The organism is Paenibacillus sp. 1-8 (assembly GCF_056316205.1).
The window spans coordinates 3,108,897-3,339,582 of sequence record NZ_CM149995.1 but is presented as its reverse complement, the minus strand read 5'-3'; the positions used below and the strand labels follow the sequence as shown (position 1 = coordinate 3,339,582).

The 230,686-nt window shown below is 48.0% G+C and carries 218 protein-coding genes, 1 tRNA gene, 3 pseudogenes, 1 riboswitch and 2 other annotated features (2 of these 225 only partly in view); of the genes and pseudogenes, 179 read left to right on the top strand and 43 right to left on the bottom strand.

Annotated elements, in window-relative coordinates; translation table 11 throughout:
* A protein-coding gene (locus AC0WRU_RS15135) for a methyl-accepting chemotaxis protein (RefSeq protein ID WP_476125381.1) crosses the window boundary here: on the bottom strand, nucleotides 1–919 show its 5' portion. It extends 845 nt beyond the left edge of the window; 919 of the gene's 1,764 nt are visible here — the first part of the coding sequence; it begins with the start codon at nucleotides 917–919; its stop codon lies off the left edge, out of view.
* 99 nt (nucleotides 920–1,018) lie between these two features.
* Here AC0WRU_RS15135 and AC0WRU_RS15130 point away from each other — a divergent pair, with 99 nt between their 5' ends.
* Entirely contained in the window at nucleotides 1,019–1,324 is a 306-nt protein-coding gene (locus AC0WRU_RS15130; protein ID WP_476128717.1) for a hypothetical protein, read from the top strand.
* Here the strand turns inward: AC0WRU_RS15130 and AC0WRU_RS15125 are convergent.
* The 3 genes and pseudogenes from AC0WRU_RS15125 to AC0WRU_RS15115 form a co-directional block, all read right to left on the bottom strand.
* Nucleotides 1,228–1,731: pseudogene (locus tag AC0WRU_RS15125) on the bottom strand (AEC family transporter). The gene AC0WRU_RS15130 and the pseudogene AC0WRU_RS15125 overlap by 97 nt on opposite strands.
* A 104-nt stretch (nucleotides 1,732–1,835) precedes the next feature.
* Nucleotides 1,836–3,554 (bottom strand): NAD-dependent malic enzyme, encoded by a 1,719-nt coding sequence (locus tag AC0WRU_RS15120; RefSeq protein WP_476125380.1) that lies wholly within the window; start codon nucleotides 3,552–3,554, stop codon nucleotides 1,836–1,838.
* A gap of 389 nt (nucleotides 3,555–3,943) precedes the next feature.
* The gene (locus AC0WRU_RS15115) at nucleotides 3,944–5,185 is read right to left on the bottom strand and encodes a nitrate/nitrite transporter (protein ID WP_476125379.1); all 1,242 of its coding nucleotides are present in this window, start codon (nucleotides 5,183–5,185) and stop codon (nucleotides 3,944–3,946) included.
* 408 nt (nucleotides 5,186–5,593) lie between these two features.
* Here AC0WRU_RS15115 and nirB (AC0WRU_RS15110) point away from each other — a divergent pair, with 408 nt between their 5' ends.
* Both nirB (AC0WRU_RS15110) and nasC read left to right on the top strand, forming a co-directional pair.
* Nucleotides 5,594–7,789: a nitrite reductase large subunit NirB gene (gene nirB, locus AC0WRU_RS15110; protein WP_476125378.1), complete on the top strand. Its 2,196-nt coding sequence runs from the start codon at nucleotides 5,594–5,596 to the stop codon at nucleotides 7,787–7,789.
* A 68-nt stretch (nucleotides 7,790–7,857) separates the two neighbouring features.
* The gene (nasC, locus tag AC0WRU_RS15105; protein ID WP_476125377.1) at nucleotides 7,858–10,038 is read left to right on the top strand and encodes an assimilatory nitrate reductase catalytic subunit NasC; all 2,181 of its coding nucleotides are present in this window, start codon (nucleotides 7,858–7,860) and stop codon (nucleotides 10,036–10,038) included.
* Between the two features lie 134 nt (nucleotides 10,039–10,172).
* On the opposite strand, the gene AC0WRU_RS15100 is transcribed toward nasC, so the two are convergent.
* Nucleotides 10,173–11,246 (bottom strand): anthranilate phosphoribosyltransferase, encoded by a 1,074-nt coding sequence (locus tag AC0WRU_RS15100; protein ID WP_476125376.1) that lies wholly within the window; start codon nucleotides 11,244–11,246, stop codon nucleotides 10,173–10,175.
* Nucleotides 11,247–11,265: 19 nt separating this feature from the next.
* Entirely contained in the window at nucleotides 11,266–11,868 is a 603-nt protein-coding gene (locus AC0WRU_RS15095) for an ANTAR domain-containing response regulator (RefSeq protein WP_476125375.1), read from the bottom strand.
* Nucleotides 11,869–12,314: 446 nt separating this feature from the next.
* On the opposite strand from AC0WRU_RS15095, the gene nirB (AC0WRU_RS15090) reads away from it, so the two are divergent.
* The gene (gene nirB / locus AC0WRU_RS15090; protein WP_476125374.1) at nucleotides 12,315–14,747 is read left to right on the top strand and encodes a nitrite reductase large subunit NirB; all 2,433 of its coding nucleotides are present in this window, start codon (nucleotides 12,315–12,317) and stop codon (nucleotides 14,745–14,747) included.
* A 13-nt stretch (nucleotides 14,748–14,760) separates the two neighbouring features.
* Nucleotides 14,761–15,090, top strand: coding sequence for a nitrite reductase small subunit NirD (gene nirD / locus AC0WRU_RS15085; RefSeq protein WP_476125373.1), 330 nt, complete (start codon nucleotides 14,761–14,763; stop codon nucleotides 15,088–15,090).
* Nucleotides 15,091–15,290: 200 nt separating this feature from the next.
* Here nirD and AC0WRU_RS15080 read toward each other — a convergent pair.
* A tRNA-Val gene (locus AC0WRU_RS15080) sits at nucleotides 15,291–15,362 on the bottom strand.
* A 140-nt stretch (nucleotides 15,363–15,502) separates the two neighbouring features.
* Between AC0WRU_RS15080 and AC0WRU_RS15075 the strand changes: the two genes are divergently transcribed.
* Both AC0WRU_RS15075 and AC0WRU_RS15070 read left to right on the top strand, forming a co-directional pair.
* Nucleotides 15,503–15,946 carry a GNAT family N-acetyltransferase gene (locus AC0WRU_RS15075; RefSeq protein ID WP_025684273.1) on the top strand — a complete coding sequence of 148 codons (444 nt, stop codon included), beginning with the start codon at nucleotides 15,503–15,505 and terminating at the stop codon, nucleotides 15,944–15,946.
* Between the two features lie 88 nt (nucleotides 15,947–16,034).
* On the top strand, nucleotides 16,035–16,271 hold the full coding sequence (locus AC0WRU_RS15070) for a DUF3892 domain-containing protein (RefSeq protein WP_025684272.1): 237 nt from the start codon (nucleotides 16,035–16,037) through the stop codon (nucleotides 16,269–16,271).
* 121 nt (nucleotides 16,272–16,392) lie between these two features.
* On the opposite strand, the gene AC0WRU_RS15065 is transcribed toward AC0WRU_RS15070, so the two are convergent.
* The gene (locus AC0WRU_RS15065; RefSeq protein ID WP_476125372.1) at nucleotides 16,393–17,157 is read right to left on the bottom strand and encodes an MBL fold metallo-hydrolase; all 765 of its coding nucleotides are present in this window, start codon (nucleotides 17,155–17,157) and stop codon (nucleotides 16,393–16,395) included.
* Nucleotides 17,158–17,358: 201 nt separating this feature from the next.
* Between AC0WRU_RS15065 and AC0WRU_RS15060 the strand changes: the two genes are divergently transcribed.
* The 3 genes from AC0WRU_RS15060 (at nucleotide 17,359) to ltrA (ending at nucleotide 20,176) form a co-directional block, all read left to right on the top strand.
* Nucleotides 17,359–17,916, top strand: a complete 558-nt coding sequence (locus AC0WRU_RS15060) for a copper amine oxidase (RefSeq protein ID WP_476125371.1) — start codon at nucleotides 17,359–17,361, stop codon at nucleotides 17,914–17,916.
* A gap of 79 nt (nucleotides 17,917–17,995) precedes the next feature.
* Complete coding sequence (locus AC0WRU_RS15055) at nucleotides 17,996–18,301, top strand: DUF1292 domain-containing protein (protein ID WP_025684269.1); 306 nt, start codon at nucleotides 17,996–17,998, stop codon at nucleotides 18,299–18,301.
* Between the two features lie 483 nt (nucleotides 18,302–18,784).
* Nucleotides 18,785–20,176: a group II intron reverse transcriptase/maturase gene (gene ltrA, locus AC0WRU_RS15050; protein WP_476125370.1), complete on the top strand. Its 1,392-nt coding sequence runs from the start codon at nucleotides 18,785–18,787 to the stop codon at nucleotides 20,174–20,176.
* 133 nt (nucleotides 20,177–20,309) lie between these two features.
* Here the strand turns inward: ltrA and AC0WRU_RS15045 are convergent, their stop codons facing one another.
* Nucleotides 20,310–21,785: an aminotransferase class I/II-fold pyridoxal phosphate-dependent enzyme gene (locus AC0WRU_RS15045; RefSeq protein ID WP_476125369.1), complete on the bottom strand. Its 1,476-nt coding sequence runs from the start codon at nucleotides 21,783–21,785 to the stop codon at nucleotides 20,310–20,312.
* 186 nt (nucleotides 21,786–21,971) lie between these two features.
* Between AC0WRU_RS15045 and AC0WRU_RS15040 the strand changes: the two genes are divergently transcribed.
* The gene (locus AC0WRU_RS15040) at nucleotides 21,972–23,255 is read left to right on the top strand and encodes an MFS transporter (protein ID WP_476125368.1); all 1,284 of its coding nucleotides are present in this window, start codon (nucleotides 21,972–21,974) and stop codon (nucleotides 23,253–23,255) included.
* A gap of 26 nt (nucleotides 23,256–23,281) precedes the next feature.
* Here the strand turns inward: AC0WRU_RS15040 and AC0WRU_RS15035 are convergent, their stop codons facing one another.
* A complete protein-coding gene (locus tag AC0WRU_RS15035) occupies nucleotides 23,282–23,914 on the bottom strand; it encodes a YktB family protein (RefSeq protein WP_476125367.1) in 633 nt (210 codons plus the stop codon).
* 290 nt (nucleotides 23,915–24,204) lie between these two features.
* Here AC0WRU_RS15035 and AC0WRU_RS15030 point away from each other — a divergent pair, with 290 nt between their 5' ends.
* Together AC0WRU_RS15030 and gndA are read left to right on the top strand one after the other, a co-directional pair.
* Nucleotides 24,205–24,804: a hypothetical protein gene (locus AC0WRU_RS15030; protein ID WP_476125366.1), complete on the top strand. Its 600-nt coding sequence runs from the start codon at nucleotides 24,205–24,207 to the stop codon at nucleotides 24,802–24,804.
* Nucleotides 24,805–24,991: 187 nt separating this feature from the next.
* Nucleotides 24,992–26,398, top strand: a complete 1,407-nt coding sequence (gene gndA / locus AC0WRU_RS15025; protein WP_025684263.1) for an NADP-dependent phosphogluconate dehydrogenase — start codon at nucleotides 24,992–24,994, stop codon at nucleotides 26,396–26,398.
* 214 nt (nucleotides 26,399–26,612) lie between these two features.
* On the opposite strand, the gene AC0WRU_RS15020 is transcribed toward gndA, so the two are convergent.
* On the bottom strand, nucleotides 26,613–26,918 hold the full coding sequence (locus AC0WRU_RS15020; protein ID WP_476125365.1) for a rhodanese-like domain-containing protein: 306 nt from the start codon (nucleotides 26,916–26,918) through the stop codon (nucleotides 26,613–26,615).
* A 273-nt stretch (nucleotides 26,919–27,191) separates the two neighbouring features.
* Here AC0WRU_RS15020 and aroA point away from each other — a divergent pair, with 273 nt between their 5' ends.
* From aroA to ptsP, 4 genes are all read left to right on the top strand, one after another.
* Nucleotides 27,192–28,484 carry a 3-phosphoshikimate 1-carboxyvinyltransferase gene (aroA, locus tag AC0WRU_RS15015; RefSeq protein ID WP_476125364.1) on the top strand — a complete coding sequence of 431 codons (1,293 nt, stop codon included), beginning with the start codon at nucleotides 27,192–27,194 and terminating at the stop codon, nucleotides 28,482–28,484.
* Nucleotides 28,485–28,518: 34 nt separating this feature from the next.
* Nucleotides 28,519–28,953 (top strand): CoA-binding protein, encoded by a 435-nt coding sequence (locus AC0WRU_RS15010; RefSeq protein WP_476125363.1) that lies wholly within the window; start codon nucleotides 28,519–28,521, stop codon nucleotides 28,951–28,953.
* A gap of 390 nt (nucleotides 28,954–29,343) precedes the next feature.
* Entirely contained in the window at nucleotides 29,344–31,227 is a 1,884-nt protein-coding gene (locus tag AC0WRU_RS15005; RefSeq protein ID WP_025684259.1) for a glucose PTS transporter subunit IIA, read from the top strand.
* A complete protein-coding gene (ptsP, locus tag AC0WRU_RS15000) occupies nucleotides 31,224–32,969 on the top strand; it encodes a phosphoenolpyruvate--protein phosphotransferase (protein WP_476125362.1) in 1,746 nt (581 codons plus the stop codon). The genes AC0WRU_RS15005 and ptsP overlap by 4 nt, the downstream gene beginning before the upstream one ends.
* Before the next feature lie 103 nt (nucleotides 32,970–33,072).
* On the opposite strand, the gene AC0WRU_RS14995 is transcribed toward ptsP, so the two are convergent.
* Nucleotides 33,073–33,609: a type 1 glutamine amidotransferase domain-containing protein gene (locus AC0WRU_RS14995; protein ID WP_025684257.1), complete on the bottom strand. Its 537-nt coding sequence runs from the start codon at nucleotides 33,607–33,609 to the stop codon at nucleotides 33,073–33,075.
* A gap of 339 nt (nucleotides 33,610–33,948) precedes the next feature.
* Between AC0WRU_RS14995 and AC0WRU_RS14990 the strand changes: the two genes are divergently transcribed.
* The 4 genes from AC0WRU_RS14990 to AC0WRU_RS14975 all read left to right on the top strand — a co-directional run bounded on the left by AC0WRU_RS14990 (nucleotide 33,949) and on the right by AC0WRU_RS14975 (nucleotide 36,759).
* Nucleotides 33,949–34,395 (top strand): hypothetical protein, encoded by a 447-nt coding sequence (locus AC0WRU_RS14990; protein ID WP_476125361.1) that lies wholly within the window; start codon nucleotides 33,949–33,951, stop codon nucleotides 34,393–34,395.
* A gap of 101 nt (nucleotides 34,396–34,496) precedes the next feature.
* A complete protein-coding gene (gene ytxJ / locus AC0WRU_RS14985) occupies nucleotides 34,497–34,838 on the top strand; it encodes a bacillithiol system redox-active protein YtxJ (protein WP_476125360.1) in 342 nt (113 codons plus the stop codon).
* 107 nt (nucleotides 34,839–34,945) lie between these two features.
* The gene (gene ccpA / locus AC0WRU_RS14980; RefSeq protein ID WP_025684254.1) at nucleotides 34,946–35,953 is read left to right on the top strand and encodes a catabolite control protein A; all 1,008 of its coding nucleotides are present in this window, start codon (nucleotides 34,946–34,948) and stop codon (nucleotides 35,951–35,953) included.
* A gap of 107 nt (nucleotides 35,954–36,060) precedes the next feature.
* Nucleotides 36,061–36,759: a 5'-methylthioadenosine/adenosylhomocysteine nucleosidase gene (locus AC0WRU_RS14975; protein ID WP_476125359.1), complete on the top strand. Its 699-nt coding sequence runs from the start codon at nucleotides 36,061–36,063 to the stop codon at nucleotides 36,757–36,759.
* A 19-nt stretch (nucleotides 36,760–36,778) separates the two neighbouring features.
* Here AC0WRU_RS14975 and AC0WRU_RS14970 read toward each other — a convergent pair whose 3' ends face one another.
* On the bottom strand, nucleotides 36,779–37,411 hold the full coding sequence (locus AC0WRU_RS14970; protein WP_476125358.1) for a GNAT family N-acetyltransferase: 633 nt from the start codon (nucleotides 37,409–37,411) through the stop codon (nucleotides 36,779–36,781).
* Nucleotides 37,412–37,652: 241 nt separating this feature from the next.
* Here AC0WRU_RS14970 and acsA point away from each other — a divergent pair, with 241 nt between their 5' ends.
* Nucleotides 37,653–39,368 carry an acetate--CoA ligase gene (acsA, locus tag AC0WRU_RS14965; RefSeq protein ID WP_476125357.1) on the top strand — a complete coding sequence of 572 codons (1,716 nt, stop codon included), beginning with the start codon at nucleotides 37,653–37,655 and terminating at the stop codon, nucleotides 39,366–39,368.
* Nucleotides 39,369–39,494: 126 nt separating this feature from the next.
* On the opposite strand, the gene AC0WRU_RS14960 is transcribed toward acsA, so the two are convergent.
* Nucleotides 39,495–42,518, bottom strand: coding sequence for a transglycosylase domain-containing protein (locus tag AC0WRU_RS14960; RefSeq protein ID WP_476125356.1), 3,024 nt, complete (start codon nucleotides 42,516–42,518; stop codon nucleotides 39,495–39,497).
* A gap of 135 nt (nucleotides 42,519–42,653) precedes the next feature.
* Nucleotides 42,654–42,922: a binding site (T-box leader), on the top strand.
* Nucleotides 42,923–42,987: 65 nt separating this feature from the next.
* Here AC0WRU_RS14960 and tyrS point away from each other — a divergent pair.
* Both tyrS and AC0WRU_RS14950 read left to right on the top strand, forming a co-directional pair.
* Nucleotides 42,988–44,241 (top strand): tyrosine--tRNA ligase, encoded by a 1,254-nt coding sequence (gene tyrS / locus AC0WRU_RS14955; protein ID WP_476125355.1) that lies wholly within the window; start codon nucleotides 42,988–42,990, stop codon nucleotides 44,239–44,241.
* A gap of 316 nt (nucleotides 44,242–44,557) precedes the next feature.
* The gene (locus AC0WRU_RS14950) at nucleotides 44,558–45,427 is read left to right on the top strand and encodes an AraC family transcriptional regulator (protein WP_476125354.1); all 870 of its coding nucleotides are present in this window, start codon (nucleotides 44,558–44,560) and stop codon (nucleotides 45,425–45,427) included.
* Nucleotides 45,428–45,508: 81 nt separating this feature from the next.
* Here the strand turns inward: AC0WRU_RS14950 and rpsD are convergent, their stop codons facing one another.
* The gene (gene rpsD / locus AC0WRU_RS14945) at nucleotides 45,509–46,108 is read right to left on the bottom strand and encodes a 30S ribosomal protein S4 (RefSeq protein ID WP_025684247.1); all 600 of its coding nucleotides are present in this window, start codon (nucleotides 46,106–46,108) and stop codon (nucleotides 45,509–45,511) included.
* 436 nt (nucleotides 46,109–46,544) lie between these two features.
* On the opposite strand from rpsD, the gene AC0WRU_RS14940 reads away from it, so the two are divergent.
* From AC0WRU_RS14940 to AC0WRU_RS14920, 5 genes are all read left to right on the top strand, one after another.
* Nucleotides 46,545–48,530, top strand: coding sequence for a sensor domain-containing diguanylate cyclase (locus AC0WRU_RS14940; protein WP_476125353.1), 1,986 nt, complete (start codon nucleotides 46,545–46,547; stop codon nucleotides 48,528–48,530).
* 119 nt (nucleotides 48,531–48,649) lie between these two features.
* Complete coding sequence (locus tag AC0WRU_RS14935) at nucleotides 48,650–49,501, top strand: hypothetical protein (protein WP_476125352.1); 852 nt, start codon at nucleotides 48,650–48,652, stop codon at nucleotides 49,499–49,501.
* Nucleotides 49,502–49,577: 76 nt separating this feature from the next.
* Complete coding sequence (locus tag AC0WRU_RS14930; protein WP_476125351.1) at nucleotides 49,578–50,693, top strand: aminopeptidase; 1,116 nt, start codon at nucleotides 49,578–49,580, stop codon at nucleotides 50,691–50,693.
* Nucleotides 50,694–50,782: 89 nt separating this feature from the next.
* Nucleotides 50,783–51,025: an HPr family phosphocarrier protein gene (locus AC0WRU_RS14925; protein ID WP_025684243.1), complete on the top strand. Its 243-nt coding sequence runs from the start codon at nucleotides 50,783–50,785 to the stop codon at nucleotides 51,023–51,025.
* Between the two features lie 141 nt (nucleotides 51,026–51,166).
* Nucleotides 51,167–51,457: an Fpa/YlaN family protein gene (locus AC0WRU_RS14920; protein ID WP_025684242.1), complete on the top strand. Its 291-nt coding sequence runs from the start codon at nucleotides 51,167–51,169 to the stop codon at nucleotides 51,455–51,457.
* 145 nt (nucleotides 51,458–51,602) lie between these two features.
* Here the strand turns inward: AC0WRU_RS14920 and cax are convergent, their stop codons facing one another.
* Nucleotides 51,603–52,673: a calcium/proton exchanger gene (gene cax / locus AC0WRU_RS14915; RefSeq protein ID WP_476125350.1), complete on the bottom strand. Its 1,071-nt coding sequence runs from the start codon at nucleotides 52,671–52,673 to the stop codon at nucleotides 51,603–51,605.
* 192 nt (nucleotides 52,674–52,865) lie between these two features.
* On the opposite strand from cax, the gene AC0WRU_RS14910 reads away from it, so the two are divergent.
* Nucleotides 52,866–53,231, top strand: coding sequence for an Asp23/Gls24 family envelope stress response protein (locus AC0WRU_RS14910; RefSeq protein ID WP_013310912.1), 366 nt, complete (start codon nucleotides 52,866–52,868; stop codon nucleotides 53,229–53,231).
* Nucleotides 53,232–53,453: 222 nt separating this feature from the next.
* On the opposite strand, the gene ftsW is transcribed toward AC0WRU_RS14910, so the two are convergent.
* Nucleotides 53,454–54,713, bottom strand: a complete 1,260-nt coding sequence (ftsW, locus tag AC0WRU_RS14905; protein WP_476125349.1) for a putative lipid II flippase FtsW — start codon at nucleotides 54,711–54,713, stop codon at nucleotides 53,454–53,456.
* A gap of 253 nt (nucleotides 54,714–54,966) precedes the next feature.
* Here ftsW and AC0WRU_RS14900 point away from each other — a divergent pair, with 253 nt between their 5' ends.
* The 9 genes from AC0WRU_RS14900 (at nucleotide 54,967) to AC0WRU_RS14860 (ending at nucleotide 64,289) form a co-directional block, all read left to right on the top strand.
* Complete coding sequence (locus AC0WRU_RS14900) at nucleotides 54,967–56,172, top strand: M20 metallopeptidase family protein (protein WP_476125348.1); 1,206 nt, start codon at nucleotides 54,967–54,969, stop codon at nucleotides 56,170–56,172.
* 90 nt (nucleotides 56,173–56,262) lie between these two features.
* Nucleotides 56,263–56,691, top strand: a complete 429-nt coding sequence (locus AC0WRU_RS14895; RefSeq protein WP_025684238.1) for a CBS domain-containing protein — start codon at nucleotides 56,263–56,265, stop codon at nucleotides 56,689–56,691.
* Between the two features lie 152 nt (nucleotides 56,692–56,843).
* Nucleotides 56,844–58,667 carry a DNA repair helicase XPB gene (locus tag AC0WRU_RS14890; RefSeq protein ID WP_476125347.1) on the top strand — a complete coding sequence of 608 codons (1,824 nt, stop codon included), beginning with the start codon at nucleotides 56,844–56,846 and terminating at the stop codon, nucleotides 58,665–58,667.
* Nucleotides 58,668–58,675: 8 nt separating this feature from the next.
* Entirely contained in the window at nucleotides 58,676–60,754 is a 2,079-nt protein-coding gene (locus AC0WRU_RS14885) for a helicase-associated domain-containing protein (protein WP_476128655.1), read from the top strand.
* A gap of 106 nt (nucleotides 60,755–60,860) precedes the next feature.
* Nucleotides 60,861–61,301, top strand: coding sequence for a YlbF/YmcA family competence regulator (locus AC0WRU_RS14880; protein ID WP_025684235.1), 441 nt, complete (start codon nucleotides 60,861–60,863; stop codon nucleotides 61,299–61,301).
* A gap of 39 nt (nucleotides 61,302–61,340) precedes the next feature.
* Nucleotides 61,341–61,601 (top strand): YlbG family protein, encoded by a 261-nt coding sequence (locus tag AC0WRU_RS14875; protein ID WP_014282311.1) that lies wholly within the window; start codon nucleotides 61,341–61,343, stop codon nucleotides 61,599–61,601.
* A gap of 230 nt (nucleotides 61,602–61,831) precedes the next feature.
* On the top strand, nucleotides 61,832–62,269 hold the full coding sequence (locus tag AC0WRU_RS14870; protein ID WP_025684234.1) for a hypothetical protein: 438 nt from the start codon (nucleotides 61,832–61,834) through the stop codon (nucleotides 62,267–62,269).
* Between the two features lie 194 nt (nucleotides 62,270–62,463).
* Nucleotides 62,464–63,420 (top strand): selenium metabolism-associated LysR family transcriptional regulator, encoded by a 957-nt coding sequence (locus tag AC0WRU_RS14865; protein ID WP_476125346.1) that lies wholly within the window; start codon nucleotides 62,464–62,466, stop codon nucleotides 63,418–63,420.
* On the top strand, nucleotides 63,420–64,289 hold the full coding sequence (locus AC0WRU_RS14860) for a PHP domain-containing protein (RefSeq protein WP_476125345.1): 870 nt from the start codon (nucleotides 63,420–63,422) through the stop codon (nucleotides 64,287–64,289). Before AC0WRU_RS14865 ends, AC0WRU_RS14860 begins: the two co-directional genes overlap by 1 nt.
* Before the next feature lie 171 nt (nucleotides 64,290–64,460).
* Here the strand turns inward: AC0WRU_RS14860 and AC0WRU_RS14855 are convergent, their stop codons facing one another.
* Complete coding sequence (locus tag AC0WRU_RS14855) at nucleotides 64,461–66,206, bottom strand: Rqc2 family fibronectin-binding protein (RefSeq protein ID WP_476125344.1); 1,746 nt, start codon at nucleotides 66,204–66,206, stop codon at nucleotides 64,461–64,463.
* Nucleotides 66,207–66,434: 228 nt separating this feature from the next.
* Here AC0WRU_RS14855 and AC0WRU_RS14850 point away from each other — a divergent pair, with 228 nt between their 5' ends.
* The 19 genes from AC0WRU_RS14850 to spoVM all read left to right on the top strand — a co-directional run bounded on the left by AC0WRU_RS14850 (nucleotide 66,435) and on the right by spoVM (nucleotide 89,011).
* Entirely contained in the window at nucleotides 66,435–69,233 is a 2,799-nt protein-coding gene (locus AC0WRU_RS14850) for a calcium-translocating P-type ATPase, SERCA-type (RefSeq protein WP_476125343.1), read from the top strand.
* Between the two features lie 123 nt (nucleotides 69,234–69,356).
* The gene (gene dapF / locus AC0WRU_RS14845; protein WP_476125342.1) at nucleotides 69,357–70,190 is read left to right on the top strand and encodes a diaminopimelate epimerase; all 834 of its coding nucleotides are present in this window, start codon (nucleotides 69,357–69,359) and stop codon (nucleotides 70,188–70,190) included.
* A gap of 193 nt (nucleotides 70,191–70,383) precedes the next feature.
* Nucleotides 70,384–71,412, top strand: coding sequence for a hypothetical protein (locus AC0WRU_RS14840; RefSeq protein WP_476128654.1), 1,029 nt, complete (start codon nucleotides 70,384–70,386; stop codon nucleotides 71,410–71,412).
* Between the two features lie 153 nt (nucleotides 71,413–71,565).
* Nucleotides 71,566–73,458, top strand: a complete 1,893-nt coding sequence (locus AC0WRU_RS14835; protein WP_476125341.1) for a bifunctional homocysteine S-methyltransferase/methylenetetrahydrofolate reductase — start codon at nucleotides 71,566–71,568, stop codon at nucleotides 73,456–73,458.
* A 35-nt stretch (nucleotides 73,459–73,493) separates the two neighbouring features.
* Nucleotides 73,494–74,381 (top strand): YicC/YloC family endoribonuclease, encoded by an 888-nt coding sequence (locus tag AC0WRU_RS14830; protein WP_476125340.1) that lies wholly within the window; start codon nucleotides 73,494–73,496, stop codon nucleotides 74,379–74,381.
* 56 nt (nucleotides 74,382–74,437) lie between these two features.
* Entirely contained in the window at nucleotides 74,438–74,698 is a 261-nt protein-coding gene (gene remA / locus AC0WRU_RS14825) for an extracellular matrix/biofilm regulator RemA (protein ID WP_005548256.1), read from the top strand.
* A gap of 14 nt (nucleotides 74,699–74,712) precedes the next feature.
* Nucleotides 74,713–75,285 (top strand): guanylate kinase, encoded by a 573-nt coding sequence (gene gmk / locus AC0WRU_RS14820; protein WP_025684225.1) that lies wholly within the window; start codon nucleotides 74,713–74,715, stop codon nucleotides 75,283–75,285.
* 121 nt (nucleotides 75,286–75,406) lie between these two features.
* Nucleotides 75,407–75,610, top strand: a complete 204-nt coding sequence (gene rpoZ, locus AC0WRU_RS14815) for a DNA-directed RNA polymerase subunit omega (RefSeq protein ID WP_476125339.1) — start codon at nucleotides 75,407–75,409, stop codon at nucleotides 75,608–75,610.
* A gap of 90 nt (nucleotides 75,611–75,700) precedes the next feature.
* Nucleotides 75,701–77,014 (top strand): bifunctional phosphopantothenoylcysteine decarboxylase/phosphopantothenate--cysteine ligase CoaBC, encoded by a 1,314-nt coding sequence (gene coaBC, locus AC0WRU_RS14810; RefSeq protein ID WP_476125338.1) that lies wholly within the window; start codon nucleotides 75,701–75,703, stop codon nucleotides 77,012–77,014.
* Nucleotides 77,014–79,635: a primosomal protein N' gene (priA, locus tag AC0WRU_RS14805; RefSeq protein WP_476125337.1), complete on the top strand. Its 2,622-nt coding sequence runs from the start codon at nucleotides 77,014–77,016 to the stop codon at nucleotides 79,633–79,635. The genes coaBC and priA overlap by 1 nt, the downstream gene beginning before the upstream one ends.
* A gap of 130 nt (nucleotides 79,636–79,765) precedes the next feature.
* A complete protein-coding gene (gene def, locus AC0WRU_RS14800) occupies nucleotides 79,766–80,263 on the top strand; it encodes a peptide deformylase (RefSeq protein WP_476125336.1) in 498 nt (165 codons plus the stop codon).
* Nucleotides 80,264–80,269: 6 nt separating this feature from the next.
* Nucleotides 80,270–81,229 carry a methionyl-tRNA formyltransferase gene (fmt, locus tag AC0WRU_RS14795; RefSeq protein ID WP_476125335.1) on the top strand — a complete coding sequence of 320 codons (960 nt, stop codon included), beginning with the start codon at nucleotides 80,270–80,272 and terminating at the stop codon, nucleotides 81,227–81,229.
* On the top strand, nucleotides 81,226–82,641 hold the full coding sequence (gene rsmB / locus AC0WRU_RS14790; RefSeq protein ID WP_476128653.1) for a 16S rRNA (cytosine(967)-C(5))-methyltransferase RsmB: 1,416 nt from the start codon (nucleotides 81,226–81,228) through the stop codon (nucleotides 82,639–82,641). The genes fmt and rsmB overlap by 4 nt, the downstream gene beginning before the upstream one ends.
* A gap of 189 nt (nucleotides 82,642–82,830) precedes the next feature.
* A complete protein-coding gene (rlmN, locus tag AC0WRU_RS14785; protein WP_025684218.1) occupies nucleotides 82,831–83,871 on the top strand; it encodes a dual-specificity RNA methyltransferase RlmN in 1,041 nt (346 codons plus the stop codon).
* 6 nt (nucleotides 83,872–83,877) lie between these two features.
* On the top strand, nucleotides 83,878–84,654 hold the full coding sequence (locus tag AC0WRU_RS14780) for a Stp1/IreP family PP2C-type Ser/Thr phosphatase (RefSeq protein WP_476125334.1): 777 nt from the start codon (nucleotides 83,878–83,880) through the stop codon (nucleotides 84,652–84,654).
* A complete protein-coding gene (gene pknB / locus AC0WRU_RS14775; RefSeq protein WP_476125333.1) occupies nucleotides 84,651–86,903 on the top strand; it encodes a Stk1 family PASTA domain-containing Ser/Thr kinase in 2,253 nt (750 codons plus the stop codon). Before AC0WRU_RS14780 ends, pknB begins: the two co-directional genes overlap by 4 nt.
* Nucleotides 86,904–87,023: 120 nt before the next feature.
* A complete protein-coding gene (rsgA, locus tag AC0WRU_RS14770) occupies nucleotides 87,024–87,941 on the top strand; it encodes a ribosome small subunit-dependent GTPase A (protein WP_476125332.1) in 918 nt (305 codons plus the stop codon).
* Nucleotides 87,942–87,945: 4 nt separating this feature from the next.
* On the top strand, nucleotides 87,946–88,614 hold the full coding sequence (rpe, locus tag AC0WRU_RS14765) for a ribulose-phosphate 3-epimerase (protein ID WP_476125331.1): 669 nt from the start codon (nucleotides 87,946–87,948) through the stop codon (nucleotides 88,612–88,614).
* A gap of 316 nt (nucleotides 88,615–88,930) precedes the next feature.
* Nucleotides 88,931–89,011, top strand: a complete 81-nt coding sequence (gene spoVM, locus AC0WRU_RS14760; RefSeq protein ID WP_014282289.1) for a stage V sporulation protein SpoVM — start codon at nucleotides 88,931–88,933, stop codon at nucleotides 89,009–89,011.
* Nucleotides 89,012–89,237: 226 nt separating this feature from the next.
* Here the strand turns inward: spoVM and rpmB are convergent, their stop codons facing one another.
* Nucleotides 89,238–89,426, bottom strand: coding sequence for a 50S ribosomal protein L28 (gene rpmB, locus AC0WRU_RS14755; RefSeq protein ID WP_014282288.1), 189 nt, complete (start codon nucleotides 89,424–89,426; stop codon nucleotides 89,238–89,240).
* Between the two features lie 511 nt (nucleotides 89,427–89,937).
* Here rpmB and AC0WRU_RS14750 point away from each other — a divergent pair.
* The 4 genes from AC0WRU_RS14750 (at nucleotide 89,938) to AC0WRU_RS14735 (ending at nucleotide 95,090) form a co-directional block, all read left to right on the top strand.
* A complete protein-coding gene (locus tag AC0WRU_RS14750) occupies nucleotides 89,938–91,722 on the top strand; it encodes a DAK2 domain-containing protein (RefSeq protein ID WP_476125330.1) in 1,785 nt (594 codons plus the stop codon).
* A 49-nt stretch (nucleotides 91,723–91,771) separates the two neighbouring features.
* Entirely contained in the window at nucleotides 91,772–92,641 is an 870-nt protein-coding gene (locus AC0WRU_RS14745; RefSeq protein WP_476125329.1) for a DegV family protein, read from the top strand.
* 1 nt (nucleotide 92,642) lies between these two features.
* Entirely contained in the window at nucleotides 92,643–94,691 is a 2,049-nt protein-coding gene (gene recG / locus AC0WRU_RS14740; RefSeq protein ID WP_476125328.1) for an ATP-dependent DNA helicase RecG, read from the top strand.
* Nucleotides 94,692–94,802: 111 nt separating this feature from the next.
* Entirely contained in the window at nucleotides 94,803–95,090 is a 288-nt protein-coding gene (locus tag AC0WRU_RS14735; protein ID WP_476125327.1) for a stage VI sporulation protein F, read from the top strand.
* 201 nt (nucleotides 95,091–95,291) lie between these two features.
* Here the strand turns inward: AC0WRU_RS14735 and AC0WRU_RS14730 are convergent, their stop codons facing one another.
* Nucleotides 95,292–96,560: a DNA polymerase IV gene (locus tag AC0WRU_RS14730; protein WP_476125326.1), complete on the bottom strand. Its 1,269-nt coding sequence runs from the start codon at nucleotides 96,558–96,560 to the stop codon at nucleotides 95,292–95,294.
* A 216-nt stretch (nucleotides 96,561–96,776) separates the two neighbouring features.
* Between AC0WRU_RS14730 and AC0WRU_RS14725 the strand changes: the two genes are divergently transcribed.
* Complete coding sequence (locus tag AC0WRU_RS14725) at nucleotides 96,777–99,293, top strand: transglycosylase domain-containing protein (protein ID WP_476125325.1); 2,517 nt, start codon at nucleotides 96,777–96,779, stop codon at nucleotides 99,291–99,293.
* 15 nt (nucleotides 99,294–99,308) lie between these two features.
* Here AC0WRU_RS14725 and AC0WRU_RS14720 read toward each other — a convergent pair whose 3' ends face one another.
* A complete protein-coding gene (locus AC0WRU_RS14720) occupies nucleotides 99,309–99,509 on the bottom strand; it encodes a Ger(x)C family spore germination C-terminal domain-containing protein (RefSeq protein WP_476128652.1) in 201 nt (66 codons plus the stop codon).
* 111 nt (nucleotides 99,510–99,620) lie between these two features.
* Nucleotides 99,621–99,806: a Ger(x)C family spore germination protein gene (locus AC0WRU_RS14715; RefSeq protein WP_476125324.1), complete on the bottom strand. Its 186-nt coding sequence runs from the start codon at nucleotides 99,804–99,806 to the stop codon at nucleotides 99,621–99,623.
* A 100-nt stretch (nucleotides 99,807–99,906) separates the two neighbouring features.
* Here AC0WRU_RS14715 and AC0WRU_RS14710 point away from each other — a divergent pair, with 100 nt between their 5' ends.
* From AC0WRU_RS14710 to AC0WRU_RS14700, 3 genes are all read left to right on the top strand, one after another.
* Nucleotides 99,907–100,110 (top strand): hypothetical protein, encoded by a 204-nt coding sequence (locus AC0WRU_RS14710; RefSeq protein ID WP_476125323.1) that lies wholly within the window; start codon nucleotides 99,907–99,909, stop codon nucleotides 100,108–100,110.
* A gap of 37 nt (nucleotides 100,111–100,147) precedes the next feature.
* Complete coding sequence (locus tag AC0WRU_RS14705; RefSeq protein ID WP_476125322.1) at nucleotides 100,148–100,294, top strand: class I SAM-dependent methyltransferase; 147 nt, start codon at nucleotides 100,148–100,150, stop codon at nucleotides 100,292–100,294.
* Between the two features lie 100 nt (nucleotides 100,295–100,394).
* The gene (locus tag AC0WRU_RS14700) at nucleotides 100,395–100,538 is read left to right on the top strand and encodes a hypothetical protein (RefSeq protein WP_476125321.1); all 144 of its coding nucleotides are present in this window, start codon (nucleotides 100,395–100,397) and stop codon (nucleotides 100,536–100,538) included.
* A gap of 255 nt (nucleotides 100,539–100,793) precedes the next feature.
* Here the strand turns inward: AC0WRU_RS14700 and AC0WRU_RS14695 are convergent, their stop codons facing one another.
* Nucleotides 100,794–101,201, bottom strand: a complete 408-nt coding sequence (locus AC0WRU_RS14695; RefSeq protein WP_476125320.1) for a YhjD family protein — start codon at nucleotides 101,199–101,201, stop codon at nucleotides 100,794–100,796.
* Between the two features lie 137 nt (nucleotides 101,202–101,338).
* Here AC0WRU_RS14695 and AC0WRU_RS14690 point away from each other — a divergent pair, with 137 nt between their 5' ends.
* Entirely contained in the window at nucleotides 101,339–102,229 is an 891-nt protein-coding gene (locus AC0WRU_RS14690; RefSeq protein WP_476125319.1) for a DMT family transporter, read from the top strand.
* Nucleotides 102,230–102,694: 465 nt separating this feature from the next.
* A complete protein-coding gene (locus AC0WRU_RS14685; RefSeq protein WP_014282274.1) occupies nucleotides 102,695–103,399 on the top strand; it encodes a YitT family protein in 705 nt (234 codons plus the stop codon).
* 141 nt (nucleotides 103,400–103,540) lie between these two features.
* Here the strand turns inward: AC0WRU_RS14685 and AC0WRU_RS14680 are convergent, their stop codons facing one another.
* Nucleotides 103,541–103,915 (bottom strand): DUF2188 domain-containing protein, encoded by a 375-nt coding sequence (locus tag AC0WRU_RS14680; protein ID WP_476125318.1) that lies wholly within the window; start codon nucleotides 103,913–103,915, stop codon nucleotides 103,541–103,543.
* Nucleotides 103,916–104,065: 150 nt separating this feature from the next.
* Between AC0WRU_RS14680 and AC0WRU_RS14675 the strand changes: the two genes are divergently transcribed.
* Nucleotides 104,066–104,869 (top strand): lipid II flippase Amj family protein, encoded by an 804-nt coding sequence (locus tag AC0WRU_RS14675; RefSeq protein ID WP_476125317.1) that lies wholly within the window; start codon nucleotides 104,066–104,068, stop codon nucleotides 104,867–104,869.
* Nucleotides 104,870–104,967: 98 nt separating this feature from the next.
* Here the strand turns inward: AC0WRU_RS14675 and msrA are convergent, their stop codons facing one another.
* Together msrA and AC0WRU_RS14665 are read right to left on the bottom strand one after the other, a co-directional pair.
* Nucleotides 104,968–105,939: a peptide-methionine (S)-S-oxide reductase MsrA gene (gene msrA / locus AC0WRU_RS14670; RefSeq protein ID WP_476125316.1), complete on the bottom strand. Its 972-nt coding sequence runs from the start codon at nucleotides 105,937–105,939 to the stop codon at nucleotides 104,968–104,970.
* Between the two features lie 185 nt (nucleotides 105,940–106,124).
* Complete coding sequence (locus tag AC0WRU_RS14665) at nucleotides 106,125–106,742, bottom strand: TVP38/TMEM64 family protein (RefSeq protein ID WP_476125315.1); 618 nt, start codon at nucleotides 106,740–106,742, stop codon at nucleotides 106,125–106,127.
* Nucleotides 106,743–107,095: 353 nt separating this feature from the next.
* On the opposite strand from AC0WRU_RS14665, the gene AC0WRU_RS14660 reads away from it, so the two are divergent.
* The 5 genes from AC0WRU_RS14660 (at nucleotide 107,096) to AC0WRU_RS14640 (ending at nucleotide 111,412) form a co-directional block, all read left to right on the top strand.
* Nucleotides 107,096–107,785: a TerC family protein gene (locus tag AC0WRU_RS14660; protein ID WP_476125314.1), complete on the top strand. Its 690-nt coding sequence runs from the start codon at nucleotides 107,096–107,098 to the stop codon at nucleotides 107,783–107,785.
* A 163-nt stretch (nucleotides 107,786–107,948) separates the two neighbouring features.
* Complete coding sequence (locus AC0WRU_RS14655; RefSeq protein ID WP_025683367.1) at nucleotides 107,949–108,893, top strand: Gfo/Idh/MocA family protein; 945 nt, start codon at nucleotides 107,949–107,951, stop codon at nucleotides 108,891–108,893.
* A 68-nt stretch (nucleotides 108,894–108,961) separates the two neighbouring features.
* Complete coding sequence (locus AC0WRU_RS14650; RefSeq protein ID WP_025683366.1) at nucleotides 108,962–109,282, top strand: hypothetical protein; 321 nt, start codon at nucleotides 108,962–108,964, stop codon at nucleotides 109,280–109,282.
* 54 nt (nucleotides 109,283–109,336) lie between these two features.
* A complete protein-coding gene (locus AC0WRU_RS14645; RefSeq protein WP_476128651.1) occupies nucleotides 109,337–109,621 on the top strand; it encodes a DUF6171 family protein in 285 nt (94 codons plus the stop codon).
* 306 nt (nucleotides 109,622–109,927) lie between these two features.
* Nucleotides 109,928–111,412: an alpha-N-arabinofuranosidase gene (locus tag AC0WRU_RS14640; RefSeq protein WP_476125313.1), complete on the top strand. Its 1,485-nt coding sequence runs from the start codon at nucleotides 109,928–109,930 to the stop codon at nucleotides 111,410–111,412.
* Between the two features lie 102 nt (nucleotides 111,413–111,514).
* On the opposite strand, the gene AC0WRU_RS14635 is transcribed toward AC0WRU_RS14640, so the two are convergent.
* Nucleotides 111,515–112,333, bottom strand: a complete 819-nt coding sequence (locus tag AC0WRU_RS14635) for an AraC family transcriptional regulator (protein ID WP_025683363.1) — start codon at nucleotides 112,331–112,333, stop codon at nucleotides 111,515–111,517.
* A 162-nt stretch (nucleotides 112,334–112,495) separates the two neighbouring features.
* On the opposite strand from AC0WRU_RS14635, the gene AC0WRU_RS14630 reads away from it, so the two are divergent.
* From AC0WRU_RS14630 to AC0WRU_RS14605, 6 genes are all read left to right on the top strand, one after another.
* Nucleotides 112,496–113,602 (top strand): Gfo/Idh/MocA family protein, encoded by a 1,107-nt coding sequence (locus AC0WRU_RS14630; RefSeq protein ID WP_476125312.1) that lies wholly within the window; start codon nucleotides 112,496–112,498, stop codon nucleotides 113,600–113,602.
* Between the two features lie 18 nt (nucleotides 113,603–113,620).
* Nucleotides 113,621–114,388, top strand: a complete 768-nt coding sequence (locus AC0WRU_RS14625; RefSeq protein ID WP_476125311.1) for a sugar phosphate isomerase/epimerase family protein — start codon at nucleotides 113,621–113,623, stop codon at nucleotides 114,386–114,388.
* Complete coding sequence (locus AC0WRU_RS14620) at nucleotides 114,381–115,463, top strand: Gfo/Idh/MocA family protein (RefSeq protein ID WP_476125310.1); 1,083 nt, start codon at nucleotides 114,381–114,383, stop codon at nucleotides 115,461–115,463. Before AC0WRU_RS14625 ends, AC0WRU_RS14620 begins: the two co-directional genes overlap by 8 nt.
* Before the next feature lie 82 nt (nucleotides 115,464–115,545).
* Nucleotides 115,546–116,514: a sugar phosphate isomerase/epimerase family protein gene (locus AC0WRU_RS14615; RefSeq protein WP_476125309.1), complete on the top strand. Its 969-nt coding sequence runs from the start codon at nucleotides 115,546–115,548 to the stop codon at nucleotides 116,512–116,514.
* A gap of 20 nt (nucleotides 116,515–116,534) precedes the next feature.
* A complete protein-coding gene (locus tag AC0WRU_RS14610) occupies nucleotides 116,535–117,266 on the top strand; it encodes a ThuA domain-containing protein (RefSeq protein WP_476125308.1) in 732 nt (243 codons plus the stop codon).
* A 268-nt stretch (nucleotides 117,267–117,534) separates the two neighbouring features.
* Entirely contained in the window at nucleotides 117,535–117,858 is a 324-nt protein-coding gene (locus AC0WRU_RS14605) for a winged helix-turn-helix transcriptional regulator (protein WP_025683357.1), read from the top strand.
* Nucleotides 117,859–117,935: 77 nt separating this feature from the next.
* Here AC0WRU_RS14605 and AC0WRU_RS14600 read toward each other — a convergent pair whose 3' ends face one another.
* Nucleotides 117,936–118,334, bottom strand: a complete 399-nt coding sequence (locus AC0WRU_RS14600; protein WP_476125307.1) for a hypothetical protein — start codon at nucleotides 118,332–118,334, stop codon at nucleotides 117,936–117,938.
* Between the two features lie 220 nt (nucleotides 118,335–118,554).
* Between AC0WRU_RS14600 and AC0WRU_RS14595 the strand changes: the two are divergent.
* Nucleotides 118,555–118,962 (top strand): annotated as a pseudogene (locus AC0WRU_RS14595) (DODA-type extradiol aromatic ring-opening family dioxygenase); the annotation flags it as partial.
* 110 nt (nucleotides 118,963–119,072) lie between these two features.
* Here AC0WRU_RS14595 and AC0WRU_RS14590 read toward each other — a convergent pair.
* Nucleotides 119,073–120,632: an IS1182 family transposase gene (locus AC0WRU_RS14590; protein ID WP_476125033.1), complete on the bottom strand. Its 1,560-nt coding sequence runs from the start codon at nucleotides 120,630–120,632 to the stop codon at nucleotides 119,073–119,075.
* Nucleotides 120,633–120,783: 151 nt separating this feature from the next.
* Complete coding sequence (locus AC0WRU_RS14585) at nucleotides 120,784–121,500, bottom strand: Crp/Fnr family transcriptional regulator (RefSeq protein WP_025683355.1); 717 nt, start codon at nucleotides 121,498–121,500, stop codon at nucleotides 120,784–120,786.
* A 257-nt stretch (nucleotides 121,501–121,757) separates the two neighbouring features.
* On the opposite strand from AC0WRU_RS14585, the gene adhE reads away from it, so the two are divergent.
* From adhE to AC0WRU_RS14545, 8 genes are all read left to right on the top strand, one after another.
* Nucleotides 121,758–124,370: a bifunctional acetaldehyde-CoA/alcohol dehydrogenase gene (gene adhE / locus AC0WRU_RS14580; protein WP_476125306.1), complete on the top strand. Its 2,613-nt coding sequence runs from the start codon at nucleotides 121,758–121,760 to the stop codon at nucleotides 124,368–124,370.
* Between the two features lie 328 nt (nucleotides 124,371–124,698).
* The gene (pflB, locus tag AC0WRU_RS14575) at nucleotides 124,699–126,960 is read left to right on the top strand and encodes a formate C-acetyltransferase (RefSeq protein WP_025683353.1); all 2,262 of its coding nucleotides are present in this window, start codon (nucleotides 124,699–124,701) and stop codon (nucleotides 126,958–126,960) included.
* A gap of 65 nt (nucleotides 126,961–127,025) precedes the next feature.
* On the top strand, nucleotides 127,026–127,784 hold the full coding sequence (gene pflA / locus AC0WRU_RS14570) for a pyruvate formate-lyase-activating protein (RefSeq protein ID WP_476125305.1): 759 nt from the start codon (nucleotides 127,026–127,028) through the stop codon (nucleotides 127,782–127,784).
* A gap of 218 nt (nucleotides 127,785–128,002) precedes the next feature.
* On the top strand, nucleotides 128,003–130,222 hold the full coding sequence (locus tag AC0WRU_RS14565) for a copper amine oxidase N-terminal domain-containing protein (protein ID WP_476125304.1): 2,220 nt from the start codon (nucleotides 128,003–128,005) through the stop codon (nucleotides 130,220–130,222).
* 250 nt (nucleotides 130,223–130,472) lie between these two features.
* Nucleotides 130,473–130,964 carry a Fur family transcriptional regulator gene (locus tag AC0WRU_RS14560; RefSeq protein ID WP_476125303.1) on the top strand — a complete coding sequence of 164 codons (492 nt, stop codon included), beginning with the start codon at nucleotides 130,473–130,475 and terminating at the stop codon, nucleotides 130,962–130,964.
* A 1-nt stretch (nucleotide 130,965) separates the two neighbouring features.
* Complete coding sequence (gene yidD, locus AC0WRU_RS14555) at nucleotides 130,966–131,256, top strand: membrane protein insertion efficiency factor YidD (RefSeq protein WP_025683349.1); 291 nt, start codon at nucleotides 130,966–130,968, stop codon at nucleotides 131,254–131,256.
* 419 nt (nucleotides 131,257–131,675) lie between these two features.
* Nucleotides 131,676–133,694, top strand: a complete 2,019-nt coding sequence (gene metG, locus AC0WRU_RS14550) for a methionine--tRNA ligase (RefSeq protein ID WP_476125302.1) — start codon at nucleotides 131,676–131,678, stop codon at nucleotides 133,692–133,694.
* Nucleotides 133,695–133,844: 150 nt separating this feature from the next.
* Nucleotides 133,845–134,561, top strand: a complete 717-nt coding sequence (locus AC0WRU_RS14545) for a cytochrome c biogenesis CcdA family protein (RefSeq protein ID WP_476125301.1) — start codon at nucleotides 133,845–133,847, stop codon at nucleotides 134,559–134,561.
* Here the strand turns inward: AC0WRU_RS14545 and splB are convergent.
* On the bottom strand, nucleotides 134,554–135,618 hold the full coding sequence (splB, locus tag AC0WRU_RS14540) for a spore photoproduct lyase (RefSeq protein WP_476125300.1): 1,065 nt from the start codon (nucleotides 135,616–135,618) through the stop codon (nucleotides 134,554–134,556). The two genes, AC0WRU_RS14545 and splB, sit on opposite strands and share 8 nt — an antisense overlap.
* A 253-nt stretch (nucleotides 135,619–135,871) precedes the next feature.
* Between splB and mntR the strand changes: the two genes are divergently transcribed.
* The 3 genes from mntR to AC0WRU_RS14525 all read left to right on the top strand — a co-directional run bounded on the left by mntR (nucleotide 135,872) and on the right by AC0WRU_RS14525 (nucleotide 139,258).
* Nucleotides 135,872–136,297 carry a transcriptional regulator MntR gene (gene mntR, locus AC0WRU_RS14535; RefSeq protein WP_476125299.1) on the top strand — a complete coding sequence of 142 codons (426 nt, stop codon included), beginning with the start codon at nucleotides 135,872–135,874 and terminating at the stop codon, nucleotides 136,295–136,297.
* Between the two features lie 136 nt (nucleotides 136,298–136,433).
* Entirely contained in the window at nucleotides 136,434–138,170 is a 1,737-nt protein-coding gene (locus tag AC0WRU_RS14530; protein WP_476125298.1) for a family 10 glycosylhydrolase, read from the top strand.
* A gap of 98 nt (nucleotides 138,171–138,268) precedes the next feature.
* A complete protein-coding gene (locus tag AC0WRU_RS14525; RefSeq protein WP_476125297.1) occupies nucleotides 138,269–139,258 on the top strand; it encodes a patatin-like phospholipase family protein in 990 nt (329 codons plus the stop codon).
* 100 nt (nucleotides 139,259–139,358) lie between these two features.
* Here AC0WRU_RS14525 and AC0WRU_RS14520 read toward each other — a convergent pair whose 3' ends face one another.
* The 3 genes from AC0WRU_RS14520 to AC0WRU_RS14510 all read right to left on the bottom strand — a co-directional run bounded on the left by AC0WRU_RS14520 (nucleotide 139,359) and on the right by AC0WRU_RS14510 (nucleotide 141,573).
* Nucleotides 139,359–139,679, bottom strand: coding sequence for a YihY/virulence factor BrkB family protein (locus tag AC0WRU_RS14520; protein WP_025683343.1), 321 nt, complete (start codon nucleotides 139,677–139,679; stop codon nucleotides 139,359–139,361).
* Between the two features lie 7 nt (nucleotides 139,680–139,686).
* Nucleotides 139,687–140,679: a DUF1385 domain-containing protein gene (locus AC0WRU_RS14515; protein ID WP_476125296.1), complete on the bottom strand. Its 993-nt coding sequence runs from the start codon at nucleotides 140,677–140,679 to the stop codon at nucleotides 139,687–139,689.
* A gap of 405 nt (nucleotides 140,680–141,084) precedes the next feature.
* Nucleotides 141,085–141,573 carry a hypothetical protein gene (locus tag AC0WRU_RS14510; RefSeq protein ID WP_476125295.1) on the bottom strand — a complete coding sequence of 163 codons (489 nt, stop codon included), beginning with the start codon at nucleotides 141,571–141,573 and terminating at the stop codon, nucleotides 141,085–141,087.
* A 183-nt stretch (nucleotides 141,574–141,756) separates the two neighbouring features.
* Between AC0WRU_RS14510 and AC0WRU_RS14505 the strand changes: the two genes are divergently transcribed.
* The 30 genes from AC0WRU_RS14505 to AC0WRU_RS14360 all read left to right on the top strand — a co-directional run bounded on the left by AC0WRU_RS14505 (nucleotide 141,757) and on the right by AC0WRU_RS14360 (nucleotide 169,427).
* On the top strand, nucleotides 141,757–142,344 hold the full coding sequence (locus AC0WRU_RS14505; RefSeq protein ID WP_476125294.1) for a YqhR family membrane protein: 588 nt from the start codon (nucleotides 141,757–141,759) through the stop codon (nucleotides 142,342–142,344).
* A gap of 81 nt (nucleotides 142,345–142,425) precedes the next feature.
* A complete protein-coding gene (locus AC0WRU_RS14500) occupies nucleotides 142,426–143,499 on the top strand; it encodes a M24 family metallopeptidase (RefSeq protein WP_149093525.1) in 1,074 nt (357 codons plus the stop codon).
* 33 nt (nucleotides 143,500–143,532) lie between these two features.
* Nucleotides 143,533–144,090: an elongation factor P gene (efp, locus tag AC0WRU_RS14495; protein ID WP_023989259.1), complete on the top strand. Its 558-nt coding sequence runs from the start codon at nucleotides 143,533–143,535 to the stop codon at nucleotides 144,088–144,090.
* Nucleotides 144,091–144,291: 201 nt separating this feature from the next.
* Complete coding sequence (locus tag AC0WRU_RS14490) at nucleotides 144,292–145,545, top strand: aspartate kinase (protein ID WP_476125293.1); 1,254 nt, start codon at nucleotides 144,292–144,294, stop codon at nucleotides 145,543–145,545.
* A gap of 353 nt (nucleotides 145,546–145,898) precedes the next feature.
* The gene (spoIIIAA, locus tag AC0WRU_RS14485) at nucleotides 145,899–146,894 is read left to right on the top strand and encodes a stage III sporulation protein AA (RefSeq protein WP_476125292.1); all 996 of its coding nucleotides are present in this window, start codon (nucleotides 145,899–145,901) and stop codon (nucleotides 146,892–146,894) included.
* Nucleotides 146,887–147,405 carry a stage III sporulation protein SpoIIIAB gene (gene spoIIIAB, locus AC0WRU_RS14480; protein ID WP_149093527.1) on the top strand — a complete coding sequence of 173 codons (519 nt, stop codon included), beginning with the start codon at nucleotides 146,887–146,889 and terminating at the stop codon, nucleotides 147,403–147,405. The genes spoIIIAA and spoIIIAB overlap by 8 nt, the downstream gene beginning before the upstream one ends.
* A 12-nt stretch (nucleotides 147,406–147,417) precedes the next feature.
* Nucleotides 147,418–147,621, top strand: a complete 204-nt coding sequence (gene spoIIIAC / locus AC0WRU_RS14475; protein WP_010345636.1) for a stage III sporulation protein AC — start codon at nucleotides 147,418–147,420, stop codon at nucleotides 147,619–147,621.
* A gap of 8 nt (nucleotides 147,622–147,629) precedes the next feature.
* Nucleotides 147,630–148,019 (top strand): stage III sporulation protein AD, encoded by a 390-nt coding sequence (spoIIIAD, locus tag AC0WRU_RS14470; RefSeq protein WP_025683336.1) that lies wholly within the window; start codon nucleotides 147,630–147,632, stop codon nucleotides 148,017–148,019.
* Between the two features lie 12 nt (nucleotides 148,020–148,031).
* Nucleotides 148,032–149,222, top strand: coding sequence for a stage III sporulation protein AE (gene spoIIIAE / locus AC0WRU_RS14465; RefSeq protein ID WP_025683335.1), 1,191 nt, complete (start codon nucleotides 148,032–148,034; stop codon nucleotides 149,220–149,222).
* 38 nt (nucleotides 149,223–149,260) lie between these two features.
* The gene (spoIIIAF, locus tag AC0WRU_RS14460; RefSeq protein WP_476125291.1) at nucleotides 149,261–150,031 is read left to right on the top strand and encodes a stage III sporulation protein AF; all 771 of its coding nucleotides are present in this window, start codon (nucleotides 149,261–149,263) and stop codon (nucleotides 150,029–150,031) included.
* Nucleotides 150,032–150,047: 16 nt separating this feature from the next.
* Nucleotides 150,048–150,689: a stage III sporulation protein AG gene (gene spoIIIAG / locus AC0WRU_RS14455; protein ID WP_025683333.1), complete on the top strand. Its 642-nt coding sequence runs from the start codon at nucleotides 150,048–150,050 to the stop codon at nucleotides 150,687–150,689.
* A gap of 60 nt (nucleotides 150,690–150,749) precedes the next feature.
* Nucleotides 150,750–151,577 (top strand): SpoIIIAH-like family protein, encoded by an 828-nt coding sequence (locus tag AC0WRU_RS14450; RefSeq protein ID WP_476125290.1) that lies wholly within the window; start codon nucleotides 150,750–150,752, stop codon nucleotides 151,575–151,577.
* Nucleotides 151,578–151,715: 138 nt separating this feature from the next.
* The gene (gene accB / locus AC0WRU_RS14445) at nucleotides 151,716–152,207 is read left to right on the top strand and encodes an acetyl-CoA carboxylase biotin carboxyl carrier protein (protein WP_025683331.1); all 492 of its coding nucleotides are present in this window, start codon (nucleotides 151,716–151,718) and stop codon (nucleotides 152,205–152,207) included.
* 61 nt (nucleotides 152,208–152,268) lie between these two features.
* Entirely contained in the window at nucleotides 152,269–153,612 is a 1,344-nt protein-coding gene (accC, locus tag AC0WRU_RS14440; RefSeq protein WP_025683330.1) for an acetyl-CoA carboxylase biotin carboxylase subunit, read from the top strand.
* Nucleotides 153,613–153,737: 125 nt separating this feature from the next.
* On the top strand, nucleotides 153,738–154,151 hold the full coding sequence (locus tag AC0WRU_RS14435) for an Asp23/Gls24 family envelope stress response protein (protein WP_007430927.1): 414 nt from the start codon (nucleotides 153,738–153,740) through the stop codon (nucleotides 154,149–154,151).
* A 73-nt stretch (nucleotides 154,152–154,224) separates the two neighbouring features.
* On the top strand, nucleotides 154,225–154,764 hold the full coding sequence (amaP, locus tag AC0WRU_RS14430) for an alkaline shock response membrane anchor protein AmaP (protein WP_025683329.1): 540 nt from the start codon (nucleotides 154,225–154,227) through the stop codon (nucleotides 154,762–154,764).
* A gap of 15 nt (nucleotides 154,765–154,779) precedes the next feature.
* The gene (locus AC0WRU_RS14425) at nucleotides 154,780–155,013 is read left to right on the top strand and encodes a DUF2273 domain-containing protein (RefSeq protein WP_007430925.1); all 234 of its coding nucleotides are present in this window, start codon (nucleotides 154,780–154,782) and stop codon (nucleotides 155,011–155,013) included.
* A 135-nt stretch (nucleotides 155,014–155,148) separates the two neighbouring features.
* On the top strand, nucleotides 155,149–155,598 hold the full coding sequence (gene nusB / locus AC0WRU_RS14420; protein ID WP_025683328.1) for a transcription antitermination factor NusB: 450 nt from the start codon (nucleotides 155,149–155,151) through the stop codon (nucleotides 155,596–155,598).
* A 38-nt stretch (nucleotides 155,599–155,636) separates the two neighbouring features.
* Complete coding sequence (gene folD, locus AC0WRU_RS14415) at nucleotides 155,637–156,494, top strand: bifunctional methylenetetrahydrofolate dehydrogenase/methenyltetrahydrofolate cyclohydrolase FolD (protein ID WP_192510874.1); 858 nt, start codon at nucleotides 155,637–155,639, stop codon at nucleotides 156,492–156,494.
* Nucleotides 156,495–156,506: 12 nt separating this feature from the next.
* Entirely contained in the window at nucleotides 156,507–157,871 is a 1,365-nt protein-coding gene (xseA, locus tag AC0WRU_RS14410; RefSeq protein WP_476125289.1) for an exodeoxyribonuclease VII large subunit, read from the top strand.
* Nucleotides 157,861–158,121, top strand: coding sequence for an exodeoxyribonuclease VII small subunit (gene xseB / locus AC0WRU_RS14405; RefSeq protein ID WP_007430920.1), 261 nt, complete (start codon nucleotides 157,861–157,863; stop codon nucleotides 158,119–158,121). The genes xseA and xseB overlap by 11 nt, the downstream gene beginning before the upstream one ends.
* On the top strand, nucleotides 158,093–159,016 hold the full coding sequence (locus AC0WRU_RS14400; protein WP_476125288.1) for a polyprenyl synthetase family protein: 924 nt from the start codon (nucleotides 158,093–158,095) through the stop codon (nucleotides 159,014–159,016). Before xseB ends, AC0WRU_RS14400 begins: the two co-directional genes overlap by 29 nt.
* 107 nt (nucleotides 159,017–159,123) lie before the next feature.
* A complete protein-coding gene (gene dxs / locus AC0WRU_RS14395) occupies nucleotides 159,124–161,022 on the top strand; it encodes a 1-deoxy-D-xylulose-5-phosphate synthase (protein ID WP_476125287.1) in 1,899 nt (632 codons plus the stop codon).
* A gap of 76 nt (nucleotides 161,023–161,098) precedes the next feature.
* Complete coding sequence (locus tag AC0WRU_RS14390; protein WP_476125286.1) at nucleotides 161,099–161,950, top strand: TlyA family RNA methyltransferase; 852 nt, start codon at nucleotides 161,099–161,101, stop codon at nucleotides 161,948–161,950.
* 154 nt (nucleotides 161,951–162,104) lie between these two features.
* Nucleotides 162,105–162,581 (top strand): hypothetical protein, encoded by a 477-nt coding sequence (locus tag AC0WRU_RS14385; RefSeq protein ID WP_476125285.1) that lies wholly within the window; start codon nucleotides 162,105–162,107, stop codon nucleotides 162,579–162,581.
* Between the two features lie 16 nt (nucleotides 162,582–162,597).
* Nucleotides 162,598–163,047, top strand: coding sequence for a transcriptional regulator AhrC/ArgR (gene ahrC / locus AC0WRU_RS14380; RefSeq protein ID WP_476125284.1), 450 nt, complete (start codon nucleotides 162,598–162,600; stop codon nucleotides 163,045–163,047).
* Between the two features lie 59 nt (nucleotides 163,048–163,106).
* Nucleotides 163,107–164,825: a DNA repair protein RecN gene (recN, locus tag AC0WRU_RS14375; RefSeq protein WP_476125283.1), complete on the top strand. Its 1,719-nt coding sequence runs from the start codon at nucleotides 163,107–163,109 to the stop codon at nucleotides 164,823–164,825.
* A 123-nt stretch (nucleotides 164,826–164,948) separates the two neighbouring features.
* A complete protein-coding gene (gene spoIVB, locus AC0WRU_RS14370) occupies nucleotides 164,949–166,109 on the top strand; it encodes a SpoIVB peptidase (RefSeq protein ID WP_476125282.1) in 1,161 nt (386 codons plus the stop codon).
* A gap of 216 nt (nucleotides 166,110–166,325) precedes the next feature.
* Nucleotides 166,326–167,129: a sporulation transcription factor Spo0A gene (gene spo0A / locus AC0WRU_RS14365; RefSeq protein ID WP_476125281.1), complete on the top strand. Its 804-nt coding sequence runs from the start codon at nucleotides 166,326–166,328 to the stop codon at nucleotides 167,127–167,129.
* Between the two features lie 597 nt (nucleotides 167,130–167,726).
* Entirely contained in the window at nucleotides 167,727–169,427 is a 1,701-nt protein-coding gene (locus tag AC0WRU_RS14360; protein ID WP_476125280.1) for a methyl-accepting chemotaxis protein, read from the top strand.
* A gap of 590 nt (nucleotides 169,428–170,017) precedes the next feature.
* Here the strand turns inward: AC0WRU_RS14360 and AC0WRU_RS14355 are convergent.
* On the bottom strand, nucleotides 170,018–171,280 hold the full coding sequence (locus AC0WRU_RS14355) for a helix-turn-helix domain-containing protein (RefSeq protein WP_476125279.1): 1,263 nt from the start codon (nucleotides 171,278–171,280) through the stop codon (nucleotides 170,018–170,020).
* A gap of 270 nt (nucleotides 171,281–171,550) precedes the next feature.
* Here AC0WRU_RS14355 and AC0WRU_RS14350 point away from each other — a divergent pair, with 270 nt between their 5' ends.
* The 4 genes and pseudogenes from AC0WRU_RS14350 to AC0WRU_RS14335 all read left to right on the top strand — a co-directional run bounded on the left by AC0WRU_RS14350 (nucleotide 171,551) and on the right by AC0WRU_RS14335 (nucleotide 172,854).
* Complete coding sequence (locus tag AC0WRU_RS14350) at nucleotides 171,551–171,706, top strand: XRE family transcriptional regulator (RefSeq protein WP_476125278.1); 156 nt, start codon at nucleotides 171,551–171,553, stop codon at nucleotides 171,704–171,706.
* 318 nt (nucleotides 171,707–172,024) lie between these two features.
* On the top strand, nucleotides 172,025–172,216 hold the full coding sequence (locus tag AC0WRU_RS14345; RefSeq protein ID WP_476128650.1) for a S26 family signal peptidase: 192 nt from the start codon (nucleotides 172,025–172,027) through the stop codon (nucleotides 172,214–172,216).
* A 44-nt stretch (nucleotides 172,217–172,260) separates the two neighbouring features.
* A pseudogene (locus AC0WRU_RS14340) lies at nucleotides 172,261–172,383 on the top strand (S26 family signal peptidase); the annotation flags it as partial.
* A 66-nt stretch (nucleotides 172,384–172,449) separates the two neighbouring features.
* Nucleotides 172,450–172,854: a hypothetical protein gene (locus tag AC0WRU_RS14335; RefSeq protein WP_476125277.1), complete on the top strand. Its 405-nt coding sequence runs from the start codon at nucleotides 172,450–172,452 to the stop codon at nucleotides 172,852–172,854.
* A 100-nt stretch (nucleotides 172,855–172,954) separates the two neighbouring features.
* Here the strand turns inward: AC0WRU_RS14335 and AC0WRU_RS14330 are convergent, their stop codons facing one another.
* The gene (locus AC0WRU_RS14330) at nucleotides 172,955–173,731 is read right to left on the bottom strand and encodes a sporulation protein (RefSeq protein ID WP_025685855.1); all 777 of its coding nucleotides are present in this window, start codon (nucleotides 173,729–173,731) and stop codon (nucleotides 172,955–172,957) included.
* 170 nt (nucleotides 173,732–173,901) lie between these two features.
* The gene (locus tag AC0WRU_RS14325) at nucleotides 173,902–174,498 is read right to left on the bottom strand and encodes a thymidine kinase (RefSeq protein WP_134913757.1); all 597 of its coding nucleotides are present in this window, start codon (nucleotides 174,496–174,498) and stop codon (nucleotides 173,902–173,904) included.
* A gap of 231 nt (nucleotides 174,499–174,729) precedes the next feature.
* Here AC0WRU_RS14325 and AC0WRU_RS14320 point away from each other — a divergent pair, with 231 nt between their 5' ends.
* The 6 genes from AC0WRU_RS14320 to lipB all read left to right on the top strand — a co-directional run bounded on the left by AC0WRU_RS14320 (nucleotide 174,730) and on the right by lipB (nucleotide 180,870).
* Entirely contained in the window at nucleotides 174,730–174,942 is a 213-nt protein-coding gene (locus AC0WRU_RS14320) for a hypothetical protein (protein ID WP_476125276.1), read from the top strand.
* A 127-nt stretch (nucleotides 174,943–175,069) separates the two neighbouring features.
* Nucleotides 175,070–176,491: a dihydrolipoyl dehydrogenase gene (gene lpdA, locus AC0WRU_RS14315; protein WP_476125275.1), complete on the top strand. Its 1,422-nt coding sequence runs from the start codon at nucleotides 175,070–175,072 to the stop codon at nucleotides 176,489–176,491.
* A gap of 140 nt (nucleotides 176,492–176,631) precedes the next feature.
* Nucleotides 176,632–177,660, top strand: a complete 1,029-nt coding sequence (locus AC0WRU_RS14310) for a thiamine pyrophosphate-dependent dehydrogenase E1 component subunit alpha (protein ID WP_476125274.1) — start codon at nucleotides 176,632–176,634, stop codon at nucleotides 177,658–177,660.
* Nucleotides 177,661–177,662: 2 nt separating this feature from the next.
* Nucleotides 177,663–178,649 carry an alpha-ketoacid dehydrogenase subunit beta gene (locus AC0WRU_RS14305; RefSeq protein WP_192510863.1) on the top strand — a complete coding sequence of 329 codons (987 nt, stop codon included), beginning with the start codon at nucleotides 177,663–177,665 and terminating at the stop codon, nucleotides 178,647–178,649.
* Between the two features lie 88 nt (nucleotides 178,650–178,737).
* Nucleotides 178,738–180,129, top strand: coding sequence for a dihydrolipoamide acetyltransferase family protein (locus AC0WRU_RS14300; protein WP_025685849.1), 1,392 nt, complete (start codon nucleotides 178,738–178,740; stop codon nucleotides 180,127–180,129).
* Between the two features lie 45 nt (nucleotides 180,130–180,174).
* On the top strand, nucleotides 180,175–180,870 hold the full coding sequence (gene lipB, locus AC0WRU_RS14295; RefSeq protein ID WP_476125273.1) for a lipoyl(octanoyl) transferase LipB: 696 nt from the start codon (nucleotides 180,175–180,177) through the stop codon (nucleotides 180,868–180,870).
* 123 nt (nucleotides 180,871–180,993) lie between these two features.
* Here lipB and prli42 read toward each other — a convergent pair whose 3' ends face one another.
* Nucleotides 180,994–181,098: a stressosome-associated protein Prli42 gene (prli42, locus tag AC0WRU_RS14290; RefSeq protein WP_155985464.1), complete on the bottom strand. Its 105-nt coding sequence runs from the start codon at nucleotides 181,096–181,098 to the stop codon at nucleotides 180,994–180,996.
* Between the two features lie 85 nt (nucleotides 181,099–181,183).
* Here prli42 and AC0WRU_RS14285 point away from each other — a divergent pair, with 85 nt between their 5' ends.
* Nucleotides 181,184–182,317, top strand: a complete 1,134-nt coding sequence (locus tag AC0WRU_RS14285) for a tripeptidase T (protein ID WP_476125272.1) — start codon at nucleotides 181,184–181,186, stop codon at nucleotides 182,315–182,317.
* 57 nt (nucleotides 182,318–182,374) lie between these two features.
* On the opposite strand, the gene mciZ is transcribed toward AC0WRU_RS14285, so the two are convergent.
* Nucleotides 182,375–182,518, bottom strand: a complete 144-nt coding sequence (mciZ, locus tag AC0WRU_RS14280; RefSeq protein ID WP_476125271.1) for a Z-ring formation inhibitor MciZ — start codon at nucleotides 182,516–182,518, stop codon at nucleotides 182,375–182,377.
* A 122-nt stretch (nucleotides 182,519–182,640) separates the two neighbouring features.
* Between mciZ and AC0WRU_RS14275 the strand changes: the two genes are divergently transcribed.
* From AC0WRU_RS14275 to AC0WRU_RS14245, 7 genes are all read left to right on the top strand, one after another.
* A complete protein-coding gene (locus AC0WRU_RS14275; protein WP_476125270.1) occupies nucleotides 182,641–183,252 on the top strand; it encodes an NUDIX domain-containing protein in 612 nt (203 codons plus the stop codon).
* 5 nt (nucleotides 183,253–183,257) lie between these two features.
* Nucleotides 183,258–184,454, top strand: a complete 1,197-nt coding sequence (locus AC0WRU_RS14270; RefSeq protein ID WP_476125269.1) for an endonuclease Q family protein — start codon at nucleotides 183,258–183,260, stop codon at nucleotides 184,452–184,454.
* Between the two features lie 205 nt (nucleotides 184,455–184,659).
* Nucleotides 184,660–185,313, top strand: coding sequence for a stage II sporulation protein M (spoIIM, locus tag AC0WRU_RS14265; protein ID WP_476125268.1), 654 nt, complete (start codon nucleotides 184,660–184,662; stop codon nucleotides 185,311–185,313).
* Between the two features lie 102 nt (nucleotides 185,314–185,415).
* On the top strand, nucleotides 185,416–185,907 hold the full coding sequence (fur, locus tag AC0WRU_RS14260; RefSeq protein ID WP_049827511.1) for a ferric iron uptake transcriptional regulator: 492 nt from the start codon (nucleotides 185,416–185,418) through the stop codon (nucleotides 185,905–185,907).
* A 188-nt stretch (nucleotides 185,908–186,095) separates the two neighbouring features.
* Nucleotides 186,096–186,338 carry a YqzK family protein gene (locus tag AC0WRU_RS14255; RefSeq protein ID WP_025685843.1) on the top strand — a complete coding sequence of 81 codons (243 nt, stop codon included), beginning with the start codon at nucleotides 186,096–186,098 and terminating at the stop codon, nucleotides 186,336–186,338.
* A gap of 67 nt (nucleotides 186,339–186,405) precedes the next feature.
* Nucleotides 186,406–187,353 carry a site-specific tyrosine recombinase XerD gene (xerD, locus tag AC0WRU_RS14250; protein WP_476125267.1) on the top strand — a complete coding sequence of 316 codons (948 nt, stop codon included), beginning with the start codon at nucleotides 186,406–186,408 and terminating at the stop codon, nucleotides 187,351–187,353.
* A gap of 80 nt (nucleotides 187,354–187,433) precedes the next feature.
* Nucleotides 187,434–188,258, top strand: coding sequence for a purine-nucleoside phosphorylase (locus AC0WRU_RS14245; RefSeq protein ID WP_025685841.1), 825 nt, complete (start codon nucleotides 187,434–187,436; stop codon nucleotides 188,256–188,258).
* A gap of 88 nt (nucleotides 188,259–188,346) precedes the next feature.
* Here the strand turns inward: AC0WRU_RS14245 and AC0WRU_RS14240 are convergent, their stop codons facing one another.
* The gene (locus tag AC0WRU_RS14240; protein WP_476125266.1) at nucleotides 188,347–189,558 is read right to left on the bottom strand and encodes an O-antigen ligase family protein; all 1,212 of its coding nucleotides are present in this window, start codon (nucleotides 189,556–189,558) and stop codon (nucleotides 188,347–188,349) included.
* 168 nt (nucleotides 189,559–189,726) lie between these two features.
* Between AC0WRU_RS14240 and AC0WRU_RS14235 the strand changes: the two genes are divergently transcribed.
* The 20 genes from AC0WRU_RS14235 to ytfJ all read left to right on the top strand — a co-directional run bounded on the left by AC0WRU_RS14235 (nucleotide 189,727) and on the right by ytfJ (nucleotide 209,200).
* Nucleotides 189,727–191,388 carry a glycosyl hydrolase family 28-related protein gene (locus AC0WRU_RS14235; RefSeq protein ID WP_476125265.1) on the top strand — a complete coding sequence of 554 codons (1,662 nt, stop codon included), beginning with the start codon at nucleotides 189,727–189,729 and terminating at the stop codon, nucleotides 191,386–191,388.
* 215 nt (nucleotides 191,389–191,603) lie between these two features.
* Nucleotides 191,604–192,797 carry a D-alanyl-D-alanine carboxypeptidase family protein gene (locus AC0WRU_RS14230; RefSeq protein ID WP_476125264.1) on the top strand — a complete coding sequence of 398 codons (1,194 nt, stop codon included), beginning with the start codon at nucleotides 191,604–191,606 and terminating at the stop codon, nucleotides 192,795–192,797.
* 96 nt (nucleotides 192,798–192,893) lie between these two features.
* On the top strand, nucleotides 192,894–193,247 hold the full coding sequence (gene spoIIAA, locus AC0WRU_RS14225; RefSeq protein ID WP_476125263.1) for an anti-sigma F factor antagonist: 354 nt from the start codon (nucleotides 192,894–192,896) through the stop codon (nucleotides 193,245–193,247).
* Nucleotides 193,244–193,699 carry an anti-sigma F factor gene (spoIIAB, locus tag AC0WRU_RS14220; protein ID WP_134913783.1) on the top strand — a complete coding sequence of 152 codons (456 nt, stop codon included), beginning with the start codon at nucleotides 193,244–193,246 and terminating at the stop codon, nucleotides 193,697–193,699. The genes spoIIAA and spoIIAB overlap by 4 nt, the downstream gene beginning before the upstream one ends.
* 11 nt (nucleotides 193,700–193,710) lie before the next feature.
* Nucleotides 193,711–194,466 (top strand): RNA polymerase sporulation sigma factor SigF, encoded by a 756-nt coding sequence (sigF, locus tag AC0WRU_RS14215; RefSeq protein ID WP_014282155.1) that lies wholly within the window; start codon nucleotides 193,711–193,713, stop codon nucleotides 194,464–194,466.
* A 174-nt stretch (nucleotides 194,467–194,640) separates the two neighbouring features.
* Nucleotides 194,641–195,294 (top strand): stage V sporulation protein AA, encoded by a 654-nt coding sequence (locus AC0WRU_RS14210; protein WP_476125262.1) that lies wholly within the window; start codon nucleotides 194,641–194,643, stop codon nucleotides 195,292–195,294.
* Nucleotides 195,294–195,716 carry a stage V sporulation protein AB gene (locus AC0WRU_RS14205; protein ID WP_025685835.1) on the top strand — a complete coding sequence of 141 codons (423 nt, stop codon included), beginning with the start codon at nucleotides 195,294–195,296 and terminating at the stop codon, nucleotides 195,714–195,716. The genes AC0WRU_RS14210 and AC0WRU_RS14205 overlap by 1 nt, the downstream gene beginning before the upstream one ends.
* A 26-nt stretch (nucleotides 195,717–195,742) precedes the next feature.
* Nucleotides 195,743–197,428, top strand: coding sequence for a spore germination protein (locus AC0WRU_RS14200; protein WP_476125261.1), 1,686 nt, complete (start codon nucleotides 195,743–195,745; stop codon nucleotides 197,426–197,428).
* A gap of 109 nt (nucleotides 197,429–197,537) precedes the next feature.
* Nucleotides 197,538–198,905 (top strand): diaminopimelate decarboxylase, encoded by a 1,368-nt coding sequence (gene lysA / locus AC0WRU_RS14195; RefSeq protein ID WP_476125260.1) that lies wholly within the window; start codon nucleotides 197,538–197,540, stop codon nucleotides 198,903–198,905.
* 163 nt (nucleotides 198,906–199,068) lie between these two features.
* On the top strand, nucleotides 199,069–199,503 hold the full coding sequence (locus AC0WRU_RS14190; protein WP_014282150.1) for a peptidylprolyl isomerase: 435 nt from the start codon (nucleotides 199,069–199,071) through the stop codon (nucleotides 199,501–199,503).
* Between the two features lie 248 nt (nucleotides 199,504–199,751).
* Nucleotides 199,752–200,765 carry a 2-oxoacid:acceptor oxidoreductase family protein gene (locus AC0WRU_RS14185; protein ID WP_476125259.1) on the top strand — a complete coding sequence of 338 codons (1,014 nt, stop codon included), beginning with the start codon at nucleotides 199,752–199,754 and terminating at the stop codon, nucleotides 200,763–200,765.
* Nucleotides 200,765–203,053 carry a thiamine pyrophosphate-dependent enzyme gene (locus tag AC0WRU_RS14180; protein ID WP_476125258.1) on the top strand — a complete coding sequence of 763 codons (2,289 nt, stop codon included), beginning with the start codon at nucleotides 200,765–200,767 and terminating at the stop codon, nucleotides 203,051–203,053. The genes AC0WRU_RS14185 and AC0WRU_RS14180 overlap by 1 nt, the downstream gene beginning before the upstream one ends.
* A 216-nt stretch (nucleotides 203,054–203,269) precedes the next feature.
* The gene (locus AC0WRU_RS14175; protein WP_476125257.1) at nucleotides 203,270–203,737 is read left to right on the top strand and encodes an IDEAL domain-containing protein; all 468 of its coding nucleotides are present in this window, start codon (nucleotides 203,270–203,272) and stop codon (nucleotides 203,735–203,737) included.
* Nucleotides 203,738–203,804: 67 nt separating this feature from the next.
* Nucleotides 203,805–203,978: riboswitch (FMN riboswitch) on the top strand.
* Between the two features lie 335 nt (nucleotides 203,979–204,313).
* The gene (gene ribE, locus AC0WRU_RS14170) at nucleotides 204,314–204,979 is read left to right on the top strand and encodes a riboflavin synthase (RefSeq protein WP_476125256.1); all 666 of its coding nucleotides are present in this window, start codon (nucleotides 204,314–204,316) and stop codon (nucleotides 204,977–204,979) included.
* A gap of 27 nt (nucleotides 204,980–205,006) precedes the next feature.
* On the top strand, nucleotides 205,007–205,699 hold the full coding sequence (gene ribB / locus AC0WRU_RS14165; RefSeq protein WP_476125255.1) for a 3,4-dihydroxy-2-butanone-4-phosphate synthase: 693 nt from the start codon (nucleotides 205,007–205,009) through the stop codon (nucleotides 205,697–205,699).
* Between the two features lie 28 nt (nucleotides 205,700–205,727).
* Entirely contained in the window at nucleotides 205,728–206,192 is a 465-nt protein-coding gene (gene ribH / locus AC0WRU_RS14160; RefSeq protein WP_025685828.1) for a 6,7-dimethyl-8-ribityllumazine synthase, read from the top strand.
* 173 nt (nucleotides 206,193–206,365) lie between these two features.
* Nucleotides 206,366–207,160: a segregation and condensation protein A gene (locus AC0WRU_RS14155; RefSeq protein ID WP_476125254.1), complete on the top strand. Its 795-nt coding sequence runs from the start codon at nucleotides 206,366–206,368 to the stop codon at nucleotides 207,158–207,160.
* Nucleotides 207,129–207,731 carry an SMC-Scp complex subunit ScpB gene (scpB, locus tag AC0WRU_RS14150; RefSeq protein ID WP_025685826.1) on the top strand — a complete coding sequence of 201 codons (603 nt, stop codon included), beginning with the start codon at nucleotides 207,129–207,131 and terminating at the stop codon, nucleotides 207,729–207,731. The genes AC0WRU_RS14155 and scpB overlap by 32 nt, the downstream gene beginning before the upstream one ends.
* Before the next feature lie 188 nt (nucleotides 207,732–207,919).
* Nucleotides 207,920–208,621, top strand: a complete 702-nt coding sequence (locus tag AC0WRU_RS14145; RefSeq protein WP_476125253.1) for a DUF2953 domain-containing protein — start codon at nucleotides 207,920–207,922, stop codon at nucleotides 208,619–208,621.
* 87 nt (nucleotides 208,622–208,708) lie between these two features.
* Nucleotides 208,709–209,200, top strand: coding sequence for a GerW family sporulation protein (gene ytfJ / locus AC0WRU_RS14140; RefSeq protein WP_476125252.1), 492 nt, complete (start codon nucleotides 208,709–208,711; stop codon nucleotides 209,198–209,200).
* Nucleotides 209,201–209,298: 98 nt separating this feature from the next.
* Here ytfJ and AC0WRU_RS14135 read toward each other — a convergent pair whose 3' ends face one another.
* Entirely contained in the window at nucleotides 209,299–210,015 is a 717-nt protein-coding gene (locus AC0WRU_RS14135; RefSeq protein WP_476125251.1) for a protein-glutamine gamma-glutamyltransferase, read from the bottom strand.
* 208 nt (nucleotides 210,016–210,223) lie between these two features.
* Between AC0WRU_RS14135 and AC0WRU_RS14130 the strand changes: the two genes are divergently transcribed.
* From AC0WRU_RS14130 to AC0WRU_RS14105, 6 genes are all read left to right on the top strand, one after another.
* Entirely contained in the window at nucleotides 210,224–211,486 is a 1,263-nt protein-coding gene (locus AC0WRU_RS14130) for a D-alanyl-D-alanine carboxypeptidase family protein (protein WP_476125250.1), read from the top strand.
* A gap of 40 nt (nucleotides 211,487–211,526) precedes the next feature.
* A complete protein-coding gene (locus tag AC0WRU_RS14125) occupies nucleotides 211,527–212,279 on the top strand; it encodes a nucleoside recognition domain-containing protein (RefSeq protein ID WP_476125249.1) in 753 nt (250 codons plus the stop codon).
* Nucleotides 212,280–212,286: 7 nt separating this feature from the next.
* The gene (locus tag AC0WRU_RS14120) at nucleotides 212,287–212,817 is read left to right on the top strand and encodes a spore maturation protein (RefSeq protein ID WP_476125247.1); all 531 of its coding nucleotides are present in this window, start codon (nucleotides 212,287–212,289) and stop codon (nucleotides 212,815–212,817) included.
* 78 nt (nucleotides 212,818–212,895) lie between these two features.
* Nucleotides 212,896–213,654, top strand: a complete 759-nt coding sequence (locus AC0WRU_RS14115) for a pseudouridine synthase (protein ID WP_025685819.1) — start codon at nucleotides 212,896–212,898, stop codon at nucleotides 213,652–213,654.
* 110 nt (nucleotides 213,655–213,764) lie between these two features.
* Complete coding sequence (locus AC0WRU_RS14110; RefSeq protein ID WP_025685818.1) at nucleotides 213,765–214,481, top strand: response regulator transcription factor; 717 nt, start codon at nucleotides 213,765–213,767, stop codon at nucleotides 214,479–214,481.
* 1 nt (nucleotide 214,482) lies between these two features.
* On the top strand, nucleotides 214,483–215,937 hold the full coding sequence (locus AC0WRU_RS14105; protein WP_476125244.1) for an ATP-binding protein: 1,455 nt from the start codon (nucleotides 214,483–214,485) through the stop codon (nucleotides 215,935–215,937).
* 229 nt (nucleotides 215,938–216,166) lie between these two features.
* Here the strand turns inward: AC0WRU_RS14105 and serA are convergent, their stop codons facing one another.
* The gene (serA, locus tag AC0WRU_RS14100; RefSeq protein WP_476125242.1) at nucleotides 216,167–217,759 is read right to left on the bottom strand and encodes a phosphoglycerate dehydrogenase; all 1,593 of its coding nucleotides are present in this window, start codon (nucleotides 217,757–217,759) and stop codon (nucleotides 216,167–216,169) included.
* A 262-nt stretch (nucleotides 217,760–218,021) separates the two neighbouring features.
* Nucleotides 218,022–218,273 (bottom strand) — a binding site (T-box leader).
* Between the two features lie 185 nt (nucleotides 218,274–218,458).
* Between serA and AC0WRU_RS14095 the strand changes: the two genes are divergently transcribed.
* Both AC0WRU_RS14095 and AC0WRU_RS14090 read left to right on the top strand, forming a co-directional pair.
* Nucleotides 218,459–219,046 (top strand): type II CAAX endopeptidase family protein, encoded by a 588-nt coding sequence (locus AC0WRU_RS14095; RefSeq protein WP_025685815.1) that lies wholly within the window; start codon nucleotides 218,459–218,461, stop codon nucleotides 219,044–219,046.
* Nucleotides 219,043–219,378, top strand: a complete 336-nt coding sequence (locus AC0WRU_RS14090) for a hypothetical protein (RefSeq protein WP_476125240.1) — start codon at nucleotides 219,043–219,045, stop codon at nucleotides 219,376–219,378. The genes AC0WRU_RS14095 and AC0WRU_RS14090 overlap by 4 nt, the downstream gene beginning before the upstream one ends.
* Nucleotides 219,379–219,508: 130 nt before the next feature.
* Here the strand turns inward: AC0WRU_RS14090 and AC0WRU_RS14085 are convergent, their stop codons facing one another.
* Complete coding sequence (locus AC0WRU_RS14085) at nucleotides 219,509–220,441, bottom strand: polysaccharide deacetylase family protein (RefSeq protein WP_476125238.1); 933 nt, start codon at nucleotides 220,439–220,441, stop codon at nucleotides 219,509–219,511.
* A gap of 93 nt (nucleotides 220,442–220,534) precedes the next feature.
* Between AC0WRU_RS14085 and AC0WRU_RS14080 the strand changes: the two genes are divergently transcribed.
* The 11 genes from AC0WRU_RS14080 to AC0WRU_RS14030 all read left to right on the top strand — a co-directional run.
* A complete protein-coding gene (locus AC0WRU_RS14080; protein ID WP_025682264.1) occupies nucleotides 220,535–220,912 on the top strand; it encodes a hypothetical protein in 378 nt (125 codons plus the stop codon).
* Nucleotides 220,913–221,109: 197 nt separating this feature from the next.
* Nucleotides 221,110–221,724, top strand: a complete 615-nt coding sequence (locus tag AC0WRU_RS14075; protein WP_014282120.1) for a genetic competence negative regulator — start codon at nucleotides 221,110–221,112, stop codon at nucleotides 221,722–221,724.
* 87 nt (nucleotides 221,725–221,811) lie between these two features.
* Nucleotides 221,812–222,507, top strand: coding sequence for a glutamic-type intramembrane protease PrsW (prsW, locus tag AC0WRU_RS14070; protein ID WP_025682262.1), 696 nt, complete (start codon nucleotides 221,812–221,814; stop codon nucleotides 222,505–222,507).
* Between the two features lie 265 nt (nucleotides 222,508–222,772).
* Nucleotides 222,773–224,155 carry a germination protein YpeB gene (ypeB, locus tag AC0WRU_RS14065; RefSeq protein ID WP_476125235.1) on the top strand — a complete coding sequence of 461 codons (1,383 nt, stop codon included), beginning with the start codon at nucleotides 222,773–222,775 and terminating at the stop codon, nucleotides 224,153–224,155.
* A 175-nt stretch (nucleotides 224,156–224,330) separates the two neighbouring features.
* On the top strand, nucleotides 224,331–224,987 hold the full coding sequence (locus AC0WRU_RS14060; protein ID WP_025682260.1) for a flagellar brake protein: 657 nt from the start codon (nucleotides 224,331–224,333) through the stop codon (nucleotides 224,985–224,987).
* A gap of 132 nt (nucleotides 224,988–225,119) precedes the next feature.
* On the top strand, nucleotides 225,120–225,827 hold the full coding sequence (cmk, locus tag AC0WRU_RS14055) for a (d)CMP kinase (RefSeq protein WP_476125233.1): 708 nt from the start codon (nucleotides 225,120–225,122) through the stop codon (nucleotides 225,825–225,827).
* A complete protein-coding gene (locus AC0WRU_RS14050) occupies nucleotides 225,824–226,417 on the top strand; it encodes a lysophospholipid acyltransferase family protein (RefSeq protein WP_476125231.1) in 594 nt (197 codons plus the stop codon). The genes cmk and AC0WRU_RS14050 overlap by 4 nt, the downstream gene beginning before the upstream one ends.
* Nucleotides 226,418–226,536: 119 nt before the next feature.
* Nucleotides 226,537–227,763, top strand: a complete 1,227-nt coding sequence (rpsA, locus tag AC0WRU_RS14045) for a 30S ribosomal protein S1 (protein WP_476125229.1) — start codon at nucleotides 226,537–226,539, stop codon at nucleotides 227,761–227,763.
* Between the two features lie 144 nt (nucleotides 227,764–227,907).
* Nucleotides 227,908–229,230 (top strand): ribosome biogenesis GTPase Der, encoded by a 1,323-nt coding sequence (der, locus tag AC0WRU_RS14040; RefSeq protein WP_025682256.1) that lies wholly within the window; start codon nucleotides 227,908–227,910, stop codon nucleotides 229,228–229,230.
* 11 nt (nucleotides 229,231–229,241) lie between these two features.
* On the top strand, nucleotides 229,242–229,850 hold the full coding sequence (gene plsY / locus AC0WRU_RS14035; protein ID WP_476125226.1) for a glycerol-3-phosphate 1-O-acyltransferase PlsY: 609 nt from the start codon (nucleotides 229,242–229,244) through the stop codon (nucleotides 229,848–229,850).
* Nucleotides 229,843–230,686, top strand: partial view of an NAD(P)H-dependent glycerol-3-phosphate dehydrogenase gene (locus tag AC0WRU_RS14030; protein ID WP_476125224.1) — the 5' portion only. The gene runs 197 nt beyond the window's last position; 844 of the gene's 1,041 nt are visible here — the first part of the coding sequence; its start codon is at nucleotides 229,843–229,845; its stop codon lies off the right edge, out of view. The genes plsY and AC0WRU_RS14030 overlap by 8 nt, the downstream gene beginning before the upstream one ends.

Sequence of the window (230,686 nt, the reverse complement as noted above, 5' to 3'; positions counted from 1 at the left end):
TGTTCGTATTCGCACTGTTTTTCTCGCTAATACTTAGCAATTCCTGAGCTGATCCCGTAACTTCTTGCGTCGTATCCTGTACTTTCACCATTGTATCGTTAAGGCGTTTGATCATGGTATTAAATTTTTGATTAATAATGCCAAGGTCGTCTAGACCTGTCTTGATTTTTACATTCAGATTACCCTCGCTCACTTCCTCGATGCCCTTCATCAGGCTGCGAATCGGGGAAAGGGTACGTTTTACCAGCAAATATTGAATGGTTAAGAAAACAGCAAGGAACAGTATGAGCAGGGATACACCGTATAAAAGCAGTTTATGAAGTCCGGCAGGTACCGAGCTTGCGTCTACGTCAAAGTAGATGGCGCTCGTAATTTTACCGCTTACATCTGTAATTGGATAAACAATGGTAGTCCATGTGCCATAATCGTCGGTGTAAAAGCTGCTCAACGCCGATTCTTTCGTTTTTAGCATTTCATTTACGGCATTTACGTTTGCAGTAGGAAGAGGATACATATCCCCTATGTTCATTTTGGAATCTTGGAATGGTTGAACTAGATTTGTAGGAACGCCAATAATGGAGGTTTGGTCTCCTTTTTTTAACTCTGTACCAAATATGTAAGCTTGGGCAACGTTAGGATAAAACGTGTGAATGGAGTCGAGAAATTTGCGGAGATCTTGCTGAACAGAGCCATTATAATCTTTTTCGGTCAAGGCTTGTTGTACTTGTGTTTTATCGACATCTTGTGCCCATTTTTTGGTTAACACCTTAACCTGGTCTTGCAGCTGTGTGGTGAGAATATTCTTTTGAAGTATGTAGCTGGATGTGATGAGAATCGCACCGATTAATACGATGTTAATGAATGAAATCAATAGATTTTTACCAAAAAAGGACATAGTGCTCCACTTCAAGTTTTTCACGTGTTTCTTCTCCTTTAAGTTAAAATATATTTTTAATATACAACCTATCCCTTATGTATTTCGTCAATTTGCTTTCTAAATGTTAGGTATTTATTGAATTTGGAGAATATCGGTTGCATATTAGTGACAAAAACCGACAAAGATTCTTGTTACTTTCATATGGGAAAAATAGGACTTGGAGGAGAAAAGAAAATGGGAGGCTACAGAATAACAAGCGGTGGCTTACAACGAAATAACGTTATGAAACCACCGCTTGTCGGCATGACTATATTATTTTATTATTTGGATAATATTAAAATTCCTGTCACTTATATAAGAAGTGAAATGAGCAGGGGGAGTGAAATAAGCGACAATACGGAGCTAATGACAAAAGCAGATGCGGCCTCCGTTTCCAGCGTTTCATAACGGGTAGCAATCATAGCGGCAACCGCCGAACCGGGAAATGCAACAAGCAGTACAGCTTTGGTTACATCTTCATGGGACAGTCCTATGAGTACAGCGATACCTAGCGAACATGGAGGATTCGGTCAGAGCTTTTTTGGCGATTAAGCGATATCCTACGAGCAAGACGATATAAAAGCCGATAACCCCAAGAAGCAGGGCGACCAGAAAAGGCTATTTTTGAATCAATGTTTCCCTTGATGTCGTCGTAATACCAATAAATAAGTGTGCAGGTAACGCAAATTTGGTTACCAGTGTATTAAGTCCTTTGGAAGAAGCAGAATTAAATGCTTTGAACATACCTGCAAAATAACCAATTAAAATGACAAGAAAATAGGAATTAATATGATAAAAATATGGCCCGTAGCCATAATGTCGCTTCCAATGAAGATGTCCGCCAAATGGCTGGCGGACATCGGGTAATCAATAATTACTTTGCTTGAATGCAAATACAACCTGACGTTGTTCGCTAATCTTAAACCAGGACAGTTTCTTTGCCATTCTGTTTGAACGGTCTATACTTGCAGTCCCACATTGCATCCCGAACCGCTTGGCGGATATCATCGGGCTGGTGACGTGCTACGCCATCCTGAACCGCAGCCTCTGCAACTGCTACAGCTACAGCTACAGACACTTCACGCAGCTCGCTGATTTTCGGCAGCAGTGAAGCACCAGGCTCTGACAAATCAACCATTTGAGCTACTGCATGGGCAGCAGCTGCAAACATGCTATCTGTTATAATTTTGGATTTTACCACGATTGCGCCAAGACCAAGACCCGGGAACACGAAAGCATTGTTGGATTGCCCAATTTCAAACTTAATATTGTTATAGATTACCGGCTCAAAAGGACTTCCTGTTGCAATCAGTGCTTTTCCTTCAGTCCAGCGGATCAAGTCCTCCGGAGTTGCTTCAGCCAGTGGAGTCGGATTGGACATAGGCATAATAATAGGGCGTTCTGTATGCTTGGCCATCTCTTTAACAATTTCCTCACTAAATGCCCCAGTAACACCGGAAGTTCCGATCATAATAGTCGGTTTCACACGGCGAATGACTTCAAGCAGAGGGATTTTCCCATCTTCAGCATGTTCCCAGTCACGGCATTCTGCGGCATCCCGTACATAAGGAACCTGGAATGGGAAAAGACCCTCTGTTTCATTAGTAAGCAGACCTCTGTAATCATAAGCCCAGAAGTTACTTCTTGCTTCAGTTTCCGATAGTCCTTCCAGCATCATGGCTGCACTAATTTGATCTGCGTTACCGATACCCGCGGCTCCTGGACCAAATACCAAAACTCGATGCTTGCTCAGTGGGACTCCGGACAGTGTAACACCAGACATAACGCCTGCCAGCGTAACTGCACCAGTTCCTTGAATATCATCATTAAATGTCAAGATACTGCTTCCGTATTTATTGATAATGTTCCGGGCGTTGACATTGCCCAGGTCTTCCCAGTGCAGTAGCGCATTCGGGAAATAAGACAGTGCAGTTTGAACATAAGTATCAATAAATTGATCGTATTGTTCTCCACGTACACGTTTATGACGATTCCCCATATATAGAGGATCCTCCAACAGCTTCTCGTTGTTTGTACCTGCATCAAGCACAACTGCCAGCACCCGGCTAGGATCGATACCAGCAGCAGCTGTATACACAGCAAGCTTACCGATAGAGATATTAATACCTCCGACTCCCCAGTCTCCGATTCCCAAAATACTTTCGGAATCTGTGGCTACGATCAGGTCGATATCTTCAGGGTCTAGGTTCAAATTCTTAAAAGCCTCTTCAATGCCCGCAAGATTATCAATAGATAAATACATACCGCCTGGCTTGTGATATTCATGACTGTATTCCTGTATAGCCTGACCGACTGTTGGTGTATAAACAATCGGAAGCATTTCGCTCAGGTGCTCAGAGAGCAAACGATAATAAAGGACCGTATTCCGATTAAAAAGATCATTTAACGCAACATTTTTACGCAAATTATCCGGTTGGCTCTGAAATTGCTCGTAAACCCGTTGAACCTGCTCCTCAATAGTTAAAATCGTAGGAGGAAGGAGACCGTCAAGTCCAAGCTGCTGTCGTTCTTCCAAAGTAAATGCTACTCCTTTATTCAGCAGTGGGTTGGCAAGTAGATCCTTTCCGGTTAATTTGGTTTCGATAGATCCGTCTTCCGTAAAATGAAAAGCACGCATTTCCAATTCCTTCTTTCTAGAAAATTACATTTAATTAATCCTTGAACAATTCGTGAATAAGTATACGCCTTATTTTAAACCAAGTGAACAAGTATGTTGTGTGAAAAATAGTTATATAAGTGTTTACATAAGAAAAATTATGAAAATGAAAGCTGCTTTCAATGTTTTTCAAATGAAAATTTCATTTAACTTTCATTTATCTTTCATAATATTTTCGGTAAATCTTGATTAAATGTGGCATTTATCATAGGTCTTTAAGGCCCAACTAAGTATGCATAAAAAATAGCTTAAACTTCATCTTATATAAACGAAGTTAAGCTATTTTTTGGCTATAGGGATGGTTGAGGGTCAAAATTTAATGCTTCGCAGCTTTATCTTTAATATGAACATCAGACATTTAATTTTCCGATGCGATTGACGGCTTCATCGGTAACTGTTGCAGAGCGTCGCATCCAGCTGTTACGCCATTTCAATTGCATTATGATGACGAGGGTAAAGGCACAGAACGTGATCAGGCTCAGACAGATGAAGCCTGGCATATACGAACCCGTTGATTTGTACAGATGACCCAGGATAAGGGGAAGTAAGTACCCGCCTATGCCACCAGCAGCGCCCACGATGCCGGTCATGAGCCCGATTTCGTTGCCGAACCGCTGCGGCACGAGCTGGAATACGGAGCCGTTGCCAGCGCCAAGGCACATCATGCCTACGAATAGCAGCACAACTACCACGGGAAGTGGCGGTAAAAACGCAATGCCAGCGAGCATAATCCCGGCTCCGGCATACAAGTACATTAACATGCGTGAACCACCAATCCGGTCGGACAAAAAGCCGCCTACAGGACGAAAGAAGCTTCCGGCAATCACACAAACGGTCGCAAAATCGGCGGCCTGTACCGCGGAGAGGCCATATTGGGTATTGAAGAAAATGGTCAAATAATTAGAAAGGCCAACGAATCCGCCGAACGTCACGCAGTAAAAGGCACAGAACACCCAGGCATCCCCCTGTTTGAGCACCGAAGCATATTGCGACAGACTTTTTGGTGCTGGGCGGTGAGGGCTGTTGCGGGCAAAAATACTGAACAGAACGAAGACGATTAAGATTGGGATGATGGCTAATCCGAAAACGGCCTCCCAACTGCCAAAATGTTGGGCAATGCGGTTGGCAAACAAAGTCGCAAGGACAGTTCCACTGTTACCGGCACCGGCAATTCCCATAGCCAAGCCTTGGTGCTCTTTGGGGTACCATTGACCAGCCAACGGCAGCGCAGCTGCAAATGATGCTCCGGCCACACCCAGGAGCAGAGCGACAACGTACAAATGCTCCAGCGAATCAACCCACAGCCAGCCTAGCAGGAGAGGGATTATCGTGACAAGCATGCCGATCTGCCCGGTGAGCTTTGGACCAATATAATCCGACATGAAGCCGAACATGAGTCGTAGCAGGGAACCGCCAAGTACCGGTAGAGCGACAAGATTGGCTTTTTGTACAGGGTCCATTGGATAATCATTAGCAATTACAACGGCCAACGGTCCGATCATTCCCCATATCATAAAACTGATATCAAAATACAGAAAGGAGCCAAATAGGGTGGGCTTGTGCCCGCTTTGCCAGAAACTTTGTTTGTTCATTCTCCATCTCTCCTGTTCCTATTTTTGTTCTTTGTCCGCAAAATGTAATTTGAACGTGAAAAAGCCGCGAATCTCCCCTGCCTGGTGTCTGGGGACGATTTGCGGCTTCATTGCCGTAACTGACACACCACATTGTGCGTCAGCTTGATACGATCACGTTCGAGTGATTTTAATCCAGATTATAAAAAACAATGCGACAAATGTCAATATACATAACATAAAAAATAAAAAAAAGACAAAAATGAAGATTATATGTATTGAATATTGACATGACATTCACAATTCATTAATCTTAGGTACATATCGGCACAACGGTGTGCCGACATTTGTGGCAATGGTGCCCTTTTCCTATGAATGGAGAAGGGCTTTTTCTGTCTTATTTTATTCGGAGAATGGGGCTGGTTTAATATGATGAAAAGACTGGTCGTCGTCGGCAACGGTATGGCAGGTATCAAATGTGTGGAGGAAATACTCAATCTGGAGCCAGAGCGGTTCCAAATCACGATATTTGGTGCAGAGCCACATCCCGGGTACAACCGAGTGCTCCTGTCCAAAATGCTACAGGGTGAAAGTTCATTCAAACATATTATTACCCATAACTGGGACTGGTATGAAGAGAACGGGGTAAAGCTGTACGCCGGTGAACGCGTCTGTCGCATTGATGTTGCAGCCGGGATGGTGGAAACGGAATCCGGCATGAAAAAGCCTTATGACATACTCATACTGGCAACTGGCTCATTGCCTTTCATGCCTCTCATTCCCGGAGCCCGGAAACAGGGAGTAATCGCCTTTCGTGATGTGAATGATTGTGAAACCATGGCGAGATATGCCAAAACATACCGCAAGGCCACGGTTATCGGAGGGGGGCTGTTGGGGCTTGAGGCCGCCCAAGGCCTGCTGAATCTAGGGATGGAAACTGAGGTTGTTCATAATGCCCATTATCTTATGAACCGTCAGCTTGACCGGACGGCGGCTGTGCTTTTGCAGCGGAAGCTGGAGCAACAGGGTATGAGATTTCATTTGGCGAAGGAAACGGTCAACATCATAGGCCGAAACAGAGCGCAAGGATTGATGTTTGCGGACGGGAACAGGCTGGAAACGGATTTGGTTGTGCTGGCGGTTGGTATCCGACCGAATATCGAATTAGCTCAGAACAGCGGTCTGACAGTCAACCGTGCCATTGTCGTGGATGATTATATGCGCACAAGTATTCCCGGTATTTACGCAGTCGGCGAATGTGCTGAGCACCGCGGAATTTCATATGGGCTGGTGGCGCCGATATATGAGCAGGGTAAAGTGTTGGCAAAAGTCATTTGTGGTCGTGAAACGGCTCCCTATGAAGGGTCGGTCCCGTATGCGCAGCTTAAGGTTGCGGGGATTCATGTGTTTTCCGCAGGAGACATTCGCGAAGAGGGAAACGAGACAGCGGTGATGGAATATGACGGTATGCGGGGGATTTACAAAAAAGTGATGATGCGCAATGGCGCTGTCACCGGCGCTATTTTGTTCGGAGATACGGCGGAAAGTACCTCGCTGCTTGGAATGGTACGGCGCGGCGCACCGACTGCAGAGCTTACTTCACAAGATAGAGGTGTGAGCAGAGCGGAGGAAGCGGCCGCCGCGCTACCGGAAGAGGAGACGGTATGTGCGTGCAACGGCGTGAGCAAGGGGACTATTTTGCGAGCGATCACTACAGATAAGCTAAAGACCGTGGAAGAGGTGAAGAGCCGGACAAAAGCATCCGGTTCCTGTGGTGGCTGTCGACCGCTGGTGGCTGCACTGGTCAAAAGTGGTTTGTCCCGATCAACAGTTTCCGGAGTTGTAGTTACTCCGACCGCCCAAGAAGTTGTTCCTGTGTGCGGATGTACGCATTACGATCATGATTCGCTTAAGACAGCTATGGCGGCCGCAGTCTGTCGGACTCCAGCGGAAGTCATGTCCAGTCTCGGCTGGACCAGACAGCAGGGGTGTGAATTATGCCGTCCGGCTGTACTTTATTATTTGGAATCTCTCGGGTTGCGGGACAGATCTGCGTCAAGCCAATTAGTCGCAGGTGTTGCGTTCCAGTCCGCCGCACAGAACGGCGGAGAACCAGCCTCTGCGGGTCTGCGTTTTATGGGCCTGAATGCCGAGAATCAGACACTTTCTGAGCCAATCCTGATGCGCGGCGAGGCCTTTGTAGAAGTAGCCTGGATGAGAGAACGGTTGTCGGCTGTCTGGGGAAGCCGCGCGTTGCCGTCGCCGATTGCAGTCGCAGTTTGCCCGGGACCGGAATATCCCGGAGGTGTGCTTGTCCACGACATGGGGTTATCCCGATCGCCAGCAGGCTGGGAGGTTTATGCTGGTGGTCATGCGGAGCATCCGGTTCGCCAGGGACGGCTGCTTGGAGTGGAGGAGAACCTGGAAGAAGCGGTCTTAATGGCTACTGCTTGTTTGAAAATATATCGGCATAACGCACGATATGGGGAAAAAATGTGGGAGTGGATTGAACGGACTGACGTTTTGGTGCTGCGGGAAAGCGTACTCGACGCAGCTCTTCGAAGTGGACTGGCGGGCATGGCGGATAGCCTGCGCGACTACAATGCGGACGGGGTAACTGGTTAAGCAGGAATTGTAGCGATTCGTGCGTGTGCAGACAATAAAGTTGTGAAGAATGGAGGGGGGGAGACTTTATGTGTCAGTCAGGAGAAGGCAAACCGGAAGCAGGGCTACACGCACCGGCAGTGATCGATACACAGTGCCCGTTTTGTAGCGTGCAATGTAAGATGACCGTTAGTACGTGTACGGAGACACTCGCGGGTATCATCCGTACAGTGTATAAGGCGGAAGGAAAACCTAATGCAGCCTCGCAGGGAAGGCTGTGCATCAAGGGAATGAATGCGCATCAGCATGCGACTCATGCGGAAAGGCTTGTACAGCCCCTCATGCGCAAAGCGGGCAGACTTGTTCCGGTCACGTGGGAAGAGGCGATGGATGCTGTAGCTAGCAGTTTCTCTTCGCTACTGTCCACGCAGGGTCCCGATGCAATCGGCATGTACGGCGGAGGTTCGCTATCCAATGAAACGGCTTATTTACTCGGTAAATTTGCCAGAGTGGCTGTAGGTACGCGCTATATCGATTATAACGGGCGCTTCTGCATGTCGGCTGCGGCATCCGCTGGCAGCAAGGTGTTTGGCGTTGACCGCGGACTGACCTGCAGGCTGGCTGATATTCCGTTAGCTCGTTGTATTGTGCTGGCAGGTACGAATATCGCTGAATGCCAGCCGACGTTAATGCCTTATTTTCACCAGGCGAAGGAAAACGGCGCGTTTGTCATCGTAATTGACCCGCGCGCGACACCAACGGCGGCGGCCGCCGATCTGCACCTGCAAATCAAGCCAGGTACGGATGCTGTGCTGGCCAATGCCATGCTAAAGGTCATCGTGGATGAAGGATTTGCGAATGAAGAGTTTATCCGCAAGCGGACTAACGGGTTCGAGCAGCTCTTGACTCATTTGAATGATGTGGATCTGAACGAATCGGCTGTGCTGTGCGGAATTGATCTGGATATGATCCAAAAGGCTGCACGCGCCTTTGGCAGTGTAGGCACCGGCATCGTTTTTACGGCCAGGGGCGTCGAGCAGCAGACAGATGGACATATGGCGGTGCGTGCATTTCTTAATCTGGTGCTGGCCACCGGCAAGATTGGAAGGGAAGGATGCGGTTACGGGGCCATCACAGGCCAAGGGAACGGGCAAGGGGGGCGAGAGCATGGCCAAAAGGCTGACCAGCTCCCTGGCTACAGATCGATTGAGAATGAAGAAGATCGAGTCTATGTGGCATCCGTGTGGGGAGTTGAACCAGGTAGTTTGCCGGGAAAAGGAGTGTCGGCCTATGAAATGATGGAGCTTGTTCATCAGAGAGAAATCCAAGCTTTGTTCGTGATGGGATCTAACCCTGTTGTATCTAACCCGAATGTCCGGCTGGTGGAGGAAGCGCTGAAAAAGCTGAATTTGTTGGTTGTGGCGGATATGTTTCTCACTGAAACCGCGCGGATGGCCGACATTGTTTTGCCTGTAACGTCTTATCTGGAGAATACGGGGACGATGACCAATCTGGAGGGACGCGTTCTGCTGCGGGAAGCCGCGCGGACCGCACCAGGCGAGGCTAGAGATGACTGGAGCATTTTGTGTCAGATGGCTACAAGGCTGAACAAGGGCAGCTACTTCTCGTACAGGGATGCCGAGCATATCTTTGAGGAACTGCGGCTCGCCAGCCGGGGCGGTCCTGCCGATTACTACGGGATCACATATGACAGGCTGCGTCGTGAGGAAGGAGTATATTGGCCATGCCCGTCTACGGACAAAGCCGGTATGGATACGATGTTTCAGGAAACCTTTGCCCATTCCGATCAAAAGGCTGTTTTTACGGTGGTTGAAAGCTGTGGAGCAGGAGAGGAGATATCAGAGGAGTACCCGCTTATTTTGACGAATGGCCGCGTGCTGGCTCACTATTTGACCGGTGAACAAACACGCAGAAGTCCGTCGCTGGCCGCGCGAGAGCTTGAAAATTATGTTGAAATTCATCCGCGTACAGCGCGACGCTGGCATATCAGGGACGGGGAGTGGGTAGAAATAGCATCACAGCGCGGCAGCTTCACCGTCCGTAGCCGGATCAAACCACATATCCGCGAAGACACGCTCTTCGTACCCATACATTGGGGCGGGGCGCAAAATGTAAATCGGGCGACCCGGCCCGATCTTGATCCGTTCTGCCGGATGCCCGGCTTCAAAACTGCTGCTGTACGCATCCGTCCCCTTCACCTGGCTGTAGAATCGATCAGTGCAGATAATGGGAAGTGGTCTCAGTTCTAAAACAGGAACAGTGTAAGTGGATTTTCCTTTTTCTTTGCATAAAAAGCCAGCCCCCTTTGTATGAGCTGCGGGGGCTGGCCTTTTTGATCTGTACAGTTTATGGCCCACAATCACCAGACTGCGTGACACTAATATTATAAATGCAATCGGGTTTCAGATATGCTGGCTCCCGTTTTTATTTCATTTCTGAGCATAGCTTCACGCCAGCAACAATACAAATTCCAGGCGGCCCCGTTTTCCAGCAGCGGTTTGCAGGTATACAAACCCTCCTCTACGGAGTCGACTCGCCCTGCAACGAACAGCCGGACCGCGCCGTTGAGTAGCACTTGATTCGAAAAGGCTATAGGAGCTGTGCCCTGCAGCACTTCCTCCGTTATGCGTAGCTGTTCGGCTGGCGTCCAGTTATGCTCTGGTATCACCGAATCCAGCCCGTACATTTCCGGATCAATAACCTGCAGTGACACCTCGCCGTTAGCAAGCAGGTAAGTCCGGGTCGGCCGGTCGATGAACAGGTCCTCCGATCCTTCGCTCCCCTGGACGATCAGAGCCCTGCGATAATTCAGATTTTGCATAAGTTTCGCCGTCTTATCGAACACGGTATTGTGGAAAACGCCGAATACAATATACGGGGAAGAACCGTAATCAACCAGTTTCTCGGCTGTATTCAGCACTGTGCGAAGCCCCAGCTCTTCGCGAATGGGCCGCAGATCTCGCAGGGGCGCGCACCATTGTTCGGAGGCTACGAACAGTACACCCGTCAGCTTCGCGGCATGAATGGCGGTTTCGCGTGTCATGTTCCCGGACGTTACCCCCATTTCCTGCAGTAAAAGCGGGAGCGTAACACCCCATTTGGGAGGGAGTGGTGCACTGCCATGCATCGTTACTGGTATTCCGTACGAGGCGAGTAGAAAGGCAGTTGCGAAAGTGGCGATAAATGATGACTTCCTGCCATCGTACGGACCGGCGAAATCAATACCTTCCTGCATGGGAAAGCGGTGGGTATATTTACGGCAGACATTTACGAATGCTTCCAGCTCGGCAATACTCTCCATTTTGATGCGTTCCGCGGCAAAGAAAGCTCCGATTTGAGCAGGGGTTGCCGACCGGGTCATAATAAGTTCAGCAGCGGCTTCGGCTTCGGCGTAATTCAGATCCCGGGCGCCTCTTTTGCCGCGTCCAACTTCTTTTAATATTTCAATGATATTCATGTTCAAGCCCCTTTCAGATTTATGCTTTTAGCATTTGCTGTGCTTTGACAATGGAGATGGCCACATCAACGATCCGTTTGCGATCGTTCATCGCTTTTTTACGCAGTAGATCGTATGCCTCAGCTTCTGGGATTCCGTTTACTTCGCCAAGTATTCCTTTCGCCATATCAATCCATTTGCGTTCTTCCAGTCGAGCGGTCAGTTGTTTGCGTTCGCTTTGCCAGTGCTGGCGTTCAAAAAAGCGTTTGGCGCTAAAATGAAGAGCCCAATTCAGCTCATGGGCTGCCATGGAAGGGGTTAGAATGCCGTCGACAGTAACATCGGCCTCACAAGCCTCCGTCGATGACAGTGCTGATTCCGCGCTGCACCACCAGAGCAACGGGACCGCTTTGGTTTGCTTCAACCTGTCGCCCCACATGCTGATCGTGCCGACAGGTATGTTTAGTACCGCCGCATCTGCATTATGGATTAGCTGTTTAATTTCAGATTCATTGCGGCAGGGTAGAGGTAGGTATCCGTTGGACTCTAAAAGGTGCTCGGGTCCTGCCTGCCGTGGGGAAACGGCGTGTGCCTGCTCGGATACATGGTCAGAATGTAAGTGAATTACCAACAAGGAACGCAAGCGGGCTCCTCCTCTCTGTAACATGAAGGGTAGTTAACGATGGTGATGGTATTCATTGATAACAAATATGACATGGGATTTTGTCTGGCTGCCTGTTTTTTTCATCGTTATCAAGTTCAAACGGACTTTTAAACCATTTTGGCGTGTTTTTGACTGAAAATCAATCCTAATTTTGTAGGAGAGTGATATTTTATACGTCATAAACATGTTACATGGTGATAAAATATAATTTTTATAAGATTATGCGTAAGGAATATTGACATCTAACTTGAATCATTATATATTGGCTACAGTACTTTTTAATTCCATACTCTGATGGATACAACGGCGTATTCGATGAAACGGCAATGGAGCCTGTTTTCACATGTGGGAGGGATGTTTTGAATTCCCCTATGTGAAGCAGGCTTTTTATGTTTTGAGGATAGAAATGGAAGGGGAGTGACCTGATGAACTATAACAAAAAGTTAGTGCTGGTCGGCAACGGAATGGCGGGGATACGTACTCTCGAACATTTGCTGAAGATCGCACCAGGCACCTATGAGATTACGGTATTCGGGGCCGAGCCCCATCCAAACTATAACCGGATTATGCTGTCCTCCGTTTTGGCCGGAGGGGCTGGTTTGCAGGATATTGTCATCAACGACTGGAGTTGGTATGAAGACAACAATATCCGATTGTATACCGATGATCCAGTCACAGCTATCGACACGGAAAAGCGGCAGGTGACGTCACGCTCCGGCGTATGCGTCTCTTATGATTTATTGTTGCTGGCAACAGGCTCCAAAGCCTTCATTCTGCCGCTTCCAGGAGCAGACAAGGATGGTGTTATCGGTTTCCGGGATATCCGTGACTGCGAGACGATGATGGAGACGTCGAAGACGCACAAAAAAGCAGCTGTCATCGGCGGCGGATTGCTTGGGTTGGAGGCAGCCAGGGGGCTGCTCAACTTGGGCATGGACGTTACAGTTATTCATATTAATGGACATATTATGGATCGGCAGCTGGATGAGGCCGCTTCCCTTATGCTACGGCGCGAGCTGGAGGAGCAGGGAATGACTTTTCTGGTCAATAAGCGAACGGCGGCTATTACGGGTCGTCGCCGCGTGGAAGGATTGAAATTTGCCGATGGCAGTGAGTTGGAAGCAGACCTGATCGTTATGGCGGTAGGCATCTTACCAGACATTGAACTGGCGGTGTCGGCGGGAATCCCTGTAAACCGCGGCATTATCGTAAATGATTACATGGAAACGAATATCCCTGGTATATACGCCGTTGGCGAATGTGCAGAACACCGGGGAATCACTTACGGGCTGGTAGCTCCATTATATGAGCAGGGTGGTGTGCTGGCTCAGCGACTCGCGGGAATGGAGACTCCCGGCTACAGTGGTTCCGTCACCTCTACAAGGTTGAAGGTGTCGGGCGTAGACGTGTTTTCAGCAGGGAGTTACAAGGACGAGCCGGGAACACGTTCCCTGCGGTATCAGGATGATATTGGCGGCGTCTACAAAAAAATCGTCATCAAGGAAGAAAAACTGATCGGAGCCGTTCTGTTTGGGGATACGTCTGACGGAGCTATGCTGTTTTCTCTGATCAAAAGTGGCGAGTCGGTGGTTGGCCGAGAGAAAGAGCTTTTACTCGGCTTCAATCCCGGTCAACCAGAAGCTGGTGGCGCCATGATGCTGGAGCAAATGCCTGATGACGAAATTGTATGCGGATGTAATGGTGTATCCAAGGGTGACATCGGAGAGGCGGTTGCGGCTGGTTGCCGGAGCCTTGGGGAGATTAAGGCCTGCACGAAGGCATCGGCATCATGCGGCGGCTGCAAGCCATTAGTGGAGGGGCTTTTACAGCTGTACGCAGGCTCCGAAACTGGGGAAGCAATTAAAGAGGGTATCTGTGGCTGTACGACGCTTGACCGGGAAGCGATCATTGATGGCATTCGGGAAATGGGATTGAAGAGCGTCAAAGAAGTTATGAATGTGCTGGGATGGAACGAGCCGGAAGGCTGCACCAAATGCCGCCCAGCCCTCAATTATTATCTTGGTATGCTGTGGCCGATGGAATACGCAGATGAGAAGGAATCCAGATTCACGAATGAACGGTACCATGCCAATATCCAGAAAGACGGCACATATTCCGTCGTACCCCGTATTTACGGAGGAGTTACTTCACCTGCGGACTTGAAGAAAATTGCTGCTGTCGCGGAGAAATACAATGTGCCTCTGGTGAAATTTACGGGCGGACAACGTCTTGACCTGCTTGGTGTGAAAAAGGAGGATTTGCCGGGTATCTGGTCCGAGTTGGATATGCCGTCTGGGCATGCCTACGGGAAGACACTGCGAACGGTTAAGACATGCGTCGGTAACACCTTCTGCCGCTTCGGCACTCAGGACGCTATGGGCATGGGCATCCGGTTGGAAAAGGCATTTGAACGTCTGAATGCGCCATCTAAAGTTAAACTGGCTGTGTCTGGTTGTCCGCGGAACTGCGCCGAAGCGACGATCAAGGATTTGGGCGTCGTCGCTATTGACGGTGGCTGGGGGATCTACGTCGGGGGTAACGGCGGTATTAAGGTACGGGCGGCTGAACTGCTTTGTACCGTTAAAACGGAGGATGAAGTGATGGAATGGACCGGTGCTTACTTGCAATATTATCGTGAGCAGGCGAATTGGAACGAGCGCACAGCCCACTGGGTGGAACGAGTCGGGTTGGAATCCATCAAGCAGGCACTTGCGAATGAGGAGACGAGACAGCAACTGGTGAGCAGAATTGAGGAAACGCTAAGCACGACGACTGATCCGTGGCACGAAATCATTCATGACGAAGAGCTACGCAAGAATTTTGTGCGGCTGCCAGAACTTAAGCCAGTAACGGAATAGGGGGCTGATTACAATGGAGACCAATACCACAACCAGCAGAATCAGGATAGCCGATCTGAACGAAATTGACCGACGTGGAGCAAGGACAGTTCTCATTCATAATACAGAGATAGCCGTATTCCGCCTGAGCGACGGCAGCGTGCGTGCGCTTGAGAACCGTTGCCCGCACAAAGGGGGACGGTTATCTGAAGGAATGATATGTGGATCAGCAGTCCATTGTCCGCTCCATGACTGGAAAATCGACCTATCCACCGGAAGGGTGCTAGAGCCGGATACTGGATGTGTGACCGCTTACCCCACGGAGATTGACAATGAGAGCGGAGCTGTTTATATCGTAATCTAAGGTTTCTGTGTATATTAAGCTGAGCATACAGAAAAGCCGACCCTATTTTCTGGTCGGCTTTTTATCTTCTAAGTATGATTAACGAAGAATCGCTAAACAATTGACTCAATATGTATAGGTAATCTGTTTTGCTCTTCTTATAGTACCCAATTCATCTCTAAATAAACAAAAAAGCCTTAAGTATCAAGGCTTTTGACGTATAGGACGGATGGGGATCGAACCCATGACCCTTACCCTGTCAAGATAATGCTCTCCCGCTGAGCTACCGTCCTTCGGTTATTAGATAATATCATGTATTAACGATAAATGTAAAGTAGAAAAATAGAAATTAGATTGTACTTCATTACCATTTTATATATAATTCAAATTTAGTGAGTTTTCAAAATGAAGCAATGATAAGGGGGAGCGGATGATGGCCGCAGAAATTATAAGTGTAACAACAGAGGAGCAGCTACGGGAGGCAATATTGATCCGTACCAAAGTGTTTGTCGAAGAGCAAAAGGTTCCTCTCGATCTAGAAATCGACCATTATGACAAGCTGGGGGATACTGTACATCATTTGCTGATCTCTGATCATGGTAAGATGGTGGCAACGGGACGCTTGACCTACTATGAGGAAGATACAGCTAAAATGCAACGTATTGCGGTTCTCAAGGAGCATCGTTCAGGGGGTTACGGACGTATATTACTGCTGGCTCTGGAGGAACGTGCGCGTGAGCTGGGGCTACGGCATTCGCTGCTGGATGCTCAATGTCAAGCTGAAAAATTTTACGAGAAGCTCGGTTACGAGACGATTTCAGAAGAACCTTTTGACGATGCCGGGATTCCACATGTGCGTATGCGCAAAAAGCTGTAGGTGGCAGTACAAAGATGCATATAATTCTGCATAGGGTGCATGCTAGTAAAAGTTCCTCCACTATACTATGGATAAGGAGCGATGCAGCATGGCTAATGCAGAACGGGAACAAATTACGGCAGTACGTAAAAACGGTGATGGTGATCTGATGTCATTTCAGACGTCTACCGGACGGGTTTTGGATTACAGTCAGGCTCTAAATGAAATTGAAGCAGGCTCGATTGCCGGGGTCAATGTATTCAAAGCCAAGGATGGAAGCAAGCGGATTCGCGGAGATGCCGATGGAGATCCTACGAATAATTTGGATCAGTTGCCGTTGTTCTGACGTTTATTTCAAGCATCTATCGCTAAGCACATAACTGCACGCAAGTATATGCCAAAGTCGCCGGGCTCTTTTTCCAGTTGGAAACCCGGCGGCTTTTTGTTATTTCACTTTGTATCCAGTATTATTTTTGCTCCGTGCGTTCCAACTCCACAATGTTGTATACGCGCTGCTGTTCCAGAAAGGACATGACTCCAGCCTTTTCCCTGAATTGCTCCATGTCGTCACTATAGTGCATGAGACGAATCCGCCCTTGAAGCAGGATTGGCAAGCTGAGTAGCTCGTCCAACGTCGTATGGACTTCTCCTGCACCCTGTAATTGAACCTCATGCAAAATGCTGCGACAGCCCCGCTCGTGTACCAGTTGATTCAGCAGGCCAGGATCAAAGATCATATCCGCACTATAAAAAAGACGGTCATTAATGAACAGGGAGTAGCTGTCTTTACCGGGGATATGACGGGTAGGAATGAGCTCAACTTCGATGCCAGATATTAAGCTGGTGGATTCACCAGGCGTCAGAACGTTTACCTCAAACACATCCTCCAGCTTGCCAATCATTCCTTGCTGTGACATGCCCCCCTTGAGCGTATTTTCCCATAATGGATGAATTAGCGGTTCTGCGATACAAAGCACAGGTTTGTGACCATGTAGGATATTCATTTGAAATCCAAACTCTTCCAGACCTCCGACATGATCGGCGTGAATGTGGGTGATCAGAATGGCGTCAATTTCGGGCAATGGGACACCCATTTGGTGCAGAGCCAGCGAAGCGGTTGTTCCACAGTCGATTAGCAGCTTGCCTTCTCCACTATCCAGCAGTGCGTTATTGTTGTAATAGTTTTTGGCAAAGGCACTGCCTGTGCCTAGCATTTGTATGGTCAGGCTCATTCGTATTTCACCCTCCAGGCTAAATGTTTATAAATTCTCTACAGTCGTATCTTACCATCGATGCTGTTAGAAATTAAAGATTTTACGCCATATCAAAAACTTTGGACAATTTGTGATGCACAGCGCAACTTGTGGAACTGAGCTAGGTATAAATGTAAGACAGAAGTTATTTAACAGATGATGATGGAGGGATATCTAGCGATGAAGTGGAGAAAAGTTATGGCCCTAGTGATGGCCTTTTCGATAATGGGAGGGACCGTTATTTCGGCAGAATCCGTCAAGGACCAAGTGAAGCTGATTATTAACGGAGAGGTGTCGAAGGATGGCGCGGTTGTCATTGACGGCAAGACGTATGTGCCCATTCGGGATTTTAACGGGATTGTGAGTTTTGATCCGTCCGGTGGAAAGGTTGTTTTCGACCAACCGAATGTACACATGTTCTTGTTCAAGGGCGATACGGTGTTTGGCAACGTGAATAAAGGTAACAAAGTGAAATTCAATGTATTCAGTCAGATTGATACGTTGAAAGCGGATATCTCCGGAGTGAAGGTAGCGATCACCGATCCTGCGGGTAACGTGAAGGATATTCAGTCTCAGGATATCAGCGGAGCACAAAAGGATAACTTCTGGTTCCGTACAAACGACTTTACGTATGATTTCAAAATAGCAGGGAATTACCGGGTCGGTTTCTACATTAAAGAAAGCAAAGACAGCAGCTATACCCTGGTGTCCGAAAAAGTCATTACAGCGATAAATTAGGCATACCACAAATTGACCTGTATCCTTGATCATGTTACGATACGGGGGAAAATAAAACAATTTGAAGGTAGGTATTTCCATGAGTGATCACAAACATGAACACGGTGAAGCCTGCAACCACGATCATGACCACGAACATGAAGAAATGGTTCTTACGCTAACTGATGAAAATGGCAAAGATGTAGAAATGGTGCTGGTAGAGACCTTTGACGTAGAAAATCACGTTTACGCTCTCCTGCTGGAGCGCGGCAATCCTGAAGCAGATGGCATTATTCTTCGTATGGAAGAAGAAAACGAAGAAATGGTGCTTTACAATATCGAGGATGAAGATGAATGGAAGCGTGTTGAAGAGGCTTACAGCGAGCTGGTTGCCCAATACGAATAGTATTGGACCTAACGGCTGTTGCAGCTTTGTAAGGTAACGAAAAAGCCCCCCAAACGGGGGCTTTTTTTGTTAGTACGCCCAGCATGGGCGTCATCTCTAGGGTGAAAGTCCTGAACGGGGGCTGGCGAGCGCCTACCGTTAGCCAAGGGCAAGGGTGTCCACCGTGAGGTGGAATCTGAAGGAAGCTGGAGGCAAAAGCACGGGCCAAGGTACACGAACTGGATTTGAGGCTGTGTCAGTCGGATGAGTCACCTAAACATGACGAAATCCAAAGCCGCCAAGGACTGACGCGGTATACTCCAGTGGTCGCGGGCGGAAAGATGGCACTCTTATCTGGGGAGACCTGTCAGATAAGCAAGGAAAAAAAACTTGTAACCGTAGCCGAGAGGCTACGCTGAACGGACAGGAGTCAGCAGAAGCCATAGTACGTAAGCTGTTGCAACAACTTACGGAAGGGCTGAACCGAAAGGAGAGAGGAAACCGATGCGTTCGCATGAAGAGCAAAGACAGCCGAATATCTCGCAAGAGAGCTGCCAGCAAAGAGAAGCGGTGAAGCCGTCAGGGTATGCTGGAGCGCTGAGTTCTTCGTCGGCACAAGTCGCCCTATCCTCTCGCGAAGACCAGAACAACTTGCTGGAACGAATGCTCGAAGGAGATAACCTCAGGCTCGCATACAAACGAGTGGTGCAAAACGGAGGAGCGCCTGGTGTGGACGGTGTAACGGTAGCCAATCTACAAGTTTACCTGAATACGCACTGGGCAAGGGTGAAAACTGAACTTCTGACGGGAACGTACAGGCCTGCGCCAGTCAAACGGGTGGAAATTCCCAAACCCGGAGGCGGTGTACGGCTTTTAGGCATCCCGACCGTAATGGACCGATTTCTCCAGCAGGCGCTTTTACAAGGGATGAACCCGATCTTTGACGCGCAATTTTCCTGGTATAGCTACGGCTTTCGCCCGGGGAAAAGTGCACATGACGCGGTGAAACAAGCGCAAAGATATATCCAAAGTGGACTTCGCTGGGTCGTGGATCTAGATCTGGAAAAGTTCTTTGACCAGATGAATCATGACATGTTGATGGGAAGGGTGGCGCGGAAAGTGACGGACAAAAGAGTGTTGATGCTGATTCGTGCCTATCTGAACGCCGGAGTCATGGTGGACGGAAAGCTGGAGCGTAGCCGGGAAGGAACGCCACAAGGCGGCCCGCTTAGTCCGCTATTGGCCAACATTCTACTGGACGATTTGGATAAAGAATTGACGGAACGTGGCCTGCGGTTTGTGCGCTATGCGGACGACTGCAATATCTTTGTGGCGAGTAAGCGAGCAGGCGAACGTGTGATGGAATCGGTAAGTCGGTTTGTAGAAGGAAAGCTAAAGCTAAAAGTGAATGGGGAAAAGAGCGCGGTAGCCAGACCCTGGCACCGGAAGTTCTTAGGGTTCAGTTTCCTGAGCCAGAAGCAGGCGACGATTCGAATAGCACCGAAGAGCCTCAACGCATGTAAAGAGAGGATTCGAGAGCTGACAAATCGAACATGGTCCATTTCCATGGAAGAACGGATTCGCCGATTGAACCGCTATCTGTTGGGTTGGCTCGGTTATTTCCGTCTAGCTTCGGTGAAGACGCACCTCCAAAAACTGGACCAGTGGATTCGGAGAAGACTACGAATGTGCCTGTGGAAGCAATGGAAACGAGTACGCACACGAATCCGTGAACTCCGGGCACTTGGGGTTCCAGAGTGGGCATGTTTCAAGATGGCTAACTCGAGGCGAGGCGCATGGGAAATGTCCCGGAATACCAATAATGCCCTTCCTACTTCCTATTGGAAAGAGAAAGGGCTGAAAAGTTTGCTTTCACGTGATCTGGAGCTTGGTTAACCTTTTGGAACCGCCGTATGCGGACCCGCATGTACGGTGGTGTGAGAGGACGGGGGTTTACCGCCCCCTCCTACTCGATAGCTTTTTTAGGATGCTTGTAAGACCTTCCAGACTTGTTAGGGATCAGGAATAATTAGGAAATGGCGTCCGTTTCAACAATAACCTTCACTTGATGTACGGTACGGTCCTCTGGTCCTTTTACAGGCAGGCCTACTTCCACATGATCGACAATATAATCAATATTGTCCTGCGAAATGACCTCGCCCGGTAGCAAGATGGGAATGCCCGGTGGATATACATAAATGAATTCTGCAATAATGCGTCCAGCAGATTCCTTGAATGGTACCACTTCCGTATCTCCGTAAAAAGCGTCTCTCGGAATCAGGGAGAGCTGCGGGATATCCTGTATTTTTACATCCAGTTCATGCTGCTGACCTGTAGAATAATGAATAGAAGCCAGCTCACGCAGAGCCTTCAATAAAATCTCAATATTCTCTTTCGTATCCCCGGGGGTCACCAGACAGAGAATATTGTACATATCGCTAAGCTCAACCTCGATATTGTAGTTTTCTCTCAGCCAATTTTCCACGTCGTACCCAGTAAGGCCTAGATGACGAATATGAATGGTGATTTTGGTCGCGTCATAATTATAGGTTGCCTCTGTACCGAGAATTTCACTGCCAAAGCAATATAATCCTTCAATCTTGTTGACCTCTGCACGGCAATATTCGGCCAAATCAAGCGCGCGTTGCGCTATTTCATAGCCATTGAGAGCCAGATTGCGGCGTGATGTGTCCAGAGAAGCCAGCAGGATATAGGAAGTGGAAGTCGTTGTCAGCATACTGAAGATCGTCTGCACACGCTGCGGATTGACGTATCCGTTTTTGGTATTCACATTCAGAATCGAGCTTTGTGTCAAGGAACCGCCTAGCTTATGGACGCTTGTAGCTGACATATCAGCTCCCGCTTCCATGGCGGACATCGGCAGATCAGGATGAAAATGAATGAGTACACCGTGGGCCTCATCGACCAGGACCGGCACATTATAGCTGTGAGCGAGATCAACAATTTCTTTCAAATCGGCGCACACACCGTAATATGTCGGGTTGATGACGAGGACGCCCTTGGCGTCAGGATGGCGTTCCAGTGCCCGGCGTACGGACTTGGTTGTAATCCCGTGGTGAATACCAAGATTTTCATCACTGACTGGAGATACGAATACAGGCTTTGCTCCAGACAATATAATGGCAGACATTATAGATTTGTGTACATTTCGGGGTACAATAATTTTATCACCTGGCAAGCAAATGGACATAATCATAGTAATGATAGCTCCACTTGTACCCTGTACACTGTAGTAAGTATAATCTGCTCCGTAGGCCTCTGCCGCAAGCTTTTGGGCTTCTTCGATGACACCCGTAGGTTGATGCAGATCGTCCAATGGAGCGATGTTGATCATATCTATGGAAAAGGCATTATCACCCATAAATTCGCGAAATTCCGAATCTGCGCCCACTCCCTTTTTATGACCTGGGATGTGAAATTGAACCGGGTTGCTCTGAGCATGCTTTTTCAAAGCAGTAAAAAGCGGGGTGTTGCTTTGATTCATTAGTGTTGTCACAACCTTTCGTGCAGGATTTCGACAATCCTGGCAAGTGATAATAGAACAAAATTGAGTATAGCAGTTTGAAGTAGGAATGCAAGCGGTTGACGATGCTTTTATTTGTGAATGAGAGGAGCATGGAGACAACCCGGACTTTATGACGAAAAAACGAAGGCAGAGGATGTGGGACAGATGAAACAAATCGGAAGAGAAAAAAATCCTCGGCGGTTTTGTTCCCCCTTTTTTGTAGAATTATGGGTACTGGTATTTCTGGTTGAATTTATGAAGGGATCTCTTCTGGTAGCTATCCTGCCGGTATATATGGGAGAAACGCTCGGACTGTCAGCCGGAATTATCGGTCTGGCCTTTTCGCTCCAGTATTTTGGTGACAATGCGTTCCGGGCACCGGCGGGCTGGATAGCTGAACGGCTCGGCTACCGGGGAACGATGTCGACCGCGTTGCTGCTTACACTTGTTGCGGTGATCATGCTAAGCGTGTTGACAGAGCCAGTGTGGCTCGTAGTTGCCTGTCTGTTACTCGGTCTGGGCACTTCTCCGCTCTGGCCTTGTGTCATGACTGGAACGACTGAAATGTCCGGGCCTAATAACAGCAATGGTGCGGCGATGGGCACATTGGAAATTGCGTCCATGGGCGGAACAGGAATGGGGCCGCTTGTTATGAATTTCGCTATGGCACATTATGGTCATTCTTACGGAAGGGTGTTTATGATTTTGACAGGATGCAGTATTGTGCTGTTGTTGGTCTCCCTGATGCTGCCCGGACGGAAAGAGTCTGCCGACAACGGAGCGCTGCAACGGAGCGCTTTGGTGTCCTCCGACGGTCTTGCAAATCAAAAGCCGAAGCTACTGGGAGGAATCAAGGAGACGATCATTACACTCAAAACAAAACTAAATGTAAACCCATTAATTTACCCGGCTCTGTTTTTGCAATCGTTTGTTATCGGTCTAATCAGCCCGGTATTGACGCTGTACGCCCGTACGGACCTCGGAATTTCGCCGAATTTGTACAGTGTACTTCTAATTGCTGGCGGCGGGGTAACGGTGCTGGCGCTTATTCCTTGCGGAAAGCTGGTGGATCGGCTCGGAACAGAATACTTTCTGCACGCCGGTTTTTTACTTGCCGGGATTACGCTGTTTTTCTTTTCCGCCGTCCGATCCATTCCGCTTGTGTTTGTATCCGTAGCCCTCATCGGCTTGGGCTATGCGCTCATTTTGCCTGCATGGAACACGTTCCTCGCCAAATTGATCCCAGAAAGCGAGCGAGCGACGATATGGGGTTTTTTTCTGACACTCCAAGGTTCAGGTATGGTCATCGGTCCGCTCGTTTCAGGAGTGCTGTGGGACCGCGCAGGACACACAGCTCCATTTATCATCAGCGGAGTTGTAATGCTGCTCATGTTCGGCTGTCATCTGGCTTTGGCACGTAATCCGCGCAGAAAGACGGCTGAAGCCTGATTGGTAGCTTGATTGGCCAATGCTGGTTACTCTTTTGGGAAAGCCATTCGGTACAGCGGCAGCAAACGCTCAAAAGTGGAACGCACTGCCTGTAGTAATGCAGACCCGTCGCTGGCGAGTGGATCTTCCCGGTCAATACGGATACCACACATGACCTCGGCTTTTTTAACCTGTTGCAGCTTGTCAATGATTGTTTGAAAATCCTTCTCGTCCATTTGCTTTTGCTCCGTACCTTCCGGGGCCATATGATCCATGGACCAGTAAAAATGATCCGGTAGGCTAGTGCGAACATCGCTCAGATTGGCTTTGAGTGCCTGGGCAAACGTGGTTTTGTTCAGGCTTTCATAAATAATCGCGAAAATGATGAACAGATGAGAAGAAAACATCCCTACCTCAAAATGCGGCAACGCCTTGTATCCACGCTTGTTTGCCGCCCAAGCTACCCAGGAATCCTTGGGAGGATTCACTTTGCGCCGTGCATGCTTTGCAACGTGAACGTGCATAGGCTCGCCACACAAGTCCGTCAGGAAAGGAGCCAACTCCGCACCAATCGCTTCCAGTTTGGGTCGAACCTGTTCAATCAGTACCTCCATGCGAGGCTCCAGCCCCGGTATTTCAAAAACATCAAAGTCCTTTGCTGTAAATCCATTGAACGTCATACCTTTTCCTCCTGTAACTGGGTTAAGCCATTTCGTGTGGCGTAATATGTCCGATTATAGCATAACGTCAGCAGGCTTGACCGACTTTAGACCGACTTTAGGCCGGGTTTGGGACAAGCGCATAAGGCAAAAGTAGGATTGTGCGTTGTTACTCATAAAAATAGGTCAAATAACCAAGTACCCTTACATAAAATGAAGTATAAAATAGAGCAAGGGAAGATCAAGCGGGAAAGCCGCAGGCTTGCTGTAGCCGGACTTCTTGAATCGGACTTGAAAAAGGAGGGAATGCCGTGAACAAGGGCTGCGAGGTAGAATATTGCAATCTGGAGCTCCGGTTTAGCCGTCGGCATATCCATAATCTGATCAAGGATTTGATATCGGAAGGGTATTCGTTGTACTGGAGCGAGGATGAGTCGTACCTGGTGCTGTCGGTAAGAACCGGGCGCAAGCTGGTGAAGCTTCGTTTTCAACAATTGCGTACAGGGCACTACAAGTTGGCCGGAGATTATGTGATCCGCGACGCCAAGCTGGCGGAGTGGTTGGAAAAGCTGATTGGAAGCACCCGAGGCCATGCCATTGTCAAAAGAGTTAAGGACCATCATATTTTGGTGGAAAATATTTTGTTCGGTGAGGTCATTCGTCTGGTCGAGGTTACCGGTTTTAAGCAACGCGTTATTTATCAGAAGGGACCAGTGCTGTCAGCGCAGGAGATGGAGGATATGTACTTTTCCAATGAGGGAGAGACCCGACTGCTGCTGCTCAGAATGGAAGTGGATATTGAATTGGAGAGGCTTTTCACGGCAATGACAGAGGGAGATACGGTCAGAGCCGGGAACTGCCATGAACGCCTGCAAGCGCTATCCCGCCAACTGCTGATGATGGAAGCATAATGATGTAGATTTAGTATAACTGAACACCTCATGAAAATGGGGTGTTTTGATCTGCGAATAGACAGGGGTTCACTTCTGATACCAAAAACGTTAAAATAGAATTGCACGTGTTCCGATTCACTCAAAGTGTAATGCGGTAAAGCGGCGATTTAGAATAAAAAATATGTTGCAAAGGATGAGGAACCAGATGGCAAAACAGCAGATTGGTGTGATCGGTCTGGCAGTAATGGGTAAGAATTTGGCCCTTAATATTGAGAGCAGAGGCTTCACCGTCTCGGTTTTTAACCGCTCTCCAGAAAAAACGCACGATCTTATCAAAGAAGCAGAAGGTAAAAAACTGACGGGTACTTTCTCCATTGAAGAATTTGTGAACTCTCTGGAATCACCCCGTAAAATCCTGATCATGGTTCAAGCGGGTAAAGCAACAGATGCTACGATTGAGCAGCTTGTGCCTCATCTGGACAAGGGCGACATTATTATAGACGGAGGCAATGCCTACTTCCCTGATACACAGCGCCGCAGCAAGGAGCTGGAGGAAAAAGGACTTCGCTTTATTGGTACAGGCGTATCCGGTGGTGAAGAAGGCGCCTTGAACGGTCCTTCCATCATGCCGGGTGGACAAGAAAGTGCCTACAAGCTGGTAGAGCCGATTCTGACGGCAATCTCTGCTAAAGTGAATGGCGACCCATGCTGCACATATATCGGTCCTGACGGTGCTGGTCACTATGTAAAAATGGTGCATAACGGTATCGAGTACGGTGACATGCAATTGATCGGTGAAGCTTATCACCTGTTGAAATCGGTCCTGAATGTGAATGCGGAAGAGCTTCATGAAATCTTCACAGAATGGAATAAAGGCGAGCTGGACAGCTACCTGATCGAAATCACGGCTGACATCTTCTCCCAATATGATTCCGAAACAGGCAAACCAATGGTAGACGTTATTCTGGACGCTGCGGGTCAAAAAGGTACTGGTAAATGGACAAGCCAAAGCGCGCTGGATCTGGGCGTTCCATTGTCCATGATCACCGAATCTGTATTCTCCCGCTTCCTGTCTGCTATGAAAGACGAGCGCATTGCGGCAAGCAAAGTGCTGAGTGGTCCTAATGCTGAATCCTTCAGCGGCGACAAAAAAGAATTTATCGAAAGCGTACGTAAAGCATTGTTCGCAAGTAAAATTGTGTCTTATGCTCAAGGCTTTGCACAAATGCGTGCAGCTTCCGATGAATACAATTGGGATTTGAAATACGGAAAAATCGCTATGATCTTCCGCGGCGGTTGCATTATCCGTTCGCAATTCCTGCAAAACATCAAGGAAGCGTATGACCACGATCCTGCTCTGAAAAACCTGTTGCTGGATTCCTACTTCAAAAATGTAGTAGAAACTTACCAAAACGCATGGCGTCAGGTGATTTCCGTAGCTGTATCTCAAGGTATTCCAGTGCCTGGCTTCTCCAGTGCGCTTGCATACTATGACAGCTACCGTACTGAGCGTCTGCCAGCAAACTTGCTGCAAGCACAACGTGACTACTTCGGTGCGCATACGTTCAAACGTGTGGACAAAGAAGGCGTATTCCATCACCAATGGTTCTAATGAAATGGCGAATATGCTAGGATAACAGCAATGAATACAACGGAAGCTTCTTTTGCCCTCTGTGGCGGAGGAAGCTTCCGTTTTTCTTTAGTGGATTGTCTTAGCTTTCGACACTGTGGTATGATAAGAATAGTTATTTTAATACATCACCGCGTCTAAGCTTTGAGTCACGACAAAAAAGACGGGAAGATCCCGTCTCATTTGGTGCAGCATTTTACTGCTCTTGTGACCATTGCAGCATGCCGCCGGTCATGTTAGTGCAGCCTTCATAACCGAGTTGTTGTAAATATTCGCAGGCTCGTTCGCTGCGATAACCGCTCCGGCAAATAAAGATAATTTCACCGGTACGTTCAATTTCCTCAAGACGACTTGGAATCTGTCCGAGCGGAATATGCTTGGCACCGTCAATCATGCCTTCCGCTACTTCTCCTGCCTCACGAACGTCGATCAGTTGCAATTGTTCGCCTGCTTGCAGGCGTGCACGAAGCTCAGAAGGTTCAATCAGGGCGATTTGCGTCATGGCCGGACCTCTTTTCTGAATATAAAATAGGTGACTCGTGTGTTAATGGCTTATACCAAACCTCTTATACACTCTATGTATGATATCCAAGCTATCTGCAAGCTGTCAATCGGGCTAATCCTAAAGGCGGGTATAGATTAATGAATCGCCGGGATGAAGCTCGGGCAGGCTTTGCTTGATATTCAGTGTTTTTCTGGTGGAGAAATGAACATCACAGCTTGTATAATTAACGTAAAACGAGTTGGTTAAAATCCGAAAAGGAGCATGTACATTATGGATGTTATCGTTAGACCTACCCCTTCGTTGCAAGGGGAGATTGGGGCCTTGTCCTCCAAAAACTACACTACACGCTATTTGCTGACAGCAGCGCTTGCCGATGGACAAAGTACCATTTATTTTCCGGCACACAGTGAGGACAGTGATGCTATGCGTCGTTGTATCGCTGATCTGGGGGCAGTGCTGGAAGAGGATGATGAAAAAATAGTCATTACGGGCTTTGGCAGCCATCCTCGTGCTGTGAAGGAGCTCAATGTAGGTAACGCCGGAGCAGTGCTTCGTTTTTTGATGGGGATCGCATCGCTGTGCCCGGATGTTACTTTCGTCAATACATATCCCGATTCGCTGGGAAAACGACCACATGATGATCTGATCGACGCATTGGGTCAGCTGGGTGTACAGGTAGATCATCGTGAAGGTAAGCTTCCGATCCACATTCAGGGCGGTCAGCCCAAAGGCGGCAAAATTCAGGTATCCGGTTCGGTTAGCTCGCAATATTTGAGTGCCTTGCTATTCCTCACGCCGTTATTGGAGGAAGATAGCGAAATTGAGGTGCTGCATGATCTGAAATCCAAGGTGGTTATTGGTCAGACGCTGGAGGTGCTCCAAGAGGCAGGCATTATCATTCATGCAAGTGATGATTATATGTCTTTCCGTGTGCCGGGACGACAATCTTATCAGCCACGCACATATACCGTGCAGGGCGATTATCCGGGCAGCGCCGCGGTGCTGGCGGCGGCTGCGGTCACGAACTCGGATGTCACCATCCATCGGCTAAAGGAGCAGAGCAAGCAGGGAGAACGTGCTATTGTAGATGTGCTTCGTATGATGGAAGTACCGCTGACGCACGAGAACGACACCGTTGTCGTGAAGGGGAATGGCCGTTTGAAGGCCGTTGAATTTGACGGCGATGCTGCAACCGATGCGGTGCTGGCGATGGTGGCTGCGGCTGTATTTGCTGACGGCACGTCCCGTTTTTATAATGTGGAAAATTTGCGGTACAAGGAATGTGATCGCATTACTGATTATTTGAACGAACTGACCAAGGCCGGAGCTCGGGTGGAGGAACGTCAGGCTGAAATTATCGTATATGGCAGACCGGAGGGGGTTGAAGGCGGTGTTGAAATTAACGCGCATTTTGACCACCGTGTTATTATGGCTTTGACAGTTGTCGGTCTGCGGGCACAGAAACCGCTGGTGATCAAGGATGCGCATCATGTTGCCAAATCATATCCGCAATATTTTGACCATCTGACGACGCTTGGCGCCTCTGTAGAGTGGGTAAAATAAAAGTAAGTTCTAAAAGTGGACAGGAGGGAAAAGGATGGCTTTTGAAAATCCGTCAAGGGAAGAGATCAAAAACATTTTGGAACAAGTGGGCAACATTGCGGTTGTAGGTTTGTCTGATAAAGCAGACCGGACCTCGCATATGGTGTCTTATGCGATGCAAAAGCGGGGATACCGTATTATTCCGGTTAATCCTGCGGCAGCGGGGCAAACGATTTTAGGAGAAACTTGCTATGCAAGTCTCGAAGAAGTACCCGAGCCTGTCGAGTTGGTCAATGTATTCCGTCGCAGTGAGTACTGTGCGGAGGTTGCTCGTGAGGCGGCTGCTATAGGTGCGAAGGTTTTGTGGCTTCAACAGGGCATTATCAGCCAGGAAGCCGCTGACATTGCGCAGGAGCATGGAATGACGGTTATTATGGATCGTTGCATCAAGGTAGAGGATTCCATAACCCAAGCAGTACGTAAAGGATAATCTGGACATGAAGAAAAACCTTCGCCCCTATGAAATACGGGGAGAAGGTTTTTGGTGTGTGGAAATTGGGCTATATTATGCTTATAGGAATCCATATAATGTATGTATGCCATTTTTGTGATATTATCTTGGTGAATGAGCTCAATCGACAGTATTGAGACGCTGATCCATATTTCTTATAAAAATGTTTCACTCATGCTGCATCTCCCTTTGTTTCAGAATAATATGGTCCAAGCTGATAAACACGCAAAATATAACTTAAATAAGACGTTTGAATAGAGCTATTCAGACCTGAAAGGCGTATATAAGTATTTTTTATCAAGCAAGAGAATCGCTTTGACAAAAGTATTTATTCGACTTACCATCAGGGATAGAAAGGAGAGGAATGCCATGAACTGGCTCGGATCCTTACAACAGCTTGGTCGGGCTGTCATGCTCCCGACGATGGTGTTACCGGCTGCTGCTATATTACTAAGTCTCGGAAGCCTTCCCTGGTCCACGTGGGGATTTCCAATGGTGTCTGAAATGGCTAATGCAGCAGGGCGTGGGATTTTTTATTTTTTGCCGTACTTGTTTGCGGTTGGTGTAGCACTCGGCATGTCGAATCAGGCAGGTCAGGCAGGACTGGCGGCATTGGCTGGTATGGCTATATATGATCAGGTCACATTGAGATTTGGAAACGGACTCATTCATCCCGCGACGCTCATTGGCATCATTTTGGGTGTCATTTCAGGAGTGGCGTATAACCGCTTCAAAAGCATTAAGCTGCCTGAGGTACTCCAATTTTTTGGAGGGACTCGATTTGTTTTGCTGCTGATTGGCTTGTTCTCCGCTGTGTTCGCAGGACTGATGCTGATAGTGGCACCACTCATTCAGAGAGGATTGCAATTTATAGCAGGTCTGGAATTGAGTCTGGGCGGCTTCGGATTGTTTATTTACGGTATTTTGTATCGGGTGCTGGCGGCTTTTGGCCTTCATCATCTGCTAAATAATATATTCTGGTTTCAACTTGGTACATATAAAACGCCGTCAGGCGACATAGTGCAGGGGGATTTACCCCGTTTCTTTGCTGGCGATCCGACGGCGGGCTATTTTATGTCAGGGTTGTTTCCGATTATGATGTTTGCGATTCCAGCCATTGCGCTGGCGATTATTCAGGAAGCGCGTGAAGATTTGAAACCAAAGGTGCAAAAGACGTTTTTGACTGCTGCACTCGTCTGCTTTTTTACTGGTGTATCAGAACAAATTGAGTTTGCATTTTTGTTTGCTGCTCCTTATTTGTTCCTCGTTCATGCAGTCATGTCAGGTCTGGCCATGTGGCTTACTTTTGAGCTGGATATTCATCACGGTTTTTCATATTCAGCGGGTTTTATAGATTACGTACTCAATTTCCATCTGTCACATAACGCCTGGTTGTTGATTCCGTTAGGCGTGGCGTATGGGCTGGTGTATTATGTGCTATTCCGCTGGGCGATTCGGAGGTTCCGTATTCCCACTCCAGGCCGCGAGGAAGGTTCGGTTCTGGAGGATTGGGCAGGCAATATTCCCTACAGCGCACCGCTCATTTTGGAGGCGCTTGGAGGGAAGGAAAATATTGTTCGGGTGGAAGCCTGCATTACACGGCTGCGCCTCACCGTCCACAATGATCGGCTGATTGATACCGGAGCGATAAAAGCTTTGGGCTCGGCTGGACTCATCAACCTGGGAGGGGGCAACTTGCAGGTTGTGTTCGGGACGTATTCGGAGCTGATTCGTGAGGAAATCGCGAAGCTTATGGAGCGTGATCTTCCTCAAGTGTTGTTCAACGCCCCGGTGCATGGAAAAATGCTGCCGATTCACGAGGTGCCGGACAAAATTTTTGCAACGAAGCTGGTCGGGGACGGAGTTGCTTTTGTTCCCGAACGAGGTGAACTTGTATCTCCGGTGTATGGTACGGTTATGCATCTGTATCCGACCATGCACGCTTTAGGCATCTCTACACGAGAGGGACTTGAGGTTCTGCTTCATATAGGGATTGATACTTCACAGCTAAAAGGGAATTTTACTGCTATGGTAGAAGCAGGCGATACAGTGGAACCGGGACAATTGCTGATCAAATTTGATTTGCAGGCACTGCGGGAACAAGCTCCATCGTTAGTGACCCCTATGGTCATTACGAACCCGGATCGCGTGAAGTCATGGAGCTTTGCTCCGTTTAAAACAGTGAAAAAAGGTCAGGCCTCGGTAATGTCCGTTGTGCTGCATGACAGGAATGTTGGAGGGGTAGAGACATGATAGAAGGCATCGGCGCCGCAGCAGGTGTGGCAATCGGGAAGGCATTTGTCCTGCCGAGCTGGGAGTGGGATTTACCTGATCAAAAAATGGATGCGGTAGATCTCGCAAAGGAATTTGAACGGTTGTATGAAGGGATACGCACATCCAAAAGTGAAATCCAGTTTATTAAGGATGAGTTTCGAGAGATGGTGGGGCCGGAGGAATCCAGCATTTTTGATGCGCATCTAGCTATATTGGAGGACCCTGAATTCATGAACGAGGTTCGTGGAATCATCGAGCGCCAATACAAAGCAGCTGAGGTGGCTGTTAAGGAAGCAATTGACCATTTTGTGACGATGTTTGATCTGCTGGATGATGAGTATATGAAGGAGCGGGCGATCGACATCAAGGATGTGGGGAATCGGCTGCTCAAGCATTTGCTGGGTGCGCCGGAAGTAACTCTTCCGAAGGACACACAGCCTTACATTCTGGTAGCCAAGGAGCTTTCTCCATCTCAATCGGCCCACTTGAATCCAAGCTATGTATTAGGAATTGTGACTATGAATGGGGGTAAAACATCGCATTCCGCGATCATGGCCCGTGCGATGGGCATTCCGCTCGTTTCGGGGCTGGAGAGCAACCTCAATTTGCCTGTCCAGACGGGAGATATGATGGTTGTCGACGGAGACTTTGGGAAGGTTTACGTGAACCCAGAAAAATCCATTATTGATCATTATACGGCATTACGTGATGAGCAGCGCCGCAGAAAAGAACAGCTTCAGGTGCTCGCTTCCGTGGAAGCCGTGACCAAGGATGGAACTGAACTGAGGCTGGCAGCCAACATCAGCTCTGTCAAGGAACTGGAGGTGGCATTGAAGCATGGAGCGCAGGGTGTGGGACTGTTCCGCACGGAATTTTTATATATGGATCGAAACTCCGCACCGGATGAAGATGAGCAGTATGAAGTGTATCGGCTGGTAGCAGGAAAGGCAGGAAACCACTCCGTTGTTATCCGTACATTGGATATCGGCGGGGATAAGCCGCTGGACTATCTTCAACTGCCGGAGGAGGAAAATCCGTTTTTAGGCTATCGCGCTATACGTATCAGTCTCGATTGGAAGGAATTATTCAAGACTCAATTGACAGCTATTTTACGTGCCAGTGCGGCAGGGAATATCAAGGTTATGTATCCTATGATTTCATCGGTGGAGGAGATCCGTCAGGCGGATGCGATCTTGAAGGAAGCTATGGCGGATTTGGATGCGAGAGGACTTGCCTATAACCCGCATATCCAGCAAGGGATTATGATTGAGGTGCCAGCGGCAGCAATGATTGCCGATCTGCTGGCGGCTGAAACGGATTTTTTCAGTATAGGCACGAATGATTTGGTACAGTATGTGCTGGCCGTAGACCGCATGAACGAGCAGATTGCGCATATGTACCATCCATACCATCCGGCGGTGCTGCGGATGCTGCGTATGACGGCGCAGGCTGCTCATCAGGCAGGGATTGATGTGAGTGTGTGCGGTGAAATGGCAGGAGATGAACGTTCCATTCCCCTGTGGCTAGAGCTGGGAATACATCAGCTTAGCATGTCTCCCCAGTCCTTGCTGCGAGTCAAGCATCGTGTACTGAACACGTCCGCAGCAGAGGCAACGTTGGTTGCCCAGGCGTGCTTCAGCATGTCTACCGGCGCGGCGATCGAAGATAAGCTGACCGCAGTTAATGTCGGCTATATTCCGGCCGGGCCAGGAAGCCAGTAATCATGCACTAGCTGTGCATTTTGTTTGGAAATAAAAAAAGCACCTTCAAAACCACATTAGCCATGGTTTTGAAGGTGCTTTTGCTCATTTTATTGGAACTGACTTATTTTTGAGCATTGTTTGCCAACAGATCGCAAAACGCTTTTCCATATGGTGGAAGGTCAGGTGGGCGGCGGGCAGATACGATATGTCCGTCCGTCACGACAGCTTCGTCCTTCCAGATGGCGCCTGCGTTTTCCATATCATCACGGATACCCGGTGTGGATGTTACAGTGACACCGTCCAAAATTTTGGCGGAAATCAGCACCCAGCCTGCATGGCAGATTTGCCCGATAGGCTTTTGGGCGGCGTGAAACTCCTGTACGAGTTGAATCACCTTGGGATAGCGGCGCAGTTTATCCGGCGCCCAGCCTCCGGGGACAAGAATTCCGTCATAATCGCGGCTGTTCAGTTCTTCAAAGGCATATTCCGCTTCAGCAGGTACGCCATATTTTCCGATATATTTTTTACCCTTTTCAGCACCGGCCAAATGCACTTCTGCGCCTTCTTCACGAACACGGTACACGGGGTACCATAGCTCCAGATCCTCGAATTCCTCATCTACCAGGGCGATAACCTTTTTTCCGGCAAGTCTCGACATCTAACCATCCTTTCGTGCGTCACTTGATGACACTGCTGTTTTATAATCTGTACCTTATACATCTTAAGAAAAAGATCGCCGGAAGTCCATTCCTCTGTACGTTCTTGGTAAATAACAAGCTCTTTCAATGCCAGCATCACCTTTCTCGCAACCTGCTAAACCTTTGGTAATTTGTTCATAGCTGCAAACTGTGGAAGGATTTGAGGTCCCAAAGTCGAAATAAAAAAGGGTGTGAAAAATTTTATAGAGTTAACAAATCTTTTATAGACTAGTAGATAGATATATCTGGATTCTGATGAAATCCTCATATAGCTTGATCCTACGTAATGAGGTGGTTAAATGCATAAGCAATGCCAATGTGGTAAACCGATGGGGCTGGAGTTGAGAAATGTGATATATGCGGACAAGGTTGAAATTTTACATGTTCCCGTATTTTCATGCCCTTCATGCTTCTCCAGTGAGGTTTTGCAGCATGTAACGAAGGACATCAAGGAGCTATTGCAAAATTTGGGGAGCAAGCCTACGGCTCGGCGCATTTCCTTTGCCCGTAACAACGAGCTGGCTGAAATTATTCGCAAGCTGGTGCTGGAGGAAGCGGACAATCCCAATGTGGACTGGCAATCCTCTTTGGAGGAGCGAATGGAGCTTCGAATCAACCTGCTGCTGGACCTTTATCGTTATGCGAGAAGTCTGGGAGATGAGGATTGGATGAACGATGTACAGAAAAAATTGGTGCAATTATCCGGTTTTACCAGTGAATCGGTGTTTATGAATTCAAAAAACTAAAAAAAATGAAAATTTTCATGGTCACCATTGGATTTTACATGTTCTTTTTGTTAGGATGTGAATAGGACATACGACAATACGCGGAAAGGAATGTATATCCAATGGCGACGATGACAAAAGTGGCTACTGTTCAACAATTAAATGCGGCGCTGGAAGCGTCATCAGACAAGGCATTGCTTCTTTTTAAACATAGCACGCGCTGTCCGATTAGCTCTGGCGCACATCAGGAACTGGAGTCCTATTTGCAAGGCACTCCCAACGAAAATATTGAATACGGTATCATTTATGTAGTGGAAGACCGGCCGGTGTCCAATGAGGCTGCGAACAAGCTCCAGTTACAGCATGAATCACCGCAGGCCATTTTGATCAAGGGCGGAGAGGCTGTCTGGCATACATCCCATTCGAATATCACTGCGCGTGCGCTTCACGATCATTTGGTATAGATAGAATGAGCGCTGTCGTTGCATAAAGTAGTATTTTGTCGTATCATGGTTCTAATTAGTTGTTCTTGGATTCGGTTGAAAATTTATTGGCAATGGAGAGAAGGAATTTGACGGTAACGATCTATGATGTAGCTCGCGAAGCTGGTGTCTCAATGGCGACAGTGTCCCGTGTAGTTAACAATAATCCTAACGTAAAACCTCAGACACGCAAGAAGGTATATGAAGCGATTGAGCAATTGGGATATCGGCCTAATGCGGTGGCTAGAGGTCTGGCCAGCAAGAAGACAACAACCGTCGGCGTGGTTATCCCTGATATATCAAACTCAATTTTCGCAGAGATTGCGCGGGGCATTGAGGATATTGCGAATATGTATCACTATAACATTATTTTGTGTAATGCCGATAAGAGGAAAGAAAAAGAGATTCGTGTCATCAATACGCTGCTCGAAAAGCAGGTTGATGGACTTCTGTTCATGGGTGGCACAGTAACGGACGAGCATATTCAGGCCTTTCATACGGCTGCGGTTCCTATCGTTCTGTGCGCAACGAGTGATGAGAAAGGCAGCTACCCTTCGGTTGATATTGACCATGAAGCCGCTGCTTTTGATGCAGTGAATACATTGATCCGCCACGGGCACCGTCAAATCGCGATGATTAGTGGTACGCTTCAGGACCCTGCGAACGGCTATGCACGTTTCCAAGGCTACAAGAGAGCGCTGGAAGCAGCAGGAATTGAGTATCAGGAAGATCTCGTGCGCATCGGGAACTATCGTTATGAGTCCGGTGTGGAGGCAATGAAGTATTTCCTGGGCCTCAAGAAAAAGCCAAGCGCGATTTTTGCGGCTACAGATGAAATGGCGATTGGTGCGATTCATAGCATTCAGGATGAAGGCTTGAAAGTACCGGACGATTTTTCTGTCATCAGTGTGGACAATATCCGTATGGCTTCCATGGTTCGTCCGCAGCTTACGACGGTGGCGCAACCGATGTACGATTTGGGTGCAGTAGCGATGCGTTTGCTGACCAAGCTGATGAAGAAGGAAAACGTGGAAAATCCTCGCGTCATTTTGCCGCATGAAACGATTTTGCGGTTGTCGGTTAATTATCTAGACTAGACAGATTTGTTAACAGGATAGACCTTCGATGAGCTCCTTTAATGGAGCTTTTTTCGTGAATACATAGTCTAATGCACATCATTAAACAAAGAATAGAGGGATTTGAGATGAGTCGAATCTATGGATTAATTGGTGCCATGGATGAAGAAATTGAACTGCTGCTTGCTGCAATGACTGAAACTAGTAAGTCGGTCAAGGCTGGAATCACCTATACAAAGGGAGTCATTCACGGTCAACAGGTTGTCGTATGCAAGTCCGGTGTAGGTAAGGTCAATGCTGCGGTAACGACACAAATCCTTATCGATAGCTTTGGAGCGGAAGAAATCATATTTACAGGGGTGGCAGGGGCCGTGCATCCGGATTTAAATATTGGGGATATCGTGATTTCCTCGACGTGTATGCAGCATGATATGGATGTAACGCCTTTGGGTTATGCCAGAGGAGTCATTCCTTATCAGGATACCTCGGAGTTTGCGGCTGATCCTGTTCTTGTTCGTCTGGCTGAGCAAGCCTGTCAATCCATCGGCGATCATTATATTATCGGCAAGGTGCTCTCCGGTGACCAGTTTATCGCCAGCCGTGAACTGGTAGCTACATTGTATCAGGAGATGGACGGTGCTTGTACCGAGATGGAGGGCGCAGCAGTGGCTCAGACAGCCCATATGAACGCTGTGCCTTACGTTGTCCTCCGCTCTATGTCTGATAAGGCAGACGGATCTGCTCACGTTAATTTTGGCGAATTTACAGTAGCATCTTCCCATCGTTCGCATCGAATTGTGGAGTATATGCTGAAGCATTTGGGTTAAATGGCTAGTGGTGTAACATTTAATACATGAACCTTCTCACAAACCGGATATGGTCAAATTGTTCCCGTGATGTGAGGGGGACATCCTCTCCCATTCGGACCATTAGGCAATTCGCCGGGTGGGAGCATATTTCAGGATCATCCGTAGCGTACCAGACCATATCCACCGTTTTCATCAGACGTTCCATCATGCGGCGGTATTCCCATACGGAGAGACCGCTGCCTTTTAAATCCCAATGCCAATAGTACTCGGTCGTAAAAATGATATAGGATTCCAGTTGTCCGTCCTCAAAGGCGACCCGAATCATTTGGCTTCCCAGACCCAGTCCGCGATATTCGTCGGCTACCTCAATCGCTCCAAGCTCCAGCAGGTCCTTCATTCTGGCTTCCGACCAGCGTTCCATCTCATCCGGATAGTGAAAAGTCACGTATCCGAGAATGGTTTCCCCATCATGAGCGATGATAATCCTGCCTTCCGGCAGTCCCGAAATATCCACCAGCGCGTCGAATTGCTCCTTCGGCTTGCGAAAGGCGTCCAGTTGTGGATGCATTTGAAATGAACGCAGTTGATCAGCGGATACGGGGCCTTCTACGTAGATCCTTTGCCCGTTATGACTCAGCGTGTCCAAATGGTGCAGTTTTAAATGCTGCATACATGCGCCTCCTTGTTTACCGTGACCTAGCTCCCATATCCCCTACTTATAGCAAAAAAACAAATAAATGAAAAGGATGGTCGTCACATCCTCACCTATGATATACTGTTTTAGACATAATTTGTTCACAATTAGTCGCTTTTATCAGATGTTAAACAAAGGAATTGACATGCTTGTATTGAATTTGTAAGCGTTATCATGTTCTGTATTATTCTCATTATATCGTGAGGAGGCTGAACGCATGAAGATTGAAGAACTCCAGGCTGTAGTTCCCACATCCAACATGGGCCCGTATGAACAAGCTTACAACCGCTTTCAGTGGGAAGATGCAGAGCGTCATTTTACGTGGTATGAATCAGGCAAGGTGAACATGGCGCACGAAGCGATTGACCGGCATGTAGAGGAAGGGAGAGGTGACAAAACGGCGCTGTTGTATTGTGACGCGAACCGCCATGAAGCCTACACCTTTTCTGAGTTGCGTGCCAGCTCCAACAGGTTTGGCAATGTGCTGCGAAAATACGGCATTGGCAAAGGGGAGCGGGTATTTATATTCATGCCGCGTTCACCTGAGCTGGTCATTAGTTTGCTTGGCATTTTGAAGGTAGGAGCAGTCGTCGGGCCTTTGTTTGAGGCGTTTATGGAAACGGCGGTCAAGGATCGGCTGGAAGATAGCGGGGCGGTGGCGCTGGTGACCACGCATGCGCTTCTCTCGCGCGTACAACGTGAGGAACTTCCGGAGCTGCGGCATATTTTTGTGGTTGGCGATGTGGACGAACGGGAGCAAGGGATTATTGATTTTGAAACGGAAATGCTTACGTCCTCCGAGGAACTTGAACCGGAATGGCTGAGTCGTGAGGATGGGCTGATTATTCATTACACGTCAGGCTCAACGGGCAAGCCTAAAGGCGTATATCATGTCCAAAACGCGATGATTCAGCACTATTATACCGGTAAAATGGTGCTTGATTTGCGTGAAGATGATGTGTATTGGTGTACAGCCGATCCCGGCTGGGTTACAGGAACGTCCTACGGCATTTTCGCCCCGTGGCTGAATGGAGCAACAAATGTGATCCGTGGCGGTCGTTTTAGCCCCGGGGACTGGTACCGCACCATTGAGCGCCACGGGGTGACCGTATGGTATAGCGCTCCTACCGCGTTTCGGATGCTTATGAGCGCAGGGGAGGATATCGTTGACAAATATGATCTCGGAAGCCTGCGGCATGTGTTATCCGTCGGGGAGCCGCTAAATCCCGAGGTGGTGCGCTGGGGCTGGCAGGTATACAAGCAGCGTATTCATGATACCTGGTGGATGACGGAAACGGGTGGCCAAATGATCTGTAATTACCCTGAGCTGCCGATTAAGCCCGGCTCGATGGGAAAACCCTTGCCTGGCATTCAGGCGGCTATTCTGGACGACAGAGGGCAAGTGCTACCCCCTAATCGAATGGGGCACTTGGCGATACGTACACCGTGGCCCTCTATGATGAACCGTATATGGAACAACCCGAACAAATTTCAGGAGTATTTCCGTTTTTCCGGCTGGTATGTGTCCGGTGATTCTGCCTATATGGATGAGGACGGATACTTCTGGTTTCAGGGGCGTATTGATGATGTCATTAATTCGTCCGGGGAGCGAATCGGTCCATTTGAGGTCGAGAGCAAGCTTCTGGAGCATCCCGCTGTAGCGGAGGCTGGAGTGATCGGAAAGCCGGATACTGTGCGGGGAGAGATCATTAAAGCTTTTATCGCACTCCGTGAAGGCTACACCCCCTCTGAAGCCTTGCAGCAGGATATTTATCGCTTTGTCAAAGAAGGGCTGTCTGCCCATGCTGCACCACGCGAAATTGAGTTTAAGGAAAAGCTGCCCAAAACTCGTTCCGGTAAAATTATGAGACGTGTACTCAAAGCCTGGGAGCTTAATCTTCCTACAGGAGATTTGTCTACCATAGAGGATTGAAATGCTCATTTAGTAAGATACAAAAAAGGGAGTCTCCAAAGCCGTGATGGCTGAGAGACTCCCTTTTTGTTGAGCTGATAAAGTGGATTTTCACCAAATATCAGTATTTGTTGCTGTTGTGAGCTGTTATGGACGAACGGCTCCGGAAGGAGCTGATTCCCCCAAGGCATTCATGGAAGTGATGCGGAACCAACCCTTCGGTTTGCTGCCCGCTTTATATTGAAAGCTGGTGGATGCGGTGGAGCCGATGTTTGTAAAAGGCTCCGCACCGCTTTTACTATAATACACTTTATAGCCTGTAATCGCATCAGCAGGCTTTCCTGCACTCCATTGGAGCACTACGGCTGAGCCTGCTGCTTTCGCTTGAGGCTGCCCTGGAGCGGTAGGAATCTCCGTAGGCTGCGCACCCGTTCCATCTCCTTCACCCGGTACAACTGGATTCCCAGGATCAACAGGGGGCACTACAGGTGCTGCACTTGCTTGGGAGCTTGGCCCTGACTCATGTCCACCTACATCAACGGCAGTTACGTAGTAGCTGGAGCTGCTGCCACCCGGGCTGTCAGAGAACACTTTAGAGCCATCAGCCATGACGACCTCACCAAGCCGTTGGAAACTGCCCCCATCCGTAGAACGATATAGGCGGTATCCTACGACATCGCTGTTTCCGCTTGGGCTAAAGCTGATCATAGCTTTGCCGTCACTATAGCTTACGCTAACGTTAGACGGAGCACTAGGATCGGCTCCATCGTCTTTACGCGGATCAATCCGGGTAGGAGCCGTCTTATCTGCATCCTGAGGCAGATAGTAGGACAACGAGTTATGTCGTCTCATCACCTTAAAGGCTTGCTGAAGCTCTTTAATCAATTCTGAGATTGGCTTTTCCCGTCTCCTAACGGTCCGTTCATACAACATATCATCCGGTGTACCATCGCGTGGAATATAATTCACACCTTGGTAGGTAATATATTTGGCACGAGTGACACCATTTTCACTGTTTTTGGGTAGATACTTACTGTTGTAAATATCCGAGCCGTATACGGACGCTGTTCTTGTTACAATACCGTCTGGTCGCTTGAAGCTGTCGGTTTGGAACAAATTCGGCTCCTTTGCGGTTACTTCATTCATGATTTGCGCCCACAGGCGACGTGCCCGCTCTTTTTGTGCTTTTGTTTCGAGCTTATTGACAGGTTGCTTGTAACCAACCCATACACCCAGTGTGACGTCAGGCGTAAAGCCCTCGAACCATACATCGGTATAGGATTGTGTAGTGCCTGTTTTACCGGCAATCGGAATCTTGCCAGCTTGATCGAAATTACGCTTCACCAGTCTGCCTGTACCTTCCGACACGGCTGTACGCAGCATATCCGTCATCAGATAGGCGGTTTGTGGTGTAAAGGCTTGTACAGGATTAGGCTGATGCTTATAAACAATATTGCCTTGCGAGTCCACAATCTTTTCAATCATGTAGGCGTCATTAAATACACCGCCATTTGGAATCGAACCATAAGCATTCGTCAGTTCCTCGACTGTGACCCCGTGGGCCAAGCCGCCGAGTACACCCGTCTGGGCATTGTTATCACTTGGTTCCAAGGTGGTAATGCCTAGCTTCTTGGCAAAATCCCAAGCTTTGCTGATACCTACTTTTTCGTTAAACAACTTGAGTGCTATCGTATTTAGTGACTGATTCAGCGCATAACGGGCCGTAACCAGCCCCTGATAGCGGTTATTGGCGTTTTTCGGGATGTGATACCCATTGCTGCCATCCTTCAAAATAATAGGTGCATCATCCACGATGCTGCCAGGCTGCACGAGACCGCTGTCCAATGCAGGGAGATAGGCGGCAATCGGCTTCATAGCCGATCCCGGCTGGCGTACCATCTGGGTAGCATAATTCATCTGTTCCTTTTGGAAATCCCGGCCTTCCATCATACCGAGAATCGCGCCTGTTTTATGCTGGATTAGAATCGCGGCTGCTTGCTCGTCACCCTTGGTTTTACTTGTGGCAGAGAAATTATTCTTATTCTCTGCAATTTGGCGCATCGACTTGTAGATGCTTTTATCAATAGTGGTGTATACCATATAACCACCTGTTCGAAGCTGCTGTTCAGCTTCTTTGAGCAAATCGTTATCATCCTTGGTTTTGGCATCTGCGCTGGCATTGGCCGCTTGACCCGGATTTGTGACCGACATGAGTGCCTGCGCAGCTTGACGTTCCATCTCCATCATAAGATACGGATACGTGTTATAGGCTTTAACGGTGCGTGGAGCAAGTGACTTTTTGATATCAAAAGCCATCGCCTCATCATACTGTGACTGATTGATTTTATTCTCCTCCAGCATTCGGCTGAGTACCAGGTGCTGGCGGTTGATCGCCCTTTTAAAGCCGGACTCGTTAAATTCGCCCTTACCGTTGTAAGCGGAATAAGAGGAAGGAAGCTGTGGCAGACCTGCCAGATAGGCGGCTTGAGCCACATTCAGCTTACTCAGATCATTCTCGTTAAAAATACCTTTGGCAGCTGCTTTGATCCCAAAGACGTTATAACCGCTAGACCCGTTACCAAAAGGTACTTTATTGAGATAGGCCGTAATAATTTGCTGTTTGCTCAGGAATCGCTCAAGGCGCAGCGAGAGCAAAATTTCCTTGACCTTGCGGTCATCCGTGCGATCCAGATTCAGAAAGACACGACGGGCAAGCTGCTGGGTCAGGGTGCTTCCCCCGGTTTGTACGGATTCATGCAGCGCTTTTTGTTTTATAGCCCGCAGCGTTCCCGACAGATCGACACCTTTATGCTCGTAAAAATGGTTATCTTCAATAGCAATGACTGCGTTAATAACGAGTTGCGGAATCTCCTTAAACGTGACAGGACGTCGATCTTCTTCTGTCCGGAGCTGTCCGATAGGGGAGCCATCATTGAAATAAGCGAAGCCTGTAATGGCATTTTTGTCTATTTCCTGTTCAATCATGGATCTGGAGCGTACAGGCTCGCTTTTCACGATAGAGGCTACATAGCCGGCTGCGGCTCCTCCTGCGAACAGCGCTCCCATAAAACCGATGATGACGACCCACTTTATGACACGGCCGAGCCTCCGCATGGTTGTCCGTAAGCGGGAAGGCTTTGGCTCTGACACATTGTTTTTTTCTTCAACCATTAAGTCTTCCTCCTTTATAACAGCCATTATTATAGCATAAAATTACAAAATGAACCCATATGCTAAAAAGCCTGTCTTTTGGTGTCGTTGACTCTATAAAAGTGGTGTGTTATAAATAGGTCAAAGTAAATATCGTGAAAAGCAGAGAAAGACTTCAGTAGAAGGTGGAATCACGTTGTGCAGAGAGCCGATGGTTGGTGCGAATCGGTAACGACCCTCCTTTGAATTACCGTCTGGAGCTGTCTGGATGAATGGTAGAGCTTTTGCAGATTTGCGAAGCTGACCATAGTAATCCAGTACCGGGTGTAGGCCCGTTATAGGAATGAAGTGAAAGAAACGCTTGTCTTTGGCATACGTTTCTTTAATTAGGGTGGTAACGCGAGCAGCTCCTTCTCGTCCCTTGGGATGAAAGGGGCTTTTTGGTTTGTTTAATATGTAATATTTTGGATAAAAACAGGAGGTATACAGAATGAAGTGGGAAGAAATGAAGCCTGAGCAGCAGGCAGAGGTAGAACGCCAATTAAATGTGATTCAACGCGGTGTGGCAGAAATTGTACCGGAGGACGAGCTGAAGCGTAAGGTTATTAAATCGGTCGTTAGCGGTGAGCCGCTCCAAATTAAATTAGGACTTGACCCATCTGCGCCGGATATTCACATCGGGCATACGGTCGTTATGCATAAGCTGCGCCAGTTTCAGGAGCTTGGTCATCAGGTACAACTTATCATCGGTGATTTTACGGGCAAGATTGGTGATCCGACAGGCAAATCGGAAACTCGTAAGCAACTGACCGAGGAAGATGTCCAGCGCAATGCCCAGACGTATAAGGAGCAGATATTCAAAATTCTGGACCCCGAAAAAACAAAGGTATACTACAATTCCCATTGGTTGGCTCCCATGTCTTTTGCCGATGTGGTAACACTGGCCGCTAAAGTAACTGTCGCACGTATGCTGGAACGGGATGACTTTACGAAAAGATACCAAAACGGCTTGCCGATCAGCATCCATGAATTTTTCTACCCGTTGATGCAAGGGATGGATTCCGTGGAACTCCGAAGCGATATCGAGCTGGGGGGTACAGATCAAAAGTTCAATTTGCTGATGGGCAGAACTCTGCAAAAGGAGTACGGAGTGGAGCCACAGGCCACCATTACGTTGCCACTGCTTGAAGGGCTGGATGGCGTGCAGAAGATGAGCAAAAGCCTGGGCAACTACATTGGTGTCGATGAGGAGCCGAACGAAATCTACGGAAAATCCATGTCGGTTCCTGATGAACTGATGCTTAAATATTTTGAGCTGGCAACAGATTTGAACAATGAGGAACTGGCTGAGCTGGCGGAAGGCATTAAGAACGGTTCAGTGCATCCGCGTGACGCCAAAATGAAGCTGGCTGGAACGCTGGTACGTATGTACCACGGTAAGGAAGCAGAGGAAGCAGCGAAGCAGCATTTTGTGACCGTATTCCAGCAAAGAGCGCTGCCTGACGATATTGAAGAGTTCACTTTGACGGCCGATCATTTGGAAGATGGCGGCATCCGTGTCATCCAATTGTTGACTCATTTGGGCTTTGCGGCTTCCAATGGTGAAGCCAAACGCAGCATTCAACAGGGCTCGGTCAAAATTAATGAAGAGAAATGGACCGATGTAAACGAAGCATACACGCCGCAGGAAGGCGATATTGTGCAAGTGGGTAAACGTAAGTTTGCCAAAATCAAGCTGGGCTGATAAAAATGTGAGATACATGGCGGGAGAGAGGTAGTCCTGCGTTCAATTTAGTCTACATCGCTGGACTTCTCCAGATTCAAATCAGGCCGCTTCGTTGTTGCCTGCCGTTAATCACCTTTATTTTAACAACGCAGAGACATGCATAGTGTTTCTGCGTTGTTTTTATTTCTACTAAAGTAAAAAGGCAGGCTGTGGTAAACTTAGCACAAATGATCAAACAGGCATGTGCAGGATTGTACATAATGGATTACGAAGTCTTGCTAAATTCGCTTGGCGGATGAATCGTCAAACCATGACAAGTAAGGGGAAGAATCGTATGGACTACTTTAAAAGAATACAGTGTGCGATTGAGTTTATTGAAATGAACCTTCGGGAGGAGTTGAAAATTACGGAAATTGCTTCGCAAGCTTGCTTTTCAGCCTTTCATTTTCAGCGGCTTTTTCAGGCGATTTCGGGTTTTACGGTTCAACAGTATATAAGGAAGAGGAGATTATCGGAGGCGGCTGTAGGGCTGAAACAGTCTAATCAAAAGGTATTAGATATTGCTCTTGAATACCAGTACAGTTCGCAAGAAGCGTTTACACGTGCTTTTGAAAAAAGTTTTGGTGTCACCCCGGGAAAATACCGGAACAGTGATATAGATATTTCTCAGCAACACAAGATTAATTTTCTGGATTATCAAAAAAACACCAAAGGGGATTTGGATGTGAATAAGCCGGTAATGCTGCAATTCGATACGATTAAGGTCATAGGCCATGAGTACAAAACAAACCTGAATCATGAGCAGCATTATAATGAGATTCCAGGATTTTATGAACACTTTGGAACGAATGAGCATTTTATGCGTATTCCGAATAAAATTGCACCGGGCATGTCGTACGGTATTGCTTGCTCTTTTCAAGATAATGGTGAGTTTTCATTTGTGATTGGCGAGGAAGTTGAGGGAGAATCGGAAGATTTGGCAGAGGGGTTTATCTATATGGAGATTCCTGCAGGAAAGTATGCCGAATTTAACGCTTCAGGTCCGAGTGGCCGGGTTCAGGATGTGCGAAACTATATCTACGGTACATGGCTCCCCAATTCTAATTTTGAGCGTAGGGAAGGACCTGATTTTGAAATCACTGACGTGATGAATTCCTCCTTTCCCGATCATTTGGATATTAAGGTATATATACCGATCGAATAAAATGTTGCAAGCTGCACGCTACAGTAACACGAAAAAAGCACCCGAACGAGGTTCGGGTGCTTTTCGATGCTATCACAAGGATTAGCGGTTGTAGAATTCGACGATTTGTTTTTCGTCGATATCTTGGGACAATTCGCCACGCTCAGGCAAACGGATGTATTTGCCTTCCAGAGCTGCGTCATTGTACTCCAGGTAAGCTGCCAAGTGGTTGCGGTTTTCCAAAGCTTCTTTGATGGAAGACAGGGAACGACTTCTTTCACGAAGACCGATCACGTCGCCCAGGCTTACTTGGTAAGAAGCGATGTCAACTTTTTTACCGTTCACAGTAACGTGACCGTGTGCTACCAATTGACGTGCGCCTGCACGGGAGTTAGCAAAGCCAAGACGGAACACGAGGTTGTCCAGGCGGCTTTCCAGCAAGAACATGAAGTTCTCACCAGCGATACCGTGCATGTGTTGAGCTTTGTTGAACAAAGTGCGGAATTGTTTTTCACCCAAGCCGTACATGTGACGCAGCTTTTGTTTTTCTTGAAGCTGCATACCGTAGTTGCTGATTTTTCTCCGTTGGTTTGCACCATGTTGTCCCGGAGGGAAAGGGCGTTTCAATTCTTTACCTGTGCCGCTCAGGGAAATCCCCAGACGACGGCTCAATTTAAATTTAGGACCAGTGTAACGTGCCATTATAGAGTTAACTCCTTCATAATTAAAATTTGAGTTGGGGCTCTCTTTGCGCTCCAATTTGTTCGGCGCTACCAATCAAGGTGATGCGCACTACTGACAGAAAAGTTCAGCCGCTGTCCTGTTAGCAACAAATAAGATGAGGGTGACACAAACTGTTACGCCCAAAATTTAAGATCCGCACAGTAGATAGTTCTGCCGTACAGTCTTTTTCATTAATATATACTATATGTAATAGTGGGTCAATGTCAAGAAGAGAAAAAGAATGAAAACGTCAAAATTTGTCGATAGGGCTTTAGAACTAAAAAAGGGGGACGAATTTCTGAAAAATGGATGCAAATTTCTGGAGTTAAGAGTAAAATAGGTCATATTATAAGCTATAGTGGTGTGTAGCCGCTGTCTTGGTACAGCTAACTTTGCTGTAAAGGAGCGCCTTAATATGTCGGACTTTTCAACAACGGATCAGCAAACGCTTGACGGTAAAGCAGCTCAGGCTAGCGGTGCTCCGCTGTTTGATGATAAAGAATATACGTCTTTTGCCTGGCTCCAAAACATGGATATGACACCATTTGATTTCCCCTATATTAATCAGCTTCTTGTCCAAGGATATCGGAACTGGTTGCAGCAGAGCAATGGTATATCGTGGATTAATGAAGAACAATCCGCCGTTTTTAATTTTACAGGTGTTCGGGTTGCAGGTAGGGAAGAGGATGATGACGAGGATTTGGAGCTGGTCGAACGTTGCTGCTTGTCCAGAAAAATGGAAATAAGTCAACGCAAACTTCGGGACGGAAGCCTTGCATCTGTGTACATGGTTCCTCTATTTTGCCGTAATCATAAGGGCGAGGCTTTTGCTGCTCTTCGTTTTACACTGTCTGCTCAACATTCAGTTTCCGAGCAGGACGCATTATTGGCGGCAACTTTGCATTTTAGATCCTGCTTTTATACGAGATTTGAGTATATATTTATGGAAGATATCCTGGGGATGCAGGAACGGAGCGACCGCGAAGGCAGGCGACGCTCTATTTTATTTCAGATTGTAAAGCGGATGCATGACAAGATTGATGTTGAAGGCGTGCTGGACGAGGTATTTGGCAGCATAGCTTACTTGTTTCCGCATGTGGATATCACGTTGTATATGAGCCAGGATCGGCACAGTCGTAATCCGCAGGTCAAACCTTTGTTATTGCACGAGCGGGACGAGGATGTATGTGTGCGTGCATTTATGAAAGGCCAAATGGCTGTAAATGAGCCTGTAGGTACAGAAGGAGAAGTGACCGAAATCGGCATTCCTTTACGTGGCAAGCAAGGCGTATATGGTGTGTTTCATATGATTCTTCCATCAGGTGCCGAAAGCATGAAGAAAGTGGATGTGGAGCTGATCGCCATGATGGCGGACACAGCAGGCACCGCATTTGAAAATGCAAAGCTGCTGGAGCAATCCAATGTGCTCATCCATGAGTTGCGTCTCATTAATGAACTGGTTCAGCGCTTGAATCAAAGCCTTAAGCTGAATGAAATATTCGAGTTTGCTGTGCAGGAATTATTGAAAATGTTCTTGGCTGACTTTTGCTGTATTGTGCAACTTGATCAGGAAGGAAATTGCTTTAAGGTCACGTCAAGCAACGTAGAAAGTTTGAGGCTGCACAGTTACTCTGGCGAGGATGGGTTTGCAGAGCTGATACGCAGAACAGGAGAGCCTGTCATCGTGTCAGATTACAGAATGGAAGGGAAGATATCCTCCGATTTTATGGATATGACCGATTCCCTTTCTTTGATGGCGGTACCTATGAAAACTAGCGGTATACCGAGAGGGGCTATTTTATTGTCCAGCAAGCTCCCTCACTTTTTTTCGTACGATAATTACAAAATGTTGCAAATGCTGGCCCCCCATATCGGTTTGGCGGTAACAAATGCCATGCTGCATGCTGAGGTACGGCGTCTGGCCAATATGGACATGCTAACAGGTCTGTATGTACGTCATTATGTGGACAAGGTGATTCAGCGACATCAGGAGAAAGATTTTTGCGGTTCTCTCATTTTGGTGGACATTGATCAGTTCAAACAGGTGAATGATACATACGGACATCAGACAGGTGATCAAATATTGAAAAGCGTCAGTGATATTGTTCGTTCGGCGACCCGTAGCGAGGATGTATGTGCCAGATGGGGCGGTGAGGAATTGGCAATTTATTTGCCACAGCTCGGAGTACAGCAGGCGCTGGAGTATGCGGAAAAAATCCGCTATCGCGTACAACATGAAACCCAGCCTCAGGTGACCGTTTCCTGCGGGATTGCTGAATGGAACTGGCTGGATGAGCAGATCAGCATTGAATCTTTATTTTACAGGGCGGATATGGCTTTGTATGAGGCGAAAAATGAAGGTCGCAACCGGATTGTTATTGATCATGTGGGCAATGCCTAGAGAATGTTCCTTATGGAATGTTCTCTTTTTTTGCTGTGCATAACCTTTTGTAGTCAGGAAACCCTATATCAATAACAAACTCAAGAGGTTATATCAGGATATGATGGGCGGATGATTAAATGCATTGGAGAAGAGAGTGGAGTATGCTGGTTTGTATGTTGCTCATGATGTGCTCGTTAAGTGGATGTACACTTGCAGAACAGCAAAATGCGCCGGATCAGATTTTTAAAAGAGCCGTTGCAGGGATAGCGGGCAAAGAAACGTTAACGTTCAAAGGTCAGGCTGGTGTCATAACCAGAAATGGTATGCTGGTGGATAAACAGTTCGCATATCATGGTAAGGTGAGCAATCACGATGAACTGACCATGCATTGGGGTTCTGCGAGGGCTTTTAACAAGCAGTCAAGCTATGCTGCACTCGAACAAGGCGCATCCGGGGATGAGGTAACACAGGAGCGTTTTCTTCGTTTGGATGGAAAATGGATTGCCGTTACATCCAGTCGTATAGCTATGAATGGAGTAGGGACGTTAAATCGTTTTAATCCGATTCAGGAGCTGGAGGAACTGAATGCACTGAATAAAACCATTCGTATAGAGGCCGGGGCCGCGCGGGGAACCTGGGTAGTGAGGATTGAGCCAGAATCGTCCTCGGCCAAGCGATGGTTGAAAGACCGTTTAATGAAAGAAATGGATGCCATAAATCCTCACCTCTTGCAAGCAAACATGAAGCAGAACGGGAAGAATCAAGAGGTGCAGCAAAAGCTGAATCGAATATGGGCGCAGAGTCGCGAGGATATGAGTAGCCAATTAGAACATTCTGATGTGCATGCTGTGTATCATCTGACGATAGACCGCCAAACAGGCTTGCCCCTGAAGTTGTCGTCGGAATGCAAAATTGCGCGGCAGGAGGCAAATGGAGAGGGGCATGAGGAAGCTCTGATTACCAGAGTTGCTTTTGAGGGCTACAAGTAACGCAACGGGCATGATACAATGGACTTCGAATTAACCGTTGTTCAAAAAGAATGTAACAAAGAAGGAGAGACAACAAATGAAAGATCCCAGAATACTTAAACTGGCAGAAAATCTGGTAGGTTACTCTGTTGAGGTACAGCCGGGTGAGAACGTGCTGGTTGAAATGATCGGTACAGAGCGGGACCTGCTTAACGCTATTATTCATGAGATAGGCAAAAAAGGCGGCAACGTTTTCGTTCAGCTCACGGATCGTAAGGTACAGAGCGCCATGCTTCGTCATGCGACAAAGGAAATGGTGCAAACCTGGGCTGATATAGACCTCAACCGGATGAAACAAATGCATTGCTACATCGGGATTCGCGCTGGCGAAAATGTCAATGATTTGTCAGATGTGCCGGAAGACAAGATGAAATTGTATAATTCGATTTATCAGCATGCGGTACATAGCGAGCAGCGGGTGAAGCATACGAAATGGGTAGTGCTGCGTTATCCGAATGACAGCATGGCGCAATTGGCGAATACGAGCACAGAGGCGTTCGAAGATTTTTATTTCAATGTGTGCAATCTGGATTACGCGAAAATGGATAAGGCGCAGGATGCGCTGGCTGACCTGATGAACCGGACAGATAAGGTTCGGATTAGCGGACCGGGCACAGATCTGAATTTCTCTATTAAGCAAATCGGCGCCATCAAATGCTCCGGTCAATGCAATATTCCAGATGGCGAAGTATATAGTGCTCCTGTTCGAGATTCCGTTAATGGAACTATTAGCTATAATGCACAAACGCTGTACAACGGTATCACCTTTGAAAATGTGAAATTCCGCTTTGAGAATGGTAAAATTGTAGAAGCAACGAGTAATGATACGAAGCGGTTAAACGATATTTTGGATTCCGATGAGGGAGCACGCTATATTGGCGAGTTTGCAATTGGGTTCAATCCGTATATTTTGCATCCGATGAAGGATATTCTGTTTGACGAAAAAATCGCAGGCAGCTTGCATTTCACGCCGGGTCAGGCTTATGAAACAGCAGATAACGGCAACCGTTCTTCGATCCATTGGGATTTGGTCTTGATTCAGCGTCCGGAATACGGTGGTGGTGAAATTTATTTTGATGATGTTCTGATCCGCAAGGATGGCATTTTTGTACTGCCTGAGTTGGAGCCGTTAAATCCCGAGAACTTAAAATAACGATATCTATCCTTGCTGAGAAAACGATTTCAATGTATTATAATGGATGAGTAATGATACATGATAATCCAGTAAAGCGAGGGATCTCTATGTCTAATAGTAACGCGGCGATTGTTGAAATTGCACAGACAGCGAGCAAGTTTACTTCTTCCATCGTCCTTCATTCCGAAAATAAGTATATTGACGTGAAAAGTATACTTGGCTTGTTTACGACATTAGTCAGCAGCCACAGCTATGAGCTGCACGTCCATGGACCTGACGCGGAGGAAGCCAAGAAAGCGATCACTGAAGTGTTCCAGAAGCACGGGCTACACATATCGGTAGCCTCCTGACTATATTCTTGGATCAAAAGCATCCCTACCTGTAACTGTAGGGATGCTTTTTTTGTCAGGTTCTTGTATTAGCCTGCAATTTGGTCTAATATTAAGGTTAGAACGTCTTGTGCGACATTGAGAGATAGGGGGGAAGAATCCATGACTTCATCTGATTTACAGGAACAATTGAATATTAAGGCTATTAATCTGCTTCAAGATGACGCAGATAAAATAAAGAAGCTTATTGAAGTACAGATGGAGAATCTGGCAACCCGTTATTGCCCTCTCTATGAGGAAGTGCTGGATACTCAGATGTACGGATTTTCCAAGGAAGTGGATTTCGCGGTTCGCGTCGGCCTTCTTCCGGAAATGGTAGGTAAACAGCTGGTCAGTGAGCTGGAACGCAATCTGGCTATTCTATATGAGGCCATGAACAATAAGGCCAATTAGAAAGACGGTTTCATTGATGAGAGCATGCGGGGTTCGAGAGCATGCTTTTTTTGATGCCTTTACATATGAAGTGATATCAGAAGATCAAATGAACGTGAAGCGGTCACTACCATCCTAATGCACATTTTAAAACCTTGAAAGGTGTTTACACAAGGAAGAAAGATACACCTAACAGAACATACACAACCAGCAGCATCAATCCCTCATACCAGTTGGTTGAGCCGTCCTGGGTAATGGATTTGGCGATAAATACAGCGACAGCAATGGCGACCAGCTCAATCGTAGTAAAAACGATATTCATTGTATTTCCCATGAAGTAGCTGACAAAAATCAACACAGGTGCAACGAATAACGCAATTTGCAGGCTGCTGCCGACTGCGATTTCGACAGATGCGCCGATTTTGTTTTTCATCGCCAGCAAAATGGCTGCGCTGTGCTCAGCCGCATTACCGATAATGGCAACGAGGAATGCACCCACGAACAATTCGCTGAGTCCGAACTGGGTCGTGAATACCTCCAGTGTTCCAACAAGCCATTCGCTGACAAAGGCAACCATGACGGTAGCGATTACCAGGTAGCTAATGGATTTGTTTCTGGACCACACAGGAGCATGCTCATGCGGCAATTCTTCGTCCTTTTGTTCAGTCACGTCAGATAAGTAGTCTTTGTGCGTAATCATCGAAAAAATAAGCCACGCAATATAAGCCACAATCAGTGTGCCCGCGACAATCAGACTGAGCGTATCCGATTCACTATCCGTAATGACATGTGTATTTAGAAATACAGCCGGAACGAACAGGGCAATGACCGCCACAATCATCAACGAACCGCTTAAACCAGCCAGCGATACATTAAAGTTTTGCACTTTGTATTTCAATCCGCCAGCGAACAGGCTTGCTCCAAGCACCAGCAGCAGATTGCCGATGATTGAGCCGGTCAGACTCGCCTTCACCATATCGTAAAGACCTTCTTTGACGAGAAAGATGGCGATGATCAGTTCGGCTGCGTTGCCAAAGGTGGCATTCAAAAATCCGCCCAGACGTTGGCCTGCATAATGTGCTACGCTTTCGGTGGCTCTGCCGAGAAACCCGGCTACGAACACGACAGAGATTGCGCAAATGACGAATTGGGCGATCGCGTTCCAATGTGTGTAATGAGCGACTGCACTGAAAGCAAATGTCGCGATAAGCAAAGCGGGAGATAACCATTTTTTCAATGAAAAGCACCTCGATATCAATGGATGTGTACAAGTTTGATGAATGCTGTCACTTGTACTGATTTTCTAAATTAATATACCCAAAATGATATAGGTTGTAAACGAAAGTTGTTTTTCATACGTAAGGTTTGCATTTGCAGTGGCAGAGGCTTTACAATACAAATAGAGGATGGATGAAGGGGGACATAGGTCATGGCAGAGCAAATTCAACAACTGGAAGCAGGAAACATCAAGATTTCCAACGATGTCGTAGGTAAAATTGCGGGGATGGCCGCACTGGAGACGCCCGGTATTGCTGCAATGTCAGGCGGCTTATCCGAAGGCTGGGCCAAAAGACTGAGTGGTAAAAATGTGCAAAAAGGCGTATCAGTGGAGGTTGGACAGTTGGAAGCTGCCATTGATCTTCGCATTATTGTGCTCTACGAAACACCAATTCATGAGGTGTCCCGAATTCTTCAGCAAAATGTGCGGGAAGCTGTCGAAAGCATGACAGGTCTGCGGGTTGTGGAAGTGAACGTAAAAGTAGAGGGTGTCGCTTTCAAGGACGACGCGGTGTAAAAAAGACAAGGCGGGTACATCGACGTTTTTCGCCAGTTTTATACATGAAGGGGATTTCCCCGCGAAGATATGGATGAGAACACAAAAACTGGCGATTTTTAGAAACGCCAGTTTTTGTTTGTAGATAAGCTGCAGCCTATACCGCCAGATTGAACACATGTATATACATATACAAAAGAACTTCCAAAACCACCGTTATCGGTGATCTGGGAAGTTCTTTTTTTAACGGGAACGGTTGGTTCTCCGGGTTTGAAAACGATTAGGGACTTCGGTCCGAACTGCTACTCCTGTAGTACGTTCCTGTACTGCCTGCTTGGTGTTTTCGCGGGAGATGCTAAGCATAATTCCCATGGAGAACATCGTAACAAGAAGGGACGATCCACCAAAACTGATAAAAGGAAGCGTGACCCCGGTGATCGGAATAGTCTGGGTTACACCGCCGATATTAATGAACGCCTGGATAGCGATCAGTCCCATAATACCTGTACCTACCAATGTCCCAAACGGATCATGGCAACGCAAGGCGATAATCATCCCTCGCCAAATGAAATACAGGTACAGCATCAGGAATATCGCGGTTCCAATGAATCCAAATTCTTCACCAATCACGGAAAAAATAAAGTCATTAAACGAGTTAGGCAGATAGTGAAGCTTGATAATGCCCTTGCCAAATCCTGACCCACTTAGTCCGCCTTCTCCTATAGCTTGCAAGGATTGTACGAGATTATATCCAGTCCCCAGTTTATCTTCCGTAGGATCGAGAAAGGCCTGAAAACGTCCGACTTTGTAATCTTGCTTGGCTGTGGCTTGTCCATCTGTTGTTCCAGAATTTCCCCCAAACAACGAGCCGATACCAAAAACGAGGGCCGCGCCCAGTAAGAGCAGACCAATCGAAGCCGTAATATGCTTGACACTGGCTCCCCCGGCATAAATAATCAGGCCACTGGTGGCTACCAGGATGAAGCAGGAGCCAAAATCCGGCTGAAGCATAATGAGTCCTGCAACAAAGCCTACAATGACGGTCACGGGTATGTAGCCGGTTCGTAAATCTCTAAAGCGATCCCCTTTTTTGACAATCAGCGCGGATAAGTACAGGATAATGGATATTTTTGCAAGCTCGGTTGGCTGGAAACCAATACTACCAAATCTGAGCCAGCTTTTTGCGCCGTTAAGAGAGCCTGTAAAAAGAACGATGATTAGCAGTAATATAGTTATGAAAAATAAAGGTACAAAAAGCTTTTTATATTTTTCCATCTTAATATTCATAGCTACCAACATAATAAAAAGTCCAAGTACAGCAAATGCAGATTGACGCTTCACAAAATATAAAGAGTCAAAATTGTATTCTTTATTCAGCAGAGCTACGCTGGAGCTGGCGCTAAATACCATGATTACACCGAATCCAACCAGCAACAAGGTGAGGATCAGCAATTGGAAATCCGGTGTGCCTCTTCTTCGAGTCTCCGGCTTCGTATTTCTCATATCAGCTTCCCCCGGTATTCGCCGCAAGGTATGTCTCGCAGACGTTTATCATTATTATTTTATCGTTTATCCATTTAATCATAGTATGTTTGGAGGGCTTCTGCAACCTCCATACTGCAACGGATATCGCAATAATTCCATATCTGCTACAATAGAATACAAAATAAGGTTTGAGAGCAGTGGCACATTCGTTATGAATCTGCAAGAATTTATCGGGAAGCTGCCCGGTGTTTTAAAAGGAGAGGTGAGCAATATGACACAACACACGACAGATAAAACCTGGTTTGACCAGCTACAAGACCATATGGTGGAATGGCGCAGATATTTACATAAAAATCCCGAAATCTCTTTTCAGGAAAGCAAAACCGCAGCCTTTGTAGCGGACAAGCTGGAGAGCTGGGGTATTGAGGTTCGCCGTCAGGTAGGGGGACACGGTGTTGTAGGTACGATTCGTGGTGCCAAACCCGGGCCTGTCGTCATGCTGCGCGCCGACATGGATGCTCTTCCGATTCAGGATGAAAAGGAATGCGAATATCGCTCCAGCGTAGACGGAGCCATGCATGCTTGCGGACATGACGGGCATACGTCCGTTTTGCTCGGAACGGCTTACTATTTCAGTCTGCATCGGGATGAGCTGGAAGGAGAAATACGGTTGTTGTTCCAGCCTGCGGAGGAATTGTTGCCCGGTGGCGCGGTCAATGTACTAAAGGATGGCGTGCTGGAAGGAGTGGATGTTATTTATGGCATCCATCTATGGACACCGTTCCCGGTCGGAACGGCTGCGAGTTGCGCAGGGCCGTTGATGGCGGCGGCAGACGATTTTTATATTGAAATTACGGGCAAGGGTGGTCATGGCGGTATGCCTCAGTCCACCCATGATAGTGTGGTAGCGGGCTCAGCTCTTGTTATGCAGCTGCAAAGCATCGTGAGCCGTTCAGTGGACCCTTTGCAGCCTGCTGTGCTGACGGTGGGAACAATTCAAGCGGGAGCTGCACAAAATGTGATTGCGGAAACATGCCGCCTGAGTGGGACGATCCGTACGTTTGACGAGGAAACCCGGACGGTGATGAAGGATCGGCTGCATGCGGTTACGGAGCTTACAGCGGCAACTTACGGAACAACAGCCAATATCCGCTATATTATGGGATACCCGCCTGTTGTAAATGATACGCACGAAGCTTCGCGTTTTTTTAAGGAAGCAGGACCCGTTTTCGGAGAGGGAAAAGTTCAGGAAGCGTCGAAGCTGATGCCTGCCGAAGATTTTGCTTATTATTTGGAACGTGTGCCGGGCTGCTTTATGTTCGTGGGAGCGGGTAATCCTGCTAAAGGAGCCGTTTATCCGCATCACCATCCTAAGTTTGATTTTGACGAGGACGCGATGATTAAGGCGGTTCGTTTGTTTATTGCGATGTCTACCGGATATGCTGCGGAGCGAAAAACAGAAAATTCCAGCCGCTAACAGCTAACGTGAGCTGAATCTGGATGAGCTGATTCGGCGTATGAGCAGAATGAAATGGGGTACCCTACTCTTGAAAAGGAGGGAGTACCCATGAAAAAGGTTCAGGAAGTTATGACTGAAAAATGTGTAACAGTTACCCCGCAAGACAATATTTATGAAATTGCGCTCAAAATGAAGGATAACGACACCGGTTTTATCCCGGTTGTAGAGAGCGAAGGCAGTGACAAGCTCATCGGTGTGGTAACAGACCGTGATCTTGTCGTTCGCGGTTATGCGGGCAAGCATTCCGGCTCTAGTTCGGTCGACGCAGTGATGACGACAGGTATCCGTACAGCTCAAGCCGACATGTCGGTGGATCAAGCAGCCGAGCTGATGGCGGAGCAGCAAATCCGTCGTCTGCCTGTAACGGAAGGGGATCGTTTGATCGGGATTGTTTCGATTGGCGATCTGGCCGTACGTAATATTTTTGCAGACAATGCTGGAGAGGCGCTTAGCCATATTTCCGAGCAGGTTCACTAGGTTAAAAAAGCAAGCCTAGCATGAATGACCAAGGAGTTCAACCCGCATAGGGGTTGGACTTCTTGCTATTCCGGTTGATCTGCGAATAAACGGATAAACTGTTTGTTATATAGAATTTAAGATGATGCGTTATAGATTGACGGGAGGTACTTATGAATCCGGATCACCCTTGTATTGTACAACGCGATTTTACCGTTTTGCTGGAAATCGGACTGCCCGCTTCGGAGCATGCACGTTCACAGTTGCAGGTCTATGCGGAGCTGGTTAAAAGCCCGTCCGCTTTTCATACATATCACATCACTCCATTGTCTCTGTGGAGTGCGGCTGCCCTTGGGTGGAGTGCCGCGGATGTTCAAAATAGTCTACATTCCATGTCCCGCTGGGATATTCCCCGTGATTTGTTAAAGGATATTGAACAGCTCGTCTCCCGTTACGGGACGTTGACGCTGTCACGGGCGAGAGCAGAAAAAGAGGGGCGTTACAGCACGGATACTGCTGATCTGGACAGTATTGAGCAAGATGTAACTATAGGCATGGAGACGGATACAGCTTACAGGGTTACAGCGGTCGACCGCTTGATACTGACGGCGGACAGCCCGGCTTTACTGGATGAACTGCTGCTCAAGCAGGATCTTGGGCAGCTTGGTTTACTTCGTGAGAGTGAAGTGACCGTGTCGGTTCCGCCAGAAAATCGGGGACTGCTCAAGCAGGAACTGACCCGACTTGGATTTCCGGTCATTGATACGGCAGGCTATCTTGAGGGGAATCAGCTCTGTTTTTCTCTGGGTCAGGGACCAACGGAGCTGAGGCTTCGTGATTATCAAGTGGAGGCGGCTGATGCGTTTGAGGGGGCTGACGGTCTGGGTGGCAGCGGTGTGCTGGTGCTTCCATGCGGAGCGGGGAAAACCGTGATTGGTATGGCGGTGATGGAGCGTCTCCAGTGCGAGGTACTTATTTTAACCTCTAATACGACATCTGTTCGGCAATGGATTGAGGAATTAAAGCTAAAGACGGATATTCCTGTTGATTCCATTGGAGAATACAGTGGGCAGAAAAAGGAAGTGCGTCCGATTACGGCGGCGACCTATCAGATTTTGACGCATCGCCGTACCAAAGATGGGGAATTTGAGCATATGAAGCTGCTGAGCGAGCGCAAATGGGGGCTGATAGTATATGATGAGGTGCATTTGCTGCCCGCGCCAGTATTTCGAGCAACGGCGGATATTCAGGCTACCCGCCGTTTGGGCTTAACCGCAACGCTGGTTCGGGAGGACGGGTGTGAGCGGGATGTGTTCTCCTTGATCGGACCGAAGCGGTACGACATGCCATGGAAAGAGCTGGAGCGACAGGGCTGGATCGCTCAGGTCGATTGTGTGGAGCTGCGGCTTCCCATGTCGGCTGCACTTCTGGAGCGCAGTATGCGTGCTGAAGGCAGGCAGCAGTACCGGATCGCCGCCGAAAATCCGGCCAAGCTGGAAGCGGTGCGCAGCCTGATGCAGCAGCACAAGGACATGCCCACGCTTATTATCGGGCAATATTTGGATCAATTGCGCACAATGGCTCAGGAGCTGAACGTGCCGTTGATAACCGGGTCAATGAGCCAGACAGAACGAGTGCGGTGGTTCGATGCATTCCGCAATGGTACGATTCGGACCTTGCTGGTGTCCAAGGTGGCGAACTTTGCTGTGGATCTGCCGGATGCGGCCGTGGCTATTGAGGTATCGGGCAGCTTCGGCTCCCGCCAGGAGGAGGCACAGCGGCTTGGCCGCATTTTGCGACCGAAGACTGGTGAAAATAAGGCTTATTTTTATACACTGGTGACAGAGAACAGCAAGGAGACGGATTTTGCAGCCCGCCGTCAACTGTTTTTGATTGAGCAGGGCTATGAATATGCGATTTGCAGATTTAGCTCGGGGGAGGTTATCGGGAACCTGGATGATGAGGCTGAAGCTGGCGGAAAGAAAAGGGAGGCGTGATCAAAAAAATGGGCGTAACGAACACGGAAGGTGGCTGGAAGAAGCTTGCATCGGATGAGCTGTTAGTGCTACGTCGATGTTTTATCCGGCACGCGGGACAGCCCATGAAGGAAGAAGAGCCATTACGGCTTACCAGGGGAGCGCTGAGCGGAGCCGAAACGAAGCTGGCACTGCACGGACTGCGCGACCGGGGCTGGCTGGAGGCGGTTACCAAATCGTGGGGCGAACGAATGTTATATATTCCGGTTCATCGGCTGCCGGATTTGTACGAAATGCTGTTGGAGCAACGTCAAAGTACGATGAAAGCGATGGATTCGGATCAACTGGTGACGGTGCATGAAGCGATGACGGGACTGGAAGCGGAGCTGTTGCATGCGTTATCACGTATTGCAGTGCAAGGAGTTCCGTTGACAGCGAAAGGGACTATTCATAAACGGTCGCTGCAAAAGCTAAATGAGCTGACTCCCTTTCATCCGAAAGGTTTGACTGGACTTGGGCTACAATATGCGCACGCCGAGCTGTATCCGGTGCAAACGGTGGTGATGATGGACCTGCTGCTCAGCTTGGGTCTGCTGGTGAAGGAAGCTGCTTCTTTTCATGTTCAGGAAGCGGGGCTGGCAGCGTGGGTTCGCTTGTCCGCTTGGCAAATGCGCAAGCATATTCTTGTCACGCTCATGGAAAGGTACGGCAAGGCCGAAGCGTCTATGCAGCATTTTCGTTATATGCTGTGTGTGGCCTCCACTCATGCGGGATCAGAAGGCTGGATTCATATCGGGCCGTTGCTCCAATGGATGACTCAGACAGGACTGATTTCGCAGGAGAGTCTGAGCAGATCGGATCGTAAAAGCGGTGATTATCTGGAATTTTCTGCTATACATACAAGCCCCGTAAGGATTGAGGAAAACACGGCATCTAATTTCAATCTTAACGGACAATACATGGATATGGTTAGGGGCTGGGTGACAGCGCTGACCGCCTTTGGAATGGGTGATTGGGGTCTGACCACGTCGGGAGAACTGTGTTTTCGCTGGAGCGTGCCAGCGCTGGATATGCTTCGTTCCGATGATGAGAAGGATGCGGTTCAGGAGCGAGGTACCTTTTATGTACAGCCGGATTTTGAAATATTGGTGCCGCCGGATGTAGCTTATGATGTGCGCTGGAAGCTGGGATGCTTCTGTGAACGTGTGACGGGGGACCGTATGGTGGTATATCGGATCACCCGAGAAAGTGTTACAGAGGCGATCGAGCTGGGGATGGAGGCTAAAGCCATTTCTGCACTTCTCGATAAGTATAGCCGGACAGGCGTGCCTGACCATGTACGCGTGGCAGTGGAGCAGTGGGCAGGGGATGTGGGACGGACAGCGTTTGCAACGGTAACACTTTTGCGCTGTGGTACCCGAGAAGACGCAGACACTGCTGCACGTCACCCCGGGCTGGCTGGATTGCTTGAACGGATCGGCGAAAGGGACTTTATCATTCCGGCACGTTCGGCTGCCCAAATCCGCAAGACGCTTGCTACGATTGGGTTAAGTCCGCGCCGGGAGCCGGAGGGGGGAGACGAGCTGGTTCACCGTTATCCGCTGGTTGCGGAAACGGAGGGAATTTGTCCGGATAGCTCCGACAGCACATTCAGGGCGGTGGATACAGAAACGACGAATGGCGAAACGGCTGGCGCAATGGTGGCGGACTCGAATCATGAATGGCCGATATTCTCACAAGAGGGAAGGGCTGGCTTGGTTTACACGGGCCGAACGTTACATTTTTATGAACGGGAGTATACGCTACCCGACCCAGCCGATTATTTTCCAGAGAAATCGGCAGTACCTGCGTCATGGACGAAGGAATGGAGAAGCTACCATGCCTCCACTGCCCGGCAGCTTATGGAACAGGCAATTCGCTGGCAAGCGGCGGTAGGGCTGCGAATCGGTGAAAAAGAAGTCAAATGGATACCGGAAGCGGTGATTTCCGGTGAACCGTGGAGTGTGACTGGCTGGTATGCTACCGGAATGGACGGTGAAACGTTGCCCCGCACGACTTTACAGCCGGGGGAATGGTCGGATATGCGCCTGCTGGTTCCTTTTACATAGAAGAGCCAGGATGTGCATGAAACTCCTTCTTCTCAAAAGAAGGATGTGGTATGATAAATGAGTCTACTTTACCAGTAGAACTTTATATAAAGTGAGATGAACATTCATGAGCGTAGCCGAATTGAATACGGTCAATATGGCAGAAGTGCTTATTAACGCCTATGAATTGGGCGATATGGTCAACCGGTCCTTTGAGGTATCGGATTATTTATATTGGAAACAGCGTGTGGAATTGAATCCGTCGATTCAGGCGTGTGTACGCAAGCTGGATGCCAAAAAAGAGCTGTTCGCGGAAACGGAACGTTTTGGGCATTTTCACCCAAACTTTCATGAAGCGAAGGATGCAGTGCAGGCTGTCGAACTAGAGCTTGAACAATTTCAGGAGGTTCAGGAGTTCAAACGGGCAGAAAGGGCGTTGGATGATATGCTCCATGCCATGTCCGAAACGATTGCTTATTCTGTGTCTGACACCATTAAGGTGCCGAGCAATGATCCGAACGTGAAAAAGGGTGGCTGCGGTAGCGGAGGCAAGTGCTCCTGCGGATAGGCCACAGGGATGATATCGAATGGAGGGGAGATGAAGCGAATGTTTGCCGAGCGGACAGGGTACATCATTTGGGTAAGCGATATCAAGGCTGCCCGCAATTTGGAGAAATACGGGAATGTCCACTATATTTCGAGGCGTATGCATTATGTTGTCATTTACATGAATGCAGATCGGGCAGAGGATACCGTTAAAAATATTCGCAGGCTTTCCTATGTGCGCAAGGTCGAACGCTCCTTCCGAAATGAGATCAGGACGGAGTATAACGACGATAAGGAAAAATTAAAAGAGTATGAAATATAATCTTTAAATAGTGTGAATTTCGATTTTTCTTAAAAAAGTCGGCCCTTGGGCTGGCTTTTTTTTATGAAGTCAGGACTTTTGCATAATAGTCTTAATGCTGATAGACCTAAAATTATCTTTAAAAATTAGTGATAAACTTCAATTTTGTAACTTGTAGTCCCGGGTCTATTGAGGTAACATATGAATATATTGGTAGATATAAAGACCTATCTGGTGGGGAGAGTGATCCCGTGCGTGACAAGGCAATGCAGCGATGGAGTACATACGAGCCGTTCTACGTAGAGATGGGCGACAAGAAGGTCGCCGATATTGTGATTACAAATCATGCGAAAACACGCTACTTAGACCGTATAGAACAGAAACAGTCCGAAACGAATCATATCGCCGCCTGGCTTTGGGAATGTCTAAAGCAAAACAGGATGGAGTCCTATTATCACAATGAAGAGGATGTATATTTAATTGATGGTGACCTGGTGGTCGTAGCCGAGTTTGGTGAGTTGCCTGGCGAAATGGATATTGCGGGGAACCCGCTCCACAAAATGATTGTCATTACCTTTTTGGGTCGGATGTCAGAGACCATTGAACTGCGGGATTTGAAGTCATACTATTCCTGGTTGCGCCATTCGCGGCGTATGACACTGATGAAAAGCACGCGCAAGCGGAAATAGACGTTGATTTGGCGGAAGGCATATCGTCAAGTATTTTATCTAGCGGAAGTATGCAGGAATCAACTGCATACTTTTTTTATTGTATAGCATCTATAATAAAAAGCCCCTAATTTCAGTATGTTTTCTTGGAAATTCTTCGACAGACGTTATTCTTATGTTAAAATAAGAACATCAGAGGGGAGAGGGCTGTCAGTATGAACTTTCATCAGCTACATATTTTTTATACGGTAGCGGAGCGGGGGAGCTTCTCGGCAGCGGCACAAGCGCTGCATATGACGCAACCTGCCGTGACGATGCAAATTCAGTCTTTGGAAGATTATTTTGGTACGAAGCTACTGCATCGGTCCACCAAAAAAATCGAGCTGTCGGAGGCAGGAGCGACACTGCTGCCTTTTGCGAAAAAAAGCATGCAGCTTATCCGCGAAGCTGATGAGGCGATGTCTGCTTTTACTCACATGCTGGAGGGAAGATTACATATTGGGGCAAGTCTTACGATTGGCGAGTATATTGTGCCGAGAATGCTGGGGCCGTTTGGTCAGGAGTACCCTCATATACGTATGGCGATGAATGTGATGAATACGACTCAAATTATGGATGATATTTTAAAGCATCAGTTGAATTTGGGGCTAATTGAGGCACCGATTCAGCACCCGGATATCGTGGTGGAACCCGTGATGCAGGATGAGCTGAAGCTGATTGTTCCTTCGGGGCATGTACTGGCCAAGGCCAAGAAGGTAGTTCTGGAGGACGTGTTTAAGCATCCTTTTGTAGCAAGAGAAAAGGGGTCAGGTACAAGGCAGGTGATAGAGGATGAGCTGAAAAGCCGTGGTGTTGATGCGTCCCGACTTTCCATCGTTATGGAGATGGGCAGCACTGGGGCGGTCAAATCGGCAGTTGAGGCTGGATTAGGCATTACGATGCTATCGCCTTCTTCGGTGAAGCATGAGGTTACACTCGGATTGCTTAAAATTGTAAATATTTCCGATATCACCTTCAAACGCGAGTTTTATGCCATCCATCTGAAATCAGCACTGCTGCCGATTCCGGTGGTAACCTTTCTGTCATTCTTGCGTCGTCATGATCAGGGAACGGATGTGTCCGGGGATACGGTGAACGAGCTTGCAGAGATGAAAGAGGAGGAGAATGCGTAATGGAGGAGCATACGAATTCGGGACGATACGATTTGCACACTCACACTCAGGCATCTGATGGAATGCAGCCACCAGCGGACAATGTGCGTTGGGCCAAGGAAAAAGGACTGGCAGGGGTTGCAATTACGGATCACGATACGGTAGCCGGGCTGGAGGAAGCTCTTGAGGAAGGGCGGCGATTGGGCATTACAGTGGTGCCGGGTGTGGAAATTAGCACACGGGCGGGCGGTAAGGATATTCATATACTCGGTTATTTTATGGATTACCGTAATGAAGTTTTTTTGGAACGGTTGGAAAAGCTACGTCAGGCGAGGGATGCCCGCAATGATCTGATTTTGAGTCGGCTGCGTAGCCTGGGTGTGGAAATCACACTCGATGAGGTGGTAGCTACGATGGGCAGACCGCTGGCGCCGGATGAAAGCATTGGACGTCCGCATATGGCGGATACGCTGGTACAAAAAGGCTATGCGAAGGATATGAGGGATGCGTTTGACCGTTATTTGGCAGAGGGAGCGCCCGGTTATGTGTCTGTGCCCCGAGTGAAGCCTGCGGAGGCCATAAGCTGGATTCGGGAAGCAAGCGGGGTACCTGTGGTGGCTCACCCTGGATTGTATGGCAATGATGAGCTGGTTCGCTCCATTGTAGAGGAGGCAAAGCCTGCGGGCCTGGAGGTGCGACATTCAGACCATGATGCGGAGGCTGAGAGTCGATACGCCGCGATGGCGGCACACTACGGGCTGATCCCGACTGGGGGCTCGGATTTTCATGGTGCGCGCCAAGGCGTCATTTTTCACGGTGATCTGGGCAGCCGCACTGTGGAGAGTCAGGTTGTGGAGGAATTGAGAAAGGCTGCTGTTGGACAAAAGTAAGTGCACATATTGGCTAACACTAATAGCCCCTTGTTCTGTGCTTGCACACATGAAGTGTGGTTTGCACAAGATAAGGGGCTTTGGGTCGATTCAAGGGACTTGTCCGCTATGCTGTGTTTGGAGGCGGGCGTTCCTGAATGGATAATGGTTTACAATATTTTCCGGTTAGTTTCAGCCGTTTTTGATGCGATTCGGCAGCTTTTTGACCAGATCCTCATTGGGTGTGATAAAGAGCGTACGCTGATGATCATAGATGACAAAGCCGGGTTTGGCTCCGCTAGGCTTGCGCACATGACGGATTAAGGTGGCGTCTACGGGCACGCTGCTGGACTGTTTGGCCTGGCTGAAATAGGCAGCGAGCTGAGCAGCTTCCTCCAGCGTTGCATCTCCGAATTGCTCGGCGCGAATAACGACGTGTGACCCCGGAATATCCTTTGTATGCAGCCACGTGTCATTAGGCCCGGCTAGTCGGTTCGTTACATATTCGTTTTGCAAGTTGTTTTTGCCGACCAGCAGCTCGATGCCTTCAGATGACGTATATACGTGTAAGGTTGGACGGTCAGTTTTCTTCTTTTTCTTCCCTTTTTTGACCCGGTCTCTAAGATAGCCTTGTTGAACCAGTTCTTCACGTATTTCCTCAATATCGTTCATGGAGGCATGAGCCAGTTGCTGTAGGAGATTGTCCATATACCGAATTTCTTCGTGTGTTTTCTCCAGTTGTTCATCAATGACAGCCAGGCTGTTTTTATATTTATTGTACTTTTTGAAGTACCGTTGCGCATTATCCGATGGGCCCAGCAACGGGTCCAGCGGGATGGTCATCGGACGCTGTTCTTCATCATAAAAGTTGGTGAGCGTCACTTCCTTGTCGCCCTTCTTCACTTCATGCAGCGAAGCGAACAGCAGCTCCCCATAAATGCGAAATTGATCGGCATCCTCCGCCTCAGCTAAATCCTGATGCAGATGGTCGAGTTTTTTTACGTTTTTACTCCGTTCGTTTTGCAGGAAGCGCAGCAGGTCGCTGACCTTTTGCTTGACCGTATCCCGTTCTGCTTTTTCACCGAAAAAGTCCTCCATACACTCACTGATCGTAGTGTATTCTTTGCGCTCTCCTTGAATCAACGTGAGGGGAATGGCTGAAAATATCACTTTTTCCTGTGCGTTCAGACCGGATACTGGCTGAAAACGATGATTCCGCACGTCGTCCATGATGTGACTGAATGTATTCCACAGCGGACGATAATCGTCAGCAGGTGCTTCGTTGGAAACTCGGGTCAGCATCTCCTCGGCAATGAGGGGACTCAGTCCAGTAAAGGTGTTCACGATCCAGCGTTTGGGAGCTTCTTCGGCTTCGATAGCTGTCTGATATGAGGATGCAAAAGCCGTTTCTTCCGTTTCCAGCGGATTCAGCTTGTTTTGTTCAGGAGGCTCCGTGTATTGAAAGCCTGGCATGATGATCCGATAGCTGCTGATGGACGGTGTGACATGATGGATGCCGTCCAGCATAACGCCTGTTTCCGGGTCAAGCAAAATAATGTTGCTGTGTCTGCCCATCAGTTCAATGATAATCCGCTTGAGTGAAATATCCCCCAGCTCATCGCGCTGACGCACATCCATGTGAATAATACGTTCCATACCTACCTGAGTAATTTTCTCGATGATACCACCTTCGCAGTGCTTGCGAAGCAGCATACAGAACATAGGGGCCTCCGTCGGATTGAGAAAGCTTTGTTCTGTAAAATGTACACGCGGGAATGTCGGGTTGGCCGACAGCAGCAGCTTGACGCTCCCACCTTGAGCCCGCAGATTCAGTAAGATATCGTGATCGTTCGGCTGATGTATTTTATTGATGCGCCCGCCCCGGATGCCTTGCAGCTCGTGTACGATAGCGCGGGTTACGATTCCGTCCAATGCCATAATGTCTGTTCTCCTTTGAAGCAAATATTTTTGCCTTCCTTCTATGATACATAACTTTGGGACAAAACTTAAGCGGCATTGTGATATTTCAGGTCCTGTCCGAATAGATTGAATCTAGAAAGTCTGTCCAGCTTATCAGCATTCGTGGCACAAAAACGCAATAACGGGCAGCCATCCTACGCACTACCGACGGAAACGGACTATCTGACCGGGAGGGAATTGGGGAGAATGGAACAAGCACACTGGCACCAATTAAGCAATGAACAGCTTTCAACAAGCCTGGAAGTCGACCCGAAGCAGGGTCTTTCGGAGGAACAGCTTGCGGAAAGAAGAGAAAGGTCGGGATGGAATGAGCTGAGCGAGGGGAAGCGTGTCTCGCCGATCCTGCTGCTGCTGAATCAGTTCAAGGATTTTATGATGCTCGTACTGATGGGAGCCACACTGATATCCGGCCTGCTCGGCGAATATCTGGATGCGATTACCATTATTGCTATTGTTGTGCTGAATGGAATTCTTGGTTTTGTGCAGGAGTTTAGAGCGGAACGTTCACTTCGAGCTTTGAAGCAACTGTCCGCTCCGACCGCTAAAGTACTGCGGGGAGGCAAACGGATTCAGATTCAGGCCAGAGAGCTGGTACCGGGTGATATCGTGCTATTGGAAAGCGGCGATCGTATTCCCGCGGATATAAGATGGCTGAGCACGAACGGCTGCGATGTGGAGGAATCCGCCCTGACTGGCGAATCGGTTCCAGTGAGCAAGCATTGCCGCCCTATTCATGCCGCCGAGGTACCGCTGGGAGATCAAAAGAACATCGGCTTTATGGGCACCATGATAACCAGAGGTACAGCTCAGGGGGTCGTTATTCGTACAGGTATGAATACGGAAATGGGCAAAATCGCAGACTTGATCCAAAATACGGAGTCTCAGGAGACCCCGCTACAGCACAGACTGGAGCAACTGGGCAAAATTCTGATCATCGTAGCACTGGCGTTAACGGTGCTTGTCGTCGTTGCAGGTATCCTGCATGGACAGCCAGCGATGAGTATGTTCCTGGCCGGGGTGAGCTTGGCTGTAGCGGCTATACCGGAAGGCTTGCCTGCCATTGTGACGATTGCGCTCGCCTTGGGCGTGCAGCGTATGATCAAACGCAAGGCGATTGTGCGTAAGCTGCCTTCCGTTGAAACGCTCGGATGTGCGTCTGTCATATGCTCCGACAAAACGGGTACGCTGACCCAGAACAAAATGACGGTTACCAAGCTATGGGTGGACGGTCGCTTCTGGGGAGTGACGGGAGAGGGCTATGACCCGCACGGACATATTATGGACAGGGATACTCCTGCGGATCTCAAAAACGGACAATCACTTCGCAGACTGCTGCAAGCAAGCGTGCTGTGCAACAACGCGGAAATTGTTCAAGCCGACATGGATGAGCTGCGTTCGAAAAAGAAAGCCAAGGAGGCGACGCCGACCGCTGTTTGGGAGCTGAAAGGCGATCCGACGGAGGGGGCGCTTGTCACGTTAGCCGCCAAGGGCGGGGTTACGCGTCAAGGGCTGTATGAGCTGTATACACGGGAACGCGAATTTCCTTTTGACTCGGAGCGGAAACGGATGTCTGTACTTGTACGGCATCAGGGAGGGCAGATCGTCTTTGCCAAAGGCGCGCCGGATGTGCTGTTGGGTCAGTGCTCCTACATTTTATGGGAAGGAAATGTCGTTCCCCTGACGGGCACGTTGCGCCAAAAGGTGCTGGCAGCCAACGAAGGAATGGCCTCAGAGGCACTACGTGTACTCGGCGTCGCTTACCGGGATATCCGCTCGCATGAGCGTGTCGTCTCGGTGGAAGAGGCTGAGAATCAGCTCATCTTCATTGGCCTCACAGGCATGATTGATCCGCCGCGCCGAGAGGCCCGCGAAGCCATCGGCAAGTGCCGACGTGCAGGTATCCGCACCGTGATGATTACGGGCGATCACGGTACAACGGCCGAGGCCATTGCGCAGCAGCTAGGCATTTTTCAGCGCGGCTCGCATGTGCTGACTGGACAGCAGCTGTCTGTGATGGATGATGCGGCGCTGGACAAAGCAGTTGACATTGTCTCCGTGTATGCACGGGTGTCCCCGGAGCATAAGCTGCGGATTGTCAAATCGCTGCAAAGACGTGGGCATGTCGTAGCCATGACCGGAGATGGCGTGAATGACGCGCCAGCGATCAAGGCGTCGGATATCGGTATTGCGATGGGCATTACGGGAACAGACGTGACCAAGGAAGCGGCTGCGCTCGTGCTCAGCGACGATAATTTCTCGACGATTGTAGCGGCGATTGAGGAAGGGCGGAACATTTACGAAAATATTCGTAAATTTATCCGTTATCTGCTTGCCTCCAATGTCGGTGAAATTTTGACGATGTTTTTCGCGATGATGGCCGGTCTGCCATTGCCGCTACTTCCGATTCAGATTTTATGGGTGAACCTGGTGACCGACGGGCTTCCGGCGATGGCTCTGGGTGTGGATCAGCCGGAAAAGGATCTCATGGAGCACAAGCCACGCGGCGCGAAGGAAAATATTTTCGCCCGCCGTCTCGGGTGGAAAATCATTAGTCGCGGCCTACTGATCGGCTTATGTACGCTTGCGGCTTTCTGGCTGACGCTGCGTATCGCGCCTGATGACGCAGGACAACTGGTCAAGGCACAGTCGGTCGCCTTCGCTACGTTGGTGCTGGCACAGCTCATTCATGTGTTCGATTGCCGCAGTTCCCGTTCTATTTTCCACCGTAATCCGTTTCAAAATAGTTATCTCGTACTTGCCGTGCTGTCATCGGTAGTACTGATGCTGGTGGTTATGTACGTACCTGTGCTGCAACCTATTTTCAAAACGGTGCCGCTCGGCTTCCGCGAATGGGCGCTTTCCATTGTCGCTGCCGGTATTCCGACCTTCCTGATGGGGGCGGGAAGCGTATGGGGCGGCAGACGCAACCATCGTCGTGGCGGACATACCCGCTTAGCTCCGGGACGTACGAAGTTTTCGGCTTAAGCTTCCGGCTCTACTCGGGTACAGACACCCATGTATCACTTCTCCCTTTTTGCTCTGTATGCTATCATGGAATCAAAGCTTCATAAAGGAGCATGAAATTAGCAGCAACGACGGGGGGAAGCTATGGAATTCACAAAAATGCACGGATTGGGTAATGATTTTATCGTTTGGTTTGGGCATCAGGAATTGCCTTCTGACGCTTCGGAATTGGCTGTTCGGCTGTGTGACCGACATTTTGGTGTCGGCGCTAACGGTCTGGTATATATATTGCCATCTGAAAAAGCGGATTTCTGCATGCGCATTATCAATTCGGACGGCTCGGAGGCTGAGCAATGTGGAAATGCCATCCGTTGTGCAGCCAAATATGTGTATGACCGCAAGCATATCAACCGTGAACAGATTACGATCGAGACGCTGGGTGCGGGTGTGCAGAAGGTTGAACTGACTGTAGAGAACGGACTTGTGCGTATGGTGAAGGTAGATATGGGAGAGCCGATTCTGGAGGGTTTGAAAATTCCTACTACGCTGGATCTGGCTAGTGTCATCAACCAGTCCATCGAAGCTGGAGGCAACGGCTTTCGTTTTACAGCTGTATCTATGGGCAATCCGCACTGTGTCATTTATGTTGAGGATGCGCCAAGCTTTGATCTGGAAGCCTGGGGGCCGAAGCTGGAATGCCATCCGTTGTTCCCCAAAAAAACAAATGTTGAGTTCGCTACGGTACGAAGCCGGGACCAAATTGACATGAGAGTATGGGAGCGGGGAGCCGGGCCTACGTTGGCATGTGGAACTGGAGCCTGTGCTACGCTTGTAGCGTCTGTACTGAACGGATACAGTGACCGCCGCGCGATTGTCAGCCTAAAGGGCGGCGATCTGGATATCGAATGGAACGAGAATGACAATCATGTATATATGACAGGTCCGGCTGAGGTTGTGTACGATGGTCGTTTGTCCTGAAATAAGCGAATATAGCGAGGGATAAAGAATGATATAGGTAAGTGTGATGAAGACCTTAGCGGGTCTTCTTTTTTTCGCCTTTTTTCGTGTGAAATGAAGGGAATACGGGGAGCGAAGCAACATTCTGTCTTTTTTTGACGTCTGAACCATGTATAATATAGAAAATGAGAAAACGATAAGGAGGCCGTTCATGGTGCGGAAATTTCGTTGGATTTCAGCGTTTGCAGCCCTTATATTTGTAGTCGCCGCGCTTCCGGCTCAGGCCGCGATCGTTCCTGCTACTGCGGAAAAAACGACTGATAAGCAGGTCGGCTCGCTAACCCCTACTGTCGTGAAACGTTTGGAAAAGGCAGTACAGGAACTCATCAGTACGAAGACGGCATTTCAATTTGACGATGTGACGGATATGGGTAAAACCTGGATTGTCGAGGGCGGACTGGAGGATGGAACAGCTACGTTTCAGACGGAATATAATAAGGAAAAAAACAGAGTGGATTCTACAACCGTTCGATATAAAATAAGTAGCTTGGCAAAGGCGATGGACGCGCCACTCAAAACTAAAGTGCTGAACAGCGCCAAAGCGTTTGATAGCAAGCGTCCCATGCAATTTGAGGCATTCTGGCGGGTCAAATCCCCTTTCCAGTCTAACAAGCCTTCGAATTATTGGGTATTCTGGGGTGCAGGGGAAAAGGCTTCCTCATTATACGTTGATGTGGATCGCGGCAACAGCATCACCATTAATGCCGACTACCCGCTGAAGCAGGTGGACCCTGTGTTGCTAAAGCGTGCGGCGAACAGCTTCAAGCGCGTTAGCGGACAGCGTATCACGGTGCAGCATGCTTCACGTTACAAGGACGAGGCAAAGGGGCTTTCTTATTGGTCGTTTGAGGATGCAAACGAGGCGAGTGAGGTCAAAATTGGCGCAGTAACCGGCAAAGTGCTGGCTGTATCCACCTTTGGGGTGGACTGGAACGATGACGCGGATTTCAAAAAGTCGTTTGCCAGCCCGAAATATACGGCCTCTGAAGCTTTGAAGCTGACTAAGCCCAAGGTTCAACTGTTATTTAACATCGATTTATCCGATTATAATGTGGGAATCCAAGGAAATGCATATACATTTTCCAAAAAGCAAAAGGGAACGCCCTCTATTGTGGGTAAAGTGAATAAAAAAGGAACTTTTTATGCATTCTCTCTTCATTCTTCTGGTGGGAAATTGCAATAAATGTAGTAGAAAATAGCAATGATGAGTCAAGTTGCTTCGCTCCTGATCGCATAATAATGGGGAGCGGGGTGGCTTTTTTTGTTTTTGGCTTATGTTTGCAGTCTCTTTATGTTACATTAGTATGAAAATAAAGAGCGGGGTGGAGAAGAGGATATGAAACCGGATTTGCGTACTGTACTGGATCGTGAAATTATTGTCGGAGACGGCGCAATGGGAACCTTTTTATATCAGCTTGGATTTCCGGTAAATACGTCTTACGAAGAGCTGAATATTACGTCGCCTGACGTCATATCAGACGTGCATCGTCAGTATTTACAAGCGGGAGCACGGTTGCTGGAGACCAATACGTTTTCTGCAAACGATTATAAGCTGGCCCGATTCGGGCTGGAATCCAAGGTGGAAGAAATTAACCGTGCCGGGGTGAGAATTGCCAGAGCAGCGGCTGGCCCGGAGCATTATGTGGTGGGTGCGGTAGGTTCCATATGCGGTGGCAAACGGCTTAATATATCCAAGGCAGAGCTGGCACGTAACTATGATCAGCAGATTGATGCACTTCTCTCCGAAGGGGTAGACGGCATTTTGTGCGAAACGTTCTATTCGCTGGATGAAGTGCGCATTGCGCTTCGTGGTGTACGTAAATACAGTAGCATTCCGGTGATTTGTCAGTTCGCGGTCGATCAGGTTGGTCGTACACAGGACGGCTTTTCGGTGGCGGAGGCTTTTATGGTGTTGCGTAATGAGGGGGCGGATATTCTCGGATTTAACTGCCACTCCGGTCCGCAGGGGATTATGAGCGTGATGGAGCAACTGGATGGTCCGCTGTCTGTACCGCTGTCGGTATATCCTAATGCGGGTCTGGCGGATTATGTGGATGGTCACTATGTGTATGGTGCATCGCCTGAATATTTTGGGGAATGCGCCGCTTCCTTCGTAGAGCTGGGTACGAGAATCATCGGTGGCTGCTGCGGTACCACACCAGAGCATATCTCAGCCATTTCTAAAGCTTTGAATGGTTTGCAGCCTCCTCCGCTGGCTCCAAGAGAGTTACTGCCAGATGGGCCAGTCATTGTGGCTGAGCCGGAACAGATTGCACGTGAAGGGGAACGGGGCAACGGTAGAAACGCCAGCGAACCCAACATTGTGGAATTGGTCAAGGAACGGCATACGGTCATTGTAGAGCTTGATCCTCCGCGCGATCTGGACATTACGCGGTTCATGCAAGGGACACAGGCGTTGAAAGCGGCCGGGGCCGATGCGCTTACGCTGGCAGACAATTCACTTGCGGTTACTCGCATGAGTAACATGGCGCTTGGACATCTGGTGAGCCTTGAAACGGGCTTGCGCCCGTTAATTCATATTGCCTGTCGTGACCGTAACCTGATTGGTACCCAGTCCCATATGATGGGCTTTGATGCGCTGGGCATTGATCATGTATTGGCCGTTACGGGAGATCCGGCGCGGTTCGGTGATTTGCCGGGTGCCAGCTCGGTGTATGATATGACTTCTTTTGAAATTATACGTATGATCAAGCAGTTGAATGACGGTATCGCTTTTTCTGGCAAGCCACTCAAGCAAAAAGCTAATTTTGTGGTGGGTGCCGCCTTTAATCCCAATGTCAAGCATTTGGGTAAAGCTGTGCAGCGGCTGGAGAAGAAAATTGCTTCCGGTGCGGATTACATTATGACCCAGCCCGTTTACGACCGCGAACTGATTATATCCATGGCGGAACAGACTCGTCATTTAGAGGTGCCGATTTTTATCGGTATTATGCCGCTGGCCAGCGGGCGTAATGCGGAGTATTTGCACAACGAGGTACCCGGCATTCAGTTGTCCGACGAGGTTCGTGCGCGTATGTCTGGTCTGGAGGGTGCAGAAGGCCGCGCAATGGGCGTAACCATTGCCAAGGAGCTGCTTGATACGGCGATGGAGCATTTTAACGGTATCTATTTAATGACTCCATTTATGTTCTATGAAATGACGGCTGAGCTGACTTCTTATGTATGGCAAAAATCCAGCCGTGTGCAGGCCCCCTTGTTTCGACTATAATAATCAATTACAATAGTATAATGGATGTGATGCCGATGTCATTGAGTATGACCGGATACGGTCAAGCCATCCTTCATTATGAAGGCTGTAAAGTGCGCTTGGAGCTGAAATCGGTGAATCACCGCTATTGCGAAGTGATGATGAGGATTCCACGCGAATGGACTCGTTATGAAGATGGCTTGAGAAGAACGGTTCAACAGCAGATCAAGCGCGGCCGTGTCGACGTCTTCATTCACAGGGAACGTGATGAAGAACAGATACTCGCCGCACGGTTGAATGACACTGTAGTGCAGGCTTACTTGCATGCAGCGGAGCAGCTGGCGGATCGGTACGGCGTGAAGGGAACGTTGGGTATAAGCGATATTCTTGCGTTGCCTGACGTTCTGGGTGAGCCCGGTGAGGCTTGCGATGGAGAGGAAGAGGGCTGGGAAGAGCAGCTTCAGCAAGCTTTGAATGAAGCATTGCAAGGACTGCTGGACATGAGAAGACGAGAAGGCGGGCATTTGGCGCAGGATGTGGAATCCCGCATTTCGCGTCTGGAATCCCTGCATCATGAAATGACGGTGCTGGCTCCTCATGTTGTGAGCGACTACCGTAACAGGCTAAAACACAGGCTTACTGAGCTTCAGGACGGTTCATTTACGCTTGATGAGCATAAATTCGGAATGGAGATTGCTTTATTCGCGGATCGCAGCAGTATTGATGAGGAGCTTACCCGGCTTCAAAGTCACTTTGGGCAATGCAGGGGATTGCTGCTGTCGGACGAGCCAGCCGGCCGCAAATTAGATTTTTTAATCCAGGAAATGAACAGGGAAGTCAACACGATCGGCTCTAAGGCCAACCATCTTGTGCTAGTTAATTTAGTCGTGGAGATGAAGGCGGAGCTGGAAAAAATTCGTGAGCAGGCTGCAAACATCGAGTAGCTACCTGGTAGCGGCACGGCTGCAATAGTCACATGTATAGGGGGAAAGACCTGAATATGGCAATCAAATTGATCAATATTGGCTTCGGCAATATCGTGTCGGCCAACCGAATTATCTCCATCGTCAGTCCGGAGTCTGCTCCGATCAAGCGGATTATACAAGAAGCCAGGGACCGTCATATGTTGATTGACGCTACCTATGGCCGCCGGACACGGGCTGTTATTATAACGGACAGTGATCATGTGATTTTGTCTGCGGTGCAGCCGGAAACGGTCGCTCATCGACTATCCACTAAAGATGATGACAATGACGAATAAAAATGGAGTGTACTATGGCTAAGGGATTATTATTTGTATTATCCGGACCTTCGGGTGTCGGCAAAGGAACGGTAGGCAACGCACTGCGTGAAAAACTGCCGGAATTGACATACTCCGTTTCCGCGACAACCCGCTCGCCCCGCACGGGTGAACAGGACGGAGTTAACTACTTTTTTAAGTCGCGTGAACAGTTTTTGGGTATGATTGAACGGGATGAGCTGCTGGAGCATGCAGAGTACGTCGGTAACTATTACGGCACTCCGCGTGATTTTGTAGATCAGACGCTTGCGCAGGGGAAAGATATTTTTCTGGAGATTGAGGTTCAGGGAGCGCTCAAAGTGAAGGAGAAATTTCCTGATGGCATTTTCATTTTCCTGCTCCCGCCTTCGCTGGATGAATTGAAGGACCGGATTCGGGGACGGGGTACAGAAACTCAGGCAACCATTGATCACCGCATGTCGGTAGCTGTGGATGAAATGAATCTGTTGCGTCACTATGATTATGCGGTTGTCAATGATGAGATTGATTTCGCTTGTAAACGAATAGAATCCATTATTATCGCCGAACATTGTAAGGTCCATCCATAAACGAGGACTTTACATATGCCAAGCGTATTTAAAGAGAAAGTTACTATACAAGCTGAACTCGAAAATGTACACTGGAGTTCAGCTTGTATAGTCCCAAAACTACATGAAGAGGTGTCTATTCGTGCTGTATCCTTCCATTGATGAATTGATGAAAAAGGCAGATAGTAAGTATTCGTTGGTTGTAGCGGCTTCACGCCGTGCCAGACAGTTGCGCGAGGGTGAAAAGACGACTCTCAAGAATCCTAAATCCCACAAGCAAGTTGGAGTGGCGTTGGAAGAGATTTACGCGGATCATCTGCGTCTTGAAAGCGGCGAAGACGAATAAGAATTATAGACAATTATTATAACCGGGCGCAATGCCAATTCCTTTGACAACCGCAAGGTTGTTATTTTTTTCGGTCAGGGGGAGTTAACGATGTTAAAGGGGAAAGTCATTATTCTTGGTATTACCGGCGGTATTGCCGCTTATAAAGGGGCTGCGCTGTGTAGTAAGCTAACGCAAAAGGGAGCCGAGGTTCATGTGATTATGACGGCATCGGCGAAGGAGTTTATTACTGAGCTTACGCTTCAGTCGCTCTCTCGTAATCCGGTATACAGTGACACGTTTGATGAAAGAGAACCGTCCGTCGTATCCCATATTCATCTGGCGGACAAGGCGGATCTGGTGTTGGTTGCTCCTGCAACTGCGAATATTATCGGGAAAATGGCGCATGGACTCGCTGATGATATGCTGTCTACAACGCTGTTGGCTACGACAGCACCTATTATGGTAGCACCTGCTATGAACGTGCATATGTACACTCATCCCGCAGTAATGCAAAATATGGAGACGCTCGTATCCCGCGGTGTCATGATGATTGAGCCGGGTGAAGGATTGCTGGCTTGTGGTTATGTTGGCAAAGGGCGGCTGGAAGAGCCTGAAACCATCGTACAAACGGTGGAACGATTTTTTGAGCAGCAAGTGCAGGAAAGTCAGGGTGTCACTAGTAAGTTGGAGCCACGCTGGTTTGGCGGAGAGACTGTGGATTCGGGTGGATCATCGCAAGGCTCGCTGCTGAATGGCGATGAACGGCTGCTGTCAGGCAAAAAAGTGATTGTAACTGCTGGAGGCACGATCGAGAGGATTGATCCGGTACGTTATATAACGAATGATTCTTCCGGTAAAATGGGCTTTGCCATCGCAAAAGTGGCTCAGGAGTTGGGTGCCGATGTGCATTTGATTGCTGCAAATACAAGCGCGGAGCCTCCTGTGGGCATTTCGATTGAAAAAGTTCAGTCCGCTGACGACATGTATAGCGCTGTGCTCAGACAGTGGGAAGAGAGCGATTTGGTCGTGATGGCTGCTGCGGTTGCAGACTATCGACCGCGTGAGGCGGCACAGACCAAAATTAAAAAGAAGGATAGTACATTTACACTGGAGTTAGTGAAGAATGTCGATATTCTGGAGTCACTCGGACGCAGCAAGAAGCATCAATTTTTAATCGGCTTTGCTGCGGAAACCGGGAATCTGGAGACGTATGCCATGGATAAGCTGGAACGGAAAAATTGTGACCTTCTCGCAGCTAACGATGTAACTGCTGATGGAGCAGGCTTTGGCGTCGATACGAATGCTGTACAAATTTACGACCGCGGAGGGATGGTAGAACGTATTCCTGTGCAGTCGAAGGAAGAAGTAGCGCGTAAGCTGCTTGCGATTGCGGCTGAACGTATGGGCGGGGTGTTGCATTAATGGAAATGGGCAATTTAGTTGCCAAAGTCATTGTCGATGTGCCCGCCAAGGATACGGATCGTACTTTTGATTATCTGATCCCGGAGTCGATGCGGCCATGGATTGAGCCGGGTAGCCGAGTTGCAGTGCCGTTCGGCAAACGGACGGTGCAGGCTTTTGTCATCTCGGTAGTACCTGCTGAGGAGCCGCCGAAATATCGGATGAGGGCGATACAGGAGCTGCTGGATTTGGTACCGCCCTTGTCTCCGGATCTGGTAGAACTGGGTAAATGGATGAGCGAACGCTATGCCTGCAATCAGATTATGGCGCTGCAAGTGATGATTCCTACAGCGTTAAAGGGCAAGGCCGAACGTTATATTTCTATCGCTGAGCAGCATGAGTTCACAGATCATTCGCCTGCTGCTGACGTTTTGAATTACGGTTCAGAAGCGGATACACATCGAACCATGCGGCCGGATATGAGGGGAGAACCCGAATGGGCTCTCCTTATCGATGATGGCATGAGCGACCCGGCTGAACGCCAGATTGTCAGCTTTATTCAGGAGAAGGAGCAAGTCCCGCTTCAGCAGCTAAGTCGCCGTTTCCCCGAAGAAGCGGAGGTTATTAAATCGCTGTTGCGCAGGGGGGTGCTTCAGGAGAGTCAGGTTATTAAAGACAAGCTTGGCAAGAAGACCATGAAAGCCGTGGATTTGGCTATCAGCATAGAAGAGGCATCAGCGGCGCTGGAACAGTTTTCGGCCAAAGCGCAGCGTCAGCGGGAGGTACTTGCTTTTTTGCTGGAACGTAGCGAGTTTCTGCCTCTGCCGCTGAAGGAAGTCATGACCTCGCTTAGTGTATCAGCCGCAACGGTCAAGGCGCTTGAGGATAAGGGCTATGTGGTGCTTGAGGATGTAGAGGTGTTCCGCGATCCTTATCGGGGTAGAAACTTCAAACCTACGCAGCCATTGCCGCTCACCGAAGAGCAGCAATACGTGTATGAACGGATCATTCGGCAGTTGGATACGCGTGAGCAAGGAGCTTATTTGCTTCATGGAGTTACGGGCAGTGGTAAGACGGAAATTTATTTACAGACGATTCAGCGCTGTATCGAGCAGAATCGTCAGGCGATTGTACTGGTTCCGGAAATATCGTTAACACCACAAATGGTAGAGCGCTTTAAAGGTCGCTTTGGCGATCAGGTGGCGGTGATGCACAGCAGACTGTCCGGGGGCGAACGTTACGACGAGTGGCGCAAAATACGCGAGGGTCGTGTGAAGGTGGCGATTGGCGCTCGCTCGGCTGTGTTTGCGCCTTTTCGTGAACTGGGTCTTATTATTATGGATGAGGAACATGAAACCTCCTATAAGCAGGAAGAGACACCCAAATACCACGCGCGTGACGTGGCCGTACGCAGAGCCCATCAGCATGGGGCAGTGGTTATTCTTGGCTCGGCTACGCCGTCGCTGGAAAGCTATTATGCGGCTCGCTCGCAAAGCAGTGACGAGTTTGCGCCGCTGCTGCTTGAAATGCCGACTCGCGCACTAGGAAACTCATTACCCGAGGTGCATATCATGGATATGCGCGAGGAACTGCGTGCTGGCAACCGTTCCATGTTCAGCCGCGCATTGCATAACGGAATCGCAGAGCGGCTGGAGCGCAAGGAACAGACAGTATTGCTGCTGAATCGGCGCGGACATTCCACGTTCGTCATGTGCCGTAGCTGCGGCTATGTGGCGGGTTGCCCGCATTGCGATATTTCGCTCACATATCATCAGCGTTCGAATAATTTACGTTGCCATTACTGCGGCTATTCTGAGCCCGTGCCTCAGGTCTGCCCGGAATGCGGTAGTGAGCATATTCGCTACTTTGGCACAGGTACTCAGCGAGTGGAAGAGGAACTGGCAAAGCTGTTTCCCGGTATACGTGTCGTGCGGATGGACGTCGATACAACGACGGAGAAAAATGCCCATGAAAAGCTGCTCAAGCAATTTCGTGATAAAAAAGCGGATGTACTGCTCGGCACCCAAATGGTTGCCAAAGGACTGGATTTTCCCGATGTGACGCTGGTAGGTGTCATTACAGCGGATTCGGCGCTTAATTTACCGGATTTTCGGGCTGCGGAAAAGACATTCCAGTTGTTAACACAGGTAGCCGGACGCGCCGGACGGCATCAATTGCCCGGAGAAGTGTTCGTGCAAACCTATACACCGGAGCATTATTCGGTTATTCACGCGAGTCGGCACGACTACGGTTCTTTTGTCAGGGAAGAATTGAAACACCGCCGTAATCTGCATTATCCACCGTATTGCCGTCTCATTTTGGTGACCTTTTCTCATGAACAGCTCCCGGTACTGGTTCGACTGGCTGAGAACTATTCAGCCACTCTACAGGGGAGGGCGAGACAAAGGGGCTGGTTCGGCAATATGGATCGGCTTACATCGGATGTGCTTGACATTTTGGGACCTGTAGCTTCACCGATTTCGAGAATCAAGAATAGATACCGATTTCAATGTATGATAAAATGGCGTGGAAATATAGACGCGATTGGTCTGGCTCAGCAGGTGGCTGATGAAATGGCGGAATCCGCACAGGCCCAAAAGCTGCTGATCAGTCTGGATGTCGATCCGCAAATGCTTATGTAGCGTATGCGCAAAAGTTTTCGGCACAGTTAATGCGGACAAGCCGTCCGTACATAGGATAATGTAGCAGTCGCGCTTGTTGTGAATACGACGAAGCTTAAATGAAGGATAAAGAGGAAGGTGTTCTATTGTCATGTCAATTAGAATTATAGTGTTGGAACCGGATGATGTGTTGCACAAAGTAGCAAAGGAAGTTACTAAAATCACACCTAACGTGCAAAAGCTACTCGACGATATGGCAGATACCATGTATGAAGCGGAGGGAGTGGGTCTTGCTGCTCCGCAGGTAGGTATTTTGAAGCGACTAATCGTTGTGGATGCTGGAGATGAGCACGGTTTAATTAAAATGATTAATCCTGAAATTGTGTCCGAAGAAGGCGAGCAATTTGGTGCGGAGGGCTGTTTGAGCATTCCTGGCTTAAATGGTGATGTGCGTCGTGCCGAGAAGGTTACTGTCAAGGGGCTGGACCGCGATGGTAAGGCGATTACAGTGACAGCGACAGGATTGCTTTCTCGTGCTTTTCAACATGAAATTGACCATTTGGACGGAGTTTTGTTCACGGATATTGCGGAAAAAGTATATGAGGTTGCTCCGGAACAGCCAGGACCGAACCGTCAGACAGGAGAGTGAGGTTCGATGAGTCAAGACATTCGTATCGTCTTTATGGGCACGCCGGATTTCGCTGTGCCTTCGTTGAACATGCTGCTGGACAATGGCTACAACGTAGTCGGTGTTATTACGCAGCCGGATAAGCCGCAGGGACGGAAAAAAATATTGACGCCTACGCCAGTCAAGGAAGCAGCGGAGAAGCGCGGGTTGCCCGTGCTTCAACCGACCCGCCTGCGCCAGCCGGAAGCGGTGGCTCAGGTGGCGGAGCTGCATCCTGATCTGATCGTGACAGCGGCCTATGGGCAGATTTTGCCTAAATCCGTATTGGATTTGCCCCGTTTTGGCTGCCTGAATGTGCATGGTTCGCTGCTTCCCCGTTATCGGGGAGGGGCGCCAATTCAGCGTGCCATTATTAACGGCGAAACTGTTACGGGCGTGACGCTGATGTATATGGCGGAAGGACTGGATACTGGCGATATGATATCGCGGGTTGAGGTTGCTATTGAACCGGAGGATACATCCGGTACGATTTTTGAGAAGCTGAGCATAGCTGGATCGAAGCTTTTACAGGATGAGCTGCCCAAGCTGCTGGCAGGGCAATCGGGTCGTACACCGCAAAACGATGATGAGGCAACCTATGCCCCGAACCTGAACCGCGACGATGAGCGTATTCCTTGGAATGATAGTGCGCAGCAAATATACAACCGGATTCGCGGGCTGGTTCCGTTTTCCGGTGCATTTACGCTGTGGGAAGAAAATGTTTTTAAAATATGGGCGGCTGAGCGGCCTTCCATCCATAGTGATGCAGCTGGTGCAAATGCTCCGGCACCCGGGACAGTTCTGCAATTGACTGCCCGTGGCATTGAAGTACAGACGGGCAATGGTACCATGTGGCTGACACAGGTGCAGCCGGCAGGCAAGAAGGTTATGGAAGCCGGGAACTTTGCGCGTGGCGGTCAGATGAAGCCGGGCACGGTGCTCGGGTGAGCGGCGGTCACTCCCGTCAGGGAGGCCAAGGCAGGGAGGCTGGTGCCAGAGCAGGCAAGACTCGTAACCAGACGGCTAGGGAAGTTGCGTTGGACGTGCTGACGGGAGTTGAGCAGGAGGGTGCATATAGCAACCTTGAGCTAAACCGTCGGCTTCAACAGGCGGGTTTGTCCGCGAGTGACGCTGGCTTGGCGACGGAACTTGTATACGGTACAGTTGCACGCCGAAATACGCTGGATTATTTTCTGAACAAGTTTGTTCAGAAAGGAACGGCCAAGCTTCAGGCTTGGGTACGTTCGTTGCTGCGAATGAGTGTGTACCAGATCGTATATCTGGATCGTATCCCGGATCATGCAGTCGTTAGTGAAGCAGTTACCATTGCCAAGCGGCGTGGACACCAGGGGATTTCGGGGATGGTCAACGGCGTGCTGCGCAGCATGCTGCGTGAGCCGGACAAGCTTCGCATTCCTGACGGGCTGTCAGCCGAGGAACGGATTGCATTGGAGCATTCCCATCCACAGTGGCTGGTTAAGCGCTGGATCAAGCAATACGGTGTGGATATTGCGGAAGCCATCTGCCGCGCTAATAATGAGCCACCTGCGGTCAGCGTGCGGGTGAACACGACAATGACCAGTCGTGATCAACTCTTGAACGAGATGATTGCGAAAGGGGTGGATGCTGTTCCATCGGCGGTTAGCCCTTACGGAATTGTCGTTCGCAGCGGCGGAAATATGGCGCTCACTTCCTGGTATACAGACGGTTTGCTGTCCGTGCAGGATGAAAGCTCCATGCTCGTCGCCGAGGCGGTTGCGCCTGAGCCAGATATGCTGGTACTGGATTGCTGCGCTGCTCCGGGCGGCAAAACAGCTCATATGGCTGAGTTAATGAAGGATCAGGGCCGGATTATCGCCAACGATCTGCATGCTCACAAACATCGGCTAATCCAGGAACAGGTAGATCGGCTAGGGCTGGATGCCGTGGAAACGGTCACCGGGGACGCACTTGAGTTGAAAAATCGTTATGCTCCGGCATCATTTGACCGCGTCTTGCTGGACGCGCCATGCTCCGGTTTTGGAGTGATCCGCCGCAAGCCTGACTTGCGCTGGAGTAAAACTCTCCAGGATGTTCGTGACATCACGCAGCTCCAGCATGAGCTACTGGACAGCGTAGCTGAGCTTTTGAAGCCGGGCGGTATTCTGGTGTACAGTACATGCACAATTGAACCGGATGAAAATGAGGGACAAATCACTCGCTTTTTAAGTAAGCATCCCGAGTATGAGCTGGCAGAAGGACATTCCTTCCCAGACGTAGCTGACGGCATGGACCATGCTCAGCCAGGCTCGGTACAGCTGTTGCCGCAGCATTTTCACAGCGACGGATTTTATATCGCGCGTCTGCGCCGGGTGAAGTAGTTCGTAAGAATCCCGCAGGCAGTCAACCACCAACATTTCCACATTCCGCCGGATATCATCCGGCGGTTTTTGCATTGAGATGAAAAATTTTTACCCCCTCCGGGATTTGTGCTAAAATAGGAAGAATGAAAAACACTGTCTGTGAGAATTAAACAGAACTTAATGAAGAAGGAACGGGTGCAAACATTGATGAAACCTTTTATATATGATTTAACTCTGGAGGAGTTGCAGGACTGGGCCAAGCGTAATGGCGAGCCTGCTTTTCGCGGAGGACAAATTTTTGACTGGCTGTATGTAAAGCGGGTCAATGATTTCAGTGAGATGACGAATTTGTCCAAGTCGCTAAGAGAGAAGCTCGAGGACCAGTTCAGCTTTGTGACGCTTCATGAAATTACAAAGCTGGAGTCGAAGGACGGTACGGTAAAATTCCTGTTTGGTCTGCATGATGATCATGCTATCGAGACAGTTATTATGAGACACAATTACGGAAATAGTATTTGTGTAACGACTCAAGTGGGCTGCCGGATCGGCTGTACATTCTGCGCTTCGACGCTTGGGGGACTCAAACGTAACTTGACTGCCGGTGAAATTACCGCGCAGGTCGTTCAGGCACAGAAAATTTTGGATAAGACGAATGAGCGTGTGAGCAGCATCGTCATTATGGGCTCGGGTGAGCCTTTTGAAAATTATGAAGCGACCATGACATTTTTACGTACGATGATTCATGAAAAGGGCCTCAATATTGGTCAGCGTCACATCACGGTGTCGACCAGCGGTATCGTGCCGAATATTTACAAATTCGCGGACGAGGATACCCAGATTAATCTGGCAATATCCATTCATGCGCCTAATGATGCGCTTCGTTCGAAGCTGATGCCTGTAAACCGGCGTTATCCTTTTCAGGATGTTATGGAATCGCTTCGTTACTATCTTGCTAAAACAGGCCGGAGAATTTCGTTTGAATATGCCTTGATTGGCGGAGTGAATGATCAGGCGGAACATGCCGAAGAACTGGCGGACGTGCTGAAGGACATGCTGTGCCACGTCAACCTGATTCCGGTTAACCATGTACCTGAGCGCAAGTATGTGCGCACATCGCGCAGCGATATTTTCAATTTCCAGCGCATTCTTGCCGAGAAAGGCGTCAATGTGACGATCCGGCGTGAGCAGGGTCATGATATCGCCGCTGCGTGCGGCCAGTTGCGTGCAAAGCATATGGAGTTGGGGTGAGACCATTTGATCAAAACAGTTCATGTCAGCCACGTCGGACGTGTGCGTTCGGTGAATGAGGATTCTGCCTGGATCAGGCACTTGGAGCAGGGATATATTCTGGGAATTGTTGCCGATGGCATGGGCGGGCATTTGGCCGGTGATACGGCCAGCCGCCTCGCGGTAGAAACACTTGCCGCTGATTTGGCGACGCTGGAGAGCGGGTTATCCACGCATTCTTTGACAGCGGCGCTTAGCGACGCTATTTTGCATGCTAATGAAGTTATCTTCCAGACGGCTGCACACGATGACAAGTATCATAATATGGGGACAACGGTTGTAGCCGTTTTGCTAAACGATGCCTCCGGGATTATCGGACATATCGGGGACAGCCGTGCCTATGTGATTTCTAATGGAGTGGTACGTCAGATTACGGAAGATCACACACTGGTCAATGAGTTATTCAAAAACGGTCAGATCAGCAAGGAAGAGCGGGAGAACCATCCCCGCCGCAATGTGTTAACACGGGCGCTGGGCACTGATTCCGAGGTGCAGGTGGATATTGACTCCATTTCCCTGGAAAAAGGAGATGTGCTGTTACTGTGCAGCGACGGGCTGAGTAATCTGGTGACGGAGGAGCAAATTAGTAAAGTAGTAGGTGCCGCCGAGAACCCTCTGGAGGAACGAGCGGATCGTCTGCTGCATCTGGCGCTGCTTGCCGGAGGCGACGACAACATCACGGTAGCTTTGTTTGAATTGCCCGATGACACAGCTTCATTGAGTGAAAAGGGGTGTGACGCATGATCGGGCACCTGCTTGGGGGAAGATACGAAATTATTGAGCGCATCGGCGGCGGCGGTATGGCGCTGGTGTACAAGGCTCAAGACATTCTGCTGAATCGTAATGTGGCGGTCAAGGTGCTGCGTCAGCAATTTGTCCATGATGATGAATTTATTCGCCGGTTTCGGCGTGAGGCGCAGTCTGCGGCCTCGCTTTCCCATCCGAATGTGGTCAGTATTTATGATGTCGGCCAAGAGGATGAAATCCATTATATTGTAATGGAGTGCGTAGAAGGCAAAAATCTGAACGAAATTATTAAGGAACGTGCCCCACTGCAAGTGGATGAAGCGGTACGGATCGCTTCTCAAATTTGTGATGCACTGGAGCACGCTCACCAAAATCAGATTATTCACCGGGACATTAAACCGCATAATATATTGATCGGGCGCAACGGACGGGTCAAGGTAACCGATTTTGGGATTGCTAGAGCTGTCACGTCAACGACGATTACCCAGACAGGCTCTGTGGTGGGCTCTGTCCATTACTTTTCACCTGAGCATGCGAAGGGAGTCGTCACCGGCGAGAAATCGGACTTATATTCTCTAGGGATTGTCTTATACCAAATGCTGACGGCGCAGCTTCCTTTTCTGGGAGAAAGTCCGATCAGTGTAGCGCTCAAGCATCTGCAAGAGGAATTTGAGGAACCGCGCAAAATTAATCCGTTGATTCCGCAAAGTGTAGAAAACGTCATTTTAAAATCCATGCGTAAAAATCCGGAGGAACGTTATCAATCTGCGGATGAAATGCTAAAGGATTTGGAGACATGTCTGCTGCCGGGACGCCGTAATGAATCGAAACTGGAATTTACACATTTGGATGACGAGGATCAAACGCGGGTTATTCCGGCTATTAAGCCTCAGCAAATGGGAATGTCCTCCCGTGGAGACGACGAGCCTGCCCAATCCGGCGATTCTGAAAAGCTTCAGAGCAAGCAAACGGCTAAAAAAAGTAAAAAGAAGCCGATCTTGTGGATCACGCTGGTGCTCGTGTTGCTTCTTTGTATGGGTGGCGTAGTGTACTATGTGCAAAATTTGCTCGTCGTTCCTGACGTTGTAGTGCCGAATGTGTTGACCAAGACCGAGGACCAGGCCAAGTTGTTGATCAGTCAGTCCGGGTTGACCGTTAAGGACCCGATTAAGCATGAATATAAGGACGGGGTTGCACCCGGAGTTGTTTTCTATCAGAGCTATCCACAGGAATCTGTGGTTAAGAAGGGAACAGAAATTGAACTGAAAGTCGGGGTTGCCAAGCCGCTGACTCCGATGCCGGATGTCAAAGGGCAGAGCTATGATGCTGCTGTCAAGCTGTTGACCTCCCAGCAGATCAAGGAGACACAGATTCAGCGGAATGAGCAGTTCAGTGATCAGGCGGTGGGAACCGTCCTAAGTCAGACACCAGCGGCGAATGAGTCCTTTGATAAAGATACGGTACAGGTGGTGCTGACGGTCAGCAAGGGCGCTGCTACCGTGAAAATGCCAAATCTGGTGGGCAAGACGCAGAAAGAAGCGGAAAATGAGGTCAAAAGTGCTGGATTGAAGGTTGGCTCGGTCAAAGAGGAATTCAGCTATGAGCAGGAAAAAGGCAAAGTAACTAAGCAGTGGCCGTCAGAGGCTGGCAGTGATTTGCCTCCAAATACGGAAATTACTTTTTATGTAAGCACTGGTTATCCGCCAGAAGCGATTACACTGCCATTTAATGTGCCAGTTGCGCCGAAGGAAGAGGGTAAAAACAGCAAGATTCGTATCACTTATACGGATGCACGTGGAGAAAACCAGGAATGGGGAAGCCGTACGATTAATACGACACAAGTGTTCACTATTAATCTGTTGCTGGCTCCGAACAAGGACAGTGTTGTCTCTGTATACAAAGATGGACAATTTGTCGATACGTATCCCGTTTCTTATATTGACGCGAAGAATGGAACGGTGACGATGCCTCAAATCGCTCCGCCTGCTGGAACTACACCGACGGATACGCCAGAAGGTACTTCTCCACAGAATGGCAGTGGAAGCGGCGAACAAGGGAATAGCGGGGATACTTCAAATGATAGTGATAATAACGGGGGGGACTCGATCAATCAGGATGGCACCGAAGGTAATGGTGAACCGTCCGCTCTTGCCCCCGAAACGGGCTCCACGGGCGTAACACGTGGTGAGTTTGCTGTTAAACACACAAACCATTCAGGTAAGGAAACGGGCCTCCACAAAAAATAGGGTTAAGTCATTGAGGCTGTAAAGCACCAGTAATCTTGCCGGAGGTCAGTATACTATCCGTTATTCGCTTTCACTATTCGAATTTTGGAACTTAAACATATAAAGGAGGACGGCTTACACATGCCTGAAGGTCTGATTGTCAAGGCGCTCAGCGGATATTATTATGTCTCCAGTCTGGATCAGAATGGGCGGCCGGTATCCGGCGAAGCTACGGTACAATGCAGAGCACGCGGAATTTTTAAGAAAAAAGAGATTACGCCGCTTGTCGGCGACCGGGTCGTTTACGAACTGACTGAAAACGGGGAAGGTATGGTTAATGAGATTCGGAAGCGCACGACGGAGCTTATTCGCCCGCCAGTGGCTAACACTACGCTTGCCGTACTGTTGTTTTCCCTGCGTGAGCCGGATTTAAATCTGCCGCTGCTGGACAAATTTTTGGTGCATATTGAGCACGCCGGGCTGGATACGATTATCTGTTTGACAAAGCGCGATTTGTATGAGGGCAGTCCTTCGGAGGATGAGACGGTTTTGGCTGTTCAGGAAATGTACCGGAAGATTGGTTATGAGGTGCTGGTGACCAGTGCCCGTACCGGGGAAGGTACGGCTGAGCTTAAGAAGCTGTTGGCTGGTCAAATCAGCGTGTTTTCCGGGCAGTCAGGTGTTGGGAAGTCGTCCATGCTTAATGCGTTGGAACCCGGCTTAACGCTGGAGACGAGCGCCATTAGCAATAAGTTGGGCCGGGGACGGCATACGACTCGTCATGTAGAATTAATTCCACTCGACAATGGCGGTTTTGTAGCAGATACACCGGGTTTCAGCCAACTGGATTTCCTGGAGTTGGGTGTGGATGAGTTATCTCCATGTTTCCGTGAATTCCAGTCGTATGCAGAAGGATGCAAGTTCCGGGGCTGTACCCATATTCACGAACCTGGCTGTAAAGTGAGAGAGGCCTTGGCAGAAGGACATATTTCGCAGGGCCGATATAATAACTATTTGCAGTTCTATCAGGAATTAAAAGAAAAAAAGCGGAGGTACTGAGCATATGTTAAAAATAGCACCGTCGATCTTATCAGCTGATTTTGCCTGCTTGGGCAGTGAAGTTGCGGAAGCTGAAGCAGGAGGAGCAGACTGGATTCATGTGGATGTCATGGATGGTCATTTTGTATCCAACATTACCTTAGGGCCTCCTATCGTTCAGGCTATTCGTCCGCATACGAGTCTTCCTCTGGACGTTCATCTGATGATTGAGCATCCTGAACGTTACATTGGCGATTTTGTGAAGGCAGGAGCTAATATCGTCACCGTTCATGCCGAGGCTTGTGTTCATCTGCACGGGGTCATCCATTTGATCAAGCAGCAAGGTGTTCTTGCGGGTGTGGCCCTCAATCCGGGCACTTCTCCATATGCGATCAAGGAAGTGCTGCCCAATGTAGACATGGTTCTGGTTATGACAGTTAACCCTGGATTTGGGGGTCAGTCTTTTATTCCGGAGACGCTGGATAAAATCAGACAGATTCGCACATGGTTGAATGAAATCGGCCGTCCAGATGTACATATTGAGGTAGACGGAGGCATTGCGGAGGAGACGGCACCAGCCGTATTTGAAGCAGGGGCTGATGTTCTGGTGGCTGGTAGTGCGGTATTCGGCAGAGCGGACCGTGGAGCGGCTATTGCGGCTATTCGGGACAGTGCAGCTCATACGTCCAAGTGAAGCTGACCGATGCGCTGTGGATGACGGTAGCGAGTATGGTGACAGGTGTGATCCTAAGTTGCTTCTCACTGGTGAAGGCTCCTTGGAACGATCTTCTTTCACTCGTTGCCGTTCTGATTGCGCTGTTTTATTTTCATACTCTCAGCATATCTGTATGTTCGTGGACTTGTCTAATGGTATAGCATGGGATAGATGTGCATAAATATGGTTACATGAGCGGGATTCTCATGTAGCCTTTTTTTGTATGGCAACAACCCTTGACAGGTTGCATAAACTACAGAGAACGGATGCACGAGGATGATGGGGAGGGTGAAGCATGAAGTTTTATACAATCAAGCTACCAAGATTTCTGGGTGGATTCGTCAAAGCCATTCTGAATACATTCCAGAAAAGCTGAATTGCACGTAACGTACACACAGGATGCAAAATGAAGAGCAAGGTACACAGGGCATGCTTCCCGGGCACAACGACAGACAGGTAGCTCGACAGCAAACGGCAGGACCGCGCGGGAAGATGCCTGACATTTTGACATCATGGACCAGATGGATGTAACATTTTGAATAACCAAAAAAGCACCCGTTTAAAACGAGGTGCCTTTTGTTTATAACGTTATTTTTTTGCGACTACACGCGAGTTACTTTACCGGCCTTCAATGCACGAGTGCTGACATAAACGCGTTTCGGTTTACCGTTAACGAGAATACGAACTTTCTGTACGTTGACGCCCCAAGTACGGCGATTACGGTTGTTAGCGTGAGATACGTGGTTACCGGTGCCAGGCTTTTTGCCTGTTACAGAACATTTACGAGACATGATTCCACCTCCTATTCTGAAAATAACCAAGTTCCGTATGGAACGGGTCGCTCTTCAGGCCGACTGGGTCAGTCGGACTTTGTAAGTCACTAACCTGAACAAAACAATACTTATATATAATATCATAGTCAAAAAAGCTCCGTCAACCGATTCAAAAACTTTATTTATTTCTCTTACGCATTATAGTACAATATGGGATAGCTATTGCTGTGAATATTCTTGTAATAGTTGGAATGTGAATTCTTATTCCAGTCATGCCGGACAGATCAGAGGCGGAACCATATTTATCATTCCAGCCGATGTTTCAGTGTCGGGTGGTTGACTGGTTTTTCATATATAGACCTGTGAAAGGCCGACCAGGCCGTGGGTACGATAAGCTTACGAAAGTGTGACATTCGTATTCGTTGTCTGGCTTTAGTATAATTCAATTGAACCTGTCCGCACAGATGAACATGACGATGCGGAAGGTTGATGGCAAAACAAGTGTATTAAGCTAGGAAGGGGAATTCTCTTGAGTAATCGTTCTTTGAATGGAACAGATTTTACCGCAATGGTTTTAGCCGGGGCGGAACAATTACAGCAGCATGCGGAACACGTCAATTCACTTAATGTATTTCCGGTGCCGGACGGTGACACAGGAACTAACATGAATTTGACGATGAGCGCGGGCGTAACAGAATTAAAGAGGGGGGATTCTTCCTCCATCGGTGTCATGTCCGGCATATTATCCAAAGGTTTGCTGATGGGAGCCCGCGGCAATTCAGGGGTTATCCTGTCTCAGTTGTTCCGTGGCTTCAGCCGTTACGCTGCCCCATACGAGGAACTGAATACCCTTCAGTTCGCATCGGCATTGCAGAGCGGGGTGGATGCGGCCTACAAGGCGGTGGTTAAGCCGGTGGAGGGTACAATTCTTACCGTGGCGAAGGAAGCGGCCAAGCATGCTGTGTTTTTCTCACGCCGGACAAATGACATTACTGAACTGATGGAAGAAGTGCTTGCCAAAGCGAAGGAAACGCTTGCCATGACCCAGGACATGCTTCCGGTACTGAAGCAAGTAGGGGTTGTGGACTCGGGTGGACAAGGACTTGTGTATATTTATGAAGGGTTCATGCAGCATCTTGGAAGCGGATTGGTGACAGCTCCAATTGTAAAAGGGGAGAATGTACGCACTGCTTATGCTCCTCATGTATCTGAGAGTCCGACGGCGCAAGTGATTGCTCCTTCACCGGATGCACCGATTTCGGCGCAGGCGAAGCTTGAAACGGAAAATATTGAATTTTTATATGATATGGAATTTTTTATTAATCGACAATTGGGAGAAGCTCAAGGTACGGACTTTGATGAGGAAGCCTTCCGGAAAGCATTATCTGTGGATGGAGACTCTATCATTGTTATTTCTGACGATGATGTTATTAAGGTTCATGTTCATTCCAAGGCTCCGGGCGAAGTGTTGAATCTGGCGCTACGTTATGGGGAAATTACACAGATTCGTATTCTGAATATGCGCGAGCAGCATCGTGATTTGTTGTCTGCGGGTATGGATGGCGCTCCTGAGCCTGAGTGGTTTGCTGAAATACCGACAGAGCCTGCACGTGTGGAGGAGCCATCTGAGCCACCGGCTCATGAGCTGGCACCCTATGGTTTCGTAGCAGTGGCTTCAGGCGAAGGGATTGCTGATATTTTCAGAAGCTTAGGTGTGGATGTTGTCCTTTCCGGTGGTCAGACGATGAATCCAAGTACGGAAGACTTTGTTAATGCGGCTCGCTCGATTGCGGCTCAGCACATTTTTATCCTGCCGAATAATTCCAATATTATTCTGGCGGCAGAGCAGGCCCGTGAACTGCTGGAGATGGAGCGCCTGGTGTCGGTTATTCCGAGCAAGACGATTCCTCAGGGTATTGCTGCGGCATTCGCTTTTCAGGAGGAAGAAGCCTTTGAGGCCAATCAGGACAGCATGCGGGACGCGGTCAGCCGCGTGAAATCAGGGCAGGTAACCTATGCAGTACGGGATACGACGCTTGATGACCTGCACATTACGGCCGGCCATTATATCGGTATTCAGGATTCCAAAATTGTAGCGACTGAAGAACAATTAATCGCAACGGCTCGTCTTTTGCTGACCAAAATGTTGGTGAATGGTGATGAGATTGTTACGATTCTCACAGGTTCGGATGCGAAGCAAGAAGATACAGAGCTGCTCGTTGCATGGCTTGAAGAAAACTATTCGGATGCTGAAGTGGAAGTTCATGAAGGCGGTCAGCCGATTTATCCTTACCTGTTTTCGGTGGAAACTTGATGGGCTGTAGAGCGTCCATAGAAGCTCACCACAAAAGGAGGTCTGATCGATGAGTAACACCATCATTGTGACCGATAGCACGGCTGATATTCCGCAGGAGCTGGTAGACCGTCTCGGGATAGTCATTGTGCCGCTGACGGTGATGTTTGGAAACACGACTTACCTTGACGGCATTGAGATGTCTGCCGCGCAATTTTACAGCGAACTGGTACGGGCTGATGAGCTACCTACGACGTCACAGCCTTCACCAGCCCGCTTTTTGGAGACATTTACGACGCTGTTGGAGCAACATCCCGAGAGCCAGATCGTTTCCATCCATTTGTCTTCTGGCGTGAGTGGAACGTATCAGTCCGCTCTGCTGGGTAAATCCATGCTGGAGAAGCATGAACATAGAGTGACCGTGGTGGATTCCAAATCAGCTTCATACGGATACGGCATGCTAGTGGTCTATGCGGCAGAGCTGGCGGCTGCCGGGCAATCCCCAGCTGATATTGTTCGGGCTGTGGAACGTCGTGGGGAGCGCCGTTGTTTGTATTTCCTGGTGGATACCCTGGAATACTTGCAAAAAGGCGGACGTATTGGCAAGGCAGCGGCAATGGTTGGCACCCTGCTCAATATTAAGCCGATTCTCTCGATGGACAAGGAAGGTATCATTTATTCGGTAGACAAGGCAAGAGGACATAAAAAAGCGACAGCAAGAATCATTGAATTGCTGGAGCGGGATTTAAAGGGCCAAAAAATTAATATTGCTGTAGGCCATACGGCAGATCGTTCGGCAGCAGAAGCGTTCGAGGCACAGTTGGCAGAACACTTTGAGCTGGGAGATCGAATATATACTGAACTTGGCGCTGTTATTGGGACCCATGTAGGACCAGGAACGATTGGCATTTTTGTATGGCCGGCCGGAGATGAGAGGTAATATGCTGCAATTGGATCAAATACCTTTAAAACAAATACATGGCGTGAGTGCTCTCAAAGAAGGAGAGCTTCACGCTTTTGGCATTTCTAACGTGCAGGACATGCTGGAATACTATCCGTTCCGGTATGAGGATTACCGTCTGCGTTCGCTGAGCGAAGTGAAGGACGGAGATAAAATTACGGTGCAGGCTAAAATCATGGGCATTCCGGTGCTTCAGCGTTACGGGCGCAAATCAAGGTTGACTTGTAAATTGATGGCCGAGGATTGGATGTTTACAGCAACGTGGTTTAATCGGCATTTCATGAAGGAGCAGCTAACCTCAGGTCGTGAAATTGTGGTGACTGGTAAATGGGACCTCAAACGGATGCAAATGACTGTTGCAGATTCTGAGTTTCCCGATAAAGGAGTCGCTCGTTCGGGGACGCTTCAGCCTGTGTATTCCGTAGGCGGCAAGATTACGCAGACCTGGATGCGCAAGACGATGAACCAGACACTCCAGCAGTTTGGTGAAATGATTCCCGAAATTTTACCGGAGTCACTTGTACGTAAATACAGTATAATGCCGCGTAAGCAGGCTATTGCAGGTATACACCAGCCTCAGGACAATCGAGAGGGACAAGAGGCCCGCCGCCGGATGGTGTATGAAGAGCTGTTTTTATTTCAGTTGAAAATGCAGGCATTCCGTGCGTTGAACCGCGGCCGGGCAGATGGGGTTGTACATACAGTGGATAATGCCACGGTTCGCGAATTTGTAAGGGCCTTGCCGTTTGAGCTGACGGATGCTCAGAAGAAAGTGGAGCTTGAAATACTGCATGACCTGCGCTCGCCTTATTGTATGAACCGTCTGCTTCAGGGGGATGTTGGGTCAGGTAAAACAGTTGTTGCTGCCATCGGTTTGTTTGCTACGGTGCGTTCCGGTTTTCAGGGGGCGCTGATGGTGCCAACGGAAATTTTGGCTGAACAGCATATGCGGTCGCTTCACAAGTTATTTGAACCGTTTGGGATTAGTGTGGGGTTGTTGACGGGCAGTACGACCGGGAAGAAGCGTAAGGAGCTACTGGCTTCGCTCCAGATGGGTCTGCTGGATATTGTGGTGGGCACGCATGCCCTTATTCAGGAGGATGTATATTTTCGCCAGCTTGGGCTTGTTGTAACGGATGAGCAGCATAGATTCGGAGTGAACCAGCGTAGTGTACTGCGCCGTAAGGGCTATAATCCCGATGTGCTGACGATGACGGCCACACCGATCCCGCGTACGCTGGCGATCACTGCGTTTGGGGATATGGATGTTTCTACGTTGTCAGAGCGGCCAAAGGGGCGTATTCCGATTTCTACGTATTGGGTAAAGCATGATCTGATGGATCGTGTGCTCGGACTTATTTCCCGTGAGGTGGATCAGGGACGGCAGGCTTATCTGATCTGCCCGTTGATTGAAGAGTCGGAGAAGCTGGATGTACAGAATGCCATCGATTTGCATATTCAAATGCAGCAGGCTTTTCCACATTACCGCGTTGGGCTACTACATGGACGAATGACTCCCGCAGAAAAGGAAGAAGTTATGCGTTCTTTCTATGCGAATGAGGTTCAGTTGCTCGTTTCAACGACAGTTGTGGAAGTGGGGGTAGACGTCCCCAATGCGACGCTAATGATCATTATGGATGCGGATCGTTTTGGGTTATCCCAGTTACATCAATTACGTGGACGAGTTGGACGGGGAGCACATGCCTCGTATTGTGTACTGATCGCTGACCCTAAGTCGGAGGTTGGTCAGGAGCGGATGAAGGTTATGACTGATACGGACGATGGTTTTGAGGTAGCTAGACGTGACTTGGATTTGAGGGGGCCGGGTGACTTTTTCGGTACCAAGCAAAGTGGGCTGCCCGAGTTTCGGTTAGCAGATATGGTAGCGGATTTTGAGGTGCTGGAAAAGGCCCGTGAAGATGCGACTGCTCTGATCGCGGACTCGTCCTTTTGGACATCTCCGCAGTATGAAGCATTGCGTGGCTATTTGCAAAAAGAGCAGATTTTCCAGGGTGATCTTATCGACTAATACACCTTGAATCATGAGGTTGTTTTTATAGTTTTAAACAGATAGGCACAATGGACAGGCTGGCCGTCATATATTTGGGAATGACCGAATGATATGGGAGGTGCGGTAACATTGAGCTATCAGCAATATGGAATCAGTCCGCAATTGGTGGAGCGGATTAAGTTGAAAATGAAAAATCGTGTGCTTAAGGAGCGGGTTAAGCAGCAGATCGAAGGCGTGACCAAGGTGGACCTGCAAAACAAAGCCAAGGTACGTCAACTTGTGAAGTCCACTTCTGCTATTTTGAACGAGCGGCTGACGGCTGCACAGGAAGAACAATTGACGGCCTTCGTACTGGCGCAAAAAATCGATCCGTCGAATACGTTCCATCTGATCAAGTTGTGGGGGATGTTTCGTTAACAGGACATACGTAGGATGTTCTAAAATCTCTCTGAATGCTCGATGCTCATCCAAGCTGAAAAAGGATTGCCTGATGTCAGGCGGTCCTTTTTTGCTTGTTCCTCTATTTCCCGATTGTTTTCTGTTCAGTATAGTGTATTCCGTAGCCTTCGTTCGTATTTAATTCCCCGGGTAATAGACTGGGTGGTTAATAGAGAGATTTTATTTGTAATGACCGCCAATTTTGACGGATCGCTCCAGAGCCTGCCCCGCGTTTGTTAACGACGATGCACGCATGATGATCGCCTGACCATATCGATCCCTTAAGGTGTCTGTTACTTTTTCCAAAGCTCGGGATCGCTCCTGATCTTCAAAAAAGTCCAGCTGGTACAGCTGATCATCCATCAAGCCGCTTAAAGTGACACCCGCACGCTTCACGGGCATATGGTTCCAAAAGGTATAGAAGATTTTTTTTACGGTTTCATATATCTTTTCGGTGCGGTTTGTAGGATCGGGCAGCTTCATCTGGCGGGAAAAACCAGTCGGCGCCTCGTGCGGACTGCATATACAATGAACGGTCACAACCGAGCCCATATATCCTTTGCGGCGGGAGTCCCGGCATACCTCTTCTGTCAACTCAAGCAGGATAGTCTCCACCTCCGCAGGCTGGACATAATCCCGGGGCAGGGTCATCATATGACCGATGGATTTTGGGGGCGTATCCAATGTTTCCGGCTTGACCGGACTGTGATCCAGACCGTTAGCAGTTCGCCATAAAACTTCTGCCTGAATATCTGACTGCTTGCCGAAATGAGACCGGAATTTGTCCTGAAGCCGGGGTAAGGGAGTACGTGCGATGTCTCCAATGGTATGCAATCCAAGCCTCTCCAAATGCCGTTCCATGCGCGAGCCAATACCGAACATACTGCGAATCGGCTGAGACCATAGCAACGCTGCAATGTCGGATGGAGGAAGGACAAAAATACCGCTTTCGTTCTTCTTGGCCCATATATCTGTCGCCATTTTAGCGAGCATTTTATTGGAACTGATACCGATACGAATCCATACCCCTGTTTGTGACACTACTTTTTGTTGAATTTCACTTGCGATGCTCACCGGATCTCCGAACAGGGAGCGGCTTCCGGTTACGTCCAGAAACTGCTCATCAATACTGAAAACCTCAACCAAATCCGTATACTCGTTATAAATTTCTGTTATTTTTAATGAGACGTCGATATAATGCTGCATGCGCGGGCGTACAATGGTAAGGTCAGGACATTTTCTTATCGCTTCTCCCAGACGCTCTGCTGTAGATATACCGTATTTTTTAGCCAGTGGACACGCAGCCAGGATAATGCCTGAACGCAGCGAAGGGTCACCGGCAACGACTAGCGGCTTATGCTGGTATTCGGGATTGTCGGCTTTCTCAATGCTGGTATAAAAGCTTTGGCAGTCTGCTAAAAATATAGTTTTTTTTCCGCGTTCGTTCAATGTTGCAATCTCCTTTCCAGATGTCTGCTGATCGTTTTTCCAAAATATTCTTGAATGTAAGTTCATATAGTAGTATTATATACAGAACAAGTGTTCCTAATCCAAATGTATTTTCTGGAACGTTATTGTTTACGTAAAATCTAACATGGCGTATCATATTATCTTGAACGAAGACATGTGGAAATGAATGCATATTGAGGGGAGAAAACCATTTTTATGAACCCAAAACGTCGACCATCATCTCAAAAACGCAGCAGGTGGCGTATTTTTGGCAGAGTTTTGCTGATTAATATCAAGTGGTTCTCGCTTGCGGGCGTATTTGGGGTCCTATTTGCAGGAGGCCTTATATCCGGTTATGTGGCAGCGCTGGTTCATGATGAGCCTGTACGATCACGTCAGTTGATATATGAAAAGGTAAATGAGAACGCTCTGACCAGCTTTGTATTTTTTAATGACCAGGTAACCCCGGTTGGCCGAATGCGCATGGAGGAGGATCGGCAGCTTGTGGACCTGAAGGATGTCCCCCAATCCATTGTAGATGCCCTTATTTCAACGGAAGACAGCCAATTTTATGAGCATCAGGGTGTTGATCTAAAAGGGACGGCTCGCGCCGTCAAACAGAAGCTTCTGAACGAAAATCGCCAAACAGGTGGCAGCACACTGACACAGCAGGTAGCCCGGCGAGTTTTCCTCAGTCTGGATAAGACGGACAGCCGTAAGGTGAAGGAAATGCTGCTTGCACTGCGCATGGAACGTTTTATGAGCAAGGATAAAATATTAGCGGCATACCTAAACAAAATGCCGTTTGGCAATGGCTCCGCAGGTTACAATTTGTACGGGATCAAGTCGGCTTCGTTAGGGATTTTTAATGTAAGTGATCTACATAAGCTTCATATTGCTCAAGCGGCTTATTTGGCCGGTCTTCCACAATTGCCATCTGTTTATTCGGCTTTTGACGGTAAAGGGAAATTTGATGAAGAAGGCTTCAACAAAGCTATGGAGCGCCAGCGTGTCGTGCTGGGAAGAATGCTGGCAACAGGTAAAATCACATTAACGGAATATAACGAAGCACTCCAATTTGATATTAAAGCTACTCTTGCACCACATCGCGAGAAAAGCTACAATACATTCCCTTATTTGATGCTGGAGACGGAGCGAGAGGCCGCCCGGTTGTTGGCGCTCCAGCAAAATCCGGATATTACAACAGCTGAGATTTCCAAACCTGAGCATGCTGAACTCCTTCAAAATACACGGGAAGAGCTGCAACGATCCGGTTATCGAATTTATACAACGATAAATAAGAAAGTTTATAACGATATGCGGCAGATTGCATCCAATCCGCAAAACTTTTCTCCATATAGTAAGCAGAAGGGGCTCGAGCAGATTGCAGCCATCATGATTGATCATAAAACGGGGGCTATACTCGGTATGATCGAGGGTAGAGACTTTAATACTGAGCAAATGAACTATGCAACCCAGATGACGCGTCAGCCCGGTTCTGCCATGAAGCCTATTGCAGCCTATTTGCCTGCTTTGGAAAAAGGCTACACTCAGCCTGCTGGTCTTATTGATGATTCGCAAATTGTATTGAAAGACGGACGTAAAGGCTATCATATCCCTAAAAATTATAACAGACGGTACGAAGGACTGATGACAGCCCGCGAAGCACTCAATCGGTCAATCAACATTCCTGCGCTGAGGTTGTTTTTATATGAAGTTAAAATTCCAAACGCCTGGAATTTTGTTCGTGCCCTTGGGATTACAACGATTCAGCCGCAGGATGAACATGCTCAGACAGGCGTTCTGGGTGGGCTCAGCAAGGGGGTATCTGTCAAGGAACTGACAGCGGCATACGGCACGATTCCTAATATGGGCGTATACAATGAACCCCATTTGATCAGTAAAATTACGGATGCCGACGGCAAGATCGTTTATGAATTCAAACCGCAGGCGAAGCGTGTATATTCCCAGCAAACCGCGTTTTTGATGACAGATATGCTCAAAACGGTTATATCGGACCCGAGGGGTACAGGCAAACGTATACAAAATGCTTTTAAAAGCTACGGTACCATTGACATTGCCGGCAAGACCGGTACGACACAAAACTTTGGCGATGTGTGGTTCATGGGCTATACCCCGGATGTTACACTCGGCGTCTGGGCAGGTTACCGTCAACAGGTTAACACCCTATCTCAAGAAGGGCACTCCAGAGCACAATCGGTGTGGGCGCTTATCATGAACGAGGCGGTCAAGGATCAGCCCCAGCTTTTCAAAAATAAGCATTTTACACAGCCGGAAGGTGTTGTGAAAGTTACGGTCTCCAGCCTTACAGGTAAGCTGCCGGGAAGTTATTCCCGTCAATCCGGTCAACTCGTGACAGACTGGTTTAACCAAAAATACGTGCCAACGGAAGTCGGGAGGGAACAACGACCACGTTCATCCACACCTGCCGTGCCGTCCAAACCGGATATAAAGGATAAAGCAGCTCCGGAGAAACAAGAACCTGCAACGGATCAGAAGGAGATTCTACCAGAAGAAACAGTACCTTCTGATCCTGACACAGAAATAGATACGAATGGTGAGAGTAATGATTTGCCAGCAGCAGATAGTTCGCAGCCATCTGTTGAAAATAAGCAGGAGCCTCCTTCTGAGCCAGAAACCCAGAATGAAGCTCCAGAAAATAAACCTAGCGAAGCTATTCATACCGAAACACCCGATCAGCCGGAAAACTAAACAAAAGGGAGCGGCCTAATTCAAAATGCCGTTCCCGACAATATTGACGGTGGTCTGTGGGTGAAAGCGAACATTAGGGTACTCTTTATTCCATTCCAGACCTTTCCATAAGGTCGGGTGATGGGCAATCAATTGTCTGCCGATGCCAAAGTTGCCAAAGGCATCACAACCGCTTTTTTGAAGCATACGGATAATTTCCTCCGCATCCTGGGTCATGATTTCCGAAAGCTGACGGTTCAGGTACGATGTCTTCTCCATCTTTGGAGAGATAGGGAAGAACAAAGTCCTGTCCTGGATCAAGCATAGGGGGAAGCAGTGTTTCTAGCGTCACTTCGGGAAATACGCACATTTCCTCCAGGCTTCGGATTTTTTCGTTATAAATTCGCCGATTAAGAGGCTGCCTACACTTTTCTTGTTCATTAATTCTCCAGCTGATCCTTCTACTATAGCTACCTTTACATGTGAGGTTGGGTGATCCGGCTCCCGATACAGGACATCCAGATATGGATACAATCTTTTTGGGCCAAGCTTGTGCCATACAAAGTAACTCCATATTTAACGCTTCGTCGCTATACCTCGTGGCTGCAAGTCTAAATCATAGAAAAAGAGTCGGGTGAGTCTGGAAGAGGGGAATGGCAGGCATTCCGCGTACAGGCTTGCTTTGCGTCTTATCGTACAGCGTGTGGCTGCCATGCAGATGAGTATGGTCTGGACGCAGGTACAGGGACGGGGAATCTGGAGGGGTTGTTCGCTGAAAAGGGCATTCGTATGGCAGGTGTGGATCAATCGAATGAAATGCTCAAGCGTCCTGCCGTAGTAAATTTCCGCAGGTCGAGACGAGGCTGGGAAATCTGATGTCGATTCCTTATATGGACGGGACCTTTGACTTTGTGGTCAGCAGTTATGCCCTGCATCATCTGACAGGTGAACAGAAAATACTCCTCTGTCGGAAATGCAACGCACGCTTAAACCTCATGGACGTATTTGCATCGTGGATCTGATGGTGGATGTAGCGGAGCTGCTGGAAGCGGGGGAAAAGGTGTCCACGCCAGGAAAGGAGGAATCCAAGCTCCCAGTAAATTGTGCAGAACGCCCCCAATTTTGCGGCTTCCTGGCATATTACAGGGCGACTGGACCAAGGCAGCGGCATGGCTGCAAAAGCTAAGCACTGGCAATCCAGCTGCTCTTACTGCTGCGCAGGCCCTGCAAATGGCTAAAGTCAATGTGGCCAAGCTTAAACTTTGAGCACAAAACCGGCACACTTGAGGTGGGGAAAAGGCGGATATCATTCTGATAGATATGCAAAAGCCGCATTTACAGCCAATACACCAGATAGAGTCACTGCTTGCTTACAGCGCAAGCGGTGCGCATGTCAATACGACAATTGTGAATGGGCGTGTGCTCATGCGAGGAAGACAGTTGCTAACAATAGACGAGAAAGAGGTGCTTACACAAGCAACGGTACGCGGAAAATGCATCGTGCAAGGATTGTAAACGAGACTACATAGTCGAGTGGCTTTGGGTCACATCAATTCCCAAATAATGTCCCAGTTCCCGTCGAACCTCGCTGCGTGCAAAGGAGGAAAGCATGAAAAACCGCTTGTGGTAGCCACGGCATACATACAGAACCTCCACGCCTTCGTGATTCCGCGTTTCGTTGTATATTTTAACTCCCTGCCTTTTCATTCGCGCCTTTGTCTCCGCCAATTGAACAGCTACACGCTGTTGCACCCCGGTCAGACTACGAACGTACAGATCGGGCATTTTTAAGGCAGAGGCATTCAGAATGCGAATGTCCCGCTCCAGCACATCCAGCACGAGGGTCAGAAGTACACAAGTTTTGATCAGCCCTGCGTCTTCCTCGGAAGGCAATGGGGCCTTATTCTTGTTGTCCAGTATCTTTTTCATAAGAAATCTCCTTTACTCATAACAGGAATATAATTATAATCAGCATACAGAACAAATGTTCTTTTTATACTTCATCATAGAAATTATTCCTTTGCCAAAGCAATCATCAATTATTGGAAAGAAAGAAGGTATACATATTGTCACGCTCGTTATATGCGACGCTATTGCTGCTAAGCCTCATTTGGGGCGGATCGTTTTTGTTTATCAAGGTATTATTGCTTCATCACGTAGGGCCTTGGACTATTGTATTCCTTCGTTCCAGCTTTGGCCTCATTTTTATTGTTTTGTTGATGCTGGCCATGCGCAAGCCATTTGAATTCAGAAGTATTCCATGGAAATCGGTTATTCTCGTAGCTCTGGTGAACATGGTTTTGCCATGGGCCTTGATTAGTTTTAGCGAGACCAGAATTGCTAGCAGCATGGCCTCTGTATTGAATGCCACCACGCCAATCTGGACCATGTTGGTCGGACTTGTCTTGTTCGGAGCTATCTTTCATCGAATGCAGTGGTTTGGAATGGGACTCGCTTTTGTAGGAATCGTTATTTTACTGGGTATTAATCCTGTATCCATTATTTCTGTCGACCCCGTCGGCTTTGGATGTATGCTGCTTGCGACTCTCTGCTATGGCTTTGGAACGCAACTGTCCAAACGGTTTTTATCCAATCTGTCGATGTATCAGGCAACCTTTGCGACACTATTGGGTGCGACGGCAGGGGGCGGCATCATGACGGCAATTGTGGATCGACCTGATCTGTCGGTCGTCTTCATCCCCGGTATATTGGGTTCCCTTATAGGGCTGGGGGTTTTGGGATCGGGAGTAGCTTATATTTTGTTCAATTATATGATTTTGCGGGGAAGTCCGGAATTTGCCTCCTCGGTGACTTATTTTGTACCGGTGAGCGCTATCGTATGGGGCTTTTTGCTTCTGGATGAACACATCGGCTGGAACGTTCTGACCGGGCTGATCCTCATACTCGGAGGGGTCTTTATGGCCAACCAGCGCAGAACAGTCAAATTAGCCGGATAGTATCACTGAAAACCTGCATAAACCAAACTATAATGCACATTGTATGTGCATCCGCCAAACCTTCGGTATAATGCGGTTATTCGCACATACAATAAAGCATGCTCACACATAAAATAAAAATATGGTGCGGCATAAAAAGCAAGCTGTTTAGCAGGTGGTAAGGTGTGGTATAATAAATAATAGAATTACATGTACCACAGAAATGTCGGAGTTTTATTCCACAAAAGAAAGGATCAGGATACCATGTGTCCCCGAAGGATACTTCCCCAAAGGACGATTTGGAAACGATTTGATCTGTCTTATACTTAGCTTTTCCGCGGAGTAACGTCAAGTTGCGAAAGCCAACTCTGCGGAAGAGGGGATTGTACATGCGAAGGACCAAGTCCTCCAGGCACATCTTACCCGGTAGCTTCCGTAAGAGTGGGTTTATCCACATCAAACTTACGAGAAACCGAGGGAGCCTGTATGAGGAAAACTTACGAATCTATCGTGAACAATGGAGCATTAAGGCAGATTGCTGTCATGCTGCTCGGAACATGCATTTTAGCTTTTACGTATTATCACATCAATGCTCAAAATCATTTGTCAGAAGGCGGATTTGCGGGCCTGGCTCTGCTGGGACATTACGCATTTGGCGTGTCTCCGGCTTGGAGTATGCTGCTGCTTGATATCCCCGTCATATTATTGGCCTGGGTACTGAAGGGCAGAAGATTCATGCTGCTGGCATTAATCGGGGCGGTCGCCTTTTCCCTGTTTTATGCAGGATTTGAAAAGTATTCGACGCTGGTTATAGATCTGCACGGCAACTTGCTGGTAGCGGCTCTGCTTTGCGGAGTGCTTACAGGCTTGGGAGCCGGGATCGTACTTCGATTTGGTGGAGCAACCGGGGGCGATGATATTTTATCCCTGCTGATCAGCGAGTGGCGTGGATGGAAAATCGGTAACGTGTTTATCGTTAGTGACATCATCGTATTAGGATTATCGCTGTTGTATCTGCCTGTGAAGGAAACAATGTTTACCATACTGGCTGTGTGGCTCGCCGGAAAAATAATTACATGGACGACAACGTTCCAACTACACCGACCTGTGAAAAAGGTACTGCCTGCGGCTATTCCAGCCCAAAAGGTAGTTGCCAAAACAGTGCCGGTCGTCCACAGCCTTCGTCAATAAGGAAAGGGTGTTACGTTAGAAGAGAAATCTTCCTGCGTAACACCCTTTCGCTGTATGCAGGCTTCAGCAGGAAGGCTTCAAAGTAGAATGAATACGTCCGTTCCGGTCATGAATAATCGCCAAAATCTGCTGGCGGTCTACTCATTTTTGAGCCTCGTCCACCGCTTCATTTTTGTGCTTGAAGGTTGAAGCAGGCTCGTCATGTCCTTCTTCCTTAATAGCCGAGCGGTCCTCATGTGGCACGACATGAATAGGCTCCTGAGACCCGGAAGAAGCGGAATCATTGCCTTTCCCATTTCCGTTTAAATGCTGTTTTTCATGTTTTTTCTGCTTCCCGTCTCGTTCAACTGGATGATTATCGTTCCATTCCTCGGCTTGAGAGGTTGCAATCGCAATGGAACGTCCTTCTTCATAGCCGTCACGAAGTAGTGCGTTAGCAATATCAACGGCTTTTTCCTGCACACGCGGTTCCAGATTTTTCATAGATGGGGGGTAATCATGTTTGGTCCAAGGCATACCCAACACTCCTTATAGCAAATGATGTATTATGTATTACCCGCTGTCCGCTTAAACAAACGAAAAATCAAAGAAATGAATATATTGTAAAATGTATTTGGAGAAAAAGCGTATAATGGTGTGCAGAATACCTGAAAAGGAGTGGAGCAATTGCTTGCCTGGAGTTTCGTCTTTATGCTAACCATCATTATACATACTACAGACAGCTTGACCTATGCCCTCCGTCTTGGCGGTTTACGAGCGCGTAGAATTGGATTGGCCTTAACCGTAGCGGGCATGCTGCTGTTGGTTTCGCGCACCTCTAATATGGCGCAGGGACCTTTACTGGGAGGTATGGTCGATCAGGCGAAGGCTGCCATACGAGCGGGTGGGGCTAATGTTAGGCTGGAGCTGTACATGCACGGGGTTCTACTGGCAGCAACCGTCGGGACCATGATCGCTATTATTTTGTATCCGACCGTGGTACGCATGTCGGCCAGATGGATTCTGCATCTGGAGCATACCGGCTCTATTCCTGCACTGGTGCGTCATTTAATGATGCACAACCGCTGGAAGCATGCAGGCTACTACATGAAGCGTCCAACCGGGTCCATGCTTACCTCGCTGTTCAGGGGAGCGATCCCCAAGCGCCTGATTACCCTGAATATGACTGTGACCGCGATATATACGACTGGAGTGGTGTCTGCTTTATACGCATCTTTCCTCTGGCCCGCTCAAGGGACGACAATGTCGATGTCATCAGGTCTAATCAATGGTATGGCAACGGTGCTGCTGACCCTGCTAATTGATCCCAGATTGGCAGTATTGTCTGAAAAAACGCTGCGCGGGGAGCTGCCTTTGAACCGTATGAACAGCATGTACGGCTGGATGATCATCTCGCGTCTGGGAGGCACGCTGCTTGCACAGTTGCTATTGGTGCCGCTCGCATTCTGGCTTGGGTGGATTATGGGCTGACGGGAAGTACATATACTGATTTAATTCAAAAAAGGCTGACCCGAGGTCATCTGCGAAAGATGATTTCCGGGCCAGCCTAAAATATTTTTGAAGTCTATTTACTTTTCAAATAGTGACTTATAGGCTTCATAGCCTTCACGTTCCAAGTCTTCCTGAGGCACAAAACGGAGAGCGGCGGAATTAATACAATAGCGCAGGCGATCTGGACCCGGGCCATCATCAAATACGTGTCCCAAATGGGAGTCGGCTTCGCGACTGCGGACCTCGGTACGAATCATAAAGTGGCTGAGGTCTGTTTTTTCTTTGACATTATAGCTGCGTAACGGACGAGTGAAGCTGGGCCAACCACACCCTGCATCATATTTATCGAGCGAGCTGAACAAAGGCTCTCCCGATACGATGTCCACATAAATGCCTTCACCCTCATGGTCCCAAAACTCATTTTGAAAAGGGCGCTCGGTCGCGTTCTTTTGTGTTACTTCATATTGAATAGGTGTCAGTCGCTCTTTCAAATCAGATTTATCGATTTTACCTGACCAATTTTGCTCAATAAAATCTTCACGTCCAGAACCTTTACGGTAGCGCTTGTAATGCGCGGGGTTCTTCTTATGATAATCCTGATGATATTCTTCCGCTTCATAAAAGGTTGCCGCAGGCAGAATCGGTGTAGCAATGGGGTTGTCAAAACGGCCGCTTTCACCCAGCGCTTTTTTGGAAGCTTCTGCCTTGATTCTTTGTTCTTCGTTATGATAGAAAATAGCTGTTTGGTAGGACGAACCTCTATCGTGAAATTGTCCACCTTCATCCGTCGGATCAATCTGCTGCCAGAACAGCTCTAACAATTTTTCATATGGGAAGACTTGCGGATCAAATGTAATCTGTACGGCTTCTACATGTCCCGTTGTTTCGGAGCATACCTCTTCATAGGTCGGGTTTTCCGTATGTCCCCCTGTGTAACCGGATATTACCTTTAAAATGCCGGGCAGTTCCTCGAAGGGGGAAACCATGCACCAGAAGCAGCCGCCTGCAAAAGTTGCCTTCTCCACGGTATTTGGATGGTTGGTGCTCATATTTGTCACTCCAATCTGAGAAAGTTTCAATTAGTTGTTATTTAAATAGCTTACAATTAAATTATATATGACATGTCCGCAAAAACCAATAGAACGACAGAAACAAACCAGCTTTGCAAATTACTCTGGACTAAAAAGCCAACACCACTCTACATCCTTACAGTCCTGACGGCAGGCTCACAGAGCTATGATTTATGGGCACGTTGAAGCCTCCTGCGGTAGAGCACAAAGCCTCCGCCTACCAGTGCTGTATACAGCAGCAAAACGAGCAATCCAGTCACAGGATGTTCTGCAATTGTACCGCCTGCATAAGCGTATACCGCAATTGCAGGAAGCTTGCCAATGGCTGTACCCAGCATAAAGCTCCAGAACGGAAAGCCTGCGACCCCGGCATATACATTTACCGCTGCCTGCGGGATGATCGGAATCAGGCGGGCCAACAGCACAGCAGCAAAAGGTTCTCGCTCCATGACCCGATTCAAGCGCTCCAACGCTTGAATTCGCTCCAGATAAGCCCGTCCTTTGTCACGGAAGAGAATACGGACCGCGCCGTAAACGACCAGCGCAGCGAATGTAGTGCCAAGCCAGCAGATCAGAGCGCCTTGCCAGGCACCTGCTGCATAAGCAATGGAAGCGATAATCAGCTTGTAAGGTACAAATGGAATTAACGCGAACAGAAACGCGAGCAGCAGCAGAGCCGGAAAAGAGGTTTGCTTGTTCGCCCAGGCGAGCCAATCATCTTTGTAGATAAACGCGATGCAGAGCAGCGAAACATAAGCCGCAGCGAGTAGCCATTTTTTCATTTACATACCTCTTTCAATATCCCTGTTCGGCCTGTCGCTTATACAGAAAAAAAATAGGGTTCACATTCCCAATAATGTGTGCTATACTGCCACTAACAGAATAGTTCCCAGAGGGGAGTAGCTCAACGAGTAAAGTCGTCATTACGGGATTTTAAAATCCCCGGCTTTATTGGCAACGTAATGTTGTAAGCGAGACCTTTGCCAGGATTTTTGGAATCCGGGTAAATGGTCTTTTTTTGATGCTAAATTTGGGTCAAGCGCCGTTTCCGGATTCCGTGAAATGGCGCTTTTTTAGTATAAAGCGCAGAACTATGTACAGTATAACAAATAAATAAAGAAGGTGGGAGAAACGTATGGATTTTTTGTCAATCGAGTTTTTGACCGCATTATTGTCCATCATTGTCATTGATTTGGTGCTGGCTGGTGACAATGCGATTGTGATTGGTCTGGCAGCCCGTAATGTCGAGAAGGCCAATCAAAAAAAGGTCATTATTTGGGGGACGGTCGGCGCGGTTGTCATTCGTGTTATCGCTACTTTGCTGGTCACGTACTTACTGGAAATTTACGGCTTGCGTTTAATCGGGGGGCTTGCGCTCATCTACATTGCTTACAAGCTGCTGGTTGAGGAGAAAAAACATGAAATCTCTGCAACCAATCAAATGTGGGCCGCGATTCGTACCATTATTATTGCTGACACCATGATGGGGCTCGACAATGTACTTGCCGTTGCGGGAGCAGCTCATGGAAATATGTTGCTTGTTATTTTGGGACTGGCGATTTCCGTTCCGATTATGGTATGGGGCAGTACAATTATCTTGAAGCTGACCGAACGTTTTCCGATGGTCATTACAATTGGAGCTGCTGTACTGGCCTATACTGCTGCCAAAATGGTAGTGGCCGAGCCGCTGATTGCACATTGGTTCACGAATGGGGTCGTCAAATACGGATTTGAAGCTCTGGTCGTTGTTCTGGTCGTAGCCATTGGAATGCGTGTTAAAAAAATAAAAAGTGAAAAAACAAGAAAACAAGCGCTACACGCCTAAGCTAAGCACACTGAAATCATCGTAGCTGAAGCTGGACGCTCATGCATAGAGGCTGTTCCGTCAGGTCTAACTGGATCGGGGACAGCCTCTTTTTTTTGCTTGTCAGCGGACTTCCATGTAAACTAGACAACAGAAGAAATGAGTCATCAGAGGTGGGTATGATATGAATAAGCAAACGAAAACAAGAGTAGCTATTGCAGGTCTGGGCGGTATTGCCCGCAAAGTGTATTTGCCGCTGCTGACTGCACACGAAGGTGTAGATATTGTAGGTGTCATGAACCGTTCGCAGGAGCCGGTTAGTTCCATTATGGAGCAATACAGGCTGCCGAGAGGAACGACGGATGTAAAGGAAATGCTGGCATGGGAGCCGGAGGCTGTATTCATTCATGCTGCGACCGAAGCCCATTTTGATCTGGTTATGGCGTGTATTGAAAAAGGTGTTGCGGTGTATGTAGATAAACCGCTGTCCTATGATGTGCGTCAAAACCTGGAAATGACCGCGTTTGCGGAGGCACAAGCTGTGTTGCTGGCGGTCGGCTTTAACCGACGTTTTGCCCCGCATTATGTAGCTGCTAAAGCGTGGCTGGAGGAAGCAGGAGGTTTCAGCCAATGCGCGGCGATCAAGCATCGGACGGGATATGGTCCGAGACCTGCGGCACAGACGGTTTATGATGATTTGATTCATATGCTCGATCTGCTATTGTGGCTGGGTGGCGATGATTATGAGCTGCTGCACAGCAGTCTGGACACGACGAGTGAAGGATATATGAACGCTGCTTTCGGGTCCGTACGTTTGGGAAATGCCTCCGGTAGCTACAGTATGAACAGACAGGCAGGGGCTGACATTGAGAAGGTGGAGCTGCATGGTGCAGGTCGTTCCGTCGAGGTGACCAACATGGAACAGGCTATTTTTATGCAAAAAAATAAGCCGCCATTGTCACAATCATTCGGAAGCTGGGACACGATTTTGGAAAGACGGGGATTCACTGGAGTGGTAAATCATTTTCTGGAGCATATTCATCGTCCAGAGGAATGCAGTGTACGTGCTGGCAGGGTGCTGGAAAGTCATATGTTGGCGGACGAACTCATTAGCCGTTTGGATGACTAACACAAAACGAACGACAGCCGTCAAGGTTGTCCAGACATCTAGAAACAGATTGAAGGAGAAATGAACGAATGGAAGAGTACAACCGCGGTAAACAGCTAGAAGAGGCTATCATCGAAAATTATAAGCAGGAAGAGGATATGATGATCCTTGTGTTTGCGCAATGGTGCATCAATCACGGGCTGGAGCCAGAGGAACTGTATCGTGCAGCTTATCCGCAGCAGGATAGCAATGAGCGTCTGCTCCGAGTACGTAAGCTGACCGTATCGCGTGAAGAAGCGGGAGATATCCCGCTGGACACAGTATTAGGAGTACTGTCTATGTTCGGAAATGAGGACTTGGCGATGGTCGTATCGGAAGCGGCTGCCCAACTCCCGCCGGAACGGAAATAAGGTCCTCCAGCCGCATGTACTCAGGACGTTGTTGAAAGAGAGGGTAAGCCGATGATGGATGGTATAACCGCACCAAACACCTGTAAAGGGTGTGAAAGGGACATCGCTATTTCGGAAGAGCAAATTACCAGAATTATAAACAACATGAGGCTTGGAATGGAATGTGTGACCGATGATGTGTACAAGACCAGACTGTTAGCCTGCTCGCAATGCGATGAGTTAATGGGTGGGCATACGTGCAGGATCAGCGGAAGTATTGTCCGTGTACGTGCTCTGGCAGTCAATCAAAATTGTCCCGGCTATAACGGCTCTCACTGGCATGGGATATCCTTGAAATGAATAGGCACACACGATCATGAGTTAAAGTGGTCATACCATGGTCTGCCTTGAGGGCAGACTTTTTGGTTTAGGTGGAGCTATGGCTTAACGATTGACAAATAGAAGGCGATAAAATATATTAAACATGTAAAACATTTTTGTTTAATTATTAATATTTTTATTTACTATTAAGCTGTTACATTGGATGATTGTAAACGTTTAGATGGAAAAGAGATCAGCTACGCCATATTTTTTTAATTTTATGAAAGCGCAATCATTGAAGTGTATGATCCCCATGCACTTTACTATTTTTGAGGAGGGCTTGTCATGAAGGGTTCTATTGTTGTCCACACGGATTGGGAGCAAGGCGTTATTAATAAAAATATTTACGGACAATTTGCCGAGCATCTTGGACGATGTATTTATGAAGGTTTGTGGGTTGGACAGGATTCCCCGATTCCAAATACGGACGGGATTCGCAATGATGTGGTAGAAGCGCTCAAAAAGCTAAACATTCCTGTGCTGCGTTGGCCGGGAGGCTGTTTTGCCGATGAATATCATTGGAAGGACGGCATCGGGCCGAAGGAAAATCGCAAAAGAATGGTCAACACGCATTGGGGCGGTGTGGTGGAAAATAATCATTTTGGCACCCATGAGTTTTTTCAGCTGTGTGAGCTGTTAGACGCAGAGCCTTATATTTGCGGGAATGTTGGCAGTGGTACGGTGCAGGAAATGTCGGAGTGGGTAGAGTACATGACATTTGACGGGGAATCCCCTATGGCCGCATGGCGGCAGGAAAACGGGCGTGAGCAGCCATGGAAGCTCAAATATTTTGGCGTAGGTAACGAAAACTGGGGCTGTGGCGGCAATATGCGCCCGGAATATTATGCCGATCTGTATCGTCGTTATCAGACGTATGTTCGTAACTATGGAGAGAACCGGATTTATCGGATTGCAGGTGGGGCGAATGTGGACGATTACCGCTGGACTGAAGTGCTGATGCGTGAAGCTGGGCATCTTATGGATGGCTTGAGTCTGCATAACTACACGGTCCCGGGTACCTGGGAAGCGAAACGGCAAGCACTCGGTTTTGACGAAGCGGAATGGTTCGAAACGATGAAAAAATCGTTGCACATGGATGAATTGATCACTCGTCATTCTGCCATTATGGACCGATATGATCCTAACAAACGGGTTGGAATGATTGTGGATGAATGGGGGACCTGGTTCTTGACCGAGCCGGGTACAAATCCGGGCTTCCTGTATCAGCAAAATACGATGCGCGATGCACTTGTAGCCGGACTGCACCTGCACATTTTCCACGATCACCATGACCGTGTACAAATGACGAATATTGCCCAAATGGTCAACGTTTTGCAGGCTATGGTTCTGACCGAAGGGCCTGCTATGCTACTGACCCCGACATACCATGTATTTGAAATGTTCAAGGTGCACCAGGATGCACAAGCGCTTGCTACCCATGTAACCGTAGGCAATTATGAATATGATGGTGATTCCATTCCACAGGTGAGTGTATCTGCGTCCAAGGCGCAGGACGGATATATACATGTGAGTTTGTGCAACGTTCATCCGGGCGAGGTGGCTTCCTTGAATCTGGAGCTGAGAGGGCTGGAAAACGTTAAGCAAATTAGCGGTGTTGTACTCGCCAGCGACGATATGCAGGCACAGAATACCTTTGACCAGCTGGAGCATGTGAAAACGGAAACCTTCACGTCCTTCCAGCAGCAAGGTCACAGCCTGGATGTTACACTGCCACCGATGTCGGTAGTGATGCTGACGATTGCACCGTAGAACCTTTATAAGCTCAGAAGAAGAATGATTGAGAAATGGGAACAAACAAAACCTTGATGGAGCCAAGAAAGGCTCTCTCAAGGTTTTGTTTTGTTCCCAATATTACAATTGCTCACGGTGGATCACTCTGAATTCCTTGGGCGACATGCCGAAGCGGGAGCGAAATACGCGGTGAAAATACGTATAGTTTGCAAAACCGGACGATTCGGCTGCCTGTTCCAAAGACATGGGGCTGAAAATAATGCGCTCCCTCGCCATGTTGAGCCTGATATCCAGTGTGTACTGCATAATACTCGTATCGAATGTTTCCTTGAACAGATGTACAGCTCTGGATACGCTGATGCCGATGTGTGAGGACACGTCATCCAGCTTAAAATTGGAAGAAGCATTTTCTTCGATATAATTTTTAATCTGATAAGCGAGATAATTATGATGGGTGGAAGTCGGATGCTCGGACAGCATACGGTCAAACTCCAGGCAAAGAATGCGCATGTAATAGCTTGATATTTCCGGATAAGGATTAGAAATACGCCGCTGCTCCATCACAAGCTGCCGAAATAGGCCAAGCAGGGCTTCGGTAAGCTGAACCTTGATGCGGTTGGGTCGTTTGTGATGGTGCCACCACTCATCTACCCAGGAGCCTCCAAAAAAAATGTGATAATCTCCGCTCTCCACGACCTGTTCCCCCATTGGATTTAACTCACTGTGAATGTCCAGCTCATAAGGCTCGGTAGGATTGAACAGCAGTAGGTCACCCGCCTCAATCCGTGTCATTTCCCCGTTAATGCGGGCCTGGCAGCGTCCGTCTGTTTGTAGACGAAACAAATAATTTTTGATCCCTTCAGGCTGGTTCGAATAAAAAGGCTTACGATGGAAGGAATAGCCTGCGGTTAGAACCTGACAAGGCTCGACGATAGACATGATGATGACTCCTTTGGGCATATGGCTGCTTCAAATATTGACCAGATTGTTCATGTTTTAATCATATTATTCATTTTAAACGAAACGGAAATAGAATACTATTGTGTCTGTAAGGCTTATAGCAGAATACAGAACATGTTGGAGGCCAGGGGGTGTGACGACGTGGAACGAATGAAGGCCGGGATTATCGGCTGCGGTAACATTAGCGCGGTATATCTTGAAAATCTCCAAAACAGTCCGCTTATCGAAGTGGTGGCCGTGGCTGATTTATTGGAGGAAAGGGCCAAAGCGAGGGCCAATGAATTTAACATTGAAAACGCATACAAGGTAGATGAATTGCTTCGCCAGCCTGAGATTGAGCTTGTATTTAATCTAACCGTGCCTGGCAGCCATGCACTGACGGATATGGCGATATTGGAGGCAGGCAAGCATGTGTACAGTGAAAAGCCTTTGGCGGTTTCCTTGGAGGATGGCAAACGTGTTCTGGATCTAGCCAAGGCAAAAAACCTGCGTGTCGGCTGCGCCCCGGATACATTTCTTGGGGCGGGTATTCAGACTGCACGCCATGCTATACAAAACGGAATGATTGGGCAGCCCGTAGCCGCTACTGCCTTTTTTATGGGGAGAGGCCCCGAGTGGTGGCATGCTGATCCGGAATTTTTCTATGCCGCTGGAGGCGGTCCGATGTTTGACATGGGACCTTACTATTTGACGTCGCTGATCCATGTGCTGGGTCCGATCCGGCGAATCAGTAGTTCAGTGGGCATTCAGATTCCTGACCGTCACATACATTCTGGTCCCAAAAGCGGCACGCCGCTGCGGGTACAGACACCAACGCATTTGGCCGGAACGATGGATTTCCATAACGGACCCATTGTAACGCTCATTACCAGCTTTGACATTCAGGGGGCGTCAGATCTGCCACGTATTGAAATTTATGGTACGGAAGGAACCTTAAGTCTGCCTGATCCGAACTTTTTTAACGGAGATGTCAAGCTTCGCCGATCTGGAGAGGAAACCGCAGAGCTCGTGGAACCTTTATTTGAGTGTGGGAAGAACGAACGCGGAATAGGCGCGGATGAGATGGTGAGAGCCATTCGCAGTGAAAAGAACCATCGTGCCAATGTGGAGCTTGCCTATCATGTATTAGAGGCTATGCATGCTTTTCAGCGCTCCTCATTGGAAGGTAAGCATATTACGTTGGAAAGTACATTTGAGCCAGATGAAGATTTGTATCATGGTACAGACATAACGGTTCATCCATCCTAAATGAAGAGGTGAAGGGTAATGGCTAAAGTAGGATTGCAATTGTACACAGTAAGGGAAGAGCTTGAACAGGATTTTGAAGGTACGTTGCGCAAGGTAGCTGAGCTGGGCTATAAAGGGGTAGAATTTCATACCTTTTTCGGACGCAATGCCAAGGATGTCAGAGCGCTTTTGGATGAACTGAATCTGGAAGTTGTCGGAACCCATGTACAATATACCCGTCTATTGGACTATTTGGATGAGGAGATCGCTTATCACAAAGAATTAGGGAATAAGTACCTGATCGTTCCTTATTTAACCGAGGAGCAGCGCCAGTGGGATGAGCTTTTTGCCAACCTGAACCGAATTGGTGAAAAAGTGAAGGAACAGGGCTTGATACTGGCTTATCATAATCATGATTTTGAATTGACGGAAAAAATCAATGATCGTCCAGTATTCGATGCTTTATATGATGCGGTTTCGGCTGATTTGTTGCAGGTCGAAATGGATACTTGTTGGGTATACTACGGAGGCTATGATCCTGTGGAATACATCGGACGTTATCGTGGACGCCTGCCTATCATTCACTTAAAGGATATGGCACGTGACGAGCAGCAAAAAGCAGTTACCGTAGAGCTTGGCAAAGGAGAAGTGCAGCTTCAGGCCATTACAGATGCCGCTATTGAGGCAGGCGTGGATTGGGTTGTTGTGGAACAGGATTTCAGCTCAAATCCTCCAATCGAAAGCATTGAAACCAGCTTTAAGTGGCTCCAACAATACGCAGCTCAGGGAGGAAATATTCATGTCTAAAACACTCAAAATCGGAATTATTGGTTGTGGGGGGATTGCCAACGGCAAGCATTTGCCTAGTCTTGCCAAGCAAAAACGTGCAGAGATCGTCGCTTTCTGTGACATTATTCAAGAGCGTGCTGAGGAAGCGGCAGAAAAATTTGGTGTTGAAGGTTCACAAGTTTATAGCGATTATCGGAAGCTGCTTGAAAATAAAGATATTGAAGTCGTACATGTATGTACACCCAACGACTCGCACTCGGAAATTACGGTAGCCGCGCTTGAGGCAGGTAAGCATGTGCTGTGCGAAAAGCCGATGGCCAAAACCGCCGAGCAGGCTCGGGAAATGCTGGATGCCGCAAATCGTACAGGTAAAAAGCTGTCCATTGCGTATCAAAACCGTTATCGTAACGACAGCCTGTATCTGAAGCAATTGGTCGAGCAGGGAGAGCTTGGCGAGATTTACCTGGGCAAAGCCATTGCTCTGCGTCGCCGGGCAGTTCCGACTTGGGGAGTATTTCTGGATGAAGAGAAGCAGGGTGGTGGTCCGCTGATTGATATCGGGACGCATGCGCTCGACCTGACTCTCTGGCTGATGGATAATTACAAGCCTAAAAGCGTGCTGGGCTCAACCTTCCACAAACTCGGAGATCGTAAAAACGCGGCGAATGCTTTTGGACCGTGGAACCCTGAGGAATTTAAGGTGGAGGACTCTGCCTTTGGCTTTATTACCATGCAAAATGGAGCCACTATTGTGCTGGAATCCAGTTGGGCACTGAACGTTGTAGAATTTGGCGAAGCGAAGACGCTGTTATGCGGTACTGAAGGCGGAGCCGATATGCAGGATGGTCTGCGCATTAACGGGGAGAAGAATAGTCGCTTGTTTGATACGAAAATTGATCTGGACGCAGGCGGTGTAGCCTTTTACTCTGGAGAAACGGAAAACGAAGCGGATCGCGAAGCCCGTCTGTGGATCGAAGCCATTCTGGACGATAAAGAGCCTCTTGTGAAGCCCGAACAGGCGTTGGTGGTTACTGAAATTTTGGAAGCTATCTATGAATCGGCTCGTACAGGAAAAGCTGTCTATTTCGATTAAGATTAAGCCCGTAAGCAACCGAATAGGCCATCATTATAAGATAAGCAGCTTCTTTCACATATGATACAGGGAGGGATTACGTTTGAAACTTGGAGTATTTATGGTATTGTTCGGCGGACGTTCATTGGAAGAGGCTCTGGACTATGTAGCATCCCAAGGACTGGACGCAGTAGAAATCGGTACAGGTGGTAATCCGGGCGATAGGCACTGCAAGCCGGATGAACTGTTGGACAACGAAACAGCGCTCAAAAACTTCAAAAAAGCAGTAGTGTCCCGTGGACTGACTATTAGTGCGCTCAGCTGTCACGGCAACCCGCTCCATCCGCAAAAGCATTTGGCACAGGCCGATCACGAAACGTTTCTTAAAACGGTTCGTTTGGCGGAAAAGCTGGAAGTTCCTGTTGTAAATACCTTTTCCGGCTGTCCGGGTGATCATGAGAATGCGAAGTACCCGAACTGGCCAGTTGCGCCGTGGCCCAATGATTTTCAGGAAGTGCTGAAATGGCAATGGGAAAATAAGATTATCCCTTACTGGACCGAAGCTGGAAAATTTGCAGCGGATCATCATGTCAAAATCGGGCTGGAGTTGCACGGTGGCTTCTCCGTTCATACGCCAGCAACCTTGCTTCGTCTGCGTGAAGCTGTGGGAGAAGTCATTGGTGCCAATCTTGATCCAAGTCACATGTGGTGGCAGGGGATTGATCCGGTACAGGCGGTTCAAATTTTGGGCCGGGAGAGAGCCATTCATCATTTCCATGCCAAGGATACGACGATTGACCCGATTAATGTGAATAAATACGGTTTGACCGATATGCAGGATTATACGAAAATGCTAGATCGCGCATGGCAGTTCCGTACCGTCGGCTATGGGCATGATATCAAAACCTGGGCGGATATTATTAGTGCTCTCCGTCTGGTGGGTTACGATTATGTAGTGAGTATCGAGCACGAGGATGGTCTGATGTCCGTCGAGGAAGGCTTTACTAAAGCCGTTCACAATCTTCGCCAGGTCCTTATTGAAGAACCGCTTAGCGAGATGTGGTGGGTCTAACCTAATAGGGGGAAGTATTGATGATTAACGTCACCATTTGGAATGAATTTTTGAACGAGAAGCTGAATGATGAAGCCAAACAGGTATATCCTGATGGAATACACACGGCATTGGCTGATGGCCTGTCAGACGAAGGATTTGCCATTCGAACGGCTACATTGCGTGATGATGCCCAGCATGGTTTGGGAGAAGGAATCCTGAGTTCCACAGATGTGCTGCTGTGGTGGGGGCATAAAGCACACGATCAGGTAAGTGATGAAGTTACAGCCCGTGTTGTAAAGCGGGTACAGGAAGGCATGGGCTTGATCGTGCTGCACTCGGGACATTTTTCCAAGCCGTTCAAAGCCCTGATGGGAACAAGCTGTGATCTGAAATGGAGAGTGGCAGGCGAACAGGAAATTATTTGGTCCGTCAATCCGTCCCACCCTATTGCGGAGGGCATTGACGCTAAAATTCTGTTGGAGCACGAAGAGATGTACGGTGAGTTTTTTGATATCCCGACGCCGGATGAATTGGTCTTTGTCAGCAATTTTGAAGGTGGAGAGGTGTTCAGAACCGGTTGTACCTTCCGTCGTGGCAGTGGTAAAATATTTTATTTCCGCCCGGGTCATGAAACGTATCCGACCTATTACCAGCCCGATATTCTGAAGGTTATTGCTAACAGTATTCGTTGGGCTTATCCGACAAGCATTGTTCAACCAGTTTATGGTAAAAGAGAACCTGTCAGACCTCTCGGTGGTATATTGGTATAATTGCCATTTATTGATTCCGATAAGCTTGATATTGAACAGACTGGCAGGCGGAAATCTCTTGAGATTCCGCCTGTTTTTGATTTAACGTATTTGCCATATACCTCTTATGCAGGTTTGTTGTATAATCAGCTGTGGTCATGGCAGCTTTATCGGTTTGGGTATTAAATTAAGAAGAAAGTGTTTTCTTTCGGGATAAAGTATGCTAAAATGATATATACTAACAAAAGGAAAGCTTTATCAAACCGAAATGCTAAAGAAGGTGAAAAATATGGAGGGTCAACCGCAACTTGCGAAAATGTGTCCGCGTTTTGAAAGTGCCTTTTCATGTCTGGGTAAGCGCTGGAACGGACTGATTATTCAATCTATGATGAGCGGTCCCAAGCGTTTTAAGGATATTTCCAATCTGATTCCCACAATGAGCGATAAAATGCTGTCTGAGCGGATGAAGGATCTGGAGAATGCAGGGATTCTTACACGTCATGTATACCCGGAAACTCCTGTCCGCATTGAATATGAGCTGACGACCAAAGGCCGTGCACTTCAGCCGGTCATGGAACAGATTCAATATTGGGCCGAGGAATGGATTAGATGAGTATCAAGCCGAATAAACGTTTTTCATAGCAAAACAGCCTTTTCCTAGGAAAAAGGCTGTTTTTTATTTTGTAATACTTAATAGCCTTTGGCGCGGCCTGCGATTGAAAATAATCCGGTTGCAGTACGACGGGGGACACGGGTTTGAATTTCAAGCGCTGCCATACGGAACGTACCGAGGCAGGAATGGCAAAGTCTTCCTGCATAAATTGGGGAATGGCAGGACTCGCAAGGATAATCAAGCTGATTATAGGTGGTGGGAAACTTGCCCGCTCTTACCCAGTCTGTGAGCAAATCCATAGGTGTGCCGGTTGCTTCACTAAGCTGGCGAGTATGAGTAGCGGGATGTTTCCACAAATAATTGGAACAGCGATCATAAAATAAATTTTCTTCTTGGATACAGGTATTGCAGAGGTTTCTAAGATTTTGCCGGAAAACGGAACCACATTTTGGGCAATTAGCAGTATGTATATCCATAGAAACCAGTCCTTTATATCGATTTATAGTGAATATTCAAAATTTATTAGTTACATATTACTATGACTTTATACCTATATCAATCTTTATTTAAAGAAACGACGTTTTTTAAGTGTATGTTAAAATCTGTATTGACATAACCTTGTTACTTATGTATTATCACTTACATAAAGTTACTAATTGAGAAAAATAAATCGATGAATGATAAGGAGGTTTTCACATGATGCCATCCTTGTTTTTAGCCCACGGATCACCTATGCTTGCTATTGAACAGACAGAATATACTGCTTTCTGGAGCAGTTTGGAAAGAGCATTCGCCCAAAGGCTATTGTTATCTTCACCGCCCATTGAGAGACGCAAACATTGACAATTAGTTCGATAGACGGCATTTACGATACAATTTATGATTTTGGCGGTTTCCCACTGGAGCTGGCGGCCAAGTTGAAAGAATTATATGAGCAAAGGGCATTGATGTACAAACAGACCGGGCGCGAGGGCTGGATCATGGGTCCTGGACACTTCTGCATCGTATGTATCCTGAGGCGGGTACCCGTTAGTTCAGATTTCCGTGAATCCGTTTCTATCACCAAAAGCACAATATACTATCGGTGAAGTGTTGCGCGGGCTATTTAGGTGGAGGGGGAGTGTGAAATTAAGGGGGCTGTCCCAAAAGCCCTTAAAAAGCATATCGAAAAAGAACAAAAACACCGATATGTTCAAAAGGGACGAAGCAGAGGTTTATCCTGCTTCGTCCCTTTTGCGTTTTTCCGTCATTGCGGCTTTTTTGAGCAGATTGTGGGCAAGGCAAAGCCACCCGACCTCCAGGCTTACTTTTTGCAAGCCGCGAAGCAGGAACCTTCGGAAACCCCGATTGTTTTTTATTTGTCCAAACACGCTCTCGGGCTCAGTCATGCGCCGAACGGAAAGGGTGTATCCTTCCTCGCTGCGCAGTCGTTCCCGCATGTCGTTTTTTTGCCGCATATAGGTCAGACTGACGGCAATCTCCCGGTTGCCCTTGGCTGTGGTGCATTTCGCTTTTAGGGGACAATCGCTACAATCTTCACTTCGATAATGGCGTGTCCGAATCGTGTAGCCGCTCTCCGTGACCGTCTGGCCTTCGTATCGAAAACGTAACATTTTTCCAGCCGCACAGGTCCATGTATCTTCCGTTTCGTTGTAGCTCCAGTTGTCCACTTTGCCTATCGCTTGCTTCCAGGCCCTGGTTTTCTCTTTGTGGTATGTCCCGTATTTGACGATCGCTTGGATGTTGTGCTCTTCGAAATAGCTGTAATTTTCTTCGCTTCCATACCCTGCATCGGCAATGACCATCTCTGGTCGTCTCCCGAGTGATTCTTCCAGATGTTCCAAATGGGGCTTCAAGCATTTCGTATCGGTAGGCCGCTGATGCACGCTGTAACCGAGCACAAACTGGTTTTCCGTGCCCATCTGCACATTGTATCCCGGCTTCAGTTGACCATTTCGCATGTGATCTTCCTTCATTCGCATGAACGTCGCGTCCAAATCGGTTTTGCTGTAGCTATTGCGCTCGCCCGCGGTTTCGATCTGATGCTCATACTTTTGGAGCCGCGGCAGCAAGTCCTTGCGTAACTGGCCCACGGCTTTCTTTAAGGTTTTGTTTTTCGGTTTTTCTTGCAAAGCTTCCTCCAGTTGTTGAACCGCGTTTTCCAGCTTTTCTGCCGTGAGCGAGGAAGCTTCGCCAAGCTCAGGAAGGTCTGTACCCGCGTGGAGCGCATCTTCTTCGCTTTCGGCCGCTTCGATGGTTTGGAACAGGGTATGTACTTTTTCTTGCAGCTTGGCCTGATGCTTGACAACGGCCTTTTTCCAGACGAAGGTGTACCTGTTTGCATTCGCTTCAAACTTGGTTCCGTCCAGAAAGTAGTGTTCCAAGGACACGTATTGCTCCTGAACAAGCAACTCCAGTACATGGGTAAACACGGTTTCCAGCACCTCTTTCATCCGCTCCGAACGGAAGCGGTTGATGGTACGGAAATCCGGTTGTTGCCGCGCAGCGAGCCACATGAACATGATATTTTCGCGGACGGCCTTGGCGATTTGACGGGAAGAGTAGATGCGCTGGGTGTAGGCGTAAATGATGATTTTGGTGAGCATTTTAGGATGATAACTATGACGGCCACCGCCAGGATACGCAGCGTTGAAAATGGAATCACTCAGGCGGTTGACTGCGTCGTTTACCACACGGACGATGTGGTTTTCGGGGATATCTGCCTCTAAATCCATTGGTAAGAAAAGTTGATCCATGGTATATTGAATGTACAAAGAAACCGTCTCCTTTCGAATGGTTGGGTGGTACCTCCATTTTACCAAAGAACGGTTTCTTTTTGTTTTACAATTTGGAGAAAAGGGCCGTCCCCAGCCAATTTTATGACTTTTGGGACAGCCCTCTTTTACATAAAATAAAACAAATAATTTAGATCCGGCAAATCTCACGCGGGCACAGTTCACAATGACATACACCTTGTAGCATTTCCAAATCCTTGACAACGATCATGCCATTATCATATTCGACTGCATTTTTTTTGCGCAAATCACTCAGCATCCGGTTTACACTTTCACGGGTGGCACCGATCATATTGGAGAGGTCGGTATGAGTAATTTTTTTATGAATAAGAATATGCTCGCCGTGAGGCTCTCCATAGGTGTTGCACAGGCGGATTAGCGTGGAGCATAGAGCACCTGGCTTGCCGTACATCATCAAATCGCGAAACTTGGTCTGGGTAATACGGTGGTGGGACCCCATCCATTTCATAAAGTCAATGGCAAAATCACAGTGCTGGCAAATGAGCAGCTCCAAATCCGTATGATCGACAACACCGATATCACTGTCCTCCAGAACTTCGGCAGAAAAGGAATGCTTGGTACCGAAAAATGGATCAGCTTGACCAACAAGATCGCCGCTTTGGTACATATATAGTATAAGTTCCTTACCCTCATCCGTTGTTTTTGTGACTTTCACGCGTCCGCGCTTGATATAAAACAGCTTATCTGCTGTATCTCCTTCCCAGAATAGATGCGAGCTTTCTGGCATGACCCGATCCTTCATCATCACTTGCAGCCGGTTGAAGCTGGTCTCCGAGAAGCAACTGGTGTTGCCGCGGGCTTCCATTACGTTTGTAGGGTTTCTCATCGTCCATTTCCCCTTTGTTTCCTATGTTTTTATCTGCAACTTGATCAATTCAAATTCATTATATACCTGTGCTATGCGTTTTTGGGGTAAGAAGAGGGGGTAAAAGTGGCAGAATTCCAAACTTTGTGATTTAATTCACTTCTTAAAATAAAATTTTAAATACATTGTGAAAAAAATCACAATATATTTTGAAAAGCTGTGTTACGATCAGTGCGTGAACAAGAGATAGTACACGAGATAACAGGAGGATGAGGGAAATGGCTGTTAAAAACGAGGTTATCCAAAAAGAGCAAAGCGCTGAGCAGTATATTCAAACGCTGATTGACCGGGGGAACCGGGCACAGCAGGCTTTCATGAGTATGAATCAGGAGCAGATTGACGAAATCGTACAAGCTATGGCACTCGCAGGAATGGATAAGCATATGCACCTGGCGAAGCTGGCTGTTGAAGAAACAGGACGCGGTGTGTACGAGGACAAAATCACCAAAAACATGTTTGCAACTGAATATGTCTATCATAGTATCAAAAATGAAAAAACCGTCGGTGTCATTGAGGACAATGATTTTGACAGTTTTCAAAAAATAGCAGAACCGGTCGGTATCATTATGGGGATCACTCCTGTGACTAACCCGACTTCCACTACAATGTTTAAAGCGTTGATTGCCATTAAAACACGCAACCCAATCATATTCGGTTTTCATCCATCCGCTCAATCGTGTAGTGCGGAAGCAGCTCGCGTTTTGCTTGAAGCAGCCGTCAAACATGGTGCTCCGGCCGATTGTATTCAATGGATTGAAGCTCCTTCGATGGATAAAACCAATGTACTTATGAATCACCCGGATGTGGCGCTGATTCTGGCAACTGGTGGATCAGCCATGGTTAAGGCAGCATATAGCTGTGGTAAACCTGCACTAGGTGTAGGTCCTGGTAACGTGCCTTGCTTTATTGAAAAAACAGCAGACATCAAGCAGGCTGTGAATGACCTCATCCTCTCCAAATCTTTTGATAACGGTATGATCTGTGCTTCCGAGCAAGCGGTTATTATCGAAGAGCCAATCTTCGAACAAGTGAAAAAATTGATGATCGCTAACGGTTGCTACTTTGTAAATAAAGAAGAAGCAGCTAAGCTCACTCAGGGAGCTATTAATGTAGAGAAATGTGCAGTGAACCCGGCCATCGTCGGACAGTCCGCTGTAAAAATCGCTGAACTGAGCGGCATCACAGTACCGGCAGGGACAAAAATTTTGGTCGCTGAGATTGAAGGGGTAGGAACGAAATACCCATTGTCCGCAGAAAAATTGAGTCCCGTACTGGCTTGCTACAAAGTGAAAAATGCGGAACAAGGTATTCAACGTGCTGCCGAAGTCGTGGAATTCGGGGGCATGGGTCACTCGTCCGCTATTCACTCGCAGGATGAGGATGTTATCGCCCGGTTCGCAAACCGTTTACAAACAGGCCGTATCATTGTAAATGCACCTTCCACACATGGTGCGATCGGTGACATCTACAACACCAACCTTCCATCGCTGACACTCGGTTGTGGTTCGTACGGACGTAACTCGACTTCGTCGAACGTATCGGCAGTCAACTTGATTAATGTGAAAAGGGTGGCGAAACGTACGGTGAATATGCAATGGTTCAAAGTACCTTCCAAAATTTATTTTGAAAAAAATTCGACTCAGTATCTTACTAAAATGCCTGATATCACACGTGTAGCCATTATCACAGACCCTATGATGGTGAAACTCGGATATGTGGATCGTGTCATCCATTATTTACACCAGCGCCAAACACCAGTAGCTATCGAAGTGTTCTCGGAAGTAGAGCCAGATCCGTCGACAGATACAGTAGAACGTGGTACTGAAATGATGAGACGTTTCCAACCGGATTGCATTATTGCATTGGGCGGTGGTTCGCCGATGGATGCAGCTAAAGGCATGTGGTTGTTCTATGAATACCCAGATACTGATTTCAACAATCTGAAACAAAAATTCATGGATATCCGCAAACGGATCTACAAGTACCCACGTCTGGGTCAAAAAGCGCAATTTGTAGCCATTCCTACAACCTCGGGTACAGGTTCGGAAGTTACGTCGTTCGCAGTTATTACAGACAAAAATCAGGGCAACACGAAGTATCCGCTGGCTGACTATGAGCTGACGCCTGATGTGGCAATTATTGACCCAGTGTTTGTATATTCGCTGCCTAAAACGGCTGTAGCGGATACAGGCATGGACGTTCTGACACATGCCATCGAGGCTTACGTGTCTGTAATGGCTAGTGACTACACAGATGCTCTGGCAATTAAAGCCATTCAACTGGTATTCCAATACCTGGAGCAATCGTCTCTGACTGGCGACAAGCTAGCTCGTGAAAAAATGCATAATGCTTCCGCACTGGCAGGGATGGCGTTTGCCAATGCGTTCCTAGGAATTAACCATAGCCTTGCGCATAAATGGGGCGGACAATATCATACAGCCCACGGCCGTACGAATGCCATTTTGTTACCACACGTCATTCGCTATAATGCGAAAAAACCGACAAAATTTGCTTCGTTCCCTAAATATTCGCACTTTGTTGCGGATGAGCGTTATGCAGAAATTGCGCGCATACTGGGACTGCCTGCCCGTACGACTGAAGAAGGGGTTAACAGCTTGATCGAAGCAATCCGCAAGCTGAACAAAACACTTGGTATCGAGGAATCGTTCCAGCAAATCGGCTTTGATGCGAAGGATTTTGAATCGCGTGTGGATTATCTGGCTGACCGCGCTTTTGAGGATCAATGTACAACTTCGAATCCGAAGCTGCCGCTGGTTACCGAATTGGCTGATATATACCGTGATGCCTTCTACGGACGTTTTGACCAATAATATAATAGGTACGAAGAGGCTTGTGACTAAGCATTTTCCCGTTCAATACCAACGCAGGCTCTCTATATAGAGGGCCTGTTGGTTTGGGAAGGGGGGTGAACGGCAAGGATAAAGGTACGGGCGTGAAGCTAGGAAAAATAAAGTGATAAATATCACCTGTATTGTGATTTTTGTCACATACTACACTCTATCATTATTCTACAATAAGGGTGTAAGAAAGGTCCCGACACTGAGCGTAAGACATCGGTGAAAAGGCCGGGCTCGAGACACTATTTAATTGTGAAAAAAATCACAAGTCCGGAAGACCAAACAATTTGGAGGGATTTACATGTCGGTGATTGAGAGAGAATTACAAGAGCAACAATCTGGTTGGAGAGGCTTCAAAAAAGGCAAATGGACTAAAGAAGTTAACGTCAACGATTTTATTGAAACCAATATCTTACCTTATGTCGGCAACGAAGAATTTCTGGTTGGCCCTACCGCCAACACAACTGCACTGTGGGATATTGTATCCGATCTTACCAAAAAAGAGTTGGCAAACGGCGGCGTGCTTGATGTAGACGTGAATACGCCATCCACCATTATTTCACATAAGCCGGGCTATCTAGACCGGGATAAAGAACAAATCGTCGGTGTACAAACAGACGCTCCATTTAAACGCTCCTTGCAGCCGTTTGGTGGAATCCGGATGATGATCGACGCTTGCAAAGCCTATGGCTTTGAAGTACCGCAAAGCATTGTTGACATCTTCACTCATATTCGCAAAACGCATAATCAGGGTGTATTCGACGCTTATACTGATGATATGAGAGCAGCTCGTAAAGCGGGTATTATCACTGGTTTGCCAGATGCATATGGTCGTGGCCGTATTATCGGTGACTACCGTCGTGTAGCACTGTATGGTACAGATTTCCTGATTAAAGACAAAAAGGCTCAATTGAAAAGCCTTGAAGTGGATTCAATGGAAGAAGACGTAATCCGTCTGCGTGAAGAAATTTCCGAGCAAACTCGCGCTTTGAACGAGCTGAAACAAATGGCTGCTGAGCATGGTTTCGACATCTCAAAGCCTGCTAACAACGCGAAAGAAGCTTTCCAATGGGTATATTTTGGCTATCTTGCAGCGATCAAAGAACAAAATGGTGCAGCAATGTCCTTGGGACGTGTATCTTCCTTCCTTGATATTTATACTCAACGGGATATGGAAGAAGGCACAATGACAGAAGAGCAAGCACAAGAATTGGTCGATCATTTTGTTATGAAACTGCGTATTGTTAAATTCCTGCGCACACCTGACTATAATGAACTGTTCAGCGGAGACCCAACATGGGTAACTGAATCCATTGGCGGTATGTCCATTACTGGAGAAACTCGGGTTACTAAAAACAGCTTCCGTTTCTTGCACACCCTGTACAATTTGGGAGCTGCACCGGAGCCAAACCTGACTGTACTGTGGTCAGAAAAATTGCCTGAAGGCTTCAAAAAATATTGTGCCAAAGTTTCTATTGAAACTAGCTCCATTCAGTATGAAAATGATGATCTGATGCGTCCGATTTATGGCGATGATTATGGTATCGCTTGTTGTGTATCGGCAATGAAAATCGGTAAACAAATGCAATTCTTTGGTGCCCGTGCCAACTTGGCTAAAGCTTTGTTGTATGCCATCAATGGTGGTGTGGATGAAAAATCAGGTGCTCAAGTGGGTCCTGAATATCCTGCAATTACAGGTGAAGTGTTGGATTACGAGGAAGTGCTGAGCCGCTTCAAGCCAATGATGGAATGGTTGGCAAAACTGTACATGAACACTTTGAACGTTATTCACTACATGCATGACAAGTACAGCTACGAACGGATTGAAATGGCACTGCACGACCGTGATATTGTCCGTACGATGGCTTGTGGTATTGCTGGTCTGTCCGTTGCTGCCGATTCCCTGAGCGCCATTAAACATGCGAAGGTTAAACCGATCCGTAACGAAAAAGGCATCGCCATTGACTTTGTGATTGAAGGGGAATATCCTTGCTACGGTAATAACGATGATCGTGTAGATAACATCGCAGTAGAACTGGTAGAGTCCTTCATGGGCATGATCCGCAAGCACAAAGCTTACCGGAATGCGATTCCTACTCAATCTGTACTGACCATTACTTCCAACGTGGTGTACGGTAAGAAAACAGGTACAACACCGGATGGACGTAAGGCTGGTGAACCGTTTGCACCAGGTGCGAACCCAATGCACGGACGCGACAAAAAAGGTGCTTTGGCTTCCCTTAGCTCCGTAGCTAAGTTGCCTTACGAGCACAGTCTGGATGGTATCTCGAATACCTTCTCCATCGTGCCTAAAGCACTGGGTAAAGAAGAAGAAACACGCAAAACGAATCTCGTTTCCATGATGGATGGTTACTTTGGAAGCCATGCGCATCATCTGAACGTCAACGTGTTTGCTCGTGAACAATTGCTGGATGCGATGGATCACCCAGAAAACTATCCACAGCTTACGATTCGTGTATCGGGTTATGCCGTTAACTTTATCAAGCTGACTCGTGAACAACAGTTGGATGTTATTAACCGTACTTTCCACGGTACAATGTAACAAAGCTTTACGTATCATATATTATAACGACGCACGCATAGCGGATGCGGGAAGGAAGATGCAACATGCTGAAAGGTCACATACACTCATTGGAAACCTTCGGGACCGTAGATGGTCCCGGCATCCGCTTCGTGCTTTTTATGCAAGGATGCTTGTTAAAATGTCAATATTGCCACAACCCGGACACTTGGGCTTTAAATGAGGGCAATCCAATGACACTGAAGGAGGTATTGGCTGAAATTGAGCCATATTTAGCCTACTACCGTTCTTCGGGAGGCGGTTTGACCGTATCCGGTGGAGAACCGACACTGCAAGCTCATTTTGTAGCAGAGCTGTTCAAAGAAGTGAAGCAACGCTGGAATTTGCACACGACGCTGGACAGTAACGGTTTTAATGACGCAGGCCGTATCCAAGAACTGCTGGACGTAACGGACTTGGTGTTGCTGGATATTAAGCATATTGACAACGACAAGCATATTAAGCTTACAGGCAAGTCCAACGATCGTATGCTAAGTACGGCACGCTGGTTGTCTGAACAAGGGCGCAAGATGTGGATTAGACACGTTTTTGTACCGGGTATTCATGATGACGAGCAGGATCTGCTGAATTTGGGTCGATTTATAGGAACATTGAACGGAGTCGAAAAGTTCGAAATTTTACCCTATCACCAAATGGGTGTATACAAGTGGGAAATGCTCGGCAAGGCGTATCCGCTGGAAGGGGTTCCGTCCCCCACAGAAGAAGAGGTTCAACGGGCTTACCGTCTCATTGAAGAAGGCCGCATGGAGACCGCAGGGATAAATGTCGTCGGCAGTTCGTCATAATGTTGAATGGTCATTAAATTACTTTCTGGTTATGAACCGCCGCCCATCAGGTCAGATGGGCGGCGGTTTTTTGTTATAAAATTTCTTGCAGTGACAGGAGGAAGTTCCCTTTTTTTCATGTTCAGCAAAATTCCCAGCAACTTTTGGACAACAGCCGCGTCTAATAGTATGACTTTTTACGGGAATGATAATAATTTGGTAATAGAAGGAGACAGAGAATGAATTTCAAGAAATGGACCATGCTCACCGCGCTTGCGGTAGCTCAGGTGGCCGCAGTAGCCCCTGTAGGAGCAGAAGCAGTATCCACTGTTCAATCCACCGATTCGGTTAGCGGACAGCAGGCTCAGGCCAATGTCACAGATTCCGGCGTTCAGAATAGCATCGGGGGACAAGATAACACTGGAACACAAAATGACACGGTGACACCTGATAACACAGGCGTATCTAATGATCCTTTGTCTGGCTTGCCGACGGATACAACCAACGGATCGAACGTATCCAATGATGTATACGGTGGAGACGGAACGATCACCAATCCTGGTGGTTCTCCAACATCCATGAGTGCAAATCAACTGATTTTGTATTTGAACAGCGCAAAAATGGAACAAAACGGACAGGTGTACACAGCGACTCAGCCGATGACAGTCAAGGACGGTGTTTCTTATGTAGCTATCCGTTCGCTTGTCAGCCGCGTCGGATTACAGTTTAGTTATGACACTGCTACCAAGGAAACCGTTATCACCCAAGGTACAAACGTGCTGCGCTTCAAGACTGACAGCAAGGTTTACACGGTTAACGGTGAAGCTAGACAAATGAAGGGGCCGGCATTCCAGCAAAAGAACGTATTTATGGTGCCATTGACGTCTATTACACAGGCCTTAAATATTCCTTATACTGTAAATAATACAACAAAACAGGTTATTATGGATTTGAATCAAAAGCCTAAAGCTTCCTTCACGGTTCAGCAAAAAGATATCTATGCGGGCGAAACCCAAGTTACGTATTTGACGAAGGAATCTTCTCCTACAGGTCTTCCGATTGTGAATCAACGTTGGGAAGGCAAGCAGGACGTATTTCAGGAGCCAGGTACATATGTAGTTACCTATTCCGTTCTTGACTCCGCAGGGAACTGGAGTGATCCATACTCAGTTACGATTACCGTAAGACCGCCGAATCAGCCACCAGTGGCTCTGTTTACAACAGATAAAAAAGAATACAAAATGGGTGAAAAAATCACGATTACCGATCTGAGTACGGATGATGAAAATGCGATCACTAAACGTGATTGGGTGAATAAGAAACTGGCATTTTTCGAGCCGGGTGATGTGACCATTACGCTGACCGTGACTGATAAGCATGGTGCAACAGGTACTGTAAGCGAAACGGTTAAAATTACGAATGAATTGCTGTACAACGAAGATGATTTTAACAAAATCTTCACGCCTTTTGGTGATAAATACAGTGTGGACGGCAGCCAGGTGCCTACGATGGCTACTATACCTTTGACCAGTACATCTTCACCACGTCTTCTGATCCGTGCTAACAGCCCGGAACGTGTATTCCAGGATGGGATTGTGTATCAGGAAATGGGATCAGGCAGCACACGTGTACTCGTCCATCATGTGAATGAAACGGGCCGAGATGTGAAAATGTACGTAATCGCGACCAACAATAATATTACTGCTGCTAATATGAACGTCGAAAATTCCGGTTTTGCCGGACCATCTGAGTTTGCAACCGCTGCGGGTAAAATTTCGATCCAACGGTACTTTCAATCTATGCAGGATGGAAGCAAACGCTCCAGCACAGTCCTGAATCCGGGCGAAAGCCGCGTTATTTTACAGGATCTGAGTGCGCAAAAAATTAAGCAAAAACAGGTTATTTCTCTCTTGTCTGATCTGTATACAGATCAACCGATCCAATACACAGTTATTGTGCTAGATGCAAATGTAGATCCACTTACCGTAATGCCTACCTTGGCAAAACTGCCGAAGGATGGAATTCATAACCGCGGAACATACGCTAATTCCGATATCTCGCTTGAATATACAGAAGAGGTTGGTAAAACAGCTCAGCGTATCGTTCTTGGAGATAATAAGACTGACCCGAACCTGATTGGTACGGATGGTCTGGACGGTTCTTCTGCCTCCAATGCGGGTAACTTTGGTGTTGTATACAAAATCAAGCTGGATCATGTAGCGCCGTATTCCCTGATTACATTTAACCCGCGTGGTGGTGAATACTCCGGCTATGCTATGGTGAACAATCAGGTCGTGGGTATCCCGACGAACGGCTCCGTATGGGCTCCAAATGAGATGAGTGTACTGTATCGTACAGGTCATATCGAGGAAAGTGTAGAGATGTATTTCACTGCTGCTGCGGGTAGTAACTTGCCAGTTTCCGTAGTAGTTATGCCATTACCAGCTATTAAAAATTAATATGAATATCCGGTTTTGTTTATCGGTTAGACCGTAGGGTCTCATCATTCACCGTTTAAAGTCAGATCACTTACAGAATAAAGGCGTTCTCCTGCTGCGGATTCGGTTCCAGTACAGGAGAACGCTTTTTTCTTTATCAAGAGCGCGAATATCTCTTATAACTTTGACTTTAATCGTGGTATAATAAGTAGATGCAAGCCTAAGCCTGCATCAGAAAACCTGAAACTATAGACAGGGGAGGGTGAAACGCATGCTGACAAAGGATGAGATTATCACAACAATGTCCGCTCAGGGGCTGCGTATTACGGATCAGCGCAAGACGCTGGCCACGTTATTTTCCGAGAATGAAGGGTATCTGTCCCCCAAAGACGTTTATGAATATATGGGTAAAAAATACAGCGGACTCAGCTTCGACACCGTCTATCGTAATTTGCGTGTAATGCAGGAATTGGGTGTGCTGGAGCAGGTATCTTTTGAGGATGGAATGAAGTTCAAGGTGAGCTGTAATGAGCACCACCACCACCACCATATGATTTGCTTGAGCTGTCAGAAAACATTACCGATCTCTTTCTGCCCGATGCAGATGACAGATACGATAGATCAGTTTCAAATCGTTGAGCACAAGTTTGAAATTTTCGGCTATTGCAAGGAATGCCAGGGAAAGAACGGGCACGCAGAAGCCAATTCTAAAAGGGGATACAAGCAGGCGAGCGGTCACACTCACAGCCACGTAGGCTACTGAAATGAAGATTACCACACGAAGAGTGGTTCAAGCTCCGATTAAGTTATACCGATCCTATATTTCACCATTAAAGCCACCGACCTGCCGCTTCTATCCGACGTGCTCACAGTACGCGCTGGAGGCGGTGGAGGTGCATGGAGCGCTCAAGGGCTCCTGGCTGGCCGCCAAACGTATAGCGAAGTGTCATCCCTTTCATCCAGGCGGTGTAGATCTGGTGCCTCCTGCTAAAAAGAGGGCAAATAGATCTGACGAAGATCGTTTTGCTGATCGTGCTGGGAAGGGCTTGACTTGACATAGCTATGCGCGTTTGGTTATATTTTGGATAATACTGTTTTCCTGCGAAGGGATGAGTAGGGTCAACCGTCCAGTACAGAGAGCCGGGGTTAGCTGCAAACCGGTCTGGAACGAAGCCTGAATATGGTCCTGGAGGAACCTTTTTCGAGCGTGTTTGCCACCAGTTCAATGGTGATAGGGCGAACGACCGTAAGGGAAAGGCGTGATCCAGCGTTAATGGGCGGTCAGAGTGACCGGTGAAGCCTGTAGTCTGCGAGGATACAGGAAATTTGGGTGGTAACGCGTGAGGTGACTCTCGTCCCATAGGGACGGGGGTCTTTTTTGTGCCCAATTAGTGTGAAAAGCACGAATTGGAGTACCAAATTCAAGGGAGCATGTCTTATTTCGCTACCCTGAACAAAACAGGAGGTAATACACATGTCCAATGAGAAAACATTTTACATTACGACACCGATTTATTATCCAAGCGACAAGCTACATATCGGTCATGCGTACACTACGGTAGCCGGAGATGCAATGGCACGCTACAAGCGGCTGCGCGGCTACGAGGTGCGCTATTTGACAGGAACGGATGAGCATGGTCAGAAGATTGAGCAGAAAGCGAGTGCGGCTGGCAAAACACCGCAACATTTTGTTGACGATATTGTGGCAGGGATTCAGGATTTATGGCGGAAGCTCGACATTTCCAATGACGATTTTATCCGTACAACGGAAGAGCGTCACAAGAGTGTAGTACAGGAAATTTTTGATCGTTTGCTCAAGCAAGGGGACATTTACAAAGGCGAATATGAAGGCTGGTACAGCATTCCTGACGAGACTTACTACACAGAAACTCAACTGGTTGACGTGGTGAAGGATGCGGAAGGCAATGTAGCTGGAGGTAAAAGCCCGGACAGCGGACACCCTGTAGAACTGGTCAAGGAAGAGAGTTACTTTTTCCGTATGAGCAAGTATGCTGATCGTTTGCTGCAATTTTATGACGAGAACCCGCAGTTTATCCAGCCGGAATCCCGTAAAAAAGAGATGATTAACAACTTCATCAAGCCGGGGCTGGAGGATTTGGCTGTATCCCGTACAACCTTTGACTGGGGTGTTAAGGTGAAGGGTGATCCGAAGCATGTCGTATACGTGTGGATTGATGCGCTCTCGAACTACATTACAGCCCTGGGCTATGGTTCCTCCAATACCGAGCTGTACGATAAATTTTGGCCTGCCAATGTGCATATCGTAGGGAAGGAAATTGTACGGTTCCACACGATTTACTGGCCAATCATGCTGATGGCGCTGGATCTCCCGTTACCTAAAAAAGTATTTGCACACGGCTGGCTACTCATGAAGGACGGTAAAATGTCCAAGTCCAAAGGTAACGTCGTAGACCCTGTAACGCTGATTGACCGCTATGGTCTGGATCAACTTCGTTACTACTTGCTGCGCGAGGTGCCTTTCGGCGCGGATGGAACCTTTACACCGGAAAGCTTCGTTGATCGGGTCAATTCTGATTTAGCGAATGATCTGGGCAATTTGTTGAACCGTACTGTAGCGATGGTAGACAAATATTTTGAAGGCAAGGTTCCGGCTTATGAAGCGAATGTAACAGCATTCGACGGGGCTTTGGAAGAAATGGCAACAGTGACTTACAGTAAAGTGGAAGAAGCGATGGAAAACATGGAGTTTTCCGTGGCGTTGACGGCGATTAGTCAATTTATTAGTCGAAGCAACAAGTATATTGACGAAACACAACCATGGAACCTGGCCAAGGATGAGGACAAGCGCCGTGAGCTGGCATCCGTTATGGTGCATCTTGTAGAAAGCCTGCGCATTGCGTCTATTTTGCTCCAACCGTTCTTGACCCGTGCCCCGCATAAAATTTGGGAACAACTGGGCATCAAGGAAGGCGAACTGACTGTATGGGACAGCGGGAAGCAGTTTGGTCGCATGCCGGAAGGAACGCAACTCGTCAAAGGCAATCCCATCTTCCCGCGTCTGGATTCAGAGCAGGAGGTTGCTTTCATCGTGGAAGCGATGACCGGCGGCAAGAAGGCGGAGGAAGCTACTGTGGAGGTTCAACCGCAGAATGCGGCGGTGGAGGGCCAAGAAGCGTCAGAGGCGAAGGAAGAGATTGGTATTGAAGACTTTGCCAAGGTAGAACTGCGCGTCGCTCAGGTTATCGCCTGTGAGCCTGTAAAGAAGGCCGATAAGCTGTTGAAGCTTCAGCTTGATCTTGGTTATGAGCAACGTCAGGTGGTATCGGGCATTGCCAAGTTCTATACGCCGGAGGACATGGTTGGACGCAAGGTGATTTGTGTGACCAATCTCAAGCCTGTGAAGCTGCGCGGGGAACTTTCTCAAGGAATGATTTTGGCAGCATCGCACGGAGATCAGCTTACGCTAGCTACAGTACCGGAAAGCATGCCTAATGGCGCGATTGTAAAATAAATAAAGCTCGTCATGAGCGTATGTCTTTCGGCTTGTACGCCGTGGCATACGCTTTTTGGGTTGCAACATATTTGGTTGCTTCCTCACGTATGTTTTAGTAATAGGGCTTGTTTGCTCGTGTTTACTTAAGACAGGCGGGAGGAAATGCTGATGACGGATGTTAACGCCGGGCTGGCGATCATAGCGGGACTGGTTTCTTTTTTCTCACCTTGCTGTTTGCCACTGTACCCCTCTTATTTATCTTATATGACGGGAATGTCGGCACGTGAACTGGCCGAAGGGCGGCATAAGGCTGAGGTACGTTATCGTACGATGGGACATACCCTAGCTTTTGTACTGGGCTTTTCCGTAGTGTTCTATTCCTTGGGTGCAAGTGTAGGGTTGCTTGGAGAATGGTTTGGCAATTATAAGGATACGCTAAGGGTAGTTGCGGGGCTATTGATCTTAGTGATGGGGCTGGTATCTCTTGGCGTGGTACGGCCTTTGATTTTGATGCGGGAGCATAAGCTTCGTTGGACATGGAAGCCTGCCGGTTATGCCGGTTCCTTTGTAATCGGAATCGGATTTGCGGCAGGCTGGTCCCCCTGTATCGGTCCCATGCTGACAGCTATTATTGCTTTGGCGGCAGTAGAGCATCATACCTGGTTCAAGCTGGTCACAGGCTACGCGCTTGGTTTTGCGATTCCATTTTTTGCATTGGCTTTATTGGCCGGCTCTGTTCGTCTATCCTCGCGTTACACGTCAATTATCGTCAAAACAGGCGGTATACTGCTGATCATTACCGGGATTTTACTAGTAACAGATCATATGACGGATGTAACGCTGTATTTACAGCGGATAGCGCCGAATTGGATGCTGGTTATGTGAAATATTCAATACGACTTAATGGAAAATGTTCAAAAATGCGCTCTGTGATAAATTCTCGCAGTGCGTTTTGCTGTTCATCGGGATAAACGTATTTGTTCTGTCCCCAACGGCCCCATTTTTTCTTGCGTTTTTCCATGTCCATTTCCAGCTTGGTTTTTGGATAACGCTTCTCAATCACAGCCTTGGACGTTTTGGTAAAACGATGCTGGATCAATTCGAACGTCAGATCATTTGTGGCATCCTGAGGCAAGGTTTCACTCAATTTGCGCAGCAGCTCGCCATATCCTTCTTCCCAGCCGTCATACCAGATGATCGGCGCAATAATAAAGCCTAGCGGATAACCGGCTCGGGCGATTTTACCTGCCGCTTCAATGCGTTCCTCGAAGCGCGAAGTCGCAGGCTCAAATTGTTTAATAACATAATCGGAATTAATGCTAAACCGGATGCGAGTATGTCCATTATGCTTAATATCCAGCAGTGGATCAACATGATGATATTTGGTAACAAAACGCAGGCGACCCCATTCTTCGTCTGCCATAAAACGAATCAATTCTCCGAGCGATCCGGTGATATGCTCCAAACCAACCGGATCAGAGGTGCAGGCTGCTTCAAAACGAGTTATTTCGGGCGCACGTTCCTCGATGTAGCCTTTAGCTGCCGATAAGATATCATCGGTATTGACATAGACGCGTATATACGGCTTTGCCCCTAATGTCGTTTGTAAATAACAATAGTGGCAGTGTCCCATACATCCGGTCGAAATGGGAATGGCATATTCAGCAGAGGGCTTGGACTGGTCAAAGGTTAGCGTTTTGCGAATACCGACGACCAGCGTTTTTTTCGCCATTCTATATTTTTCAACTTCGGTTTCGCCCGGTAAATTGGTAATCCGGTTATGGGATGTGGTCATACGATACGGAATGTCTTTGACTTTTACCCAATCCATAATACGCTGACCCTTGGGATAATTCAGTGCGTCCGGCTCAAAGAATACCAGATCAGGCAGGAACGGTTTGGTTCCTTTGGCTTTGACAGGAGTACGCTCAAGCGTGGACATGGGTAACGCTCCTTTCAGGAATAAATATCCAGTAGTAGCTTGGGTGTCCAACTCTAACTCATGCCATAAGGAGAACGATACAGGGACGCTATTAGTGTGCCCTGCTTAAATTGAACAAATCGTGGCAATAGCTGTGAGCGGGGGGATGAGACTTGCCAATAGGCAATGATAACATGTATCATTACATATGTAGGTTCAACGCAGGAAATGAAGGCGGTAAGCGCCCGTTCAATAACAGAAAAGAGGGAAACAAGTGCCAACGCCAAGCATGGAAGATTATTTGGAGCGCATTTACCAACTGATTGATGAGAAGGGATATGCACGTGTCTCGGATATCGCAGAAGGTCTGGAGGTCCATCCTTCGTCCGTTACCAAGATGATCCAGAAGCTGGATAAGGACGACTATCTCGTATATGAGAAATATCGGGGATTAATTTTGACACCCAAAGGGAAAAAGGTCGGCAAACGGCTGGTTGATCGCCACCAGTTACTAGAGCAATTTCTGGGTATGATTGGGGTCGAAAAGGACCTGATCTATAAAGATGTGGAAGGTATTGAGCACCATTTAAGCTGGGATTCCATCACCCGCATTGAGACATTGGTCGAATATTTCCGCCGGGATGAAGATCGTTTGCGCCAGCTTCACGATATACACAAGGAATTGAGTGGTGATTCCTGACAGGCATCGTCCGTAAGGACAGATGCTTTTTTATTTGTCCCTACCGCAACAAATACCCGGGTATTAGCGTCTATCCATTATATAGCAGGACAAGACAGGGTTAAAAATTAACGGGTTAGCGGAGGATTGTAATCATATGAATTGGAAGAAAACATGGACACTGGCTGCGGGTTTACTGCTGGCGGTGCAGACGGCAGTTGTGCCTGGAGCGCAAGCGGCTCCAAACGGAGAGATTGAAATTATATTGGACGGGCAATTGCTGCAAAGTGATGCGTCACCGTATATTGTGCAAGGAGCCAACGTAACGATGGTGCCTTTGCGAGTGATTAGTGAGGGATTAGGCGCTCAAGTCAACTGGTCAGCATCGTCCGGTGCGGTAACCATCACAGCGCAGGATAAGAACATCTCTATGGAGAACGACGGACAGAGTGCTACGGTGAATGGCAAGTCAGTTCGATTGGACGCATCTGCGCGTATGACCAGCGGAAGAGTCATGGTGCCGCTGCGTTTTGTTGGGGAAGAGTTGGGATTAAAAGTGGACTGGCAGGCTACAGAGCGAGTCATTACGTTAAGTAGTGGTGAAAAAGGTGCCTCCACAGGCGGAACAACATCTTCCGGTGGCGGCTCCAGCTCCAATACGTCCACACCTGACAATCAGGGAAGTGTAGGTACGAATCAGGGAATCGATGATGATGAGCAGGCGAGCGTCATTTCTCCGTCTACTTCAACCAATGAGGGCAGCTCCAATTCTTCGCAGGGAAATGTCGTGCAAGTGAAAGCTTCGACTTCCATGCGCGGGGCTTGGATTTCTACGATTAACGGGGATTGGCCTTCTTCTGCCGCCCGAAGCAGCACCGAGAAGCAAAAGCAGGAATTTACCAAAATGCTTGATGATCTGCAGGGGATGGGTATTAATGCGGTTTTTGTTCAGGTCCGGGCCAGCGGTGATGCGCTGTATCCGTCCAATCTTGTGCCATGGAGCAAGTACCTGACGAACACCCAGGGGAAAAATCCGGGCTATGATCCTTTGAAATTTATGATTAGCGAATCGCACAAGCGGGGGATGGAGTTTCATGCCTGGTTTAACCCTTTCCGCGCCAATTCTACAGGAACGACCAGTGGTTTAGCTGCAAACCATGTGGCTAACCAGCATCCGGATTGGATCGTTAAGAATGGCAGTCAACTCTACATCAATCCGGGAATTCCTGCTGCTCGCCAGCATGTCATTGATGCGATTATGGAAGTTGTGGATGGATACGATATTGACGGTGTTCATTTGGACGACTATTTTTATCCATACAGCGGCACTTTTGATGATAATGCGACCTTTAAAACGTATAACGCTAACAAAATCTCTGACAAAGGCGACTGGCGGCGAGATAATGTGAACAGCTTTGTCCGTGATCTGGGCAAAAGCATTCATGCAAGCAAGTCCAAGGTGCAGTTCGGGATTAGTCCTTTTGGTGTGTGGCGCAACAAGTCTCAAGACTTGACCGGATCAGACACCAAGGCTGGAGTTACAGCGTATGATACGACGTTTGCGGATGTACGTACCTGGATTAACAAAGGCTGGATTGATTATGTAGCTCCACAGATTTATTGGAGTATCGGTTTCCCGGCTGCTGGCTATGACAAGCTTGTGGCATGGTGGTCCAATGAGGTCAAAAATTCAGATGTTAAGCTGTACATCGGACATTCCCCCTATAAAATCGGCACTCCTGAAAAGGGTTGGCAATCCGCCGAAGAGTTGATTAAGCAACTCAAGCTGAACGAGAATTATAATCAGGTTAAAGGGGATATTTATTTTAGCGCACAGCATTTACGGAAAAATCCGTACGGACTCATTCAGCTACTTCAAAATTATTATCAATAATTATGTAAACTGGATCATATAGGTTCTAAATAAGCCTTCGTTCTCATACATAAGCAGTAGAACTGCTTACTCCCAAGAGAACGGAGGTTTTTTGATCTATGCTGATCAATGCTGTGTTCCAGGGTGGAGGGGTTAAGGGTATATCGCTGGCGGGTGCAGTCAAGGCTGCGGAGGAGCATGGAATTGTATTCAACCGCGTAGCGGGTACATCTTCAGGTGCAATTGTAGCTGCTTTGTTGGCGGCAGGATATTCGGCAGATGAAATGAAAGCCGTGATCGAGAAAACCCCCTTGGTCAGCTTGTTACGGCGTTCTCCGGTGTTTAACATCAAATGGGTTGGACCGGCAGCTCGTATTTTTCTAAAAAAAGGACTGTACTCCGGAGAAGCATTGGAGCATTGGGTGCGGGAGCTATTGCTTGCCAAGGGAGTGCGTACGTTCGCGGATCTGCCTCCCGGCAAGCTGCGCATTATTGCTTCAGACATAACGAACGGACGCATACTGGTTCTTCCTGAGGATATCAAACGTTTTGGTATGAATACCTCTTCACTGGAGGTGGCCAAGGCCATTCGGATGAGCACAAGCATCCCATATTTTTTCGACCCCGTTATGCTAAGACTTGATCCTTTGCACACGAGAGGGAAAAAATTCTCACAGCAATTTGTGTTTGTAGTCGATGGGGCATTGTTAAGTAATCTGCCTTTATGGCTTTTTGATGAGCCTGTAAACGAGCAAAAGGCTAAAACTATTCCAACAGTAGGTTTTCAGATGGTGGGCAAAACGGGAGCCGAAACGAAGGTTTCTTATATACGGGGACCGTTGACGATGCTGCAAGCTATTTTTGATACGATGCTATTAGCGCATGATGAGCGTTATATTGAGCAGGAGAATCGATATCGGACGATTAAAATCCCGACGCTGGGCATTCGCACAGCACAGTTCAACATTTCTCTTGAGCAGAGCAATTTGCTGTATGATTCTGGTGTGCAGGCAGGAGACGCTTTTTTCCACAAATGGAGCATCACATCTTACCAACAGCAGTATAACAAGTATCAATTAATGAAGGATACGATGTATGCCATGAAATAATAACTTGTTAGTTGGAGGTGTAATCAAAAAAGGAGCCATTCCCGTCATTTTCACTACGCGGGTGATGGCTCCTTTGTGTATCATGTTAGAATGTGATCGACTAATGATATTTAGGTTGTTCTTCTTCATTTTTGCCCTTAGAACCTTCAATAACATGAAAAGGATACGCTTTGCGCTTGCCTGTAGTCTGCTGCTTGCGTGTATTTGCTGTTTTGGCCATAGTGCGTGCAGAGGGTTTAATCTTGGGAGTACGGGGGCGTCGTCCTGGCAAGTATTTATACAGCAGAAATATAACTGCAAAAATAAGGACAGGTATCAATAAATTCATAAGAAAGCCCCAACTTCCTCTCCATACCATATCCACAATCCCATATGCGCCCAAGGCAAGGGTAAGCCAGAAAATAACCGCATGTCTGTTCATCATTCAATCATCCTTTCACAGGATCAAGGACCGAGCTGTTAAAGGTCTCCTTTACAGGTACATTTTCCAACTCGGCATCCAACTCCAGCATACGCTTGAATGAAGCAATGGATACCTCTACTTGATCATCGGTCGGTTCTTTGGTTGTCAGTAGTTGCAGCCACAGACCGGGGTATCCCAAATAACGGAGTACCGGAACCTCCCGCAGGGCATTGGTCAGCTTGAGAAATTCAAAGGAAAGCCCCAGCACGATTGGAAGCAGCAAAAGCCGCTGTCCCATACGCTCCAACAGATTATCATACGTAAACAGGGAATATACGAGTACCCCGATGATCACCGTGAGCATAATAAAGCTGCTACCGCAACGGTAATGCAGACGACTGTATTTTTGCACATTAGCAGGAGTTAGTTCTTCACCTGCTTCATATGCTGTAATCACCTTATGTTCCGCTCCGTGATATTGGAACAGTCGCTTAATCAACGGAGTTTGGGAAATCCCCCACAAATAACCCAATAGCAGAATTAGCTTAATCGCCCCTTCCGCGAGGTTATGCAGAATCTGGTTGTGAAATAAATTCCCGAACAGGAAGTTTTCCACGATAACCGGAACCAGAGTCAAGACAATTTTGCCAAACAAGAAGGATAAAATGCCGACCGCCGCCACGCCGATCATCATACTCAGGCTCCAGCGAGATTCTTCTTTTTTCTTTTGTTCAGCGCGTTCTTCCGGGTCCACTTCATCATCGGCGTAGGCATCGGCTGAATAGTTTAAATGCTTTGTACCCTTGGCGCTGGAGTCGATGATGCTTACAATCCCCCGTAACAACGGGATTCTGCGAAATTTGGACACCCAGGATTGCTCCTTGCGCGGTACTTCCAAATATGTGATTTCGCCAGTCTTGCGGCGAACTGCCGTGACATTGACACGCTTGCCGCCGAACATGACACCTTCAATGACTGCCTGACCACCGTAGCTTACAGGCTTGGATGCTTGTGACAACCGTCTCACCTCTCTTTACACGTGCTTTTTATATATTGTATCGAATTTGGAAGGGAATATCTAGTTGTGGGAAAATGAGAGGTGGCATTTAGGCCGCTTCAAGCGGTTAAGGAGGTCGCTCCAAGCTCGGATCATCCTTCCGATCGCTGTTATCCTCGGATTTTTTGATTTTGTAAAAGATGTAATGGTAAAAATCCGGGGATAAAGGCGAACGCTACCGCTTCTTCAGGATGATTCCGAGCTTTCCGCTGCTGCCCACCTCTCGATTTGCCTTGGTTGGGGGAGGGGAAGTTGGACTTCAAATGCTAAAAAGGCACGTTATTAGTTTGATGTGTGCTTTTATTTCTATTTTTTCAAACGCTATTTAATAGTGAAAATCGGGTTGGCCTTACAGCCAGAAGGCTTTTAGTCTTTTTTAGCTTGTACCGAATTTAAAAGCCTTACGGTTGGGAAAAATTTGCGAAGCTCTTGCCTCCGTAGTAAAATTCCTGTATCAACATTTGCTAAAAGTCCGATTTTACTGGCTTTAACCTTAACAAGTGATGTATTTAAATATGGTATCAATGCTTGGTCTGCGTAATTAACCTTTTTAACGCAACAAGTGATGTGAATTTTTAGACTCAGAGCTTTTGAGTGGTTGAACAATAAATGTAAATATGTTTCTTTTCTAATGCTCGTTGTGGGTGTTGAAAAGCAAAAAAGTTGGCTTAACCACATAAAGCAGCGGAGAGAACGGAATCGTTCTGAAGAAGCGATAGCGTTCGCCTTTGCCTCCGGAATTCTAGCCTTTGGGGTATAAATCAGAAATCTGGAGGCAACAGCGATCGGAAGAATGATCCGTTCGCGTAGCGGCCACATACACACGTAGTAGAAGTCATAAGCAGTCTTCGCCACACAACCCCCTCATCATGTAACAACAACTCACCAAGTTCAGTGTTAAACTCATCCCCATCAGAGCATACTACCTAGCAAAATGGATATGCACGAATCCATCGAAATGCAGCCTTCTTCATGCGCCAATAAAAGTCATCCTTTTAGCATGGAAAAGTTTTGCATCTTGAAAGGGGATCAAACAACATGAGTGAAACCTACTCCATACCCAATGCAGGCCATGATCAGGAGCAGTCTCCCGAATCTCAGGATCAACGCGACCATAACAATAATAACAGCCGTAGAGGCAGGCAGCAGTCGGGCAAAATACATACGCCGCTTATTCCTTTTGCACTCGAATTGGGCTTTTTTGCAGGCTTGCTCTGGGGATTACTGCGCTGGTTGTTTTATACATTGCATTTTACGGTAGTCGCACCGGGCTTTTTGGCAGAGCCTTTTTTCAAGCATTCGTTCATGAAAACGACGGCGGGGCATCTGGTGGGTTTGCTGTTTTTTATCGCATTATCAGTTGTAGCGTCGCTGGTGTACACATTGATGTTTCGTAGATATAAGGGGCCTTTGCCCGGCATCGTTTACGGTCTGGTCTGGTGGGTTATTTTATTCGTGTTGACAGGTCCCAAGCTCGGGATGATGAATCCGCTTCATCGTTTGACCTGGGATTCCATATATACGGAAATTTGTGTGTTTATACTGTGGGGACTGTTTATCGGTTACACCGTTGCTGTTGAGTATACGGACGAGAGAAAGCGCGAGCCTGAGAAAGCAGGGGACTGAGCGCAACAAAAACTTCTCAAGCGGCTATCGCCTGTGTTAAAATAGCATTTGGTTATTTGACAGAGGGGAGCGGGATGAAAGATGAAGAATGACCGGGTGTTAAAGCTGCGGCAGGCGCTGGGCGAGCATGATCTGCGGGCTATACTGATCACAAGCCCTGTCAACCGCCGATATTTGACAGGCTTCACCGGTTCGGCGGGTTATGTGCTGATTACGGAATCTCACAGCTATCTGCTGACCGACTTTCGTTATATGACGCAGGCTGCCGAACAAGCGGAAGGCTTCACGGTGGTACAACATGCTGCGCAGGTCATGGAAACGGTGAAAGAGTTGCTGTCCTCCCATCAGATCGGTGAAACAGGCTTCGAGCAGGACCATGTATCTGTTGCGACGCATAAAGCTTACAGCGAAGATTTGTCACCTGTTACATTAATTCCAGTATCGGGAATTGTTGAAAAGCTGCGGGTGTACAAGGATGCGGAAGAGCTGGAAGTGATGCAGCGAGCGGCGGATTTGGCAGATGCTACATTTGCACACATTTTGCCTTATATCAAACCGGGTGTCAGCGAGCGTGAGCTGGATCTGGAAATGGAATTCTTCATGCGCAAGCAGGGAGCTACGTCTTCCTCATTTGACACGATTGTGGCATCCGGGGTTCGTTCGGCACTGCCTCACGGTGTAGCCAGCTCCAAGCTGGTACAAGCGGGCGAACTGATTACGTTTGATTTCGGTGCGTTGCTGGATGGCTATTGCTCCGATTTGACACGTACAGTAGCCACGCAAGGGGATTTGTCACCGCAGCTACGTGAGATCTACGATATTGTGCTCAAGGCGCAGCTTCACGCGCTGGAACATATTAAGCCGGGCATGACGGGCCGTGAAGCGGATGCACTGACTCGGGATATTATTGCAAGCCATGGCTATGGAGACAATTTCGGACACAGCACAGGTCATGGTCTAGGTCTGGAAGTCCATGAATCGACGCGTCTCTCGAAGGCAAGCGATGATATTCTGGAGCCCGGCATGGTTGTAACAGTTGAACCAGGTATTTATGTACCTGGATTGGGCGGCGTACGGATCGAGGATGATATCGTTATTACAGATAGCGGCATCAAGGTATTAACACATTCAAGCAAAGAATTTACAGTCGTTTAATAACGATAACAGTCCTGTAGGAGGGGTATTTTAGTGATTAACGTTAATGATTTTAAAACAGGTTTGACCGTCGAGGTAGACGGAGATATTTTTACAGTACTGGACTTCCAACACGTAAAACCGGGTAAAGGTGCGGCATTCGTGCGCTCCAAGCTGAAAAACCTGCGTAACGGCAACACTGTTGAACGTACATTCCGTGCGGGTGAAACGATTGGCCGCGCGCAAATTGAAAACCGTGGTGTGTCTTACCTCTATGCGAGTGCAGACGAGCATACATTCATGGACAACGAAACATACGATCAATTCACACTTTCCAGTGATCAACTGAAATGGGAACTTAACTTCCTGCAAGAAAACATGAATGTAAACATCATTAGCTATAATGGTGAAATTCTTGGGATTAACCTGCCTAACAGCGTAGAGCTGAAGGTGATTGACACTGAGCCGGGTATTAAAGGCAACACTGCTACAGGTGCTACCAAAAATGCTAAAGTTGAAACAGGACTGAATGTTCAGGTTCCTTTGTTTATCAACCAGGATGATGTATTGCTGATTGATACACGCGATGGTAAATACATTTCCCGCGCATAGAATGGTCTAGCTTCTTTATATCCTCTGTCCTTGTCAAGGACAGGGGATTTTTTGCTATGAACAACTGTTATTAAAAAACATTGGCTCCACACAGCACTTTCGTATTATACTGTACTAAAGTTATGCCGTAGGATGTCACGTTCAAAGTCGGTTGTGCCATCTCAAGGTTACATACTGCTGAGTCTGAGGGAGTGAATGTCGTTGTCTTTGTATGTCATGAAATTCGGAGGCAGTTCCGTCGGTGATACGGAGCGCATGAAACGTGTGGCAAAACGCGTTGTTGAGAAACAGAGTGAAGGGCATCAATGTGTAGTTGTTGTTTCCGCAATGGGAGACACAACTGACGAACTGATCGACCAGGCCAAATTGCTGAATGAGCAGTTGCCTGCACGTGAGTTGGATATGCTGATGACGACTGGTGAGCAAATTTCGATTGCATTGTTGTCGATGGCTATTCAACAGTTGGGACATGAGGCGGTATCGTTTACAGGATGGCAGGCTGGTTTCCGTACGGAATCCGAGCATGGTCGGGCGAGAATTACGGACATCCAACCTCAGCGGGTACTGGATGCACTAAGCAGCAATAAGATTGTCGTGGTTGCGGGTTTCCAGGGGATGTCTGCTGAAGGAGATATTACGACGCTGGGACGTGGTGGCTCTGATACGACGGCGGTTGCACTGGCGGCGGCGATCCGGGCGGATGCTTGCGAAATTTACACAGATGTGGATGGTATATATTCTACAGATCCACGAATCGTAAAGGTTGCCCGTAAGCTAAAAGAAATTTCCTATGATGAAATGCTGGAACTAGCCAATCTGGGTGCGGCAGTATTGCATCCACGTGCGGTAGAATATGCGAAACATAACCGGGTACCGCTGATTGTGCGGTCCAGTTTTAACCATAATGAAGGAACGGTCGTAAAGGAGGATGCAGTAATGGAGCAGGGCGTGGTAGTCAGTGGGATTGCTTATGATAAAAATGTAGCAAGAATCAGTATTTTGGGCGTAGCCGACACTCCTGGTGTACTGGCGAAAGTATTCGGAACGCTGGCGGGAGCCAAAATTGATGTAGACATTATTGTGCAAAGCGGTGTTGAGGCTGGCAAAGCAGACTTTTCCTTTACAGTGGCTCTAACGGATCGCGAAGCAGCCTTGAAGACGTTGGAAGGCATTCGCACAGAGCTTCCATACCGTGAAGTGACGTCTGAAGAAAACCTCGTCAAGGTATCCATTGTAGGAGCGGGCATGGTTAGCCATCCAGGCGTTGCAGCGCAAATGTTTGCTGTGCTAGCAGACCAAGGCGTGAGCATTAAAATGGTAAGCACATCTGAAATCAAGGTATCGTGTGTGATTGAGGCAGGCAAACTCCATGAGGTCATTCAGGCGTTGCATACAGCGTACAATCTGGATACTGAGGAGCAAGCATTTGTGGGTGGACCTCAGGATCGTCGGTAATTGAATGGGAATATTGCGCCTCCTATTTATAGTTTGATAATCATAGAATATAGCAATAGGTTAAGAGGTTGTCTTTTCAGCGAGTGTCAGGCTGAATGGCAGCCTCTTTTTTAGTGTAAATCTATTGTTTTTGTTCCAGGGTATCCCTTAGCGGTCAAGGCTTCGGGGTGCCTTTTTTGATTTATGCAGTTCCCGGAAGGGGCTTTAGAGGGCGGGGAATATGTTTGCAGAAAGCCGATAGGAGCTTTGAAATTAACGACTAGGTTTTCAATATATTTTCGGCATAAAAAGCGAGAGTCGGCCATAGACTTGTCTTAAAGAAAAAGGACAACTGTGGAGGGGGCGGCATCGGTATGGAATGGCTGGAGTTATTTCCCGAACCGTTGCACGGTATACTCGGAAAGCTTCCGGAAACGGTATTCAAGCAACTGGAAGAAATTCGGGTCCGGGAAGGAAGGCCGCTGGAAGTTAATACGAATGGTGAACATCATTTTGTAACGTCCGCCGGTCGGCTGACTTTGAACCATATGGAAGCCTATAAGCCGGACCGGGAGGATGCCCACCGTTTGCTGGATTTTATCAGCAATCATTCCCTGTACACCATGGAGGAGGAGCTTCGCAAAGGGTTTATTACCATTCCTGGGGGGCACCGGATCGGGTTGGCAGGAAGAACTGTCCTTAGCCGGGGGCGAGTGGAGCATTTGAGGGATATTAGCAGCTTTAATGTAAGAATTGCCCGGGCAATTCCCGGTATAGCGGATCGCATATTGCCCTATGTAGCGGATCGGAAGTCCGGTAAAATCCTTCACACCCTCATCTTGTCCCCACCTCAGCATGGCAAAACAACACTGCTTAGGGACTTGGCCCGGCAACTAAGCTACGGTGGGCTGGAAAGCAACGGGGGACGACGAAGCGGACTCAAGGTAGGCATCATAGACGAACGCTCGGAAATTGCCGGCAGTCACAAGGGCATCCCCGGTTTTGACGTCGGACCTCGAACCGACGTATTGGATGGATGTCCGAAAGCAGAAGGCATGATGATGATGATTCGTTCCATGTCGCCAGATGTGCTGATCGTCGATGAAATCGGACGACCAGAGGATGCCGAGGCGGTGCGTGAAGCGCTCCATGCGGGGATCGCAGTCATTGCTTCCGCACATGGGCGCGATGTAGCTGAAATGGCGACCCGGCCTGCTTTTGCCGGATTGACGACAGGACAGGAGCTGTTTCAGCTTTACGTCATGCTGGAGCGGACGAGCCGGGGCGTCTCCTTCCGGCTGGCAGATGCCAAGCAGCGTAGGCTGACGCTGCCCGGAGAAGGGCAGCAAGGAGGTATTTCCTATGCTTAAGCTGCTGGGAGCCGCTTTGGTTATACTCGCCGCTACGCTGGCTGGCTGGCAGCGGGCAAGGCAGTTTGCACTGAGGCCGCGGCAGATCAGGGAGCTGATTCTCGCGCTGCAAAGGCTAACCACTGAGGTTTCCTATGGGGTGTCCCCGCTGCCGGATGCCTTTGCCAAGACGGGAGAGCCGTTGCGGGAGCCGCTGCGAACCTTATTCCAGCAAGCCTCACACTGGATGCACCCCTCCTTTGGGCTGACCGCCAGAGAAAGCCTGCATAAAGCGATTGAGGCCTCGTGGAGCCGCTCCAGCATGCAGCAGGCCGAGAAGGAAGCGATGCGGCAGCTTGCTTACAGTCTCGGAACCAGCGACCGTGAAGACCAGATCAAGCACATTGCGCTAACCATCCAGCAGCTAACTCATGAGGAAGCACAGGCGCAGGCGGATCAGGTGAGATACGAGCGCATGAGCAGAAGCCTGGGACTGCTGATCGGAGCATTGATCGTCATTTTGATCTATTAGCGGGGTGCTCGAATGAATTTAGAAGTGAACGCTATTTTTCAGATTGCCGGAATTGGCATTATTATCGCCATGATTCATACCGTACTCAAGCAAATGGGCAAAGAAGACATGGCCCACTGGGTGACGGTTATCGGCTTTGTTGTAGTGCTGTTCATGGTGGTACGAATGCTGGATAACCTTCTGCAAGAGATCAAATCTATCTTTCTTTTTCAGTAGGTGGACACATGGAAATCATTCAGGTGGTCGGCTTCGCCCTGATTGCCACAGTTCTTATTTTGGTCATTAAGGAACAGAAGCCGATGTTTGCCTTTCTAATTGCGACAGCCGCGGGAATCGTCATTTTTTTACTGTTGATTGGCAAGATTGGGTCCGTGGTTGCTGTGCTGGAGCGTCTGGCAAGGTCATCGGGCATGGATATGATTTATTTTAAAACCGTTCTGAAAATTATCGGTATCGCTTATATTGCCGAATTTGGAGCGCAGGTGGTTCGGGATGCGGGACAAGACGGAATTGCCTCCAAAATTGAGCTTACAGGAAAGGTGCTCATCATGGTGCTGGCAATCCCGATTATCAGCATAATTATTGACACGATTCTGAAGCTGATGCCCGCCTGAGGGGGTGATGCCATGAAAAGGCTGGAGGGCATGCCGAATCTCAAAGTGGTGGTCATTTTGCTACTATGCCTCTGGTGTGCCTCGGCTGCGGTTATCTTTGCAGATACACCTACGAATGAATGGATCAGACAACAGGCGGAGCAGATGCCCAAAGATGAGGTAGAGCATTATTGGGACGGGCTGATGCAGCAATACGGCGGATTTTTCCCTGATCAGAAAACGCCTTCCTTCATGGACATGCTGCTTCCGGGCGGTGAAGGGTTCAGCATTAAGGGTGTATTGAGCGCCATAGCCGACTTTTTCATCCACGAAATCCGGGTCAATGCCAAGCTGCTCGTCACCATTGTCATGCTCAGCATTATGAGTATGGTGCTGGAAACACTGCAAAGTGCTTTTGAAAGTAATCAGGTCAGCAAAGTCGCCTACGCGATTGTGTATATGGTCATTATCATCCTGGCGATTAACAGCTTTAGTGTGGCGATTGGTTATGCAAAGGAAGCCATTGACAGCATGATTCACTTTATGATGGCGATGCTGCCCCTGCTGTTTACCATGTTGGCCTCGATGGGCAACGTCGTAACGGTTTCGGTCACCCACCCATTAATTGTATTTATGATCAATACGGTCGGGACGGTCATTCATACGCTGGTGTTCCCGCTGCTGTTCTTCTCGGCGGTGTTGTATCTGGTCAACTCATTGACAGGCAAATACAAGCTGACCCAATTAGCCGATCTGCTGCGCAACGTCGGAGTGGGGGTGCTGGGGGTCCTGCTGACCATTTTTCTGGGTGTTATTTCGGTACAGGGCTTGACGTCGTCTGTTACTGACGGATTAACCATTCGAACGGCCAAGTATGTTACAGGCAGCTTTGTTCCGGTGGTGGGCAAGGCGCTGGCAGATGCGACAGATACGGTTATTTCGGCTTCGTTGCTTGTGAAAAATGCCATTGGGCTGGTGGGAGTCATTATTATTCTGTTCCTCTGCGCTTTTCCTGCCCTCAAGATTCTGACGCTAGCCCTGATCTATAAAGTCACAGCAGCGATTATGCAGCCTTTGGGAGATACGCCTATTGTGGAATGCCTGGATGCAATCGGTAAAAGCATGATTTATGTCTTCGCAGCGCTGGCGGCAGTGGGGTTAATGTCCTTCCTTGCGATTACGATCATGCTCGCGGCAGGCAATATGACGGTCATGATGAGGTGAGTGAATGATCGACAATCAAACGGGGGGAGGGGAGTAACGTGACCTGGCTGGGAGGCTGGCTTAAGGAACTGGTGCTGATTGTACTGCTGGCTTCTTTTATCGATATGATCTTGCCAAGCCGTTCCATGGAAAGGTATGTCAAGCTCGTACTCAGCCTGCTTATTCTACTTACGCTACTCTCTCCGGTCGTGCGTTTGCTGAGTACCAGTCCTTCCGAGCTTCTGGGACGCGCGTTTGATCTTCAGCGCCAAGCAGAGACAGGTAAGAGCGAACCGACATTGGAGGAAATTTTGGCAAAAGGCAACAAGTTGAAGCAGCAGCAGGAGCAAAGTTCCATGCAGTGGGCTGGTCAAGAGGTCGCCAAGGAAATCAAGGGACAGTTGGAGCAAAATACCGGGTTAGCGATTCAATCGGTTCAGGTTACGCTTGCTCAGATGAAGCAGGAATCGTCGAATCTGGAGGCTGGAACGGGAATTCAATCTGTAGTGGTTAAGCTGGCGAAGCAGCAGGCTGGACGTGAGGAGAAAAGCACGAATCATCCGCCAGGTGCGGACTCCAAGCCGATTATGGTAGAGCCTGTAGCTGAAAAAGCAGTAAATATCCACGTAGAGCCAATCCCTGCAAAAACATCGGATCAAGAGAAGGGAGCGGCGGAGAGGGCCAATAGCAGTGCGGAAACCTTTGATGGTGAAAAGATAGCGGACACGCAAACCTTCGGTCTAATTACGGAGCTACTGCACGAAAGATGGGGAATCGACAGCAAAAATGTTCAGGTGCTTTCTTCGCAGGACGGTACACATGAATGGTAACAGGAGGTGAGCAGAAATGGGCAAATGGATGAAAAAGCTGGAGCAATGGATGGGCGGCGGGGCAGACGGACCCAAAAGGTTCAATTCATTTCGCTGGCTGCTTATTCTCGGTCTTATCGGGGTCGCGATCATGCTTTTTAATTCGTTCGTTAATGTGAAAAAGGTGGACCCGGAAAACGTGGGGCGGGAGCCGCCTGGCGTGATGAAAAATGAACCCGCCCTTCAGACAACGGCGGGTGAGGAAAATTCCTTTGCCGGAATTGAGAAGGTATTCGAAGATAATATGAAGCAGATGCTGGAACAGATTGTTGGTGTAGGGACAGTCGATGTCATGGTTACGGTAGACTCCACCGAGGAAGTCATCGTACAGCGTAATGTGAAGGATATGCAGGAAGAAAATAACGAGACGGATGCCAATGGCGGTCAGCGACATACCACTCAATATACACGCGATGGAGAGATTGTCACCTATGAATCGTCAGGAGGTCAGCACACCCCGATTGTTACCAAAAAAGTAAAGCCTCAGGTGAGGGGAGTGCTCGTTGTGGCCATGGGAGCAGAAAATCCCACCGTGAAGCAGCTGATTGTGGATGCCGTACAGAAGGGGCTCAATGTGCCTTCCTATAAAATTTCAGTCGTTCCGCGCAAGCAGGGATAGATTGAAATCATAAACAGAGATAAATGAAAAACCTAATTTAATGATATTGGAGGACGGAACATGAATAACAAAAGACAAACCGTTTGGTTGGTGTCCATGCTGAGTTTAATGGTCGTGCTGTCTGCGTACTATCTGTTTACGGAGGACTCCAGCCCGGCTAACCCGCCTGTGGCGGACAGTGAGCAAGTGAGCAAGGTTAAGCAGGATACCGCCCAGGAAGCGGCAGGCAAGGCAGAAGAGCAACTGAACGAGCTGAAAGTGAATGAAGTGGTGACCAATGGAGAAGTAACCGGAGAGGGTACTGCCTCTTCTGAGAAGACGGACACGGCTGCCGCAACTGATCCTGCTACCGAATCTACTACAGGCGAAAATAAAGATACGGCCGCTGCCCCGGCTACAGAGTCTGCTAAATCGGATCAAAATACTACTGCTACCGCGCCGGATACGACGTCAAAAAGTGACGATAAAACAGCATCCACCGCGAAAACGGACCAGCAGGTGCTCGATCAGGTGGCAACGGAACAAGCCGCGAAGCCTACAGCCGCTGCCGTTATCGACAACTACTTACTGGAGCGGGATGTGGCAAATCAAAAGAAAAATGACGAGCTGACGACTGCAATGAACGATAGCACTGCCAAGAAAGCCGCGGAAGCACAAAAAGAATTGCATGTGCTGGAAGACAAACAGGCGAAAATCACCGGAATTGAGGAAGAGCTTCAGCAGCAGTTCGCCAATGCGGTGGTCCGCGAGGAAGATGCCGATAAATACAAGGTAGTGGTTCTGAGTGAAAAACTGGATGCTAAACAAGCGGTAACAATCGTCGATAAAGTCATGAAAGAATTGAATGTAACACAGGACAAGATCAGCGTCCAGTATGTTACACAATAAGACAAAAATCGAGAAAAAGCCCGGATTTCTGCACATTTCCGGGCTCTTTCTATTTTTAATGATTGTGATATAATACATAAAGCTGTTTCAACAATGTTATCAGCAACCGGCAAAATGCTGAAGGAGTGATTAATAGAGATGTTCAAATTAAGCGAGATTAAGGAATTGATCAAGCTGGTGGATGAAACGTCTGTACATGAGCTTGAAATTGAAAATGAAGGAACTCGCCTGTTGATCCGTAAACCGGGCAAAAGCGAGATTGTTACGGTACAGGCTCCTATGGCAGCACCTGCTTATGCAGTGGCACCACAGGCTGCTATTCCGAATCCACAAGCACAGTCTGATGCAGGACATACATCTGTTGGGGAAACCAAGGAATATGGAAGCAATCTACATAAAATCGTATCTCCGATGGTAGGCACTTTCTATAGCTCTTCATCCCCAGATACGGCTCCGTATGTGAGTATCGGCAGCAAAGTGGGCGAGAAAACAACGGTGTGTATTATCGAAGCGATGAAGCTGATGAACGAGCTGGAAGCTGAAGTGAAGGGCGAAATTGTGGAAATTTTGGCCGAAAACGGACAGTTGGTCGAGTATGGCCAGCCATTGTTCCTTGTGAAACCGGAGTAAGACGCTTGCTTGTACCCTTTTTTGAGGGTTCAGCCAGACTGCTCCCAGGGAGGATAAAGTCATGACATTTCAAAAAGTATTGATTGCGAATCGTGGAGAAATTGCGGTTCGTATCATTCGCGCTTGCCGCGAAATGAATATTTCAACGGTTGCCGTATATTCGGAAGCCGACAAGGACTCGTTACATGTGCGTCTCGCAGATGAGGCTTACTGTATCGGACCGAAGCTGTCCAAGGACAGCTACCTGAATTTTACGAACCTGATGAGCGTTGCGACATTGACTGAATGTGATGCGATTCATCCAGGTTATGGATTTTTGGCTGAAAACGCCGACTTCGCTGAAATTTGCGAATCTTGCAATATTACGTTTATTGGTCCTTCTCCAGAAGCGATTAACAAAATGGGGGATAAGGCTGTCGCCAAGCAGACGATGAAGGATGCCGGGGTTCCGGTCATTCCGGGTTCGGACGGGCTGGTGGAGGATTTGCAGGATGCCATTACCATTGCTCGCGATATTGGCTATCCCGTGATTATCAAGGCCACAGCAGGTGGCGGTGGTAAAGGTATCCGTATCGCTGAGGATGAAGATAATCTTATTCAACAAATCACTACCGCCCAGCAGGAAGCGCAAAAAGCTTTTGGCAACGCGGGTGTATATCTGGAAAAATATTTGACCGGTATGAAGCACGTGGAGATTCAGATCATAGCGGACAAGCACGGCAATGTTGCGCATCTGGGCGAACGGGACTGCTCTGTGCAGCGCCGTCGTCAGAAGCTGCTGGAGGAAGCTCCGTGTCCTGTACTTTCGCAGGATGTGCGTGAAGAAATGGGTCAGGCAGCCGTTCGTGCGGCTTTGGCTGTACAATACTCCGGTGCGGGAACGCTGGAATTTTTGCTCGGACCGGACAATCAATTTTATTTTATGGAAATGAACACACGTATTCAGGTAGAACATCCCGTAACGGAGATGATTACCGGTGTGGATTTGATTAAGGAAATGATTTTGGTCGCTGAAGGGCATCCGCTTTCCTTTACACAGGAAGAAGTCACCATCAGTGGATGGGCGATGGAGTGCCGTATTAACGCCGAGGACCCTGATCGCAATTTTATGCCTGCACCGGGTAAAATCGGATTTTATCTGCCTCCAGGCGGTCCTGGGGTACGCGTAGACAGCGCAGCTTATCCGGGTTACAGCATTCCTCCTTATTATGACTCCATGATTGCCAAATTGATTGTGTGGGCGCCTACACGTCAGGAAGCGATTGCCAAAATGAAGCGGGCTCTGTCCGAGTTTGCTATTGAAGGCATACCAACAACGATTTCTTTTCATCAACGTTTGTTGGAGCATCCGACCTTCGTCAAGGGCGATTTTGATATTAAATTTTTGGAGGAAAACGAAGTTTAATCGGTATATTTCCTCAGTTTGTCATAATGAACGCCAAATGATATAGTATGGATAATAAGTGAGCATGTCTGCTTTGAAATCCAAAGCTGAAGTGAAACTTATTTTGACCGAAAGGTGTTGAAGGTATGAGCACAGTGCCAACCGAATTCGAGCGTACAGAAATTGGGGAGATTCAGATTGCCCCGGAGGTTATTGAAGTCATTGCCGGACTGGCAACCGTTGAGGTGCCGGGCGTAGCGGGAATGAGTGGCGGATTTGCAGGCGGGTTTGCCGAACTGCTGGGCCGCAAAAATTTATCCAAAGGTGTAAAAGTGGAAGTCGGACAGCGTGAAGCAGCTGTAGATGTCTCCGTCATTATCGAGTACGGTAACCGTCTGCCTGAGGTGGCTGCTGCTATTCAGCACAATGTTAAGCGTTCTATTGAAACTATGACAGGTCTTAATGTTGTTGAAGTGAACGTGCAAATTCATGATGTTCAATTCAAAAGTGCCGAAAAAGTAGAAGAGCCGGAAGTTCTGGGCGCCGGACGGGTTAAATAGAGCGATACTTTGTACAAACCCCCGACCCTTAAGGGTCGAGGGTTTACTCTAATTTAAGGAGGCTGTGCGTTTCGTGGCTAAAGTTATGGACAGACTTCTGCTGTTCTTGTACAGCTTAAGTATCGGAATTATTTCCATTCTCGCCATCCTCCTCCTGAGCGGGGCCATTCCGTATGCCTTAAGCATTCAGGATGAGCGGATTGTGTGGTTTACCAGCCTGATTATTGCAGGAGTGCTGCTGCTTTTGAGTCTCCGGGTTTTCTATATCTCCATTCGCAGGAACCAAACGGTACAGCATTCTATAGATCAACGAACGGAGTACGGTGACATTCAGATTTCAGTGGATACCATCGAAAATCTGTGTCTCAAAGCGGCCTCCAGATTTCGTGGGATACAGGACCTTAAAGCACGTATTCGCGTGCTGGAATCGGGACTTGATATTACGATTCGGGCGGTTGTAGACGGGGAAAGCTCCATTCCGGTGTTAACCTCCGAGGTACAAAAGGGGGTACACGACCATGTGGAAGAAATTACGGGAATTCCTGTGTCCAATGTGTCTGTGTACATCGCCAATGTTTCTCAGTCACCAAGCTTTAAGAGTCGTGTGGAATAGAGGTGATTTTCCCTGATGCCCTGGAAAGAAATATGGGGAAGTTACAAGGGCCGGATCACGGGAATTACGGCCGGCATTTTTTTCGGGTTTATTTATTTGTGGGCAGGCTTTTGGAATATGTTGTTCTTTGCATTGATGGTGTTCATCGGATATACGCTAGGAAGACGTAGTGACTCAGCGCTAGGTTCCCTCCTCCCTTGGAAGGAATGGAGCGACTGGCTGTCGCAGCGTTGGCGTCCTTTTAAATGAACCCTGTGATACGCTTTCTCCAAAATAGAGCTGTAGCTTCTTTGCGCCCAACGTTTTGGAGGATGCGTTCACAGGTTTTTTTGTGGAATTGGTTAAAATGAAAAAATAGATACAGGCAAGCGTAGGAGGCAGGGCATGAAAAGACGTCTAGCAAGGGAAATAGCGGTACAAAGCATGTACCATATGGAAATGAATGAAGTGGATGCAGCAGCGGCAGTAGATATGTTGCTCCAGGAAGCGGCAGAGGATAACGAAGCGGAAGTCGTCATCAAAAATGCAGCAGTGTTAAGGGCTTACGTATTGGAGCATGTGCGGGGTACCTGGGAACACAAGGAAGCGATTGACAAACTTCTGGTGGATTATCTTAAAGGCTGGCAGATCAGCAGACTTTCACGCGTGGATCGCCAAATTTTGAGACTGGCGGCATATGAAATGATTTTCCGTGAGGATGTGCCGGCTAAAGTCGCAGTCAATGAAGCGATTGAATTGTCCAAGCATTTTGGCACCGAGGAGTCAGGTAAATTTGTCAACGGTGTTCTGGGACGGATTATACAAGAGCTGGAGCAACTGAAAGCAAGGTTTTAAGTTGAGATTATTTTACTCAGGTTGGGGAGTGGTTGAACATGTCAGCACCGATCATTGATGGCAAACAAATCTCTAAGGATATTCGCGCAGGCATTCAGCAGGAGGTCGTCCGTCTGAAGGAGCACAACTTTCAGCCTGGACTGGCTGTCGTACTGGTAGGTGAAGATCCTGCTTCTCAGGTGTATGTTAGAAACAAGGAAAAGGCATGTCATGATCTCGGTTATTATTCCGAGGTACATCGGTTGGCAGCAGATACTTCGCAGGAAGCGTTGCTGGAACTGGTGGACAAGCTGAATCACCAAAGTAATATTCACGGGATTCTGGTACAGCTTCCGTTGCCAAAGCACATTCATGAAAAAGCAGTCATTGACGCTATTGCAGTCGAGAAGGATGTAGATGGATTCCATCCTGTGAACGTGGGGAATCTGGTTATCGGTGATGATAGCCTCCTGCCTTGTACTCCTGCTGGAGTCATTGAGCTGATCAAGCGTGCCGGGGTAGAAATTGCAGGCAAGCATGCGGTGGTCATTGGTCGCAGTAATATCGTGGGCAAGCCGGTATCGCTGTTATTGCAGCGCGAAAATGCTACGGTGACCATGTGTCACTCTCGTACGGCCAATATAGCCGAGCTGAGTCGGCAAGCGGATATTTTAGTTGTTGCCATTGGCAAAGCCAACTTTATTGATGCTTCGTTCGTGAAACCCGGAGCGGTGGTTATTGATGTAGGCATGAATCGTCTGGAGAGCGGAAAACTGGCGGGTGACGTTGATTTTGAGAGCGTGAAGCAAGTTTCTGGTCCGATTACGCCTGTTCCCGGCGGTGTAGGTCCGATGACGATTACTATGCTCATGCAGAATACGCTCGTAGCGGCCAAGCGGTCGCACGGTTTGGCATAAGGGCGGTTGCCTGTGGCTGAACAGCGTATTTTCTCTATTAAGGACCTGAATCGCTATATCCGGATGAAACTGGAATCGGATCAGGTACTGTCCGACGTATGGATACGCGGAGAAATTTCTAACTTTACGCATCATTCGAGCGGTCACATGTACTTTACGCTCAAGGATGAGGGCAGCCGCATTCGTTCGATTATGTTTGCGACCCATAATCAGCGGCTCCCCTTCGTACCAAAAGAAGGTACGCGTGTTATTGCCCGGGGAAACGTATCCGTGTACGAACGGGATGGACAATATCAATTTTATGCGACTCAAATGCAGCCTGACGGTATAGGAAGCCTCTACCTCGCTTATGAACAGCTCAAGCAAAAGCTGGATGCAGAGGGGCTATTTGATACTGCTCGCAAGCGTAATCTGCCTGCTCATCCGGCAACGATTGGTGTGATTACGTCACCGACTGGAGCGGCTGTGCGTGATATTATCACTACGCTTCAACGGCGATACCCGCAGGCTGGAATTGTGCTGTATCCTGTGCTTGTGCAAGGAAAAGGTGCCTCTCCCTCGATCGTCAAGGCAATTGAAGCCATGAATCGTATGCAGGAGGTTCAGGTGTTGATCGTCGGACGGGGTGGTGGCTCGTTGGAAGAACTGTGGGCGTTTAATGAGGAAGCGGTTGCGCGCGCCATTTACGCATCGGTCATTCCTGTTATTTCGGCGGTTGGACATGAAACGGATTTTACCATTGCCGATTTTGTGGCCGACCTGCGTGCGGCAACGCCGACCGCAGCGGCTGAGCTGGCTGTGCCTCATCAGGGAGAGCTACGGGATCAGCTTCTCCAGCGGGAGCAACGGTTGCGCAACGCCCTCCGACAGCGGCTGGAAACCAGCCGTGAACGGTTGACCCGGCTTCGGCGCTCACCGGTGCTGCTGCACCCGCGCCGCTATATGCTACAGCATGCGGAGCGGATGGATATGTTGCATCAGCGGCTCATTCGGGCAGCAAGCAACCGTTCGCGCCTGAACGCGGAGAAGAATGCGCGTATGCGTCAGGTGCTGGAGCGGTTTAACCCGCGCGAACAAATCCGGTCGGCCCGCAAGCAGACAGATGCGGCACAGCGTCAGTTGGAGTCTGCAATGCGTGCTATTACCAAGACGGGACGGCAGCAGCTACACGCGGGTATTCGTCAGTTGGATGCGCTTAGCCCGCTCAAGGTCATGTCGCGAGGCTATAGCCTTGTGTATGATGAGCAGGAGAAACGGCTGATCAAGTCGCTAAAAGACGTACAGCCGGGGGATTCCATCAAGATTAAAGTGAGTGACGGGCAGTTGGACTGCCAAGTATGGGGAATGAAGGAGGACGCGAAGCACGGTGGCGAATGAAACGGAATTGAATTTTGAAGCGGCTATGGCTGCTCTTGAAGAAATTGTCGGACAACTGGAGCATGGAGACGTTCCTCTGGAACAAGCCATTGATTTGTTCCAGCGTGGTATGAAGCTGTCTCAGCTTTGCAGTCAGAAGCTGGAGCAAGTTGAACGTAAAATTGAAATGATTGTGGAAGAGGACGGAGATTTGCGCAAGAAGCCTTTCGGCGGCGGATTGGATGAAAATGGTGGTGAAGGCGTTGAATAGACCATCGTTCAAGGAATATTTGACCGGGACGGTGGACGAGATTTCGTCTGTATTGACCGACCAATTCCCAGCTCATTGGAGCATTCCCGCCGTTCTTCGTGAATCCATGAATTATTCACTCACCGCAGGTGGAAAACGCCTGCGGCCTCTGCTTGTGATCGCAGCTGCCGAAGCATTCGGCGGAAGCCGGGAGGCAGCGTTAACCGTAGCATGTGCGGTAGAAATGGTACATACGTACTCCCTGATTCACGACGACTTACCAGCCATGGATGATGATGATTATCGCCGGGGCAAACTGACGAATCATAAGGTATACGGTGAGGCGGTTGCTGTACTTGCAGGGGATGCATTGCTGACCCACGCTTTTTACAGTGTCGTACAGGCGGGTCGTCGTCACGGAATTTCATCCGATGCGCTGCTGTCCATCGTGGAGGAATTATCCGAGATGAGCGGAGCGCGGGGCATGGTGGGCGGTCAGGTCGCGGATATGTCCGGCCAACAAGGGATGACGGGAATTGAGGAACTGGAGTATATCCATCTCCACAAAACCGCTGATTTGATTATTTTCTCTTTGCTGGCTGGTGGACGGATCGGGGGAGCGGATAAGGGTCAATTAGAGGCGCTTCGCCGTTTTGGCCGCGATCTGGGACTGGCATTTCAAATTCAGGATGATATCCTGGATCTGGTGGGCGATGAGAGCAAGCTGGGTAAAAAAACGCAAAGCGATGTTGAACAGGAGAAGGTTACGTATCCGTATTTTATCGGTATGGAGGCTTCCTTGCGACAGGTGGAGGAACTCACGGCTTCAGCTAAAAATGCGTTAATTGAGGGCGGTATACCTGATTCTTCGCGTTTGCTGGAGATTGCCGATTACCTGATGAAGCGAGATCATTAGCTGGGGTAGGTCTGTTTTGACTTGTCTGCGTTTAAGCATGACGAAAAAGTGTGATATAATACTTGTTAACTTTACACACAAACTTGAAGGAAAGCGGGGAGATATGCGTGCTGCTTCCACACATAAAGCAACCAGGCGATCTGAAATCACTGTCGGTTAAGGAGTTAGATTCTCTAGCCGAGGAAATCAGGAGCTTTTTGATTGAGAAGCTGTCCGTGACTGGGGGGCATCTGGCATCGAATCTGGGAGTGGTTGAGCTCACAATCGCCCTGCATTACTGCTATAACAGTCCGAAGGACAAAATGATTTATGACGTTGGGCATCAGGCCTACGTGCACAAAATATTGACAGGGCGAATGGATCGTTTTGATACCCTCCGCCAACGTGATGGACTTTGCGGTTTTGTAAAAAGAAGCGAGAGCGAGCATGATGTTTGGGAAGCTGGACATAGTAGCACTTCTCTGTCGGCCGCGATGGGAATGGCTTTGGCTCGTGATTTGAAGGGTGAGGACAATAAAGTCATTGCCATGATCGGGGATGGAGCGTTGACTGGAGGCATGGCCTTCGAAGCGTTGAACCATATTGGACATGAACGTAAAAACTTGATGGTCATTCTGAATGACAATGAAATGTCCATAGCGCCGAACGTAGGGGCAATGCATAATTATTTGAGCAAAATCCGCTCGGACCGTCATTATTTGCGGGCTAAGGATGAGCTGGAAGTTTTGCTGAAAAAAATACCTGCTATCGGTGGTAAACTTGCTAAATCGGCTGGCCGTGTCAAGGACAGTCTTAAATATATGATGGTGCCAGGCGTGCTGTTTGAGGAACTGGGGCTGACGTATCTTGGTCCGGTGGACGGACATGATTTGTCCAAGCTGATTGAAACCTTCCAGCAGGCGGATAACGTCACTGGCCCCGTGTTGGTGCATGTTGTAACCACCAAGGGTAAAGGTTATAAACCTGCGGAGGCAGATTCACATAAATGGCACGGAATCAGTCCATACAAAATTGAATCCGGTCAGGTACTCAAAGCTGTGGGCAATCCGATGTATACGGAAATTTTCGGACATACGCTGATTGAGCTAGCTGAGCAGGATGAGCGTATCATTGCGGTTACACCTGCTATGCCTGGTGGATCAGGGCTGGTGCCGTTCAGTAAGGAATTTCCTACACGCATGATTGACGTCGGCATTGCCGAGCAGCACGCAGCTACCATGTGTGCCGCCTTGGCAATGGAAGGGATGAAGCCGGTATTTGCGGTATACTCCACTTTTATGCAGCGTGCTTATGACCAAATTGTACATGACATCTGCCGTCACAATGCGAACGTGATGTTTGCGATAGACCGTGCCGGTTTTGTCGGGGCAGATGGAGAAACCCACCATGGTGTGTTTGATGTAGCGTTCTTGCGTCATATCCCGAATCTCGTGCTTATGATGCCCAAAGATGAAAACGAGCTGCGACATATGATGAAAACAGCACTTGATTACGACGATGGCCCGATTGCTTACCGCTATCCGCGTGTTAATGTGGTTGGTGTGCCGATGGACAAAGAATTGCACGCTATACCTATTGGCAGTTGGGAGCCTTTACGCAAGGGTGAGGGCTTCGCTGTAATCGCTTCAGGGCCAATGCTCCAAGTGGCGACAGAGGCTGCGGACACGATGAAACGAGAAGGTTTGCAGGTGGGAGTTGTGAATGCCCGTTTCCTCAAGCCGTTGGATGAAGATATGCTGCGTGAGCTGGCTCGTCAGCATACAAAGCTGATCGTATTAGAAGAAGCTTCCGAAGCGGGAAGCTTGGGTAGCGCCGTGCTGGAATTTTACGCCAAAGAAGAAATACAGGATGCACAGGTGCGCCTGATGGGGATTCCCGATATGTTCGTGGAACATGGCTCGATCAAGGAGCAACGCGCCGAAGTGGGTCTTACCGTTGAAGCCGTATGCCTGAAGCTTCGCAAATGGGCTTCCGAGCCAGCGTATGGCATGGGACAATCGGTATAGGGGAAATGAAGCGAAAACGATTTATTTATGAAAAAGTATGACGAAAGCAGCGTAGCTGCCTTAAAGGGAGATTAACATGTCTGTTCCGAAGGAACGCATTGATGTATTACTTGTAGAACAAGGCTTTTTTGAAAGCCGCGAAAAAGCCAAAGCCGCCATTATGGCAGGTTTGGTACTGGCCGACAGTGAACGGATCGAGAAGGCGGGTATGAAGGTACCACGCGACAGCGAGCTTAAAGTAAAGGGTGCAGTGCATCCGTATGTAAGCCGTGGAGGATTGAAGCTGGAAAAGGCTATTCGTCAATTCGAGCTGGATATGAAGGGCAGGACGATGCTGGATATCGGCTCATCCACCGGAGGTTTTACGGACTGTGCGCTTCAGCACGGAGCAGAGTATGTATATGCCATTGACGTGGGATATAATCAGCTGGACTGGTCGCTTCGTAATGACGAACGGGTATGCGTAATGGAGAAAACGAATTTCAGATATATGACACCTGCGGATTTGAACGGTCCTGTGCCGAATTTCGCAAGTATTGATGTTTCTTTTATTTCGCTGCGAATTATTTTACCTCCATTGCTTGCGTTGCTGCATCAGCCTGCTGACATTGTGGCTCTGATCAAGCCGCAATTTGAAGCCGGGCGTGAAAAGGTGGGGAAATCGGGTGTTGTTCGTGATTCCGCAACGCATAAAGAAGTGTTGCAAACCATCCTGACGTTCTCGCATGAGCTAGGACTTTCGCTGCAAGGATTGGCTTATTCCCCTATTACGGGTGGGGAAGGCAATATTGAATTTTTGGCGCATTGGCGTTTGGATAAGTCTGCTAGTGTAGACCCGCAACATGAAAATGTTGATTTCCGTCCGTTAATTGACCTTACTGTTCAGGAAGCAGGTCAGACCTTCAATAATGGTCCGTCGCGTAAGTAACATTCAGGGGTTCTCAAGAGTTCTGTGAACTTAAGGGAACCTCTTTTTGGTGTGGGGGATTGATCAACGAACTCACGTTCGCATATAATGAGATATACAGGAGAAAAGGGATTTTACCTTCTGTCCTAGAATATGTCCATGAGGTGATCGATTCATGGATACGCGATATGATACGGTTATCATTATTGTGATCGGCGTAATATTAGCGGTATGGGCATTTTATGGCCTGCGCACCTGGTTAAAGGAGCCGGGACCGCTTGTGTTAAAGACGATACCGATTAACGAGGAGATGGACGAAGGGCCTGCTGTGGATTTGCTGGAGGACGCGGGTTATGAGCTGGTGGGCGGAAAGATGAAAATACCGCTTGCTTTTAAAGTGAATGGACATACCGTGTATAGCCGTTTGTTTATAGACTATGTGGCTGTGCGAAATGGTTCAACATATATGGTCAAAACGTCACGCCGCAAGAGACCGATGGAGTGGAATGGTCCTGATTTGCGGGACAGGCTTCTGCCTTATCTACTGCTTTATCCGGGCTGTGCGGGCGTATTGTACGTTGATACGGACGATCAAAGTATCCGCCTTATTACATTGGTGGAAGACATCGAAGAAGAGGAATATGAAGAGTAATCCATAGGAGGATTTTATGAAGGGTCAACGACATATTAAAATCAGGGAAATTATTTCACAACGGGAAATTGAAACGCAGGACGATCTGGTGGAAGCTTTACGCAAGGCTGGTTTTCAGGTCACTCAAGCTACCGTATCTCGGGATATCAAGGAACTGCTGCTTATTAAAGTTCCGATGGATGATGGCAGATATAAGTATTCGATGCCCTCAGATCAGCGATATAACCCAGCGCAGAAGCTGAAACGTACATTGGTGGATAACTTTTTGCACATTGACTATACCACTAATCTGATCGTGATGAAGTGCTTGCCGGGGACGGCAAATTCGATTGCAGCATTACTGGACAACATTGAATGGTCTGAAATTATGGGCACCATTAGTGGCGATGACACCATTTTGATTATTTGCCGTTCGGAAGAGAACAGTGAGGCTATTGTGAATCGTCTTATGGGCTACATTTCCTGAACAACATTTCTCAGGCTTATTAGACGTTTGAATTCGTACATCATAGAGGTGAAAGAACGATGCTGGTCACTTTATCTATACGAAATTTGGCAGTCGTAGAGGCTGTCGATGTTCATTTTTATAAAGGGTTCCACGTATTGACTGGGGAAACAGGCGCGGGTAAATCGATCATTATTGATGCTCTCGGTCTGATTGCTGGAGGCAGAGGTTCCGCTGATCTGGTCCGTTATGGGTGTGATAAAGCAGAAATGGAGGCGCTGTTTGAGCTTCCTGTGAAGCATCCGGTCTGGGCAACGCTAGAAGAACAAGGGATCAAGGCGAATGCGGAAGAACATCTATTAATTCGGCGGGAATTGACCGTACAAGGCAAAAGTTCATCGCGGATTAACGGACAAATGGTTAATTTAACGATGCTGCGCGAGGTAGGAGAGCAGCTCGTCAATATTCATGGTCAGCATGAGCATCAAAGTTTGCTACGCGCAGACCGCCACCTGACGTTGCTGGATACGTTCGGTGATTCGGTCATCGGTCCGGTCAAAATGCTCTACAGAGAGCGTTATAATGCTTTTGTCAAAGCGGAAAAAGAAGTGCGGGAGCTGCAAAGCTCCAGTCAAAAAGCCTACCAGCTATTGGACATGTACCGGTTCCAATTGGAGGAAATTGCTGCTGCTGAGCTTAAATTGGGAGAGGATGAATTATTGGCAGAAGAACGGGTCAAGCTATCCCATAGTGAGAAAATGATGGATGGGATATCAGGAGCCTACGAGCTGCTAAGTGGCAGAGGCGGACTGGACATGATTAATAACGTGTTGTCCAGGTTGAATGATGTCCAAGGTTACGACAGCAAAAGCCTCCAGCCCATTGCGGAGCAGATTCAATCTGCTTTTTACCAGTTAGAGGATGCGGCGTTCCAATTACGCTCATACCGTGAGGATATTGAATTTAATCCGGGCAAGCTGCATGAAGTGGAGCAACGGCTAAACCAAATTACCGGATTACAGCGAAAATATGGTGATAGTATTGAGCAGATTTTGGAATACTATAGCCGTATTGAGCAGGAAACCGATATGCTGGAGAATAAGGATGAGCGGCTGGAGCAGTTAATTGCCAAGCGGGATGAATTGCTTTCGGATTTGCTCCAAATTGCAGAAGAGCTTACAGAAGCGCGTGAAATTTGTGCTGAAGAGCTGGCCGAGCAGGTAGAGCAGGAGCTAAAGGATCTGCAAATGCAAAGAACGTCACTCAAGGTACGTATTGATCCGATTGAAGATCCGCGCGGATACGAATATAAAGGTCGGCGGGTACGGCCAACCAAGCAGGGCATTGATAATGCGGAGTTTCTGATTTCGCCGAATCCGGGGGAGCCGCTTCGTCCACTGGGCAAGATTGCCTCTGGTGGTGAGCTGTCCCGTATCATGTTGGCGATGAAAAGTATTTTTGCCCGTCATGATCAAATTCCGGTACTCATTTTTGACGAGGTGGATACTGGGGTCAGTGGTCGTGCGGCTCAATCCATTGCGGAAAAACTGTATCGTTTGTCTTCCGTCTGTCAGGTGTTCTCCATTACTCATTTGCCGCAGGTGGCATGTATGGCGGATCATCAGTATCTCATTGAAAAAAATGTTCATGACGAACGTACAATGACGCAAATTGAGGCGTTAAACGAGGACGGACGTGTGAAGGAATTGGCGCGTATGCTGGGCGGCGTGGAAATTACCGAAAAAACTTTGCATCACGCACAGGAAATGCTGAATCTGGCGGAAGGAAAGAAAGCCTGAAAAGAGCGGCTGGCGTAATGATTAACAGTTATAAAAGCCTGGGGGCAAGGTTACCTTATAGGTACGCAATTGGCGACCACCTTTACTCGTCAAGCGAAAGAAGCAAAGGGAGCGTGACAGCCATTGAATTTTTACTCCAGGATCAAATTGCTCGGTCTTTTGCTTGTTTTTCTTATTTGTTGTATCGGTAACGCCAAGCCTGTGCATGCAGCGCTGCCTCCACAAGCTTCTCTGGAATTATTCGGTTCCCATGTAGCGAAGACGACTCAAGATAGCGTGATTCCCGACTTGAAGGTGTATCCAGGGGGTCAGACGATTGGGGTCAAAGTAAAATCTTCAGGGGTGCTTGTTGTTGGTCATCATGTCATTCAGGAAAGTATGGACCGCAAGGTGTCACCTGGAGAGACAGCCGGGATTCGTCTCGGTGACCGGATCACCCATATGAATGGCAAACCGCTGGATAGCCTGACAAGGGTAGCGGAGGCTGTAGAGGAAGCAGGCAAGAACAAAAAGCCGCTCGACATCACGCTTTGCCGAGGGGAGCAGACGATTTCCACCAAGCTGACACCAGCTTATGATCGCGATGACAAAGCTTGGCGGCTTGGACTGTATATCAGGGACTCGGCTGCGGGTGTAGGCACCTTGACCTTTTACGCACCGGATCAGGGGGTATACGGGGCCTTGGGGCACGTTATCACCGACATGAATACCCAGACCCCCATTGTTGTGGGGAGCGGGGAAATAGTACAATCCAATGTGACGTCAATTGCGAAAAGTCAAAGTGGTGAACCTGGGGAAAAACGCGCACATTTTCTCAAGGATCATCGGGTGTTAGGTAATATTGAACGAAACACGAACTTCGGAATTTTTGGGAAGATGTCAGATGAGCCGCAATATGGTTTATATTCCAAGCCGATTCCTGTGGCACTTGCGAATGAAGTAAAGGAAGGACCCGCAGAAATTTTGACTGTATTGGAAGGTCAGCAGATTCAGCGGTTTCAGGCAGAGGTCGTACACATTTCTCAACAGGATAAACCGGCAACCAAAGGACTTGTTATTCGTATCGTAGATCCAAAGCTGCTGGATAAGACCGGGGGAATTGTACAAGGGATGAGCGGAAGCCCAATTATTCAGAACGGCAAGCTCATCGGGGCTGTGACGCATGTATTTGTTAACGATCCGAAATCAGGCTACGGCTGCTTTATCGAATGGATGCTGCGCGATGCAGGAATCATGCAGAATAACGTAAGCTTCAAATCATCCTCGAATCTTAAGGCGAGCTAGTGGCCTTAAGATTTTTTTGTCGAAAGCACAAGAATAAGCTCGTAATAGCAAGTTAAAGAATTAATTATAATGGAAACAATAAATAAAATAAATAAAAATAATTTTCGACAGAAGGAATTCATAATTCGATGTCGAAATCATATACTCCGACAAGAAATATTTATTTGCTGTAAACTGATATCCTAACTGAAGAACACTCAATAAGGAGGAAGTACATTGCAAAAAATTGAGGTATTGTTGGCTGATGACAACCGGGAATTTACGAATTTGCTTGCCGAATATATTTCCGATCAGGAGGATATGGAAGTTACAGGAATCGCCTATAATGGTGAAGAAGTGCTCCAACACATGGCAGAATCCCGCAACGTACCTGATGTACTTATTTTAGATATTATTATGCCTCATCTGGATGGTCTCGGTGTATTGGAGCGCTTGAGAGAAATGAACCTGTCTCCACAGCCGAAAATCATTATGCTGACTGCATTCGGTCAAGAAAATATTACGCAAAGGGCCGTACAGCTCGGGGCATCTTATTATATTTTGAAGCCGTTTGACATGGAAGTGCTTGCCAATCGCGTTCGTCAATTGGTGGGGCCACAATTAGTCAGCAGCAGTCCGGTGACCATTTCTTCCATGCGTTCTAATGTGGTTCCAATGGGGAAAACTAAAAACCTGGATGCCAGTATTACGGCCATTATCCATGAAATCGGTGTGCCAGCTCACATTAAGGGTTACCAATATTTACGCGAAGCCATTACGATGGTGTACAATAATATTGAAATTTTGGGTTCTATCACCAAAACATTATATCCGGCAATCGCCGAAAAATTCAAAACGACGGCATCTCGCGTGGAACGCGCCATTCGTCATGCTATCGAGGTAGCATGGACACGTGGCAATATCGACAGTATCTCACACCTGTTCGGTTACACCATTAATATCAGTAAGTCCAAGCCAACGAATAGCGAATTTATTGCGATGGTAGCTGATAAGCTGCGGATTGAGAATAAGGTGTCCTGAAAGGGTCGGGATGATTGATCCGAGATTAGCTATGTTGAACTGATAAACTTATATGTAGCATATCAATTGATACCGTTATTTATTGGGATTGTAAAAATCCAATAAATAACGGTATTTTTGATACTGGTGAAGGCTATTGTTTCATCAAAAAAAGACTGGGTAAAAGGCTCAACTGTATAAAGGTTAAAAGAAAATAAATGCTATATGAGGCTAACGCAGTAAATATGCCAAAATGATTAGAACAACTAAAGGATTCACACTAAGTGTAATTCCGGCAACGGCTAGTCTGCGACCAGAAGAAAATTTTCTTGCAACCATACCAAGTTACTACGCCTACGCTATTTTAGGGATGATCATAGAATGAGTAAATGAGGTTTTTAAGCATTCTCCTCGCTATATGGCGGAACTATTGCTCGAGATCAACATAACACGTTCCATGCTGTTTATAAAACAAACCTGAATCAGCTTCACTAATCATCACAAAGTAAAATTTTCCCTTTCGGATACAGTTCTGAAAAATATCTTTAATTTGATATAAACAATGTGTCGATTTTTGTCGATATAATATTTACTATAAAGAGATTGAGGGGCGAATATATGAAATTCAACATCCGAACAAAATTGTTATTAGGTTTTCTTACGGTTATTGTTTTATTGATTCTCATAAGTACAGTATCCATCTCAAAAATGAAAAACTTAGGTGACACATCGATGGAAATTGATAGTCATTGGATGCCGAGTGTGACTATTCTGGGAACTCTAAACGGTGATGTTTCCGATGTTGAGCGGCTCTCATTGAATATAATTGTAGAACGTGACCCAGAGGAAGTGAAAAAGGTTGAAGCTGAATACAATCAGGTTTTGAAAAAGGTCGAGAACGGCCGAAAAACATACGAGAAATTAATTGCTACTCCTCAAGAACGTGAAATGTATGATGATTTCTCCAAAAAATATTCAGAGTACCTGGATAAATTGCCAGAAGTGATTGCAGCGGGCAAAGCTAACGATTATGCTCAATCAAGCATTCTTCACAAAGAGTCTTATGCGCTATGGAATAACGCAAACGATATGATTATTAAGCTCATTAAATTGAATGCAGATGGATCAAAACTGACTACGAAAGAAGCAGTTGACAACTATATTTCAGGTAGACAAATGGTCATCGTTTTAAGCGTTGCAGCAGTCGTCTTGGCGCTGGTGATTTCTATCCTCATAGCGCAATCCATATCCAAACCAATCTTGCGAATCAGTCGCGCTGCTGAGAGAATAGCAGCAGGCGACCTGACGGGCGAGGAAATAACAGTGAAGAGCAAGGACGAGATCCATGCCTTGTCACATTCTTTTAATGCAATGGTCCAAAACCTGCGCCAACTGATTCAATCGGTTAGTAAAACGTCAGAGTTGGTAACTACTTCCTCAGAGGAATTGACAGCCAGCGCAGAACAAAATAGCCAAGCTTCTGCACAAATAACCGAGACGGTGCAAGAAGTAGCTACAGGAACGGCTCAACAGGTGGATATGGTTACGAAGTCATCCCAAGCTATTGAGGAAATGTCTATCGGTGTTGAACAAATTGCCATACGTGCGCAAAATGTATTTGCATCTGCTCAGGATGCGGCCCACAAATCAGCTGAAGGTAACCAATTGATTCAACAGGCTGTTACACAGATGAACGCCGTAAATCATTCGATGAATGGACTGGCTGATCTTATGGCTGGATTGGGAGAGCGTTCCGACGAAATTGGCAAGATTATTGATGTGATCACCAATATTTCAAGTCAGACAAACCTTCTTGCCCTGAATGCTGCAATTGAAGCAGCCCGAGCAGGAGAACACGGTCGCGGATTTGCTGTAGTTGCGGGTGAAGTGCGCAAATTGGCTGAACAATCGGCTTATTCTGCTCAACAAATTACGGAGCTTGTTGGGTTGATTCAAAAGGACACTGCCCATGCGATCGAGGCTGTAGCGTCCAATGGAAAAGATGTCATGACAGGTCGGGAAGTCGTACAGAATGCAGGTGCATCCTTTGAACTGATTCAGGAAACCGTTAATAAAGTAGCGAGTGAGATTGAAGAGGTATCCGCTGGGTCGGAGCAAATGTCTGCAAGTACGGATGAAGTTGTAGGCTTTGTCAGACAAATTTCAGCGATTGCTGAGGAAGCCGCAGCCGGAACACAGCACGTGTCTGCTGCAACACAAGAGCAACTGGCATCGATGGAGGAAATTGCTTCAGCTGCAAGAAACCTGTCTACCATGGCAGAGGACCTGCAAGGGCAAATCGGCAAATTCAAAGTATAATTCAGATCAACATAGATCAAGCTGGAACTCAGCAGAGACAGTGTAGGTTGTAATAGCCCGCTGTCTCTTTTTATTTTGTGAGGGGTGGTACAAGGGGCACATTGAGTTGATTGCTCTGACCAAGAAATATACGGAACGGGGACTACCATGTGTCCATGAAAACAGAAGGAAGCGGGTGACCCAAGAGATTATTAAAGACTTCGGATCGTTCGCGTTGCCATTTTTTATACCATTTGAAGATGGAGAAGTGCCGACAGAGCACAGTTTATAAAGTAGAGAATGAATCTAACTTTGAAAAAAGTTTAGCTAGGAATTAATTCTTATTATCCAAGTCATACATTAGAATCAATGAAATTGAATGCTAAAAGCTCATCCCGAATTTTGAAAGTGGGATGAGCTTAGATTTTTTGGTAGTAAATTAGAATGTAGTCCAATGAATTGTTTTAATAATGAGGCTTCAATTGAGAAATAGATGTGTTCTGCTATAAGCAAAGTGCACTATTTTAGCATGTTCCATGAATGTTTTCTTGAAGCCAGAATAAGGGATTAATAACGTTTTTTTCTTTGTGCAATTTAAAAAGAACAGCGCACTACTTAAAAGTACCTCCATTATTCATATTTAGGGATAAATTTAGACATTGCAAAGTACAATTGAGTCCTTGATGTATTCTTAAATGTCTAAAGTTATAGATGGCAAGTTCGTGAAGAAAAGAAAAGCAATAAGTTCTGTACGTCATATCATTACGACCATCCCACTCAGAAATTTGCTCTCTAAAATCTTCTAATATTTCGTCAATAGAAAATTCATGCTTATTTGCGGATTCTAAAAGTGTTAGCAGACCGGCCAATATTTCTTTAGGATGTTCTTTTAAATACTGTACATATTTCGGAATGACACCTTTGTTCCCCATGAGCAAATCAACTGTAAAGTTGTTGCCTTCAGCCCAAAGTTTGAACTGTTGGACCTGCTTCAGGTTCTCTTCATCTAACCCATGCATCCAACTTAAATCAGCATAGTAGGAAATGTACTTTTTGGCTTCTTCATACTGTTCTCTCTTCTGAAAAGCTATAGATTTCATTAAATAAGTATAGCCGTAATAAAAGACAAAAGGATGCTCTGACACCAACGGCTCGCACTTCTTTTTACTTTCCAACCTGCGTACCTTTTCATTATAAATTGCTTTTACAACAACTCGAAATTCATCAACGTAAGTCTCGACTTCTTCCCACTTATGCAGATTAAAAGATGTACCTGTTAATTTGTAGTACCCATCTAACTGGTAATTGATAGGTAAGCGGTCGCGAAACGGTGCAAACCGGATTGCTGCCTCTCTGTTCTTTTCCAAATCGTCTCCAAGTGTAGCACGAAAAAGTCTATAATGGCTTATGGCTAGACGCTCTGAATGCTGGTACTTCTCATTTTCAACCACACATTCGTAAAAAGGAACGGCTTCTTTCTGCTTGCCATTACCATGTAATTCTTCTGCAATTTCAAATACCAGTTCAATCTCACTTAATTCTTCCAACATACGTGATAAAACCGATTTCAAATTGTCTATCTTGCCAAGTTCTACACAACGTAACAAAAAGGGTTTTACTCGACTGCGATGAGGATTTCCAGTGACAAAACACTCATCTACGTATAATTCATATAGCCAGCCTTCTGGTTGATCTAATGTTTTTGCGATGACATCCATATATCTTACTGATATAGGCTTGATACGCTCAATATTGAGTAGTTGGCTTAGGTAACTTGCAGTTATACCTGACAGACGAGCAAAGCTTCTTATTGTACATTTTCTCTCTTGCAGGCATTTTCGGATTTCTAATCGAATTGCTATGACACCTTCCACTAGGGATCCCTCCTAAAGCTGAACATGCAACGCTGATTACTCCAACCTGATCTTTTTATGTACAGATTGATTATAGAATTTCTTCCAAATACATGTCAATTATATCCAAAGTGAATATTCTGTAAATCAATATATTCCAATGCTAATTTTTAATAACTTAATGGTAGCCTAAAAACAAGGAATTATTAAAATACATAAACAGAAAAGGTGAGTCTTTTGAATAATAATAAACATCCTGTAACTGATTTTGGATGGGCGATTAAGTAGAAGTTGGTTGAAAGGCATATGGATCAACAGACCTTTTGCAAGACTTATCAAATTCCGACGTCCCGCTTATCGAATCTAATCCATGGAACTCGCAAAGCTAAGCGATATAGGCGATTAGTAGCTGAATTGCTTGGTATTGATGATACATTTACCAAATAGGAGTTCGAAGGTAATTCGTTCTACATATTGAAAAGAGGAGTGTTATATATGATAGAGAATCCACACAAGCTTAAAGTACGTTCCCATTCTCACCATTGCCTATTCTGTAATAGTAAAGAGTCGATCGTTCTGTATAGAGGAATTGTGATTTGTGCCGAATGTTATCTGAAAGTCACTAGGAAGCATTGAAAAAGATAGCCCAATAACCGCAGATGTGTTAATATATTGATAATTATGGTAAATGATGAATACTTTATGAATAGGTCATCCTCTTGGGGGTGACTGTTTTTGTTTGTATTTTGCAGAATTTAAACAAGGATTGGGAATATCAATGTAAGTGATGATGTAAAGTCATACTCAGTGAATGGGCCTTCGATGCAGCCTACTATGATGGCAGGGGATCATATGGCTGTGGATAAGCATTATTATAAGGAGAACGATTTCCATAGAGGGGATATTATCGTTTTTCAGAAGGATGATGTACAATTTGTAAAAAGGCGACTTACCTAACATGCTTAATTTCCTACTGAGAAGGTGAGTCGGATGTTGTACCGGAGGGTATGATTTCTGTGTTGGGAGACAATCGGATGAACAGTACAGACAGTCGTTTTCTCGGATATATTTCAATGAATAAGGTTATTGCATTGAACGGGATTCCGTTAGACGAAATAAAATAAAGCTTGTATTATACGGGCAAGTGGAACTAACCCAAATGAATTTAAAGCAAAGGCGGGGATGAAGGCATGTGGAATAGTCTAACTTGGGTGATCGTCGGCGTGTTGTTGGTGGCGTTGGGTTGGATTGTTATGGCATGGCGTGGTCGCAGCAGCAACAAGCAAGTGAATGAACAGCGGGGCAGTAATGTCATTGAATTTCATCCTCGTAAGCCTGTCCGACAATCCCGCATCGGGAACGTGTCCAAGTCTAAGGTATCTTCCGGTTCCCGCGAGAATACAGACGCAACAGGGATTCAAGTCCAATCTGGGTTTGGACTGTCTGACTCTATCCAGGGCACGGGCAAGCAAAAATGCTCCTTTTGTAAAAAAGAAGACAAATTAACCTTTTACGCAGATGACAATGGTTCTCTGTATGGGGTATGCAAGGATTGCAAGCACAAGGCGGAACGGCAGGATATGCTGCCACTTTAGCCTATGCAGACGATACGGAATCGGTAGAGTATTTTGAAGATCATTAAAAATCCCCAACCGTGAGTTAAACGGCGGGGATTTTTTTGTTATATCTATATATTTATCGAAGCTGTCTGTCGATCAGTTCCTCCAGCGCATCTGCGATATGATCTGGTCCATAAGACAGCTCTTCCCGGCTTAAGCTCAACCAGGCATGACGCTCGTCCATATCAAAGGCAGTCTCCAGCCAGCCGGATAACCCTCTGCCTCTGCGATCTACTTCGACAAGCACATGTACGCCTTCGGGCTCCAGCTGCATAATCAGTTCCAGCTCCTCGATATCGCGTGCATATTCCGATCCGGGCGTAAATTCAAATTCCTGCACGTACGGAACACCGCGTCCCAGCTTGGGATGACGTTCGCAGGTGGAGGAATGGAATCGGAAACCCAACAGGTGAACGGCCTCAAACACCGTACTCATATAGGGATGCGGCTCGATTTTGAGCGAGTCACGGTCGGTAGGGTCCAAGGCCATACCGATGTCTAATGCTGTATCCAGCCATACGGGCTGTTTGGCATGAGTGACAGGTGTTTCCAATGGCAACCAAAAAGAAAAAGGGATTTCAAGCTCCTGTCCTTGCTTTAAATGAAAGCCGTCGGATACCTTGACCCGAGCGATGCAGCAGGTAGAAGTGGTTTTCTTGTCATCGTGCTCTTCGATATATTCTGTTTTGAGTTCGATGTCAATTTTGCCGATTTCCTGATCAATTTTACCGCCTTTGATACGCATGATGCCACTAAGCTCTTCGCCAGGGACATACACGGCCTGGTCCACCAATGTATCGACTTTAGCTGAACCGATTCCTGCGCTTGCCAAGATTTTGTTAAAAAAACTCATAAGTAAGCCCCCCGATAATATCATGGTCATGGTGTTTATACGAAAACTAAAAAACTTGTACAGCTTAACAGGATATACGGGGCAATTGCTCGAATCGTTCCAAAAAATTGCAAGAAAAAAATCCGCTGATTATCATGCCTGTATCGCAGTCTGACGGCAAATTCTCCGTGCTAATCGCAGTTCACTTTATGGGGTGGTATGAAGCAATTACGGCAACGCGGTTCATATGCCTCAGAGTCGCCGATCATTACGATGGGCCCTACAGTGGAAGGCTTTCCGTTCACCATACGCTGGGTATATACAGCTTCCGAACTTCCACATACGGCGCAAAAGGAAGCTAGCTTTTCGATGTCATCTGCCATGGCGAGTAAACCGCCTACATATCCGAATTCCTTACCCCGGTAGTCCAGATTGAGTCCATCTGCAATCACGTGCTTACCACAGTAGGCTAACTCCTCCACTAACATCATAATATGACGGCTGAAAAACTGTACTTCGTCAAAGGCGACCACATCGGCATCCTTCGTTTCTTCCAAAATCCGCTGAACGAGCTCATCTGTGAGCTTTTTCGGAATGGAGATGGCGGGCAGTCGATATCCGATGCGGCTTACAATTTCATCCTTGGCGTAGCGGTTATCTTCAGCCGGTTTGTAAGCGACCACCTTACGGTGTCCATATTGAATTAATTTTTGACAGCGGCGAATCAGTTCGCCGGATTTTTCGCTAAACATGGGGCCTGTAATGATCGTAATTCGTCCTGTAGGCAACGCGAATTCCCCTCTCTGTAACATGCGCATAACGCTGTGAATCTATTATTCCCGAAAGAAAAGGCCATTATAGATTACCATAATGTGCAGCAAACAGACTAGAGAAAATATATTGTTTTTCGACATGTTATTGTATATCTATTCTTTGAGCGTAAATGTGGACGTCATTGCCCTGTTGCCGTGAGCATGATATGGTGAAGTATAGTGGAATAAAGGGAAGAGGGGACAGGCATGAACCAAAAAGATACGGATTATAGTGCCAAAATAGAAGCATTACTGGAGCAAGGGCTGGTAAGCCCACAGGCAGAGGAGTTGATCACGGAGCTGGAGACAGAGCTGGACCTTCTTCGCAAGCAAAATGAATCCTTTCGCAAAGCGCTACGGGCCAAAACAGCTCAAACCCCAAGGATGTCTACCAAGTTACGGGACGCCTTGTATGAGTAATTTACAGCAGATGCCGGGAACGGGTTGTTAGACGGCCTATAGTCTATGCATAAACACTATATTTTGTACAGAGAAATAAAGAGAGTACAATAAGCTATATATAATCAATGTTAAATGGAGGAGAAGCATGACTATACATTGTGATGTCGCTATTTTGGGCGGAGGAACCGGAGGGTATGTTGCAGCGATTCGCGCTGCCCAGCTCGGCAAGGAAGTCGTTATTATCGAAAAGGACAAGCTAGGTGGAACCTGTCTGCACCGTGGATGTATCCCAAGCAAGGCATTGCTGCGCAGTGCGGAAGTGTATGCGACGATCAAGGAAAGTGCGCAATACGGCATTGAGACCTCGGGAGCGCAGCTTGTTTTTCCCAAGGTACAAGAGCGCAAGGAAGCCGTTGTAGAGCAGTTACATCAGGGCGTGCAATTTTTGATGCGTAAAAATAAAATCACGGTGCTGAGCGGCAAAGGTCGCGTGATTGGACCGTCGATTTTTTCTCCAAAAAGCGGCGCAGTTGCCGTGGAGCTGGAAGATGGCGAGATGGAGACGATTGTTCCCGCCCATCTCATTATTGCAACGGGATCACGTCCGCGTGTGCTACCCGGATTGGAGCCGGATGGCGAATTTATTTTGAGTAGTGACGAAGCGTTGACGATGGAAGAATTACCGGCCTCTCTGATTATTGTAGGTGGTGGCGTTATTGGCGTGGAATGGGCTTCCATGCTGAACGATTTTGGCGTGGAGGTTACGGTGGTCGAGGCGGCGAATCGGCTTATTCCAACCGAGGACGAGGATATTTCGCGTGAAATGCAGCGCCTCTTAACCAAGCGTGGTGTCAAGGTGCTGACAGGCTCGCAAGTGCTGGCTGAAACGTACGGCAAGGATGAGGAAAGCGTACAGATTGACGTGCAAAAAGGGGACGAAACCGAAACACTCAGCGCTTCCAAGCTGCTCATTTCGGTAGGTCGTCAGGCGAATGTGGAAAATATCGGACTGGAAAATACGGATATCCGCGTAGAGCGTGGCTTTATCTCGGTTAATGAGCATTTGCAGACGAATGAGCCGCATATTTATGCGATCGGGGATTGCATCGGAGGCTTACAACTGGCGCACGCGGCGAGTCATGAAGGGCTGCTGGCAGTCCATCATCTGGCCGGCGAAGTGGTTCATAGCGTACCGAATCATCTGATTCCGCGTTGTATTTATACACGTCCTGAGGCAGCTAGTGTTGGCCTGACAGAGCAAGAAGCCCGTGAGCGTGGACATCAGGTGAAGACAGGGAAGTTCCCTTTTCAGGCTATCGGAAAATCGCTGGTGTATGGCAGTCGGGACGGCTTCGTCAAAGTGGTTGCTGATGAGGAAACAAATGATATTCTCGGTGTACATATGATCGGTACACATGTGACGGACCTTATTAGCGAGGCGGCTCTTGCGCAGCTGTTGGATGCTACGCCGTGGGAAGTCGGACAGCTTATTCATCCGCATCCAACATTGTCGGAGATTTTGGGAGAAGCGATGCTGGCGGTTGATGGACAGGCGATAGGGATATAATTTATCTTAATAAATCGGTGCTTTTCTTTTTGGGGAGAAAAGGATTATAATGGGGTTAGCCAGAGTTTAGTACCAGGTTTTAAGACAAGATGGTACTAGGTGCTGGTAGTAGGATGTTTGATACTTAAGGAGGTGCCTCAATGAGTTCAAAAGGCGCTGTAGACGCTGGCTTCAGACATGAACAGCTGGGACTTACTAACGGACAAGTTATTGACATGTACAGATATATGCTGCTCGCAAGAAGATTTGACGAGCGCAACATGCTCCTGCAACGGGCAGGGAAAATTAATTTTCACGTTTCCGGCATTGGACAGGAGGCGGCACAAGTAGGTGCGGCTTTCGGGCTGGATCGGGAGAAGGACTATTTTCTTCCCTATTACCGGGATTACGGATTCGTGCTTGCGGTTGGTATGACGCCACGCGAACTGATGCTGTCGGCATTCGCCAAGGCGGACGATCCCAACAGCGGTGGTCGGCAGATGCCGGGTCATTTTGGCAGTAAACGGCTGCGTATTGTGACAGGCTCCAGCCCGGTGACGACGCAGGTTCCACATGCAGTGGGGGTAGCGCTGGCTGCCAAGATGCAGAAGAAGGATTTTGTATCGTTCGTTACATTTGGGGAAGGCTCCAGCAACCAGGGAGATTTTCACGAAGGCTGTAACTTTGCAGGCGTACAGAAGCTGCCAGTCATCATTATGTGTGAAAACAATCAATATGCGATATCGGTTCCGGTTCATAAGCAAATGGCGGGCAAGGTGAGTGACCGTGCTTTGGGATACGGATTCCCTGGAATTCGGGTCGATGGTAACGATGCGCTGGCAGTGTATGCAGCCGTCAAGGAAGCGCGTGAACGTGCTATTCGTGGCGAGGGGCCAACGCTTATTGAAGCGATGATGTACCGCCTGTCTCCTCACTCCACCTCGGATAACGATCTGGCTTACCGGACCAAAGAAGAAGTGGATGAGAACTGGGCCAAAGACGGCGTAGCCCGTATGAAAAATTATTTGCTGGAATGCGGCATTTGGGATGAGGCCAAGGACGCGGATTTGTCGGCTGAGCTGCTGCTCGAGGTCAAGGAAGCGATTGAATATGCGGATAATGCGCCTTTTCCGAAGCCCGAAGATACGCTACTGCATGTCTATGCTGACAGCGATGGGGAGGGCCGGTAATTATGGCGGTTATGGAATATATTGATGCGATTCGTCTTGCCATGAAGGAAGAGATGGAGCAGGATGAAACGGTTTTTGTGTTAGGTGAGGATGTTGGTGTGAAAGGTGGTGTCTTTACGACCACCAAGGGTCTTATGGATCAATTCGGTGAGCAGCGTGTCATGGATACGCCGTTGGCAGAATCGGCTATAGCTGGTGTTGCCATTGGTGCAGCCATGTACGGAATGAAGCCAATTGCCGAAATGCAATACTCGGACTTTATGCTCCCGGCAACCAATCAGATTATTAGTGAAGCAGCTAAAATTCGCTATCGCTCTAATAACGACTGGAGCTGTCCTGTTGTGATACGTGCGCCTATCGGTGGCGGTATTTTTGGCGGCTTGTATCATTCACAGTGTCCGGAATCTATCTTTTTTGGTACACCGGGTCTGAAAATTGTAGCTCCTTTTACCGCGTATGATGCCAAGGGACTGCTGAAAGCAGCGATCCGCGACCCTGATCCGGTGCTGTATTTTGAGAACAAAAAGTGCTACAAGCTGATCAAGGGTGAAGTACCTGAGGACGATTACATTGTTCCAATTGGCAAAGCCAATTTGCTGCGTGAAGGTGACGATATTACAGTCATCGGATACAGCCAGCCGCTGCATTTTGTCATGCAGGCTGCTGAGGAGTTGGAGAAGGAAGAGGGCATTACCGCACATGTTGTGGATTTGCGCACACTCCAGCCGCTGGACCGTCAGGCCATCATTGAAGCTGCAAGACATACAGGCAAGGTACTCATCGTGCATGAAGACAACAAAACGGGTGGCATCGGTGCCGAGGTATCCGCAATTATTAATGAGGAATGTCTGTTCGAGCTGGATGCGCCGATTGAGCGTCTGTGCGCTCCAGACGTGCCTGCAATGCCGATCAGCCCGCCGATGGAGAAGTTTTATATGTTAAACAAGGATAAGGTTAAGGAAGCGATGCGCCGTCTTGCAATGTATTAATATGGAGCGGATTGGACGAAAGCATTCCAAAAGTGTAGCGGGGGCAGCGGTACAACGCGCCCTCCTATGATGTTAAGGAGTTGAAAAAATGTCAGACCAAACACAATGGACCGACGTGACCATGCCCCAATTGGCAGAGTCGCTTGTATCGGCGACAATTGCAAAATGGTTGAAACAACCTGGCGAAACGGTGGAGCAATTCGAGCCGATTTGCGAGGTCATTACAGATAAAGTGAACGCGGAAATTCCATCGACATTGGATGGTATTATGGGTGATCTGTTAGCAGAGGAAGGTCAGACGGTAGCTGTTGGAGAATTGATTTGCCGTATTCAGACGAAGTCAGCTACACCTGCTGCATCAACTGGAGCGACATCCGCTGCACCGGTACCTCAGGGCAACGCACAAGCACAATTCCAGCAGGGTACTGCTTCGGATCAATCCATGCGAGGACGGTTTTCCCCGGCGGTGCAAACACTGGCTGCTCAGCACAGCATAGACTTGAATCAGGTGACAGGCACGGGCATGGGCGGACGAATTACCCGTAAAGATGTGCTGAATTATGTACAACTGGGGGGATCTACTCAGGCGGGAGTGTCTGAACAGCCGACTGCGACGACATCAGGACAAGGCTCTCCTTTTGCCGGAAGACAGCAGTCCACCGCTCAGCATAGTATACCAATTCAAAATATGGACCCTGCTATTCCGGTTCGTAACAGTGGCATTCATTTGACGGAGGCTCCAAAAGCTCCTGTGATCGAAGTTGAGGGTAGCAACAATAACAGATCGGAGTATTTTATTGATGTTACACCGATTCGCAGTGCGATTGCCCGCAATATGCGGCAAAGTGTCTCGGAAATTCCACATGCCTGGACGACGATTGAGGTGGATGTGACCAACCTGGTGATGCTCCGCAACAAGATCAAAAACGAGTTCAAGCAAAAAGAAGGCATCAATATTACGTATCTGGCTTTCCTTATGAAAGCAGTCGTGAATGCCATCAAGGAATATCCGATCATGAACTCGGTGTGGGCTGTGGACAAAATTATCGTCAAAAGAGACATCAATATTTCATTGGCCGTGGGTACTGAGGATTCCGTTCTTACCCCTGTTATTAAAAAAGCGGACCAGAAAAATATTGCTGGATTGGCTCGTGAAATTGACGATTTGGCACGTAAAACCCGGGAAGGCACGCTCAAACTGGACGACATGCAAGGCGGAACGTTCACTGTAAACAACACAGGCTCCTTTGGTTCAATTTTATCTTATCCGGTGATTAACTATCCGCAGGCTGCAATTCTTACCTTTGAATCCATTGTCAAAAGACCAGTGGTTATTGATGATATGATTGCGGTTCGCTCGATGGCTAATCTGTGCTTGTCGCTGGATCATCGCATTTTGGATGGAGTGATTTGCGGACGATTCCTGCAACGGGTTAAAGAAAATCTAGAAGGCTACACCTTGGATACAAAGCTTTACTAATCATCCGAACAGTTGGGTAAATGGACGGAGAGGAAGTGATAGGCCGTGAACAGACGACCGCTTGATGTAACCTATACGAATAGGGTGGAGTATGCATATGCATGGGATGTCCAGAAAGATATTGTAGGGAAGCTGGATGCGGGAGAGGTGAGGGAAACGCTTATGCTTCTCCAGCACCCGCCGACCTATACGATTGGCTCTCAGCAACATCCCGAGCATCTGCTTCTCACACCGGAGCAGTTGAAAGCTCAGGGAATCAGCGTCTTTCAGATTGACCGCGGGGGAGACATTACATATCATGGACCGGGACAACTGGTCGGATATCCTCTGATTATGCTCGGCAACCGGGAGGCGCTTGACCTGCACGGATACCTCCGGAGTCTGGAAGAGGTGATCATTCGGTTGCTGGCGTCCCATGGTATTGAAGGAAGCCGCAAGCCTGAATACACAGGGGTATGGGTCGGGAATCTTAAAATCGCGGCCATAGGAGTCAAATTCAACAAATGTAAGCACCGTCGCGGCTTTGTGACCAGTCATGGTTTTGCCTTCAATATCAAATCAGGGATACAGCATGAGGGCTTTCAAGGTATCGTTCCATGCGGAATTCAGGAATACGGAGTGACTTCATTGGAGGACTGCACACAGCAGACCTTTTCAGTGGAGCAGATTGCGAAGGAGATTGTACCTTACTTTGAGGAGCAATTTTCATTTGCGGCGGAATGGCAAAGTCATTCCCTCTAATAAAGCAAAGGCGGGCTATTCTGTGATGTACACGGAAGCCCGCCTGTTTTCTGCGCCACAGCTTGTCCGCCTACAGCCTCCATGAAGCATGGGGACGGCAGAATATCTTGAGAGCGCAATTCATTATAATGGCATAATCAACGGCTCAATCACCATGAACAGCGTAGAGCCAATCATCGCGGCGAGCATAATGTAGATGAAAAAACGAACCCATTTTTTGTTCGGCATGTGTAACTCCTTTAGGATAGGTTTAAGTCAGATACAAGACTATCTATCCGTATTGTAGCGTAAACGGGAAAGAGAGGGAAGTTCAATGACAGCAAAAGTAGTGAAAGAACGAATCGTACAAGAATTTATGGAACTCGTACAGGTGGATAGCGAAACCAAGCACGAGCAGGAAATATCGCGTGTTCTGAAAGAAAAATTCAATGCACTCGGGCTGGAGGTAACAGAAGATGATTCCCGCGAAAGAACCGGACATGGTTCGGGTAATCTGATCGTAACCTGGAAAGCGGAAAGCGCGGAGCAAGCACCTAAATTGTTTTTTACCTGCCACATGGATACCGTTACACCAGGCAAAGGCATTAAGCCGCAACTAGGTGAGGATGGATGGATTCGCAGTGACGGTTCCACCATTTTGGGGGCAGACGATAAGGCAGGGATTGCCGCTTTGTTCGAGGCGATTCGTGTCGTGCGTGAGCAGAAAATTCCCCATGGACAAATTCAGTTTGTGATTACGGCAGGTGAGGAGTCCGGTCTGTTCGGCGCGCGGGCAATGAAACCGGAATTGCTGGATGCGGACTTTGGGTATGCATTGGATTCCAATGGTGAAGTAGGCTCCATTTGTGTGGCTGCGCCAACGCAGGCTCGTATTGAAATGAAAATTACAGGAAAGTCCGCTCATGCAGGTGTAAATCCCGAAGATGGCATCAGTGCCATTCAAGTAGCCTCCAAGGCCATTTCCAAGATGAAGCTGGGACGGATTGATAAGGAAACGACCGCTAACATAGGCAGCTTCGAGGGCGGCGGAGCAACGAATGTGGTATGCGATTTTGTGTTGATCCGGGCGGAAGCACGCAGTATTGTGCAGGAGAAGGTGGATCATCAAATTCAGCATATGCGTGAAGCTCTGGAAACTACCGTGCGCGAATTTGGTGCACAAGGCGAGTTCCGGAGCGAAGTCATTTATCCGGCATTCAGCTTTACGGAGCATGATGAAATTGTGCAGGTTGCTCAGCGTGCTATACAAGGGCTGGGACTGGCAACGCCGACCTTCCATTCCGGTGGTGGCTCGGATGCCAATGTATTCAACGGACTGGGAATTCCAACGGTGAATTTGGCTGTTGGCTACCAGAACATTCATACGACACAGGAAAAAATCAAGGCAGATGATCTGGTGAAGGTTGCCGAAGTGGTCGTAGCCCTTATTCAAGAGGCGACGAAGTAAGACTCGCACGATACACATAAGGTTCAGGCTAAAGACAGGAACAGCGTTCCCTTGTCTTTAGACCTGAACCTTTTTTGGAACCACGAGCGAGGCGATCGTGGCAGTGGAGCCGTGTTCCTTTTGCCATTGCCGCAGGAGGGCTTGAATCTGCCAGGCTTTGCCGACAATATGGAGAGTGGTTTCGGTACGGTAGCTTTTCATTGGCGAATCTCCTTTGAACAGGGAAATTTGTTATAATACCACCATATGTTCGAAGTGGACAAGTTATACTAAAGTTGGCGATAGTTAATGAAAAGATAGATGATGAAGGAGGAAACATACTGATGAATAATCAACAGAACGATCCAGTGAACGATCTATTGAACAATCCAGACCGCAAGCCTTATTCCAATCCTGCGTTGGAGGAAAAAACGGTATCCACGCAGCCCATTTTTGAAGGAAAAGTGATTACGTTGCAGGTGGACACGGTAGAGCTTCCAGACGGTTCCACGGGTAAGCGTGAAATCGTGAAGCATCCGGGGGCGGTGGCCGTGTTGGCGCTGCATGAGGGGAAAATGCTGGTTGTGGATCAGTACAGACAGGCGATGGGCCGCTGTGAGGTGGAAATCCCGGCAGGTAAGCTTGAGCGGGGAGAGGACCCGATGGAAGCAGCGGGACGCGAGCTGAGAGAAGAGACAGGCTATACTGCCAAGTCGCTGAAGCTGCTGCACTCCTTTTATACTTCCCCCGGATTTGCGGATGAAATCATTCATCTCTATGTGGCCGAAGAGCTGGAGTTGGGAGAAATGGAACCGGATGAGGATGAATTTCTGGAGCTGTTCGAGGTGACGCTGGAGGAAGCACAGGCGCTCATTCGTGAAGGTCGGATTAGTGACGCCAAAACGATTCTGGCTGTCTATGCGTGGCAGCTTCATCAACACACAGGGAGCTTTTAAGCGGTATGAACGAAAATACGGTGAAACTTACAGATTACTATGCTGACCTCCATATTCATATCGGAAGAACGGAAAAGGGAGCTCCGGTCAAAATTAGTGGCAGTCGTGACCTGACCTTTGCCAACATTGCCAAGGAGTCATCCGGTCGCAAGGGCATCGGACTGATCGGGATCATTGACTGCCACGCACCGAACGTACAAGAGGATATCCACGCTTATTTGCATACGGGTGAAATGACGGAAATCAGCGGTGGTGGTATCGCGTACCGGGATACGGTTGTGCTACTGGGAACGGAGCTGGAGATTCGGGCGGAAGGTCGTCCCGAGGCGCACATCCTGGCCTATTTTCCCCATTTGGCGGCGATGGAGGATTTTACGCAATGGATAGCTCGGCACATGAAAAATGTCAATCTCAGCTCGCAGCGTATCTATGCCCCGCCACGCGAGCTACAGCAGCAAATTTACGGTCGTGGAGGCATTATGGTGCCAGCGCATGTGTTCACCCCTCATAAGGGCATATACGGAAGTTCTGCGGCCCGTATGGAGGAACTGCTGGATATGCAGCTCATTAGCGGAGTGGAGCTGGGGTTAAGTGCGGATTCGTCTATGGCGGGATTGATCTCGGAGCTGGATCGTTTCAGCTTTCTGACCAATTCCGATGCCCATTCGCTCGGCAAAATTGGACGGGAGTACAACAAATTATCCATGGCAAGGCCGTGCTTTGATGAATTCCGAATGGCTTTGGAGCGTCAGGAAGGACGACGGGTGTCTGCCAACTACGGATTAAATCCAAAGCTGGGCAAGTACCATCGTTCCTACTGTCAAAGCTGCGGTACGATTATGGACGAGCAGCAGATGGCGGATGAACGCTGTCCTGCCTGTGGTCATACCAAGCTGGTGCGGGGCGTACTGGATCGGATATGGAGTATTGCTGATCGTGAGCAGCCCGTGATTCCATCACATCGGCCGCCATACATTTACCAGATTCCACTGGAATTTATCCCCGGTCTGGGCAAAGCCAAGCTGAACCACCTGCTGAATGCGTTCGGAACAGAAATGAATATTTTACATGAAGTCACACAGGAGGAACTGGCGGCGGTTGTCGGAGACGCGTTGGCAGAGCAAATTGTCCTTTCCCGGGAGGGACGGCTTTCCCTCGTATCCGGTGGTGGCGGGACATACGGCAAAATAGCCAGGTCCTAATAAAGTCTTGTCCCGATAAAGTCATGTCCTATTAAAGTCATATCGGGGTCTGCTTGTTCATAACCATTAAATATCTATGCCGTTGGCTTGGCACATCACTCGTGAATCTTCTTTTGCAGCGCAAGCTGCCCTGAACCCTAGCCATCAGCCGTCGGATTACGGTTGTTTTTTGGACAAACAAGCAGATGAAAGGGGCAGGACGTCGATGCAGTGGTTTCGTCATACGTTAAAGGATCAGACGCCGTATTATGTTTTTTTGGCCGTGCTGTTTCTGGTAGGAGTCGTTTTTGGTGCACTGATGGTGAACGCGCTCTCGCTGGAGCAGCTACAGGATTTGTCGCGTTACCTAAAGGATTTTTTTGTGACGGTCAATCAAAATGAGCAGGGCTTTACTGGTTCGCAAGCGACCTCAACCTTTTGGGATAGTGTGTCTCTACATCTAAAATGGGTCGGTTTAATCTGGGTATGCGGTCTTTCAGTCATCGGTCTTCCTGGCATTCTTGTACTGAATTTCCTCAAGGGTGTGTTGATCGGATTTTCCGTAGGCTATATGGTGGGGCAATATTCGTGGAAAGGGCTGTTATTTTCCCTCGTCTCCGTGGCTCCCCACAATTTAATCGTCATTCCGGTGCTGCTCGTGTGCAGTGTGGCTGCGATGACCTTTTCCATTCATATGATCAAAACTAAAATACTCGCTACACGGCCATCTGTTGGCATGCTTCGTCCTTTGCTGTCCTACGCAGGGCTGACCGCTGCAATGATGTTGCTCCTCGTTGGTAGCGCGTCCTTTGAAACTTGGGTCACTCCAGTCATGATGCAGTGGGTTACTCCCATGCTGACTGCCTCCGTGTCTCCCTGACCCCGTTTCAAAATGTTTGACTTTATTTGTATAGACCCCCTATAATAATAGGAGTGAAAAAAAGTGCAGTGGGCAGTAGCTTTTGCAGGGGGAGGGAGACACATGGAAGCACGGATCGAAAAAATTAAGCAGCAGCTGCAATCCCAGGGCTACAAACTAACGCCTCAGCGGGAAGCCACCGTCAGAGTTTTACTTGAGAACGAAGATGATCATCTGAGTGCGGAAGATGTATTTATGCTCGTTAAAGAGAAAGCTCCCGAAATCGGTCTGGCAACCGTATACCGTACCCTAGAACTGCTAAGTGAACTGCACGTCGTGGAGAAAATCAATTTTGGTGATGGCGTTGCGCGTTATGACCTGCGCGGCGATACGACCAAGCATCACCACCACCATTTGATATGTGTGCAGTGCGGCAGTGTGGATGAAATACTGGAGGATTGGCTTGGACCGCTGGAAGAGCGTCTGGAACGGGAATATAATTTTACCGTAGTGGACCACCGTTTGGACTTTCACGGCATTTGTTATCGTTGCAAGACGAAGAACGATACGACAGCCCAGAAATTTTTGGGTAAAACCAAGAAAAACAAATCTTAGGATTAATAAGCTGACAACCCAAGCTCTCACCGACGAAGACGCGTTCGGGGAGAGCTTTTTTAGTTGGGGACTTTTTTGGTTCGGGATCTGCTATACGACATTAAGCGGTATAAAAAGGAACAGCTTGTCATACCCTTCCATAGAGAGCCTTAACAAGGCCTATAATCTGGAAAAGGCGGCTGATTCATATGGTACTATCGTTGCGGAGAGGACTAAAATGGCTGCGTCTGTTCATACTGTTCGGGGTTTTGGCATGTATGTTCTACTATAGCCTCGGGTTGTTTAGGGATTGGATTACACCTGTGGATCATTACCGGATACCGGAAGGACATGCAGTCAAGGTATTCGGCGGGCAGGAATTATCCGACGTACCCGAGTATAAGACGGCAGTGTCGGAGCGTCTGCGTTTCTTTTACTGGTATGGAGAATAGTCCATGTAGACGCTGAGACTGATCCGATTGAACCGTTGTATGCAGGACAAGGAGACTTCTGGAACTCATGAAAATGTATATTCAACCTTTTGTTCGATATATGGAAGAGGAAAAGGGCTTGTCGCCCAGCACATTGGAAGCGTATCATCGGGACGTACAGCAGTTTGTCGAGTTCGCTGAAAGCTGCGACATCGAGCAGCCGGACCATGTTCAACGCTCTCATCTGGTGCTTTATTTGGGACGCTTGAAGGAACAGGGAAAAGCCGCGGCGACGATTTCGCGCAGCGTAGCCTCTATCCGCTCCTTTTTCCATTTTCTCATTCGGGAGGGGATTACGGGTCATGACCCGTCTGTTTTGCTGGAGCTGCCGAAGGCCAACAAAAAGAAGCCTTCAGTGCTCACGCAGGATGAGATAGAACGTCTGCTGGCAGCGCCGAATGTTTCCACCCCGCAAGGGGGACGGGATAAGGCGATGCTGGAACTGCTGTATGCGACAGGAATTCGCGTATCCGAGCTGATCGCCCTGAACATACGTGATGTACGCACCGATCTGCGTTTCGTCCACTGTGGAGGCGAGGCGGGCAAGGAGCGTGTTGTGCCGATCAGCCGTGAGGCATCGCAGTGGGCACAAGCGTATATGGATGAGCAGCGTGCGTTGTTGCTGCGATCCGGGCAGGATGAGGAATCTCGGGTAGTAGAACAGGAAGCCTTGTTCCTCAATGTATCCGGTCAGCGTCTCAGCAGACAGGGCTTTTGGAAAATGATCAAGAAGTACGGTCAGGAAGCAGGCATAAGCGGGGATATTACACCGCATACCCTGCGGCATTCTTTTGCGGTACATATGCTGGAGGGCGGAGCGGATTTGCGCTCCGTACAGGAGATGCTGGGCCATGCCGATCTGTCCACGACGCAGGTTTATGCGCAGACAGCCAAGCGAAGTATGAAGGAAGTCTACGAAAAGCATCATCCGCACGGCGGCAATCGTCCGTCCAGCGACAGCAAGGAGCGCATGTGACGACGATTTACCATAGTCATCGCTGTAGTAACGATCACAGCAACTATAACTAACGATTGTACAAGACAGGAGAGATATTAATGTCAACAGCCAACCAAGCAACGATTCAGGAAGCAGCAGATTATATCCGTGCCAAGAGCGGAATCCGTCCGGAAATTGGCCTTATTTTAGGCTCGGGTCTCGGCATTCTGGCCGATTTGATTCAGGATGGAATTAGTATTCCTTATCAGGATATTCCCCATTTTCCCGTATCGACGGTAGAAGGTCATGAAGGAGAATTGCTGCTAGGTACCATTGAAGGTCGCGCTGTAGTTATGATGAAGGGCCGCTTCCATATGTATGAGGGCTATGGCCCGCAGCTTACAGCTTTCCCGGTTCGGGTCATGAAGCAATTGGGTATTCAAAGTCTGCTGGTGACAAATGCGGCAGGCGGTGTCAATACGTCTTATGAGGCAGGCGATCTGATGGTTATCTCGGATCATCTCAATCTGACCGGACAAAATCCGCTGATCGGACCGAACGATGCAGCTCTGGGCGTTCGCTTCCCTGACATGTCGGAGGCATACAGCCGTCGCTTGCGCGAGATTGCCAAGCAAACCGCTGCTCAGCAGGGCTTCAGCTTGCAGGAAGGCGTATATGCCGGATTGCTGGGTCCAAACTATGAAACGCCTGCTGAAATCGTTATGCTGCGCACACTGGGTGCAGACGCGGTGGGAATGTCCACGGTGTCCGAGGTTATCGTAGCCCGTCATGCAGGCATTGAGGTGCTGGGCTTCTCCTGCATCACGAATATGGCGGCAGGCATCTTGGATCAGCCCCTGTCCCACGATGAAGTAATGGATACAGCAGAGAAGGTACGTGAGAAATTTTTAAATCTCGTTTTGGCGATCATTCCACAAATGTAGATCGTTATATCCCAAGAACCCCGTTTCCGAACGCCATCTAAGGCCGTAGGAAAACGGGGTTTTTTGCGTACTAATCATTTGGTAGCCCCTAATGTGGTGGGGGTGTACCGCATACTGTCGTGTTCGCCTTTTCTGCTATTAATAGTCTATGCCGTTCCTGTACCTTAATCACAATAACGATGAATATGATCCAGTAGATGGCCAGAGAATTTAGGAAGCGGCTGTCTGTAATGTTATTTAACACGATGAATAAGAAGAATACGGCTGCTGTCAGCCATGTATACATATCGGTTTTACCGATTCTGAATTTAAATAAAGTGGTTATGACGAGTGTAATGGTTGCCAGCAGTCCCGTAAGGCCGATATCGATCCACAGATCCCGAAATCCGCTGTGGCTGCTTGTCAGATCAAATCGGATTCCATTGGCATAGATGCTAGGCCGGTTGGCCCAGAAGGAACCGTAGCCATGACCAAACCAGTAGTGACTTTCAATGGCGCCTGCAATTCCCTGCCAGATTTCTGTTCTTCCAGTCAAGGTTGTTGTCTTGCCAAATTCCGATGCAATCGCATCCCCGTAACTTAAAGCGAACACGAGACTCAAAAGCACAAGCAGGCAGGAACTGCTAATGAAGAAACCACGCAGCGCAACGCTTCGGATTCTTTTGAATAGCAATATAAAAAGGATGAACATGAACAGGGAAGAAGTCAGCAGCAACGAAGTAGTGGATTGGCATTTGATAAGCAGTAAGGCATTCACCAAAATAAAGCCAACATGCAAAGCTTTGCGTGTTCCCCTGAAAAAATAAATGACATGTGAAACAAAACATAGCAGAGAGAGCGTTCCCAGTGTGTTTTTATGACCGGAAATGCCTTTCCACAGCCCTGTATGTTCGACGCCCCCATGAATGGCAAAGGAGGGAACGAGCAATACCGCCAGTAGATTGAGTATGCTCAAAATACTTAACGTAATGACCAACAGGCGGATGCAGCCTTGCGTTGTATAATGGGTAACCAGATAAAGCCCAAAGGTGGAAAAAGCAACGAATTTAAGCACCATCAGCATGGATGAGGCCTGTTCCTGTTCAGCCCATAAACAGGAGAGAGTTATGTACATCATGAGCAAGGTCAGCAACGGATTATCAGCCAAGGTTGCAATTAGCGGCTTTAGCGAGGGCAGCAGCATCAGATAGCTAAACAGCAGGATGAGCAGAGAAATTGAGATCACTCTCGGAGACAAGCCCTGACAGGCATAAGGAATCGAAAAAGCCAGTAAACCGGTCACTGTAAGGACAGTCTTCACACATTCACCACCTAGATACGATATGTATCTATTTTATACAAAACGTATCTTTTTGTACAATAATAAAAATGTATTCGCATATACTCAATCCATATTCAGAGAATAGAATCCTTCAGCCCTGTCTGAAAGAAGATATTTTCGTTGTTTTCAAAAAGTGGAGGTGTTGGGGTGGCGGATCAGTATACAGATCATTTGAAATTGAACTTGAGTAGCTTGGGTGGTGTAAGCTTGAACCAACGGCAACTGGAAGAAAATTTTAAAAAGATTGATAAAGAATTCAATCAACGTAGTGTGAATGTCAGTTGGTTTGGAGCCGCAGGTGACGGTGTTCAGGACGACACGGCCGCTTTGCAGCAAATGATCGATAGCACGCCTGACTACTCCATGCTTCGCATTCCCGGTGGTCGCTATAAAATAACGTCTACCTTGCATATCCGCAAACAGGGTATCCGCTTTTTTGGTACGCATAAGGGCAGATATCGACAGGGTAAGGGGGTTACATCCATTGAATACTATGGCACGGGTCCATGTTTTCAAATTGGGGATGAGAGCCTCCCTACATTCAGTGGCTTTCAAAATGTACAATTCCACGATTTGTCGATCCGATACGAGGGTGCCGTAAGAACCGCATTAAATAATCCGTTTTCCCAGGCGGCGAAGCGTGGCTATTATGGCAAAGGTACTTTGGGGATTCAGGACTGGAAGGGCGGGGGAGTTGTACTGGATAATGTCTTGATCGAGCATTTCGAGACTGGTTTTTGGGGTTATGAAAGTGATGTGGATTTTTTGGTGAACGCGGAAATTAACTATAATAAAAGAGGAATTCATCTGGAAAACAGAAGCTCGCAGTTTACGAGTCTTGGGCTATTAACCATGGGCAATGATACAGCGCTCGATCTGAATAGCTCCAACGGGGCCAGATTTTTGGCCAGCCAGCACATAAAGGACGGAAGCTCAAGTGATATTCCTATTCGAATTGATGATTTTATGAATGCCGAATTTATAGGCTGCTGGTTTGAGGGGCTAAGCTTAGAACATAGGGTGACGGTTCCGTCTTTTATTCAAATTGGTGCCACGAAGGAGACGAAGAATGTTGCTCTTCGCGACTCCATTTTAGCCATCGCGGACAAATTCAGGGACAAAAACGACGACAACTACTGGTCAGTATGTGATTATTTTGTAGATGTGGTCATTGGTAAAAAAATTTTAGTGGATGAGGTGGGTGGATATCCACGCAATTTGAGACATCTGGTTTCCTTTTCCGGCAGCTCATCCACGCAGCAGGTGACGCTTCGTTCGCATCTGGATTTCAATTACGTGGATAACCGTTATTATAAAAACAACGGGACAGGGCAGGCCTTGTTGCTAGTGGAGAAATATTCGAATAACGGGATCGAGCATTTGGATGAAACCTTTGTCAAAGCCTATCTGGGAGCAAGACAAAATATTCCCGCAGGTAGTTGGCAGAAGGTAAACTTCAACCAGATCAGCTATGATGAACTGACCGAGTTTGAGGCGACGGGCAGTCGTTGGAGGGCCAAACAAGCCGGGAAGTACAGAATACAAGCCTATATTTCGACCGATCCTCAAGCGGATGGCAACCGTACACGGCTGGCGCTCCATGTGAATGATGAACAGGTTGCCGGCAGTTCGGCGTATGCTTATCTCGATGATCGGGTGATTGGCGGGCTGAACTACAGCGCCTTGAGTGGAACGATTGAACTGAAGCTGGAAGCCAATTCTTTTATTGATATACGGGTGTTTAGCCAAAACAAAACGGATATTCTGCCAGGTGGAGGTATTACGTATCTTACCATCAGCCGAATTTAGATTGCTTTAACAAAGCATTTCATATTCCCCTTCTTTCATTTCATATTTGAAAATCCGCACCATGCTGACTCAGCTTGGTGCTATTTGATGTTTTCAGGTGTATGGAATATTTTTCTTTCATTCTGACGACAATGGTTAGCAGCACGCGAATAGGCTGGAGGACTACATAACGGGCTCCGGTGCTTTACGCCAATATGTTGAGGAGGGAACCGATTGTGAAGAAAAAAGTGGTAGCGTTCATCCTGGCTTGTCTGGTGGCCTTGACTGCTGTCCCCGTCGGCGGTTGGGCCGAGGAAAGCAAACCTGAAAGCAAGCCCAAGGAGGGTTCTGCGGCTGAGCTTGCTCCCGAGGCTCTCTCGGCGATCCTAATGGATGCGGATACGGGTACAGTTATCTATGAAAAAAATAGCCGTGAAAAGCTACCTCCGGCGAGTATTACTAAAATTATGACCATGCTGCTGACGATGGAGGCTATTCAAGATGGCAAACTCAAGCTGACCGACAAAGTACGGGCCAGCGAATATGCGGCTTCGATGGGCGGATCGCAAATTTTTCTGGAGCCGGGAGAAGAAATGACGGTCGATGAGATGCTTAAAGGAGTCGCGATGGCTTCCGGCAACGATGCTTCTGTGGCGATGGCTGAGAAAATTGCCGGCTCTGAGCAGGCCTTTGTCGAATTGATGAATGCCAAGGCGCAGCAGCTTGGTTTAAAGGATACCCATTTTGCCAATTGCAACGGTTTGCCGGTAAAAAATCACTATTCTTCTGCGCATGATATTGCGGTCATGAGCCGTGAACTGTTGAAATATCCCCAAATTACGAAATATACAGGAGCGTATCAGGACTATTTACGCAAATCCTCGGCCAAGCCGTTTTGGCTGGTGAATACGAATAAGCTGGTTCGCTTTTATACTGGAGCGGACGGGCTGAAAACAGGCTACACAGGGGAAGCGAAATTTTGCCTTTCCGCTACGGCCAAGCGTGATGGTATGCGTGTAGTCGCTGTCGTACTTGGCGAACCGAATACCAAAACACGTAACAATGAAGTATCCTCCATGTTTGATTATGCATTTTCCCAATACACGATGAAATCAGTGTACAAGCCGGGTGACTTGCTGGGAAGCGTAAAAGTCGAGAAGGGTGTACTGCCGGAGCTGAAAATTCAGGCAGATCGTTCCTACAGTGTGCTGGTGAAAAAGGGTGGAACGAAGGATACGCTGCGTCATGAGCTGCAACTCGCTCCAAGTCTGAAAGCTCCTGTCCGTGCAGGTGATCCGGTTGGCAAGCTGGTTGTCTATCAGGATGGTAAACGGCTCAAGGAGTTTAATATAACCTCACCCGTGGCGGTGGAAAAGGCTGGATGGTGGAAATTGTTTAAACGTACCATGTTGAACCTGTTTTCTTTGTAGATTTTAAGGGGTTTTCTTCTAGTTTTGTCGGAGGGCAGGAATCGTCTGCGGCTGCGTAGAAATCCTTGTCCAAGACCGGGAGGAGAGTGAGTAAGCATGAACCTGCAAATTGAAATGGAGCATCACCGGGGGGTGTTGATTGTAAGACTGTCCGGTGAGCTTGATCACCATACGTCGGACATGGTCCGTATGCAAATGGATGAAGCGATTCAGCGCCGCCAATGCGAGCATATCGTGCTCAGCCTGAAAAATCTCCAGTTTATGGACAGCTCCGGCCTTGGCGTTATCTTGGGACGTTACAAGCTGATTAAACAAAAGGGCGGCAAGATGGCTGTCTGTGATGTCAATCCGCCGATACACCGACTGCTGGATATGTCAGGCTTGTTTAAAATCATGCCTGTATATGAAAACGAGGGAAATGCGCTCACGGAATTGGAGGTGGTGTCATGAGGGAAAGTACGGGAAACAATTTCATGAGCTTGCAATTTGCCGCCAAATCCGAGAATGAAGCGTTTGCCCGCGTCGCTGTCGCTGCCTTTATTTCCCGGCTTGATCCGACGATGGACGAGCTGAGCGATCTGAAAACCGTGGTGTCCGAGGCGGTGACGAACAGTATTATTCACGGCTATGACAGCGATCCATCCGGAGTCGTGACCATCAAGGTCGGGATTGAAATGGACGTGGTTACACTGGTGATTGAAGATGCAGGAAGAGGGATCGAGGATCTGGAGCTGGCGAAGCAGCCACTGTATACCTCCAAGCCTGAACTGGAACGCTCGGGCATGGGTTTTACCATTATGGAAAATTTCATGGATGAGTTTGAAGCAGTCAGTGAGCCGGGCGGAGGCACGTCGGTCCGGATGAAGAAAAGGATTGAATCCAAGAAAGCTTTATATAATTAGGGGTTGATCCTATGGAAGCAGGAGGAAAAAAAACTTCGAACAGCTATTTGGAGGATGCAGAAGTCAAACGGCTCATTGCACTGAGTCAATCCGGTGATAATGATGCCCGTGAGACGCTGGTCAATAGTAATATCCGGCTCGTATGGTCTGTCGTGCAGCGCTTTATGAACCGGGGATATGAACCTGACGATCTTTTTCAGATCGGCTGCATCGGTTTGTTAAAATCGGTGGACAAATTCGATCTAAGCTATGAAGTCAAATTTTCAACGTATGCGGTCCCGATGATTATTGGGGAAATTCAACGTTTTCTGCGCGATGACGGCACGCTTAAGGTTAGCCGCTCCCTCAAGGAGACGGCCAATAAAGTCCGCAAAATGAAGGACGAGCTGTCCAAACGGCTGAACCGTTTACCTACGATCAAGGAAGTCGCAGATGAACTGGGAGTTACACCAGAGGATGTTGTTTTTGCTCAGGAGGCTAACAAGCCGCCAACCTCGATTCACGAAACGGTGTTCGAAAATGACGGCGACCCGATTACGCTCATGGATCAGATTGCAGATGAATCGCAGGAGCGATGGTTTGACAAGCTGGCGCTGAATGAGGCTATCGGCGGGCTGACTGAGCGGGAACGGCTCATTGTATATCTGCGTTATTATCGCGATCAGACCCAATCAGAGGTCGCAAGCCGGCTTGGTATTTCCCAGGTGCAGGTATCGCGGCTGGAAAAAAAGATTTTGCAGTCGATTCGCGATCAGATTGCTCAATAATATCGGTGAGGATTTTTGCTAAATCCTCATGCTACGTAATTCAAAAGGGTATTCCCAATCCATGTTAATGGTCAGGGGTACCCTTTTTGCGTGGAGAAACAGAAAGTGCACGGAATATGTTTCTCGGCTTCGCCTCATACTAACCAGTAATTACGAGGATAAGGAGGGGATCGGATGACTCATAATCCGGCTCCTACAGTGGCTCCCATAGTCTATTTACGTCTCCGCAGTCGTGTACGCATGTTACAGGGGCATGACTTGCATTTGGGGGATGTAGCCCATCTGCTGGCAGATCCCGAATGGGAAAACGAGCTGCTGGAGCTTGTTCTCAAGCGGCCGCAGCAGCAGGACGGCAATCTGATACTGGTGGATATGCTGCAAATCATTTCGAAAATTAGAGAACGCATTCCAGGTGTCGTCGTGGAATCTCTCGGCAAGCCGCATGTGCTTGTGGAAATCGTGGAAAAGCCGCGTAAGCCGTCCAGAATATTGTTTGTTCTGGTATGGGTGCTTCTGTTCTTTGGCTCTGCGCTCACGATTATGAATTTCCACGCTGACGTCAGCATGATGGAGGTGCAGGTGCGGATTGTTGAGATGATCACTGGACACAAGGATGAGCATCCATATCTGTTCCAGATTGCGTATTCGATCGGTATCGGCTTCGGCATGATTGTGTTCTTTAATCATTTATTCAAAAAAAAATGGAACGAGGAGCCGACGCCGCTGGAAGTGGAAATGTATCTGTATCAGGAAAATGTGGATCAGTACGTTGTGGCGGAGGAATATGAAAAGATGGCCCGCATGCATACGAAGGATAAGCGTCGATGATGATGTATGTGCAGGGTGCACTTCAGATCATTTTAGGCATCGCCGGAGGCGTTGCGGTGGGTGGTGGCGTGATCGCACTTTTTATTGTGCTGGATATGATTCCCCGGCTTGCACAGCTTACCCGTACCTATAACAAATCACGAGCATACGAAAAATCTATGATATTGGGTTCAGTGGTCGGAACGGTGTCCGATTTTTGGAATATATGCTTACCGTTGCCGGGCGTACTTACGTGGATTCCGGGGTTGTTTTGCGGAGTGTTTATCGGTTTACTCGCCGCAGCACTGACGGAGGTACTGAATCTCTTGCCTATACTCGCCAAGCGGCTCCATATGACCGTGTATATGTTTGGCCTGCTGATGGCGATGGTGCTGGGTAAGGTGACGGGTTCGTTTTTTGACTGGTTCGTATACAACCGTTAATAAGGAAAGTGAAGGGGGCAAGAGATATGGAGCATAGACCGGATCAAGAACATCAGGAGGATGGAGCCATCGGGAATGAAGGTCATACTGCTGGCAAGAAAGAGATGAGCCCGTGGAAAAAAAGGGTGGCACAGGAGTCAGCACATTTTAAGCACAAAAAAGAGAGTGAGCGTTCTGATAACGTAGAGGAATCCGTCCTTTACTGGCAGGGTAAGGATGATATATCGCCAAGAATGAAGGATAATCAGGAAACACTCAAAACAGTAATCGGTCTGGGAGAGACCTTTGATGTCGTATTCAGGGAGATGACACTAGGCGGGCGTCATATCGGCTATCTGTTTCTGAATACCTTTGCCAAGGACCTGGTCATGGTTGAAGTGCTCAAGCGGCTCACCTATCTGACACCGGATGATCTGTCCACGGACGGACTGCAATCGTATTTTGAAAATTATATTCCGCATATTCAGGTGGAAAAAACAGACAAAATGTCGGTTGTTATCAACAAGGTGCTGTCAGGATATAGCGCTTTCTTTATGGAAGGTGAGCGCTTTTCGATCATTTTGGACACCCGTAATTATCCGGTACGTAACCCCGAGGAACCGTCACTGGAGCGCGTCGTACGTGGTGCCCGTGACGGCTTTACAGAGACGATGCTGACAAATGTGGGTCTGGTTCGCCGCCGCTTGCGGGACCCCGGCCTTAAATTTGAGGCGATGCAGGTTGGTCGCCGCACCCGAACCGACGTATGCTTGGGCTATATTGATGATATCGTGGATAAAGTGATGGTGGAAACGGTACGCGATAAAATTAAAAACGTTAATCTGGACGGTATCCCGCTGGCGGATAAGCAATTAGAGGAGACGATTATTAATAAAGGCTGGAATCCATATCCATTAGTGCGGTATTCGGAGCGACCAGATGTTGTGGCTTCGCATATTATGGAAGGGCGACTCGTTATTTTCGTTGATACCTCACCCAGTGTGATGATTTTGCCTACCACCTTTTTTGACCTTTGTCAGCATGCAGAAGAGAATCGGCAAACGGCCTTTATGGGGAGCTATTTGCGCTGGGTTCGCTTTATAGGGATTTTTGCTTCCATGTTTTTGCTTCCAATGTGGCTGCTTATGGTCATCAATCCTGAGCTAAAACCGGCGTTTCTCGATTTTATTGGTCCTCAAAAGGAAGCTCACCTGCCGCTGATTGCCCAGTTTATCATTGTGGAGCTGGGGGTCGATCTCATGCGCATGGCGGCTGTCCATACACCGACACCACTGGCTTCCGCGATGGGCTTGATCGCCGCCATTTTGGTCGGGGATATTGCGGTCAAAACGGGACTTTTCGTCAACGAAGTTGTGCTGTATATGGCTGTGGCTGCTATCGGGATGTTCGCCACGCCGAGCTATGAATTGGGATTGGCAAATCGGCTAATCCGGCTGGTTTTGCTGATCGCTGTGGCTATTTTCCACGTTCCGGGCTTTGTCGTAGGCACGACACTGATCATTTTAATGCTGACGCTGCACCGGTCATACAATTCTTCCTACCTGTGGCCGTTCATTCCTTTTAATGCCAAGGCGATGGCTTCCATCTTGTTCCGTATGCCTGTACTGAATGCACCTAACCGTCCGTCATCTAACAAAACGCGGGACAATACACGCATGCCGGGTACGGATGCAAACACGGATTCGAACTCTGGCAACGGGCAGGAACATTAATATAAATGATCTGCATAAAAATCCATTCTTGTTGATGCTTTTTTTGCTATACTGGTGTTAACATTCGATGGAATATGACTTCTTGTTCCAGAAAGAGAGGCGCCAGAATATGTATTTGCATGGAAGCAGTAAAATTAACAGCACTGGACATTTGGAGATTGGCGGCTGCGACACGATCCTTCTGAAGGAGCGTTTTGGAACACCGCTATATATTGTAGATGAACAGTTAGTACGCCAGCGTTGTCGGGAATTTATAGAAGCTTTTCATGAAACCGGGTTGAAGTTTCAAGTCGCTTATGCAAGCAAAGCATTTTGCGTAATGGCGATGTGTGCTTTGGCTGCAGAAGAAGGAATGTCGCTCGACGTCGTTTCCAGTGGAGAGCTGTTCACCGCGCTGCAAGCTAGATTTCCGGCAGAGCGAATCCATTTTCACGGCAACAACAAAACACTGGAAGAAATTGAAATGGCGTTAGATGCGAAAATTGGTTGCTTCGTGGTCGACAGCGAGATGGAACTGCATTTGCTTCAGGCCCTTGCCTCTGAGCGGAAACAGCAGGTAAATATTTTATTGCGGGTTACACCGGGGGTTGAAGCGCATACGCACGAATATATGGCCACAGGCCAAGAGGATTCAAAGTTCGGTTTTGACATTGCGAACGGTACAGCACGCCATGTGGTGGAGCAAGCTATCAGGCTAGATCATCTGAACCTGCTGGGGGTACATTCCCATATCGGATCGCAAATTTTTGAAGTTAACGGCTTCCAAATGGCTGCCGAACGGGTTGCCGCTTTTTCCAGGGAAATCAAGGAACAGCTTCAGTTTTCTTTCAAGGTTATTAATCTGGGTGGGGGATTTGGCATTCGTTACACAGAAGAGGACACGCCACTGAAAATTTCCACCTATGTACAGGCTATCGGCGAAGCCGTAAAAACTCATTTTTCCGGGCTTTATGATGAGCTTCCAGAAGTCTGGATTGAGCCGGGACGCAGTATTGTGGGCGATTCAGGCACAACCTTGTATACCGTAGGCAGCGTCAAGGATATCCCACAGGTGCGCAAGTATGTCTCGGTGGACGGCGGAATGACGGATAATCCGCGTCCAGCGCTATATCAGGCGAAGTATGAAGCCATGCTGGCTAACCGGGCGTATGATGCAAACGAGGAGACGGTATCCATTGCGGGGAAATGCTGTGAAAGCGGCGATATGCTTATTTGGGATGTGGAGCTGCCGCGTCCGACCAGCGGGGATTTGCTCGCTGTTGCTTCAACCGGAGCCTACAATTATTCCATGGCGAGTAATTATAACCGGTTACGTCGACCAGCGGTTGTATTTGTAAACAATGGTGAGGCTGAGCTGGTGGTGCGCCGGGAAAGCTATGAGGATATCGTTCGGAATGATGTCGTGCCACAGCGCCTGGTCCGTGACCAAGCCGGTTCATCGGTTCATCCCAACGCCAAGATTACGGTTTCTTCCTGATTTTTGATACGCGTGACGAAGTAGACCATTTAGCCGGAAGTGATATACTGGGGATAATGGTCTCTTTTTTTTGGACAAGGCTTTGCTAAGCGCGGCAATTCATAGTAAACTGGAACTTGATGCTATTTAGCTTTCAAAACAGGTTGAAAAGGAGCTACAAACAATGAAAAAAGGTAGAATAGATCTTGAAAACGGCGGTATCGTCGAAATTGATTTTTTTCCAGAAGAAGCGCCAAACACGGTTGCTAACTTCGAAAAGCTGGCAAACAGCGGTTATTACAACGGCTTGAGCTTTCACCGTGTAATTCCAGGCTTTGTTGCCCAAGGTGGTTGTCCTAATGGAACAGGCACAGGCGGTCCTGGATACACGATCGACTGCGAAACAGCTACGAACACAACGAAGCATGCCAAAGGCGTTCTGTCCATGGCGCATGCAGGCCGTAACACAGGCGGAAGCCAATTCTTCATCTGCTACGCTCCACAGCCGCATTTGGATGGAGTACATACTGTATTTGGTCAAGTGACCAAAGGTATGGAATTCATTGATGCTGTAAAACAAGGCGACAAAATGAAAGAGGTCAAAGTATTTGACGCGTAATATACCGTTAAATGCATGATCTTTTTCTATAACGTTACACCTAAGCCGTTCTGTCTTTCGACAGGGCGGCTTTTTGTTGTCTTTTGTTTGACAGTTTGCTGATTTTCGCATTCACGCAGGTCTTAAAGTGAAGAAAATCACATTCGAAAAGTAAGTGTTGTGATAGCCTTTTCATAAGAATGCATTTTCCATTTTTTATATGAGTATTCAAGCTTAGTAAGGGTTGCAAAAGAAGGGGGTTTATCACATTGTCTATTTTAACGAGCACAAATCGACTCGGATTTTTTGAAATCCGGATGGAGTCCATTGGTGGACTTGGCGCTAATCTGGCTGGTAAAATGCTGGCTGAAACCGGGGTGCTTGGTCTGGGGCTGAATGCTTCAAATTTTTCGTCCTATGGTTCGGAAAAGAAGGGAACCCCGGTCAAAAGCTTTGTCCGTTTTTGTGATCCCGGGGTGGATATACGCGATCACAGTCCGATCGAGCAACCGCATGTGGTGGGCATTTTTCATGAAACATTGTACAAAACGGTAAATGTCATCAGCGGACTTCCGGCGGACGGGATCGTTGTGGTCAATTCCACGCGTCCAGCAGAGGAAATACGGGCTGATTTGGGACTGGTATCCGGTACGCTGGCGGTGGTGGATGCGATGGGCATCGCCCTGGAGGAGCGGACGAAGCTGAATACGTCCATGCTGGGTGCGCTGTTCCGCGTCTGTGATTTTTTAGATCCGGAGGCGATGAGATCGGTTATTCGCAGTACCTTTGAGAAGAAAAATCCACAGTTGGTGGAGCCTAATTTGCGTACGTTTAACCGTGGTTTTGAAGAAATGGAACTGCACGTATATCCGGTTACTGATGGCGCGCAGGATCGGGTTTTTGAACGTCCGCAGCCCTTGCTGGGGTACGAAACGCAGCCATCAGGGGGCGTTATTGCGACTCAGGGGAACAGCATGACGAGAGATGTTAGTGGTTCACGTCAGGGTTATGTGCCTGAATATGAAGCTGATAAATGTACGCATTGTGCCAAGTGTGATTCGATTTGCCCGGATTACTGTTTCGTATGGGAAGAGCAAGCAGACAAACGCGGAAGAATGCTGCCATTTTTGCAAGGGATTGATTACCAGTATTGCAAAGGTTGTCTGAAATGCGTAGATATTTGCCCATCGGGGGCATTAAGCTCGCGCCGTGAGCAATGGGGATGGGCAGAGCAGCATCGGGTTGCCCACCAATTTCCGGCATATGAAGGAGGTGGCGTGTAATGGCGAAACTGGAGGAGGAACTCAAGCAGACAGGCGCTGCGCAGGTGACGACGTTCGAATCCGGCAATGAAATGGCGGCTACAGCGGCTGCGCAGATCAATTATCATATGATGGGATATTTTCCGATCACACCATCGACCGAGGTGGCGCAGTATCTGGATCAAATGAGAACGAGAGGCCAGCATGACATTAAGTTGGTCGCAGCAGACGGTGAGCATGGATCGGCAGGGATATGCTATGGTGCTGCGGCAGCGGGAGCGAGGGTTGTGAACGCAACAAGTTCGCAAGGCTTCCTGTATATGCTGGAGCAGTTGCCTGTGCAGTCCGGCACTCGTTTTCCTATGGTTATGAATCTGGTGACCCGAGCTATCAGTGGCCCGCTGGATATCCGTGGGGATCATTCGGACTTGTACTATGGTTTGAATACGGGCTGGGTGATTTTGACCGCAAGCACGCCGCAAGCTGTGTATGATATGAATATCATGGCGCTGAAAATTGCAGAGCACAGCGATGTTCGGTTGCCTGTGATGGTCGCGTATGACGGTTTTTACACGTCCCATCAGAAGCGTAAAGTGCAATATTTTGCCGATGCCGAAACCGTGCGCAATTTTGTGGGTCCTAACCCGAATCTAAATTATCCGAATATTTCGGATTTCGACCATCCGGTCACGGTGGGTGCGCATATGAACGGCGATGATCTGACGAATAATCATGCTCAGTTATCCAAGGCATTAAAGCTGTCAGAAGGAGTATATGAGCAGGTAGCTGCGGAATATGCCGCACTATCGGGTCGGGAATATCCGATTTTGGATCTCTATCATATGGAGGATGCCGAGGTTGCGGTATTCTTGCTGAATTCGGCAGCTGAATCGGCCAAGGATGTAGCTGATCAGCTCCGCGCGCGCGGCATTAAGGCCGGTGTCATTCGTCCGAATATCATTCGGCCGTTTCCTGCCGAGCAGCTGCGCGAGGCATTGCGCCATGTCAAGGCGCTGCTGGTGGGTGAACGTGCGGATTCGTACGGCGCTGATGGCGGTAATTTGACGCACGAAATCAAGGCGGCCTTGCAGGAGGACCCGCTGAACCGGACGCTCGTATTGTGTCGCATCTTTGGCTTGGGCGGCAAGGATTTTTATGCGGAAGACGCTGAGGCATTCTTCCAGCTTGCTATTGAGACGGCGGAAACCGGGCGGATTGAGAAGCCTTTTGATTATTACGGGCTTAATCCGGGCTCCCCGGACAAGGTCATGCCGCAGGTCATGCAGCCGCCACGGGGCGATGCGTACCGTACGGGTCTCATTCAGGTTACGCCGGATGAGGTGACCGGGAAGCTCAAGGTCAAGGTACCGCCGCTGCGTTCGCTGACGACCAAACCACGCCGTCTTACGCCGGGTCATGGGGCGTGTCCAGGCTGTGGAGCGCTGTCTGCGCTGGAGCTGTTTTTCAAAGGCATCGAGGGAGATATCGTCGTGCTGTTCCAGACAGGTTGTGTATACGTGGTGACAACAGGTTATCCGTATACGTCGCACAAGCAGCCGATGATTCATAATCTTTTTCAAAATGGGGCTGCTACGCTCTCTGGAGCGCTGGAGGCTTACATGGAGATGAAGCGCCGCAATGAAATTAAGATGGCGGATGATCCGACCTTTATCATGATCAGTGGGGACGGCGGGATGGATATTGGTATGGGTTCTGCAATTGGTGCGGCTCTTCGTAATCATAAGCTGATCATGCTGGAATATGATAACGAGGGGTACATGAATACAGGCTCGCAGCAATCGTACTCGACTCCGGTCGGCCATATGACGAGCACGTCAGGTGTAGGGAAGATGCAAAAAGGCAAGCAGGGCCATCACAAGGATACAGTGCAAATTATGGCTGCCTGCAATATTCCATATGCCTTCACGGCAGCCGAAAGCCATCCGCAGGATATGCTACGCAAAGCGGCCAAAGCACAATGGTATGCAAATAACGTGGGGACCGCCTATGGTAAAATCCTGTGCGCCTGTCCACTGAACTGGAAATCCGAGGATAGACTGGGTACCAGCATTGTGGGGGCTGCTGTGGAGTCTTGCTTCTTCCCGCTGTACGAGATTGAGCAAGGCAGTACGACGATTACGTACAATCCGGAGGACAAGGGAAAACGGATTCCAGCCGCAGAATGGCTCAAATTAATGGGCAAAACAAAACATCTTCTTAAGGAGGAAGCCACGCTGGCTACCTTTGAGCAGGAGATTGAACGCCGCTGGAATATTCTGAAAAAGAAACATGAAATTTCGGAGCTATAATCCATTTTTTTGCATAATACAATTTGAACATTGTTATAAGATGCTGCGGTACCGGTTCGATCAAGATTCTTTGCGCTTGTTGCGCGAAGAATCTTTTTTGTCGTTTATGGGATGAAGCATAAAAAATCAGGTAATGATTTCCGATATAGGAGTGGAGGCCTACGTGATGTTGAATTAGTGCTTTCTCTGAATTTTAAGATGCAATGAGGTGCAGGTATGATTAAGCTGAATACAGTTGAGATAATCGAAATTATAAAGAAGCAAATACCCAAGGTCATGAAAATCACGCCAGTGGAATTGAAATTTACGGATGACTTTGGACGGACTTCCCTGGCAGCGACGGATCACAAATTTACGCTGACGAACCAGCATTATTCAGCCAAGGTGATGGATTGTGTGCTGGAAACGCAGGTGCGTCCCATTTTAATGTGCGAGATTATTTATTTTCTGAAATGCGAGTTTATCGACGGGCATGTTGATGTACGGCTGGATTACGATATATGCACGGAGGGTGGCCGCGGACCAACCGCTTCAGCGGTCATTACGTTCGATCATGCTACGCAGCTTGGAATCGAAGAACTGGCCGATCTGATAGATCTGGCGCTTCACATGAATGATAGAGCCTGGTTTGAAGAGCTTTCCAGCCAATATGTCAAAACAAAAGCAGAAGCGTTTATCAGATAACTTGCTTTTTTTAGAAGTCGGTGCTAATATACGTAACAAGTTTAATGCTAATTCAATTGAATAAAGCAAGATCCTTCGGGGCGGGGCGCAATTCCCCACCGGCGGTGATGACGTGTCTGTAAATCGCTTCTGCGATGAACAGCGCGGCTTAGTCCGTGACCCGGATGCTGAGCGATCAGCAGAAGGTGGACCTGGTGCAATTCCGGGACCGACAGTATAGTCTGGATGGGAGAAGGATACGAAGCGCATGTGCATGACATGACATGTGCCGATATTTAGCATACGTAATGGTACGTACGGCTTATTTCGTTGCAGGTAGCAAACGGAAGATTGCTTGTTCTACAAGCTTTCGTTTTCGCACGCGCTCTGAGCGTATTTGGTTGTATGGTCAGTCATGCTTTCTATTGGCAAACTTATCATTCATGTGGTCTCAGGATGTATATGGACTGCGCTTGTATACTGCAAATTTGACTCTCATCACCCCCCATGACGGATATTATCCGGACTGGGGGGTTTTTGCGCTTACGCCTGATGAATTAGGGATAAACTGAACTTTAGATGGGAAGGAGTGAAGGCATGTTTACCGGATTGGTCGAGGAAGTGGGACGCATTCAGCAGATTTCCAGAAGCGGAGAAGCGATGGTGCTGGGCATTGCGGGTTCTGTGGTATTGGGCGATTTGAAAATAGGAGACAGTGTTTCCGTGAATGGTGTTTGTCTGACCGCAACACAGGTGGGTACTAAGGATTTTAAGGTTGATGTGATGCCTGAAACCTTCCGCAGCAGCAATCTGAAAGAGTTGAACTCCGGTAGCCGGGTCAATCTGGAACGGGCTATGGCGGCGAACAACAGGTTTGGAGGGCATATCGTGCAAGGACATGTGGATGGAACGGGCACAATTCGTCGGGTGACATCAGACCAGAATGCGGTTGTGTACGAAGTTGCACCTACAGATCAGGCAATATTCAAATATATTCTTCTCAAAGGCTCGATTACACTCGACGGCATCAGCTTGACGGTTGCCCAGCGCACAAGAGATACCTTTGCCGTATCTATCATCCCCCATACCTTATCTGAGACGGCCTTGCAGGCCAAACGTGAGGGAGACACCGTCAATATTGAGTGCGACATTTTAGGTAAATATGTGGAGCAGCTTTTGAATTACGGAAGATCAGCGGCGACGGAGGAAACGGAGAAAGCTCCTATGAGTCTGGATTATTTGGCGAAACACGGCTTTGCCTGATCCACAAGAAATAAGGAGGAAAGCGTAATGGAAAGCGGAAGCAGTGAGAGCCATTTAAATATAGTGGCTGACGTAGTGGAATATGGTGTGTTGGAGGAGGAAGTGGAAATTCGTCTGGATTCCATTGAAGAAGCGCTGGAGGATCTGAAAAACGGTAAAGTCGTGATCGTGGTGGATGATGAGCAACGGGAAAACGAAGGCGATTTTATCGCTCTGGCTGAAAAAGCGTCCCCCGAGGTCATTAATTTCATGATTACCGAAGGCCGCGGGTTGGTCTGCGTACCGATTACAGGGCAGAGAGCCGAGGCACTGGAATTGCAGCCGATGGTGGAGCAAAATACAGATTTCCACGGTACAGCCTTTACGGTGTCGGTAGATCATAGAGAGACGACAACGGGGATTTCAGCAGCCGAGCGTTCTTTGACCGTGCGTGCGCTGACCGACGAGAAAGCCACAGGGCTCGATTTTCGCAAGCCTGGTCACATGTTTCCGCTGATTGCCCGCGATGGGGGTGTTTTGCAGCGTGCGGGTCATACTGAGGCGGCTGTCGATCTGGCCCGACTCTGCGGCTCCAAACCCGCCGGGGTCATTTGCGAAATTATAAAGGAAGATGGGTCTATGGCCAGGGTGCAAGATTTGGCAGTGATCGCCAAGCGTCATCATTTGAAGCTGATCAGTATTCAGGATTTGATTGATTATCGTCGTCGTATGTCATTGTAAATAATTTAAAAAAGAGAGGTTGATTGATATGGCACGTTTTCTGGAAGGTAATCTCGTATCGGATGGTTTGAAGTATGGTATTGTGGTGGGCAGATTTAATGAGTTTATTACAAGCAAGCTGTTAAGCGGTGCAATCGACGCGCTTCAACGGCATGGAGTGAAGGAAGATGAGATTGATGTAGCCTGGGTGCCAGGTGCTTTTGAAATTTCACTGATTGCTCAAAAAATGGCTGCAAGCGGTAAATACGATGCCGTTATTACGCTGGGTACGGTGATCCGTGGTTCTACCTCGCATTATGATATCGTCTGCAATGAAGTGGCCAAGGGTGTGGCGGCAAGCAGTCTGAAAACAGGTGTGCCTGTTATTTTCGGTGTAGTGACGACGGAAAACATTGAGCAGGCTATTGAGCGTGCAGGTACGAAGGCTGGTAATAAAGGCTGGGATTCTGCACTGGCTGCGATTGAGATGGCGAATCTGGGCAAGCAGTTTTAATTTTGCGAATACCTGAATAGAACGACATAACTATAGCTGGAAAAAGGGATTGGATTGTTAAGCAAGGCGATGACGTATATACTACAGAAAGAGGGATTGATAAAGTCGAGCATAAGTGCTAACGGGGAAAGGTATTGTTGAATGATGATTGGAGTAAGGCAGGGGGAAGCACATTGACAGTCGTAAATTACAAGCTGGAAACATTCGAGGGTCCGCTGGACCTGCTGTTGCATCTGATTGATAAGGCCGAGATCGATATTCAGGATATCCCGATTAGTGATATTACCGATCAGTATATGGCTTTTTTGCACAGTATGCAGGAGCTGGAGCTGGACATTACGAGCGAGTTTCTGGTGATGGCGGCGACGCTCTTATCCATTAAGAGTAAATTGCTGCTTCCCAAGCCACCTGTAATGGAATATGATGATTTGGATTTTTATGAAGAAGAGGATTATGATCCACGGGATGAACTGGTTCGCAAGCTGGTGGAGTATCGTAAATATAAAGGGATTGCCCGCCATCTGAGTGAGCGTGAATGGGAACGAAGTCTGATCTATGGCAAGGAGCCGGAGGATTTGAGCGCATACCTGCCCACCGAACCCGCCATTCCGGTGCATGGGCTGCATGCAAGCGATTTGGTCGCGGCTTTTCAGCGTGCGCTGCGCAAAGCAGAACGACGTACGACGGTAACCCGTATTCACCGGGATGAGATTTCGGTCAAGGATCGTATTCGGCAGGTCATCGGGGCGTTGGAGATGGTAGGAGCGGGGGGACGACTTTTGTTCTCCAAGCTGATGCATGAGGATATGTATCGGCATGAAGTGGTAGTCACCTTTTTGGCTATCCTCGAACTGATGAAAATGAAGCAGATTTTCTGCTATCAGGAGAAGCTTTTCGATGATATTGTAATGGAGTGGAGAGGGGATTTACGGGTTAATGGATTATCTGAAGCTGAAATCAATTATTGAGGGACTGCTGTTTCTCGCGGGAGAGGAAGGGTTGTCCGCCAAGCAGATCGCCGACATTGTAGAGCAGCAGCAAGAGCTGGTTGAAAAGGGTCTGGAGGATATGAAGCAGGACATGGAGCAGGGAGGAAGAGGTCTGCAAATTGTCCGTATCGCCGGGCACTATCAGCTTGCAACCTTATCCGAACATGCACCTTATTTTGAAAAGCTCGCCTACTCTCCGGCACGTGCCTCGCTGTCGCAAGCGGCCTTGGAGACACTTGCCATTGTGGCCTACCGCCAGCCCATTACAAGAGTTGAAATCGAAGATATTCGCGGTGTCAAATCTGAGCGGGCCATACATACTCTGGTCAACAAGGAGCTCATTGAGGAAAAAGGGCGGGCTGAGGCTATCGGACGGCCGATTTTGTACGGTACGACGAAGTCATTTCTGGATTATTTTGGTCTGGGCTCTTTGGCGGATTTGCCGCAGCCTGAGCTGTTTGAGGACTCGGATAATTTGGAGGAAGAGACACAATTGTTGTTCGAACGTTTGGAGAGTAATCACCCGGATATGAACGATACAGAATCTTGATGCCTGACAGGAGCCTGTTTTACAGGTTTCTCTTCATTGTTAAAGGTTCGAAATTTAGAAAACAGCCAGTCCTTGCGTAATGGGGCTGGCTGTTTAGCGTTTCAGGATGCATGTTTTCCGGGTGAAGGGTCATACTATTTTTGCCATGGTATATCTATGTAGAAAAAAAAGGAAGGGAGGACTCGCCAGTGTGGAAATGGATCGGTATCGCCATCCTCGTCGTCTTGTTACTTGTGCTGGCTGTTCTGCTCTCCCGTATCCGATTGAAGCTGGATATTGCCAAGCATGATAATGATGACCGGGCGCATCTGGAGATCAGATTTCTGTACGGGTGGATTAAAATAAATTATGACATTCCGGCTATTTTGCTGGCAAGTTTGCAGAAAGGGCTACTCTATCGACTCGATCGCAACAAAAACATACATAAAACCGATGCTTCTATTGACAGCGGCACCATCGATAAAGAGAAAATCAAGCGATTTATATACGATGTTCGGATTCTGCTGAAAGGAACGCGTTCCTTTCAGCGATGGATACGTCATACGCTATCCCATGTGAAAATGTCGAAAATGGAATGGTCCACCAATATCAGTCTTGCTGACGCTGCTTATACGGCTACCTCTACCGGTATTCTCTGGGGACTGAAAACGTCACTGATCGGTTTTGCCTCCAGCTTTGTGCGTATGAACTGCACGCCCAAGCTGTTTGTTGTGCCCTATTGGGTGGATCGTCTGCGTTTTACTACCACTTTGACCTGTGAGGCAAGTATTTCACTAGGTTATGTGGTTTATTCGATGCTCATATTGGCCTACCGCATATGGCGCGTACCGGGCGGTCCAGAGGCGTGGAAGCGCGTATTCTCCAAGAAACCAGTAAAGCATGAGGAATAATGAGCCATACATATTTCCTTGAACCCCTGCGCACACTAGCGAAAGAAAAGGCAGTCTACGCTTGAACAAAGCAGAGGAGGAATAATCATGTCAGATCACCCGATTCAAGGGCTCATGCAAACCGCGATGGAGAACATCAAAGCCATGGTGGATGTGAATACGATTGTGGGAGACGCGGTAGAAACACCCGATGGTTCCGTTATTTTGCCAATCAGTAAGGTAGGATTTGGTTTCGCAGCCGGGGGAAGTGATTTTAACGTAGATGAAGAGGCGCTTCATACTTCCTCGGCGTCGGGTAATCATAGCGGGAAGGAAGGACATCCTTTTGGTGGCGGTAGCGGTGGTGGTGTATCTATTCAACCGATTGCTTTTCTGGTTGTCGGCAAACAGGGGGCACAAATCGTTCCATTGGACAATCAAACGCATCTGATTGAGAAACTCATCGACTCCACACCATACCTGATTGATAAGGTTCAGTCTATCTTCCGGAATGCAGGCGGCGACTTGCATACTTCACCCTCAAAGGTACCTGTAGATGTCACTACTGATCACAGTCACTCTGGCCCGGCTTATTTGTAACTGTTATTGAATAGGATTATTTGCACAGGAGGGTATTCCAAAGTCAGCTATTGGCTAAGGAACACCCTCTTTTTTACATACACCCAGCCATAATAATTTTATGCACGAATATACTGTCTTCCACCGATGCTCGCATGTATACGAGGAGTGTGCACGTCTGTAGGGCTCGGCTCAAGTTCTTCTTGCCGGTTTCCCCCAGAGGCAAACTGTGACAGATAGACAAAATCGGGGTAGATCACTTCATTTGTCAAATAAGCAGAAGTGGTGAACCCCGGTCGCCGATAACGATTGAGGGAGTCGATGATGCCTTCCGCTGTGTGGATGCCAATCCCGTGACCATAAAACGAGTTTTCCCTTAGCTTGACAACGTTTTCTCCTTTCCACTCCGGCGTTTTGGGTGATACATCGGGATTGTTAAAATACAGAATATCACCAGGAACGGCCTTGTGAATCCCCTGCTCCTGTATGAGTCTGAGATCACTGTCATAGTGCCAATCATACAGCAGCATATCGGCAAAAATTCGGTTAAATTCACTTTCCAGAATGGAATCCAGCACTCCTTTGTAGAGCACAATGACCATAGCTGTCGCACACTCAAAGGCATATTTATGTCCATTTACAAAAATATCTCTGATCCCCTGCGCTGGTGTAACACCTGCTTTAATCTGAAATCCGCCTTTCTCCGTCAACTCCCAAAATTGCGCGTTGCTGCGTGCGGTATCAAAGGTGGCAAAGGATACACCGCTTCGATTCAAGGCTTCCGCTGCCTCGACAATTCGGCTTCTTAAGATCGTTTCAAACTGTTGCGGCTGCATGTAGTACCTCCATTCATTCATCATGTTTAGTAACTATTATATATATGTAAGCAGGAGTGCAAGTTGCCTGGTTTGCTTCAAAAAGTAAGCTAAAAAGAGGGACGATACACCATATCCCTAGAGGGATTTTCTGCTATAAAGGTGGACATACTTTGAACAGCTTGGACATAGAATGGTACAAGACTTGCTCAAAACCGGAGGAATCCAAATGTTCAAAAGAAAGCCAAAAATCTACGCGGGATACGGCAAGCTTTTGCCCAAGATACGCGCATTTGTTTTGCTGCTGGCACTGCTGCTCGTCCTGACATTGCCGCTCACAATGCTGAGTCCGCAGGCTGCTTGGGGAGCAGTGAAGAAGGAGGAAGTCCCACCAGCTTTGACTACACATGCTCAGGCTTCCTCTCTTATTGATGTCACATCAGGAAGAATCATATATTCCGCCGAGGGTGACCGGGAGCTTCGCATCGCCAGTCTAACCAAAATCATGACCGCGATCGTAGCCATTGAACATGGACGCTTGCAGGACCGGGTAAAGGTGAGTCCGACGGCTTATGCCAAAGAGGGGTCCTCGCTTTTTCTCCAAAAGGGTGAACAAATGACACTGGAAAATATGTTGTACGGCTTGATGCTTCGTTCCGGTAACGATGCGGCTTCCGCCATTGCGGAGCATGTGGGAGGGACGGAAGAAGGATTTGTTCATTTGATGAATGAGAAGGCGGTTCAGCTTGGACTAAGCCATTCTCACTTTGCTAATCCGCACGGACTGGATGCCGAGGGACACTATTCCTCTGCCAATGATATGGCCCGGCTTACCGCTTATGCACTGCATAATCCAACCTTTGCTCGCATTGTGAAAACGGAGTTAAAAAAAGCACCCAATCCGAATGAATCTTGGGATTATTCATGGCATAACAAGAACAAGATGCTGAGGCTCTATGAGGGAGCTGATGGTGTGAAAACGGGTTTTACGAAAAAAGCGTTTCGCTGTCTGGTCAGCTCAGCCACACGGGACGGTCGCCAGCTTGCTGCTGTTACCTTGAATGACGGAGACGATTGGAATGACCATGCCCGCATGCTTGACTATGGTTTCCGATACTATCCGCTCATTCCGATTACGGACAATCAACAGCCGATTGATGGTTACCCGCTGCTTACAGGCGCAAGCTTTGCCTATCCATTGCATGATGGGGAGAAGGTGCAGCTGCACAAAAGACTGGTCCTGTATAAAAAGTCCAAGTCTAACAGAGCCGACGCATCCTTCGGTTTGCGGGGACGTGTCGAGTTCCTGCTGGAAGGTAAGCTTATTGGCTCCGTTCCTGTGTATGAAAAAGGCAGTAAGCTGCCCGCCCGGAGCACAGTACAGCCACAACAGGAAATTCCGACGGCACAAGCTCCTGCAACTGGCGGCAACCAAGAGCGCACATGGGCGAGCGGATGGAACGATATTTTAAGAAATCTGTTCAGAGCATAGGGATTACGTCACATTCATTGGTGAAAGGGAGGGATCGGTCTTGATTCATCTCATATGGGTGGCCCTGATTTGTATTGGATTTGTGTTTGCCGCCGCACAGGGAAATATTGAAGTGGTGACCAAGGCGGCATTTGACGGGGCGGCTACGGGTGTCACGGTATGCTTTGGGCTGATTAGTGTGCTTGTGTTCTGGATGGGCATGATGAAGCTGGCGGAAGATGGGGGGCTTTTGCAGAAAATATCCAAACTGCTCGCCCCACTAGTTGCTTTTCTGTTTCCTGATGTGCCGCGTAATCATCCGGCTATGGGGTATATCTTGTCCAATATGAGCGCTAATCTGCTTGGCTTGGGAAATGCAGCGACCCCCATGGGCATCAAGGCGATGCAAGAGCTGCAATCACTCAATCCCGACAAGCAAACCGCTACGCCCGCTATGTGTACGCTGCTCGCGTTGAACACGGCCAGCATTACGCTTATTCCGACCACCCTGATTGCGATTCGGCTCAATTATCATTCCGCCAATCCGACCGAAATCGTAGGCACGACGCTGGTGGCGACTGCGATAGCCACCTTTGCCGCGATTGCGGCGGATCGCTGGTACCGTAGCCGGGAGCTGCGTCGCCCTCCAGCCAGTCCACCTTCTACATCATCATTGCCTCCACAGAAAACACAGGCACCACAGGGCATACCGTTTACTGCGTCCTCTCCGGCTACGCCGCCCGTTTCTTCACCTGCCGTTCCGCGATCAGGAATGACGGCTGCCAAGGGCAGAAACACCACTTGGAAAGGATGAGGGAGGCATGCTTTATTTCATTAATCTCGTATCGACTTGGGCCATTCCGGTTATTCTTGCCTTTATTCCTTTATATGCATATGCCAAAAAGGTGCCAGTCTACGATTCCTTTGTGGATGGAGCCAAAGAAGGCTTCTCCACGGCCATCAGTATCATTCCTCACCTCGTAGGCATGATGGTGGCTATCAGCATTTTTCGAGCGTCCGGCGCTCTGGATTACCTGATATCCTGGGTAACGCCCTGGATCAAAAGCTGGGGCGTACCCGGTGAGGTACTGCCATTAGGACTGTTGCGCCCGTTGACGGGCACCGGCTCGCTTGCGTTTACGACGGATCTGATCCGCACGTATGGCCCGGATTCCATGATCGGTCGTATTGCCTCCACGATTCAGGGCAGCACAGATACGACACTCTATGTGCTGACTGTATATTTTGGCGCGGTAGGTATTCGAAATGGACGTTATGCCTTGAAGGTGGGGCTGTTTTCAGACGTGGTCGGTTTTGTGGCAGCCATTGCGATTTGCCTGCTTGTATTTTGATTCCTGCATTGATTTGTGAACGGGGCTTGTGATTTTGTTCATGGATGGGTATCATTAGCATGAGGTGAATTAGCGAACATGGAAAGATTGCAGAAAATATTGGCTCAGGCTGGCGTAGCTTCCCGACGTAAATGTGAGGAGCTTATTCAGGCGGGCAGCGTGGAAGTGAACGGGGTTACCGTAACAGAGCTGGGAACGAAGGCAGACCCTGATCAGGATATAATTACGGTAAAGGGCAGACCGATCAAAACCGAAAAAAAAATCTACTTAATGATGAACAAGCCTAAAGGCGTAATTACGAGTGCTTCCGATCCGGAAGGCCGTAAAATCGTGTCTGACTATCTGAAAGGCGTTAAGGAACGCGTATATCCGGTAGGTCGTCTTGATTACGATACTGAAGGGCTGTTGTTGCTCACTAATGACGGCGAATTCGCCAATCTGCTCACCCATCCGAAGCATCATGTGCCCAAGACGTATGTGGCGACAGTCAAAGGCGTTCCACACGGAACCGAGCTGGACAAGCTGAAAAAAGGGATCGTGCTGGAGGATGGCATTACCGCACCCGCTGAGGTAGAATACAAGGATGTGGACCCGAACGGCAAGGAGTCTGTGATCCAGATTACCATTTATGAAGGCAGAAACCGTCAGGTCAGACGGATGTTTGAGGCCATTTCCCATCCGGTCATCAAGCTTAAACGGATTGCCTTCGGTGATCTTTTACTGCAAAACCTGAAGCGTGGTCTGACGAGACCCCTTACCAAAGACGAAATCAACCGTCTCATTCAACTTGCACAGTCAGACAACACGAAAAAGAAACGGACAGGACGGGGGTCATAACCCCGGCCTTTTTGGTGTAAAGAGAGCTGAATGAACAGAGCAAGGTTTGACCGGACACGGGAAAATAGTAAAATAGAGAGAATGCTTTTTTTAGCGAAGGGGCTGGGAATATGTCAGAACATAGCAACCGCATATTAATTGTAGATGATGAAGAACGCATTCGCCGCCTTCTGCGGATGTACCTGGAAAAAGAAGGATATGAAATTGATGAAGCTGAGGATGGCGAAATTGCACTTCAAAAAGCGACTGCAAGCGATTACAGTATTATTCTGCTCGATGTGATGTTACCGGGGATGGATGGAATTGAAGTTTGCACACGTCTCCGTCAGACCAAAGCTACACCTGTGATCATGCTGACTGCCAAAGGCGAGGAAGTGAACCGCGTACAGGGCTTTGAAGTCGGGGCTGATGATTATGTGGTCAAGCCCTTTAGCCCGCGTGAGGTGATTTATCGGGTGAAGGCGATTTTGCGCCGTTCGTCGGAAACTGCTTTTTTGACCAAGGAGACGGTGCCGAGCAACAGCATTGTTTTTCCGAATCTTATTATTGAGCATGATGCTCACCGCGTAAGCGCAGGTGGGATCGAAATCAGTCTCACTCCTAAAGAGTACGAGCTGCTCCATTATTTGGCTGTATCGCCGGACAAGGTATTTTCGCGCGAAGAGCTGCTGAAAGATGTATGGAATTATGAATTTTTTGGTGATCTACGCACGGTGGATACGCATGTCAAACGGCTTCGTGAAAAGCTGAACAAAGTATCGCCGGAGGCAGCCGCTATGATTACGACGGTTTGGGGCGTCGGCTACAAGCTGGAGGTTCCAAAATAACGTGAGCTTCTGGAGATCGCTGGTAGGCAAGCTATGGATCACCATCATTTGTCTTGTAGGCTCTGTGCTTATTTTTCTGGGACTTTTTTTGTTGCCGTACATCAACAGGAATTTCGCGGCTTATGAATCAACGGAGATCAAACATTTGTTCACCTATACATGCATTGTCGGATTTTTACTGACGACTTTTTTTGCTCTGTTTCTTTTTACTAAAATTACGCAGCCTATGCAGCTGTTGATTCAGGCGGCGAATGCGATCCGTGAGGGAAGGTATGATACGCGGCTTTCGCTGGTAACGAGTGACGAGATTGGCGAACTGGCGAAAACTTTCAATCATATGTCTACGGAGCTGGAGGCGACGATCCGCAGTCTGAATGAGGAGAAGAATCATCTGTCCAGCGTGCTGAGAAGCATGTCTGATGCTGTTATGACCTTCGACAGAAGCGGACAAATCATTTTGACGAATCCACCTGCGCAAAGTCTGCTGGATAGATGGAAAAATATGGAGTGGCAAGAGCACGACCAGGAGGAATGTGGAGTGTTTGTACCCGGGCCATTGCTGCCGTTGTTCCATACCGTTATGGACGGGGGAGAGGACGGCGGAGACTATATTCATGTAAGACAGGGCTCCTGGTCGGTGCAGATGGCACCGTTGTACACAGATAATGTAATTCGTGGCGCTGTGGCTGTGCTCAGAGACATCACGGAGGAAGTCAAGCTGGAGAAGATGCGGAGCGATTTTGTAGCCAATGTATCCCATGAAATCCGTACACCGCTTTCCATGATGCAGGGCTACAGCGAGGCCTTGCTCGATGGAATGGCTGGCTCACCGGAAGAATCCGAGGAACTGGTACGCGTCATCCATGATGAATCGTTGCGTATGGGAAGGCTGGTCAAGGATCTGCTTGATCTGGCTCGAATGGAGGCAGGTCATACAGACATACATCGTCAGGAAGTAGATGTGAATGAACTGATCGAGCGTGTTCATCGTAAATTTACGGTGCGCTCAAAGGAACAGGGGCTGACGCTCGATTATCATGAGCAAGGCCAGCATTTACTGCTGCCCGAAGCAGATGAAGACCGATTGGAACAGGTACTGACCAATTTGCTGGATAATGCGTTCAGGCATACGCCCGGTGGAAAAAGTGTTACCATTAGTGCCGATCGGATTTTGGGGGAACGGCATGAGCTGATCCGCATTCGGATTAAGGATGAAGGTGTGGGCATTGCCAGTGAGGATCTGCCTTATATTTTTGACCGCTTTTACAAGGCAGACAAGGCCAGAGTGCGAGGCGTGGACAAAGGAACCGGGCTGGGGCTTGCGATTGTCAAAAATATTGTGGAGGCTCACGGAGGCTCTGTCACTGCTGCCAGCGTATTGGGAGAAGGGACAGAGTTCACTATTTTGCTGCCGATCTCCAAAAAACAAAGTCGGGCTTTGCAACAGGGCTTATAAGCCAACAGCAAAATATACCCCGGTTCGCAGGCATCCTCGGAAGAGGGTGCTTTTTGTTGAAAAATCAACATTTATCTTGTTCAACGTGGAACATTCAGCTTCTCAGAACAGGTAGGTCTAATGCTGGTCACGGATACGGGTCGTGGATATATAAAAAAAGACGCCCGGTTCGCCGGACGCCTCTCTGATTAGGCAAAGCTTGTTAACATTATTCAGCACTGCTGACAGCTTAATCGAGTACCACTTCTTGAGCGGTATTCAGTTCCGGCAAGCCAACCAGTTGGACCAGCACGTCTTTAGGAACGGCTTTATCAACAGTCAGAATCATGATGGCTTCACCGCCAACAATTTTACGTCCTACCTGCATGGAAGCGATATTCACGCCGTTCTCCCCGAGCAGAGTGCCGACACGGCCAATAATGCCGGGTTTGTCATTGTGGGAGATGAGCAGGAAATGCGCTTCTGGTGCCACGTCCACTGGGAACTGGTTCAACCGGACGATACGTTCGCCATAGCCTGCGAGCAGGGTACCCGCTACACGTTGCTCCTCGCCGCTTTGCGTTTTGAGCGTGACGGTAATCAGGTTGGTAAAGCCCTTGGTAGCCGGAGCCTGTGACACGACAAGATGGATGTCACGTGTTTTGGCAAGGTGAACCGAGTTTACGATGTTAACATCGCTACCCAGATGGCGACTGAGCACACCTTTCAAAATATAACGTGTCAGCGGCTGTGTATCTACAGAAGACAGATCACCTGCGTAATCCACCTGGATTTCACGTACAGCCTGATTTGTCACTTGAGCGGCAAAGCTACCCAGCTTCTCGCCAAGCGAGAAATACGGCTGCAATTGCGTCATCACGTTGGATGGTACCGGAGGCATGTTGACCGCATTTTTGAACGGCTCATCACGCAAAATGTGCAACACCTGCTCGGATACGTCGATCGCTACATTCTCCTGAGCCTCTACTGTGGATGCACCTAGATGCGGTGTAACGATAATTTTCGGATGGCTCAGGAAAGGGTGATCCTGTGCTGGTGGCTCCGATTCGAATACGTCAAAGGCTGCGCCGGCAACGATGCCTTCATCAATGGCTTCAACGAGAGCCATTTCATCGACAACGCCGCCGCGGGCACAGTTGATGATACGCATCCCTTTTTTCATCACTTCAAACTGCGGACGGGCAATCATATGCTTCGTTTCCGGTGTTAACGGTGTGTGTACTGTCATGAAATCCGCGTTGCGGATAATTTCGTCCACACTTGCCAGCTTGATGCCCAGCTTCTCAGCGCGCTCTTCCGTCAGAAACGGATCATAGCCGAGAATGCTCATGCCGAAGGCTTTGGCACGTTTGGCTACCTCGCTGCCGATGCGTCCCATACCGAGTACGCCAAGCGTCTTGTTACGCAGCTCAACACCGAGGAACGTTTTACGATCCCATGTACCGCCGATGGTTTTAGCATACGCCTGTGGAATATGACGCGCCAGAGCCATCATCATGGCAAAAGTATGCTCACATGTCGTAATTGTGTTGCCGTCAGGGGCGTTAATGACGATAATTCCGCGTTGTGTTGCTGCTTCCAGGTCGATGTTATCCACTCCGACACCGGCACGTCCGACAACCTTGAGGTTCTTACCTGCTGTCATGATACGTTCGATTACCCGGGTTTGGCTACGAACGAGCAGTGCATCATAGTCACCAATAATTTGAACCAATTCGTCCTCGCTAAGACCTGTGTTCTTGTCCACCGTGACATCGTCTGCATCCATCAGTTGCTGGATGCCCAGGTCACTGATCGGATCGGATACTAACACTTTAAACATTTTGGTTTCCTCCTCAAAGTTAACTTCTTTTATGGACAGGATGTACTTCAAACTAAAATACATTCCATAAAGAACGTGAAAAAACTTGAAATGCTTCTGAAAGAACAGAAGATTGCGGATAACACTAACGTGATAACGCATTGACGCAGAAAAGGAATAAAATAGCATTATGCACCAACTGACGGTTAAAAAGGTCATATGCAGAACCGCTTGGCGGTTTCCGGGCATCAAAAAAACTCCCGAATCACATACTATCTCCATAGTAAGGGACGAGAGTTTATCGTGGTACCACCCTAATTCGCAGCCGTTTCGCAACGGACTGCCTTCAGCGGTCATAAATATGACCGAAAGGATAACGGTTTTCTGCCGATTGCATCTAATGCCGAGATATGATCCCAAGGCTTCGGTGCAATAACTCAGGAGCGCTGAAAGTAGCTACTTCGCCACCGGCTTCCACCCAAGCACCGGCTCTCTGAGGACGAAATCAATACCTTTTCTCCATCATTGTTGTTGTCGCTAATAATTTTTTCATAATGTATCATGGCTTACATGGACATGTCAATAGGACATGTGACAGGTGTGGACACCAGGCTAGATAAATAGCTACAGAATGCAGAATAATAAGTTTTAAGCCTTCTTGAATCCGTTCGACTTTTTGGCTATGATGCTTAAGAAGACTATGCAGAGGACTAACTAACTATGAAAAAGCTTAAAGTGAAATGGAAAAGAGCGCAAATTCATGAATTGAATGACCGCTTGCTGCTTTACAATTTGTATCTAACCCAGGGGCTGACCCTGTTGGTCGGCGCCATCTGGATTATTTTTCAGAAAAGAAATGTGCTGGAACTGTTTGCGTGGCCGAACAGTTTACATGTTTTATGGTGGGGGTTGGGACTGGCTGCGGCTATGCTGCTGGTGGACCTGCTCCTGTCGCGGGTGATGCCCGAGGATGCTATGGATGACGGGGGCATTAACCAGATGCTGTTCCAAAACCGCCCGATCTGGCATATTGTATGTATAGCAGCCATCGTTTCCATTTGTGAAGAACTATTGTTCAGAGGGGCGATTCAGTACAGCTTTGGGCCTTACTGGACAAGTATCTTGTTTGCGGTCATTCATATCCGGTATTTGCGGCATTGGATTCCGACAGGCTGGGTTTTTCTGAGCAGTTACGGTTTGGGCTACATATACGTGCAGACCGGTAGCCTGTGGGCGCCGATCATTTGTCATTTTGTGATCGACCTCATATCCGGTTTAGCGCTACGTTTTCGGAGGTATGAAGCATGAATCAGGAACTTAGCAGAGTGCAGACTTACGGCAGCCGCCGAAATGGACGCAAGAGCAAGGAAGAAAACAGTCCAAAACCGGTTCGCTCCCGTGCTTCACGGCCCGCACCGGAATTAGTTCAAGTTGCTGCTGCACCGGAAGTTGCTGTGACCATGGAGGATGATGCTCCTGTCAGCGAGTACCGGACACGGGCAGAAATGTTTCCGTCCCGCCGTATCCGGGTGAGCAAGTGGTTTTTGAATTTTTTGAGTACACTTTTTGTGCTCATTACAGCAGCATTGCTGTGGTGGGGCATCAAAGGGGCACCGCCCATTAGTGAAATGCTCTGGTAATGATAAGCCAGTGTGATCGCTTGTGCTTACGCCAAAAGAGCCTCCTTACCCGTATGTGACTTGCGGGAAATGGAGGCTCTTTTAGCAATCGTTCAGGATCGAGAATAGAAGTACCAAACACAAGGGGCTGTTAGCTGGCAGGGACCTCAATGCTTTGCGGATCGACAAATTGGTAACCCTTTTGCTCCAGACGAGTCAACAGACTATCCAGCGCTTCTGCGGTCCAAGGTAGCTCATGCATCAAAATATTGCTGCCCAGATGTAATTGTTCTGTCACATTTTTGAGAAGTGCATCGGTTTTATTCGGCTGACTCTTTTTCATCGTCCAATCAAGCGAACCGACGGACCATGTCATGTACAAAAGTCCGTTTTCTTTGGCAACTTTGCGGCCGACATGCCCACCTGCGCCATGAGGAGGACGGAAGAACACCGGCGTTTGACCCGTTGTATCCTTAACAATTTTTTGCACCGATTCAATTTGTTTCTTCACTTCGGCCTCGGATTTGTTCTTTAGCACGATGTGATCCCAGCTATGGTTGCCAATGGGCTGCCCACGGTCATGAATGAGTTTGAGTAGTTCAGGGTGCTCCTTCACACGGTAACCGTTTACGAAGAAAATGGCTTTCGCCTTGTGCTTGTCCAGTATGTCAATGATTTTGTTGATCATGATCGCTTCCTTGGGACCGTCGTCAAAGGTCAGCAAAACAACCTTTTTCTCAGCCCCTTGCTGGTTAGGGACCACGTTGTAAGCATTGTCCAAATGGTATGTTTTGTTAACGTTAGCCGTAGCCGTTGAATTTGTAGCCTCGTTGCTATCGGCGACGGTCTTGCCAGTTTGCGGTGATGTTTGGACCGTTGAGTTGTTACCGTGATTACTGCCTGCTTGCTCACTGTTGTTGGTTGGAGAAGAAGCTACGCCCTGCCCTTTGTCTGTGTTGTCACTGGTTTCAGACGTTGCCGGGGTCTGGTTATTGCTTGTGGCTGCCGATTCCGGCTTGGCCGCAGTGCAAGCACTTAGCAGCAGACATGCGGTCAACAAAATGGCTGCTGTTTTTGTACCCATTAATTCATCTCACCTTCCTGTATTTATACCGTATGAGTTTGTCTCTGCTGACGAACACTATGCTTGATTCTACCACAAAGGGAGGTTCTAATTGTGAAAACATCTTCATTTTTCCTGGGAATCGTTTTGGGCGCAGTGGCGAGCACTATGATCTCCCGTAACCGCAGCATGTTAGGCTTATCTATGGACATGGATGGAAAAAAAGGCGGTAATCTGGTTCAAAAAGCCCGTACCAAAATGATGGACGCGGCGTTCCCCGGAATGGGTGATATTACGCTTAACAAGCAAGACACCCATAAGGATCACGATCACCGTTCCACAACAGATAAGACAGCTCATAGCACCCATACAGCCCAAAACAAAGAAGAAAATATGAAGCTGATTAAAGATTTTATCAGCACCAGTCCCGATGTTAAGCGTGAGGTCGAGCAAATCCTGAAAGAAACTCATACAGCCGTACCGGGTTTGTAACCCGGAACCTCTATTCCGAATCATTTTGCGGCTTTTTTGTAAAAGCCGTTCAAATGATTCTTTTTTTTATCATTTTTATTGCGTGCATTTACGATTATAAAATGATAACATGATTACATAGAACCATTTTCATCACAGGCACCATAAATGCATCATAATCTGTTAATAACACTCGGCTGCCAGGAGGAGGGTCCAGTATGAAAATAGAAAGATTAAGCCAGGACAAGATACGGATTTTCCTTACCTTTGACGATTTGAGCGAACGCGGTATTCAAAAAGACGACATGTGGCAAGAGATTCCAAGAGTCCATGAGCTGTTCACCGAAATGATGGATCAGGCATATAGTGAGCTGGGCTTCGACGCCACGGGACCGTTAGCTGTCGAAGTATTTGCGCTTCCTGCTCAGGGCATGGTAGTTATCGTCACTCGGGGGAAATACGACCACCAGCAATATGGTTCGGGTCCCGATGATGAGCTTCCGGAGGAAGTCTACGAAATGGAAGTTACGCTGGAGCACAGCGATTCCATCGTCTACGCGTTTAGCGATTTCGAAGTACTCATAGAAGCGGCTCACATGCTCCGTAGCAACACTACGGATGCAGGTAAGCTGTATCATTATAGAGGAAAATGGATTCTGCATTTGGAGCCGGAAGAAGTGGAAGAGCCCAAGCTTGCGGCCTTGATCGCGGTTCTTGCTGAATTTGGGGAAGGCTCATCCGTAACACCGGCAATGCTGGAGGAGTATGGCAAGCTGGTTATTCCTGAACAGGCGATTGACGTCATCTGCACTCATTTTGACAGCCGCTCTTAATGGGGCTTAAAGAAAAGTAGTATCGAAGTGACTTTGTCGGCTCTGCGCTGAATGCAGGGCCGACTCATTTTTATGGAGGGATGATCGGTGCTTCTGTTTTCTGTTTTAGCGGCAGCAACTGCGCCGGGTCTCGCCTTATTAATGTATTTTTACTTGAAGGACAGATATGAATCTGAGCCGCTTCACATGGTTATCAAAGTGTTTTTGCTCGGCTTTTTGGCGGTACTGCCTGTCATGATTTTCCAACGTGGGCTGCTGCTTTGGCTGGGGGATCACACGTTAATTCAGGTGTTCGGCATTTCGGCCGGAGTGGAAGAGTTTTTCAAATGGTTTTTGCTGTATCACATTATATATAATCACACCGAGTTCGATGAACCTTATGACGGTATTTTGTATGCCGCTGCAATCTCCCTTGGATTTGCAACCGTTGAAAATCTGCTCTACGCATGGGCGGGCCACGCTTCTGTTAGTATGATGCTGATGAGATCATTGCTTCCGGTATCCGGTCATGCAATGTTTGGAGTCATGATGGGCTATTACATGGGGAAGGCCAAGTTTTCACAGGACTGGAAAAGCAAATATATGTTGCTTCTGTCCTTGGTGCTTCCGTGGTTCTGGCATGGAATATATGACCTGATTCTGACGACAATTTCGCATGACTGGATCTGGTTTATCATTCCTCTGATGGCATTTCTCTGGTATGGAGGGATGGCGAAAATCAGTCGGGCTAACAACCGATCTCCATTTCGACTGTTCAAACGGGAAGAAAAGGTTAATATGTAACAAATTGGGGCACACTGATCTGACAAACCTGTTAGAGAAAGAGGTGTCTTTTTTTTGCGTATTAAAGTGAGAATACATTGTAAAAGATGTGGTGAACGTTTCGTGCTGAGAGGACGGATGGAGCAAGGGCGTATTCAGACCGGCTTTAAGCGCTGTATCTGCGATAACTGTGAGTTTATTGTCGAAGTTATGGAAAACCATGCATAAGAGAGCATTCTTCTTGTCACACTATCGGTAGTGTACTTGAAGAAAGGAGACTCCCAATATGTATAGACGACTTAGTACTGTAATGTTTCCGATTGTTACCCTGATTATGATAGGAGCATTTGTGTGGGGTTATCGGGAAAGCCAGATGAGAAAAGAGGTGTCTCTTCAGGCGAATAGCATGTCGATTAAAGCGGAAAATCAATATCAGCGTGCGTTTCATGATTTGTCGTTTCATATGGATCAGCTGCATTCACAACTCGGGAACGCTATTGCAGTTCACAACACGTCACACGCCATGCATCGCAAATGTCTGATGAACGTGTGGAGAATTACGAGCGAGGCTCAAAATGAGGTTAACCAGTTGCCGCTCAATGTGATGCCGTTTAATCATGCCAAGGATCTGTTGTCGCATCTGTCCGCATTTGCGTATCAGACATCTGTCCGTGATTTGGATCACGAGCCTTTGAATGAGAAAGAATTATCGAATCTGAAAACGTTATACAGCAATTCCAAAGAAATTTCGAAAAATATGCACGAAGTCCGGCAAAAAGTTCTCAGCAAAAATTTGCGTTGGATGGATGTCGATACAGCGCCAGGCTCCCAAACCGGGCCTAAGGACAACACCATTATTGACGGCTTCCAAACCGTAGACAAAAAAGTAGAGAATTATAAGGAGCTGGATTGGGGACCATCCGTAGCTAGCATCTATGACAAGCGTTCTGTGAAGAAGCTGAGTCTTCCTGCTGTGAACGCGGAGCAAATTAAGCGGAATGCGGCTGAATTTACAGGGAAACCGGAGAGCCAAATCCGTGTCCATGAAAATGGTAAAGGAACGGAATGGGCATCTTATACAGCTACCCTGTATAACAAACAGAAGCCTGTACTCACCATGGATTATACCAAAAAAGGCGGCAAGCTTATTTCTTACCATGATATGAGAACGGTTGGGCCGAAAAAATCAACTCGCAATGAGGCGGTCCGCTATGCGAGTGAATATCTCCAACGTAAGGGATATCCGGGGATGAAGCCTGTTTCTTATGATGAAAGTGGAAATTTAGCCAACATCACATTCGCCACTCAAAAAGGGGATGTGATCATCTATCCAGAAAAAATCACAGTTAGATCCGGTCTCGATAACGGGCAAGTGATCGGTTTTCAATCGAGTGACTACGTGTACGAGCACAGCCGCCTCCGCCGTATTCCGAAGGCTAAGCTGGATGTGAAGGCAGCAAGTGCGAAGCTGAACCCTGAGTTTCGTGAAACTTATCACCGGAAAGCGCTGATTGAAAATGAACTGTCCAAAGAGGTTCTGTGCTATGAATTTGGTGGAAAAATCAACGGTTCCATTTACCGTATTTACATTAACGCTGATACGGGGATGGAAGAAACGATTGAGCTAGTTAAAGATTCGGACGAACCGGCTTCAGCAAGTCATGTTTAATTGTAAATAGGGTAAATACGTAAATATGAACCATTAGTCACGCTAAACCTCCTTTATGAAGGAGGTTTTTTGTGCTTTTGACATAGGTACAACAAATATAATGTTAAAATGGGTACAAAGTCGTGGTATTATATACCTTATTACAGCTTTTAAATGGACAAGGATGGTGGGCGGTTTGTTTCCTAAAATTAATGATGTGCTATACATACAAGTGGCTGGTACCGATCATACGGACGAACATTTTGAATTTAAGTCGCGTATTGCGGAAGAGGAGTCCCAGAACTTTCTGATAGAGGTACCTATGTCTCAAACGAGCGGCCATCTGAAAAAACTGTTTTTGGGAGAAGAACTGTCGATATTTTTTATGAGCGAGGGCGGGATAAAAAACTATTTCAATACCCACGTTATCGGCTTTAAAGAGGATGTGCTCCGGATGGTCCGCATTCACAAGCCTGCCCCAGACAGCATCAGTAAAATTCAGCGTCGAAATTTTCTACGGGTTCAGGCCAACCTGGAAATAGCGGTGAAGTATGGATCAAACGAATCAAGGTTTGTAGCTGAGACGCATGATGTCGGCGGTGGAGGCGTTTCTTTTCAGACTCAAGGCTCACATCATCTGGAAGAAGGTGAATCATTGTCCTGCTGGATTCTGGTCCCTTATAAAAATGGAACTCAGGAGCATGTCCCGTTCCAATCCGAAATTGTACGTATTCAGCAAATGGAAAACGGTCGCAGGCTGATCATGCTGAAATATGAGAAAATTGCTGACCAGGAGCGTCAAAAACTGATTAAATATTGCTTTGAGCGTCAGTTGGAATTCAGGGGGAGATAGCAATCATCCGAAGGTTTTCTTTTTTTGTTAACCTGCCGCTCATTTTGCATCAACTCTGAATGTGTGGTATAATTTTCACGTCGCAGGCAATGCCTGCTTTTTTCTTGAGGTTAGGTTAGGAGGAATTACCCGTTGGCAAGGCAGCATGGATCTTCAATTAATAAAATAAATGTAGCCATTGATGGACCTGCTGGTGCAGGGAAAAGTACGGTGGCCCGCTTGGTAGCGAAAGCACTTTCTTATGTTTATGTAGATACCGGAGCGATGTACCGGGCAGCAACGTGGTACATGATGCGCAGGGAAATTCCGGCAGATAATGTACAAAAAGTGCTTCAATATGTGCCTGAGTTGGTGATTGAATTAGTACCGGACCCTACAGGCCAAAAGGTTTATTGTAACGGGGAAGATGTAACGACAGTGATTCGTTCGATGGAAGTGACAGGCAAGGTGTCACAGTATTCGAGTATTGCGGGGTTACGTTCGCGTTTGACTGAAAACCAGCGTGAAATGGCCGCACGTAAAGGTGTCGTTATGGATGGTCGCGATATTGGAACTACTGTGCTTCCTGATGCTGAAGTCAAGGTGTTTATGACCGCAAGTGTTCAGGAACGTGCCTCTCGCCGGTTTAAAGAACTGAGCGGAGCTGATGATATCACTCTGGAGCAGCTCGAACGTGACATTGCGGCGCGTGACAAGCTTGATGAGGAGAGGGAGGTATCCCCGCTTCGTTGCAGTGACGACGCTATCGTTCTGGATACGACCCATATGGGCATTCAGGATGTCGTCGATACCATTGTATCTTACTGCACCACGGCGAAGGATGGAGAGATCAGACAATGATATATGCTGTATGCGTCCGTATTTTGCGTCTCATATACCGCTTTCTGTTCAGACTTGAGGCGGTAGGCAGGGAAAATGTTCCTGCTGAGGGCGGAGTACTGTTGTGTTCTAATCATATTAGTAATCTGGACCCTCCTACAGTTGGCATTTTGCTGGATCGAAAGGTTCACTTTATGGCGAAAGCCGAGCTATTTAATACTCCTGTACTTGGTTCGTTGATCGACAAACTGGGAGCTTTTCCGGTCAAACGCGGTGGTGTGAGCAAGGAATCCATTAAGCTGGCTTTGACCATTTTGCGTGACGGCAAGGTTATGGGGATCTTTCCCGAAGGCTCCAGAGGAGCCGGGGGAATCGGTAAAAAGGGTGCTGCCAGCTTTGCGCTGCGTAGTGGAGCGGCTGCCGTTCCGGTCGCCATTGTTGGTGATTACAAGCTTTTCCGTAAAACGAAAGTGATATACGGCAAACCTGTTAATTTGGATGCTTACCAAAAAGGTGCCGTTATCGAAGGAGATCCGCTTGAGCTGGCAACAGAAGAGATTATGTCTCGTATTCGTACAATGCGAGAAACCGGCGAGCCTACGAATAACTGAAAGGCTTGCATGAATTGTGCCTAATCTCGGAAAGCTAGAACAGAAGTTTAACAATGTTTTGAACTCTGCCATGCGCAGGTTTAAATAAATGGTTTTTTTGAATTGAGGAGGGTATTGACATGTCGGAAGAAATTAAAAATCAAGAAGCTGCTGAAGCGGCAAATCAAGACGAGCTCGAACAAATCGTTTCCCTGAAAAAAGGTGATACCGTTAAAGGTACAATCGTGAAATTGGAAGATAACCAAGCGGTAGTAAGCATTGGATATAAATACGATGGAATTATTCCAATTCGCGAGTTGTCTTCTGGTTTGGACAACGCAGAAGAAGCAGTACAAGTAGGCCAAGAGGTTGAAGCTAGAATTATTAGCATTGACGATGGCAAAGAAAAACTTGTCCTGTCCAAACGCGCAATCGACAGTGAAAATGCTTGGGAAAAGCTGGAGCAGCTGTTTGAAAGCAAAGAAGTATTTGAAGTGGTTGTTAATGATGTCGTTAAAGGCGGCATCGTTGTAGACGTGGGTCTGCGCGGATTTATCCCTGCATCCATGGTAGAACGCCATTTCGTTGAAGATTTCAGCGATTATAAAGGCCGCACGTTGCGTGTTGTCGTGAAAGAGCTGGATCGTGAGAACAACAAAGTGATCCTTTCTCAAAAAGACGTTCTGGAAACAGAATTCGAAGCCAACAAGCTTAAAGTAATGGCTGAGCTGAAAGAAGGACAAGAAATCGTGGGTACGGTTCAACGTCTCACTCAATTCGGTGCTTTCGTTGACGTAGGCGGCGTGGATGGTTTGGTTCACGTATCTGAAATTGCCTGGACTCATGTCGACAAGCCTTCCGATGCGGTTTCTGAAGGAGAACAAGTAAAAGTGAAAGTCCTGAAAGTGGACCCTGAAAAAGGAAAAATCAGCCTGAGCATGAAAGCTGCACAGCCTGGTCCTTGGGAATCTGCTGCTGGACAATTTAACAATGGTGACGTTGTAACAGGCGTTGTTAAACGTCTGGTTAACTTCGGTGCATTCGTTGAAATCGCTCCTGGCGTGGAAGGTTTGGTTCATATCTCCCAAATTTCCCACAAACACATCGGAACTCCACAAGAAGTTCTGGAAGAAGGACAAGAAGTTAAGGTTAAAGTTCTTGAAATGAGTCCTACTGAAAAACGTGTAAGCCTGAGCATTAAAGAAACTGAGGAAGCTCCAGAAGCTGCTCCAAGAGCAGAAAGAGCGCCACGTGCATCCCGCGCGCCTCGTGAGGAACTGAACAATCCGAACGTTTCTTTGAACAATTCCGGTCTCAGCATTACGCTTGGCGAACGTTTTGGCGATAAATTGAACAAATTTAAATGAGTTTGAATCAATACACTTTATAAGTATAACGTACACCATCGGCGGACCCAGAGGGTTCGCCGATTGTTGTTACGTGACAATATCGCTAACAGGCATGTTTTTTGCTATGATGATAGCGGAAGAATTGACAGGAGGAGTGAATTTATGGCAAGACCCGTTGTGGCTATTGTCGGTCGTCCGAATGTGGGTAAATCCACCATTTTTAATCGGATTATCGGGGATCGTTTATCCATAGTGGAAGATAAGCCTGGAATCACCCGTGACCGTATTTACGGTATATCGGAGTGGAACGGTAAATCCTTCAGTATTATTGATACTGGCGGCATTGAGATTGATGGAGAAGATGAAATCTTGAAATCCATCCGGATGCAAGCTGAACTGGCTATAGAAGAAGCAGATGTGATCGTATTTATGAGTGATGCAAAGGCAGGGATTACGCAATCTGATGAAGAGGTAGCCCAAATGCTATATCGTTCGGGCAAGCCTGTTATTGTGGCTGTAAACAAGGTGGACAATCTGGAACGTGCGGATCTGATTTATGAGTTTTATTCCTATGGATTCGGCGACCCCATTGCCATTTCCGGTAGCCACGGTATAGGTATTGGTGACCTGTTGGATGCGATCACGTCCAATTTGCCTGAGCTGGAAGAGGACATTTATGATGAAGATGTTATCCGTGTTGCCTTGATCGGCCGCCCGAACGTAGGTAAATCCTCGCTCGTTAATGCCATTCTGGGAGAGGAACGGGTTATTGTTAGTGACATTGCAGGTACAACGCGTGATGCAATTGATACGCCTTTTGAAAAAGACGGTCAGAAGTATGTACTGATCGATACGGCGGGTATGCGTAAACGTGGTAAAGTATATGAGACAACAGAAAAATATAGTGTGATGCGTGCAATGCGTGCTATTGAGCGTGCAGATGTCGTGCTGGTCGTTATTAACGGCGAGGAGGGCATTATTGAGCAGGATAAGCACATTGCCGGTTATGCTTATGAAGCGGGTAAAGCCTCACTGTTTGTTGTGAACAAATGGGATGTCGTGGACAAGGACGATAAAACGATGCGCCAGTTTGAAACTAAAATTCGCGATCACTTTCTGTTCATGACCTATGCTCCGATTGTGTTCTTGTCTGCGAAAACAAAGCAGCGCTTGCAAAAGCTGCTCCCTGTTGTCCAGCATGTGGCACAGCAGCATGTCTTGCGTATTCAGACGCATTTGCTGAACGATGTTATTTCCGATGCGGTTGCGATTAATCCTCCGCCAACTGACAAAGGACGCCGTCTGCGTATTAACTACGTGACTCAGGTTGCTGTTAAGCCGCCTACGATGGTTGTATTCGTCAATGATCCGGAAATGATGCACTTCTCTTACGAGCGTTATCTGGAGAACAAAATTCGCGCCGCCTTCAACTTTGAGGGAACTCCAATTCGTATCTTTACACGGCGCAAGTCTGACGAAAGTTAGGAGCGAATAGGTTGATTTTACAGATCATTGCCCTCGTACTCAGTTACTTGCTTGGCTCTGTCAGCTTCAGTCTGCTGTATGGAAAATTAAAAGGGATCGATATTCGTCAGCATGGAAGTGGCAATGCCGGCGCGACGAATACGCTGCGCGTGCTAGGAAAAGGCCCTGCCATTCTGGTACTGCTGCTGGACGTACTTAAAGGGATTGTTGCGGTGCTGATAGGGCATTGGCTTGGCGGAAATTCATCCTGGTTACCGGGTTTGTGTGGCATTGCGGCGATTGCAGGCCATAACTGGCCGGTATATTTCCACTTTCGCGGAGGAAAAGGTATTGCTACCGCTATTGGTGTATTGGTCTCGATTGCCTTACCCCCCGCATTGTATGCCGGAATTATTGCGATTCTTGCAATCGTAATTACGCGCTATGTATCCCTTGGCTCGCTGATTTTTGTCATTTTGACACCTTGGATTTTACTGGTACTTGGTTATGCATGGCCGTTCTTCTGGACGGCTCTGGTCATTTGTGTGTTTGCTGTGTGGAGACACCGCACCAACATTGCCAAGCTGGTACGGGGGAAAGAAAACAAGCTTGGCTCCAAAGGAGGAGATCGTCTTGTCTGAGAAAATAGCTGTGCTGGTCGCGGGCAGTTGGGGAACAGCACTGGCTTCCGTCCTTGCGGCCAATAACAACGATGTCTCTGTCTGGACGAGAAACGAACAGCAAGCTACTGAAATTAATGAGAAGCATACGAATGACCATTATTTACCCGGCTCCATCCTGTCTGAACGGATTATGGCTACAACCGATATGGAAGTTGCGGTGTCTGGTGCTAAAGCAGTGGTGATCGTAGCTCCTTCCGCTGCTGCGCGTCAGGTAGCGCGTAGTCTGAAAGCATTCTTTACCAAGGATATGCTGATTGTCCATGCCATTAAAGGCTTTGAAACGGAAACACTCAAACGTATGTCCACGGTAATTTCAGAAGAGCTGGAGGTCGCGGAGGGTGATATTGCCGTGTTGTCCGGTCCGAGCCATGCGGAAGAAGTGGTGCGGAAATGCCCCACGACGGTTGTAGTAGCCTCGTCAAATGAGAAGGCTGCACAGGCTGCACAGGAGATGTTCATGAACTCCTATTTCCGCGTATATACGAACCGGGATTTGTTGGGTGTAGAGCTGTCCGGGGCGTTGAAGAACATTATCGCTTTGGGCGCGGGTATGTCGGACGGACTAGGCTTCGGAGATAATGCAAAAGCGGCTTTGCTGACCCGTGGGTTGGCAGAGATTACCCGTGCCGGAGTAGAAATGGGAGCCAATCCTTTGACCTTTGCCGGGCTTGCAGGCATCGGCGATTTGGTTGTTACCGCAACAAGCCGTCACAGCCGTAATTGGCGTGCAGGCTCGCTGCTTGGGCAGGGGCGAAAGCTTGATGATGTGCTAGAGTCTATGGGCATGGTGGTAG

Bases quoted from the DNA above. Each gene is read 5' to 3' on its own strand.
- AC0WRU_RS14705 (WP_476125322.1), top strand. From the start codon at position 100,148: ATGTCGATTCCTTATATGGACGGGACCTTTGACTTTGTGGTCAGCAGT.
- AC0WRU_RS14500 (WP_149093525.1), top strand. From the start codon at position 142,426: ATGAAGAATGACCGGGTGTTAAAGCTGCGGCAGGCGCTGGGCGAGCAT.
- prli42 (WP_155985464.1), bottom strand. From the start codon at position 181,098: ATGCCGAACAAAAAATGGGTTCGTTTTTTCATCTACATTATGCTCGCC.
- AC0WRU_RS14205 (WP_025685835.1), top strand. From the start codon at position 195,294: ATGATGTATGTGCAGGGTGCACTTCAGATCATTTTAGGCATCGCCGGA.
- AC0WRU_RS14930 (WP_476125351.1), top strand. From the start codon at position 49,578: ATGAAAGATCCCAGAATACTTAAACTGGCAGAAAATCTGGTAGGTTAC.
- AC0WRU_RS14120 (WP_476125247.1), top strand. From the start codon at position 212,287: ATGCTTTATTTCATTAATCTCGTATCGACTTGGGCCATTCCGGTTATT.
- AC0WRU_RS14270 (WP_476125269.1), top strand. From the start codon at position 183,258: ATGAACGAAAATACGGTGAAACTTACAGATTACTATGCTGACCTCCAT.
- ribE (WP_476125256.1), top strand. From the start codon at position 204,314: ATGTTTACCGGATTGGTCGAGGAAGTGGGACGCATTCAGCAGATTTCC.
- AC0WRU_RS14175 (WP_476125257.1), top strand. From the start codon at position 203,270: ATGATTAAGCTGAATACAGTTGAGATAATCGAAATTATAAAGAAGCAA.
- AC0WRU_RS15055 (WP_025684269.1), top strand. From the start codon at position 17,996: ATGAGTGATCACAAACATGAACACGGTGAAGCCTGCAACCACGATCAT.
- AC0WRU_RS14400 (WP_476125288.1), top strand. From the start codon at position 158,093: ATGAAAATGGTGGTGAAGGCGTTGAATAGACCATCGTTCAAGGAATAT.
- ltrA (WP_476125370.1), top strand. From the start codon at position 18,785: ATGCGTTCGCATGAAGAGCAAAGACAGCCGAATATCTCGCAAGAGAGC.
- AC0WRU_RS15115 (WP_476125379.1), bottom strand. From the start codon at position 5,185: ATGAACAAACAAAGTTTCTGGCAAAGCGGGCACAAGCCCACCCTATTT.
- rlmN (WP_025684218.1), top strand. From the start codon at position 82,831: ATGAAACCTTTTATATATGATTTAACTCTGGAGGAGTTGCAGGACTGG.
- AC0WRU_RS15065 (WP_476125372.1), bottom strand. From the start codon at position 17,157: ATGAGCCTGACCATACAAATGCTAGGCACAGGCAGTGCCTTTGCCAAA.
- AC0WRU_RS14665 (WP_476125315.1), bottom strand. From the start codon at position 106,742: ATGAAAAAATGGCTACTCGCTGCGGCTTATGTTTCGCTGCTCTGCATC.
- AC0WRU_RS14920 (WP_025684242.1), top strand. From the start codon at position 51,167: ATGACTTCATCTGATTTACAGGAACAATTGAATATTAAGGCTATTAAT.
- def (WP_476125336.1), top strand. From the start codon at position 79,766: ATGTCAATTAGAATTATAGTGTTGGAACCGGATGATGTGTTGCACAAA.
- AC0WRU_RS14970 (WP_476125358.1), bottom strand. From the start codon at position 37,411: ATGCAGCATTTAAAACTGCACCATTTGGACACGCTGAGTCATAACGGG.
- spoIIAA (WP_476125263.1), top strand. From the start codon at position 192,894: ATGAACCTGCAAATTGAAATGGAGCATCACCGGGGGGTGTTGATTGTA.
- AC0WRU_RS14385 (WP_476125285.1), top strand. From the start codon at position 162,105: ATGGATACGCGATATGATACGGTTATCATTATTGTGATCGGCGTAATA.
- rpsA (WP_476125229.1), top strand. From the start codon at position 226,537: ATGTCGGAAGAAATTAAAAATCAAGAAGCTGCTGAAGCGGCAAATCAA.
- msrA (WP_476125316.1), bottom strand. From the start codon at position 105,939: ATGAGCACCAACCATCCAAATACCGTGGAGAAGGCAACTTTTGCAGGC.
- AC0WRU_RS14530 (WP_476125298.1), top strand. From the start codon at position 136,434: ATGAATTGGAAGAAAACATGGACACTGGCTGCGGGTTTACTGCTGGCG.
- ytxJ (WP_476125360.1), top strand. From the start codon at position 34,497: ATGGCGACGATGACAAAAGTGGCTACTGTTCAACAATTAAATGCGGCG.
- spoIIIAA (WP_476125292.1), top strand. From the start codon at position 145,899: ATGGAATGGCTGGAGTTATTTCCCGAACCGTTGCACGGTATACTCGGA.
- folD (WP_192510874.1), top strand. From the start codon at position 155,637: ATGTCAGCACCGATCATTGATGGCAAACAAATCTCTAAGGATATTCGC.
- coaBC (WP_476125338.1), top strand. From the start codon at position 75,701: ATGTTAAAGGGGAAAGTCATTATTCTTGGTATTACCGGCGGTATTGCC.
- AC0WRU_RS14855 (WP_476125344.1), bottom strand. From the start codon at position 66,206: ATGGCATTGGACGGAATCGTAACCCGCGCTATCGTACACGAGCTGCAA.
- AC0WRU_RS14885 (WP_476128655.1), top strand. From the start codon at position 58,676: ATGGGCGTAACGAACACGGAAGGTGGCTGGAAGAAGCTTGCATCGGAT.
- aroA (WP_476125364.1), top strand. From the start codon at position 27,192: ATGGATGTTATCGTTAGACCTACCCCTTCGTTGCAAGGGGAGATTGGG.
- AC0WRU_RS14190 (WP_014282150.1), top strand. From the start codon at position 199,069: ATGAAAAAAGGTAGAATAGATCTTGAAAACGGCGGTATCGTCGAAATT.
- AC0WRU_RS14620 (WP_476125310.1), top strand. From the start codon at position 114,381: ATGTCTAAAACACTCAAAATCGGAATTATTGGTTGTGGGGGGATTGCC.
- ftsW (WP_476125349.1), bottom strand. From the start codon at position 54,713: ATGAGAAATACGAAGCCGGAGACTCGAAGAAGAGGCACACCGGATTTC.
- AC0WRU_RS14135 (WP_476125251.1), bottom strand. From the start codon at position 210,015: ATGCAGCCGCAACAGTTTGAAACGATCTTAAGAAGCCGAATTGTCGAG.
- AC0WRU_RS14890 (WP_476125347.1), top strand. From the start codon at position 56,844: ATGAATCCGGATCACCCTTGTATTGTACAACGCGATTTTACCGTTTTG.
- pflB (WP_025683353.1), top strand. From the start codon at position 124,699: ATGTCGGTGATTGAGAGAGAATTACAAGAGCAACAATCTGGTTGGAGA.
- AC0WRU_RS14520 (WP_025683343.1), bottom strand. From the start codon at position 139,679: ATGAACAGACATGCGGTTATTTTCTGGCTTACCCTTGCCTTGGGCGCA.
- AC0WRU_RS15010 (WP_476125363.1), top strand. From the start codon at position 28,519: ATGGCTTTTGAAAATCCGTCAAGGGAAGAGATCAAAAACATTTTGGAA.
- AC0WRU_RS14880 (WP_025684235.1), top strand. From the start codon at position 60,861: ATGAGCGTAGCCGAATTGAATACGGTCAATATGGCAGAAGTGCTTATT.
- AC0WRU_RS14115 (WP_025685819.1), top strand. From the start codon at position 212,896: ATGGAAAGATTGCAGAAAATATTGGCTCAGGCTGGCGTAGCTTCCCGA.
- AC0WRU_RS14585 (WP_025683355.1), bottom strand. From the start codon at position 121,500: ATGAGAAACCCTACAAACGTAATGGAAGCCCGCGGCAACACCAGTTGC.
- priA (WP_476125337.1), top strand. From the start codon at position 77,014: ATGGAAATGGGCAATTTAGTTGCCAAAGTCATTGTCGATGTGCCCGCC.
- AC0WRU_RS14865 (WP_476125346.1), top strand. From the start codon at position 62,464: ATGAACTTTCATCAGCTACATATTTTTTATACGGTAGCGGAGCGGGGG.
- rpe (WP_476125331.1), top strand. From the start codon at position 87,946: ATGTTAAAAATAGCACCGTCGATCTTATCAGCTGATTTTGCCTGCTTG.
- AC0WRU_RS14450 (WP_476125290.1), top strand. From the start codon at position 150,750: ATGAATAACAAAAGACAAACCGTTTGGTTGGTGTCCATGCTGAGTTTA.
- AC0WRU_RS14320 (WP_476125276.1), top strand. From the start codon at position 174,730: ATGAACCAAAAAGATACGGATTATAGTGCCAAAATAGAAGCATTACTG.
- tyrS (WP_476125355.1), top strand. From the start codon at position 42,988: ATGAAGTGGGAAGAAATGAAGCCTGAGCAGCAGGCAGAGGTAGAACGC.
- AC0WRU_RS14940 (WP_476125353.1), top strand. From the start codon at position 46,545: ATGTCGGACTTTTCAACAACGGATCAGCAAACGCTTGACGGTAAAGCA.
- pflA (WP_476125305.1), top strand. From the start codon at position 127,026: ATGCTGAAAGGTCACATACACTCATTGGAAACCTTCGGGACCGTAGAT.
- AC0WRU_RS14210 (WP_476125262.1), top strand. From the start codon at position 194,641: ATGACTCATAATCCGGCTCCTACAGTGGCTCCCATAGTCTATTTACGT.
- AC0WRU_RS14650 (WP_025683366.1), top strand. From the start codon at position 108,962: ATGGAAGAGTACAACCGCGGTAAACAGCTAGAAGAGGCTATCATCGAA.
- nirB (WP_476125374.1), top strand. From the start codon at position 12,315: ATGAACTATAACAAAAAGTTAGTGCTGGTCGGCAACGGAATGGCGGGG.
- AC0WRU_RS14830 (WP_476125340.1), top strand. From the start codon at position 73,494: ATGTCATTGAGTATGACCGGATACGGTCAAGCCATCCTTCATTATGAA.
- AC0WRU_RS15100 (WP_476125376.1), bottom strand. From the start codon at position 11,246: ATGAATATCATTGAAATATTAAAAGAAGTTGGACGCGGCAAAAGAGGC.
- recN (WP_476125283.1), top strand. From the start codon at position 163,107: ATGCTGGTCACTTTATCTATACGAAATTTGGCAGTCGTAGAGGCTGTC.
- AC0WRU_RS14360 (WP_476125280.1), top strand. From the start codon at position 167,727: ATGAAATTCAACATCCGAACAAAATTGTTATTAGGTTTTCTTACGGTT.
- AC0WRU_RS14095 (WP_025685815.1), top strand. From the start codon at position 218,459: ATGAAAAAGCTTAAAGTGAAATGGAAAAGAGCGCAAATTCATGAATTG.
- lpdA (WP_476125275.1), top strand. From the start codon at position 175,070: ATGACTATACATTGTGATGTCGCTATTTTGGGCGGAGGAACCGGAGGG.
- pknB (WP_476125333.1), top strand. From the start codon at position 84,651: ATGATCGGGCACCTGCTTGGGGGAAGATACGAAATTATTGAGCGCATC.
- spoVM (WP_014282289.1), top strand. From the start codon at position 88,931: ATGAAGTTTTATACAATCAAGCTACCAAGATTTCTGGGTGGATTCGTC.
- metG (WP_476125302.1), top strand. From the start codon at position 131,676: ATGTCCAATGAGAAAACATTTTACATTACGACACCGATTTATTATCCA.
- spoIIIAE (WP_025683335.1), top strand. From the start codon at position 148,032: ATGAAAAGGCTGGAGGGCATGCCGAATCTCAAAGTGGTGGTCATTTTG.
- AC0WRU_RS15020 (WP_476125365.1), bottom strand. From the start codon at position 26,918: ATGACGCAAATCGCCCTGATTGAACCTTCTGAGCTTCGTGCACGCCTG.
- spoIIIAG (WP_025683333.1), top strand. From the start codon at position 150,048: ATGGGCAAATGGATGAAAAAGCTGGAGCAATGGATGGGCGGCGGGGCA.
- AC0WRU_RS14910 (WP_013310912.1), top strand. From the start codon at position 52,866: ATGGCAGAGCAAATTCAACAACTGGAAGCAGGAAACATCAAGATTTCC.
- AC0WRU_RS14605 (WP_025683357.1), top strand. From the start codon at position 117,535: ATGGAGGGTCAACCGCAACTTGCGAAAATGTGTCCGCGTTTTGAAAGT.
- AC0WRU_RS14565 (WP_476125304.1), top strand. From the start codon at position 128,003: ATGAATTTCAAGAAATGGACCATGCTCACCGCGCTTGCGGTAGCTCAG.
- AC0WRU_RS15040 (WP_476125368.1), top strand. From the start codon at position 21,972: ATGAAACAAATCGGAAGAGAAAAAAATCCTCGGCGGTTTTGTTCCCCC.
- nirD (WP_476125373.1), top strand. From the start codon at position 14,761: ATGGAGACCAATACCACAACCAGCAGAATCAGGATAGCCGATCTGAAC.
- ribB (WP_476125255.1), top strand. From the start codon at position 205,007: ATGGAAAGCGGAAGCAGTGAGAGCCATTTAAATATAGTGGCTGACGTA.
- AC0WRU_RS14875 (WP_014282311.1), top strand. From the start codon at position 61,341: ATGTTTGCCGAGCGGACAGGGTACATCATTTGGGTAAGCGATATCAAG.
- AC0WRU_RS14990 (WP_476125361.1), top strand. From the start codon at position 33,949: ATGCATAAGCAATGCCAATGTGGTAAACCGATGGGGCTGGAGTTGAGA.
- spoIIIAB (WP_149093527.1), top strand. From the start codon at position 146,887: ATGCTTAAGCTGCTGGGAGCCGCTTTGGTTATACTCGCCGCTACGCTG.
- AC0WRU_RS14745 (WP_476125329.1), top strand. From the start codon at position 91,772: ATGAGTAACACCATCATTGTGACCGATAGCACGGCTGATATTCCGCAG.
- AC0WRU_RS14655 (WP_025683367.1), top strand. From the start codon at position 107,949: ATGAATAAGCAAACGAAAACAAGAGTAGCTATTGCAGGTCTGGGCGGT.
- acsA (WP_476125357.1), top strand. From the start codon at position 37,653: ATGAAGATTGAAGAACTCCAGGCTGTAGTTCCCACATCCAACATGGGC.
- AC0WRU_RS14200 (WP_476125261.1), top strand. From the start codon at position 195,743: ATGGAGCATAGACCGGATCAAGAACATCAGGAGGATGGAGCCATCGGG.
- AC0WRU_RS14685 (WP_014282274.1), top strand. From the start codon at position 102,695: ATGAGGAAAACTTACGAATCTATCGTGAACAATGGAGCATTAAGGCAG.
- AC0WRU_RS14085 (WP_476125238.1), bottom strand. From the start codon at position 220,441: ATGGGTACAAAAACAGCAGCCATTTTGTTGACCGCATGTCTGCTGCTA.
- AC0WRU_RS14835 (WP_476125341.1), top strand. From the start codon at position 71,566: ATGAAACCGGATTTGCGTACTGTACTGGATCGTGAAATTATTGTCGGA.
- nirB (WP_476125378.1), top strand. From the start codon at position 5,594: ATGATGAAAAGACTGGTCGTCGTCGGCAACGGTATGGCAGGTATCAAA.
- AC0WRU_RS14695 (WP_476125320.1), bottom strand. From the start codon at position 101,201: ATGAAAAAGATACTGGACAACAAGAATAAGGCCCCATTGCCTTCCGAG.
- ptsP (WP_476125362.1), top strand. From the start codon at position 31,224: ATGATAGAAGGCATCGGCGCCGCAGCAGGTGTGGCAATCGGGAAGGCA.
- ahrC (WP_476125284.1), top strand. From the start codon at position 162,598: ATGAAGGGTCAACGACATATTAAAATCAGGGAAATTATTTCACAACGG.
- AC0WRU_RS14660 (WP_476125314.1), top strand. From the start codon at position 107,096: ATGGATTTTTTGTCAATCGAGTTTTTGACCGCATTATTGTCCATCATT.
- AC0WRU_RS14110 (WP_025685818.1), top strand. From the start codon at position 213,765: ATGTCAGAACATAGCAACCGCATATTAATTGTAGATGATGAAGAACGC.
- AC0WRU_RS14300 (WP_025685849.1), top strand. From the start codon at position 178,738: ATGTCAGACCAAACACAATGGACCGACGTGACCATGCCCCAATTGGCA.
- AC0WRU_RS14310 (WP_476125274.1), top strand. From the start codon at position 176,632: ATGAGTTCAAAAGGCGCTGTAGACGCTGGCTTCAGACATGAACAGCTG.
- rsgA (WP_476125332.1), top strand. From the start codon at position 87,024: ATGCCTGAAGGTCTGATTGTCAAGGCGCTCAGCGGATATTATTATGTC.
- rpsD (WP_025684247.1), bottom strand. From the start codon at position 46,108: ATGGCACGTTACACTGGTCCTAAATTTAAATTGAGCCGTCGTCTGGGG.
- yidD (WP_025683349.1), top strand. From the start codon at position 130,966: ATGAAGATTACCACACGAAGAGTGGTTCAAGCTCCGATTAAGTTATAC.
- AC0WRU_RS14975 (WP_476125359.1), top strand. From the start codon at position 36,061: ATGAGTCGAATCTATGGATTAATTGGTGCCATGGATGAAGAAATTGAA.
- spoIIIAD (WP_025683336.1), top strand. From the start codon at position 147,630: ATGGAAATCATTCAGGTGGTCGGCTTCGCCCTGATTGCCACAGTTCTT.
- AC0WRU_RS14545 (WP_476125301.1), top strand. From the start codon at position 133,845: ATGACGGATGTTAACGCCGGGCTGGCGATCATAGCGGGACTGGTTTCT.
- rpmB (WP_014282288.1), bottom strand. From the start codon at position 89,426: ATGTCTCGTAAATGTTCTGTAACAGGCAAAAAGCCTGGCACCGGTAAC.
- recG (WP_476125328.1), top strand. From the start codon at position 92,643: ATGCTGCAATTGGATCAAATACCTTTAAAACAAATACATGGCGTGAGT.
- lysA (WP_476125260.1), top strand. From the start codon at position 197,538: ATGTATTTGCATGGAAGCAGTAAAATTAACAGCACTGGACATTTGGAG.
- AC0WRU_RS15060 (WP_476125371.1), top strand. From the start codon at position 17,359: ATGAAGTGGAGAAAAGTTATGGCCCTAGTGATGGCCTTTTCGATAATG.
- AC0WRU_RS14600 (WP_476125307.1), bottom strand. From the start codon at position 118,334: ATGGATATACATACTGCTAATTGCCCAAAATGTGGTTCCGTTTTCCGG.
- AC0WRU_RS14895 (WP_025684238.1), top strand. From the start codon at position 56,263: ATGAAAAAGGTTCAGGAAGTTATGACTGAAAAATGTGTAACAGTTACC.
- AC0WRU_RS14180 (WP_476125258.1), top strand. From the start codon at position 200,765: ATGGCGAAACTGGAGGAGGAACTCAAGCAGACAGGCGCTGCGCAGGTG.
- AC0WRU_RS15120 (WP_476125380.1), bottom strand. From the start codon at position 3,554: ATGCGTGCTTTTCATTTTACGGAAGACGGATCTATCGAAACCAAATTA.
- spoIIAB (WP_134913783.1), top strand. From the start codon at position 193,244: ATGAGGGAAAGTACGGGAAACAATTTCATGAGCTTGCAATTTGCCGCC.
- AC0WRU_RS14960 (WP_476125356.1), bottom strand. From the start codon at position 42,518: ATGGTTGAAGAAAAAAACAATGTGTCAGAGCCAAAGCCTTCCCGCTTA.
- ypeB (WP_476125235.1), top strand. From the start codon at position 222,773: ATGTATAGACGACTTAGTACTGTAATGTTTCCGATTGTTACCCTGATT.
- gmk (WP_025684225.1), top strand. From the start codon at position 74,713: ATGGCTAAGGGATTATTATTTGTATTATCCGGACCTTCGGGTGTCGGC.
- AC0WRU_RS14645 (WP_476128651.1), top strand. From the start codon at position 109,337: ATGGATGGTATAACCGCACCAAACACCTGTAAAGGGTGTGAAAGGGAC.
- AC0WRU_RS15035 (WP_476125367.1), bottom strand. From the start codon at position 23,914: ATGACGTTCAATGGATTTACAGCAAAGGACTTTGATGTTTTTGAAATA.
- xerD (WP_476125267.1), top strand. From the start codon at position 186,406: ATGAAAATGTATATTCAACCTTTTGTTCGATATATGGAAGAGGAAAAG.
- AC0WRU_RS14850 (WP_476125343.1), top strand. From the start codon at position 66,435: ATGGAACAAGCACACTGGCACCAATTAAGCAATGAACAGCTTTCAACA.
- AC0WRU_RS14245 (WP_025685841.1), top strand. From the start codon at position 187,434: ATGTCAACAGCCAACCAAGCAACGATTCAGGAAGCAGCAGATTATATC.
- accC (WP_025683330.1), top strand. From the start codon at position 152,269: ATGACATTTCAAAAAGTATTGATTGCGAATCGTGGAGAAATTGCGGTT.
- AC0WRU_RS14255 (WP_025685843.1), top strand. From the start codon at position 186,096: ATGGTACTATCGTTGCGGAGAGGACTAAAATGGCTGCGTCTGTTCATA.
- mciZ (WP_476125271.1), bottom strand. From the start codon at position 182,518: ATGAAAAGCTACCGTACCGAAACCACTCTCCATATTGTCGGCAAAGCC.
- AC0WRU_RS15075 (WP_025684273.1), top strand. From the start codon at position 15,503: ATGGCCGCAGAAATTATAAGTGTAACAACAGAGGAGCAGCTACGGGAG.
- serA (WP_476125242.1), bottom strand. From the start codon at position 217,759: ATGTTTAAAGTGTTAGTATCCGATCCGATCAGTGACCTGGGCATCCAG.
- AC0WRU_RS14860 (WP_476125345.1), top strand. From the start codon at position 63,420: ATGGAGGAGCATACGAATTCGGGACGATACGATTTGCACACTCACACT.
- sigF (WP_014282155.1), top strand. From the start codon at position 193,711: ATGGAAGCAGGAGGAAAAAAAACTTCGAACAGCTATTTGGAGGATGCA.
- AC0WRU_RS15005 (WP_025684259.1), top strand. From the start codon at position 29,344: ATGAACTGGCTCGGATCCTTACAACAGCTTGGTCGGGCTGTCATGCTC.
- AC0WRU_RS14050 (WP_476125231.1), top strand. From the start codon at position 225,824: ATGATATATGCTGTATGCGTCCGTATTTTGCGTCTCATATACCGCTTT.
- AC0WRU_RS14950 (WP_476125354.1), top strand. From the start codon at position 44,558: ATGGACTACTTTAAAAGAATACAGTGTGCGATTGAGTTTATTGAAATG.
- adhE (WP_476125306.1), top strand. From the start codon at position 121,758: ATGGCTGTTAAAAACGAGGTTATCCAAAAAGAGCAAAGCGCTGAGCAG.
- dapF (WP_476125342.1), top strand. From the start codon at position 69,357: ATGGAATTCACAAAAATGCACGGATTGGGTAATGATTTTATCGTTTGG.
- nasC (WP_476125377.1), top strand. From the start codon at position 7,858: ATGTGTCAGTCAGGAGAAGGCAAACCGGAAGCAGGGCTACACGCACCG.
- AC0WRU_RS14335 (WP_476125277.1), top strand. From the start codon at position 172,450: ATGTGGAATAGTCTAACTTGGGTGATCGTCGGCGTGTTGTTGGTGGCG.
- AC0WRU_RS15070 (WP_025684272.1), top strand. From the start codon at position 16,035: ATGGCTAATGCAGAACGGGAACAAATTACGGCAGTACGTAAAAACGGT.
- AC0WRU_RS14285 (WP_476125272.1), top strand. From the start codon at position 181,184: ATGACAGCAAAAGTAGTGAAAGAACGAATCGTACAAGAATTTATGGAA.
- AC0WRU_RS14525 (WP_476125297.1), top strand. From the start codon at position 138,269: ATGCTGATCAATGCTGTGTTCCAGGGTGGAGGGGTTAAGGGTATATCG.
- AC0WRU_RS14330 (WP_025685855.1), bottom strand. From the start codon at position 173,731: ATGAGTTTTTTTAACAAAATCTTGGCAAGCGCAGGAATCGGTTCAGCT.
- AC0WRU_RS14900 (WP_476125348.1), top strand. From the start codon at position 54,967: ATGACACAACACACGACAGATAAAACCTGGTTTGACCAGCTACAAGAC.
- AC0WRU_RS14435 (WP_007430927.1), top strand. From the start codon at position 153,738: ATGAGCACAGTGCCAACCGAATTCGAGCGTACAGAAATTGGGGAGATT.
- remA (WP_005548256.1), top strand. From the start codon at position 74,438: ATGGCAATCAAATTGATCAATATTGGCTTCGGCAATATCGTGTCGGCC.
- AC0WRU_RS14090 (WP_476125240.1), top strand. From the start codon at position 219,043: ATGAATCAGGAACTTAGCAGAGTGCAGACTTACGGCAGCCGCCGAAAT.
- spoIIIAC (WP_010345636.1), top strand. From the start codon at position 147,418: ATGAATTTAGAAGTGAACGCTATTTTTCAGATTGCCGGAATTGGCATT.
- AC0WRU_RS14995 (WP_025684257.1), bottom strand. From the start codon at position 33,609: ATGTCGAGACTTGCCGGAAAAAAGGTTATCGCCCTGGTAGATGAGGAA.
- scpB (WP_025685826.1), top strand. From the start codon at position 207,129: ATGGATTATCTGAAGCTGAAATCAATTATTGAGGGACTGCTGTTTCTC.
- der (WP_025682256.1), top strand. From the start codon at position 227,908: ATGGCAAGACCCGTTGTGGCTATTGTCGGTCGTCCGAATGTGGGTAAA.
- ribH (WP_025685828.1), top strand. From the start codon at position 205,728: ATGGCACGTTTTCTGGAAGGTAATCTCGTATCGGATGGTTTGAAGTAT.
- AC0WRU_RS14635 (WP_025683363.1), bottom strand. From the start codon at position 112,333: ATGTCTATCGTCGAGCCTTGTCAGGTTCTAACCGCAGGCTATTCCTTC.
- fmt (WP_476125335.1), top strand. From the start codon at position 80,270: ATGAGTCAAGACATTCGTATCGTCTTTATGGGCACGCCGGATTTCGCT.
- AC0WRU_RS14275 (WP_476125270.1), top strand. From the start codon at position 182,641: ATGAATAATCAACAGAACGATCCAGTGAACGATCTATTGAACAATCCA.
- ytfJ (WP_476125252.1), top strand. From the start codon at position 208,709: ATGTCAGATCACCCGATTCAAGGGCTCATGCAAACCGCGATGGAGAAC.
- AC0WRU_RS14680 (WP_476125318.1), bottom strand. From the start codon at position 103,915: ATGCCTTGGACCAAACATGATTACCCCCCATCTATGAAAAATCTGGAA.
- AC0WRU_RS14560 (WP_476125303.1), top strand. From the start codon at position 130,473: ATGCTGACAAAGGATGAGATTATCACAACAATGTCCGCTCAGGGGCTG.
- AC0WRU_RS14130 (WP_476125250.1), top strand. From the start codon at position 210,224: ATGTTCAAAAGAAAGCCAAAAATCTACGCGGGATACGGCAAGCTTTTG.
- accB (WP_025683331.1), top strand. From the start codon at position 151,716: ATGTTCAAATTAAGCGAGATTAAGGAATTGATCAAGCTGGTGGATGAA.
- spoIIM (WP_476125268.1), top strand. From the start codon at position 184,660: ATGCAGTGGTTTCGTCATACGTTAAAGGATCAGACGCCGTATTATGTT.
- splB (WP_476125300.1), bottom strand. From the start codon at position 135,618: ATGTCCACGCTTGAGCGTACTCCTGTCAAAGCCAAAGGAACCAAACCG.
- gndA (WP_025684263.1), top strand. From the start codon at position 24,992: ATGGCAAAACAGCAGATTGGTGTGATCGGTCTGGCAGTAATGGGTAAG.
- AC0WRU_RS14075 (WP_014282120.1), top strand. From the start codon at position 221,110: ATGAAAATAGAAAGATTAAGCCAGGACAAGATACGGATTTTCCTTACC.
- AC0WRU_RS14505 (WP_476125294.1), top strand. From the start codon at position 141,757: ATGAGTGAAACCTACTCCATACCCAATGCAGGCCATGATCAGGAGCAG.
- nusB (WP_025683328.1), top strand. From the start codon at position 155,149: ATGAAAAGACGTCTAGCAAGGGAAATAGCGGTACAAAGCATGTACCAT.
- AC0WRU_RS15045 (WP_476125369.1), bottom strand. From the start codon at position 21,785: ATGAATCAAAGCAACACCCCGCTTTTTACTGCTTTGAAAAAGCATGCT.
- AC0WRU_RS14640 (WP_476125313.1), top strand. From the start codon at position 109,928: ATGAAGGGTTCTATTGTTGTCCACACGGATTGGGAGCAAGGCGTTATT.
- AC0WRU_RS14935 (WP_476125352.1), top strand. From the start codon at position 48,650: ATGCATTGGAGAAGAGAGTGGAGTATGCTGGTTTGTATGTTGCTCATG.
- AC0WRU_RS14305 (WP_192510863.1), top strand. From the start codon at position 177,663: ATGGCGGTTATGGAATATATTGATGCGATTCGTCTTGCCATGAAGGAA.
- AC0WRU_RS14425 (WP_007430925.1), top strand. From the start codon at position 154,780: ATGCCCTGGAAAGAAATATGGGGAAGTTACAAGGGCCGGATCACGGGA.
- AC0WRU_RS14610 (WP_476125308.1), top strand. From the start codon at position 116,535: ATGATTAACGTCACCATTTGGAATGAATTTTTGAACGAGAAGCTGAAT.
- AC0WRU_RS14720 (WP_476128652.1), bottom strand. From the start codon at position 99,509: ATGACCCAGGATGCGGAGGAAATTATCCGTATGCTTCAAAAAAGCGGT.
- AC0WRU_RS14390 (WP_476125286.1), top strand. From the start codon at position 161,099: ATGTCTGTTCCGAAGGAACGCATTGATGTATTACTTGTAGAACAAGGC.
- AC0WRU_RS14925 (WP_025684243.1), top strand. From the start codon at position 50,783: ATGTCTAATAGTAACGCGGCGATTGTTGAAATTGCACAGACAGCGAGC.
- fur (WP_049827511.1), top strand. From the start codon at position 185,416: ATGGAAGCACGGATCGAAAAAATTAAGCAGCAGCTGCAATCCCAGGGC.
- AC0WRU_RS14725 (WP_476125325.1), top strand. From the start codon at position 96,777: ATGAACCCAAAACGTCGACCATCATCTCAAAAACGCAGCAGGTGGCGT.
- AC0WRU_RS14625 (WP_476125311.1), top strand. From the start codon at position 113,621: ATGGCTAAAGTAGGATTGCAATTGTACACAGTAAGGGAAGAGCTTGAA.